The sequence below is a fragment of the Paenirhodobacter sp. YD-8 genome (assembly GCF_056590935.1).
The window spans coordinates 1763305-1986725 of sequence record NZ_CM152649.1; the positions used below are offsets into that span (position 1 = coordinate 1763305).

The window sequence follows — 223421 nt, forward strand, 5'->3', positions numbered from 1 at the left end:
TCTCCGAGGTGAAGATCTACAACGTCACCGCGCTTTTGAGCATGGAAGAGATCAAGTCGACGACGTTGCTGCCGCTGTGAGCGCGACAGGGGGCACTGCCCCCTCGGGCTTCGCCCTCACCCCCGGGATATTTGCGGCAATTGGAAGAGAAGCGCGGCTCCCTGCTTCCAATTGCCTGAAATATCCCGGGGGTGAATTTCGCGTCAGCGAAAGAGGGGGCAGCGCCCCCTGCTTTTCAGGCCTCGTCGAGCGCGGCGAGGATCGCGCCGAAGTCCGCGGCTTTCAGGCTGGCCCCACCAACGAGCGCGCCATCGACGTTCGAGGTGGCGAAGATCTCCTTCGCGTTCGAGGGCTTGACCGAGCCGCCGTAGAGCAGGCGGATCTTGCCGGCCTCGGCGGCGCCGAAGCGGCCGGCAAGTTCCGAGCGCATGAAATCATGCACTTCGGCGATCTGTTCGAGTGTCGGCGTGCGGCCGGTGCCGATCGCCCAGACGGGCTCGTAGGCGATCACCGTATTCGCGCCGGTGGCGCCTTCGGGGGTGGAATCGTAAAGCTGGCGGCCGATCACCTCGAGTGTCGCGCCCGCGTCGCGTTCGGCCTCGGTCTCGCCGACGCAGATCACCGCGACCAGATCCGCCTCGCGCGCGGCCGCGGCCTTGGCGCGCACCATCGCATTCGTCTCGGCGTGATCGGCGCGGCGCTCGGAATGGCCGAGGATGACATGGCTTGCGCCTGCATCCTTGAGCATTGCGGCGGCGATGTCGCCGGTATGCGCGCCCGCGGCCTTCATGTGGCAATCCTGCCCACCGACCGCGATGCGGCCCGCGGCACGCGCCGCCATCTGCCCGACCAGCGTCGCGGGCGGGCACAGCAGCACCTCGGAGCGCGGCGTCGGATGGGCCGCGATCAGCGCGTCAACCTCGGCGAGGCTCGCCGTGACGCCGTTCATCTTCCAGTTGCCTGCCGCGAGTTTTCTGCGCATCCGCCCCTCCATGTTTGCGCCAGATTAGGGCAGGGGCCGGGACTGGGGAAGGCGCAAAGCGCCGCGCCCGCCGATGATAACGCCAACAGTCGGCCGCGTCAGTCGGCGTCCGCCTCGCGGAACTTGATCGACTCGCCGCAGCCGCAGGTCTCGACCACATTCGGGTTGCGGAACTTGAAGCCCGATTCCAGCAGGCCGGTCTCATAGTCGATCTCGGTGCCGATCATGAACATCTGCGCCATCGGCGCGATCAGCACGCGGGCCGGGCCGTCCTCGACCACGATATCCATCGGGCCCGCCTCCTGCGCGATCTCCATGGTGTATTCCATGCCGGCGCAGCCGCCCTTCTTCACCCCGATGCGAAAGCCCGCGGCCTGTTCGCGCGCCATCAGCCGGGCGATCTGCGCGGCGGCGGCGGGGGTGAGGGTGACGGGCGGTTTTCCGGGAATGGCGAACATCGGGGCGGCTCCTGTGATGGGCCCAAGATAGGGCGCGCGGGGCGGGCGGACAACCCGCCCCGCACGGGTCAGCCGAGGGCGGGATAGTCGGTGTAGCCCTCCGCGCCGCCGCCATATAGCAGGGCCGGGCGCAGCGGGTTCAGCGGTGCGTCGGCGGCCAGCCGGGCGGGCAGGTCGGGGTTGGCGATGAAGGGCCGGCCGAAGGCCACGGCATAGGCCGCGCCCGAGGCGACGGCGGCGAGTGCCGTTGCCCGCGTATAGCCGTTGTTCGCGATATAGGGGGCGGTCAGCGCGGCGCGGAAGGCGGCAAGCTCGGCCTCGGGGTAATCGCGCGCCCCGCCGGTCTGGCCCTCGACGACATGGACGAAGGCGAGCGGATGGGCGTTCAGCACCTCGGCCACCGCGGCGACAAGCGCCGGCGTGTCGCTGTCGAGGCCGACATTGTTCGCATTCGACCAGGGCGAGAGGCGGATGCCGGTGCGGCCGGCGCCGAGCACGCCCACCACCGCCTCGAGCACGCCCGCAAGGAAGCGCACGCGGTTGGCGATCGATCCGCCCCAATCGTCGGTGCGGGTGTTCGAGGTGTCGCGCAGGAACTGGTCGATCAGATAGCCGTTCGCGGCATGGATCTCGACGCCGTCGAAGCCCGCCTCGTCGGCGCAGCGCGCGGCATGGGCGTAATCGGCGAAGATCGCGGGGATCTCGTCGGCCTCGAGGGCGCGCGGCGTCACCGTCTCGACGAAGCCGGTGCCGTCGAAGGTCTTGGAATGGGCCGAGAGCGCCGAGGGCGCGACGGGCAGGGCGCCGTTCAGCAGCACCGGATGCGAGATCCGGCCCACATGCCACAGCTGCGCGACGATCTTGCCGCCCGCGGCATGCACCGCATCGGTGACCTTGCGCCAGCCGGCGACCTGTTCGGGAGAATAGATCCCCGGCGTCCAGGCATAGCCCTGGCCCATCGGCGAGATCTGCGTGCCCTCGGAGACGATCAGCCCGGCGCTGGCGCGCTGGCGGTAATATTCGACGGTGAGCTCGGTCGGCACCAGATCCGGCGCACGGTTGCGGGTGAGCGGTGCCATCACCAGGCGGTTGGCGATCTCGATCTGGCCAAGCTGGCCCGGCGAAAACAGCGTGTCGGTCATCGGAAAGACTGTCCCTTGTGCGGCGCGACCTGCGCGCCAGAGTGAACGGATGAGTTCAATTTTGGCGCGCGCGGCGCGGCCGACAAGGGGGAAGCGCGGAATTTCTGCCCCGATTTCTGCCCCGGCTCACATGAAGCCGAGTTCGAGCCGCGCCTCGTCCGACATCATGTCCATGCCCCATTGCGGCTGGAAGGTCATCTCGACATTCACCGCCTGCACGCCCGGCACCGACTCGACCGCGTTCTGCACCCATTCGGGCATCTCGCCCGCCACCGGGCAGCCCGGCGCGGTCAGGGTCATCACGATCTCGACCTCGTTCGCGGCGTTGATCTCGATCGTGTAGACGAGGCCCAGATCGTAGATATTCACAGGGATTTCAGGGTCGAAGACCGTGCGGCAGGCCTCCACCACGGCGTCGAACAGCGGATGGTCGGTGGTCGAGGGCTTGATGAGCGGCGTGCCCTCGAGGGGCGTCTGGTCTTCGATGGTCATGGCGAACCCGCATCTGCGAAAGTCGAGCGTTTATATAGGGAATGCCCGGCAAAGGTAAAGAGCGCGGGGCTTGACCCGGAGAGATGAAAACGTCACATCCGCGGCATGGTCCCGCTCGAGAAACTTGCCCAGATCACGCAGCGCTTCGACTTTGTCGGGGCGAAGCTGAATGTCGCCACCGCGCCTGCCGAGATCGCGGCGCTGTCGCGCGAATATTCCGAGCTGCGCCCGGTGGTCGAGGAAATCGCCGCCTATCGTCAGGCGCTCGAGGATGTGACCGAGGCCGAGGGCTGGTTGACCGACCCCGAGATGAAGGCGCTGGCCGAGGAGGAGCTGCCGCGGCTGCGCGCCCGCATCCCCGAGATGGAGCAGGCGCTGCGTCTGGCACTTCTGCCCAAGGACGCGGCCGATGCACGCCCGGCGATCCTCGAGATCCGCCCCGGCACTGGCGGCGACGAGGCGGCGCTGTTCGCGGGCGACCTTTTGCGCATGTATCAGCGCTATGCCGAGACCAGGGGCTGGCGCTTCGAGCTGATGGAGCTGACCCCCTCGGAGCTTGGCGGGGTCAAGGAAGCCACGGCGCGGATCGAGGGCGAGGGCGTCTTCGCCCGGATGAAATACGAAAGCGGCGTGCACCGGGTGCAGCGCGTGCCCGAGACCGAGGCGGGCGGGCGCATCCACACCTCGGCCGCGACCGTCGCGGTGCTGCCCGAGGCCGAGGAGGTCGACATCGACATTCCGGCGGGCGACATCCGCATCGACACGATGCGCAGCTCGGGCGCGGGCGGGCAGCATGTGAACACCACCGACTCGGCGGTGCGCATCACCCACCTGCCGACCGGCATCGTCGTCACGTCGTCGGAGAAGTCACAGCACCAGAACCGCGCCAATGCGATGGCGGTGCTGCGCGCGCGGCTTTACGAGATGGAGCGCGAGCGGCTGGCCTCGGAGCGTTCGGCCGACCGGCGCGCGCAGGTCGGCTCGGGCGACCGCTCGGAGCGGATCCGCACCTACAACTTCCCGCAGGGGCGGATGACCGATCACCGCATCAACCTGACGCTCTATTCCCTGACGCAGATCCTGAACGGCGATCTCGACACGGTGATCGACGCGCTGATTGCCGACGATCAGGCGGCGCGGCTGGCGGAGATGGAGGGATGAGGGCGCAGGAGTCCCTGGTTCTCGGCACCCGGGCGCTCAATGCCGCCGGGATCGAGGGGGCGGCGGGCGATGCGCGCCGGCTGATGGCGCATGCGCTTGGCGTCGCGCCCGAGCGGCTGACGATGGCCTTGGGCGACGAGATCACCGCCGATCAGCAGGCGGCCTTCGAGGCGGCGCTTGCGGCGCGCGCGGCGCATCAGCCGGTCGCACAGATCACCGGCCGGCGCCGGTTCTGGCGGCACGAATTCCGCGTCACCCGCGACACCCTCGACCCGCGCCCCGAGACCGAGCTGCTGGTCGCCGCGGCGCTCGAGGAGCCCTTCGCGCGGGTGATCGACCTTGGCACCGGCACCGGCTGCATCCTGCTCAGCCTGCTTGCCGACATGCCCTTCGCCACCGGCACCGGCACCGATCTTTCCGAGGCAGCACTTGCGGTTGCGGGCGAGAACGCCGCGGCGCTCGGGCTTGCGACGCGGGCGCGGCTGCTCCGCTCGGACTGGTTCGCCGGGGTGAGCGGGGTCTTCGACCTGATCGTCTCGAACCCGCCCTATATCGCCGAGGCGGAAATGGCGGGCCTTGCCCCCGAGGTGCGCGACTGGGAACCCCACGGCGCGCTGACCCCGGGCGGCGACGGGCTTGACGCCTATCGCGCGCTCGCGCGTGACGCCGGGGCGCGGCTGCTGCCGGGCGGGCGGGTGCTGTTCGAGATCGGCCCGACGCAGGGCGCCGCGGTCTCGGAGCTGCTGGCCGCGCAAGGCTTCGAGCGGATCGAGATCCGCCGCGATCTTGATGGCCGCGACCGCGTGGTGATCGGCCGCAAGCCGGCGCAAGAGGGCGGTTGCGGCTGCGTCTGAGGTCGGTTTCGGCGCTTTTCCTGCGCGAAACGGCGCCGTTTTGCAATTTCCGGCTTGCACGGGCGCGCGTGAAATGCTTAGTCGTTCCCGTGCAGGACGGAAATTCGATCCCCCGCACGGCTCAGCTCTCCACTGCGGGTCAGACGGTTCACGGGCATCGCCCGGACAGACCGGCCGCACCCCTGGCGGGCCCGATCCTTCAATCCGATCGTGGCCCGGACTTCAGCGCCCCCGAGGGGCTCAACAGACGAAGGCCCATGAGATCTTCCAAATCCCGTTCGCGCAATAAGTCGAACCGTCAGCGCTCGATCGGCAACATCATCAACCGGGTGTTCGACAGCTCCGGCCCCGAGGGCAAGGTGCGCGGCACGCCGCAGCAGATCATCGACAAGTATCTCGCGCTGGCGCGGGATGCGCAGCTTGGCAATGACCGCGTCGCCGAGCAGAACTTCCTGCAGCATGCCGAGCATTACACCCGGATGCTGGGCGAGGCGCAGCGCGAGATGGCGCGCGAGCAGGAAGAGCGGCAACGCAGCTTCCCGCAGCAGGGCGGCAATGGCGGCCAGCAGGGCGGTCAGAACGGCAACCGTGACCGGCAGGAGCGTCCCGAGCGCGAACCGCGGATCGAGGAAGGCACGGCGATGCCCGAAGCCTTCGCGACCGAGGATGACGGCCCGGGCCTCGTGCTGACGCCCGAGCGGCAGGCCGAAAGCGCGCCGGCACCGGCCGCGCCCGCACCTCAGGTCGAGGACAACGCCGAAGCGGGCGCCGAGCCTGCGCCGAAGAAACCGCGCAGCCGCTCGTCCTCCTCCTCGCGCAGCCGCTCGACCTCGTCGCGCAGCAAGAAGAGCGACAAGGCCGACGGGCAGGGCGATGCCGCCCCGGCCGAGGCTCCGGCGGCGCCCTCGGGCGACTGAGCCTGGTTTCCAGATTTTCCGAAAGTCCGAAAGGCCCTGCAATCCGTTGCGGGGCCTTCGCCTTTTTGCGCTCAGCCGCGGGCGACGAGGCGGGCGAGGGTGCAGAATGCCTCGAGCGAGACACGTTCGGCCCGCTCGGTCGGCGCGATGCCGGCCTCCTCGAGCAGCGCCTCGATGTTCGGATGCACGCCCTTCAGCGCGGCCCGCAGCATCTTGCGGCGCTGGTTGAAGGCGGCGGCGACGACGCGTTCCAGAACCTTCGGATCGGCCGGGAACCGCGGCTCGGGCAGGGCGCGCAGATGCACCACCGCCGAATGCACCTTCGGTGCCGGGGTGAAGGCCTCGGGCGGCAGCACCATCACGATCTTCGCCTCGCAGCGCCATTGCGCCAGCAGCGCCAGCCGCCCGTAATGGTTGGAGCCGGGCTTTGCCACGATCCGCTCGGCCACTTCCTTCTGGAACATCAGCGTGAGGCTGTCCCAGAACGGCGGCCATTCGGGCGGCGTCAGCCAGCGGATCAGCAGCTCGGTGCCGACGTTGTAGGGCAGGTTCGCGGCGATCCGGATCGGCGGCGTCAGATGCGCGCGCACGTCGATCTCCAGCGCATCGCCGTTGATGACTTCCAGCCGGCCCGGGTAATGCGCGGCGATCTCGGCCAGCGCCGGCAGGCAGCGGCTGTCCTTCTCGACGGCGAGCACCCGGCGTGCGCCCTCGGCAAGGAGGCCGCGGGTCAGCCCGCCCGGCCCGGGGCCGACCTCGAGCACGTCGCAGCCGCTCAGATCGCCCGCGGCGCGCGCGATCTTGGCGGTCAGGTTTAGATCCAGCAGGAAGTTCTGGCCAAGGCTCTTCTTCGCCACCAGCTCATGGTCGCGGATCACCTCGCGCAGAGGGGGAAGCCCGTCGATCGCCGCCATGATCCGTTCCTTCATCTTGCCGCAAAAACCTCGGGGGTCCGGGGGCTGGCCCCCGGTCTCACGGCCCCCGGCCGCGTCGCGCCCGGGCATACTGTCCCCGGGCGGCAACGGCAAGCACGCTCAGCGCGCCCGCGCGGCCCCCATCTTCGCCGCCATCTTCAGCGCCGAGATCAGGCTGGCCGGATTGGCGCGGCCCTGGCCCGCGATGTCATAGGCGGTGCCGTGATCGGGCGAGGTGCGCACGAAGGGCAGGCCGAGCGTCACATTCACCCCGCCGTCGAAATCGAGCGTCTTGATCGGGATCAGCGCCTGATCGTGATAGGCGCAGATCGCCGCGTCATAGCGCGCCCGCGCCCCGGCGTGGAACATCGTGTCGGCCGGCAGCGGCCCGGCGACGGCAAAGCCCTCGGCACGCAGACCGGCGAGGGTGTCGTTCATCCAGTCGAGTTCCTCGTGCCCCATCGCGCCGCCTTCGCCCGCATGCGGGTTCAGCCCGGCGACGGCCAGCTGCGGGTTCTCGATCGCGAAATCGCGGCGCAGCCCCTCGGCGGTGATCCGCACGGTCTCGCGCAGCAGCTCGGGGGTGAAGGCCTTGGGCACCGCGCTCAGCGCGATATGGATCGTCGTCGGCACCACGCGCAGCGGCGGCGTGGCGCTTTCGGCGGCGAGCATCATCACCACCCGCGCTCCCCCCGCCAGATGGGCGAGGTATTCGGTATGGCCCGGGAAGGCGAAATTCGCGCCGTCATGCAGCGCCTTCTTGTGGATCGGCGCGGTGGTGAGCGCACTGCCCTCGCCCGCGCGCACGATCTCGACGGCGCGGGCGATCACCTCGATCACCGCGGCGGCGTTGGCCGGATCTGGCTGACCGGGCAGCGCCGCGGCCGGGAAGGCATGCGGCAGCACCGGCAGGGCCGAGCCCGCATGCAGCATCGCCTCGGCGGGCTCGGCAATCTCGCGGATCCTGGTGCCGCGCGGCAGATGCGCCGGATCGCCGACCCAGACGAAGGGCAGCGCCGCGCCAAGGATTTCCCAGGCCTTTGCGGCGATCTCGGGGCCGATGCCCGAGGGGTCGCCGCAGCTGACGATCACCGGCCGGTGCGCCGCGTCTTCCCGTGCCGCGCTCATGGCCGCACGATCACCGCATTGGCGATCAGGTCGGCGAGGTAATTGTCGGCATAGCTGCCGATGCGCTCGTTCTGCAGCCGCGACCGCACCGCATCGCGGTTCGGCGCGGTCTCGCCCTTGGCCGTGTCGACCGCCGCCTCGCGCGAGCACAGCATCACCAGCTCCTGCCCCGTGCCCCGGGTCAGAACCGTCGTCTCGCCGATGTCGAGCCCGGCCAGCGCCAGCGCGATATCCTTCGGCAGCGCGCCCTGCGGCGCAGGATCGGGCCGGGTGACGAGCGACACGGGCAGCCCCTTCACCACGGTGTAAAGGTCGTCACAGCGCTTTGCCGAGGCGGCCTTCTGCAGCAGTTGCGCGCCCTGTTCGGAGCCCGCCGGGCCAAGCGCGAGCGTCGCATAGCCAAGCGTCTGCGGCCGGGTGCTGGCGGGGCCGTGCTCGTCGAGGCCGCGCAGCATGAAGATCGCGACGGCGCCGTTCAGCTCGATCGGAGCCGAGGCCTGGCCGGGCTTCAGGCTCAGCAGGATCGGGCGCAGCGCCGGCGGCAGGTTGTCGAGCGGCATCCAGTCGAGCCGGCCGCCATTCTCGCGGGTCGAGGCCGCCGACATCTGCCGCGCCGCCTCGGCGAAAGCGCCTTCGCTGCGCAGCTGCGAGATCTTCACGGCCTCGGCATGGGCTTCGGCCTCCTGCCCGGGCGGGGCCGGCAGGATGACTTCGGAGATCAGCACGCGGGTGCCGCCGCCGCGGCTCGATTCCACCAGCATCGCGCGGTCGATGTCGCTGTCCGAGATCTGCACCCGCGGCGCGAAGCGCTGCTTGACCAGCTCGCGCCAGAGCAGGCCGGCGGTGACGAAGTCGCGGAAGGTCGGCTCATCGACGCCGGCCTTCGCCAACTCGGCGACGAATTGCTCGGTGCTCATGTTGGCGCGGCCGGCGAATTCGCTCATGCCCTGCGTCACCGCGTCCTTCTCGAGCGTGATGCCCGCCTGCTTCGCCGCCCAGACCCGGATCCGGTCCTCGGTCAGCGACTTCTCGGCTTCCTTGCGCAGGTCGCCGGGCTGGCGCAGCAGCTGCATGAAGCGGATCCGCTGCTCGATCTCGTAGCCGGTCACGCCGAGCCCGTTCACGAGGATCACCGGCGCGAAGGGGCTGGTGGTGGCCGCCTGGGCCGCCACATCCGTCACCGTCAGCCCGAGCGCGAGCGCCATGCCCAGAAGCGGGGTCAGTCGCATCCTCATCCTCATCCGTCTTTCGTCCGTCATCCGTTCCGTTCCTGCCCCGTCGCTCCCCGCCGGGGCGTGTCTTCGCTCGCTCAGTAGCGGCACACGCGTGTCGCGCTGCTGCCCGTGGTCGTGCTGCTTGTCGTCGCGCCGCCAAAGCCCGCCAGCTGCACCGAGAGACCGAAGTCGGTTTCCGGCTTCACAGTAGAGGAGGACGTGAAGCGACGCGAGAGGGAAAGATCGACGACCATGCACTCGTTGGCATATTCCAGCCCGATCGCGGCGCGGGCGGCGCGTTCGGCGGTGAAGTCGTAGCGCGTCGAGAAGGTCGAGCGCCAGCCGCCGGTCCAGCTCCAGCCGGTCTCGAGCAGCAGCTCGGAAGTGTCGGTGAGCCGGCCCTCGGTCTCGCTCGCATCCATCCACAGATAGCCCGCCGCAACCTGATATTTCGCCCCGGCGAAGGCCAGCCGCAGCTCGTCGCGCGAAAAGCCGAAGTCGTTGTCGAAGAGCGCCCGGTTCGACAGCGTCAGCCCCTCGGCGGTGGTCAGATGGGTGGCGAGCAGCCAGTCCGAGCGCCGCCCCGACAGGCCCGAGCCGGTCGGGAACTGGTCGGTGTCGGTGACCCGCGCGACGCGCCCCGCCGTGACGCCGAGCGACCAGCCCGAGGCGTCGTGCCGCGTCCAGCTGAGCCCGAGGTTCGCCCGCAGCCCCTGTTCGCGCGCATCCCCGCCCGGGTAGCGCGAGAAGGAGAACAGGTTGCCCTCGTCGAATTCGGTCAGCAGGCTGTCCTCGTTCGCCACCTGTTTCAGGTTGCCGGGGCTCCACACGATCTGCGCGATCGGCTCGAGCACCTGCGCTGCGCGGCCCGAGGTGGCGACCCAGGGCCAGCGCAGCTCGACCCCGACGGTCGGCAGCGCGCGCAGCGTGTCGCCGGCCCAGACCTCGTCTTGCCGCACCATCACCGCGTCGCCCGCCAGTTCGGCCTGCATCGCCGCCAGCACACCGCCCGACAGCAGCCATTGCCGGCGCCAGTCGGCGACGAAGGAGGAGCGCAGCGTGTCGCGCCCGTCCGAGACGGCGTCGCTGTCGTCGATGCCGTCCACCGTCATGTCCGAGGAGCGGCGATGCGCGTGCAGCGACCAGTCGATCGTCGCCTCGCCGCCGATCGTCGCGGGCCGGATCACCCGGGTCCAGCTGAAATCGCCCGAGAGCATCGGTTCGGTCGAGTTGCTCTCGCCCGAGCGGATCGAATGGGTGTTGCCGGCGCGCAGCCAGATCATCTCGTTGCGGTGCACCTTCTCGAGGGTGACGCCCGACCACAGCCGGTCATCCTCGGTGATGCCGTAGTTCAGCAGATAGGACGGGTCGGTGACCACCTTCAGCTGCAGCCCGAGGGTGTAATCCGAGGGCAGCTTGAAGGTGCCGTCGGCAAAGAGATAGCCGCGGTTCTCGCCCTTGCGGATGCTGTCGCGGCTGAGCGCGCCCTCGGCGTTGATCGTGCCGCTGTCGAAGGCCTGACGATAGCGCAGCCCGAGCGTGCGGGTGTAGGAGCTCGACAGATAGGGCGTGACGGTCAGGTCGGCGCTTGGCCCGAGGGCGATGAAATAGGGCAGCTTCAGCCCCGCGCCGAGGCTTGACGTGGTGCGGAAGCTCGGCCGCAGCAGGCCCGACATCCGCGTCACCGTCGGGTCGGGCATGCGCAGCTTCGGCAGCCAGACGAGCGGCACGCCCATCACGCGGAACTGTGCGCCCTCGAAATGCAGCTGCTTGGTGCTGCTGTCATGGGTGATCTTGCGGGCGCGGATCTCCCACAGCGGGGTCGGGTCCGAGGCGCAGATCCGGCACGAGGAGGCGACGACCTCGGTCAGGGTGGTGATGCGTCCGTCCTTGCGGTCGATTCGGTTCGCGGCAAGCTGCAGCTCGCGCGCCATCACCATCCGCGCGCCGATCATCACGCCGTTCTGCAGATCGCGCGACAGCTCGGCCTGATCGGCGACGATCACCGAGCCGGTCTGGCCGGGCTCGACCAGCCGGATCGGCCCCTCGATCGTCAGGGTCTCGGTGTTCTGGTCATAGGTGACACGGCGCGCGGTCAGCCGGTTCTGTTTCCAGTAGACCTCGACCGCGCCCTCGGCCACCAGCCGGTTGTCGGCGGTGGTGACGATGCGGTCGGCCAGCAGCGTCGCGGCCTGATCGGCCTCGGCCACGGTATAGCCGCCCGGCGCGGCGCCTTGCGCATCGGTGCCGGGCGCGGTGGCCGGGGTCTCGGCCCGGGCGCTCGGTGGCAGGGTCAGCGCGGCACTCGCGAGCAGCGCGGCAATCAGCCCGTTCCTCATCAGCCGTCTTCCTCCTGCAGGATCAGCGCCAGCGCCAGCATCAGCGCGATCGCCGGCGGCGCCCAGGCGGCCAGCGCCACCGGGATCTGCCCGTTGTCACCCAGAACCTGCGCGACATTGCGCAGGAAGAACACGCCAAGCCCCGCGGCCAGCGCCAGCAGCACCATCACCCCGGTCCGGCCCAGCCGGCTGTGGCGCATGGTGAAGCCCGCGGCAATCAGCACCATCGCCGCCATCACCAGGGGCTGGGCCAGCTCCATCTCGAACCACACCAGATGGCGGCGCGCCGAGAAGCCGGCATTCTCGAGCCCGCGGATGAAGTCCGGCAATTGCCAGATCGGCACGGTCGAGGGGGTGCCGAAGCTGTCGCGGATGCGCTCGGCGGTCAGGTCCGAGGGCAGGCTGAGCGTGTCGGCACGGGTCGCGTCGCGCTCGGGGTTGGTCGAGCTGCCGAGCGGCCAGTCCTTGACCTTGGTCAGCTCCCACGCGCCGCGGGTCAGCACCGCCTCGTCCGCATCGATGCGGCGCACCGGGCCGCGTTTCGGATCGACGATCAGGAAGGTCACGTCAAAGAGCCGCGTCGCGTCGAGATTGGCGCGCGAGGCGCGGATCACGGCCTGTTCGCCGGCATTGTCGCCGCCCATGCCCTGGCGCATCCACACGCCCTCCTGGCCGATCGACACGGCCTGCACCCCGGTCGCGCGATAGCGGCCGGCGAGCTCCTCGTAGCGTTTCGAGGTGGCCGAGACGATCGGGTTGCCGACGGCGACGATCAGCACGCCCAGCAGCAGCGCCACCACCACCGGCGCGGCCAGCATGCGCAGCGCCGAGCGCCCCGAGGCGCGGATCACCACCAGTTCGGACGAGCGCGCAAGGCCCAGGAACAGCGCCACCGCAGCAAGGATCATCACCAGCGGCAGGATGGTGTAGAGCGAGGCCGGCACCGACAGCCCGGCCAGCAGCGCCGCCTGTGCAAGGCCGACCTTGGCGGCGCTGAAGGAGCGGATCTTCTCGACCATCTCGATCAGGAAGAGGATGCCCCAGAAGGTCGCCGCGACCATCACGAAGGCGCGCAGGAAGCGGCGCGCGATATAGAGCGACAGCGTCATGCCCGCGCCTCCCGGCCAGGGCAGAGCTTGCGCGGGCGCCCCGCCCACCACAGCAGAAGCGCCGAGGCAAGCGCGCCCACACCCGCCGGCAGATAGGCGATCGCCCAGAGCTCGGGCTTGCCGCGCATCGCGCTGTCGACGGCATTGGTGAGGAACTGCAGCACGATCAGCCCGACGATGGCGAGGGCGATCTGCCGCCACATGCCGAAGCGCGAGAAGCCGCCGAGCATCAGCGCGGCAAAGCCGAGCACCGCCGCCGCCGGTGCCAGCAGCGGCTGCGCCATGCGGTCGTTCAGGATCTGCCAGGCCTCGGCGGCGCTGCCGCCGGTCGCCGCCAGAAGATCGGCCGAGGGCGCGATCAGCTGCCAGCTCGGCACCTCGTCCCAGTTCGTCACCCCCTTCACCGGCGCCCCGATCAGCGCGCCGATGTCATAGGTGAAATCCGAGAAGCGGGTGACGGCGAGGCTGTGGTCGCTCAGCCGCAGGGTCTGCGCCATGCCGTCGAACATGATCAGCTTCGGCCCGCTGTCCGAGCGCACGATCAGCGCCTTTTCCGCGGTATAGGTGGTGCGCTGCGTCTTCGAGCGGGCATCGACCAGATAGGGGTCGAGCAGCTCGCCGAGGTCGGAGATCTGCCGGATGTAGATCGTCACCCCGTCGACCGGGTGCTGGAAGCTGCCCTCGGTCAGGAAACGGGCGGTGACGTTCTCGTTGATCTGCGCCTGCCGCGCGGACAGCTGGCTGCGCGAGACCGGCACCAGGACATGCACCAGCACCATCATCAGCACCGCGACGATCAGGCCGAAGACGGCGACCGCGCGGGCAAGCCGCCAGGGCGAGGCGCCGGTCGCCTGCATCACCACGAATTCGCTGTCGGCGCTGAGCCGGTTGACCGCATAGATCGTCGCCGCGAAGGCCGCGACCGGCAGCACCAGGCGGATCACATTGGGCAGGGTCAGGGCGGTGAACTCGAGCACCACCCAGGCGGTCTGGCCGTCCGAGATCAGCTTGTCGAACAGCAGCACGGCCCGGTTCACCCAATAGACCGAGACGAGGATCAGCGCGAAGAATCCGAACAGCGCCATCAGCTGTGACAGCAGATATCGGTCCAGTCTCGTCACGCGCACCCCCGGCAGTTTCGCCCTGTCTACCCCGTCGGCCGCCGGCGCGAAAGCCCCGCCTCCCGCGGCTTTTCATTTTCCGCCGACGCCGTTAGGCTTTGCGCCGATCACCCTTTCGAGAGAGCCGCCATGACCCATCCCGTCGCCATCCGTTTCAGCGAATCCGATCTCGACGCGCTGGCCGCGCGGGGCGGGCGCATCGCGCTTGTCGTCGCGCCCGGGGCCGGGCGTTCGCCCGCCGCGCGGCGGATCGAGCGGCTGACCCGCGGCGCGCTTGGCCGCGCGCTCGCCTCCGAGGCCTGGGACAAGCTGAAGGCGGGCGAGTCGATGGAACTCGCCTGGCCCTCGGGGCTCGCCTGCGAGGCGCTGCAGCTGGTGAAGCTCGCCCGGCGTGCGCCGGTCGCCACCGCGCGCAAGGCGGGGGCCGCGATCGGGCGCGCCCTTGGCGGTGCCGACCTTCTGGTGCTGGCCGAGAACCACCCGCGCGCGGCCGAGCTGGCCTTCGGCCTTGCGCTGCGCGCCTATCGTTTCGATTACCGCAGCGAAGAGCGCAAACCCTTCGGCGCGGTCGAGATGATGGTGGCGAAGCCCGAGGCGGTGGCGGCCGAGGCGGCCCCCCATGCGGCGCTTGCCGAGGGCATCTTCTTCACCCGCGATCTGGTGAACGAACCCGCCAACATCCTGACCACCGACGATTTCGCCGCCCGTCTGGCCGCGATGCAGGAGCTTGGTCTCGACGTGCAGATCCTCGAGGAGGACGATCTTGCCGCGCTTGGCATGCGGGCGCTGCTGGCCGTGGGGCAGGGCTCGGACAGCCCCTCGAAGGTGGTGGTGATGCGCTGGACGGGCCTGCAGCCCGCCGAGGACGAGAACGGCGAGGCGATCGAGGTGCCGCCGCTCGCCCTCGTCGGCAAGGGCGTGTGCTTCGACAGCGGTGGCATCTCGCTCAAGCCAGGCGCGGGCATGGAGGAGATGACGATGGACATGGGCGGCGCCGCGGTGGTCGCGGGCGTGATGCGCACGCTCGCGCTGCGCAACGCCCCGGTGAATGTCGTGGGCCTTGTGGGCCTTGTCGAGAACATGCCCGACGGCCGCGCGCAGCGCCCGGGCGACATCGTGAAATCGATGAAGGGCGACACGATCGAGGTGATCAACACCGATGCCGAGGGGCGGATGGTGCTGGCCGATGTGCTGTGGCACGCCCAGCAGGCATTCCGCCCCTCGGCGGTGATCGACCTTGCGACGCTCACCGGCGCGATCATCGTCGCGCTCGGCCACGAGAACGCCGGCGTCTTCTCGAATGACGACCGGCTGGCGGATGACCTGCTGAAGGCCGCGGGGGCGGAGGGCGAGGGCGCCTGGCGGATGCCGCTGGCGCCGGCCTATGACGCGCTCATCACCTCGCGGCTTGCCGACATCAAGAACACCGGCGGCCGCCACGGCGGCGCGATCACCGCCGCGGCCTTCCTGAAGAAGTTCATCGCCGAGGGCACGCCCTGGTGCCACATCGACATCGCCGGCGTCGCCCTGCCGCCGAAGGAGACGGCGCTGGCGCCGAAGGGCCCGACCGGCTGGGGCGTGATGACCCTCGACCGGCTGATCCGCGACCGGTTCGAGGCGTAAGGTGCCTGCGCTCTTCTACCACGTCACGCAATCGCCGGTGGAAGAGGTGGTGGCCAGCCTGCTGCCGCGCGCCCTTGCCCAGGGCTGGAAGGTCGAGCTGCGCGGCACCGATGCCGAGCGGATGGACTGGCTCGACCAGCGGCTCTGGCTCGAGGGCGACGAGAGCTTCCTGCCGCACGGGATGGCGGGCGGGCCGCATGACGCGCTGCAGCCGGTGCTGCTGACGGTGAGCCCCGCCCCGGCGGGGCGCGACGCGATCATGACGATCGACGGCGCCGAGGTCGATCCGGCCGAGGTCGGCGCAACGCAGCGGGTCTGGATCCTGTTCGACGGGCGCGACGAGCGGGCCGTGGGGCGGGCGCGCGCGCAATGGAAGGCGCTCACCGCCGCCGGCGCGACCGCGCAATACTGGAGCGAGGAATCGGGCCGCTGGGAGAAGAAGGCCGAGCGCTAGCTAGCCCATGCCGCTGTCGCCCGCGCGGCCCGCGGCGCGGCGGCGGTCGTCCCAGGCGCTCGCCACCGCCGCCAGCGCCCAGCTCAGCACGTAAAGACAGCCCATGCCGATCACGATCCGCCCGTCGACCGGACCGATCGCGGCGCGCTCGTAAAGCTCGCGCGCCGAGGTCAGCGGCCCGGGGTGGACCATCAGCTTGCCGGCATAGGCCGCGCTCTGGATCAGCAGGATCCAGATGTAATTGCGCCGGATCCGCCGCCCAACCGCCACCCGCATCGGCACGTGATAGCGCGGAAAGCGGTAATCCTCGGCCAGCACCTTCTGCCAGCCGGTCTCCAGATGCTGCTCGCCATCGGTCAGCAGCGGCGCGAAGAAATGCCGCTCCATCCAGCGACAGCGCGCCCGCCAGACGTTGAAATAACGATAGCGCCGCGCCTCGAGCATCAGGAAGAAGACGATCAGGATGCCCACGAGGATCAGCGGCAGCGGCGAGGCGGCGGGCGAGGCGAAGGAGATCGACAGCGCAATGCCGAGCGTCACCACCGACCAGTTCGTCGTGGTGTCGAGCCGTGTGCGCCAGATCGTCGAGCGATAGACCTCGCCGCGGTAGAGATGCGCCACCGCCCCGAGCTCGCCGGTATCGAACCTGGTGCGCCGATCCTCCTCGTCTCGCGCCATCTGCCTCACTCCCCGGGGCCAGACTGGCACGCTGCCCCCGCGTCAGGCAAGGGGTTTGCCGCGTGCCGCCCACCTTTCCAAGGCGGCGCTTTCGCGCTACACCCCGCCGGCAAAGGAGCGCCCGGATGACCGAGAAATTCAGCTTCACCCTCCACGCCACCGACGGCAAGGCCCGCACCGGGGTGATCCATACCCCGCGCGGCGAGATCCGCACCCCGGCCTTCATGCCGGTCGGCACCGCGGGCACGGTGAAGGCAATGATGCCCGAAAGCGTCGCCGCGACCGGCGCCGACATCCTTCTGGGCAACACCTATCACCTGATGCTGCGACCGACGGCCGAACGCATCGACCGGCTGGGCGGGCTGCACAAGTTCATGAACTGGCCGAAGCCGATCCTGACCGACTCGGGCGGGTTCCAGGTGATGAGCCTCTCGGGCCTGCGCAAGCTGACCGAAGAGGGCGTGACCTTCGCCAGCCATGTCGACGGCTCGAAGCATTTCCTCAGCCCCGAACGCTCGATGGAGATCCAGCGGCTTCTGGGCTCGGACATCGTGATGGCCTTCGACGAATGCCCGGCGCTGCCCGCCGACGAGACCCGCGTGGCCGAGAGCATGCGGCTGAGCATGCGCTGGGCGCAGCGGTCGCGCGACGCCTTCGGCGACCGGCCGGGGCACGCGCTCTTCGGCATCATGCAAGGCGGCGTGACGCCTGAACTTCGCGCCGAAAGTGCCGAGAAACTCACGGAAATCGGCTTTGACGGCTATGCCGTCGGCGGCCTTGCCGTGGGCGAGGGGCAAGAGGCGATGTTCGGCGTTCTCGATTATGCGCCGGGCTTCCTGCCCGAGGACCGGCCGCGCTATCTGATGGGCGTGGGCAAGCCCGACGACATCGTCGGCGCTGTCGAGCGCGGCATCGACATGATGGATTGCGTGCTGCCCTCGCGCTCGGGGCGCACCGGTCAGGCCTGGACCCGGCGCGGTCAGGTCAACATCAAGAACGCCCGGCACATGGACGACCCGCGCCCGCTTGACGAGCACTGCACCTGCCCGGCCTGCCGCAATTATTCCCGCGCCTATCTGCACCATGTCTTCCGCGCGGGCGAGATGATCTCGGGCATGCTGCTGACCTGGCACAACCTGCACTACTATCAGGAGCTGATGCAGGGGCTGCGCGACGCGATCGCGGCGGGGCGGCTGTCCGCCTTCGTGACCGAGTTCCACGCCCTGCGCGCCGAGGGCGACATCGAGCCGCTCTGAGTCAGTGCGCGGCCACCAGCAGCACCGCGGCGTAATGCACCGCCGCGGCCGCGAGCACATGGCCATGCCAGATCGCGCGCGAGAACGGGATGCGGTCGAGCTGATAGAAAATCGTGCCAAGCGTGTAGATCAGGCCGCCCGCGCCCAGAAGGATCAGGACGGCAAGCGGCAGCGCCTGCAACAGCGGCCAGATCGCGACGATGCCCAGCCAGCCCATGGCGAGGTAGAGCACGAATCCCGCCCGCTCGAAGCGGTGGAAGAAGCCGAGCTTCATCACCATGCCCAGGGCCGCCAGCGCCCAGATCGCCGCGGTGAGCCACAGCCCGGCCCGCCCGCCAAGGCCGATGAGCGCCATCGGCGTGTAGGTGCCGGCGATCAGCAGATAGATCGCGGCATGGTCGAAGCGGCGCAGCACGGCGCGGGTCTTCGCATGCAGCGTCATGTTGTAGCCCGCCGAGAAGCCGAACGAGGCGAGCAGCCCCACCGCATAGACGACAAGCGGCCAGATCCGCCCGGGCTCGGCGGTCAGCGCCGCCCAGACGATCAGCGCGCTCACCCCGGCAACGGCGGCGATCACGCCAAGAACATGCATCACGCCATCGGCGAAATGCTCGGCAAAGGAATGGGCAAGGGTATGGCGGGTCATGGTCGTCTCCGGGGGATGGCGCATCCTATCAGGACGAAGCCTGCCACACCAATCACGACGCTGCGTGACATCGCGCCGATCGGCAAGGCGCCGCGCATCGCGGCCCCGGCTTTCTCCTTGCCGAAAATACCTCGGGGGTGAATTCGGCGCAGCCGAAGAGGGGGCAGCGCCCCCTGACCCCGCCAGGGCTCAGCCCGCCACCACCAGATCGGCGGCCCGGTTTTCCTGCCGCAGGAGTCGCCCGTTCGGCAGGTCGTTCTCCTCGACGCGGCGGCGCGCCTCGGCCTCGGGCAGGGCCTGCCAGCGCAGAAGCAGCCGGCGCCGCAGCTCGGCCTCGGGCACCGAGAGCCGGATCGTCAGATCGAAGAGCGGATAAAGCGCGCGCCAGTCCGGGCGGGTCAGCAGCAGGTAATTGCCCTCGACGATCACGAAACGCACGGATGCCGGCACGGTCCCGGCGGCAGGCACCACCGCATCCGCCGCGCGGTCGAACTCCGGCACGGCGACCGCGTCGCCCGTCTTCAGCGCGGCAAGGCTCGCCGCCAGCGCCGCGACGTCGAAGGTTTCGGGTGCGCCCTTGCGGGGCAGGAGCCCGCGCGCGGCAAGCACCTCGTTCGGCAGGTGAAAGCCGTCCATCGCCACCACGGCGGCCGATCCCGGCGTGCGCGCATTCAGCTCGGCCGCGATCTCGGCCGCAAGCCGCGACTTGCCGGCCCCGGGGGCGCCGGCGATCGCGATCAGATTGCGCGCACCGTCCAGCTGGCGGATATGGCCGGCCAGATCGGCGCGGTCGGCGCGCAGCTCGCTTGCCATGAAGGCCCCGACATCGCCCATCGGCCCGTCGGAATCGCCCAGCCAGAACTCGCCCGCTTCGCTCTCGCGCATGGGTCAGCCCATCGCCGCGACAAGCCGGGCCAGCGCCGCAACCGGATCGTCGCTGCTCCAGATCTCCTCGCCGATGCCGAAGAAATCGGTCACCGGGGCCAGATCGCGCACCAGCTCCTCGGTCATCGCACCCTCGGCCACCACCGGCACCTCGATCATCTCGCTCCACCAGGCGAAGAGGTCGCGTTCGGCCCGCGTGCCGTGGCCGAGCCCGGTCTCGCCGACGGGGCCGAAGACGACGTAATCGGCGCCGGCTTCGCCCGCGCCCATGCCGTCATGTTTCGACGCACCGCAGAAGGCGCCGACGATCGCATCGGGGCCAAGCGCCTTGCGCGCGGCGCGGACCGAGCGCGCGCCGTCGCTCAGATGGACGCCGTCAAGGCCCTGCCGCTCGACGAGCTGGAGGTGATCCTCGATCACCAGCGCCACGTCATGCTCATGCGCCACAAGCCGCACGGCGTCGGCCGCGCGCATCACCGCATCCTCGTCGCGGCTGGCGAGTGCGAGGCGGATGCAGGCCACCTCCTGGGCGGCCAGCACCCGCGACAGCGTCTGCGGGAAGATGTCGAGATCGAAGCTCGGCGGGGTGAGCAGGTAGATCTGCGGGCGGTCCTCGGCCATGACGCCTCCTGGAAAACGTGTTTCGCGCCTTCTAGCGCAGCGCAGGGGCCGAGGCCAGAGGGCTTGCGGCGCGGGGCCTGCGGGGCTAGGACGGCGCGCGAAAAGGCCCCCCGAAAGGACCCCCGATGACCGATCCCGACGATAGCCTGATCCGCAACCCAGTTTTCGTGCTGGTGCGCCCGCAGATGGGCGAGAACATCGGCGCGGCGGCGCGCGCGATGCTGAACTTCTCCTTCGCGTCGCTGCGGATGGTCGCGCCGCGCGACGGCTGGCCGAACCCGAAGGCGGTGGCCACCGCCTCGGGCGCGGCGACGAAGGTGCTCGACCATGCCGGCGTCTTCGACGACACCGGGGCGGCGATCGCGGATTGCGATTTCGTCTTCGCCACCACCGCGCGCGGGCGCGAGCTGACGAAGCCGATCTACACCCCCGAGGCGGCGATGGCCGAGGCGCGGGCGCGGATGGCGGCGGGGCAGAAGATCGCGGTGCTCTTCGGGCCCGAGCGCACCGGGCTTGAAAACGACGACATCGCGCGGGCGAGCGCGATCATCACCGTGCCGGTGAACCCGGTCTTCTTCTCGCTCAACCTCGCGCAGGCGGTGCTGCTGATGGCCTATGAGCTGTCACGGCAGGAAAGTTCGGCCGCGCCGGTCGCGCCGGGGCTTGCCGGCACCGAGGTGGCAAGCGCCCTCGATGTCGAGAAGCTGGGCGATCACTATGAAGAGGTGCTCGAGCAGGCGGGGTTCTTCTTCCCGGCCGACAAGGGCCCGATGATGAAGCGCAACCTGCGCAACATGTGGTCGCGCTTCGGGCTGACGCGGGCCGATGTGCAGACCCTGCACGGCATGCTGCGGCAGATCATCCGCCGCCGCGACTGAGGCTTGCGGGCCGGCGCGCGCCCGGCCATCCTGCCCCGATGTGGCGGGCGATGCGCATTTCCCTTCTGGCCCTCGCGCTTGGCGCGGGGCTCGGCCTTGCGGCGCTGCTGGCCTTCCTGCCGGCATTGCGCGGGGCGGCCTGTCCGCGCTGCTTCGGGCTTGACCCCGCGGGCGCCGGGCTCTGGGTCGAGGCCTCGATGCCGGCCCATGCCCGTGTGGCGCTTGCGGCCGAGGTCCGCGCCGCCCGCGCCCGCATTGCTGCCTTCTATGGCCCGCCGCGCGCGCATCTGCGCCTGATCGCCTGCGAAAGCGCCGCCTGCGATCGCCGGCTTGGCGGGCGCGGCGCGGCGGCAGTGACCTATTCGCTCGGGCCCGTCTCGGTGGTGCGGCTCGCCCCGCGCGGGCTGTCGGCCACGGTTCTCACCCACGAGCTTGCCCATGCCGAGACCCACGCCCAGCTTGGTCTTCGGGGGCAGCTTGGCGGGCGGTTGCCGACCTGGTTCGACGAGGGGCTGTCGGTGGTGATCTCGGATGATCCGCGCTACCTCGGTCCGGGGCAGAGCGCCGCGCGCTGCCGCCGCGCGCCGCGCGCCGATCTGCCCGAGACTCCCTTCGACTGGGCGCCGCTTGCCGCGCGCGACCCCGGGCTTTACGCCGAGGCGGGCTGCGCGGTGCTGCGCTGGCTCGCGGCAGAGGGCGGGGCCGCCGGGCTGCGCGATCTCTTCTCCGGCGCGATCGATCCGCGCGCCGGTCGCGGCCCGGCCCGCTGATCCCGGGTGGGTCCGTCCTCGGCCGGTGCGGCAGTCTGTCCGGGGCAAGCTTGATCTGGCTCAACGACGTTCTCACGAAATCGTGATCCTGTCGGGTCATGTCGCAGCTTAAGGAGGAGAAGATGCGGACATCTCAGCTGTGCCGGAAGTCGCTTCCGGCCTTGGTCGTGCTTGCCCTGACCGCCGGATGCAATCTTGTCGGCAATACCGCGGATCGCGTCGTCGAATATGGCACCGGGCAGGAATATACGGCGGACGATTACAAGACCATCGGCAAGCAGATTGCCAATGACACCGCCTTCAACATCGTTCCGGGCGGTGAGGTCTTCCAGTTCGCGGCGGACATGCCGGATATCACCCGGTCCTATCTGATGGAGACCTTCCGCGCCCGGCGCGATGCGGCCGATGGCCGGGCGATCTATGCCCATGGGCTTGAAGCCAATGCCCTCGATGCCGAGTCGAACTATTACGACAACTACATCCGCTGCCTGTCCGGCGACCGGGCCAGCTGTGATCGTGTTCCGGCGTTGCGGACCTCGGTGCGGCAGGCGCGCAATGCGGCCGCCGCCAGCGCGCGCGGCGATCACGACGGCGGTCACTCGCACTGAGGGGGAGCCGAGCATGCGACGCCGTGATTTCACCCTTGGAATGGCGGCGTCGCTGCCGGTCCTTGCGGGATGCGCCCCGGCGCTTGTGCCGGAGCGGTCGGGGTCCGGGATGCAGGCCAGCCTGTTCATCCCCGGCTATCATCCCGAGAAAGTGCGCCCGGTCGGCGAGCCGCCCGACAGCCGGCGCCGGGCCAAGGAGGGGCCCGAAACCATGCTGACCCGGATCTCGCCTCGCGGCGAGGTCCGGCAGGCGGTGTTCCCGGTCATCGCCCATGACGTGGCGATCTCGCCCGACGGGCGCGCAGGCTTTTTCGGGCGGATGAATCTGGGCGGCGGAGAGGGGGCGGCGCATCACGTCACCTTCGATCCGCAAACGCTCGAGATGATCGCGGTCGGCCGCTCGCTCGGGCCCGGATGGCGCGGTGGCGGGCATGGCCTGTTCCTGCCGGACGGGACCGTGCTTTGCGCCGAGCGCGCCCCCGAGAGGCCCTATGCCGGACGGCCGTCGGATCACTACGGCCGGCTGTCGCGGCGCGACCCGATGACGCTGCGGGTTCTCGACACCCTCCCGACGCATGGCATCGACCCGCACGAGCTGCGCCTGTCCGACGACGGGCGGTCGGTGATCGTGGCCAATTACGGCTCGGTGCCGAGGCGGCGCGGCGGGCTCTGGCAGGTCGTCGAGCCGGCGGTGACGGTCGTCGATCTGGACAGCGGCCGGCTGCTGCGCCGTCTTGCCGTGCCCGATCCCCACGCCGAGGTGCGTCACCTGGCGCTGGGCCGCGAGGGCAGGATCTTTGCGATCCGCGCACGGCAGGGGCTGCCGGGGGACAATGCGATTTGGCTGCAGGCGATCGGCGACGTGGCCGATGCCCTTCCGGTCGATCCGAACCCCACGGCCTCCTATCTGCCGATGGCGCCTGTCCTGCTCGACCGGGCGGGCGGGCCGGTGCGGGTTCTCGCCCGGGGCGAGCCGGAGGCGCATCTGCTCGAGGGGCTGTCGGTCGAATATGATCCGCTGCACAACGAATTCCTGGCGATCTTTCCGAGCTCGCATCGGCTGATGGTGTTTTCGGGCGATGACGGGGCGCTCGTGCACTCGATCGACATGCGCAGCCGGGGGATGGTGCGGCCGAGCGGGCTGGCGCTTCTGCCCGACAGCGACCGCTATGTCATCGCCGGATACTGGCAGGGGCTGATCGTGGCCGAGCGCGGTTCACACCGGGTCGTGCACCGGCTGACCGGATCCGCGCCCGTCGTCGGCGGGCACAGCCACATGACCGCCGCCTGAGCACCGCCCCGCGTCCTTCGGGAAGGGCACGGGGCAGTCGCGCGAAGCTTTGCCGCAGCCTCACGGGGCTTGACGTTTTCGTGAGCGCAGGTGAGATGCGCGTCATGAGAACAGCGCAGCGCATCGGGGCAGCTTTCCACGGCATCTTCGCCGTGGTTCTGGCGTTGCTTCTGAGCCTGCAGGTCGGCGCGGCCTATCTGCCGGCCGCGGCCGCGCCCGATCTTGGCGCCAACGAGGTGATGCTCGAGCTGTGCGACGGCACCGGGCTGAGCCGGATCGTCATCGATCTCGCCACCGGCAAGACCCGCAATGCGGCCGCGGGCGGCGAGCAGTCCGGCCCGAAATGCCCGTTCTGCGTGCTTGGCCTTGCCGCGCCCCCGGGCTTTGCGCCCGAGCTGGCCTTCCACGCCCGCGTGCACCGCGAGGCCTTGCCGCTGCCGGTGCTGCGGCTGCCGGCAGGTGCGCGGCGCGACCACAGCCGGGCGATCCGTGCCCCACCCGTCCTGACCTGAAACGCCGCCCCGGTCCGTCCGGGCAAGACGATGCCGCGGCCCCGCCGTGGCTTCCCGCTCCGTTTCCACAAGGTCTGAGATCTCATGAACATCTTCTTTCCGGCACGCCTTGGCGTGACCGCACTGCTGCTTGGCAGCCTCGCCCCCGCCGCCCTGGCCCCGGCCGCCCTGGCCGAAGAGGCGAAATCCGAGGCGCCGCTCGCGCTCGACACCATCGTCGTCGCGCCGAAGACGCTCGAGCAGGACGGCACCACGATCACCGTTCCTCCGCGCGCGCTCTCGGTGCCGCCGGCGCTGGATGGGGGCGCGCTGCTGTCCTCGATCCCGGGCATCTCCGGCTCGCGCATGGGCGGGCATGGCATCGACATCATCCTGCGCGGCATGTCGAAGAACCAGCTCAACGTGATCGACGCGGGCTCGTTCACCTATGGCGGCTGCCCGAACCGGATGGACCCGCCGTCCTCGATCGCGGCCTTCTACCGCGCCGACCGGATCGTCGTGGAAAAGGGCTATTCCAGCGTGACGAATGGTCCGGGCGCGCCGGCCGGCACGGTCCGGCTTGAACGTGATGCGCCGAGCTTCGAGGCGGGCAAGCGGGTCAGCGGCGATCTGACCCTGGGCGGCACCTCGAACGGGGCAGGGCGCGAGGTCGCGGGGCGGCTGTCCTTCGATCTGGGCCGCGGCCTCTATCTTGAGACCTCGGGCGAATACAAGACCGCCGACGATTACAAGGACGGCTCGGGCCATGACGTGCGCTCGGCCTATACGCAGAAAAGCGCGGGTGTCACGCTTGGCTACAAGCAGGGCGGGCTCGACCTTGCGCTCGACATCGAGAAGGACCGCGCCGAGGACGTCGAATTCGCCGGCGCCGGCATGGACAGCCCGCTGTCCGAGACCGAGACCCTGCGCCTGCGCGGCGGTGTCGATCTTGATCTCGGGCCGCTGAAGCGGATCGAGGGCACGCTCTATCGCTCGAATGTCGATCACACGATGGACAACTATTCGCTGCGGGTGCCCACCGGCATGGCGATGGTGTCGCCCACCACCTCGGACACCCATGGCGGCAAGGTCGAGGGCAAGTTCGAGTTCGGCCGCACCAGGGCGACCGTCGGCATCGACACGCAGTCGAACGCCCGCACCGCCTGGGGCTACATGGCGATGACGCCGGCGATGATCGACTTCGACGCGCCGTCCTCGCTGACCTGGCCCGACGTGACGATCGCGCAGACCGGGCTTTACGCCCAGACCGAGACGGCGCTGAGCTCGCGCGACATGCTGAAGATGGGGCTGCGCTTCGACCATGTGCGCGCCGATGCGGCGAAGGCCGATGTCGCGGTGCGTGGCGTGACGCCGAACGACTATTATTCGGCGGTCTACGGCACGACCTATGACAGCGCGCGGACCGAGGACAACCTCGGCGGGCTGATCCGCTTCGAGCATGCATTTGACGCCGACACCAAGGCCTTCGTCGGGCTCTCGCGCACGGTGCGCACCGCGGATGCGAACGAGCGCGCGATGGCGCGCGGCTCAATGGGCACGCCGACCTGGGTCGGCAATCCCGACATCGCGCCGGAGAAGCACAACCAGCTCGACGTCGGCTTCCAGACGGCGCGGCAGAACTGGTCGCTGAACGCCTCGGCCTTCTATGACCGGGTCGACGACTTCATCTTGCAGGACTCGGTGACGATCTCGATGATGGGCAGCACCAGCACCCGCACCGAATATCGCAACATCGGCGCGACGCTGTCGGGGGCCGAGGTCTCGGGCGGCTACTCGATGGGCAAGCTGACCTTTGCGGGCGATGCCACGTATACCCGCGGGCAGAACACCAGCGACGATGCGCCGCTGGCGCAGATCCCGCCGCTCGAGGGCAGCCTCAGCGCGGTGTGGGACGAGGCGCTGTGGAATGCGGGCGCGCGGGTGAACTGGGCCACGCGGCAGGACCGGATCAACGCCGAGATCGACCCGGGCGAGACCGCGGGCTGGGCGACGCTTGACCTCTTCGGCAGCTATGCGGTGAAGGAGAATGTCCGGCTGATCGGCGGCATCAACAACGTCTTCGACAAGACCTATGCCCAGCACCTGAGCCGCCGCAACGTCTTCGACACCACGGTGACGCGGGTGAACGAGCCGGGGCGGACGGTCTATGTCTCGATGCAGATGACGTTCTGACATCAGCGCGGCGTCCCGGGCCGGGGCGCCGCCACCGGGCCCCTCAGGGGGTCGGGCCGCCCTCGGGGCAGGCGGGCTGGCGGCGCAGCGAGGCGATGTGGTGGTGCAGGAGCTTCGCGCCGAGCGTGTCGAGCGGGAAGGCCCGGTCCGAACGCAGCCACTCGTTCAGCAGCCCGTTGAACATCACCATCAGCGACACCGCCACCTCGTCGGGGGTCAGCTCGTCGGTCAGCTGGCCGGCCTCGCCCGCGCGCGCCAGAAGGCGCTGGAACACCCGCCACAGCTCGGCATTGGCCTGTGCCAGCCAGGCCGCCGTTTCTTCGGACATGGCCGCGTTCGACATGATCCGGTGCATCCGCTGCTGGCACCTGTCGGCGGCAAAGACCGACAGGAACCGGGTGCCGGAGCATTCGAGGAAGGCGAGCGGGTCGGTCAGGTCGGCCTGTTCCGACGCTTCCCGGATCAGCGCGAGCTGCGGTGCGGTGGTGCGCTCGTAAAGCGCGCTCAAGACCGCGGTCTTGTCCTTGAAATGCCAGTAGAACGCGCCACGTGTGACGCCTGCGGCCCGGGCGATCTGTTCAAGCGTGGTGCGCGCGATCCCGTGCTCGGCGAAAAGCACCTCGGCCGCCTCGAGGATCTTCAGCCGGGTCTGTTCGGCATCGGCCTTGCTTCGTCTCACTCCGCGCATCCTCCCGTGATGCAGATCGCCTCCTCCCCTCCGTCAGGCGGGCCCTCGGCGCGCCGATTCCGATCTTCGGAAGACGCGCCGCTGCAGCGGTAGGCACTCTGTTCCTCTCGTGTCACAGCGGACACGTCAAGATCGCCTTATGCCGCAATTCGTTGTTTACATCCATGCGTGAATGTATGTAGCTCTGCCGCAGTCGAGCGAACAGGGGGCAGGCGGTCGCAGCGCGGCGGCCATGCCCGTCAGCGGGAATGTGAAATGGCTATGAATCTGTCTGAACCTTCGGGGCGCGCGCCGTCGCGCCGGTCTTTCCTTTGGGGTGCGGCCTCGCTCCTTGCCCTCGCGGGCTGCGCCGATGTCGCCTACCAGCCGCCCGAGGCGGCGGTGGCGGATCGCTTCGACGGCGCGGCGCCGGCGCGCACCGGCGAGACGCGCGACTGGTGGCTCGCCTTCCGCGATGACGAGCTGAACCGGCTGATCGCCGCGGGGCAGGCGCGCAACCTCTCGGTGCAGCAGGCCCTTGCCGCGATCGAGGAGGCCCGTGCCGCGGCCGATGCCACCGGCGCCGCCGATCTGCCGCAGGTTTCGGGCTCGGCCGCCGCGACGCGCGGCGACACCCAGGGCACCGGCACGCGTACCACCACCTCGGCGGGGCTGGGCGTCAGCTGGCTGCTCGACATCTTCGGGGCGAACCGCAACAGCCGCAAGGCGGCCGCGGCGCGGCTCGACGCGGCCTATCTCTCGGCCGATGTCGCGCGGCTGATGATGGAAAGCGCCATCGCCCAGGCCTATGTCGCGCTGCGCTATCATCAGGAAAGCATCGCGCTCACGAAGCGCTCGATCGAGAGCCGCAAGCGCAGCCTCGATCTGACCAAGGCCCAGGTCGAGGCGGGCGATGCCTCGCGGCTCGACCAGATCCAGGCCGAGCAGCTGGTGGCCGAGGGCGAGGCGCAGCTGCCCGCCTTCGAGACCGGCTTCGACCAGGCCCTGGCCCAGCTTGCGACGCTGACCGCCGAGCGCAGCGCCACGCTGCGGCCGCGGCTGCAGCGCGGCGCGGCGCAGCCGAAACCGCGCTTCAAGGCCAGCGTCGGCGTGCCGGCACAGGTGATCGCGGCGCGTCCCGACGTGCGCATGGCCGAGCGCGCCTACGCCGCCGCGGCCTTCGATGTGGGCGTGGCGAAGGCGGCCTTCTATCCCTCGGTCTCGCTCTCGGGCTCGATCACGCCGACCGACATCCGCCACGCCGGCTCGATCAGCTATTGGGCCGTCGGCCCGCAGATCGACCTGCCGATCTTCACCGGCGGCGCGAACCGGGCCAACCTGAAGGGCGCCGAGGCGCGCGCGGTGCAGGCCAAGCTTGCCTGGGAAGCCGCGGTGCTGGCCGCGATCGAGGAGATCGAGAGCGGGCTTGCCGCCTACAACCGTGACGGCCGGGCGATTGCCGCGCAAAGCCGGCTGGTCAGCACCAGCGCCGAGGCGGTCGATCTGTCGCGCACCAACTTCAGCTATGGCGAAGGCAGCTTCATGTCCGTGCTGGACGCCGAGCGCAGCTATCTGTCGGCGCAGGAAGGTCTTGCCGCGGCCGAGCGCCAGCGCGCCTCCGACTTCATCACCCTCAGCGTCGCTGCCGCCGGCGGCACGCGCTGAGCCTGTTCTTCCCCTCCCAGGTCCAAGGTTCCGTCATGTCATCCTCCTTCCCCCTGAGGGTTCTGCCGCTCGTCGCGCTGACCCTCGCCACCCCGCTTTTCGCCCAGCAGGCACAGGGCCCCTCGCGGGTCACCGTCGTCACGGCGCACACCGCCGATTTCCCGCTGACCGCACGCCTGCCCGGACGGATCAAGGCTTCGACCGTCGCCGAGGTGCGCCCGCAGGTCTCGGGCATCATCCGCGAGCGGCTGTTCGACGAGGGCGCCTCGGTCGAGAAGGACGCGCCGCTCTACAAGATCGAGGATGAGAGCTATCAGGCGGCGGTTGCCGCGGCGAAGGCTGCGGTCGCGCAGGCGCAGGCGAACCGCGATCTCGCCGTGACCGAGGAAAAGCGCGCCATCGAGCTTTTCGGCAACAACGCCGGCTCGGCGCAGAAGCGCGATTCCGCCGTGGCCTCGCGGCAGGCCGCCGATGCGGCGCTGCAACTTGCCCAGGCGCAGCTGATGAGCGCCGAGATCGACCTTGACCGCACCACCATCCGCGCCCCGATCGCCGGCGTCATCGGCCTGTCGCAGACGACGACCGGCGCGCTGGTCGCGGCGCAGCAGGCGACGCCCCTTGCCACCATCCGCGCGCTCGACACCGTCTATGTCGACGTCACCCAGTCGGCGACCGACATCCTGCGTCTGACCTCGACCGCCGAGGGCCGCGAGATGCGCGCGACCGGCGCGGCGAAGCTGATCCTCGCCGATGGCTCGATCTATCACGAGACCGGGCATCTTGCCGCGGCCGAGCCGAATGTCGAGCCGACCACCGGCATGATCACCCTGCGCATGACCTTCCAGAACCCCGACCACCTCTTGCTTCCGGGCATGTATGTCGAGGTCGACCTGCCGCAGGCGATGGCGCGCGGCGCCGTCTCGCTGCCGCAGAACACGGTGATGCGCGACCGCACCGGCAATGCCTTCGTCTGGGTCGTCGACAACGGTGCCGTGGCGCAGCGCCCGGTGCATATCGCGACCTCCTCGGGCTCGGACTGGATCGTCACCGACGGCGTGCGCGACGGCGACCAGGTGATCACCTCGGGCTTCCAGAAGACCGCGGTCGGTGCCCCGGTCGAGATCGTGCCGGCCGAGGGCGCCGCTTCCGGCGCCGCGGCGCCGGGCGAGGGCAACTGAGATGGCGCGTTTCTTCATCGACCGCCCGATCTTCGCCTGGGTGATCGCGATCGTCATCATGGGGCTCGGGGCGCTCTCGATCCTCAACCTGCCGGTCTCGCAATATCCCTCGATCGCCTCGCCCTCGGTGGTGATCTCGGCGACCTATCCCGGCGCCTCGGCCGAGACCGTGGCCGACACCGTCGTGCAGGTGATCGAGAAGCAGATGACCGGCCTCGACGGGCTGCGCTACATCAACTCCGAGACCACCTCGACCGGTCGCGCGACGATCACCCTGACCTTCAAGCTCGGCACCAACCCCGACATCGCGCAGGTGCAGGTGCAGAACAAGCTCAGCCAGGCCGAGGCCTCGCTGCCGGAATCCGTGACGCGGCAGGGGGTGACGGTTAAGAAGTCGAGCACCGGCTTCCTGATGGTCGTCTCGCTGATCTCGCCAGACAAGTCGCGCAACCAGGTCGAGCTGAGCGACTACATGAACTCCTCGATGGTCGAGAGCTTCTCGCGCCTCCCGGGGGTGGGCTCGGTGCAGGTCTTCGGGTCGGAATATGCGATGCGGATCTGGCTCGATCCGCAGAAGCTCAAGACCTATGACATGGCGCCGGCGACGGTGATCGCCGCCGTGCAGGGGCAGAACGCGCAGATCTCGGCCGGCGCCTTCGGGGCGCAGCCCGCGCCCGAGGGGCAGCTCCTGAACGCCACGATCACCGCGCAGTCGCTGCTGAAGACGCCGCAGGATTTCGAACGCATCGTGCTGCGCGCCGATACCGACGGCGGCATGGTGCTGCTGCGTGACGTCGCCCGTGTCGAGCTCGGTGCCGAGAACTACGAGGTCTCGGCCTATTACGACGGGGCGCCCTCGGCGGGCATGGCGATCCAGCTGGCCTCGGGCGCGAATGCGCTCGACACGGCGACGCTGGTGAAGGCGCGGCTGGACGAGATCGCGCCCTATTTCCCCGCCGGCATGAGCTATGTCATCCCCTATGACACCACGCCCTTCGTCACGATCTCGATCGAGGCGGTGGTGCATACGCTGCTCGAGGCGATCGCGCTCGTCTTCCTGGTGATGCTGCTCTTCCTGCACAACTTCCGGGCGACGCTGATCCCGACGATGGCGGTGCCGGTGGTGCTCCTGGGCACCTTCGGGGTAATGGCGGCCTTCGGCTTCTCGATCAACACGCTGACCATGCTGGCCATGGTGCTGGCGATCGGGCTGCTCGTCGATGACGCGATCGTCGTGGTCGAGAACGTCGAGCGGATCATGGCCGAGGAACACCTCTCGCCGAAGGAGGCGACGAAGAAGTCGATGGGCGAGATCACCGGCGCGCTCGTCGGCATCGCCATGGTGCTCTCGGCGGTGTTCGTGCCGATGGCCTTCTTCGGCGGCTCGACCGGCGAGATCTACAAGCAGTTCTCGATCACCATCGTCTCGGCGATGACGCTCTCCGTGATCGTGGCGATCGTCTTCACTCCGGCGCTGTGCGCCACCATGCTGAAACCGCACGGCGGGACGAAGCCGGGCTTTGCCTCGTGGTTCTCGAAGGGCTTCGAGCATCGCTTCACCCGGATCACCGGCGGTTATGGCGGGATCGTCAAATGGGTGGTGGCGAACCCGGTGAAGGGCGTCGTGGTCTATGCGGCGCTCGTCGCGGCCATGGGCGCGCTCTATGTCCGCACGCCGACCTCCTTCCTGCCGAACGAGGACCAGGGCGTCCTGATGACGATCATCCAGACCCCCTCGGGCACCACGGCCGAACAGACGAAGAAGGTGGTGCAGAAGGTCGAGCAATATTACCTGACCGCCGAGAAGGACAATGTCGCCTCGGTGTTCTCGGTGGTGGGCTTCTCCTTCGCCGGCCAGGGCCAGAACATGGCGATGATGTTCGTCAAGCTGAAGGACTGGGAAGAGCGTCAGGGCGTCGCGAACGGCGCCGAGGCGATCGCGGGCCGCGCCTTCGGGCCGCTGATGGGCGGCATCAACGAGGCGGTGGTGATCCCGATCGTGCCGCCGCCGGTGCTGGAGCTTGGCAACTCGAACGGCTTCACCGCCTTCCTGCAGGCCCGCACCGGGCAAAGCCACGACGAGCTTCTGGCCGCGCGCAACATGCTGCTCGGGCTTGCCTCGCAAAGCGACAAGCTGATGGCGGTGCGCCCGAACGGGGTCGAGGATGCGGCGCAGTTCAAGCTCAACATCGACTGGCCGAAGGCCGGGGCGGTGGGGCTGACGGCGGCCGAGGTCGGCTCGTTCCTGAACACGGTCTGGTCCTCGACCTATGTCAACGACTTCCTCTATGACGGCCGGGTGAAGCGCGTCTACGTGCAGGGCGAGCCCTGGGCGCGGGCGACGCCCTCCGACTTCGACCTGTGGCGGGTGCCGAATGCGAATGGCGATTTCGTCTCGCTCTCGACCTTCGCCACGCAGGAATGGGTCTATGGTCCGCAGCAGGTGGTGCGCTATGATGCGCTGCCGGCGATGGAGATCCAGGGCTCGCCGAAGCCCGGTGTCTCCTCGGGCGAGGCGCTGGCCGAGATGGAGCGTCTGGCCAGCCAGCTGCCGCCGGGCTTCTCGCTGCAGTGGTCGGGCCTGTCGCTCGAGGAGAAGGAGGCCGGCAACGGCGCGATGATGCTCTATGCGCTGTCGCTTGCCGCGGTGTTCCTGTGCCTTGCCGCGCTCTACGAGAGCTGGGTGATCCCGATCGCGGTGATCCTGGCGATGCCGGTCGGCATCCTCGGCACCCTGATCGGGGCCGTGCTTGGCGGGCAGTCGAACGGCGTCTACTTCCAGGTGGGTCTGCTGACCGTGGTCGGTCTGACCGGCAAGAACGGCATCATGATCGTCGAGTTCGCCCGCGACCGGATGCGGCACATGGGCGAAAGCGCGCGCGATGCGGTGATCGCGGCGGCGCGGCTGCGCTTCCGCCCGATCCTGATGACCTCGATGGCCTTCTCGCTCGGTGTGGTGCCGCTTATCCTGTCGACCGGCGCCGGGGCCGGCGCGCGCGAGGCAATCGGCTATGCCACCTTCTTCGGCACGCTCACCGGGACGGCGCTGGCGATCTTCTTCGTGCCGCTGTTTTTCGTGCTGACCGATCTCGTCTTCGGTCGCCGCAAGCGGGCGAAGGCACAGGCCGCCGCCTGATCGCTTTGCCGCGGGCCGTCCGCAAGGGCGGCCCGTTCGCGTTTCGGACCCGCAGGCCGCGCCCGGTGGCAGATCGCCGCCGGGCGCGTTTCGCTTGGCGCAGGGCAGGGCTGCCGGGCACGGTTCGCCATGGACCGGGATGCCGCGCCGCGGTAAACATACGCGACATTTCGGCGCAGCCGCGCGCTGCGCGCAGCACCGCCCTCGGGGCGCCGCGAACGGGGATGACGATGAACGGATTGCGCACTCCTCTGCGGCTGCCCGCGGGCATGGACCCGGTGACCGCGGGTGTTCTGATCGGCTTTGCCGCCTTCGCGATCTATGCCGTCTCGGACGCCTGCGTGAAGCTGATCGAGGGGCAGCTGCCGCCCTACGAATCGGCCTTCTTCGGCGCGGTCTTCGCGCTTCTGGTGCTGCCCGTTCTGCGCGCGCCCGGCGAGCCGTGGCGGGCGATCTTCGCCACCCGCCGGCGCGGGCAATGGTGGCTGCGCTTCTTCGCCTATCCGGTCGGCGTGATGGGCTCGGTCACCGCCTTCACCGAGCTGTCGATGGCCGAGGCCTTCGTGCTGATCTTCCTGATGCCTGCCTTCGTCACGGTGATGTCGGTCGTGTTCATCGGCGAGCGGGTCGGGCCGCGGCGCTGGGGGGCGGTGGTGATCGGCTTCCTCGGCGTGCTGATCGTGCTGCGCCCGGGCTTTCGCGAGCTTGGCATCGGCCATCTCGGCGCCACGCTCGCCGGGCTGTGCGGGGCGATCTCTGTCGTCTCGTTCCGCATCGTCGGCGGCGGCGAGTCGCGGCTGTCGCTGTTCGGCTCGGGCACGCTTGGCGGCGTGACGCTGTGCTTCATCGCGATGCTGCCCGCCTTCCGCTGGCCCGATGCGACGCAATGGGCGCTGCTGGCGGGCTATGGCCTGCTCGCCGCGATCGCCAACATGATGATGATGGCCGCGACCAGGCTTGCGCCGGCCGCAGCCGTCAGCCCGACGCAATACAGCCAGATGCTCTGGGCGATCGTGCTGGGCTATCTGATCTTCGGCGACGGGGTCGATCTGCCGATGCTGGCGGGCATGGTGATGATCGTCGGCTCGGGGCTTCTGACCCTTGCGCGCGAACGTCAGCGCGGGGTGAGCCTGCCGCCGCCGGTCTCGGCCTCGGGCGCGCAGGCGGCCGCGGCGATTGCCGCCGAAACCCGGGGCGAGCCGTCGCAGGACGCCTGAGCCCGCACCCTATCTTGCGGAGGAATTTCGCGAAATGCGCGGCACCGGCGTCGGAAACGGGGCCCGGGCGCGTATCATCTCTTGGCACGTAACGAAAACACCGGTGCAAGAGTGACTGACATGAAAAGAAATGCGCGACTGCTGACCCTTCTTCTTCTGGCCGTGCTGGCCTGCGGCGGCGGCTGGTACTGGTGGGCGCGCACGGCGGGGCAGAGCGGCGCGGCGCCGACGCTTGCCACCGTCACCCGCGGCACCGTCAGCGAGACCGTGCTCGCCTCGGGCCAGATCGAGGCAAAGCAGCTCGTCTCGGTCGGCGCGCGGGTCTCGGGCCAGATCGAGACCCTCGCCGTCAGCCTTGGCGACACGGTGAAGGCGGGCGACCTGATCGCCCAGATCGACAGCCAGGACCAGCAGAACGACGTGCTGCAGGCCGAGGCCGATCTTGCCAATATCGAGGCGCAGATCGTCGCGATGCAGGCGAACCTGCGCAAGGCCGAGCTGACGCTCGAGCGGCAGACGGCGCTTGGCAAGTCGGACTGGGCCTCGAAGGAGACGATCGAGAGTGCTACCGCCGAGGTGCAGGTCTATACCGCCAACCTGGCCGCGCTGCAGGCGCAGAAGGCGCGCGCCGAGGTCACCGTGACCACCGCCAAGATCGAGCTTGACCGCACCCGGATCACCGCGCCGATCACCGGCACCGTCGTCGCCGTCGCGGTCGAGCGGGGCCAGACGGTCAACGCCATCCAGACCGCGCCGACCCTCGTCAAGCTTGCCGATCTCGACACGATGCAGGTCAAGGCCGAGATCTCGGAAGCCGACGTGGTGCATGTGCAGCCCGGTCAGGACGTGCGGTTCACCATTCTGGGCGAGCCCGAGACCACCTTCACCGCCAAGGTCCGCTCGATCGAGCCCGCGCCCTCGGAAATCGAGAACAGCGACACGATCTCGACCGACGAGGCGATCTATTACAACGGGTTGCTCGACGTCGCAAACCCCGATCACAAGCTGCGCATCGGCATGACGACGCAGGTCTCGGTCCTGCTCGACAAGGCCGAGAACGTGCTGACCGTGCCCGCCGCGGCGGTGAAGCGCGACGGCGAGGGCAATTATGTCGAGGTCTGGGACGCGAAGAGCGGCACCGCCATCCCGACCCGCGTCGAGGTCGGGCTGAACGACAAGGTCACCGCCGAGATCCGGTCCGGTCTGAGCGAGGGGCAGCAGGTGGTCACCGGCACCGCCGTGGCCCCGAAGGCGGCGGGCACCACCACCCGGATGCGCCCGCCGATGGGGATCTGAGATGAGCGATCCGCTGATTTCCGTGCGCGGCGTCGGCCGCTCCTTCCAGGCCGGCGAGGAGACGATCACCGTCCTGCGCGACGTCGATCTCGACATCTGGCCGGGCGAATTCGTGGCGATCATCGGCGCCTCCGGCTCGGGCAAGTCGACGCTGATGAACATCCTCGGCTGTCTCGACCGGCCGAGCGCGGGCAGCTATCGCTTCGCGGGCGAGGATGTGGGCGGGCTTGACCCCGACGCGCTCGCCCGGCTGCGGCGCGCGCATTTCGGCTTCATCTTCCAGCGCTATCAGTTGCTCGGTGATCTCGATGCGGTCGGCAATGTCGAGGTGCCGGCGATCTATGCGGGCGAGGGGCGCGCCAGCCGGCGCAGGCGCGCGACCGAGCTGCTGACCCAGCTCGGCCTTGGCACCCGGCTCGACCATCGTCCGAACGAGCTTTCGGGCGGCCAGCAGCAGCGCGTCTCGGTGGCGCGCGCGCTGATCAACGGCGGCGAGGTGATCCTGGCCGACGAGCCGACCGGCGCGCTCGACACGAAAAGCTCGGCCGAGCTGATCGAGCTGCTGCTCGATCTGAACGCCAAGGGGCACACGGTGATCGTCGTCACCCATGACCCGACCGTGGCCGCCCATGCCCGCCGCGAGATCGAGATCAGCGACGGCCGGATCGTGCGCGACAGCGGCCGCACCGAGGCCGGGGAGGGCGCCGCCCGTCCCGCCACCGCGGAGCGCGGCGCCGGCGCGCTTTTGCGCCGCGCAAGCGAGACGCTGTCGATGGCGCTGAAGGCGATGCTGGCGCATCGGGTGCGCTCGTTCCTGACCATGCTCGGCATCATCATCGGCATCGCCTCGGTGGTGCTGGTGGTGGCGCTCGGCTCGGGCACGCAGGAGAAGATCCTGCAGAACATCTCGTCGCTCGGCACGAACACGATCACCGTGCGCGCGGGCACCGGCTTTGGCGCGCGCGATGCCGGCAAGACCGAGACGCTGATGCCCTCGGACGCCTCGATGATCGCGCTGCAACCCTATGCCGACGGCGTCTCGCCCGCGGTCTCGAACAGCTCGAACGTGCTGCATGGCAATGTCTCGGCCACAGCCGCGGTGAACGGGGTGAGCGGCGATTACTTTGCCGTCCATGCCTACGAGACCGTCGACGGCCAGCAGTTCGACAGCCGCGACGTGACCGAGCTTTCGCAGGTCGCGGTGATCGACGAGGACACCCGCGACACCTTCTTCCCGAACGGCGAGGACCCGCTCGGCCAGGTGCTGATCCTCGGCCATGTGCCGGTGCGGGTGATCGGCGTCGTGCGCTCGACCGGCGCGACCTTCGGCCCCTCGTCGCTGAACGTCTGGATCCCCTACACCACGGCGATGTCGCGGGTGTCGGGGCAGAATTACCTCGACAGCATCGGGGTGAAGATCGCCGACAGCTATGACATGGAGAAGGCGCAGTCCGAGATCACCGCGCTGATGCTGAACCGCCACGGCACGCAGGACTTCTTCCTGTCGAACAGCGACACGATCCGCGCCACGATCACCTCGACCACCGAGACGATGACCTGGCTTGTTGCCGCGATCGCGGTGATCTCGCTCGTCGTCGGCGGCATCGGGGTGATGAACATCATGCTGGTCTCGGTCACCGAGCGCACCCGCGAGATCGGCGTGCGCGTGGCGGTCGGCGCGCGGCGCAGCGACATCGTCGGGCAATTCCTGGTCGAGGCGGTGCTCGTCTGTCTGGTCGGCGGCGTGCTCGGCATCGCGCTGGCGCTTGGCGCGGGGGCGGTGATCGGCATGGTCTATACCACGGTGACGCTCTCCTTCTCGGGCACGGCGATCGTGGTGGCGTTCCTGTCCTCGACGCTGATCGGGGTGACCTTCGGCTTCCTGCCCGCCCGCGCGGCGGCGCAGCTCGACCCGGTGGTGGCGCTGAACCGCGAGTGAACCGGACCGCGAGTGAACCGGAAGGGGGCGGCAAGTCGCCCCCTTTCCCCTTTCCCGCGCTTGCGCCTATGCTTGGGGCGGACAAGAGCGAGGGCACGGGTGCTGGGACGGATCGGGGCAGGCTGGGGGCTGGTGGTGGCGGCCCTTGTGGCATGTGCCGCTCCGGCCGCGCAGGCCGATGTGCTGCGCATCGGCGTGCTCGACTATCAGGGCTCGGAGCATTCGATCGCGCATTGGCAGGCGACCGGGGCGGCGCTGAACGCGGCGCTGCCCGGCCATCGCTTCGAGCTTGTGGCGCTCGACATCCATGCCCTCGATGCCGCGCTCGATGCCAACAGCCTCGATTTCGTCATCACCAACCCCGGCAATTACGCCGAGCTTGAATATCGCCACCATGTCAGCCGCATCGCGACGGCCGAGGGCGACATGCCGGTGGCCTCGACGCTGGTCACCACCGAGCCGCTCGAAAGTTATGATGACCTCTCCGGCCGCCGCCTCGCCGTCGTCGCGCCCGAGGCCTTCGGCGGTTTTCAGGTGCTCTGGCGCGAGCTTTACGACCATGACACGCGCCTGCCCGGGCGGATCGAGCCCCTGGTGACCGGCTATCCGATGCAGGCCGCGGCGCAGGCGGTGCTTGACGGCAAGGCCGATGCCGCGGTGCTGCGCGCCTGCCTGCTCGAGGAGCTGCAGGCGGCTGACCCCGGGCATTGGGCAGGGCTTCATGCCTTTGCCATCCGCGACCTGCCCGAGGTGCCCTGCGCGGTCTCGAGCCGGGTCTATCCGGGCTGGCCCTTCGCCAAGACCCGCCACACCGATGCGGCGCTGTCGAAACAGGTGGCGATCGCGCTTCTTGGGATGGAGGGGGGCAACCTCTGGACTGTGCCGCTCGACTATCAGCCGGTGCATGACCTGTTGCGCGCGCTGCGCATCGGCCCCTATGCCCGCACTGGCCCGGTCAGCCTGAGCGAATTCGTCGAGGATTACCGCGACTGGCTCATTGCGCTTGGCATCGCGCTGATGTTCTGGGCGCTTTATTCGGTGCGGATCGAGAGCCTCGTGCGCCGCCGCACCGCCGCGCTCGATGCCGCGAATGCGGGACTGGTGCGCGAGATCGCCGAACGCGAGCGGCTTGAGGAGGAGGAGCGGCTGCACCGGCGCGAGCTCGAGCACGTCGCGCGGCTGTCGATCCTGGGCGAGATGGCCTCGAGCATCGCGCACGAGCTGAACCAGCCGCTCAGCGCGATTGCGAATTACGCGCAGGGCTGCTCGATGCGGCTGAAGTTCGGCACCTTCACCCCCGAGGACATGGACCGCGCCTCGACCGAGATCGCGGCGCAGGCCGAACGCGCGGCGACCGTGATCCGCCGCATCCGCGCCTTCGTGAAGAAGCGCGAGAGCCTGCGCGACCCGGTTGATCTGAACGACATGCTGCGCGAGACGGCGGTCCTTTACGAGGCGACGGTGCACCGCGCCGGCGTGCGCACCGAGCTGATGCTGGCGGGCGATCTGCCGGTGGTGTTCGCCGACCGGGTGCAGTTGCAGCAGGTGGTGCTGAACCTGGTGCAGAACGCGGTCGAGGCGATGGCCGAGACGCCGGCCGAGGAAAAGCGGCTGCTGATCCGCTCGGCGCGGCAGGCCGATGCGCTGAAGGGGGCGGGAGTGTGCATCTCGGTGCGAGACCGGGGCACCGGCCTGTCGCCCGCCGCGATGGCGCGCTTCGCCGAGGCCTTCCACACCACCAAACCCGAGGGGATCGGGCTGGGGCTTGCGCTCAGCCGCTCGATCGTCGAGGCCCATGGCGGCTGGCTGCGCGCCGAGACCCCCGCCGACGGCTGCGGGCTGCGCGTCAGCCTCTGGCTGCCGGTACAGGAGGAAAGATGAACGAGGATGCGGTGATCCATGTGGTCGACGACGACCGCGCCGCGCGCGAGGGGCTGGGCTTCCTGCTCGGCTCGCTCGGGCTGAGGGTGGAGGCGCATGCCTCGGCGGCCGAGCTGCTCGACCGGCTGGATTGTGCCGGGGTGGGCTGCATCCTTGCCGATGTGCGGATGCCCGGGATGACCGGGCTTGAACTCCTCGACGAGCTTGGCCGGCGCGGCTGTGCACTGCCGGTGATCATGATCACCGGGCATGGCGACGTGCCGATGGCGGTGCGGGCGATGCGCGCGGGCGCGATGGATTTCTTCGAGAAGCCGGTGAACGGCATGGCCCTTGTCGGGCGGCTGAACGAGGCGCTGGCGCTCAGCCGGTCGCGGGCCGAGGCGGCGCGCGGCACGGCGCAGGTGCGCGCCCGTGTCGACAGCCTCACCGCGCGCGAGGCAGAGGTCGCCCGCGCGGTGCTGGCTGGCCGGCTGAACAAGCAGATCGCGGCCGAGCTCGGCATCAGCCTGAAGACCGTCGAGATCCACCGTCACAACGTGATGGACAAGATGGGGGCGAGTAGCGCCGCCGATCTGGTGCGTCTGCTTGTCGCGGCGGGCTGGACCGAAACCTAGGGGCAAACCCCTAGGTTTGCGGGGTTTGCGCCGATACCGCTCGGGGCGCCGCCGGACGTAGGGTTCTTTCCGACAGAGAAGGAAAGGACCAGCCATGGACACGAACCGTCGCGGTTTTCTCGGTGCGGTCGGCCGGGTGACGATCGGCGCCGCGGCCTCGATCGCGGGGGCGGGCGAGGCGGCCGAGGCCGCCGGCCCGGCCAGGGCCCCGCATTGGGGCATGGTGGTCGATCTGCGCAAATGCATCGGCTGTCAGGCCTGCACCGTCGCCTGCATCATGGAAAACCACGTCCCCGAGGATGCCTTCCGCACCCATGTCTCGGTCTACGAGCTGGTGACGGACGGGCAGGACCCGGCGATGGTGATGCTGCCGCGGCTGTGCAACCATTGCGACGATCCGCCCTGCCTGCCGGTCTGCCCGGTCGAGGCGACCTTCAAGGCCGAGACCGGCGAGGTGCTGGTCGATGCCAGCAAATGCGTGGGCTGCGCCTATTGCGTGCAGGCCTGCCCCTATGACGCGCGCTTCGTCAACCACGAGACCCAGGTGGCCGACAAGTGCACCTTCTGCATCCACCGCACCCGCGCCGGGCTGCTGCCCGCCTGCGTCGAGACCTGCGTCGGCGGCGCGCGCAACTTCGGCGACCTGAACGACCCGGAAAGCCCCGTCTCGAAACTGCTGGCGGCGCATCCGGTCTCGGTGCTGCGCCCCGAGATGCACACCCATCCGAACGTCTATTACATCGGTCTCGACGCGGTGCTCGACGGGCGCGTGACGGGCGAGGCCGCCTGGCATCCGCCCTTCGACCCGGGCGCGAGCGTGGCGGAGGTCCACTGACATGCAGGTGCAGATCCACGAACTTGTCGGCGCGACGCACGAGGCGGCCTGGCTCCCCTGGGCGGTGCAGTATTTCTTCCTGATCGCGCTCTCGGTCACGGCGCTTCTCCTGGCGCTGCCGGGCTTCGTGCTGGGCCGCGCGGCGGCGCTGCCGCGCGCACGGCTCGCGCTGATGACCGCGGTGACGACCGGGATCACCGCGCCGATCGCGCTCCTGGCCGACCTGCATCAGCCCGGCCGGTTCTGGGAGTTCTTCTTCTACACCCACCCGACCTCGTGGATGGCCTGGGGCGCCTGGATCGTGCCGGGCTATGTCGGGCTGCTGATCGCCTTCGCCTGGGCCGTGCATCGGCCGGCCCTGTGGACCTGGGGGCAGGGCGACTGGCGCTATGCGCCGCTCTTCCGGCTCCTGGCGCTCGGCGGTGCGGGCAACGGCTTTGCCCGTCCGCTCGGCGTGCTGGCCGGGCTCGCGGCGCTCGGCATCCTGACCTACACCGGGATGGAGGTGATGGTGGTGCGCTCGCGCCCGCTGTGGAACACCCCCTTCCTGCCGTTGCAATTCGCCGCCACGGGCTGTGTCGGCGCGCTTGGGGTGATGCTGGTGCTCGGCCGTTCGCTTGGCACCGGGGCGGCGGTCGAGGCGGCGATGAACCGCGCCCTTGCGCTGGCGCTCGGCCTCGTCGGTGTGCTGGGCGCGGCCTGGTTCGCGCTCGCGCTCACGGGCCTCAGCCCGCGCCACGCCGAGGCGCTCGCCTCCGTCGCGGGCTTCCCGGTCTGGCAGCGGATCGCGCTCTGGGGGGCGGTGGCGATCGTGCTGCCCTTCGGCATCGCCCTTGCCGCCCCGGACCGCAGCGGCTGGATCACCGGGCTACTCGCCATCCATGCCGCCTGGATGTTCCGCTGGACCGTGTTCATGGGCGGGCAGGCGGTGCCGAAGGTGGGGTCGGGCCTTTACGACGCGCTGATGCCCACCGGGCTTGCCGGGCTGATGGGGGTGATCGGCACCTTCGGGCTCTGGCTCTTCCTGCTGATCGCCTACACGACCTTCGTTCCCTGGGATCAGGCCGGGGTGCCGAAATCCGGCACCGCCTCCGAACCCGCCCGCAGCCTCTGAAGGAGAGACCCGATGTCCACCCGCCGCAACATCCTCAAGGGCGCCGTCGCGACCGGGGCGCTTGCCACCTTCGGTGCGGGCTATGCCGAGACGGTGCAGAAGATCGCCCGCGGCAAATGGTCGGGCGCGGTGCCGCGGCAGGCGCTGACCGGCTTTGCCCCCGAGCCCGAGTTCCGCCTCGACGCCGAAACCGGCGATCTGATCCCGAACCCCGATCAGGCGGTGAGCTATACGATGTGCATCGGTTGCACCACGATGTGCGGCGTGCGGGTGCGCGTCGACCGGGCGGCGAACAAGGTGCTGCGCGTCGCGGGCAACCCCTTCAGCCCGATGTCGACCGACCCGCACATCCCCTACGCAAGCTCGGTGCGCGCGAGCTTCACCGCGCTGGCCCGGGCGGGCGAGGGTGGCGGGCTGACCCACCGCTCGACCGCCTGCGGGCGCGGTAATGCGGTGCTGCAACAGCTCGACAATCCGCGCCGGGTGCTGAGGCCGCTCAAGCGCGTCGGTCCGCGCGGCGCGGGCGAATGGCAGACGATCAGCTTCGAGCAGCTGGTCGAGGAGGTGGTCGAGGGCGGCGATCTGTTCGGCGAGGGGCACGTCGCCGGGCTGCGCGAGATCCGCGACCTGAAGACCCCGATCAAGGCCGGCGCGCCAGAGTTCGGCCCGCGCGCGAACGGGCTTGTCTGGATGAACTGCGTCGATGACGGGCGCGACAATCTGGTGCTGCGCTGGCTCAAGCAAAGCTATGGCTCGACCAATTTCGTGCGCCACGGCGCCTATTGCGGCGGCGCCTATCGCAACGGCTCGGGCGCGATGTTCGGCGATTTCAAGACCCAGCCGCACGCCAAGCCCGACTTCAACAACGCCGAGTTCATCCTGTTCGTTGGCACCGCGCCGGGCAATGCCGGCAACCCGTTCAAGATCGTCGGCACCAAGGTCGCGCAGGCCCGCGCGGACGGCAAGCTCGGCTATGTCGTCGTCGACCCGGTGCTGACCCATGCGCAGAACGGCCCCTCGGGCGAGCGCTCCCGCTGGGTGCCGATCAAGCCCGGCAGCGATGGCGCGCTGGCGATGGCGATCATCCGCTGGATGTTCGAGACCGACAAGATCAACGCCCCCTATCTTGCCCAGCCGACGCAGGCCGCCGCCGAGGCCGCGGGCGAGGCAAGCTTCACCAACGCCACCCATCTGGTGATCGTTGCCCCGACCCACCCCCGTTTCGGCCGCTTCCTGCGCGGCTCGGACATCGGCCTGCCGCTGGCCGAGGGGGTGGAGCCCTATTCCGAGGCCGACCACTTCCTGGTCGCCTCGGGGACCGGCCCGGCCCCGGCCGGGACCTCGGCCGCGCCGCTGTTCTTCGACGGCGTGGTCGAGGCTGCCGGGCAGGGAGTGGCGGTGAAGACCGCGCTGACCCTGCTGCGCGAGGAGGCGATGAAGCACGAGATGGCGGAATATTCCGCCGCCTGCGGCATTCCGCTCGCCACGATCGAGGGGCTGGCGCGCGAACTGACCAGCCACGGCCGCCGCGCCGCGGTGAACAGCCATGGCGGCATGATGTCGGGCACGGGCCATTACAACGCCTATGCGCTGATGATGATCAACACGCTCATCGGCAACCTGAACTGCAAGGGCGGCACGATGGTGGCGGGCGGCTGGTTCCCCGATGCCAAGGGCCCGGCCTATGACCTTGCTGATTTCCCCGGCGCGGTCACGGCGAAGGGCCTGCCGATCGGCCGCAACGCGCCTTACGAGAAGACCTCGGAGTTCAAGGCGAAGACGGCCGCGGGCAAGCCCTATCCGGCGGACGGGCCGTGGTATCCGAACGCGCCGGGGCTGGCGACCGAGTGGATCTCCTCGATCGTCACCGGCTATCCCTATGGCGCCGAGGCGCTCGTCTTCCGCAACACCAATCCGGTCTATGGCCTGCCCGGCATCGCCCATCTGGTCGAGCGGCTGAAGGACCCGAAGGTGGTGCCGCTGATCGTCTCGATCGACCCGTTCATCAACGAGAGCTCGGCGATCGCCGATTACATCGTGCCCGACTCGGTGATGTACGAGACCTGGGGCTTCACCAGGCCCTGGGGCGGCATCGCGACCAAGGCGACGACGGCGCGCTGGCCGGTGGTCGAACCGCGGATGGAAAGGAATGCCGCGGGCGAGCGGGTGGGGATGGAGACCTTCCTGATCGCCACGGCGAAGCGGATGGGGCTGCCCGGCTTCGGTGCCGATGCGATCCCCGATGCCGAGGGCACTCTGCATCCGCTCGAGCGCGCCGAGGACTGGTATCTGCGCGGGGCGGCGAATGTCGCGACGATCGGGCAGAAGCCGGTGGCCGAGGCGAGCGACGACGACATCGCGCTGAGCGGGGTGAGCCGGATCCGCGCCGATCTCGAGGCGACGCTGAAGCCCGACGAGTGGCGCCGCGCGGCGACGATCTATGCCAAGGGCGGGCGCTACGAGGATGCGCCGAAGGGCTATGACGGCGAGCGGGCCGCCCATCCCTTCGAGCAGCCGATGCAGGTCTGGAACGAGGCGCTCGGCTCCTTCCGCCGCGCCGGCACCGGCACGCGGCTGCCGGGGTGTCCGGCCTGGCTCGAGCCCGAATTCGCCGATGGCTCGGCGGTCGCCGCGCATTACCCCGAAAGCGACTGGCCGGTGAAGCTCGTCTCCTTCAAGTCGCCGCTGCAGAACTCCTATTCGGTCGGGGCGCCGGCGCTGCTGCGGGTGGTGGCCTCGAACCCGGTGAACATCGGGCGCGCGCTGGCCGCCGCGCATGGCATCGCGACGGGCGACCGGGTGCGGCTGACGACGCCGGGTGGCAGTCTGGAGAGCGTGGCGGTGGTGCGCGAGGGCATCGCCCCCGACACGGTGGCGATCGAGCACGGCTTTGGCCACCGCGGCTTCGGCGCGCAGGCGATCACCATCGACGGCGAGACCCGGCCCGGTGATCCGCGGCTGGCGACGGGGGTGCTGCTGAACGATGTCGGCATGCTCGATCCGACCCGGCCGAAGGCGGGGGTCTGGGTCGATCCGGTCGCCGGCACCTCGGTGCGTCAGGGCCTGCCGGCGCGGCTGGAACGGATCGCCTGAGCCCTGAAACGACCATCTCCCGGGGCCCGTGGTGCCGGGGGGGCTCTTTTCAAACAGTCGCTTGCGCGGTGTTCTTAATCCACCGCCAGGATCATGTTGCGCACCACCGGATAGATCTCGTTGTCCCAGCGGCGGCCGTTGAACACGCCGTAATGGCCAACATTCGCCTGCAGGTGGTGGCGCTTCAGATGCGGGCGCAGCGCGCTGCACAGGTCATGCGCGGCCGAGGTCTGTCCCAGCCCGCAGATGTCGTCGCGCCCGCCCTCGACGGTCAGCAGCGCCGTGTGCCGGATCGCGCCGGGATTCACCTTGCGGCCCCTGTAGGTGAAGTCGCCGGTCGCCAGCTCGGCCTTCTGGAACACCCGGTCGATGGTCTCGAGGTAGAATTCCGCGGTCAGGTCCAGCACCGAGAAATACTCGTCGTAGAAGTCCTTGATCTTCTTCGCCTCGGCCTCCTCGCCGTTGGCGAGGTGGTGATACAGCTTCTCGTGCTGCTCGCGGTGGCGCTCCATGTTCATCGCCATGAAGGAGAAGAGCTGCACGAAGCCCGGATAGACCTTGCGCCCCGCGCCCGCAAAGCGCAGCGGCACGGTGCCGATCACCGTGCGCTCGAACCAGTCCATCGGCTTCTCGTTCGCCAGATCGTTGACCGAGGTCGGGCTTTCGCGCACATCGACCGGCCCCGCCATCAGCACCAGCGAGCGCGGCGTGGCCGGGTTGCGGTCCTCGGACATCACCGCGGTTGCGGCAAGCGCCTGCACGCAGGGCTGGCACACCGCGAGCATATGCGCACCCGGGCCGATCTCTTCCATGAAGCGGATCAGATAGGCGACGTAATCCTCGACGCCGAAATCGCCCGCCGACAGCGGCACGTCGCGCGCATTCGTCCAGTCGGTGATGTAGACGTCATGGTCGCGCAGCAGCGTGCGCACCGTGCCCGCCAGCAGCGTGGCGAAATGGCCCGAGAGCGGCGCCGTCACCAGCACCTTCGGCAGCGGCGTGTCGAGATCGCGGGCGAAGTGCAGCAGCCGGCCGAAGGGCAGCTCGAGCGCCACCTCCTCGCGCACCGGCCGCTCGCAGCCATCGACCTTCACCGTGCCGATGCCGAAGCGCGGCCGGTCATGGCTGAGGCCGAAGCGGGTAATCATCTCGAGCCCCGCCGCCTGCTGCCGGATCAGCTGCGCGAAGGGGCCGCTGGCCTTGGGCGTGAAGGAGAGCGCGAAATGGGCGGCGGTGCGAAAAGGGGCGAAAATATCATCAAGAGACTGGTAGGTTGCATAAAGCATGGCGATTCACCCCTTTGACGCCCGAAAACCGCTGGTCAGGCCCCCGGCAGCCTGCGACAAAATTTGCGGGAATACAGCCCTTCTCGGGCAAGGAGGCACCGTGACGCAAGCAACGCTTACGATTTCATCGAAAAACTATTCGTCATGGTCCTTGCGCGGCTGGTTGTTGTGCAAGATGGCCGGGCTCGACTTCGCCGAGAGCCCGGTCGACCTTTCCGATGCCGGCGCGCGGCAGGAACTGCTGCTGCTCACCCCCTCGGTGCTGGTGCCGCGGCTCACCCATGGCAAGGTCGAGGTCTGGGACACGCTCGCCATCGCCGAATACCTGAACGAGACCTTTCCCAAGGCCGGGCTCTATCCCGCCGACAAGGTCGCCCGCGCCCAGTGCCGCTCGGTCTCGGGCGAGATGCACTCGGGCTTTTACAACCTGCGCTCGGCGCTGCCGATGAATCTCAAGGCGCGGCACGAGAAGTTCAAGATCTTCTCGGGGGCGCGCCCGGATGTCGAACGGGTCAAGGCGATCTGGCTCGAGTGCCTCGCGACCCATGGCGGGCCGTTCCTGTTCGGCGCCGCGCCGACCGTCGCCGATGCGATGTATGCCCCGGTCTGCACCCGCTTCCGCACCTATTCCGTGCCGCTCGAGACCCGGCTCGCGGCCTATGTCGAGACCATCCTCGGCTGGGCGCCGATGCAGGAATGGACGGAGGGCGCACTTGCCGAACCCGACGAGATCGTCGAGCTCGAGGTCGAGTTCTGAGCCGTCCCCTGTCGATCATCACCTATCCGCAGGTTGCGTGAGGGGTGGGCGGGCGGGGTGATCTGCCCGGAATTGCGGCTTGGGGGGCTGGGGCGCGGGGAAAACTGCCCGGAAAAGCGGCACGATTTGCATCGTGAGAAATTCTTCTTCTCAAGAAGCAAAATGAATTGTGAAGAAAATAAATTGCCTGCTAGTCAATCCGTGACGGCTCAAGCCGAAGCTGAACGGAGAAGACCATGTGTGGCATCGTTGGCCTCTTTCTGAAGAAGGACGCTTTGCGCCCCCGGCTCGGGGACATGCTCACCGACATGCTGATCACCATGACCGACCGCGGCCCTGACAGTGCCGGGATCGCGATCTATGGCGATGCGTCGGAGGGGCTGAAGATGACGGTCCAGTCGGACACGCCGGAGACGGCGTTCGCCGGGCTCGACGCGGCGCTTGGCGCGGCGCTCGGCGCGCCGGTCGCGATGGCGGTGATCGACACCCATGCGGTGCTGACGATCCCGGCCGGGACCGAGGCGGCGGCGCGGGCCTTCGCGGCCGAGGCGGGCCTGCGGGTGATGGGCGTCGGATCTGCGATGGAGATCTTCAAGGAGGTCGGGCTGCCGAAGGACGTGGCGGCGCGCTTCGGGATCCGGGCGATGGCGGGCAGCCATGGCATCGGCCACACCCGGATGGCGACGGAATCGGCGGTCACCACGATGGGCGCGCATCCGTTCTCGACCGGCGACGACCAGTGCCTGGTGCACAACGGGTCGCTGTCGAACCACAACGCGATGCGCCGGGTGCTGAGCGCGAAGGGCTTTGCGCCGCAGACGCAGAACGACACCGAGGTGGCGGCCTGCTACATCTCCTCGCGGCTTGCCGAGGGCGCGAACCTCGGCGAGGCGCTCGAGGGCACGCTCGAGGATCTCGACGGCTTCTTCACCTTCGTCGTCGGCACGAAGAATGGCTTCGGCGTGGTGCGCGACCCGATCGCGTGCAAGCCCGCGGTGATGGCCGAGACCGAGGATTACGTCGCCTTCGGTTCGGAATACCGCGCCTTCGCCAAACTCCCGGGGATCGAGGCCGCGCGGGTCTGGGAACCGGAACCCGCCACCGTCTACTTCTGGGAGCGCTGATCATGCAGACGATCGACCTGTCCACCACGGCCCTTCGCGAGCTGAATGCCGCGCTGCAGGCGCAGGCCGCCAGCACCAACCAGACCGCCTGGGTGATCGAGAATCCGAAGGGCGCGCATGCCGTGGCCGTCGGCCTCGATGCGCCGATCGAGGTCACGGTGAAGGGCTCGACGGGCTATTACTGTGCGGGGATGAACAAGCAGGCCACCGTGCATGTGACGGGCTCGGCCGGGCCGGGCGTGGCCGAGAACATGATGTCGGGCACCGTCATCATCGAGGGCGACGCGAGCCAATATGCGGGCGCCACCGGCCATGGCGGGCTTCTGGTGATCAAGGGCAATGCGTCCTCGCGCTGCGGCATCTCGATGAAGGGCATCGACATCGTGGTCTATGGCAACGTCGGGCACATGTCGGCCTTCATGGCGCAATCGGGCAATCTGGTGGTGCTGGGCGATGCCGGCGAGGCGCTTGGCGACAGCCTCTACGAGGCGCGGCTCTTCGTGCGCGGCTCGGTCAAGTCGCTCGGTGCCGATTGCATCGAGAAGGAGATGCGGCCCGAGCATCTGGCGATCCTGGCCGAGCTTCTGGAGAGCTCGGGCGCGCCGGCGAAGCCCGAGGAGTTCAAACGCTACGGTTCTGCCCGCACGCTCTACAATTTCCACGTCGACCACGCCTCGGCGTATTGAGGACCCGACCCATGGACAAGACCCCCCAGACCCTGCCGCGCGACAGCTGGACCTTCTCGCCCGAGATCAACGCCGAGATCCGGCGCGCCGCGGCGACCGGCATCTATGACATCCGCGGCGGCGGTGCGAAGCGGAAGATGCCGCATTTCGACGACCTGCTGTTCCTTGGCGCCTCGATGTCGCGCTATCCGCTCGAGGGCTATCGCGAGAAATGCGGCACCGGGGTGGTGCTCGGCACGCGCTTCGCGAAGAAACCCATTGAGCTGAAGATCCCGGTGACGATCGCCGGGATGTCCTTCGGCGCGCTCTCGGGCCCGGCGAAGGAGGCGCTCGGCCGCGGCGCGACGATGGCCGGCACCTCGACCACCACGGGCGACGGCGGCATGACCGACGAGGAGCGCGGCCATTCGGAAAAGCTCGTCTATCAGTATCTGCCGAGCCGTTACGGGATGAACCCCGACGATCTGCGCCGCGCCGATGCGATCGAGATCGTGGTCGGCCAGGGCGCCAAGCCCGGCGGCGGCGGCATGCTCTTGGGCCAGAAGATCACCGAGCGGGTCGCGGGCATGCGCAACCTGCCGGTCGGCATCGACCAGCGCTCGGCCTGCCGGCATCCGGACTGGACCGGCCCCGACGATCTCGAGATCAAGATCCTCGAGATCCGCGAGATCACCAACTGGGAAAAGCCGATCTACATCAAGGTCGGCGGCGCGCGGCCTTACTATGACACTGCGCTCGCGGTGAAGGCGGGGGCCGATGTCGTGGTGCTCGACGGCATGCAGGGCGGCACCGCGGCGACGCAGGATGTGTTCATCGAGCATGTCGGCCAGCCGACGCTTGCCTGCATCCGGCCGGCGGTGAAGGCGCTGCAGGATCTGGGCATGCACCGCAAGGTGCAGCTGATCGTCTCGGGCGGCATCCGCACCGGTGCCGATGTGGCCAAGGCGCTTGCGCTTGGCGCCGATGCGGTCTCGATCGGCACCGCGGCGCTCGTCGCCCTTGGCGAGAACGACCCGAAATGGGCGGCCGAATACAGCAAGCTCGGCACCACCGCGGATGCCTATGACGACTGGCACGAGGGCAAGGACCCGGCCGGCATCACCACCCAGGACCCCGAGCTGATGAAGCGGCTCGACCCGGTCGAGGCGGCGCGCCGGCTGCGCAACTATCTCGCGGTGCTGACGCTCGAGGCGCAGACGATCGCGCGGGCCTGCGGCAAGAGCCATGTCCACAATCTCGAGCCCGAGGATCTGTGCGCGCTGACGATCGAGGCGGCGGCGATGGCGGGTGTGCCGCTTGCGGGCACCAGCTGGATCCCCGGCCAGTCCGGGTTCTGAGCGGACGGGCGGGGCGACCCGCCCGTGCCGATCCTCCGTCACGTGAAAAGGGCCACAAGGCCCGCGAGGCCCGAGAGGCCGCAACAGGGAAACGACGATGACCGATCTTGCCGCCTTCGCCCGCGAAAAGGGCGTGAAATACTTCATGATTTCCTACACCGACCTCTTCGGCGCGCAGCGGGCGAAGCTGGTGCCGGCCTCGGCGATTGCCGACATGCAGGCCGACGGTGCGGGCTTTGCGGGCTTCGCGACGCATCTCGACCTGACGCCGGCGCATCCCGACATGCTCGCCGTGCCCGACGCGCCCTCGGTGATCCAGCTGCCCTGGAAGAAGGACGTGGCCTGGGTCGCCTCGAATTGCGTGATGGAGGGCGCCGACCTTGCGCAGGCGCCGCGCAACGTGCTGTCCCGCCTCATCGCCGAGGCCGCCGAGATGGGGCTCGAGGTGAAGACCGGCGTCGAGCCCGAGTTCTTCCTGCTCACCCCCGACGGGCTCACGATCTCGGACGCGGCCGACACCGCGGCGAAGCCCTGTTACGACCAGCAGGCGGTGATGCGCCGCTATGACGTGATCGCGGAGATCTGCGATTACATGCTCGAGCTCGGCTGGGAGCCCTATCAGAACGACCACGAGGACGCGAACGGCCAGTTCGAGATGAACTGGAAATACGACGGCGCGATGGCCACCGCCGACAAGCACAGCTTCTTCAAGTTCATGGTGAAATCGGTCGCGGAAAAGCACGGGCTGCGCGCGACCTTCATGCCGAAGCCGATCCAGGGGCTGACCGGCAACGGCTGCCACGCCCATATCTCGGTGTGGGACACGAAGACCGGCAAGAACGCCTTTGCCGATGACACGAAGGAGCTCGGCCTGTCGGACAGCGGCCGCGCCTTCCTCGGCGGCATCATGAAGCACGCCTCGGCGCTTGCGGTCATCACCAACCCGACGGTGAACAGCTACAAGCGGATCAACGCGCCGCGCACGCTCTCGGGCGCCACCTGGGCGCCCAATACCGTGACCTGGACCGGCAACAACCGCACCCATATGGTGCGCGTGCCGGGCCCCGGCCGGTTCGAGCTGCGGCTGCCCGACGGCGCGGTGAACCCCTATCTGCTGCAGGCTGTCATCATCGCCGCGGGGCTCTCGGGTCTGAAGACCGACGCCGATCCGGGCCCGCGCTATGACATCGACATGTATGCCGAGGGCCACAAGATCGAGGGCGCGCCGAAGCTGCCCCTGAACCTTCTCGACGCGATCCGCGCCTATGACGCCGATCCGGGCCTCAAGGCCGCCATGGGCGAGGAATTCTCGGCGGGATATCTCAAGCTCAAGATGCAGGAGTGGAACGCCTTCGTGAACCACTTCTCCCACTGGGAACGCGACAACACCCTCGATATCTGAACCAAAAATGCGCGCCCGCGATGCCGGGCCCGCTTCATGGAAAACGGCGCCCCGAGGGGCGCCGTTTCGCATGTCGGGGGGGAGCGCTCAGGCGCGGGCCGCCGCCTCGATCTGTGCCTCGAGCATCGAGCCGGTCTCGATGAAGCGCTGGTGCCAGGACAGCGCCTCGGTCAGCAGATGCGGCGCGTGCTTGCCCCAGCTGCCCGAGATCGAGCGGGCGAAGTAATCCTCGAGCATCGGGCGATAGGCCGGGTGGGCGCAGTTGCGGATGATCAGCTCGGCGCGCTTGCGCGGCGCCAGGCCGCGCAGGTCGGCCAGGCCCTGCTCGGTGACGATCACCTGCACGTCCTGGCTGATGTGGTCGACATGGGCCGCCATCGGCACGATCGCCGAGATCTTGCCGCCCTTCGCCGTCGAGGGGGTCATGAAGATCGACATGAAGGCGTTGCGGGCGAAGTCGCCCGAGCCGCCGATGCCGTTCTGGATCCGCGAGCCCATGACATGGGTCGAGTTCACGTTCCCGTAGATGTCAGCCTCGATCAGCCCGTTCATCGCGATCACGCCCAGACGGCGGACGAGTTCGGGGTGGTTCGAGATTTCCTGCGGGCGCAGGATCAGCTTGGTGCGATAGTGATCGGCGCGCGCGTTCAGATCATGGGCGCGTTCGGGGCTGAGCGAGAAGGCGGTGGCCGAGGCCATGCGCAGCTTGCCCGCGTCGATCATGTCGAGCATGCCGTCCTGGATCACCTCGGTGAAGGCGGTCATCGGCTCGAAGGGGGCATTGATCAGGCCGGCCATCACCGCGTTCGGCACGTTGCCGACGCCCGATTGCAGCGGCAGCAGCGCCTTCGGCAGGCGGCCCTTCTTCACCTCATGGGCGAGGAACTCGAGGATGTGTTCCGCGATCGCCTGGGCCGAGCCGTCGGGCTTCGAGAAGGGCGCGTTGCGGTCGGCGGCGTCGGTCTCGATGATCGCCACGACCTTCGAGTGGTCAACGTGGAAATGCGGCTCGCCGATGCGCTGATCGGGCGCGATCAGCGGGATCGGCACGCGGTGCGGCGGCAGGCGGGTGCCGTAATAGATGTCGTGCATCCCCTCGAGCGATTCCGACTGCCAGCGGTTCACCTCGAGGATGATCTTGTCGGCGCGATCGAGCCAGGTCTTGTTGTTGCCGACCGAGGAGGAGGGGATCAGCTGACCGCCGGGCGTGATGCCCGAGATCTCGACCACGGCGAAGTCGAGTTCGCCATAGAGCCCTTCCCAGACCATCGGCGCGACCTGGCTCAGGTGCATGTCGACGTAATCCATCTCGCCGCGGTTGATGCGCTCGCGCAGGATCGGGTCGGAGTTGTAGGGCAGGCGGAACTCGATGCCGTCGGCCCGGGCCAGCGCACCGTCAAGCTCGGGGCCGGTCGAGGCGCCGGTGAGCACGCGCACGCGGAACGGGCGGCCCTGGGCATGTTCGGCCTCTGCGCGGGCCGCGAGCGCCACCGGCACCGCCTTCGGATAGCCCGAGCCGGTGAAGCCCGACATGCCGATCGTGGCACCGTGCGGGATCAGCGCGGCCGCATCTTCGGCGCTCATCACCCGAGCGGCAAGGCCGGCGTGGCGCAGGCGGGCGTTCGTCTTGCTGGTGGTCATCTGGCTCCTCCCAAACCCCTGAGGTCGCAGCAACGGTCGTTCATATTCCGTCGCGCGCATGAAACTATCCGAAAGCAGAATGCCGCGCGTTTGTCGATGGCGTAACAGACATGCGCCCCGTGCATGGCTTTCGCAAGAATGTTAGGCGCGGCCTGTCAGCCCGCGCCGAGCAGCACGGCGAGGTGATAGGTGACGAAAGACCCCACCCAGGCCAGCACGAACATGTAGCCGAAGGTCAGCCACATCCAGCGCGCCCCCCCCGCCTCGCGCCGGATCACGGCGAGGGTCGAGATGCACTGCGGCGCGAAGATATACCACACCAGAAGCGAGAGCGCGGTGGCGAGGCTCCAGTTCGCGGCGAGGATCGCGCCGAGCGCCGAGGTGCTGTCGCCGCCCACGGCATAGACCGTGGCAAGGCCCGAGACGGCGATCTCGCGCGCTGCCATGCCGGGGACCAGCGCCACGGCGATCTGCCAGTTGAAGCCGATCGGCGCGAGGATCGGTTCCAGAAGATGACCGATCATCGCGGCGAAGGAATAGAGGATCGGCGGCTCGGTCGCGCCCGCCGGCGCGAAGGGGAAGGTGGCCAGCAGCCAGATCAGCACCGTCATCGCGAAGATCGTGGTGCCGGCGCGTTTCAGGAACGCCTTCGCCCGGGTCGAGAGCCCGATCGCCACCGAGCGCGGCCGCGGCAGCTTGTAATCGGGCAGGTCGAGCATGAAGGGCGGCGAGGGCTCGCGCCGCCAGAACATGAACTTCGCCGCGGCCGAGACCGCCAGCGCCGAGACGATGCCCGCGGCGTAGAGGCCGAACATCACCAGCCCCTGCAGGCTGAGCACGCCGAGCACATGGCGCGCCGGGATGAAGGCCGAGATGATCAGCGTATAGACCGGGATCCGCGCCGAGCAGGTCATCAGCGGTGCGACCAGGATCGTCGTCAGCCGGTCGCGGCGGTTGTCGATCACCCGCGCCGCCATGATCCCGGGCACGGCACAGGCGAAGGAGGACAGCAGCGGGATGAAGGCGCGCCCGTGCAGCCCCGCGCCGCCCATGATCTTGTCCATGAGAAACGCCGCCCGGGCCATGTAGCCAAGGTCTTCGAGCAGCAGGATGAAGAGGAACAGGATCAGGATCTGCGGCAGGAAGACCAGCACGCCGCCCACGCCCGCGATCACCGCATCCAGAAGGAAGCTCTGCACGATGCCCGCGGGCACATGCGCGGCGACGAAGCCGCCCACGGCGCCAAAGCCCGCGTCGATCAGGTCCATCAGCGGCGCGGCCCAGGTGAAGACCGCCTGGAACATCACGAAGAGCAGCACCAGCAGGAAGACGAGGCCGAAGACCGGGTGCAGCAACACGCGGTCGATGCGGTTCGTCAGCGTGTCGGGCAGCTCGGGCTCGGTCACCGCGCGCGCAATCAGCCGGTCGGCGGCGCGGTGGCTCAGCCGCAGGTCCGCCGCATTGGGCGGGCTCCACAGGTTCGGGCCGGGCTCGGGCACGCCGCGGGCAAGGATCGCGTCGAGCTCGGCGTGCAGCGCATCGAGCCCGCCCTTACGCACCGAATTCGCGGTGACGACCGGCACGCCCAGGGTTTCGGAAAGCGCGTTGGTGTCGATCTCGATGCCGCGGTGGCGGGCGATGTCGATCATGTTCATCACCAGCACCATCGGCAGGCCGGTGGCGGCAAGCTCCATCGCCAGCCGCAACCCCGAGCGCGGCGCCGAGGCATCGGCCACGACCAGCAGCAGGTCGGGCACGCGTTCGTTGTGATGGCGGCCAAGGACCACGTCGCGGGTCACCACCTCGTCGGGGCTGCGCGCGCGCAGGCTGTGGGTGCCGGGCAGGTCGATGACCCCGATCGAGGCGCCCGAGGGCAGCTTCGCCAGCCCCGCCTTGCGCTCGACGGTGACGCCCGAATAGTTGCCCACATGCTGGCGCGAGCCGGTCAGGGCGTTGAAAAGCGCGGTCTTGCCGCAGTTCGGCGGGCCGACGATCGCCAAGCGAAGGTCGTCGGGGCGCACCGCGGCGGGTGCGGGAGTGTCGCAGCAGTCCATCTGGTCCGGTTCAGGAAACGAGGATCGCCATCGCCTCGCGACGGCGCAGCGCCACGGTGGCGCCGTTCACCCGCACGGCGATCGGATCGCGGCCGAAGAGCCCCTCGTGCAGGATCGCGACGCGCGCGCCCTCGACGAAGCCAAGCTCGATCAGCCGCCGTTCCATCTCCTCGGCGGGCAGGGTGTTCGAATGGGCGGCGGGCAGGATGCGGAAGACATGGCCGGAAAAGCCCCTGTGCAGGGCCCCGAGCGGACGATGCGCGGCCTCGGGCACGTGACCCGGCAGGCTGGCGGCGTCGATCGGCTGCGGCGAGATCATCATCTCCGGTTCCCTCCGTTCTGGGCCGGCGGGCTGTGCGGGGCCACGGTTCGGGCCGGGCGACAGCGCGTCGATGTGCCCTTCATACTATTCCGAGTGAAGCAATCAAGAATATTCCCGCGGCTCGCGCGGGAATGTGATGCGGCGCGCTGCCGCAAGGTTCCGGGCGCCGGACCCGGCGGGGGTCTTGCGCGGGGCGCGGGCGCCGCGCAGGATCGGCGCGGCAGCGGAGGAGGCGATGGACGCAGACCAGATCATGGCGGGCAGGCGACAGGCGGGGCGGCCGCGCAAGGCGCGCGCGCCGGTGCCGGCGACGCGTGCGGGCGCGATCGACGCCGCCTATCTGGCGCAGGCCCCGGCCGCGCATCGCCGCGCCCATGCGCAGGTGCTGACCCCGCCGGATCTTGCCGCGCTGATGGCCGAGTGGATCGCCGCGGCGCGCCCCGCGACGCTGCTCGATCCGGCCTTCGGCACCGGCATCCTCGCCCGCGCCGTCGCCGCCCGCCGCCCCGGCATCGCCGTCACCGGCTGGGAGGTCGATCCCGAGATTGCCGCGGCGGGGCAGGCGGCCTGCGCGGCGGAGGGGCTGGAGCCCGATCTGCGGCTTGGCGATTTCCTCGCCAGCGCGCCCGAGCCCGTCGAGGCGGTGATCGCCAATCCGCCCTGGCTGCGGCCGCTCGCGGGCAACGGGCTGCGCGCGCAGATCCGGGCGATGGCGGTGCGCACCGGGCTGCCGCTGCAGGGCGCGGTGAATGCCTATACCTTGTTTGTGATCGAGGCCTGCCGGCGGCTGCGCCCGGGCGGGCGCGGTGCCTTCCTGCTTCCGGCCGAATGGGCGAATGCCAATTCCGGCGCGGTGCTGAAGGAGTTTCTCCTCTCCTGCGGGCTGCTGCGCCGGCTGGTCTCGGTGTGCAACCTGCGCCCGGTCTTTGCCGATGCGCTGACCACGGCGAGCCTGGTCCTGGTCGAGGCGCCGCGTGCGGGCGAGGCCCTGCCCGAGACGATCGACTGTCTCTTCGTGCCCGAGGGCGCGGCGCTGCCCGGCCCGGGCACCTCCGGCCGGCCGGTGCCGGTGGCGGCGCTGCGCGCGGCGCCGAAATGGGACGTGCTCTTGCGCGATCTGCCCGAGGCCCCGCCGCCGGGCTTCGTCCGGCTGGCCGCGCTTGCCACCACCCGGCGGGGCCTTGCGACCGGGGCGAACGGCTTCTTTCACCTGAGCCGGGCCGCGGCGCTTGCGCAGGGCATCGCGCCGCACCGGTGGCGCGCTTGCGTGGCAAAGGCGGGCGATGCGCCGGGCCCGGTCTTCACCGCAGCCGATCTTGATGCGCTCGAGGTGGCGGGGCGGCCCACGGTCTTTCTCGACCTGACACCGCCGCTCGCGCCCGCCGAGGCGGCCTATGTCGACGCGGGGGCCGCCGAGGGGCTTGATGCGCGCTTCCTCACCCGCAACCGCACGCCCTGGCACGCGCCCGAACGGCTGTATGTCGCGCCGATCTGGGCCGCGACCTTCGCCCGCGACCGGCTGCGCTTCGTGCTGAACGAGGCGGGCGCGCTGCAGCTGACCGCCTTTCACGGCATCTTCCCCGAGCGGCGCGACCGCGCCTTCCTGCGCGCGCTGACCGCCTGCCTGAACGCCACGCCGGTCGCCGATCTGGCCGAGGCGCAGCTGCGCCGCTATGGCGGCGGCCTGCGCAAGATCGAGCCGCGCGACCTGCTCGAGATCGCCGTGCCCGACCTGCGCCGGGTGCCGCCCGCGCGGCTGGCCGCGCTTGGCCGGGCATTGACGGCATTGAACGAGGGCCGGCGGGGCGCACAGGCGCGCCTCGACCGGCTGGTGGAGGAGGTCGCGGCCGAGATCGCGACAAAACCGGAGGAGAGCACATGAAACTTCTGCGATGGGGCGCGGCGGGGGCCGAGCGCCCGGGGATGCTGGCGCCCGATGGCACGATCCGCGACCTTGGTGGCGTGCTGACCGATCTGTCGGGCCCGGCGCTTGCGCCCGAAAGCCTCGCCCGGCTGGCCGCGCTCGACCCCGCGACCCTGCCCGTGGTGGCGCCCGGCACGCGGCTTGGCCCGCCCATTGCCGGCACCGGCAAGGTGATCTGCATCGGTCTGAACTATGCCGATCACGCGGCGGAGTCCGGCATGGCGGTGCCGCCCGAGCCGGTGATCTTCCTCAAGGCGCCCTCGGCGATCTCGGGGCCCGACGATCCGGTCGAGCTGCCGCGCGGCGCCGAAAAGCTCGACTGGGAGGTGGAGCTCGCCTTCGTCATCGGCTCCCGCTCGAAATATGTCGAGGAAGCCGCGGCGATGGATCATGTGGCGGGCTACATGCTGGCCAATGACGTCAGCGAGCGCGCCTTCCAGACCGAGCGCGCCGGGCAATGGACGAAGGGCAAGAGCCATGACACCTTCTTCCCCTGCGGCCCCTGGCTCGTCACCCGCGACGAGATCGCCGATCCGCAGGCGCTGGCGCTTGGCGCCTCGGTCAATGGGACGGTGATGCAGGCCGGCACGACGGCGACGATGGTCTATGGCGTGCGCTTTCTGGTCAGCTATCTCAGCCGCTTCATGACGCTCGAACCGGGCGACATCGTCACCACCGGCACGCCGCCCGGCGTCGGCATGGGGATGAAGCCGCCGCGCTTCCTGCAGCCCGGCGATGTGGTCGAGCTGACCGGCGAGGGGCTCGGAACGCAGCGCCAGCGCGTGGTGCCGGCATGAGCGGGGCCGCCTTCACCCGTCTTGCCGCCGGCAATGCCACGCGCCGCACCGGGTTCGGTTACGCCGAGCGCCGCGCCGCGCTGATCGCCCTTGCGACGGCGATCGGGGCGCATGAGGCCGAGATCATGGCCGCGCTCGCCACCGATCTCGGCAAGCCCGAGACCGAGACCCGGCTGACCGAGATCGTGCCGGTGCTGGCCGAGATCCGCCATACCCTCGCCCATCTGCGGCGCTGGATGAAGGTGCGCCGCGCCCTGCCGACGCTTGCCATGCTCGGCACCCGCGCCCGGCTGCGGCCCGAGCCGAAGGGCACGGTGCTGGTCATCGCGCCCTGGAACTATCCGTTCTCGCTCGCCCTCGGCCCGCTCGTCTCGGCGCTGGCGGCCGGCAATGGCGCGGTGGTGAAACCCTCGGAACTGGCGCCTGCGACCTCGGCGTTGATCGTGCGCCTGGTCGCCGCCGCGCTGCCCGAGGATCTGGTGGCGGTGGTCGAGGGCGGGGTCGAGACCTCGACGGAACTTCTGGCGCTGCCCTTCGACCACATCTTCTTCACCGGCTCGCCCGCGGTCGGGCGGGTGGTGATGGCGGCGGCGGCGAAGACGCTCGCCTCGGTCACGCTCGAACTCGGCGGCAAGTCGCCGGTGATCGTCGGCCCCGGGGCGGATCTGAAGCGCGCCGCGCGGATGGTCGCCTGGGGGAAATTCGCCAATGCCGGCCAGACCTGCATCGCCCCCGACCACGTCTTCGTGCCGCGCGCGCAGGAGGCCGATTTCCTGACCGCGCTGCGGGCCGAGATCGCGCGCATGTATGGCACCGATCCGCGCGCCTCGAACAGCTTCGCGCGGATCGTGAACACGCGCCATTTCGCGCGTCTGAAGGCGATGCTCGACGAGGCGCGGGCGGGTGGGGCGGAACTTGCGGCAGGCGGCGAGGCCGACGAGGCCGCGCGCTATCTCGCCCCCACCGTGCTCACCCGCACCGAGGCGACGATGGCGGTGTCGCGCGAGGAGATCTTCGGCCCGGTGCTGCCGGTCATCGCCTATGACGACCTCGACGCGGTGCTCGGCCAGATCGAGGCGGGAGAGAAGCCGCTCGCGCTCTACCTCTTCGAGCGTGACCGCGCGGTGATCGAGCGGATCAGCGCCACCACCACCTCGGGCGCGCTCGGGGTGAACATCACGCTCGCGCATTACCTGCACCTGAACCTGCCCTTCGGCGGCATCGGCAATTCCGGGCTCGGCGCTGCGCACGGGATCTGGGGCTTTCGCGCCTTCAGCCATGAAAAGCCGGTGCTCGAGGATCGCTTCTCCTCGCTCGGCCTCTTGATGCCCCCCTATACGGGCGCGAAGGCGCGGCTTGCGAAACTGGTGCAGCGGCTCGTGGGATAGGCCGGGCAGGGGGCGCTGCCCCCTCTTGGCTGCGCCAATTCACCCCCGAGGTAATTCCGGCAAGGAGAAAGCGCGAAGGGTCTTCCGCTTCCAATTGCCGCAAATATCCCGGGGGTGAGGGCGAAGCCCGAGGGGGCAGCGCCCCCTTCTGCCGCCCGCCCCCTTGCCCGCAGGGCGGATTTGCCGCAAACCGGGCCGGTCGCAGGGAGGGAACGGACATGGGCGAGGCAACGGAGGGCCGGGCGCGGCTCGGGCTCGAGGGGATCGCGGCGCTGGCGCTGCCGCCGCTGTTCTGGGCGGGCAATTTCATCGTCGCGCGCGCGGCGCGTGGCGAGGTGCCGCCGATGGCGCTGTCCTGCGTTCGCTGGGGCCTTGCGCTGCTGTGCATGCTGCCCTTCGCCTGGCCCTATCTCAAGCGCGACGCGGCCTGGTATCGGGAGAACTGGAAGCTCGTGGCGCTGGTCGGCATTCCCGGCGTCACCGGCTTCAACACCCTCGTCTATGTCGGGTTGCAATACACCACCGCGACCAACGGCATGTTGCTGAACTCGACGATCCCGGTGCTGATCCTGGTGCTGGGCGCGCTGTTCTGGGGGCGGAAGATGCGCGCGCTGCAGGCGTTCGGCCTGCTGGTCTCGACCTTCGGCGTGGCCGTCATCATCTTGCATGGCGAATGGCAGCGGCTGGTGACGCTGGAATTCTCGCGCGGCGATCTGATCATCTTCGTCGCGATGATCTGCTGGGCGCTTTACACCCTTGGCCTGACGCGGATCCCGGCCTCGGTCAACCGGCTCGGGCTGCTCGCCGTGCACAGCGCGATGACGCTCGTGCTGCTGGCCCCCTTCCTCGGGCTCGAGATCGCCTCGGGCCGGGTGCCGAGCTTTTCCGGCGCCGGTATCGCGGCGATGCTTTACGTGGGCGTCGTGCCCTCGGTGCTGGCGACGCTGCTTTACATGCGTGCGGTCTCGATCGCGGGGCCGGCGCGGGCGGGGCAGTTCATCCATCTGCTGCCGGTCTATGGCGCGGTGCTCTCGACGCTGTTCCTGGGCGAGGAGCTGCACCTCTATCATGCCGTCGGTTTCGGGGCGATCCTGGCGGGCATCGTGATCGCCGGGCGGGCCGGGCGCTGACGCAGCGGCAGGGCTGACGCGGGGGCAGGGCGGGCGCGCCCTTTCCCTGTCGCGCCGCGGGCCTAGATAGGCCGCGGAAGGAGCCCGCCATGATCCCCTATTCGATCCTCGATCTCTCGCCCATTCCCGCCGGTGCCAGCGTGGCCGAGGCGCTGGCGAACAGCGTTTCGCTTGCCCGCCATGCCGAGGCGCTCGGCTTTCACCGTTACTGGCTTGCCGAGCATCACAACTCGACCGGCATCGCCTCCGCCGCGACGGCGGTGGTGATCGGCCATGTCGCGGGCCAGACCCACAGCATCCGCGTGGGCTCGGGCGGGATCATGCTGCCGAACCATTCGCCGCTGCAGGTGGCCGAAGCCTTCGGCACGCTCGCCACGCTCTATCCCGGCCGCATCGACCTGGGCGTCGGGCGCGCGCCCGGCACCGACCAGCGCACCGCGCAGGCGCTGCGGCGGGGGATGAGCGGTGCCGACCGCTTCCCCGAGGATGTGGTCGAGCTGATGGGCTTCCTGGGCGAGGCCGACCCCGAGGCGCCGGTACGCGCGGTGCCGGGGCAGGGCACGCATGTGCCGGTGTGGATGCTCGGCTCGTCGCTCTTCGGCGCGCAGCTTGCCGCCTATCTCGGCCTGCCCTACGCCTTCGCCAGTCATTTCGCTCCCGACATGCTGGGCGAGGCGCTCGAGGCCTATCGGGCGCGCTTCCGCCCCGGTGTCACCGCGGCACCGCGCTTCATGCTGGCGGTCAACCTCTTTGCCGCCGAGACCGATGCCGAGGCGCATCTGCTGCGCTCCTCGATGCTGCAAAGCTTCATCAACCTGCGCCGCGGCGCCGCGGGGCCGCTGCCGCCGCCCTGTGCCGATCTGACCACGGTCGCGACCCGGGCCGAGATCGCCATGGCCGAACGCGCGCTGCGCGTCGTCGCGGTCGGCAGCCCGGCCACGGTCGAGGCGCAGCTGCGCAGCTGGATCGACACCTGGCGCCCCGACGAGGTGATCCTCACTGGCCATATCCATGACCACCACGCGCGGCTGCGCAGCTTCGAGATCGGCGCCGAGGTGATGCGGCGGCTCGGCTAGGCCTGCCAGGCCGAGGCAAGGGTGAGGCCGACCAGCCCGACGAGGAAGATCCCCTTCTGCCAGCCCGGCACCGGCAACCGCGCGAGCGTGCCGGGCAGCCACATCACCACGCAGGCCGCGGCGTAGAGGATTGCCAGGCGCAGGCCGAAGGCGGTGAGCGCGCGCTCGCTCTCGGCGGCCTTGCCGAGCACGTCCTGCGCCGCGAGCAGGGCGAAGGCGCCGGCGATGATGCCGGTGAGGAAGGCGATGCCCTCGCCGACGATGTCGGTCATCATCTCGACCGCGGGACGGCTTGGCAGGGCCAGCACGAACAGGCACCAGACCCCGAGCATCGCCCCCATCTGCCGGAAGCTGAGCAGCGATTGCGGCAGATGCGCCCAGCTGGCGACCGAGAGCGGCGCTCCCTCGCCGGCGAGGAAATGCAGGATCTGGGTGCCGAGGAGCGTGAAGAGGAAGGCGAGGGCGCCGGCGAGCATCAGCAGTGCCGCCTGGATGAAGAGTTCGCCGAACGTCCCGAGCGTGGTGAAAAAGCGCGACATGAAAGCTCCCCGGTCTCTGTCTTTCGTGATAACCCGGCCTTGGCCCATGCGTAAACCCGCCGGTTGCGGCAATCAGCGCTTGCATCGCGCGCACCATGGCCTATAAGGCGCGGACTTCCGCATTCATGTGAACCGGCGGAGCCTCTCGTGGTGGGCCGCGGAAGTCATTGGCCCTCCTATGAAGCCGCCCGAGAAACAGGAGCAAACATGCCGCTTTACGAGCATGTCCTCATTGCGCGCCAGGACCTGTCCAACGCGCAGGCCGAAGGTCTCGTCGAACACTTCTCGACCGTTCTCGCCGACAACGGCGGCAAGGTCGTTGCCTCGGAATACTGGGGCGTGAAGACGATGGCCTACAAGATCAACAAGAACCGCAAGGGCCACTACGCCTATCTGCGCACCGACGCCCCCTCGGCCGCGGTGCAGGAGATGGAACGTCTCGCCCGCCTGCATGACGACGTCATGCGCGTTCTGACCGTCAAGGTCGATGCGCACGAAGACGGCCCGTCGGTGCAGATGCAGAAACGCGAAGAGCGCGACGACCGTCGCGAGCGTCGCGAACGCCGTTGATCGAAAGGACCTGACCCATGGCCAACAAACCGTTTTTCCGTCGCCGCAAGGTCTGCCCGTTCTCGGGCGAGAACGCGCCGAAGATCGACTACAAGGACGTCCGTCTGCTGCAGCGCTACATCTCCGAGCGCGGCAAGATCGTGCCCGCCCGCATCACCGCCGTCTCGGCCAAGAAGCAGCGTGAACTCGCCCGCGCCATCAAGCGCGCGCGTTTCCTCGCCCTGCTCCCCTACGCCGTGAAGTAAGGAGCGAGACCCATGCAAGTCATCCTGCTGGAACGTGTGGCCAAGCTCGGCCAGATGGGCGAGGTCGTGAACGTCAAGGACGGTTACGCCCGCAACTTCCTGCTGCCGCAGGGCAAGGCCCTTCGCGCGTCGGAAACGAACATCAAGTCGTTCGAGGCCCGCAAGGCGCAGCTCGAGGCCCGCAACCTCGAGACCAAGAAGGAAGCCGAAGCTCTCGCCGAGAAGCTCGACGGCCAGACCTTCGTGGTCATCCGCTCGGCCTCGGATTCGGGCGCGCTCTACGGCTCGGTCACCCCGCGTGACGCCGCCGAAGCGGCGACCGCCGGTGGCTTCTCGCTCGACCGCAAGCAGGTCGCGCTGAAGGCTCCGATCAAGGATCTCGGCCTGCACGAAGTGCATGTCGTGCTGCATCCGGAAGTCGAAGTGACGATCGTGATGAACGTCGCCCGTTCGGCCGAAGAAGCCGAGCTGCAGGCGTCGGGCAAGTCGATCCAGGAACTCGCTGCCGAGGCCGAAGCCGAAGCCGAGTTCGAGATCGCCGAGCTCTTCGACGAAGTCGGCGCTGCTGCCGGCGACGAGGAATAATCGGGCCCAACCGCCCGGTGACCGGAAACCGCGCCCCTCGGGGCGCGGTTTTTTCATGTGCGGCCGATGGCGCGCGCCGGGATCGGCGCCCGGGGTGCGTGCCTTGAAGGGGGCGTGCCGGCACGATAGGGTGGCGCGACGATGGAGGTGACGATGGCGCAACGGGTTTCGGTCTTTGGCTGTGGCGTGCAGAAGGGCGGCACGACGACCCTTCATGCCTATTTCGCCGATCATCCCGGGTTGTCGGCGCCAAGCCGCAAGGAAACGCATTTCTTCGACGACGAGACGCAGGACTGGTCCTTGCCCGACTATCGCTGCTACGACGCGTTCTATCCCGGCGCAGACCGGGACCGGCTGCGGTTCGACATCACCCCGATCTACGGCTATTGGGAGCCGTCGCTCGCCCGCATCCAGGCCTACAATCCCGAGGCGAAGCTGATCTTCCTGTGGCGCGATCCGTTCCACCGGGCGCAGTCGCACTGGTCGATGGAGGTCGGTCGCGGCGACGAGAGCCTGGGCTTTTCCGAGGCGCTTGCGACCGAGGAGGAACGCCTTGTCGTGGCGGGTCCGCTCGGTCAGGCGCGGCGGGTGCAATCCTATGTTGACCGCGGCCGCTATGCGAGCCAGCTGCGCCGCGCCTATGCGCTGTTCCCGCGCGAGCAGATCCTGAACCTGCGCTCGGAAGACCTGTTCAAGGCGCATATGGACACGCTCGACCGGATCGCCACCTTCCTCGGCATCGCCCCCTTCGCCAAGGTCGAGGCGAAGCACGAGATGAAGCGCCGCAGCAAGGGCGGGCGGAAAGGCGCGAGCCGGGCCGATTTCGATTTCGTCGCAAGCCGGCTTGCAGGCGAGATGGAGGAGTTCGCGGCGTTGAGCGGGCTCGACATCTCGGGCTGGATGAAGCCGCCTTCGGACGAACCCGAGGCCCCGAAGGACGAGCCGAAGGGGATCCTGGCGCGCCTCTTCCGCTGAGATCCCGGGCTTTTCGAGGAAAACCGGAGTTTCTGAAAAACACGAAACGGCTGCGGCAAGACCGCGGCCGTTTCGTTTCATCGGATCGTGAACCTGTCGGCACAGCAAAAGGACCGCCCGAGGGGCGGCCCTTTCAAATCCGGTCGCGCGGGTCGATCAGACCTCGTCGAGAGCCTCGATGGCCTTCTGCAGGTCTTCCTTCGAGACTTCCTTCTCGGCGACTTCGGCACCGTTGACGATGAAGTCGACGACCTTGTCCTCGAAGATCGGGGCGCGCAGCTGCTGCTGCATCTGCGGGTTCTGCTGCACGAATTCGAAGAAGGCGCGCTCCTGACCCGGATACTGGCGGGCCTGGTTCAGCACGGCCTGGGTGAACTCGGCGTCGGTCACTTCGATTTCCTGCTTGCGGCCGAGCTCGGCGAGCAGCAGGCCAAGGCGCACGCGGCGTTCGGCGAGCTTGTTGTGCTCGTCGGTCGGTTCCATCGCGCCGTGGTCGTGGCCGTGATCGTCCGGGTGCTCTTCGTGATAGAGCTGGTGGGCGATCTGATGCGCCTCAGCCTCGACCAGCGACGGCGGCAGGTCGAACTTGACCTTCGCGTCGAGCACGTCGAGCAGGCCGCGCTTCAGGATCGCGCGGGCCGCGCCCTGATATTCGGCTTCCAGACGCTCGGCGATCTGCTTCTTCAGCGCCTCGAGGTCCTCGGCACCGAACTTCTTCGCCAGCTCGTCGTCGAGATCGGCCGCCTTCGGCGCCTTCACCTCGTGCACGTGGCACTTGAAGGTGGCTTCCTGGCCCGCGAGATGCGCCGCACCGTATTCCGCCGGGAAGGTGACCTTCACTTCGACATCGTCACCGGCCTTGGCGCCGACGAGCTGATCCTCGAAGCCCGGGATGAACGAGTTCGAGCCGAGCACGAGCGGGTATTTCTCGCCCTTGCCGCCTTCGAAGGGCTCGTCGCCGAGGAAGCCTTCGAAGTCGATGACGACCTGGTCGCCCTCTTTCGCCTTCGAGCCCTTGCGGCGGTCCTCGAAGCTCTGCGCGGTCTTGGCGAGGTTTTCGAGCGCCTCGGCGACGGCGGCCTCCTCGGCCTTCACCACCAGCTTCTCGAGCTTGACGTCGCTCAGGTCGACTTCCGGGATCTCCGGCAGCGCTTCGTAGGAAACGTTGACGATGACGTCATCGCCTTCCTTCCAGTTCTCGCCGCCTTCCATCTCGACCTTCGGCTGCATCGCCGGGCGGTCGCCGGTCTTCTCGAAATGCTCTTTCATCGCGCCGTCGACGGCGTCCTGCATCGCATCGCCCAGAACGCGCGGGCCGAACTGCTTGCGCAGCATCGCCATCGGCACCTTGCCCTTGCGGAAGCCCTTCATCTCGATCTCGGGCTGCGCTTCGAGCAGCTTCTCGGTGACAGTCTTCTCGAGTTCGGCCGCGGTGACGGTGATCTGGTAGCCGCGCTTGAGGCCGTCGTTGAGGGTCTCGGTGACCTGCATGGGTTTTCCTCTGTCTCAAAGGCGCGCCCGGTAGCGCGCGCAATTCCGAATTTCAGCCGCCCTTCTATTGGGCGCGCGTCTTGGTGGCAAGGTGAAAAGGCAAGGCCCGGGCGGCTTCGGCGGCGGCGGGCGGGGCCGGGGCGGGATGCCGCGCCCCCTTGCCGCCCCGGTCGCCGCCGCCTAGTGTCGGGCCGAGACGACGGAGACCCCCATGAGCCCGAAACGCAGCATCTTCGAAGAGGTCGGCGCCGAGAAGCCCGCCACCCCCACCGCCCCCAGGGGCGGGCTGATCGACGCCCGCCCGAAAGGCGCGCGCGCCGCGATCCGGGTGTGGCTGTTCGCGCTGTTCGCGCTGGTCGCGACGATGATCGCGCTTGGCGGCGCGACCCGGCTCAGCGATGCGGGCCTCTCGATCACCGAATGGAAGCCGGTCACGGGCATCGTGCCGCCGCTGAATGACGCCGACTGGCAGGCCGAGTTCACCAAATACCAGGCGACGCCGCAATTCGCCCTGGCGAATGCGGCGATGGATCTGGCCGGGTTCAAGGCGATCTACTGGTGGGAATGGGCGCATCGCGCGCTTGGCCGGATGATCGGCCTGGTCTGGGCGGCGGGCTTCGCGGGCTTTGCGCTGACGCGGCGGATCCCGAAGGGCTGGGGGCTGCGGCTCTTCGGTCTGGGCGTGCTCGGCGGGCTGCAAGGCGCGATCGGCTGGTGGATGGTCAGCTCGGGGCTGGGCGACGGCATGACCTCGGTCGCCTCCTACCGGCTTGCCGTGCATCTCGGCATCGGCTTCACCATCCTCGGCCTCATCGCCTGGTATGCGCTGCTTCTGGGCCGCAGCGAGGCCGAGCTTCTGCAGGCCCGCCGTCTGGCCGAGCCGCGGCTTTTCGGCATGGCGACGGGGGTGCTGCATCTGGCCTTCCTGCAGGTGCTGCTTGGCGCGCTGGTCGCCGGCATCGACGCCGGGCGCGGTTTCACCGACTGGCCGCTGATGGGCGGGCAATTCCTGCCGCCCGAGCCGTTCTCTCTCACGCCGCTGTGGCGCAACTTCTTCGAAGACCCGGGGCTGGTGCAGTTCGACCACCGGATGATCGGCTATCTCGTGCTGATCTTCGGCGCGGTCACCGCACTGCGCGGCCGCCGTTCGGCCCATGGCGCGACCCGCACCGCCTTCGCCTGGATGGGCGCCTGGCTTCTGGTGCAGGTGGCGCTTGGCATCGTCACGCTGATCCATGCCGCGCCGATGGCGCTTGGCCTTGCGCATCAGCTGGGCGCGGTGGTGGCCTTCGTTCTCATCCTGCGCGCGCGCTTCCTGGCGCGTTACCCGCAGGTGCAATCCATCAGGGGGGGAGCAAGATGACGGCATTTCAGGAGCTTGTCGCGTTTCAGCGCGAGACCGAGGCACTGGCCAGCATCGCCGAACGGCTGGGCTGGGACCAGGAGACGGTGATGCCCCGCGGCGCGGCCGAACAGCGCGCCGAGGAGACCGCCGCGCTCGAATCCGTGCTGCATGCCCGCCGCACCGATCCGCGGATCGAGGACTGGCTTGCCCGGGCCGAGGCGGAAACGCCGTTCGAGGCGCGCTTCCTCGACCTCGCCGGGCGCAGCTACAACCGCAACACCCGGGTGCCGGCGCGGCTGGCGACGGAGCTTGCCCGCCTCACCTCGCTGTCGCAAGGGATCTGGGCCGAGGCGCGGGCCGAGGAAAACCCTGCCGCCTTCGTGCCGGTGCTGAAACAGGTGCTCGCGCTGAAGCGCGAGGAGGCCGAATGCCTGGCCGACGGCGATCTGTACGACGCGCTGCTGGATGACTACGAGCCCGGCGCGACCCACCGTTCCCTTGGTGCGATGTTCGACCGGATGCGGCCGCGGCTTGTGGCGCTGCGCGAGCGGGTGCTCGGCGCCGAATTCCGCCCGCCGGTGCTCGATCAGGTCTTCCCCGAGGCGGCACAGCTGCGTCTCGCCCGGATCTGCGCCTCGGCCTTCGGCTATGACTGGAGCTGCGGCCGGCTCGACATCGCGGTGCATCCCTTCTCCTCGGGCTCGGGGCGTGACGTGCGCATCACCACGCGCGTGGTCGAAAGCGATCCGTTCAACTGCCTCTATTCGACGATCCACGAGACCGGCCACGCCTGCTACGAGCTCGGCATCGACGAGGAATACGCCTTCACCCCGATGGGGCATGGCGTGTCGATGGGCGTGCACGAAAGCCAGAGCCGGATCTTCGAGAACCAGATCGGCCGCTCGGCCGCCTTCACCGGCTGGCTCTATCAGCGCATGACCGAGGCCTTCGGCGATTTCGGCATCCGCACGCCCGAGGCCTTCCACGCCTGCGTGAACCGCGTCACCCCGGGCTTCATCCGCACCGAGGCGGACGAGCTGCATTACAACCTGCACATCATGATGCGCTTCGATCTCGAGCGCGAGCTGATCGCCGGGCGGCTTGCGGTCGACGACCTCGAGGAGGCGTGGAACGCCCGTTTCGAACAGGATTTCGGCGTTGCGGTGCCCACGCCCTCGCAGGGGTTCCTGCAGGACGTGCATTGGGCGGTGGGGCTCTTCGGCTATTTCCCGACCTATGCGCTTGGCAACGTCTATGCCGGCTGCCTGCACCAGACGCTGCGCGCGGCACTCCCCGATCTCGACGCCTCGCTGGCCGGTGGCTCGGCGCGGCCCGCGACCGAATGGCTGCGCGAGAGCCTGCATCGCCACGGCGGGCTGCGCCCGCCCGTCGAGACGATCGAGGCGGCCTGCGGCTTCGCCCCGACCGAAGGGCCGCTCCTTGACTATCTCGAGGCGAAATTCGGCGCGATCTACGGGCTTTGACCGCGACAGGGGGGCTGTCTGCCCCCCTCTTGCCCGTGCCGGGCAATTCACCCCCCGAGGATATTTGCAGCAATTGGAAGACCAGGGCGGCGCCAGACGGGGCCGCCTTGCCTCGTCTTGCCGCTTCCAATTGCCCCAAATATCCCGGGGGTGAGGCCCGTCAGGGCCGAGGGGGCAGCGCCCCCTCGCGCGGGCTCAGCCGCAGCCGGATGCCGTCCTTGCCGCGCACCGTCAGATGCGCGACCGGCACCGGCACCGCGCCCGCCACCGTCTCGAAGCGGAAGGCGCGGGTGAGCAGCGACAGCAGCAGCGGTCCCTCGGCCATGGCAAAGCCGGCGCCCGGGCAGACCCGCGGGCCGGTCGAGAACGGGATATAGGCGCAGCGCTGCGCCTCCTTGCCGTTCTCGCTGTCCCAGCGGGCCGGGTCGAAGCCGTCGGGGTTGTCCCAGATCCGTTCGTGCCGGTGCAAGTGCCAGGGGCTGATCACCACCTGCGCGCCCCTCGGCACAGGTCGCTCGCGGAAGGTCTCGGGGCAGCGCGCTTCGCGCACGAACATCGGCACCGGCGGATAAAGCCGCATCGCCTCGCGGAACACCGCGCGGCTGAGCTTCAGCCGGTTCAGGATCGAGAAGGAAGGCATTTCCTCGCCGATGACGGTTTCGGCCTCGCTGGCAATTCGGTCCTGCCAGTCGGGGTTCTGCGCAAGCAGATAGAGCGACCAGGCGAGCGCCGAGGCCGAGGTCTCGTGCCCGGCGAGGAAGAAGATCGCCACCTGATCGACCATCTCGGCGGTTTCGAAGCATGCACCCGTCACCGGGTCGGGGGTGGTCATGATCTTTGTCGCGAGGTCATCGGGCGCGGTGCCCGCCGCGATCTCGGCCGCGCGGGTGGCGGTGAGACGCTCGATCAGGGCGCGGATGCGGGCGGCGGTGCGTTTCGTCGCGCGGGAATGAAAGCGCGGGAACCAGCGCGGCAGTGGCAGGAGCGCGCCGAGATTGACCACCGGCGAGGCGTTCTGATGGGTGCGGAACTCGTGGAAGACGGCCGAGGCGGTGGCATCCTCGATCGGGATCGAGAACAGGGTGCGGAAGATCACATCGGCCGCGGCATGCGAGGTTTCCGCTTCGATCTCAATCGGTTCCGGGGTGATCTTCGCCTGCATGCGGGCGACGCAGGCCTGGCCTGCCTCCCACATCGCGGGGAAGGTGTCGCGCAGCCGGCCGCCCTCGAAGGCCGGGTCGATGATCCGGCGCTGGCGCAGCCAGGTCTCGCCATTGGTCAGGAACACGCTGTCGCGCAGCAGCGGCGCCAGCCCCTCGCGCACCCGGTCGGATTTCGGGAAATCCATCGGCCGCTCCTTCAGCACGCGGGCGACAAGCGCGGGGTCGTTGCACAGGAAGGAGCGGAAGAAGGGGGTGCGGAACTCGGCCATCCAGGCGCGGTAGAGGCGCGCGGGCTGCGCCGAGAGGATATCGGCGCGGAACAGGCGGAAATAGCGCCAGAGCGACACCTTGTCGGGGCGCGGGTCGGGTTTCGGGGGCAGCGGTGCGGTCATGCGATCGTGGTAAAGCGGTTCGCGGCGCGCTCAATGCGGCTTTTTGACGGGGGGCGGTCGCGGAAGCGCTCGGCCAGGGTCTGCGGGCCGGCGGTGATGCGGAAGTAATCGTATTCGCCCGGTCGGTCGAAGGCGCACAGATACTGGAAATGCAGCCGGAAGAAGCGCCAGCGCAGCGCCTGCCAGCGCTCGGGGCTGAGGGTCTGGGTGAAGGCCGCGGACAGGATCAGCGGCTGGATCTGATCGGGCGGCGCGACGCCCGTCACCTTGACCGGGTCGCACAGCGCAAAGGCACAGCCGTCGCCCGGGGCGGTGACATCGACCCAGCTCAGCTCGCGGCGCGATCCCAGGAAGGCGAGATCGGCGCGCAGCCGGGTGGCGCGGGGCAGGAAGCTGACCATCGGCACGACCTGGCCGAGCGAGAGGAAGCCGAGCGCGGAGCCCGTGGCGGGCACCCGGCCCGAGCGGATCAGGTCGGAGAGGATCGAAACCGCGAGATGCGCGCCCGAGCTGTGGCCGACGATCAGCACCTCGTCCCAGTCCTCGGTCAGCGCCTGCGCGATGGTGTCGGCGAAGTCCGCCATCCGCGCCTCGAGCCGCGGCGGGTTGGCGCCGCCCCAGCGGGCGGTGAAGGCATAGTCGTGCATCAGGTAATAGGCATAGAACTTGCCGTCCTTCGCCCGGAACCAGCGCAGCGTGAGGGCCAGAACGGCGGCGCCAAGCACCAGCCCCGCAAGGGGGCTGAACGGGAAGGGCGGCAACAGGGCGAGCAGCACCGCGGCGATGGCCCAGCCGAGCAGCGCGCCCACAAGGGCCTGGGCCAGCAGCGCAAAGATCGGATAGAGCGCGGCGATGATCGGCCCCTTGCGCAGCCGCATCAGCCGGAACAGCGCGCCCGAGCCGATATAGGTCCAGGCGGTGCGGACGAGTTGCGCATAGGTTTCGGGGATCGAGGCGCCCATGCTGTCGCGCACGATGTCGGACCAGACCAGCACCTCGACCGCGGCCTCGACCGTCTCGCCCGCCTGCACCGAGCGCACGCGCCAGCCATAGGGGCCGCCGCCGCGTTTCGGGGCAAGCGCGATCTCGTAGCCCGAGATCCCGGCCTGTGCGGTGCCTTCCTTGCGGTACAGCTCGCGATAGCGGCGCGGGTGGATCGGGTCATAGCCCGGGATGTAGAACACCCGTCGCCGGCGCACGCGGCGCGCCTCCTCTGTCTGCGGCTGATCTGCGGTCATGCTGGCCCCGGTTTTTTGCGAGACTAGCGGGCAAAACCGGCGAAGGTAAGGCGTTAACCCTGCCAGCGGTCGAGATGGCGGCGGATCGCGGCGATGCGCTCGGGCGCGGCCGGGTGGGTGGCGAGCCAGGCGGGCATCGCGGTGGTGCCGGTCAGCGCCTCGAGCTTCTCGAACAGCGCGATCTGCGGGCCGGCGCCATAGCCCGCCTTGATCAGCAGCGCGGTGGCGAATTCGTCGGCCTCGAACTCGTCGCGGCGGCTGAGTTTCGCGGCAAGCGCGGTGGTCAGCGTGTTGGCGATCCAGACGCCGGCGAAAGGGATCATCCGGCCGAGCACGCCCGCCAGCACCGCGCGCAGGGCGTTCTGCCCGGTGAAGTCGATCATCCGCCGCCGGGCATGGCCGCGTGCGACATGGCCAAGCTCGTGCGCGATGACGGCGCCGATCTCCTCGGCACTGACCCGGCCGTCGCGGTAGAGGCGCAGGAAGCCCTCGGTCAGGAAGACGCGGCCGTCGGGGGCGGCAAGACCGTTCACCGCCTCGACCTCGTAGACATGGACGGGCACGGTGGCGACGCCAAGCGCGGCGGCGAGGCGGTCGAGCACCGGGGCAAGGCGGCTGTCATTGAGCCGGCGCGATTTCGCGTCGAGCGCGCGGGCAAGGCTGCGCGCCGAGAAGTGCCACAGCACGAGGCCATAGGCGAGCATCAGCAGGATGGGCAGAAGGCGCAGCAGCATGGGGCCGATGTGGGGGCTTCGGGCGGGGGCGTCAAGCGCCGTTCCGCGCGGTCGCGCGCAGCGCATGCCACAGCCACCAGCCAAGGGCGAGGGCCGCGGCGCCGGCGCCGAGAAACCCGACGGCGTTTGCCGCAAGGTCGGCCGCCGCCTGCAGGTTCGCCCCGAAGACGATGCCCAGTCCGACATAGGCCGCGACCCAGACCGCTTCGCCCAGCAGATCGGCAAGCGCAAAGCGCGGATGGGCAAAGCCCGAGGCGCCGGCGGCAAGGTTCACCCAGGGGCCGAGCGCGGAGAACAGCCAGCGGCTGAGAAACACCGTCACCACGCCGCGCCGGCGCAGGCTTGTCATCGCCGAGGCGACCAGATCGCCGCGCCGGGTGCCCGGCTCTGGCAGCCAGCGCCCGGCGCGGCGGCCGAGCAGGAAGCCAAACTGATCGCCCGCCACCGCGCCGGCATAGGCGGCCGCGGTCACCATGGGCAGCGACAGATCGCCCGAGGCGACGAAGGCGCCCGCCGCGATCATCATCAGCGACGAGGGCACCGGCAGCGCCAGACAGCTGAGGAAGGTGGTCAGCCCGAGCAGCGCCGGCCCGTAGAGCGGCAGCTGTGCGAGGAACCAGTCGGACAGGTCGGCGAGGCTCATTTCGGCGGCTGGTCCGGATCGGCGCCGGGGGCGAGCGGGGTGAGCGTCGGCAGCACGGCCGCAACGTCGTCGAGCAGCTGCGTCACCGGAATGCCGCGATCGCGCGCGATCTCCTCGAGCGAGCGCCGCCCGCCGTCGCGCGGGCCGAGCACCGCATCGAGTGCGCCGTTCGGCAGGTGCCAGCTGCGCGCGAGATAGCCCGGCGTCATCCAGGGCTCGGGCATCTGCCGGTGATGCGCCGGGTTCGACCAATAGAGTGCCCGCACCACCATCCGCCCGCCGAAGAAGGCGGTCAGCCCCACGGCCAGCGCAAAGGCGATGAGCACGAGACGCTGCTCGTGCCAGAGCCGGGCGAGGGCGGCGCGCAACCTCATCCGAGGGTCCGCATCGCACGGGTGATGCCGTCGAGGGTCAGCGGGAACATCCGCCCCTCGAATTCGCGCTGCACGATGCCGATCGAGGCGGTATAGCCCCAGTGCCGCTCGGGCACCGGGTTCAGCCAGGCATGCGCCGGCCATTGCTCGCGGGCGCGGGCAAGCCAGAGCGCGCCGGGTTCCGGGTTCCAGTGCTCGTTCGCGCCGCCCGCATGGGTGATCTCATAAGGGCTCATCGAGGCGTCGCCGACGAAGATGCACTTGTAGTCGGGACCGAAGCGATGCAGCACCTCCCAGGTCGGCGTGACCTCGTCCCAGCGGCGCTTGTTCGACTTCCACACCCCCTCGTAAAGGCAGTTGTGGAAATAGAAATGTTCGAGATGCTTGAACTCGGCCCGGGCTGCCGAGAACAGCTCCTCGACCAGTTTCACATGTGCATCCATCGAGCCGCCGATGTCGAGAAACAGCACCACCTTGACGGCATTGCGCCGCTCGGGCCGGGTCTTGACGTCGATGTAACCCGCCTCGGCCGAGGCGCGGATCGTGCCGGGCAGGTCGAGTTCCTCATGCGCGCCGGCGCGGGCCCATTGCCGCAGCCGCTTCAGCGCCACCTTGATGTTGCGGGTGCCGAGTTCGACCGTGTCGTCGAGATCTTGGAATTCCCTCTTGTCCCAGACCTTTACGGCGCGTTGATGACGTGACTTGTCCTGCCCGATGCGGACCCCCTCGGGGTTGTAGCCATAGGCGCCGAAGGGCGAGGTGCCGGCGGTGCCGATCCATTTCGAGCCGCCCTGGTGGCGCTCCTTCTGCTCGGCCAGGCGCTGGCGCAGCGTCTCCATCAGCCTGTCGAAACCACCAAGCGCCTCGATCGCCGCCTTCTCCTCGTCGCTGAGGTGCTTTTCGGCGAGCTTCGCCAGCCAGTCGCCGGGCAGATCGAGCGCCTCGAGCACCGCCTCGGGGGCGATCGCCTCGATGCCGGAAAAGGCCTCGGCGAAGGCGCGGTCGAAACGGTCGAGATGGCGCTCGTCCTTCACCATCGTGGTGCGGGCGAAATAGTAGAAACCGTCAAGATCATAGGTGCACAGCCCCGCCGCCAGCCCCTCGAGAAAGGCCAGGTATTCGCGCAGCGAGACGGGCACGCCGCCGCGCCGCAGGGCTTCGAAGAAGGGCAGGAACATCCGCGCCTCACACCATCCGGTTCAGCACGATGGTGACGAAAAGCCCCGCAAGCGCAAGAAGAATGCCGAAGACCGCCGCATATTGCAGCTGGTCGAGCCCGTTGCCACCGCGCCGCCGCGCCCGTGCCGCACCGATCAGCGCGCCGATCACCAGCCCTGCCAGAATATACATCCCGCCTCCCCGGATGCGGCCGGGCAGCGCCGGCTCAGTTCACCTGCGCCCCGGCCCCGGCCAGCGCCGCCACCTCGGTGGCGCGGGCCCGGACGGCGGCGTCCGAACCAAAGCCATAGCGTGCCCAGTGCTGCGAGTCGAGCCAGGCGGCCCTGGCCCCGGCACTGTCGCCAAGCGCCTCGCAGGCCTCGGCGCGGATCATCGAGAGTGTCGCGCTCAGCGCGGCATTCTCGGCCGTGCGCGCGGCCGGCAGGGCGCGTTCGCTCAGCGCGCGGGCCGTGTCGGGCTGGCCCGAGGCGAGGGCAAGGGCCGCAAGCTGCATGTCGACATGGGCGGCCTGCACCGCGGCGCCGGGCGTGGCGCGGAAGATCGCGCCCGCCGTGCGGAAGGCGGACAGCGCCGCCTGCGGATCGTCCCTCAGGCTGAGCCGGCCGAGCGCGAAGAGGGCAAAGCCCGTGCGGCTGTCGGTCCAGCCCTCGGTGCGGGCGATCTGCACCGCCTGCGCGGCCGCGGCCTTGCGCCGGGCCGGCGTGCCGGTGCCGAAGGCCGTGTCGATCGCGCGCGAGAAGCGCTGCGGCGTCGGATCGGCGGGGAGCGGCGTGACGGCGCCGCCCGCGGGGTTGATCCGGGCGAGCACCGCGGCCAGCCGTGCCGCCACCTCGGCCTCGGTCATGCCCGAGTGCAGCTCGGGCGCATAGGTCGCGCGCAGGATCAGCATGTCGTGGCGCGTCAGCACCGCCTGGAAATTGTCGTCGTTCCAGATCGAGTCGGGCAGACGGTAGAGGTCGTTCAGCGGGCCGAGCGCCTGGCTGACCTCTTCGTGCAGGCAGTCGCGCAGCTCCTGCGGGCTCGCCTCGGCGGGGATGAAGACGGTGGCGTCGCGGCGCACCGTCTGCGTCGCCCAGTCGGTGGTGCGGTCGCGCCGGCGGGCGCGGTAATCGTCCCAGCCCGCGACATTCGGCACGACGAAGCAGGCGGCGCCCGGCACCTCGGCCTGCAGCACCCGTTTCGGCACGAAATCGAGGGTGATCCGGTTCGCCCCGCCAAGGCCGGGGCCGATCGCGATCCCCGCCTCGGCGCGCAGCCGCGCGGTCAGCCGGTCAAGCTCGGCGGGCGCGGTCGCGGGGACGGCGCCGGCGAAGGAGACGGTCACCGGCCCCTCGAAGCGGGTGAAGACCGGCAGGGCACGCCCGGTTTCCAGCGCGAAGGACAGCTCGCGGAAATCGCGGGCCAGCGCCGCGTTCGAGAGCGCCGAGGAGCGCGGGGTCGCCGCCGGGGCGGGCGCGTCGAGCGGCATCCGCGCGCTCTCGGCCGCGGCGCGCGTCGGCGGCACCTGTGCCGCGGGCGCAGCGCAGGCGGCGAGCGTCGCGGCAAGGCCGAGCGCCGCGAGCGCGCGCAGCGGTGCGGCAAGGACCGCGCGGGGCGTGGAAATCGTCGGACGCATGGCAGTGCGGTCCCTTGGAGGCTGTCGAACGTGATGCCTCAGCTTCGGCTGGCAAGCGCCTGCCACGCAAGCGGAAATTGCGGCGCCGAGATGGCCTGCGCCGCCACGGCTGCGCCATGATTGCGCTGGCGCCCGAGGATTGTCCTTTCCGTGGAAACGTTTCGTTTCCGGAACTCGACGAATCGACGCCGCGCCGCCGCGCCTGTGCAACGGCCCGTTGCCGCATCGGAAACGGCGCCGGCGGCTGCGGTCCGGAGGCGTCGCCGCGTCCAATCCTGCGTCGGCCGGGCGATTGTTGCGCAGATGTCGGAGGCGGGACGAATCGCGCTCTCCGGCGCCCCCCGCGCAATCGTGTCATCGCCGCGTCACCTCGCGCCTTGAACCCCTGCGTTCAAATCGCTACCTTGGGGACAACTTGAAATCGGAGGGCGTGCAATGGCGCCCAAGCGTCCCAGGTCTGCGGGCGCGTTCCCGAAACCGGTAGAGCCGACCGCGACCGTCCCCGCCGAGAAGGGCGAGCTTTATGCTGCGCTCGATCTTGGCACCAACAGTTGCCGGATGCTGATTGCCCGACCGAAGGGCGATCAGTTTCAGGTGGTGGACAGCTTTTCCAAGGCGGTCCAGCTCGGCCAGGGGCTTGAAGCCTCGGGCCGCTTGTCGCGTTCGTCCATGGCGCGCACGGTGCAGGCGCTGCAGATCTGCCGGCGGAAGATCGAATCCCACGGCGTGAAACGCATGCGCTTGGTTGCCACCGAGGCCTGCCGCCGTGCCGGCAACGCCCGAGATTTCATCCGCTATGTGCGGCGCGAAACCGGCCTGCCGCTCGAGATCATCCCGCCCGAGGAGGAGGCACGCCTTGCCGTGATCTCCTGCGCCTCGCTCGTCAGCCCGCGCACCGAACAGGTGCTGGTGGTCGACATCGGCGGCGGCTCGACCGAACTTGTCTGGATCGATATCTCGAAGGTGCCGCCGGCCGACCGGGCGCGGGCGATCATGCGGATGTCGGGGGCGGGCGGGTTCCGCGCGCTCGAAGGGCCGGAGCCCTCGGCGCGGGTGGTCGACTGGATCTCGGTGCCGCTTGGCGTCGCCACGCTCAAGGACCAGTTCGCCGATGTCGAGGACGACGCGGCGCGTTTCGCGCTGATGAGCTGGTACTTCGAGGAGAAACTGGCCGATTTCACCCCCTACAGCTCGGGAAGCCCGCAAGAGGGCTTCCAGATCATCGGCACCTCGGGCACGGTGACGACGGTTGCCGCCTGTCACCTCGGGCTGAAGCGCTATGACCGCACCCGCGTCGACGGGCTGGCGATGTCCTCGGCGCAGATCGACGCGGTGATCCGGCGGTTCCTGCAGCTCGGCCCCGAAGGCCGGCGCGCCGATCCGCGCATCGGGCGTGACCGGCACACGCTGATCATGTCGGGCGCGGCGATCTTGCAGGCGCTGATGCGGGTCTGGCCGACCGACCGGATGTCGGTGGCCGACCGCGGCCTGCGCGAGGGGCTGCTTTACGCACAGATGGCCGCCGATGGCGTGCTCGAGGAAATGGGCCCGATCTGAGGTCCGAGGAGAGAAAAATGGCGAAGACACCCTCCGGCAAGAACAGCTCGGGCCGCGGCCAGCGCGAATTGCGCGTGCGCGTGAAGACGGCGAAGGGGCGCAAGCTCAGCTCGACGCTCTGGCTCGAGCGGCAGCTGAACGACCCCTATGTCCTGCGCGCGAAGAAGGAAGGCTATCGCGGCCGCGCCGCCTTCAAGATCCTGGAGCTCGACGACAAGTTCCGCTTCCTCGTGCCGGGCGCGCGGGTGGTCGACCTTGGCTGCGCGCCGGGCGGCTGGTGCCAGGTGGCGGTGCAGCGGGTGAACGCGCTTGGCGAGAAGTCGGGCAAGAAGGTGGGCACCGTGCTGGGCGTCGACCTGCAGGAGGTGACGCCGATCACCGGCGCCGAGATCCATCAGCTTGATTTCCTCGAGGATGACGCCGACGAGAAGGTGAAGACCTGGCTTGGCGGCAAGGCCGATGTGGTGATGTCGGACATGGCGGCCGCGGCCTCGGGCAACCAGCAGGTCGACCATCTGCGGATCATCACGCTGTGCGAACACGCCGCCTATTTCGCCTTCGACGTGCTGGAAGAGGGCGGCACCTTCGTCGCCAAGGTGCTGGCGGGCGGGGCGGAGCAGGAGCTGCTGACCATCCTCAAGAAGAATTTCACCAAGGTCGCAAACGTCAAGCCGCCGGCCTCGCGCAAGGACAGTTCCGAGAAATTCGTGGTCGCGCAGGGCTTTCGCGGCAAGCGTCACGAGGGCGGGGCGGAAGATGGGGAAGAGCCTGCGACCTAAGTCGTAAGGCCGACCCGCGCGGGGGCATTTACTCCTGCCCCGAACCGGCTATCCTTCCGGGCCTGACGCATCGGAAAGAGGGGAGGCTTTTCGCCATGCCGTCGATGAACACAGTCCAGCGCAACCACGCCGACATCGTGCAGTCGGTGGTGACGTCCCCGGCCGCGCTCGGCCGGGCGGGCTTTGCGGCAAGCTGGCGCCGCTCGCTCATCCATCACAAGCTCGACCCGGCGACGCAACGCCCGATCGAGCGGTTGTCGACCCCCGAGATGCGCGCCCGGCGCGAGGCGGCGGGGCTTCTGGTGCGGGTGGCGAGCCCGGTGCTCGACCGGCTCGCCCGCGCCGCCTGCGACGCGGGCTGCACCGTTCTTCTCTCCGACGCGCAGGGGCTGATCCTGGATGAGCGCGTGCGCGACGGCGACAAGCGCGAATTCCACGCCTCGAACCTGGCGCCCGGCACCGACTGGTCGGAGGGGGCCGAGGGCACGAACGGCATCGGCACCTGTCTGGCCGAGGGCCGCGCCGTGACCGTCTGGCGCGACCAGCATTTCCGCTCGACCAACACCGGGCTGACCTGCATGGGCTCGCCGGTCTTCGGCGCGACCGGCGAGCTCGCCGGGGTGATCGACATCTCGTCGGTGCGTGACGACATGGCCGAGGGCTATGCACGGATCGTCGCGCTGACCGTGCAGGACGCCGCGCTGCGGATCGAGGCGGATCTCTTCCGCGCCTCCTTCGAGGGGGCGCGGATCCTCTCGGCCGGGGCGGGCGAGAATGCACCGCAGGGGGTGATGCTGCTCGCGCTCGACCGCGACGATCTGGTGATCGGCGCGACGCGGGCGGCGCGGCGTCACCTCGGCATCGAGGACAGCGCCATCGGCCGGCTGCCGGCGGATGATCTGTTCAGCGGTCAGACCACGCGCGGTGGGCTGGAAGAGGCGCAACGCGCCGAGATGGCCCGTGCGCTGGCGCGCTCGGGGGGCAATGTCTCGGCCGCGGCGCGCGATCTCGGCATCGGCCGCGCCACCTTCTACCGCAAGGCGAAGGCGCTCGGGCTTCAGGTCTGAGCGCCAGAGCGCCGTTCAGAGTGCGGTGAGGTCGAGCACCCGCGCCTGCGGGCAGGCCGCGCGCGCGATCTCGCACAGGTGGCGGTGGTGGGTCAGGTAGATCACCTGGCCGTGGTGCGACATCTGGCCGAGCAGGGTGAAGGCCGCGGTGGCGCGGCCGTCGTCGAAGGTTTCCATGATGTCGTCGGCGACGAAGGGCACGGTCGGGCGGCTGCGGGCGAGTTCCGCATAGCCCGCGATCCGCAGCGCCAGATAGAGCTGGAACCGCGTGCCCTTCGACAGATCCACCGCCAGTTTCGCCCCGCCCGCGGCGGGCAGCACCACCAGCCGTTCCTGCGCGCCGTCGGGTTCGGCCGAAAGCCCGGCATAGGCGCCGCGCGACAGCGCCGCGAAGGCCTCTGAGGCGCGGGCGAGCATGGCACTGCGATGGCTGTCGCGATAGCGCCGCAGCGCGGTCTCGAAGGCGATCAGGCCGAAGCGGGCGGCCAGATGGGCGCGGCTGTCCTCGGCGAGCGCATTGAGCAGGTTCGCGCGCTCGGCCTCGATCCGCGCGACGGCATCGTCGCCCCCCACCGCCTCGAGCCGCCGGCGTGCCTCGCGCAGCGCGGCGAAACTCTCCTCGGCCGCGGCGCGGGTGGCCGCGGCGGCGCTCTGCAGTGCGGATTCGCGGGTGGCGAGGGTGGCGTCATCGTCGTCCCCGGCCTCCGGCTCGGGCTGCGCGGCAAGGTCGCGGGTCAGCCGGGCGATCTCGGTGCGAAGCGCGCCGGCCGTGCGGCAGGCCGCCAGATGCGCCGCCAGTTCGCGCCCGCGCAGCATGGGCGCACCGAGATGGGCGGCGATCCCGGCCTGTCCGGCCTCGTTCGCCAGTTGCGCGGCAGTGTCGGCGTCTTGCGTTGCGCGCAGGGCGGCGAGATCGGCACCGAGCACCTCGCGCTGCCGCTCGATCTCCTCGGCGCGGCGCAGGCGGGCGGTCAGCGCGGTCCAGGGCGCGTCGTCGGCAAGCCCCAGCCGGGTACGCAGATCGGCGAGCGCCGCGCGGAAACGATCGCGGTTCGCCTCCATCTTCGCGATCCGATCGGCGAGGGCGGCGTGGCTTGCGGCCTCCTGCCCCAGCCGGTCGAGCAGGTCGAGCATCCGGCCGAGCCCCTCGATCTCGACGGGTTCTGCGGCGAGCGGCGTGCCCGCGGTCTGCGTGGCCCAGTCGGCGGTCCACGCGGCCAGCTGCGCTTCGGACTTATCCAGCGCCTGTGCGCGGCGGGTGGCGGTCTCGCGCGCGGTCTCGGCGGCGCGGTCGAGATCGGCGATCCGGCCCGCGGCCTCGACCCGGGCGAGCGCCTCGGCCCGCAGCGCGGCAAGGCCGCCCGGGGCCGGCATCGGCTGGCCAAGCAGCGCCGCAAGCGCCTGCGCGGCGGCGTCGACGGCCGCGCTGGCGCGTGTGGTCTCGGCCTCGGCCGCGGCCAGCCGGGCCCGCGCCGCAAGCGCCGTTTCGCGCGCCGCGAGCCACGACAGCAGCGCCTCGAGCCCGGCGCCGGAGAGGCCGAGCGCTTCGGTCACCGCCGCCACCTCGGCCAGATGCGCGGCGCGGGCGGCCTGTGCTGCGCTCAGCGCCGCCGCGGCCCGGTCGCGCGCGGCGGCCTCGCGGGCCCGAAGCCGCGCGGCCGCAAGCCGGTCGGCCGCTTGCGCGGTGATCCGGTCATCGGCCCGCAGCGCCGCCTCGAAAGCCGCGGCGCTGTCGTGGGTGAGGGTTGCGAGATGCGCGGCCCAGAGCGCCTCGCGCCGGCTGCGCGCGGCATCGGCATCGGCCGTGGCCTCGGGGGCGTCGATCTCGCCGGGGGCGGTGGCCGTCAGCGCGCGCTGCGCATCGGCCAGCGCGGTGCGGGTGGCCTCGGCCGCGGTTTTCAACCCGTCGAGCTGCCACGGCGCGGGCACGGAAAGGGCGGCCAGCGCCGCGGCATCGCCGCGCCAGGGCGCAAGTGCGGCCAGCGCTTGCGCAAGGTCTGCGCGCGCAAGGTCTTCGGCGCGACGGGCGAGCGCGAGCGTGGCCGCCGGATCGTCACGGCCGATCTGCGCGAGCAGGGCGGCCAGAGCGCGCGCATCGCTGCCGGCGCCGGCGGCGGTGCGGCGCGCTTCGGCTTCGGCCAGGGCGGTTTGCGCGGCCTCGGCCTCGGCCCGGGCGGCGGCCACGGCCGTCTCGTGGCCCGAGCGACGGGCGAGAAGCGCGCGCAGGGACGCCAGCCGGGCCGGGCTGAGCAGAAGGCCCGCCACCGGCACCCCGGCCCGGCCAAGCGCCGCCTGCGTCGCGCGCAGGCTCGCCTCGATCTGCTGTGCGGCATCGATCCGGTGCGGCAGATCGGCAAGCGCGGTGTCATGCGCCGCGCGCAGCCCCTCGGCCGCCGCCAGATCCGCGGCCAGCGCCAGCACCGCCGGATCGGGGGCAAGGGCTGCGAGCCGGTCCTCGAGCGTCCGGATCTGCGCCGCCGCGGCCGCCAGCCGACTGTCGATGCCGATCCGCGCCTCGGTCAGCGCACGCAGTTGGTCGTCAAGCGCGGCATCGGTGTCGGGCAGGGCGGCAAGGGGGGCAAGCTCGGCCTCGGCCGCCACAAGGCGCGCGCGCAGCGGCCGCGCGGCACGGGCGGCGCGGATGGCGGCCAGCGCGGCATCGGCGGCATCGGCGGCGGCCTTGGCGCGGGTCCAGCCCTCCTCGGCCACCGCCACCTCGCGCGCCAGTTTCTGCGCCGCCGCTGCGCTGGTGTCGAGATCGCGCCGCGCCCGGTCGAGCTCGGCCAGCCGCGCCTTCGCGTCGCGAACCGCGCCCTTGCGCCGGCCCGGCGCGTGGAAGGCGTCGAGATCCGCCCGCATCGCCTCGAGCTCGGGGCCGAGGCCGGCAAGCCCGGCGCTGGCGGAAAACAGCATCTCGCCAAGGTCGCCGCGGCTCGCAAGGATGCTCTCGCCGCCGCGTTCGAGCGTGTCGTCGTCGAGCGAGAACATCGCGCCATAGCCCTCGCGGCCCAGCCCGCCAAGCGCCGCCTGCAGCACGGTCTCGGGCAGGGGGGCGCCGTGGGCATCGAGCAGGCTTCCCGTGCTGCGCTTGATCCGGGTGAGGGCCATCGGCCCGGCCTCGGTGCGGATCGTGGCGCCGATGCGCATCGTCGGGCCGGGGTGCAGGAAGTCATAGCGGCTGCGCAGCGGGATGCCGAACAGCAGGTCGAGCCAGGCCGAGAAGATCGTCGACTTGCCGGCCTCGTTCGGGCCGAAGATGACATGCAGATCGGCCCCGCCGGGCGCGGGCGCGGGGAAGTCGAGCACGGTGTCGGTGAAGCGGCCGTAGCGCGCGAGGTCAAGCCGGTCGAGCCGCATCAGCCCTCCTCCCCGCCGGGGGCGAGGCGGGCCAGAAGCTGTGCCGTGCCGGTGGCGAGAAGCGCGGCACAGGCGGCATCAAGCGCGGCCTCGTCCTCGCCCAGAAGGCCGCGCAGCTCCGGCGGCAGGTCGTGCAGCAGCTCCTCGGCGGTCTTGCGCAGCTGCGCGGCAAGGCCCGCGTCGCGGGGCAGGTCGTCGTTCAGAAGGCGCAGCAGGTCGGCGGGCAGGCGGCCGGCCTGCACGTCGCCGCCGCTCACCCGCGCCTCGAGCTTGTCGATCCAGACCCCGCCGATCGCCTCGGCCGCGGCGCGCGCCTCCTCGGTCAGCCGGTCGAGGTCGCGCCCGATCCGCCAGGCAAGCGGCGTCGCGCCGACAAGAACCGGGCGCAGCACCAGCGCCGTGCCCGCGGCGCCGGCGGCCGCGTCGCGCAAAGCGGACGCCAGCCGGCCGGGCAGGGCGGCCCAGTCGGCGATGCCGCTCAGGTCAAGCTCGACCCGCTCGAAGCGCAGCGGTGCGACGGCGCGGGCGTCGGTCGTCACCGTGCCATCGTCGGCCACGGTGACGAGGGTGACGGTCTTTTCCCCGCTTTCACCGATGTCGCGGCCCTGCGGCATGCCGGGCATGACGACGACCGAGCGGCCGCGGTATTCGGCGCGGCGGTGGATATGGCCAAGCGCCCAGTAGTCATAGCCCTGCGCATCGAGATCTGCGACCGCGCAGGGGGCGTAATTGTCGTGCCCGGGGCTGCCGTTCAGGCTGGTGTGCATCATGCCGATGTTGATCGCGCCGGGCACCGGGGCGGGGTAGCGCGGCAGCAGGCTCTCGGGGGCGCTGTCCTGGGCAAAGCTCAGCCCGTGCACGGCGACGCTGCGGCCCCGGGCCTCGAACACCTCGGTCGCGGCGCGGCCGCCGAAGACATGGGTGCCGGGGGGCGGCTCCAGCTCGCGCGTGACCTTCGACATCGCGTCGTGGTTGCCGCGGATGAGGAAGCTGCGAATCCCCGCGGCCCCCAGACGGGCAAGCTCCTGCCGCAGGAACCTCGGCGTCTTCGCCGAGCCCTGCGCGCCGTCCCACAGATCGCCCGCGATCAAGAGTGCATCGACCGCTTCGGCCAGGCACAGATCGACGATCCGGCTCAGCGCGGTGCGGGTGGCGGTGCCGACCTCCTCGGCCAGGGCCGGATCGCGCAGCGCCAGCGACACCAGCGGCGAGTCGAGGTGCAGGTCGGCGGTATGGACAAAGCGGACTGCCACGGCGGGAGGGGGCCTTTCGGGAACCGGGCCAGAAGACCAGATCGGGGCGGGGCGAGGCAAGCGGAAAGCGCGCCGCAGGATGGGCGAGGGATGGGCGGAAACCCCGCCTCGGGTGCCACGCTCCATTGACGGCGCGGGCCCGATCTGCGATGCCGCTCGCCTCTGACGAAGGAGAGCATCATGCAGGACAAACTGCCCGAGCGTCCCGAACTGGATCTGCTGATCGTCGTCACGGAGCTGCACGCCGCGCGCGGTGCCGTTGACCGTGCCGCGCTGCAGGTCGAAGCCCGCGGCCGTGGGCTCGAGGTGGCGCGGCCGCTCTCGGGGCTGATCGGCGCCGGGCTCGTCGAGGAGATCACCCACCGGCCGTCCTTCCTGAAACGCCTGTTCGGCGCGCGCGAGACGGTGGTGCTGGCGCCGACCGAGGCCGCGCGCAGCCTGCTGGCCGCGCTGAACGGCGAGACGGCGGCCGAGGTCGCGGATGAGGCGGCGGCTGCCGCCCCCGAAGCCGTCGCACCGGAGACGCCTGTCGCCGAGGTCGCGCCGGAAACCGTGCCGGTCGAAGCTCCCGTGGCCTCCGACGCCGCGCCTTTCGTGCTGGACCAGCCGGCGGCCGAGACCCTTGCGCCCGAGACCCCGCTCCAGGAAATCCCCGTTGCGGAAGTCCCGCCGGCCGAGGCTCCGGTCGCCGAACCCCAGCCTGTGGACACGCCTTCGGTCGAGGCGGCCGTCGCGGAACCGACGATCGAGGAGGCCCCGGTGGCCGAGGCGCCGCGCCGCGCCCCCGCGCGCCCGATGCCGACGCCGGCCCGGGCACGGGTGATCGGTTTCACCGAGGAGCTGGGCGGCACCCCCGAGGAGGCGCCGCCGATCGCCCCGGTCCGCGTCGACCCCGAGGTGATGGACGGGCTGCGCGAGCTGCTCGAGGGGCTGGGCATGGAGCTGACCATGGCCGGCGAGGCGCTGATCGGCACCCGCATGGCGCAGGGCTTCTCGGCCGGCGAGGCGCTGTCGCAGGTGGTGCTCTTCGCCTTTGCCCATGCGATCCGCCACGACATCCTGTTCCATGGCGAGATGCGCGCGCTTGGCCTGTCGGAATACGCGATCGAGGTGATGCGCGAGGTCGAGAAGCTGCGCGACGCGGGCGAGATCGGCGAGGCGCGCTTCGAGGAGGACATGCGAGCGCTCTGGGCGCTGCTCGAGGAGGCGCCCGATCGCGATGCGCGGCTTGATGCCCTGCTCACCGACCCGGTCGGCGGCGCGGCCCCCGTTGCGGTGCTGCCCGAGGATCTGCGCAGCGCCGAGGAAACCGACGAGGAGGAAGAGGGCTTCTGAGCCCCCTTCCGGCGCGGCCCGATTGCGCACCTTCCGGGTTTCTGCGCCTGCACCTGTCTCAGGCCCGAGACAGTCTGCCATTCTGGGTACGCATTGCGGCTATGCAACTCGGGAAAGGTGGCGCACCTTGAATGCATCGCGGGTCGTGGAGGACCCGCAGCATTCAGGGAGGAAATCCAGATGGCAACCGACATGTCGGCCGAGTTCAAGGGTGTGATGGTGTCGCCGTTCAAGGCGCGCTACGACAACTTCATTGGTGGCAAGTTCGTGCCGCCGGTCAGCGGCCGCTACTTCGACAACATCACCCCGATCACCGGCGGCAAGATCTGCGAAGTCGCCCGTTCGGACGCCGCCGATATCGAGCTGGCGCTTGATGCCGCGCATGCGGCGAAGGATGGCTGGGGCACCACCTCGGCCGCGCACCGCTCGAACGTGCTGCTGAAGATCGCCGACCGGCTCGAGGCGAACCTCGACCTGCTCGCCGCCGCCGAGACCTGGGACAACGGCAAGCCGATCCGCGAGACGACCGCCGCCGACATCCCGCTGTCGATCGACCACTTCCGCTACTTCGCCGGTGTCCTGCGCTCGCAGGAAGGCACGATGTCGGAAATCGACAACGACACCGTCGCCTACCACTACCACGAGCCGCTCGGCGTCGTCGGCCAGATCATCCCGTGGAACTTCTCGATCCTGATGGCGGCGTGGAAACTTGCCCCGGCGCTGGCCGCCGGCAACTGCGTGGTGATGAAGCCCGCCGAACAGACCCCGGCCGCGATCATGGTGCTGGCGGAACTCATCGCCGACCTGCTGCCGGGCGGCGTGCTGAACATCGTCAACGGCATGGGCCCGGAAGTCGGCGCGCCGCTGGCGAAATCGCCGCGCATCGCGAAGATCGCCTTCACCGGCTCGACCGCGACCGGCCGCAAGATCATGCAGGCCGCGACCGAGAACCTGATCCCGGTCACGCTGGAACTGGGCGGCAAGTCGCCGAACATCTTCTTCTCGGACGTGATGGCGAAGGATGACGCCTTCCTCGACAAGGCGGTCGAAGGCTTCGTGCTCTTTGCCTTCAACCAGGGCGAGGTCTGCACCTGCCCGTCGCGCGCGCTGATCCAGGAAGACATCTACGAGGCCTTCATCGAGCGCGCCATCGCCCGGGTGAAAGCGATCAAGCAGGGCGACCCGCGTCTGATGGAGACCATGGTCGGCGCCCAGGCGAGCCAGGAACAGCAGGACAAGATCCTGTCCTATCTGCAGATCGGCCGCCAGGAAGGCGCCGAGGTGCTGGTCGGCGGCGACGCCGCGCGCTTCAACGGCGAGCTGTCGAACGGCTTCTACATCCAGCCGACGATCCTCAAGGGCCACAACAAGATGCGCGTGTTCCAGGAGGAGATCTTCGGGCCGGTCGTCTCGGTGACCACCTTCAAGGACGAGGCGGAAGCGCTGCACATCGCCAACGACACGATGTACGGCCTTGGCGCCGGCGTCTGGTCGCGCGACATCAACACCTGCTACCGCTTCGGCCGCCACATCCAGGCCGGGCGCGTCTGGGTCAACAACTACCACGCCTACCCGGCCCATGCGGCCTTCGGTGGCTACAAGCAGTCGGGCATCGGTCGCGAGACCCACAAGATGATGCTCGACCACTATCAGCAGACCAAGAACATGCTGGTTTCCTACAACCCGAACAAGCTGGGCTTCTTCTGAGACCTCCCCAGCCCGGCGGGGCCGCTCCTTCGGGGGCGGCCTTCAATTCCGGACACCTTCCCCCCCTCCGTCCGGCTCGGCCGTCCGCCCCGCGGGCGGCCTTTTCCGTTAGGTCAGCGCGGATCAACGGAGAATTAGGATTTTGCCCCTAGGCAGGTCAGGAAAACCTTGCCGAGGTCCGGGATGAATATCCGCCACCAGATCCTTCTTCTTCCCGTCCTCGTGGCGCTGATCGCCGGCGGGTTGCTGGCCGCGGGCATGCTCTACATCGAGGGCACGACCGACCGCGTCACCCGCGAGCGCGAGCTCGGCCTTGCCGAGGAGCAGCTGCGCGGCGCGCTGGCCGGCACGCTCGACGAGGCGCTGGCACGGGCCGAGCTGATCGCGGCGCTGCCGCCGGTGCAGGCGGCGATGGCGGCGCGCGACGATGCCGCGCTCGAGGCGCTGCTCGCCCCCGCCTGGAAACGGCTGCGCGACGAGACCGGGATCGAGCAGTTGCAGTTCCACCTGCCACCGGCGACCTCGCTGATCCGCATCCATGACCTGACGAAGCGCGGCGACGACCTGTCCGGCGTCCGCCGCACGGTGGTCGACGCGAATGCGAGCGGGCGCCCGGTGCAGGGGCTCGAACGCGGCAAGGCGGGGCTTGGGGCGCGCGGCGTGGCCGTGGTGCGGGCCGAGGGGCGGCCGGTCGGCACGGTCGAGGTCGGGCTGAGCGTCGGCAGCCATTTCCTGCGCACGCTCGCCGCCCGCACCGGCTATGATTTCGAGTATTACGATCTGCCCGCAGTCCCGGGGGCACCGGGCGCGGTGACGCGGCTGGCGACGACGCGCTCCGACGCGCCGCTGCTGTCGGCGGAGCAGCTCGCCGCGCTGCGCACGGGCGGCGTGCTCGAGCTGCGCCAGATCACCGCCGGGGCGCCGCATCTGCTGCGTGCCTTCGCGATCCGCGACTATCAGGGCGAGGTGGCGGGCATCTTCACCGTGGCGGTGCCGACGGCGATCTATGATACGGTGACGCTCACCTCGCGGCGCATCTCGCTGCTGCTGGCCGGGGTTTCCGTGCTGATCGCGGCGGGGCTCGCGCTGCTGCTTGGCCGGCGCATCGTCGGCCAGATCGCGGCGATCTCGCGCGCCACGGTCGATCTTGCCTCGGGCAATCGCGACATCGCCATCCCCGGCACCGCGCGGCGCGACGTGCTGGGCGACATGGCGCGGGCGCTGCAGGTCTTTGCCGCCAATCTGGCCGAGACCGAGCGGATCGCGGCGGCGCTGCGCCTCGAGGAAGAGAACGCCCGCAAGGCCGAGGCCGCCCGCCTGGCCGCTGCCGCCGAGGCGGCCGAGGCGCAACGCACGACCGAGCGCGCGGCGGCCGAGGCGCAGCGCCGGCTGGAACAGGAGGCCCGGGCGGCCGCGGAGGTGCGCGAGGCAGAGGCACAGGCCCGTCTGCACGAGCAGGTGCACGTCGTCGGCACGCTGGCTGGCGCGCTCGAGGCGCTGTCGCAGCGCGATCTGACCTTTGCCCTCGAGGAGAAGCTGCCGGGCGATTACGACCAGCTGCGGCGCAACTTCAACGGTGCCGTCGGCCAGCTCTCGCATGCGCTGGCCGCGATCGAGGCGGAGGCGGCGCAGATCGACACCGAGGTCGGGCGGATCCTGACCTCGAGCGAGGAGCTGGGCCACAACACCGAACGCAATGCCGCGACGCTCGAGGAGACCGCGGCGGCGCTGAACCAGCTGACGGTTTCGGTGCAGTCAGCGGCCGACGGGGCGACGGCGGCGCGCGATCTGGCGACGGCGGCGCGGCGCAACGCGGAAAGCGGTGTCGAAGTGGTCCAGCGCGCGGTCGAGGCGATGGCCGAGATCGAGGGCTCGGCGCACGCGATCTCGCGCATCACCGCGGTGATCGACGACATCGCCTTCCAGACCAACCTCCTTGCGCTGAATGCCGGGGTCGAGGCGGCGCGGGCGGGTGAATCCGGGCGCGGCTTCGCCGTCGTCGCCTCGGAGGTGCGCGCACTGGCGCAGCGCTCGTCGGAGGCGGCGAAGGAGATCTCGGTGCTGATCGACTCCTCGAACACCCAGGTGCGCAGCGGCGTCGCGCTGGTCGGCCAGACCGGCGAGGCGCTTGGCCAGATCACCGCCTCGGTGCGCGACATCTCGGAACGGGTGGGCGAGATCGCGCTGTCGGCGGGTGAGCAGGCGGGCGGCATCTCCGAGATCAACGCGGCGGTGAACCAGCTCGACCACACCTCGCAGACCACGGCGGCGATGTTCGACACCGCGACCGAGGCGGCGCGGCTGCTGGCCGAGGCGAGTGCGAAGCTCGTCGCCTCGGTGCATGTCTTCACCTTCCGCCACGCCGACGAGGCGCGCGCCGACCGGCTGGCGGCGGAGTGAGGCCGGGCCTCAGGGCGCCTTGCGGAACTGCGACGGGGTCTTGCCGGTGCGGGCGTGGAAGGCGCGGGTGAAATAGGCCGGGCTGGTGTAGCCCAGCACGTCCGAGATCTCCTTCACCGGGGCGCGGGTTTCCGACAGCAGTCGGCGCGCCTCGTAAAGGCGGCGGTCCTGCAGCAGGTCCGAGGCGGCGCGGCCGCAGCTCGACCGGCACGAGCGGGTCAGGTGGGTCGGCGTGACACCGAGCTGCGCGGCGTAATCGGCAACGCCATGGCCCGAGCGGAATTCACGTTCGAGCAGCGTCGCATAGCGCGCCACCAGCTTGCGCGCCGCATCGGGCGCAGGCAGGTCATTCGCGCCCGAGGCTGCCTGCCGCTCGAGCCAGACGCTGAGCAGGCCAAGGTGGTGATGCACCGCCCGATCGGCCGCGGGCCGGTCGCTTTCGTTTTCGCGCTGCGCCGCCTCGAGCAGCGCGTTCAGTTCGACCTGCGAGGCGGCGTCGCGGATGCGCAGGTGCAGCGCGCCCTGCGGCAGTGGCAGGTTGCACTCCGCCCCGAAGAAGACCGCCGTGCCATGCGTCTGCGGGCTCATGTCGAAGCCGTGCATCACGCCCGCCGGAATGAAGATCGCGTTATGCGCACCATAGCCGCGCGTCGTGCCGCCGACGGTGATCCGGCCCTGACCCCGGGTGAACCACAGCAGGCACGGCTCGGAGAGCGAGCGCATCGCCTCGATCCGCCAGCGCCCGCCCTGGGCGAGCCGGGCGATCGGCATCAGGCGCAGCTGCGAGGGCGCCGAGGGCAGGCAGGCGGCCTGTCGCTCGCGCGGCATCTCGCCGGCCGGGGACGGGGACAGGTGCGACAGCGGCGGTGCGGTGAAGAGTTTCACGGGCAGGGTCCGGTTGGCTTGCTACGGGCGCAGCATAGGAGAGAAGACCTTTCTCTTGCCAACAGAAAATTCAGTCCCTTGCGGGATGTTGCCGGTGCGACTCAGGGGGGCTGGATGTTGTGCCAGCCGCGCATCCGGCTACGAAACCAGGTGCGCTGCCGCTTGGCATATTGGCGCGAGGCGGCCTGCGCCTGCGCGGTTGCCGTCGCGAGGTCGATCTCGCCGCGCAGATGCGCCACCAGGTCCGGCGCGCCGATCGCCTTCGCCCAGAGCGCGCGCGGCTCCCAGATCGGCAGCACCGCCCGCACCTCCTCGAGCGCGCCCTGTTCCAGCATCAGCCCGAAACGGCGATCGATCCGCTCGGCGAGCCAGTCGCGGTCGGCATCGAGCAGGAGCGGCGTGCAGATGTCGAGCGGCAACAGCGGCGCGGGGGTCGCATCCTGCCAGGCGGCAAGGCCGCGTCCGGTTGCGCGCTGCACCTCCCAGGCCCGTTGCACCCGCATCGGGTTCAGCCGATCGATCCGCGCCGCCGTCTCGGGATCGAGCGCGGCCAGCAGCGCCGCCACGCCTTCGGCCGCGAGCCGCGCGTCCGCCTCGGCCCGCACGGCGGCAGGCGTCGGAGGGATCTCGGCCAGCCCCTCGGTCAGCGCGGTGAAATAGAGCCCGGTGCCGCCCACGATGATCGGCCGCGGCCCGGTGCCGGCACGAAAGGCCGCGAGGATCGGCGCCACATCGCGCAGCCAGGCACCGACGGAATAGTCGTCTCCGGGCGCCTTGTGGCCGTAAAGCAGATGCGGCGCGCACGCCTCTTCCGCGGCCGAGGGGCGCGCCGACAGCAGCCGCCAGCACGACCAGACCTGCAGCGCATCGGCGTTCACCACCACCCCGCCGCGTGCCTGCGCAAGTGAAAGTGCCAGCGCCGATTTGCCGCTGGCCGTCGCACCGGCAATCAGAACGGGCCGATCATCTGCTACAGTGTCGAGCGAAATCATGAGATTGCGTGGATTTCCGAGGTGATGAAAGGGTTTACCGCCCGGAAACGACTGGTGGAATTCCCGAGTTGAACCCGAAGCCCATTTGCGACATTTTGCGCCGCGATGACAACCGAAATGAGGATCCCCGAGATGAGTGCAGAGGCAGAGCCGACTGTGAAGTACAAACGTGTGCTTTTGAAGATCTCGGGCGAGGCGCTGATGGGGGATCAGGGCTACGGGCTGCACCCGCCGACCGTCGCCCGCATCGCCCGCGAAGTGAAGACGGTGCATGACCTCGGCGTCGAGATCTGCATGGTGATCGGTGGCGGCAACATCTTCCGCGGCCTTGCCGGCGCCGCGCAGGGGATGGAACGCACCACCGCCGATTACATGGGGATGCTGGCCACGGTGATGAACGCGCTCGGCATGCAGGCGCAGCTCGAGGCGCTCGGCATCCACACCCGGGTGATCTCGGCGATTCCGATGGACCAGGTCTGCGAGCCCTATATCCGCCGCCGCGCCGTGCGCCACCTCGAGAAGAAGCGGATCTGCATCTTCGCCGCGGGCACCGGCAACCCCTATTTCACCACCGACACCGCGGCGACGCTGCGCGCGAACGAGATGAATTGCGAGGCGATCTTCAAGGGCACCAAGGTCGACGGCGTCTATGACAAGGACCCGAAGAAGTTCCCGGACGCCAAGCGCTACGACCAGGTCAGCTATGACGAGTGCCTGCAGAAGAACCTCGGCGTGATGGACGCCTCGGCGATCGCGCTCGCCCGCGACAACAACCTGCCGATCATCGTCTTCTCGCTCGACGAGCCGGGCGGCTTCCGCGGCATCCTGGCGGGGCAGGGCACCTATACCACGGTGAAGGGCTAAGGGCGGCGGATTTCCGCGCCTTCGCCTTTTCCTGGCGGAAATACTCCGGGGGTTCGGGGGCTGGCCCCCGAAAGCCCTACCCAAGGCCGCGCGCTGCGGCTAAAGAAAGACAGACTTCAAGATCCGGGGGATAACCCATGTCCGACGACATCGAAATCGACACCGACGACCTCGAACGCCGCATGGAGGGCGCGATGGCGTCGCTCAAGCATGAATTCGGCTCGCTGCGTACCGGCCGGGCCTCTGCCTCGATGGTGGAGCCGATCATGGTCGACGCCTACGGCTCGCTGACGCCGATCAACCAGGTCGGCACGATCAACGTGCCCGAACCGCGGATGGTCACCGTCAACGTCTGGGACAAGGGCCTGATCAACAAGGTCGAGAAGGCGATCCGCGAGTCGGGCCTTGGCATCAACCCGCAGACCAACGGCCCGATCATCATGCTGCCGATCCCCGAGCTGAACGAGGAACGCCGCAAGGAGCTGACCAAGGTCGCCGCGCAATATGCCGAAAGCGCCCGCGTCGCGATCCGCAACGTGCGCCGCGACGGCATGGACCAGATCAAGAAGGCGAAGGGCTCGGGCATGTCCGAGGACGACGTCAAGTTCTGGGAGGCCGAGGTCGAGGAGCTGACGAAGAAGCACATCGCCCTCATCGACAAGGCGCTCGAGGCGAAACAGGCGGAGATCATGCAGGTCTGAGCCGACCTGCATCCCCCGCAAGCAAAGAGGCCCGTGATGCCCGCGAGTGAGCCCCCGGCCGGCTGTGGCCCCGTCGATTACGGCGTGTCGCATGTCGCCATCATCATGGACGGCAACGGCCGTTGGGCGAAGAACCGCGGCTGGCCGCGGCTCGTCGGTCACCGCCGTGGCGCCGAGCGGGTGAAGGAGATCGTCCGCGCCTGCCCGGATCTGGGCGTGCGCTGGCTGACCGTCTATGCCTTCTCGACCGAGAACTGGAAGCGCTCGACCGAGGAGGTGCTCGGCCTGATGGGCATCTTCGCGCGCTACATCGAGAAGGAGGCCGACGGCCTCTCGGCCGAGGGCGTGCGGATGCGCTTCATCGGTGCGCGCGAACGGCTCGATCCGAAGCTGCAGGCGCTGATGGCGGGGATCGAGGCGCGCACCGCGCCGAACACCCGGCTGAACCTGACGGTGGCAATCAACTACGGTGGCCGCGACGAGCTGCGCCGCGCCGCCGTGCGGCTGGCGCAGGATGTCGCCGCGGGCCGGATCGCCCCCGATGCGATCGACGAGGCGGCCTTTGCGGCCCGGCTCGACACCGCGGCGATTCCCGACCCGGACCTGGTGATCCGCACCTCGGGCGAGACCCGGACCTCGAACTTCCTGCCCTGGCAGGCGGCCTATTCGGAATACGAGTTCACCCCCACGCTCTGGCCCGATTTCGGCCCGGCCGAGCTCGAGAAGGTGCTTGCCGTGTTCAGCACGCGCGAGCGGCGCTTCGGCGGGGCGAAGGCATGAGCACGCAGGGCACGACGCCGGCTGCGGGCTCACGCTGGACCGACCTGCGGCCGCGGGTGCTGTCGGGACTGGTGATGGTGGCGATCGGCGCGGTCACCATCTGGCTTGGTGGCAAGACCTTCGGCCTGCTCGCGGTGGTTGTCTGCGGGCTGATGATCTGGGAGCTGGCGACGATCATGGCGCCGGCGGGCAGCGGGCGCGGCCCCGCGGCGGCGCTGTCGGTGCTTGCTGCGGTGCTGATGGCGCTGGTGCTCTACTGGCCGGGCGCGCTCACCCGCTGGGCGCTGCTGCTGCCGGTGGTCGTGGGCACCGCCCTGCCGCGGCGCGACCGGCTGATCTTCGCGCTTTACGCCTTTGCGGTGATGGCGGCGAGCTATGGGCTGATCGTGCTGCGGCTCAATGCCGGCGCGCTGGTGATCCTGTGGATCGTGACCATCGTCGTGGTGTCCGACGTCGCGGGCTATTTCGCCGGCCGCGCGATCGGCGGGCCGAAGTTCTGGCCGCGGGTCAGCCCGAAGAAGACCTGGTCGGGCACCGTCGCGGGCTGGATCGGCGCGGTGGCCGTGGGCGCGGGCTTTGCCGCGCTCGGCTGGGGCGGCTGGACGCTCGTGTGGCTTTCGCCGCTCACCGCCTTTGCCGGGCAGATGGGCGATATCGCGGAAAGCGCGATCAAGCGGCGGACGGGTGTGAAGGACAGCTCGCACCTGATCCCCGGCCATGGCGGCGTGCTCGACCGGTTCGACGCGCTGATCGGGGCGGTGGTCTTCCTGCTGATCGTGATGAAATTCATGCGGCTGCCCTTCGACGGGATGTGACGGATGCGCAAGGTTTCGGTTTTCGGCTCCACCGGCTCGATCGGTGTGAACACGCTCGACCTGCTGGTGCGGCAGGGCGGGTCAGAGGCGTTCCAGGTGGTCGCACTGACCGGCGGGCACAATGTCGATCTTCTGGCCAGCCAGGCGCGCGAGCTGCGTGCCGAGATCGCGGTGACCGCGCATGAGGACCGGCTGCCGGCGCTGCGCGCGGCGCTGCACGGCTCGGGGATCGAGGCGGCGGCGGGCCCCGCGGCGCTGATCGAGGCGGCGGAGCGGCCGGCCGACTGGATCATGTCGGCGATCGTCGGCGCGGCGGCGATCGCGCCCGGCTTCGCGGCGCTGAAGCATGGCACGACGCTGGCGCTTGCCAACAAGGAAAGCCTTGTCGCCGCCGGGCCGCTGCTTCTGGCCGAGGCGCGGCGGCAGGGCGCGCGGATCCTGCCCGTCGACAGCGAGCATTCGGCGGTGTTCCAGGCTCTCGTCGGCGAGGAGATGGCGGCGGTCGAGCGGATCATCATCACCGCCTCGGGCGGTGCCTTCCGCGACTGGCCGCTCGAGAAACTGGCGACCGCGACCGTCGCCGCGGCCTCGACCCATCCGAACTGGGCGATGGGGCAGCGGATCACCATCGACAGCGCCTCGATGTTCAACAAGGCGCTGGAAGTCATCGAAACGAAAGAGTTTTTCGGCGTCGACCCGGATATCATCGAGGTTCTGGTGCATCCCGAGAGCCTGGTCCACGCACTGGTCGGTTTCCGCGACGGGGCGCTCATGGCGCATCTGGGCGCGCCCGACATGCGCCACGCGATCGGCTATGCGCTGAACTGGCCCGAACGGGCCGAGCTGCCGGTGGCGCGGCTCGATCTGGCGCAGATCGGATCGCTCAGCTTCCGCGCCCCCGACCCGGTCCGCTTCCCGGCGCTGCGCCTTGCGCGCGAGGTGATGGCGATCGGCGGCACGGCCGGGGCGGCCTTCAACGCTGCGAAGGAGGTCGCGCTTGACGGTTTCATCGCCGGGCAGATCGGCTTCCTCGACATGGCGCGGCTGGTCGAGGCGGTGCTCGCGGACATGTGCGCGGGCCATGGGCTTGGAAATGCGGCCGTCAGCCTCGATAACGTCTTGCAGACCGACGCCGAGGCCCGCGCCCTCGGCCGCGAAAGAATTTCGACCGGAAGGATCTGACCCTTGGAGTTTCTCCCCGATTTCGGCAACGCGCTCTATACGCTGGTGGCCTTCGTCGTCGCGCTGATGATCATCGTGACGGTGCACGAGTTCGGCCATTACATCGTCGGCCGTTGGTCGGGGATCAAGGCCGAGGCCTTCTCGATCGGCTTCGGGCCGCGGCTGCTGTCGCGCGTCGACAAGCACGGCACGCGCTGGCAGGTCTCGGCGATCCCGCTCGGCGGCTATGTCAAGTTCCTGGGCGATGCGAATGCGGCCTCGGCGGGTGCCGACGAGGGCGCGATGGCCGGGCTGAGTGCCGAGGAGAAGCGCCACACCATGCACGGTGCGCCGCTTTGGGCCCGCGCGGTGACGGTGGCGGCGGGACCGGTGTTCAACTTCGTGCTGTCGATCGCGATCTTTGCCGGCATGATGATTTGGACCGGCACCGCGACCGATGTGCCGACGGTGGGCAAGCTCGTGGTGCTGCCGGGTGGCAGCGGCGATCTGCGCGTGGGCGACCGGGTGCTGGCGATCGAGGGGCGCGAGACGCCCGATTACGCGACGCTGAGCGCGGTGACGGACGAGCTTCCGGCGCAGCCTGCGCTGACCTGGCGGGTCGAGCGCGACGGGCAGGTGGCCGAGGTTGCCGGGCCGCAGCTGTTCCCGCCGCGTCTGAACGGGGTGATGCCGTCTTCGGCGGCCTATGCCGCGGGGCTGGCCGCGGGCGACGTGGTCACCGCGATCGACGGCGCGCCGATCTGGCGCTTCGTCGATCTGCAGCAGAAGGTCACGGCCAGCGAGGGCGCCCCCGTGGCGCTCACTGTCTGGCGGCCGGGCAAGGACGGGGCCGAGACGCTTCAGATGACGCTGACCCCGCGCCGCACCGATGTGCCGACTGCCGCGGGCGGGTTCGAGACGCGCTGGATGATCGGCGCGACGGGCGAGCCGGTCTTCACCCCGCTCACCCGCCCGACCGGCGTCGTCGAGGCAGTGAAGGGCGGGGCCGTGCAGACCTGGGAGGTTGTCGCCTCCTCGGTCTCGGCACTCAAGCACATGATTCTCGGCCAGATCTCCTCGTGCAACCTGCATGGCGCGATCGGCATCGCGCAGGGCTCGGCCGCGGCGGCGAAGGCGGGCACGGCGAGCTTCATCTGGTTCGTCGCGGTGCTGTCGACGGCCGTGGGCTTCCTGAACCTGTTCCCGATTCCCGTGCTCGATGGCGGGCATCTGATGTTCCACGTCTGGGAAGGCGTCACCGGCAAGCCGCCGTCGGACCGGGCGATGAACCTGCTCACCGCGATCGGGTTGTCGCTGGTGCTGACGATGATGCTGTTCGGCCTGTGGAACGACCTGTTCTGTCCCTGAACGGCACAACTTGGCCGCAATTTGGCCATAATGCGCCGCTACTTCGGGTTGTGCGGGTGGTCCGCGCACAGGAGAGGTGATCATGCAGATGGTGCAGGCAGACGGCTTTCGCGGCCTCTCGCTCGTCGTCGATCTGGCGCTCGACCGCCTGATGGCTCCGGCCGCCATCCTCGTCGCGCTCGCGATCGGGGGGATCCTCGGCTACGAGCTGATTGCGCTTTTCGGTCCGGCCGGGGTGTCGCCCTATCAGCTCTGATCCGGGCGCGTCTTTCCTCTCTGTCATCCTCCGCCGCACTGTGTCCGCCGTGGTGCGGCGCCTGCCGTTTTGCCGGCCTGGCGGGCAATGGCGCAACGCCTGCGGACGAATGCCGCCGAGGCGGCATTTCCGACATCTTGCGGTTTTGACAAGCATCCCCTTTCCAGCTACTCACGATCTTGCAGTCTGAAGGAAATACAGGGCGGGGTGACAGGCAATGACGAACCGGCGGAAGAACGCATTTCTCGGGCGTTCGCTTCTCACGACCCGGCTTGTCGCGGTGGCGCTTCTGGGCGGCGGTTTCGCCGCGGCCTTGCCGCCGGTGGCGGCGATGGCGCAGGAGTATCGCTTTTCGCAGGTGAAGATCGAAGGCAACGACACGATCGAGGCGGCGACGATTCTCGCCTATGCCAAGATCGCGCGCGGTTCCTCGGTGAGCGCGGCGCAGCTCAATGACGCCTATCAGCGGCTTCAGGGCTCGGGCCTGTTCGAGAAGGTCGATCTGGTGCCGCAGGGCGGCACGCTGGTCATCCGGGTGCAGGAATTCCCGACCGTCAACGTCGTCTCCTTCGAAGGCAACAAGGTGCTGAAGGATTCGATCCTTGCCGGGCAGGTGAAGACGCAGCCGCGCAAGGTCTACAGCCCGGCCACGGTCGAGGCCGACGCCGCCGCGATCGTCAAGGGCTATGCCGATGCCGGGCGCGTCAACGTGCGTGTCGATCCGAAGGTGATCAAGCGCGCCAACAACCGCGTCGACGTCGTCTTCGAGGTCAAGGAAGGTTTCGTGTCGGAAGTCGAGCGCATCAGCTTCACCGGCAACACCGCCTATTCCGACCGTCGCCTGCGCGATGTGCTGCAGACGAAGCAGGCGGGCATCCTGCACCGGCTGATCCAGCGCGACAGCTTCGTCGCCGACCGCGTCGATCTCGACCGCCAGCTGCTGACCGATTTCTACCGCTCGCGCGGCTATCCGGATGTGCAGGTCACCGGCGTGTCCTCGGAAATGGCGCGCGACCGCGAAGGCTTCTTCATGACCTTCAACATCCGCGAGGGTCAGCAGTATCACTTCGGCAAGATCACCACCGTTTCCGAGGTGCCCGAGCTTGACGCGAAGGACTTCGAGAAGCTCACGAAGATCCGCGAGGGCGTGATCTACTCGCCGAACGCCATCGACCTTGCCATCACCCGGATGGAAGAGACGGCGCTGCGCAAGGGCGCGAATTTCGTGCGCGTCGATCCGCGCATCACCCGCGATCCGAAGACCCAGACGCTGAACGTCGAATTTGCGCTGGTGCGTGGTCAGCGCCTGTTCGTCGAGCGCATCGACATCGAAGGCAACACCACCACGCTCGACAGCGTGATCCGGCGCGAGTTCCACACCGTCGAAGGCGACCCCTTCAACGCGCGCGAGATCCGCAACTCGGCCGAGCGCATCCGCGCCCTCGGCTTCTTCACCAAGGCGGACGTCAACACCCGTCAGGGCTCCGGCCCCGATCAGGTGATCGTCGACGTCAACGTCGAGGAACAGCCGACCGGCTCGCTCAGCTTCGGCGCAAGCTATGGCGCCTCGCAGGGCTTTGGTGTGAACGTCGGTCTGCAGGAGGCGAACTTCCTCGGCCGCGGTCAGTACCTGGGGGTGCAGATCGGCACGACCTCGGGCACGCAGCAGAGCTCGTTCGACTTCATCGAGCCCTATCTCTTCGGGCGCGATCTGAAGGCGCGTTTCCACGCGTGGTACAACACGTCGGAGAACGACAACGCCGACTACTCGACCCGGATGCAGGGCGTGTCGCCCTCGGTCGAGTTCCCGCTGGCGCAGAACTCGCGGCTCGAGCTGCGCTATACCTTCAGCCGCGACAAGCTTTACGACGTCACGGCCTATGATCCGGATCCCGATGGGGACCCGACCACCATTGACGCGGTCGGCTCCTCGCCGATCCTGTCGCGCGAGGAGGGTCAGTATGACACCTCGTCGCTGGGCTACACCTACACCTGGGACACGCGCCGCACCGGCATCGATCCGCGCTATGGCTTCACCTTCCGCTTCTCGCAGGATTACGCCGGGCTCGGCGGCGATGTGACCGCAGTGACCTCGACCGCGCTGCTGCGTGGCGAGCGCAAGGTCTGGAACGAGGAAGTCACCCTGCGCGCCGAACTCGAGGGCGGCATGGTCAACCCGACCGGTGACACCAAGCTGACGATCCTCGACCGCTTCTCGGGCAATGGCAAGATCCGCGGCTTCGAGCCGAACGGCTATGGCCCGCGCGACACCGGTGCGCCGAACAAGGACGCGCTCGGCGGCAAGTATTTCGCGGCGCTGCGGATGGAATCGGAATTCCCGATCGGCATCCCCGAGGAATACGGCGTCACCGGCGGCCTGTTCTGGGACATCGGTTCGGTCTGGGGGCTCGAGGACAAGGCCGGGGCCACCGGGACCGTCGACGACAGCATGCACCTGCGCTCGGCGGTCGGCTTCTCGGTGTTCTGGCGCTCGGCGATCGGTCCGCTGCGTCTGAACTTCTCGAAGGCGATCAAGAAGGAAGACTACGACAAGGAACAGAACTTCGACCTGACGATCTCGACGCAGTTCTGAGGCAGGGAGATGCGCTTTCCGCCGCGTTTCATCGAGGGGCCGGGGCTTTGCCTCGGCCTCGTCGCGCTTGTGGCCGGGCTGGGGGGAATCCTGCCCGGGCCTGTTGCGGCCCAGCAATCGGTGGGCGACAGCCGCGGCGAGGCGGTGATCCGGGTGCCCAGCCCGGTACTCACCCTCGACTGGGAGGCGCTGTTCGAGACGACCCGCTGGGGCAAGCGCATCCGCGCCGATCTTGCCGCGGAGTCGCGCGCGCTTTCCGACGAGAACAACCGTATCGCCGATGACCTGATCGCCGAGGAAAAGGCGCTGACCGAGCGGCGCGCGACGATGGACCCGGCCGCCTTCCGCACCGAGGCGAATGCCTTCGACGAACGCGCGACGGGCATCCGCAACGCCCAGAAGGCGAAGGCGCAGGCGCTGTCGCGGCGCTTCGAGGAAAGCCGGCAGGCCTTCTTCGAGGCGGTGACGCCCATGCTTGACGATATCCTGGCCAAGCGCGGCGCGGTCATGGTGCTCGACCGGCGGGTGATCATCCGCGGCCTTGCCGAGGCGGATGTGACCGATGATCTGGTGCGGCTCGTTGACGGGAAACTGGGCGACGGCCCGGCGGCGGCCGAAGCCGCAGCGCCCGACACCTCCGCCGCGACGCCCGACACCTCCGCCGCGACGCCCGGGACCGTCGCACCCGAAACTCCCGCCGCGCCGGCCGCGCCGGGCAACTGAGCCCGCCCGCATTCTTGCCAAGCGGCGTCGGCGTTGCTAGCAAGGCTCGACCGCGGACGCTTGAGGATCAAGGACAGACGATGACCGAACCCGCCCCCCATACCTTTGCCGATCTCGCGCTGATCAAGCGGATCATTCCGCACCGCTATCCGTTCCTGCTGGTGGACAAGGTGCGCGACATCGTCCCCTTCGAGTCGGCGACCGGCATCAAGAACGTCACCAGCAACGAGCCGCATTTCCAGGGCCATTTCCCGGACGAGCCGGTGATGCCCGGCGTCACCATCGTCGAGGCGATGGCGCAGACCGCTGCGATCGTCGTGGGGATCTCGCTCAACCTCATCGACAAGCCGCTCGCCACCTATTTCATGGGCATCGACGGGGTGAAGTTCCGCCGCAAGGTGGTGCCGGGCGACGTGCTCGAGATGCCGGTCAAGGTGATCCGCGGGGGCGGCCGGATCTGGAAGTTCGAGGGGCAGGCGCTGGTCGAGGGGCAGCTTGCCGCGCAGGCCGAGTTCACTGCGATGATGGACCTCAAGGCCTGAGCCATGGCGATTGATCCGGGCGCCATCATTCATCCTTCCGCCGTCATCGAAGAGGGCGCCACGATTGCCGCGGGCGTCCACATCGGGCCGTTCTGTCATGTCGGCCCCGAGGTGTGCCTTGCCGAGGGCGTCGAGCTGAAGTCGCATGTCGTCGTCTCCGGCCTGACCGAGATCGGCGAGGACACCACCGTCTTTCCCTTCGCCTCGCTCGGTCAGGTGCCGCAGGACCTGAAATACAAGGGCGAGAAGACGCGGCTGGTGATCGGCAAGCGCAACCGCATCCGCGAATACGTGACGATGAACCCCGGCACCGAAGGCGGCGGCGGGGTCACCCGCGTCGGTGACGACGGGTTGTTCATGTCCTCGAGCCATGTCGCCCATGACGTCACGATCGGCGACCGGGTGATCCTGGTGAACTCGGTCGCGATCGCCGGGCATTGCCACATCGAGGACGACGTGATCGTCGGCGGGCTGTCGGGCGTGCACCAATGGGTGCGGATCGGCCATGGCGCGATCATCGGCGCGCTGTCGATGGTGACCTCGGACGTGATCCCGCATGCGCTGGTCGCCGGGCCGCGCGCGCAGCTCGAGGGGCTGAACCTCGTCGGGCTGAAGCGCCGCGGCGTGTCGCGGGCGGAAATCGGGGCCCTGCGCGAGCTCTACATGGCGCTGTCCGAGGGCAACTTCCGCGAACAGGCGCGCAAGCTCCACGACGAGGGCACCGATAGCGCGCTGGCGCGCGAGGTGCTCGATTTCATCCTCGGTCCGTCGGACCGCAGCTTCCTGACGCCGCGATGAGCGTGGGTGCCGAGACCGCGCTGATCGCGGGGACGGGCGGGCTGCCCGCGCTGCTGGCTGCCGCCGCGCCCGGGATGCTGCTGTGCGAGCTTGATGGCTTTGCCTCGGCCGTGCCGGGGGCCGAGCCGCTGCGCTTCCGCGTCGAGCGGCTGGTGCCCTTTCTTGACGCGCTGATTGCGCGCGGGGTGACGCGGGTCTGCTTTGCCGGCGCGATCCAGCGCCCGAAGCTCGAACCAGAGATGTTCGACGCGCAGACCGCGGCGCTGGTGCCGCGGCTGGTCGGCGCGATGCAGGCGGGCGATGACGCGACGCTGCGCGCGGTGATCGAGCTGTTCGAGGATTGGGGGCTGGTCGTCGTCGGCGCCGACGAGATCGCGCCCGAGCTGGTGCCGGGCGAGGGCGTGCTTGCGGGCGCGCTGCGCGCGGTCGACAAGACCGATGCCGAGCGCGCCGCCGAGATCGTCACCGCGCTTGGCGCGGTCGATGTCGGGCAGGGCGCGGTGGTGGCGCAGGGCCTGTGCCTTGCGGTCGAAAGCCTGCCGGGCACCGATGCGATGCTCGATTTCGTCGCGGCGCATCGCGGCCAGCGCCGCGGGCCGGTGGGGGGCGTCTTCTTCAAGGCGCCGAAACCCGGTCAGGACCGCCGCATCGACCTGCCGGCGATCGGGCCGCAGACCGTGGCGAAGGCTGCCGCAGCGGGGCTTTCGGGCATCGTCTTCGAGGCGGGGGGCGTGCTGCTCCTTGACCGCGCCGCGACCGTGGCCGCGGCCGAGGAGGCCGGGATCTTCCTCTGGGGGCGGGCAGGATGAGGCTGTTCCTGGTCGCGGGCGAGGCTTCGGGCGACAAGCTCGGCGCGGCGCTGATGGCCGGGATGAAGGCGCTTGCGCCGGGCGTCGAATTCTTCGGCGTCGGTGGCCCGCTGATGGAGGCCGAGGGCCTCGTCAGCCTGTTCCCGATGGAGGAGCTGTCGGTGATGGGCATCGCCGAGGTGCTGCCGAAATACCGCCAGCTCAAGCGCCGCATCGCCGAGACCGCGCAGGCCGTGCTCGACACCGGGCCCGCCGCGCTCGTCACCATCGACAGCCCCGATTTCTCGTTGCGGGTCGCGCGGATCGTCAAGGCGGCGCGCCCGGATCTGCGCACCATCCATTACGTCGCGCCCTCGGTCTGGGCCTGGCGCCCCGGCCGCGCGGTGAAGATGGCCAAGGTGATCGACCACGTCCTGGCGCTTCTGCCCTTCGAGCCGCCCTATATGGAAGCCGCGGGCATGAGCTGCGATTTCGTCGGCCATCCGGTGGTCGCCGAGCCGCGGGCAAGTGCCGCCGAGGCCGCGCTCTTCCGCGAGCGCCACGGCATCGGTGACGACCAGCCCCTGGTGCTGTGCCTGCCCGGTTCGCGCCGGGGCGAGGTCGAGCGGCTCGGGCCGCGCTTCGACGAGGCGCTGATGCGGCTGCGCGACCGCGAGCCCGGGTTGCGGGTGGTGCTGCCCACGGTGCGCGGCGTCGCGCCCCTGGTGCGCGAGATGTCGGCGCGCTGGCCGGTCGCGCCCATCGTCGTCGAGGAGGCGGCGGACAAGCGCGCGGCCTTCGCCGCGGCCGATCTGGCGCTGGCGGCCTCGGGCACGGTCAGCCTTGAGCTTGCGGCAAGCCGCACGCCGATGGTGATCGCCTATGACGCCAGTTTCCTCACCTGGCACATCATCTGGCGGATGCTGCGCGTCGACACGGTGACGCTGGTCAATCTGGTGTCCGAGACCCGGGCGATCCCGGAATTCCTCGGCCCCGAATGCCGCCCGGACCGGATCTGCCACGCCCTCGTGCAGCTTCTGGAAAGCCCGGAAGCGCGGGCCGGCCAGCATGCGGCGATGGAAGAGACGATGCGCCGGCTTGGCGAGGGCGGCGAGGCGCCGGGGCTGCGCGCGGCGCGCTCGGTGCTGGCGGCGATCGAGCGGAGGCGCTGATGCGGAGCATTTGGGCCGTCGTGCTGCTTGTCGCCCTGACGCCGCTTGCGCGTGCCGAAGAGGGCGCGGCGGCGATCGAGGAACCGGCGGGCGAGGCGATCTGGGAGGCGGACTGTGCGGGCTGTCACAAGGATCCGCAGCAGACCCTGTCCCGGGTGAGCTGGGCGCTGGCCGGGCAGCTGTCGCCCGAACGCGCGGTCTGGCTGCGCGATTTCATCCTGAACCACCACACGCCGGCGCGCGACAAGGTCGAGGTGCTGGCCGCCTGGCTGGCGCGGCTCTGATCAGCCCTTCTCGAGCGGGATCACGTCGACTGCCTGGCGGGTCTCGTGGCCGCCCGCGGTGCGCATCACGCCGCGCACCGGGGCCACGTCGGAATAGTCGCGGCCGATGGCGATGGTGACGTAATCGTCGCCGGCGAACTGGTCGTTCGTCGGGTCGAACTCGATCCAGCCGGCCTCGAAGCCGACCCAGGCCCGCACCCAGGCGTGCATCGCGTCGGCGCCCTCGAGCCGGGGCTGGCCGGGCGGCGGGAAGGTGCGCAGGAAGCCCGAGACATAGCCCGCCGGAATGCCGATGCCGCGCAATGCGGCGATCATGATATGGGTGAAATCTTGGCATACGCCGCGGCGCTGCGCGAAGGCCTCGCGCGCCGAGGTGTCGACGGTCGTCGCCTCGGCGTCGAAGGTCATCGCGCGATTGAGCGCGCGCCCGATCGCCACCACCGCCTGCTGCGCCGTCATGCCGGCGGCAAGCTGCTTGCGGGCGAAGGCCGTGGTCTCGGTCATCGGGGCGACGCGGGGGCTGGCGCCGAGGAAATGGTGCGGCACCTCGGGGGCCAGGCTCTGCTGGGCCGCGATCTCGTCGGGCAGCCGGTCAAGGAGCGCGGAGAGGTCGCTTGCGGGCGGCGCGGCGCGGCGTTCGACTTTCGCCGCCAGCTGGAACGAGACCGCGTCGATCGGCGCGTGCCAGGCGACCGAGGTGGTCGGATTGCCGAAGAAATCGATCGCCTCGCGCCGCTCGTCGGGCATCGGCTCGACCGTCAGCAGCCGCGACAGCACCCGCTGCCGGCCGGGGATGTCCGAGGGCAGAAGCCGCACGAGATTGCGGATGTGATCCGAGGGGGCGGCATAGTCGTAGTCGATCGAGAGCTTGATTTCATACAGCATGTCAGCCCCTTACCGCAGATAGGCGGCGCCGATGAGATCCGAGATCCCGGCAAGCTCGCCACGCAGCGCGCTCAGCCGCCCGGTGTCGATCTCGGCCGGTGTGGCGATCAGCAGCGCGCTTTCGACCGGCACGATGGCGCGCAGCAGCGCGGTCAGCCGGCCGTTCTCGCGCGCGTTCGGAAGCGCCTCGGCCAGATAGCGCAGCCGCTGCACCTGGAACAGGATCGCGCGCGGGTTGTCGGCATCGAGGGCGAGCAGATCGACGACGGTATCGCGCGAGGTCTCGACCCGGTAGCGGCGCTGGTGGGTGATGACGCTGTCGGCGACCTCGACCGCCATGTCGAGCGAGCCCTCGGGCGCCTCGGCATCGGCAAAGGTGGCCAAGAGCGCGGCGAGCGAATCCGCCCGTTCGAGCGCCCGGCCGAAGCTGAGGAAGCGCCAGCCCGAGAAGCGATACATGTTCTCGTGCACGAGACCGGAGAAGCCGGTGATCTTGCGCAATAGCACCGACATCGCGCGCGCGGCATCGTCGCCGGGCTTGGCCGTGGAGGTCATCCGCCGCGCCGTCTTCAGCATGTCGTTCAGCGCCGCCCAGCCATCGGTCGAGAACCGGTCGCGCACCTTGCCCGCGCAGCTGCGCGCCGCCTCGAGCCGGCCGATCAGCGCCGCCGGCACCGGTTCGGCGAGGTCGTAACCATAGCCGGTGAGGAACTCGTCGAGCCGCAGCAGGCGCGCGTCATTCGGGTTGTCGGTGGCGGCCAGACGCAGGTGATAGGCGCGGATCAGGCGGATCGCGTCCTCGCTGCGCTCGACATAGCGGCCGAGCCAATAGAGGTTGTCGGCGGCGCGCGAGGGCAGGATCGCGGTGGTGGCGCGGTGGAAATCGGGCGTCGGGCGCGGCGCGAGCGTCTCTTGCGGCACCGGCTGGTCGGAGACCACCCAGACGTCGGCGACCGATCCGCCGCGCTGCATCGCAAGGGCCGTCGCATCGCCCGATTTGCCGATCCGGGCATAGCCGCCCTGCATGAAGCGCCAGCCGCGCGGCGTGCGCGCGGCAAAGATGCGGATCGTCATCGGCCGCGGCTCGACCCGGCCGCCGTCCTCGGCATCGACCCAGACGGGCGTCGTCGACAGCGTCACCGCCTCCTGGCCGACAAGCCCCTGGCCCTCGCGCTCGAGCCAGTCGGAGATCGAGCGGGTGCCGCCATCGGCAAAGGCGCCGCCGCGCGCGGTCTCAGCGCCGATGTCGAAGGGCAGGTCGCAGGCATAGGCCGGGCCGATCATCATCCGCGCGGCATTGTCGCGGACATAGGCACGCTCGGTATCGCCGCCGCACCACCAGGTGGCGATGTTCGGCAGTTTCAGCGGCCCGCCCGCCAGCACCTCGGCGACGCGTGGCAGGAAGGCCATCATCGCCCGCATCTCGAGCACGCCCGAGCCGAGCGCGTTGACGAGGGCAAGGTTGCCAAGCCGCACCGCCTCCATCAGCCCCGGCGTGCCGATCCGGCTCGACGGGTCGAGTTCGAGCGGATCGGCGAAGGCGCCGTCGATGCGCCGCCACAGCACGCCGAGCGGCTGCGGCCCCTCGATCGTGCGCACCATCGCCTGACCGTTCTCGACCAGCAGATCCTCGCCCTCGAGCAGCATCAGGCCGAGGTAGCGCGCGATATAGGTGTGTTCGTAATAGCTGTCGTTATGCGGGCCGGGGGTCAGGATCCCCGCGGCGCGCTCGCGCCCGCCCACGCCCTGCGCAAGCCGTTGCAGCGCCTCGCGATAGGCGCCGAAGAAGCCCGCAAGGCGGTGGATATGGGCGCGCGGGAAGCGTTCGGGGAAGATCCGCCCGGTCGCCATCCGGTTTTCCAGCGCAAAGCCCGCGCCCGAAGGCGCCTGTGTGCGGTCGCCGAGCACGAGCCACGAGCCGTCGGGCGAGCGGCCGACCTCGAAGGCGAGGAAATGCAGGTAATGGCCGCCGCGTGGCGGCACGCCGACCATCGGCCGCAGCCATTGCCGCGAGCCCGCGATCAGCTCGGCCGGCAGATGGCCGTCGCGCACGAGACGACCCTGGCCGTAGAGATCCGCCATGACCTCCTCGAGCAGGTCGGCGCGCTGCGCCAGCCCGTCGCAGATGCCCTTCCACTCGTCCTCGTGCAGGATCACCGGGATATGGCTGAGCGGCCATTCCCGTTCCTGCAGCGGGTCGTTCGAATATTGCCGGAAGAACACGCCGGCATCGCGCAGATAGAGATTGCCGCGCTCGAAGCGCGCGGCAATCTCGTCACGGTTGAGCCGCGAGAAGCGGTCGACGAAGCGGCGCCAGACCGGCCGCATCCGGCCCTCGGCGTCGAACAGCTCGTCCGCGACGCCCGGGGTGAGCCGGTAGTCGGAGAAGAGGTCCGGTGCGGGGGGCGTCGTGGCGGGCTCGGTCATGATTCATTTCTGGCTCGTCGGTCAGAACAGTCCGATGGGCCGGCGCAGGTCCAGCGTCAAGGGGAATTCCGGATGCGGGGTCTCGCTCGCGGGCTCATAGACGCCGCCGGTGTGGCCGAAGGGCTCGAACCGGGCAAGACGCCGCGCCTCGGCCTCGTAGGCATTGACCGGGAAGGTGTCATAGTTGCGCCCGCCGGGATGGGCGACGTGATAGGTGCAGCCGGCCAGCGCGTGACCCGTCCAGGTGTCGTAGATGTCGAAGACGAGCGGCGTGTTCACCGGCAGCGTCGGGTGCAGCGCCTCGGGCGGTTGCCAGGCCTTGAAGCGCACGCCGCCGACCGAGACCCCGGAGGTCTGGGTCCTGGCCATCGGCACGGGGCGTCGGTTGCACATCACCTTGTAACGGTCCTGATGGAGGGTGGTCAGCTTCACCTGAAGTCTTTCGACAGAACTGTCGGTGTAGCGCACGGTTCCCCCGATCGCGCCGGTTTCGCCCAGCACGTGCCAGGGTTCGAGCGCCTGACGCACCTCGAGATGCACGCCCTCGGCCTGGATCTGGCCGCAGAACGGGAAGCGGAACTCGGCCTGCGCCTCGAACCAGACCGGGTCCATCTCGAAACCGTGGTTCTTCAGGTCGGTGAGCAGGCTGAGCAGGTCTTCCCACAGGTAATGGGGCAGCATGAAGCGGTCATGCAGCACCGTGCCCCAGCGGACCGGCCGGCCCTCGACCGGGGCGATCCAGCACCGCGCGATCAGCGCCCGCAGCAGCAGTTGCTGGGCCAGCGACATGCGCGGATGCGGCGGCATCTCGAAGCCGCGGAACTCGACCAGGCCCAGACGGCCGGTCGGCCCGTCGGGCGAATAGAGCTTGTCGATGCAGATCTCGGCGCGGTGGGTATTGCCGGTGACATCGGTCAGCATGTTGCGCAACAGCCGGTCGATCAGCCAGGGCGGCGGCGTCATCCCCTTCCAGGGCGGCGTGATCTGCGACAGCGCGATCTCGAGCTCGTAGAGCGTGTCGTGGCGCGCCTCGTCGATGCGCGGGGCCTGCGAGGTCGGGCCGATGAACAGGCCCGAGAACAGGTAGCTCAGGCAGGGATGGCGCTGCCAGATCAGGATCAGCGATTTCAGCAGATCGGGACGGCGCAGGAACGGGCTGTCGTTCGGGGTGGCGCCACCGACGACCACGTGGTTGCCGCCGCCGGTGCCGGTGTGGCGGCCGTCGATCATGAACTTGTCGGCACCAAGGCGCGACAGCCGCGCTTCTTCATAGATCGCCTCGGTGGTGGCGACGCAATCCTCCCAGCTGTGCGCGGGGTGGATGTTGACCTCGATCACGCCCGGATCGGGGGCGACGCGGATCACGTTCAGCCGCGGGTCATGCGGCGGCGCATAGCCCTCGATGTGGATGGGCAGGTTCAGCTCGGCCGCCGTCGCCTCGGCGGTGGCGATCAGTTCGAGATAATCCTCGAGCGTGTCGCAGGGCGGCATGAAGAGACACAGCCGGCCCTCGCGCGGCTCGATCGCGATCGCGGTGCGGACCCAGCCCATCGAGGGGTCGACCCCCTCGCCGAGATGGGTGTCCTGCGGCACCCATTTCTGCCGCTCGGCCTCTTTCGCGCCGGCGCGGAAGCCCTGCGCATGGCCCGGCGTCACCCCGGGCATCAGCGCGGCGCGCTCGCGGTCTTCCTGCGCGAGGCGGTCGATCTCCTCCTGGATCTTGCGGCGGCGCTCCTCGACCACGGCCTGATAATCGGGCAGCGGCGCGCGCGGCACGGTCGGGTCGGCCGGATAGCTGTAGGGATATTGCGCGGGCGGGATATAGGGCAGCGAGCCGAGCGGCAGGCGGAAGCCCACCGGGCTGTCGCCGGGGATCAGGAAGATATGGCCGCGCCGCGGCTTCCACAGCTCGGAGCGCCAGTGCGACGGCGTATCGGCCGATTGCCACCAGCGCTGGATCGGCAGCACGTAGCCCGAGGGCTCGGTCAGGCCGCGGTTGAAGACGCGGGCATAGCGGGCGCGGTCCTCGGGGTTCTTCAGCCGGGAATTCTCGGGTGAGACATTCGGCGGCAGGTTCGCTTCCTTCAGGATCCACTCGGCCGGATCCTCGTAGGCGGGCTGGGCATAGTTGCCGTCAAGCCCGAGCTTGGTCGCGAAGGTCGACATGAATTTGCCGGCCTCGGCCGCGCCCATCTGCTGCGGGGCATCCTCGCGCGCGATCAGCTCGGGGTTCCGCCACACCGGCAGCCCGTCGTTGCGCCAGTAGAGCGAGAAGGTCCAGCGCGGCAGGCTTTCGCCCGGATACCACTTGCCCTGACCGTAATGCAGGAAGCCGCCGGGCGCGAAGCGCTGCTTCAGCCGTCGGATCAGGGTATCGGCAAGGGCGCGCTTCTGCGGGCCGACGGCGGCGGTGTTCCACTCGTCCGATTCGAAATCGTCGACCGAGACGAAGGTCGGCTCGCCGCCCATGGTCAGCCGCACATCGCCCTCGCGCAGGGTCTCGTCGACCTTGCGGCCAAGCGCGTTGAGCCGCTCCCACGCCTCGTCCGAGAACGGCTTGGTGATCCGCGGGTGTTCGGCCACGCGCTTGATTTCCATGTCGAAATCAAAGCTGACCTCAGGCGTTCCGGCGGCCGCGAAGCCGCCGACGATCGGCGCGGCGTTGCGGTAATGCGGGGTCGCGGCCAGCGGGATATGGCTTTCGCCGGTGAGCAGCCCCGAGGTCGGATCAAGCCCGATCCAGCCGGCGCCGGGCAGGTAGACCTCGCACCAGGCGTGCAGGTCGGTGAAGTCGTGATCGGTGCCCGCCGGCCCGTCGAGCGAGACGACATCGGGCTTGAGCTGAATGAGATAGCCCGAGACGAAGCGTGCGGCAAAGCCCAGATGGCGCAGCGCCTGCACCAAGAGCCACGAGCTGTCGCGGCACGAGCCCGAGCGCAGCGCCAGCGTCTCGTCGGGGGTCTGCACGCCGGGCTCCATCCGGATCGTGTAGTTGATCCCGTTCGCGATCCGGGCGTTCAGCGCGACGAGGAAGTCGACGGTGCGGGTCTTGCTGTAATCGATCGTGCCGAGGAGCTGGGCCAGCAGCGGGCCCTCGGGCTCGGGCGTGCGATAGATCGACAGGTCGTCGCGCAGCTCCTCGGGATACTCGAAGGGCCAGTATTCGGCGCTTTCCTCGACGAAGAAGTCGAAGGGGTTGTAGACCGTCATGTCGGCGACGAGATCGACCTCGATCTTCAGCTCGGTCACCGGCTCGGGGAAGACGAAGCGGGCGAGCCAGTTGCCGTAGGGGTCCTGCTGGTGGTTCACGAAATGGCCGCCGGGCGAGACCTTCAGCGAATGCGAGATCACCCGGGTGCGCGAATGCGGCGCGGGACGCAGGCGGATGATCTGCGGCCCCAGAGTGACGGGCCGGTCGTATTTGTAATGCGTCAGGTGATAGATGGATGCGTAGATCGCCATGGTCGCGCCTTCTTCGTTCGGTGCGGCCAGATTAGGCGATGGTGGCAATGCCACCACCCCTAACGCATGGCCGACAGGCCCGAAAGCGCCGGCGTCGGCGCTTTCGCCCAAAAAATGGGCGATGGCTGGCGGGCGCGGCCACACGGCCTTTCCCCGTGCCGGGGTTTTCCCTTTTGCACTCAAGGCGCTATATCAGGGCACAGGGCAGAACGCGCAAAAGGGGCAGGAATGCTGGAGCGGCAGAAGGCAGTGATCCTTGCGGTGGTGATCGGCGCGGTGGGGGCAGGGGTTTTCACCGTGCTCGGTGTGCCGGCGGGGGCGCTGATCGGGGCGAGCCTTGCCGTCGCGCTGGCGGCGGCGGCAAGCCTGCCGGTCGACGTGCCGGCGCGGCTGCGCGATGTCGCCTTCTGCGTGATCGGGATCTCGCTCGGTTCGGGGATCGACCCCGACATCGGGCATCGGGTGATCGCCTGGGGGCTGAGCCTCGGTTTTCTCGTGCTGTCGCTGATCGTCACGCTGGCCTGCGGTGCGCTGGTGCTGACGCGGGGCTTTGGCTATTCGCGCGAGACGGCGGTGCTGGCGACGGCGCCGGGGACGATGTCGAACGTGATTGCGCTGGCGCTCGAGGGGCGGGGCGATGTCAACGCGATCATGGTGCTGCAGATCGTGCGGATGCTGGTGCTGGTGGCGCTGGTGCCGCCGCTTGCCACGCTGCTCGACGCGGCACCGGCGGCGCCGATTGTGCGCGCGGCGATGCCGTTGCTGCCCTTCGCGGGGCTGCTGGCGGTGGCCTATGGTCTTGGCTTCCTCGGCCAGCGCCAGGGGGTGCCGGCGGCCTGCCTGCTGGCGGGGCTGGTGCTGAGCGGCGGCGCGCATGCGGCGGGGCTGGTGCAGGGGGCGGCGCCGGCCTGGGCGTTGTTCGCGGGCTTCATCCTGACCGGCGCGACGCTCGGAACGCGGCTGACCTCGGTCGGGCTGCTTGGCATCCTGCGCATGGCGAAGGCGGGGGCGGCGCTGATCGCCACCACGCTTGCCGTCTCCTTCGTCTTCGCGGCGCTGGCCTCGACCGTCACCGGGCTGCCGCTGGCCGAGGTCTGGATCGCCTTCGCCCCGGGCGGGGTCGAGGCGATGGCGGCGATCGGCCTGTCGCTGGGCTTCGACCCGGCCTATGTGGCGCTGCATCACTTCGCCCGGATCCTGACGCTGATCGTTCTCGTGCCGCTCGCCACGCGGGGGCGCTGAGCCCCCGGCCGGGGCGGACGCTGCGATTCGGCCGTTTCCACAAACGAAAAAGCGCCGCGGGAGGCGGCGCTTGTTTCCGGGCAGCGATCTGCGGCGTCTCAGCCGTTCCAGGTGCGGACCTGGCCGCAATCCATGTGCACGAAGTTCGAGCGCATGTATTTGCCGACGCCGCCGGCGTGGCAGGCCGTCGCGGCCGAATAGATCTGCGGCACCGAGCGCGACTTCAGCCGCAGATCGGCGGCCATGCCCTTCATGTGCAGCGAATTCTGTGCAACCCCGCGCGAGCGGGCGCGCAGCATCGCATTCGTCGCGGGCGAACGATAGCCGGACAGCATCATGTAGGGTTCGCTGGTGTCCATCAGCCGGTGCGAGGCGGCGGCGATGTCGACGGTGCGCGGGTCGATGGTGATCTTCTGATCGGTCCGCCAGTCGCGCATGAAGTGGTTGATTTCCTTGAGGGCTTCGGGGATGTACTCGCCCTCGATCCAGTACACGGTGTCGATGCTCTCGCCGGTGCGGCCGGAATACATCTTGATGCGTCGGATATCACCGGCGCCGCGCAGAAAGCCGAAGGCGTTCGATGCGGTCGGCGCGGCCGTGACAGCGGTCGCGGCGAAGGCTGCAAGAAGCCCGCGGCGGGAAAGTGTCGTCATGCTCATATCCAGTTCGCCTGTCCTGTCGTTCGAGGGTGCCGTCATTCGACGTGCGGTTGAAACCTGCCTACCCCCTACCATGGCACAGTTATGGCACAGGCTCTGCCGTGTTCCAATCGCGGAATCGGGATCGGCAGAACGCAAGGGGGAAAATCGGCAGGTTTCTGCCCAATTTGCTTGCCTGTTGCGCAGCCGTCGCACCGCTGTGCCTTCGGCGCCGCAACCCGTGCCGCTTTGTTGCGCAGATCTGGACAGTTCCGGGCTTTTGCAGGACGCTGGGAACATTGATGTTTCAGGGGGAACGGGCAGATGTGGGGTGCGATGCGCGGTTTCGGCGGCGCGGCGCTGCTGGCGGCGTTGATGGCGGGCACGGCGATCGGCGGAACGGTGCTGCCGACCGATGCCGGCGCGCCGATGATCGACGGGTTTTCGCAGGCGGTAGCCGAGGGCGTGGCCGGCAACGAGGGCCTCGCCGCCTTCTATGCCGCGCGCAGCTATGCGCCGATCTGGACGACCGGTGCCGATGCCGACCGCCGCGCCGCCTTCTTCGCCGCCCTCGACGGGGCCGGGGCGCATGGCCTGCCGGTCGACCACTATGATGCCGCGGGGCTGCGGGCGCGCTTTGCCTCGATCCGCTCCGAGCGCGAGCGCGGCCTGCTCGAGGCCGACATGTCCCGCACCTGGGCGGATTATGCGCATGACGTCTCGAACGGCGTGCTCGAGCCGAAGAAGATCGATCCGGGTCTGGTGCGCGAGATCCCCCGCCGCGACACCGCCGAGCTGATCGCGGGCTTTGCCGCGGCCGAGGTGCCGGCGCGCTTCCTGCGCGATCTCGCCCCGAGCGCGCCGCAATACGCCCAGCTGATGCGCGCGCGGCTCGACCTTGCGGCGCAGATGGCGCAGGGCGGCTGGGGCGCGACGGTGCCGGCGAAGGTGCTGCGCCCGGGCGAAAGCGGGGCGGCGGTGATCGCCCTGCGTGACCGGCTGCAGGCGATGGGGTATCTCGGCCGCTCGGCTAGCCCGCGCTATGACGCGGCGCTGCAGAAGGCGGTGCAGCAGTATCAGCTCGACCTTGGTCTCAAGTCCGACGGCGTCGCCGGCGAGGCGACGCTTGCCGAGATCAACCGCAGCCCCGAGGAGCGGATGCGGTCGATCCTCGTCGCGATGGAGCGGCTGCGCTGGATGAACGGGATCGACCTCGGCGCGCGCCACATCTGGGTGAACATCACCGATTTCTCGGCCCGCATCGTAGATCACGGCAAGACCACCTTCGAGACGGTGACCGTCGTCGGCCAGAACCAGGCCGACCGCCGCACGCCCGAATTCTCGGACGAGATGGAGATGATGGTGATCAACCCGAGCTGGTCCGTGCCGCGCTCGATCACCGTCAAGGAATACCTGCCGATGATGCAGCGCAACCCGAATGCGGCGGCGCATATCAACCTGGTCGACAGCCGGGGCCGCACCGTGCCGCGCTCGGCGGTGAATTTCGCCGCCTACACCGACAAGACCTTCCCCTTCGCGATGAAGCAGCCGCCGTCGGATGGCAATGCGCTCGGGCTGGTGAAGTTCCTGTTCCCGAACAAGTACAACATCTACCTGCACGACACGCCGTCGAAATCGCTGTTCAGCAAGGACGTGCGCGCCTTCAGCCATGGCTGCGTGCGGGTCGGCAAACCCTTCGAGCTGGCCTATGCGCTGCTGGCGCCGCAGGCGGCCGACCCAGAGGCCTATTTCCAGCAGATCCTCGCCACCGGGCAGGAGACGACGGTGCGGCTGGAGACGCCGGTGCCGGTGCATCTGGTCTATTTCACCGCCTGGCCGACGGCGAGCGGACGGATGGAATATCGCGCCGATGTCTATGGCCGCGATGCCGCGCTCTTTGCCGCGCTTGAAAAGGCAGGGGTGGAATTGCCGGTGCTCTCGAACTAGATCGGAGACGGGCGTTCCTCCGGGCGCCGGATCTCGAGGAGGCAGGCATGGCACAGACCGTTGAAACCATTGCGCGGGCGCTGAATGCGCGGGCGGAGGGCGACCTGAGCCTGCCGATCGACGGCGCGTCCGAGCCTGCGGCCGCCGGCCAGCGCCAGCTTGCCCTTGCGATGAGCCCGAAATACGCCGACGGCATCCGGGCCGGCGAGGCGCGCGCGGCGCTTCTGTTCGAGGGGGCGGACTGGCGTTCCTACGGGCTCGAGGCGGCGATCTTCGTCGAACGCCCCCGGCTTGCGATGGCGGGGTTGTCGAAGGCGTTCGATCCGGGCCCGGAGATCGCGCCGGGCATCCATCCGACGGCGCTGGTCGACCCCACGGCCGAGATCGGCGAGAATGCCGCGATCGGCCCCTTCGTGGTGATCGGACGCGGCGTGAGCATCGGCCCGAACGCCCGCATCGGGGCGCATGCGGTGATCGCCGAAGGCACCCGGATCGGGGCGGATGCGCTGATCCTCTACGGCGCCCGGATCTGCGCGCGGGTGGTGATCGGCGATCGCTTCATCTGCCACCCGGGCGCGGTGATCGGCGCCGACGGCTTCTCCTTCGTCACCGCCGAGAAGTCGGGCGTCGAGGAGATCCGCGAGACGCTGGGCGAGCGCGCCCATTTCCACGATCAGCACTGGCACCGCATCCATTCGCTCGGCACCGTCGAGATCGCCGATGACGTCGAGATCGGCGCCAATGCCTGCGTCGACCGCGGCACGGTGCGCGCGACCTCGGTCGGGCGGGGCACGAAGATCGACAACTTCGTGCACATCGGCCACAACGTGCAGGTGGGCGAGGACTGCCTGCTGTGCGGTCAGGCGGGCGTCGCGGGCTCGACCCGGATCGGCAACCGCGTGGTGCTGGCGGGGCAGGTCGGCGTGTCGGATAACATCTTCGTCGGCGATGACGTGATCGCCGGCGGCGGCACGAAGATCATGTCGAATGCCCCCGCCGGTCGCGTGCTGCTTGGTTATCCGGCGATCAACATGAAGACCCATGTCGAGGCCTGGAAAAATATCCGCCGTCTGACAAGATTGTTTGCACAGGTGGCCGAGCTTCGCGAAACTGTTGCAAAGCTGTCCGAAAAGAAGGGCGGAAATTAACGGCAGATGAGGCCAGACGTGGAAGACCAGATCATTTCCATCATCGCCCGCGAGGCGGTGCTCGAGCCTGCGGAGGTGCGCCCCGAGATGACGCTCGAGGAGCTGGGGCTCGACAGTCTCGGCCTCGTCGAGATGATCTTCGCCATCGAGGAGACCTTCGGCGTCTCCGTGCCCTTCAATGCCAACGAGCCGACGCAGACCGAGTTCGACGTCTCCTCGGTCGGGGCGATCGTGCGCGCGGTCGAGCGGCTGATCGCGGGGCCGGCGGCGGCGGTTGCCTGAGCCGATGCGGCGCGTCGTCATCACCGGGGCCGGGACGGTCAACGCCCTGGCCCGGGACCTGCCCGGAACCCTTGCGGCCATGGCCGAGGGGCGCACGGGCATCGGGCCGCTCGACCTGCCCGATGTCGAGAGGCTGTCCATCCGGATCGGGGCGCAGGTGACGGGCTGGGAGCCCGAGGCGCTCTTCGACCGAACGAAGCTTTCCCTCTATGACCGCTTCACGCAATTCGCCCTCGTTGCGGCGGGCGAGGCGATGGCGCAGGCGGGGCTGGCCGCGGTGCCGGGCGATCCGGTCCGCTGGGGCTGCGTGATGGGCACGGCGGGCGGCGGCAACGGCACGGTGAACGACGCCTTCCGCGCCGTCTTTGCCGAGGGCAAGAACCGCGTCCATCCCTTCACCGTGCCGCGGCTGATGAACAATGCCGCCGCCTCGCATCTCACCATGGCCTGGGGGCTGATGGGGCCGGCGTTCTCCGTTGCCACCGCCTGTGCCAGCTCGAACCACGCGATCGGTCTGGCCTTCCAGATGATCCGCGCCGGCATGGCCGACGGGATGTTGGCGGGCGGCTCGGAATCGATGCTGAACTTCGGCGGGCTGAAGGCCTGGGAGGGGCTGCGGGTGATGTCGCCCGAGGGCTGCCACCCGTTCAGCCTGGGCCGCACCGGCATGGTGCAGGGCGAGGGCGCGGCCGTCTTCGTGCTCGAGGAGTACGAGGCCGCGCGGGCCCGGGGCGCCGAGATCCTCGCCGAGATCCGCGGTTTCGCGATGACCTCGGACGCGGGCGACATCGTCATGCCCTCGGTCGAGGGCGCGACGCGGGCGATGCGCGGCGCGCTCGCCGATGCCGGGATCGCGCCCGCAGAGGTCGGCTATATCAACGCCCATGGCACCGGCACGGCGGCGAACGACCGCACCGAGGCCGCGGCGATCCGCACGGTTTTCGGGGATGCGCCGCCGCCCGTTTCCTCGACCAAGGCGGCGCACGGGCATTGCATCGGCGCGACCGGGGCGGTCGAGCTGCTCGCCTGTCTTCTGGCGCTGCGCGACGGGGTGCTGGCACCCACGCTGGGCTTTCAGGCGCCTGACCCGGATTGCCCGCTCGACGTGGTGCCGAATGTGGCGCGGACGGCCGATGTCTCGGTCGCGATGTCGAATGCCTTCGCCTTCGGCGGGCTCAACGCGGTGCTGGTGCTGAGCCGGGCGTGAAATGCAGGACGCCTCCCCGAGGGGAGGCGTCGCAAACCCTTGCAGGTTTTCAGCGGCCGATCACTGTTTCGGGGCCGGCGCCGGCGAAGCCGAGGTCTGCGCGCTGACCTTGGTCACCGCGTCATAGGCGGCGGTGAAGCCCTTGAGCGAGATCGCCACCGTCACCGGGTGATCGGGCGCGGCGACCGGAACCACCGTCATCGAGACCTTGTTGCCCTTCTTGAAGGCGGCAAGCTCTTCGGCGGTCAGGCCGACGCGGGCGAAGCAGCCCACCGGAGCGCAGAAGGTGAAGGGGTAGGACCGCGCCTCGTTGGTGTCGATCTTCAGCGTCACGCCCTGCGTCAGCAGCGTTTCGAGCGGGGTCATGATCGTCGCACCGGCGACCGCCTTGGCGCTGCCGGTCAGTGCCACCATCGAGATGTCGGCGACGTTGTTGCCCTTCTCGTCCTTCAGCAGCTGATACATCTGGCACGGGTCATTGCCGTCTTCGGTGTGCACGCATTGCAGCGCCCAGTCGTCGAAGGTCTTGGCGATGTAGGTCGTGCCGGGGCCGTCGGGCTGCTTGTCGGCGGCGGGCGCCGGGGTCTGCGCCGGGGTGGCGGGGGCGGCCGCGGCCGGAGCCTCGGCAGCAGGAGGAGTCGTCGCGGCGCCGTCGGTCGCGGGGGTGTCCTGCGCGAAGGCGGCCGGGGCGGCAAGGCCCAGGGTCAGCGCGATCGCGAGGCGTTTCGTCAGCTCAGTCATTCTAGCCTTCCATGCTGAACGGGTGTCCCCGTCGACCTAGCACGGCCGCAAGCGCCTGTCAGCGGGCAAAACCGCGCGGGGGGGCAGGCAGAGGGGCGCGGACCATTACAGTTGCGTGAGCGGCAGGTGAGGCGGGGCAGAAGAAAAGGGCTCCGCATGCGGAGCCCTTTCCATCTTTCCCCCTGCCGGACTGGGCCGACTTTGTCATTGGGGTGAACGCTAAATCGGAACGAAATTTTCGTCAACTGTCAAATGACGCTTCTGTAAATGCCTGTTTTCATGAAAAAATGCGGCACCTTTGCGGGGTGCGGCCAGTCCGACAGGGAGGAGGGCCCCCGGTGCGGGCCCTGCGCGCCGGGGGACAGGTTCAGGCTGGCAGCGAGAGGTTAAATTTGTATTCTGCCGGGTAACGGTGATGCGCGCCCGGACCGGGGCGCAGGGGTGTGAGGGACGGATGACGGGTGTTCTGACCGAGGCGGGGATCTTCGTGGGCGGCGGCGGCGAGGGGCATGCACTGCCGCAGCAGTTGCTGCTGAAATACGGCAACCGGCACGGTCTGGTGGCGGGCGCCACCGGCACCGGCAAGACCGTGACCCTGCAGGTGCTGGCCGAGGCGTTCTCGGCCGCCGGTGTGCCGGTCTTCATGGCCGACGTGAAGGGCGACCTTGCCGGCATCGCGATGGCGGGCACGGCCACGGGCAAGCTGCACGAGGCCTTTGCCGCCCGCGCCGCGACGATCGGCTATGACCTGTCCTATCGCGATTTCCCGGTCACCTTCTGGGATCTCTTTGGAGAGCAGGGCCACCCGGTGCGCACCACCGTCTCCGACATGGGGCCCTTGCTGCTGTCGCGGCTGCTCGGCCTGACCGAGGCGCAGGAGGGGGTGCTGAACATCGCCTTCCACGTCGCCGACAGCGAGGGGCTGGCGCTGCTCGACATGGCGGACCTGCGGGCGATGCTGGTCGATATCGGCGAGCGCGCCGACGAGCTGTCGCTGCGCTACGGCAATATCGCGACGCAATCGGTGGGGGCGATCCAGCGCGCGCTTCTGGTCCTCGAGAACCAGGGCGCGGTGAAGTTCTTCGGCGAGCCGGCGCTCGATCTCGCCGACATGATGATCCCGGCGCCCGACGGGCGCGGCCGGGTCAACGTGCTGGCCGCCGACAAGCTGATGGGCAGCCCGCGGCTTTACGCGACCTTCCTGCTCTGGCTGCTGTCAGAGCTTTTCGAGCAGCTGCCCGAGGTGGGCGACCCGGACAAGCCGAAATTCGTCTTCTTCTTCGACGAGGCGCATCTTCTGTTCGATGACGCGCCGAAGGCGCTGGTCGACAAGGTCGAGCAGGTGGCTCGGCTGATCCGCTCGAAGGGGGTGGGGGTCTATTTCGTCACGCAGAACCCGGCGGACGTGCCCGAGGACATCCTCGGCCAGCTCGGCAACCGGGTGCAGCACGCGCTGCGCGCCTTCACCGCGCGCGACCAGAAGGATCTGAAGCGCGCGGCCGAAAACTACCGCGCCAATCCGCGTTTCGACACCGAGGATGCGATCCGCGAGGTCGGCACCGGCGAGGCGGTGACCTCCTTCCTCGAGGCGAAGGGCGTGCCGGGCATGGTCGAGCGCACCCTCGTGCGCCCGCCGCAATCGCGGCTTGGCCCGCTGACGCCCGAGGAGCGTCGCGCGATTCTGGCCGGCTCTCCCTTCGGGCTGAAATACGACAAGGTCATCGACCGCGAGTCGGCCTACGAGATCCTCACCGCGCGCGCGGCCGCCGCCGCACAGGATGCGGCCGAGGCCGAGGAGACGGCCGCGCAGGACAAGGCCGCGACGGCCGACGCGGCGCGCGAGTTCAGGAATGCGCGCCGCTATGACGGGGGCAAGACGGCCAAGGCCACGCCCCCGACCCGGCGCAGCAGCTCCTCGCGCAACGACAGCCTGCTCGAGACCTTCGGCAAGAGCCTGGTGCGCCAGCTTGGCACCAAGGCCGGCCAGCAGATCGTGCGCGGCGTTTTGGGCACGCTGTTCCGCGCCCGCTGATCAGGCGCCGGTGCGCGGCAGAAGCCGCGCCTCGGCCATCATCGCGATCAACAGCTCGATGTGGCGCGTCAGACTGTATTGCGCGCCCCCCTCGCGCCGCTGCGCCTCGAGCGTGGCCTCCTCGACGATCAGCGCGCGCAGCGCCGCCTCGGGCGTGGGCACCTGCGCCAGCCGCATCAGCCGCCGCAGGTCGCGCGCGCGGTTGTAGTCGCCCTGGCCACAGCGTGCGGCGCGGATCAGCAGGCGCGGCCGGCGCAGGGTGGCAAGGATCTCGTGAAGGTCGGTCATGGCGGGCCCCCGTGCAAAGACCGGCCCAGCTTCACTCAACCTTTACGGGTGTTGCGCAAAGCCGCACTCAACCGTGCGGCGCGTTTTGAGATCTTTAGACTTTCTAAAGAAATCTGGGGGTCGCCCGAGCTGTTAACGGACGGGTAATCAAAACAACCCACGGTTGTTAACGACGAAATGGCGGCACGGCGACGGTGCCGGCGCCGATCCGGGGGAAGACATGACGACGATCAGCCCGTTTCTGACGCCGCTTCCTGCATGGCTGCCGGACCATGCGCGGCTCTATCTGCGCCATGTCGAGGAGGGGATCCCGATCCGGCAGCTGGCGCGGGCCGAGGGCTGCGCAGCCTCAACCGTTCTGCGCCGCGTGCGCCGGGTCGAGGCGCGGCGGGACGACCCGCTGGTCGACGAGGCGCTGGCGCGTCTCGGTCATGGCTCCGCCTTCGTCGAGACGGCCGTTCATCGAGAGGACGAGACCGAGATGACCGCACCGATCCGCACCCCGGGCCTTCCCGCGGACGAGGAGCTTGTGGCGCGCGAGGGGCGCCGGATCCTGCGCCGCCTGGCCGAACCCGCGGCCCTTCTCGTCATTGCCGACGACATGGACAAGGCCGTGGTGCTGCGCGGCACGGTGCGCACCGCGGTGACCGAGCGCGCGCTGGCCCGGGCCTTCGCGCTGAAGGACTGGATCCAGGTGCGCCATGCGGCGCGGGTGACGAGCTATGAGATCACCGTCGCCGGGCGCGCCGCGCTGAAGCGGATGATCGAGGAGGAGAACCTGGCCCGCGGTCTGCCGGCGGGCAAGGATCCGGGCTCGACCTTTGCCGGGCAGCACCGCGACTGGGGCGAGCGCGCGGTGGCCGAGGACGGCGCCCGGCCGCGGCGGCTGCGCGCGAACCTCGCCGAAAGCCCGCTTGCGGTGCTGGCGCGGCGGCGCGATGCGCAGGGGCAGCCCTTCCTTGGCGCGGATCTTGTCGCCGCGGGCGAGCGGCTGCGCGAGGATTTCGAGCTTGCCCAGATCGGCCCGCGCGTTGCGCAGAACTGGGAACGCTTCCTGACCGGGGGCGAGCGCACGGGCTATCGTCCCGATCTCGGCCCGGGGGCGGGCGGCTCGGAGCGCGCCCGCGATCGCGTCGCCGCGGCGCTGCGTGACCTCGGGCCGGGGCTCGGCGACATGGTGTTGCGCTGTTGCTGCTTTCTCGAGGGGCTCGAGACCGCCGAGCGGCGGATGGGCTGGTCGGCGCGCTCGGGCAAGATCGTGCTGCGGATCGCGCTGATGCGGCTGAAGCGCCATTACGACGAGACCTATGGCGGGGCCTCGCCGCTGATCGGCTGAGGGGCAGGGGGGCGCTAGCGCCCCCCCATCTCGATCACCAGATGCGGCACGCCGTCCGAGGTGTGGCTGTGCGACCGCCCCTCGGCGTTGATCGTCGCGCGGATCTGCGTGCGCAGGTTCGAGAAACTCTCGAAGCGCACGACATCGACCGGCGTGTCGAAGCGGATCTCGATGTGGCGGTGACTGTCGGGCCCCGAAAGGCCGATGATCCGCCCGGTGAAGGGCTGGCCCAGATAGCGGCCGGACACCGCATCGCCAAGCGCAAGCTCGGGCGGGGCATTGCGCAGGGCAAGGCGCGCGTGCAGCGTGTTCCAGTCCTTCGCGCCCTGCTGGCGCGCGACCAGCTCAAGCGCCTGCGCATGGCTGATTGCCGTGCCCTGCGCCAGAAGCGCCGCGCGCAGGGCCTTGGCCTGCGCCTTGGCCTCGTCGAGGGTCATCATGGCCGTGCCTCCGCGCGGAAGGTCGGCGGGACCGGATGTCGTGGTTGAACGGCGTGTCGGACGGACATCGCTCACTCCTCTGGATCGGCATTTCAGAAGGGATGGGAGCCTGCGTTGCCCACACCGCGAAATGCATCGGGGGGTGAGATGTCGTCTTCTTCCGGGCTTCACCGTGACGTGAGTCTGCAGGCGGCAGGTGCCCGGCACCTTGTCGCAGCACATAGGCGATCGGGCCCTTCGGGTCAACCGTGAGCCGCAGCCTCAGCCCAGCAGCACGACAAGCCAGGCAGTCCCGACCGAGATCGCCGTCACCATCACCATCGCCGAACCGACGTCCTTCGCCTTGCGCGCCATGTCGCTGCGCTCGGGGCTGATCCGGTTCACGATGGTCTCGATCGCGGTATTGGCCAGTTCCGCCGCCAGCACGAGGAAGCCGAGCGCGATGATCAGGGCGCGTTCGCCGGCGCCCATGTGCACGACCAGCGCCAGCGTGATCGAGATCGCCTGCGCCACGGTCCACTGGCGCAGCGACTTTTCGGTGGCCCAGGCGGCGATCCAGCCGTGCCACGACCAGGTGGCCGTGTTGTGAAGCCGCCAGAGCTCGGATGAAAGGAAGCGCAGCATTTGTCCCCTCCTGACCCTTCCTGCGAAGGGTAAGCGCGCGGGGCGGAGCGGGCCAGATCTTTCTGTGCCGCGGTCGACGAAGTCGCAGGCCACAGAGGCGACAGCGCGGCGAGGGCTGGTGGTCAAAACCGACTCGGCCCTGGCCCCGCCGGTGCGGACGAGTCGGGTGGCAGGGCGGCGGAAGTCGGTCACCGGTGTCCGTGGGGGGGCATTGAAAAGGCCATGGGAAACAATGCCGTACCCTTGTTTTCCTGGGGCTCCGCCGCGCGCTGCCGAGGCGTTTCGATGGTGCCGAAAATTCTTGCATAAATCTGTCATTCTGGGGTTGCGTTCCCCCCCGGAAAGAACGATTAAGGCGCCGGACCGGTAGCTCAGTGGTAGAGCAGCTGACTCTTAATCAGCGGGTCGAGGGTTCGAAACCCTCCCGGTTCACCAAACTCCCCTTTCGTGAAGAGCGCCGCCGAAAAGGCGGGCTGCCGGGCCCGGTTTCGCGGGCAATTCGGGACGTGTTTCACCTGGAGCCGCCGCATGGCGCCCTCCGCGGCAGTTCGACGATCCGTTTCGGCGGGCCTCGTCATAAAGTCGGAATCTTGGGGTTGCGTTCTGCGCCGGAAAGAACGATTAAGGCGTCGGACCGGTAGCTCAGTGGTAGAGCAGCTGACTCTTAATCAGCGGGTCGAGGGTTCGAAACCCTCCCGGTTCACCAAACTTCCCCTTCGTGAAGACCACCGCCGAAAGGCGCGCTGCCGGCCCCGGTTTCCCGGGGCATTGTCGTGGCTCGGGGCTTTCGTCGCGGCTCTCCGGGGCCCTCCGGCCGGTCCGCTCAGAACCACTGCACCTCGCCATCCTCGCGCGGCGAGTCGATCCGTGCCGGGACGGCACGGGAGCCGGGCAGGGCAAGGGCATGTGCAAGCCCCTGCAGCCGCAGCTGCGAGGCCAGGATCCGCGCGTCGATCTGCAGATCCTGCGGGATCTCGCGCGACAGCGTGCCCAGCAGCCGCCCGAGATCCTCGAGCGCCTGGGTGATCAGGTCGATCCGTTGCAGACCGCGGATCGCGTCCGGGTCCGTGTGCTCGCAGAAATGGCACAGCGACAGGGCAATCTGCACCTCGCCCGAAAGCTGCGCGAGCCCGTCGATCTCCTCGGCGATGCGGGCGGCCAGCGCATCGAGGGCAAGCGCGCTGCCGGTCGTCGAAACGGGGCCCGCCGGAGGGCGCATGGTCACAACCTCCCCACCACGGCCTCGATGCCGGCGCGCAGTTCCTGAGGCGTGAAGGGTTTCTTCAGGAAGTTGTTCATTCCGAACCGGCGCCCGAGATCGATCAGAGTGCTGTCGGCGCGACCGGTGATCAGGATGAAGCCGACCCCCTTGGTGCGGGCATTGCCGCGCAGCGCCTGCAGCAGCTGCAGCCCGTCCATTCCGGGCATGTTGTAATCCGAGATCACCAGATGTGCCGGCGCGGTCTCGATCGTCTGCAGCGCGCTTGGGCCGTCGGTGGCATGCCCGACCTGGCGAATCCCCATCCCGTCGAGCGCCTGCATGATCAGCCCGCGGCTCGTCGACATGTCGTCCACCACGAGGACACGCAGCTGGTCTCTCAAAGCCATTCCGTTTCTCCGTTCGCCCCGGCGTCCTGGGGCAGCCTGTAGGTGGTGATTCCCGCGGTCTCGAGCCGGCTTTCGGCACGCGCGATCCGCTCCGAATGGCCGACGAAGATCCAGCCGCCCGGTTCGAGCACCTCCTCGAACCGCGCCCACAGGCGCGCCTGCGCCAGCGGATCGAAATAGATGACGACATTGCGGCAGAAGATGATGCTGAACCGCCCGCGCATCGGCCAGGGGCCATGCAGGTTCAGCTCGCGGAAGGTGACGAGGCGGCGCAGGCTGTCGACCACCTGAACGCCCGCGGGCACCGGCTGGAAGAAGCGGGCGCGCAGCGCCGGCGGCACGGTGTCGAGCAGCTGCGGGTCATAGATCGCCGCCTGGCCGCAGGCGATCACCTGCGGGTCGATGTCGGTCGCGAGGATGCGGATGTCGAGCGCCTCGTGATCGGGGGCAAGCTCGGCCAGCACCATCGCGATCGAAAACGCCTCCTGCCCGTTCGAGGAGCCGGCCGACCAGATCCGCACCCGCCCGCCGGCCCGTGCCCGCGCGATCAGCGGCGGCAGGGCGCGGCTGCGCAGCATCTCGAAATGGTGCTTTTCGCGGAAGAAATGGGTGACGTTGGTGGTCAGGGCCGAGATCATCGCCTTCAGCTCGTCCTCGCCGCTCGCCGAGGTGACGAGGGCCAGATAGCTGCGATAGTCGCCGATCCCCAGCCGGCGCAGGCGCTTGCCAAGCCGCGACTGCACCATTGCGCCCTTGCCCGGGGCAAGGACGATGCCGGCCCGGCTGTGCAGGATCTGGGCGATGGCCTGCAGGTCGGTCTCGGTCGGGACGTCCGGCGCAAGAAGGCGCGGGATCTCCATCTCAGGCGGCCTCGGCCGACTGGTCGGGCAGCACCGCGCGCAGGTCGAGCACCCGGATCATCCGGCCGTCGACGATGGTCAACGCCTCGATGAAGCTCTGCTCCTCGTCGGCGAGCAGCTCGGGCGGCGGCTGCAGGGCGCTGCGCGGCAGCGACAGGATGTCGGAGACGGCGTTGACCAGCAGCCCGGTGGTCTGGCTGCCGACCTGGACGACGATGATGACATTGCGCGAATCGCCCGGCACCGGCGCCATGCCAAGCCGCACCGAGAGATCGACCACCGGCAGCACCGTGCCGCGCAGGTTGATCACGCCGCGCACATGCGGCGGGGCGTGCGGCAGCGGCGTCGCGCGGGTCCAGCCGCGGATCTCGCGCACCGACATGATGTCGACGCTGTATTCCTCGTCGGCGAGGCGGAAGGACAGAAGCTCGACTTCGGCGGAAGGGCTTTCGGGGGTGCTCATGGCAATCATCCTGCAAGGGCGAGGGGGCTGATCCGGGTGCGGCCGGTGGCGGTCTGGACAAGGTCGGCGGTGTCGAGGATCAGGGCGATGCGGCCGTTGCCGAGGATCGTCGCCGCGGCGACGCCCGGGATCCGGCCATAGGCCTGCTGCAACCCCTTGATCACCACCTGCCGCTGCTCGTGGATCGCGTCGACGATCAGCGCGGCGCGCGAGCCGTCCTCCTGTGCGGTGAGCAGCACGATGCCGCCCTCGTAGGAGGGTTTGGGCGCGCGATAGCCGAGTTCGGCGCCAAGGTCGTAAAGCGGCACGAAGGCGCCGCGCAGGTGGATCACGTTGGTCTGCGGCCCAAGTGCGCGGATGTCGCCCTCGGCCAAGGTCGCTGTCTCGAGGATCGAGGAGAGCGGCACCACCAGCGTCTCGTCGGCGACCGACACCACCATGCCATCGAGAACCGCGAGCGTCAGCGGCAGCGAGATCGAGAAGCGGGTGCCCTGGCCCGGTGCCGACTGGATCGTGACGCGGCCGCCAAGTGACTGGATCGCCTGGCGCACCACATCCATGCCGACGCCGCGGCCCGACAGCGCCGAGACCTGGCTTGCCGTCGAGAACCCCGGCAGGAACAGCAGCGCATCGATTTCCGCATCGGTCAGCGCCGCGTCGGCCGGAATCAGGCCGCGGGCGAGCGCGATCTCGCGCACCTTCGGGCGGTTGATGCCGGCGCCGTCGTCGGCGACCTCGATCACGATCCGGCCCGAGCGGTGCTGCGCGGTGAGCGAGATCACCCCCTCGGCCGGCTTGCCGGCGGCAAGGCGCAGCTCGGGGGTCTCGAGCCCATGGTCGACGGCGTTGCGGATCATGTGGGTCAGTGGCTCGGCCAGGCGTTCGATCACCGTCTTGTCGACTTCGGTCGCCTCGCCTTCGGTGTGCAGGCGCACCTCCTTGCCGACGGCGGTCGAGGCCTCGCGCACGATCCGGGCCATGCGCTGGAACAGCGGCTTCACCGGCTGGGCGCGGATCATCATCACGCTGTCCTGCAGGTCGCGGGTCAGCATCATGAAGGCCTCGAGCCCGGTCATCACCGCCGAATTCGGCGGCAGCCCGGCCTCGGCCACGCTTTGCGCCAGCATCGCCTGGTTGATGACCAGCTCGCCCACCAGGTTCACAAGCCGGTCGATGCGGTCGAGATCGACCCGCACGGTGGCGGCGGTCTCGCGCGGTGTGGCGCGGCGCTCGACCTGCCCGGGCGGCGGCGCGGGCTCGGCCGGGGCCTTGGCCACAGCGGGGGGCGGCGCGACGGAGGTCTCGGCCTGAGGGGCGACGATGGCGGGGGCGGGCGGCCTCGCGCCGGCCGCCTCGGCCTCGCGCCCGATCTCGAGCGTGCAGACATCCTCGACGAAATCGAACACCTCGCGCAGCTCTTCCTCGGCGATCTCGCCGGGCAGGGCGATGCGCCAGGACAGCAGCGCCGCATCGGGGCGCAGCGCCTCGAGCGCCGGCACGTCCGAGGAGTCGCAGCTCACCTCGGCCGCGCCGAGGGCGGCAAGCGCGCGCAACAGGTGCAGCGGCTCGTTGCCCGAGGCATAGAGCGCGTCCGCGGGGCGGAAGCGGATGATCCAGCGGGCGGGGGCGGGCAGGTCGTCGGGCGCGTCGAAGTCGAGGGCAAGCGGGATCGGCTCGAACGCGAGGGGAACCGGCTGGAACTCGGGCGAGACCTCGGGCTCCGCCGGGCCGCCGATCAGCGTTTCGAGCGCGCAGAGCACCGCCTCGGCCCCCTCGGGCGCGGGCGTGCCGTCATGGGCGGCGCGGACGTGGTCCTGCAGCAGGTCGGCGGCCTGGAAGAAGCTGCGCACGGCGTCCGGCGTGACCTCGAGCCGGCCCGCGCGCAGCGCGTCGAGCACGGTCTCGTAGCGGTGCGCGAAGGCGACGAGCGCGTCGAGCCCGAAGGCCCCGGCGCCGCCCTTGATCGAATGCACGGCGCGAAAGACGGTGTTCACCGTCTCGCTGTCGCTGCTGCCGTCCTGCAGGGCAGAGAGCGAATCCTGCAGGCTTTCCAGCAGCTCCTCGCATTCGACGAAGAAGCTTGCCCGGATCTCCGCCATCGGATCGGTTGCCATCGCGCCCCCCCTCAGCCCGCGACCATGTGCAGCGCCTTGACCAGCTTCGGCGGGTCGAAGGGCTTCACGATCCAGCCGGTGGCACCGGCCGCACGGGCGCGCGCCTTCAGCTCGGGCGCCGATTCCGTCGTCAGCACCAGGATCGGCGTGGCGCGGTGGCGGTCCTGGCGGCGCACCGCCTCGATGAAGCCGAAGCCGTCGAGGCGGGGCATGTTGATGTCCGAGATGATCGCGTCGGGCTCGATCTCCTTCAGCATCTCGAGCCCCTGCACGCCATCCTCGGCCAGATGCAGGGTGATCCCGGCCTCGCCTAGGGCAAGGCGCAGCATGTCACGGATGGTGCGGCTGTCGTCGACGGCAAGAACGGTCAGGCCCATGCGGCGCCCTCCGATTGCAGGGCGTCGAGCGGCAGGCCGAAGAGGGTGAGGGCCTCCTCGAAGGCGGGCGAGCGCGGGGAGATGGTCAGCGCGAGGCCGGCGGCGCGCCAGCTGCGGGCGGCGGCCAGCAGGATCTGCAGGCCGAGCCCGCCCAGATGGGTGACGCCGCCGGCATCGAGGACAAGCGGCTGTCCCTCGCAGGCGCGGATCGCGGTCAGGGCTTGCTCGGCATGGGTCAGGTCGAGGCGGGGGGCGAGGGCAAGAGTGGTCATGCGCCCCCCATGAAATAGACGGTCAGAAGGCTGCTCACCTGTTCCCCTTTCATTCCAGCATGAAAGAGGCATAGCGCCGAGCGGTTAAGATTGCCTTGACGGCGATCGGCGCGGGCTCAGCCGCGCCGCGCCTGCAGGTAGGACGCGCAGCCCGCAAGGGCGGCGTAATCGTCCGCGATGACCGTCACCGGGAAGGCGGCGAGAAAGTCGGAGAACCGGCCCTTGTCGCGCAGCGCTGCGGCAAAGCCGGCCCGGGCAAGATGGGGCGCCACGGCCCGGGCGACGCCGCCGCACAGGAAAATGCCGCCGAAGGGCAGGTGGGTCAGCGCAAGATCGCCGGTGACGCCCGCGAGCAGGCGCACGAAGATCCGCAGCGTGGCCTGCGACAAGGCGTCGCCCATTGCCACCGCGGTCAGGATCGAGGCGGCATCGCGCGGCGCGCCATGTCCCGTCTCGGCGCGCAGGAAGGTGTGGATCGCCGCGATGCCGCGCCCGGACAGCGCATCCTCGACCGAGGCAAAGCCATGATCGGCCTGCAGAAACCGCATCAGGCGGATGTCCTCGTCGCAGCGGACGGGCAAGGTGACATGGCCGCATTCCGAGGCTGCGACGAAGCGTCCGCCCGCGGTCTCGTGCACCGGGGCGGCGTTGAAGCCGGTGCCGATGCCGATCACCAGCGCGCTGGCGCCGGGCAGGGCAGGCGTGCCGGGCAGGATCGGCTGCAGCGCCTCGGGGCCCAGGATTCCAAGCGCATGGCCCTGCGCCTGCAGGTCGTTCAGCACCGCGACCTGCGCGGCGCCGGTGGTCCTGGCGACGCCCTCGGGCGTGATCCGCCAGTCGAGATTGGTCATCACCGCCACGCCCTCGCGCACCGGGCCCGCGGCCGCGACACAGGCGCCGGTGACCGGCTCCGCGCCTTCCTCGGCCAGATAGGCGCTCAGGATCGGTTCCAGCGCCGGGTGGTGGTCGTTCGGATAGCGACGGATCGTCTCGGGCAGCAGGCGGCCCGCGCGGGCCAGCGCGACGCGGGTGTTGGTGCCGCCGATATCGGCCAGAAGGGTCAGGGTCATCTCAGCGCTCCAGCGCCCGTGCCCAGGCGTGCCACGACGCCTTGGGACTGCGTTTCAGGGTTTCGAAATCGACATGGACGAGGCCGAAGCGTTTCTCGTAGCCAAGCGCCCATTCGTAATTGTCGAGCAGCGACCAGCACATGTAGCCCGCAAGCGGCACCCCCTCGGCGACCGCGCGGCGGCAGGCCGCCAGATGCTCGGCGTAATAGGCGATGCGGCCGGCATCGGCGCAGCTCCCGCCCGAAAGCACATCGGGCGCGGCCATGCCGTTCTCGGTGACATAAAGCGGCAGATCGCCGGTGTAGTCGCGCGCGACACGGGTGAGGAAGGCGTGCAGCCCCTCGGGATAGATCTCCCAGCCCATGTCGGTCTTCGGCAACGGTCCCTCCACCTCGCGATGCGCCGGCCAGGGACCGTCGCAGGGGGCGATGCGCTTGCAGGTATAGTAGTTCAGTCCGAACCAGTCGAGCGGCGCGCGGATCGTGGCGAAATCGTCCTGCCAGCCCTCGGGCAGGTGCGGCGCAAAGCCCTCGAGCACCTCGTCGGGGTAGCGGCCGAGCATCATCCCCTCGATGAAGAAGCGGTTGTAATAGGCGTCATAGAGACGCGCGGCCGAGGCGGCCTCGGGGGTGGCGTCGGCCGGGTGCGCATATTCGAAATTGCACACCGCGCCGAGATTGCCCATCCCCTCGGCCCGCATCACCGAGATCGCCTGGCCATGCGCCAGCAGGATGTGGTGCATCGCCCGCGCGGTCGCGCGGATGTCACGCAGCCCGGGCGCATGGGCGCCGAGGAAATGGCTCAGCCAGCCCACGCACCAGGGCTCGTTGATCGGCGCGGCGGACCAGATCCGGTCGCCGAGCCGGCGCGCGATCACCTGGGTGAACTCGGCAAACCACTGCGCCACGTCGCGGTTGCGCCAGCCGCCCAGATCGGCGAGCGCCGAGGGCATCTCCCAATGATAGAGGGTCAGTGCCGGCTTGATGCCGCGTTCGAGCATGCCGTCGACGAGCCGGTCGTAGAAATCGAGCCCCTCGGCATTCACCGCGCCGCGCCCTTCGGGCATCACCCGCGCCCAGGAGGTCGAGAAGCGGTAAAGGTCGAAGCCCGCATCGGCGACAAGGTCGAGATCCTCGGCCCAGCGGTGATAATGGTCGCAGGCGACCGCCCCGTTTTCGGCCCGCGCGACATTGCCCGGGGTGGCGGCGAAGCTGTCCCAATGCGTCGGGCCGGCGCCGCCGAAGCGGTGCCCCTCGATCTGGTAGGAGGAGGTGGCGGCCCCGAAGAGGAAGCCCTCGGGGAAGTCTCTGCGGCCTGGCAGCATCTTTTGTCCTTCAGTCGATCGTCTCGGGGCGGCGCGGGGCCGGGCCGGTCGAGGCCCCGACCACCAGCGTCGCTTCCATCAGGTCGTTCTCGGGCGCGCTGGCGCCGCTCTCGATCCGGCGCAGCAGCATCGCCGCGCAGCGCCGCCCCGCCTCGCGCACAGAGGAGCGGGTGGCGGTGAAGATCGGTTCGTCGAAGCCGTTGCGCAGATAGCCCAGCTCGTCGTCATGGGTGACGATCGAGACGTCGCGCCCCATCCGCATGCCCCGCTCCCACAGCGCGCGCCGCACCCCCATGGCGGAGAGGAACGAGGCGGTGAGAAAGGCCGTCGGCGGGTCGGGCAGGTCGAGCATGTCGCGCGCCGCGTCATGGCCCTGCGCCTCGGTCATCTCGCCCGAGACCATCAGCGCGGGATCGGCCGAGAGCCCGCGGGCGGCCAGCGCGCGCTCGAACCCGTGCCGGCGGCGGGCGGCGAAATCCATCGTCTCGATGCCGTTCACCAGCGCGATGCGGCGATGCCCGAGGTCGAGCAGGAAGCTTGTCGCGCGTTCGAAGGCGCGGGTGTTGTTGACGTCGACCCAGGAATAGCCGGGGTCGGCGCCGAGCGAGCGGCCATGCACGACGAAGGGCAGGCCCAGCTCCTCGAGCAGCGACAGCCGCGCGTCATGCACCTTCGGCCCGTGCACGATGATGCCGTCGACGTTGCCCTTCGAGCGGACCTCGCGATAGGCGCGCTCCTCGTCGCTGTCGGGGACGATGGTCAGCACCATGTCATAGCCCGCGCGTGCATAGACCTCGCCGGCGCCGGCGATGAAATCGGCGAAGACCGGGTTGACGATCTCGTGCCGGGTCGAGAGCGGGATGATATGGCCGATCGCCATCGCGCGGCCGGTGGCCAGGCGCTTGGCCTGGGTGTTCGGGCGGTAATTGTAATGCCGCGCCGCCTCGGCCACGCGCAGCCGCGTCGCCTCCGAAACCTCGGGATAGCCGTTCAGCGCGCGGCTGACGGTGGTGGGCGACAGGCCCAGTTCGCTGGCGAGTTGCTTGAGGTTCATCTGCGGGCATCCGTGACGGGTGTGACTCGGTGGCGCGTTGGCATCCAAACCGCTTTGAGTGTCTGGCACGTTAGCGCTGCCTGTCTGGCGCGTCAATCGGATGCCGTGCCGCAAGGCGCGATGCTGCAGATGCACAATAATCCTTTTGGTTACAGTGCAGTTGCGGCATTTCATTCGATTGACTTTCGCGCCGCGATACCGGAGCTTTCTGCATCCAAAGCGCTTTGACATCGAGTCGCGAGACCGGGGCAGGGGCGTCGGACGTGACCTTGGGCGAAAGCCCGATTTCGGGAGGGATGCATGAGGAAAAGCCTTTATCTCGGCGTGGCGCTGATCGCGCTGGCCGCCTCGGCCGCGGGCGCGGGCGAGCTGAAATTCGCCCCCGGCAAGGACAGCCGCTTCGACTGGGCAAGCTATGACGCGCTCGCGAAGATGGACCTGAAGGGCAAGAAGCTGACCGTACTCGGCCCCTGGCTCGGCCCCGACCGCGACCTGTTCGAAAGCGTGATCGACTACTTCCGCGCCGCAACCGGGGCGGATGTGGAATATTCCGGTTCCGACAGTTTCGAGCAGCAGATCGTCATCGACGCCGAGGCCGGCAGCCCGCCCGACATCGCGGTCTTCCCGCAGCCGGGCCTGGCCGCCGACCTGGCGAAGAAGGGGCATCTGAAGCCGCTGGCCGACGGCACCGAGCAGTGGATCAAGGACAATTACGCCGCGGGCGACAGCTGGGCCGCCTATGGCAACTATGCCGGGCCCGACGGGCAGCACCACCAATACGCCTTCCCGTTCAAGGCCGACGTCAAATCGCTGGTCTGGTATGTGCCCGAGAACTTCGCCGATGCGGGCTACGAGATCCCGAAGACGATGGAAGAACTCAAGGCGCTGACCGAGCAGATCGTCAAGGACGGCGGCACGCCCTGGTGCATCGGCATCGGCTCGGGCGGCGCCACCGGCTGGCCCGCGACCGACTGGGTCGAGGACCTGATGCTGCGCCTCAACACGCCGCAGGATTATGACGACTGGGTCTCGAACAAGCTGAAGTTCGACGATCCGAAGGTGGTCGCCGCGATCGAGGATTTCGGCTGGTTCGCGAAGACCGACAGCTTCGTTGCCGGCGGCACCGGCGCCGTTGCCTCGACCGACTTCCGCGACAGTCCGAAGGGGCTCTTCACCTCGCCGCCGCAGTGCTACATGCACAAGATGGCCTCCTTCATCCCGTCCTTCTTCCCGGAAGGCACGGTGATCGGCCAGGACGCCGACTTCTTCTACTTCCCGGCCTATGCCGAGAAGGATCTGGGCCAGCCGGTGCTGGGCGCGGGCACGATGTTTGCCAAGCTCAGCGACAACCCGGTGGGCGACGCCTTCATCGCCTTCCTCGAAAGCCCGATCGCGCATGAGGTCTGGATGGCGCAGACCGGCTTCGTCACGCCCTACAAGGGGGTGAACACCGATCTTTACGGCGATTCGACGCTGAAGAAGATGGGGGACATCCTGCTCAATGCCACCACCTTCCGCTTTGACGGCTCTGACCTGATGCCGGGTGCGATCGGCGCGGGGGCGTTCTGGACCGGCATGGTCGACTATGTCGGCGGCAAGCCGGCGAAAGACGTGGCCAGCGCGATCCAGGCAACCTGGAACACGCTGAAATAAGCGCATCGGCCCCGCCGCAGTGCCGGCGGGGCCGTGTCTTTCGGGGGGACGGATGGAACAGCTCAGCTATGCCGCGGGCACGATCGTCACTGGCGTCTTCGGCTGCGTGGCCTGGTTCTGGGGATCGAACCTGATCCTCGACTGGGTCTGGCCCTCGCGCGGGGCGCATGCTGGCACCAACATCTTGCGTGCGAACATGGTGCGGCCCTGGCTCTTCATCGGGCCGGCCATCCTGTTCCTTGCGGTCTACCTCGTCTACCCGGTCTTCGACTCGATCTGGCGCAGCCTGCATGACGCGGGCGGGCGGGCCTGGGTCGGGCTCGACAATTACCGCTGGCTGGCGGGCGACGCGAAATTCCGCGAGTCGATCCTGAACAACCTGCTGTGGCTGCTGGTGGTGCCCGCGGCCTCCACCTTCTTCGGCCTGCTCGCGGCACAGGTCACCGACCGCATCCGCTGGGGCAATGTCGCGAAATCCTTCATCTTCATGCCGATGGCGATCTCCTTCGTCGGCGCTGGGGTGATCTGGAAGTTCATCTACGACTACCGCGCCGAGGGGCAGGAGCAGATCGGCCTGCTGAATGCGATCTGGACCGCGCTCGGCCATCCGCCCGAGACCTGGCTGACGATTCCGTTCTGGAACAACTTCTTCCTGATGGCGGTGCTGATCTGGATCCAGACCGGCTTTGCCATGGTGATCCTCTCGGCCGCGCTGCGCGGCATCCCCGAGGAGACGATCGAGGCCGCGATCCTCGACGGTGCCAACCCGTGGCAGCTGTTCTTCCGCATCAAGGTGCCGCAGATCTGGGGCACGATCGCCGTCGTCTGGACCACGATCACCATCACCGTGCTGAAGATCTTCGACATCGTCTTCGTGATGACGAACGGGCAATGGGGCACCCAGGTGCTGGCGAACCTGATGTATGACTGGATGTTCCGCGGTGCGCCCGATTACGGCCGCGGCTCGGCGATTGCGCTGGTCATCATGGCGCTCGTCACCCCGATCATGGTGTGGAACATCCGCAACGCGCGCCGGGAGATGATGTGATGAGCCAGATCGCCGGAACCCGCGCGCGTCTTGTCTGGGCGGTGAACCTGGCCGCCCTTCTGCTGGTGCTGCTGTGGACGGTGCCGACCTTCGGCCTGCTGGTGTCGTCGTTCCGCGACCGCGACCAGATCGCGGCCTCTGGCTGGTGGAAGGCCGCTTTCCCCTCGACCGCCTCGGCCTTCGTGCGCGCGGGCGGCGCGGACACGGCGGTGCAGGAGGGCGCGCTTTGGGTGATCTCGGGCACTGTCCTTGAAAAGGGCCAGCGGCTCGATGCCTGGGGCGTGACCTCGCGCGAGCCCGAGGCCTATCGCCCGGGCGAGACCGCCGCGCTGAAGGACGGGCAAAGCCTGACCGTCGCCGCCGACGGCAGCTATCGGCTGAGCTCGCCCGCGGCCTTCACCGGCGGGCGGGCGATGCGGATCTTCGTCACCACCACCGTGCCGCCGCGCGTGACCACGGAAAACTATGCCCGGGTGATCGGCGCCGAAGGGCTGGGCCAGGCCTTCCTGAACACGCTGACGGTGACGATTCCCGCCACCGTCATCCCGATCCTGATCGCGGCCTTCGCGGCCTATGCGCTCGCCTGGATGGAGTTTCCGGGCCGCGCGCTGCTGATCGCGGCAGTGGTCGGGCTGCTGGTCGTGCCGCTGCAGCTCGCCCTCATCCCGCTTTTGAAGCTGCACAACGACATCGGCATCGGCAAGGGCTACATGGGGATCTGGCTGGCGCATACGGGCTTCGGCCTGCCGCTCGCCATCTACCTGTTGCGCAACTACATGGTCGGTCTGCCGCGCGAGATCATCGAGAGCGCCCGCGTCGACGGCGCGACCGAGTTCCAGATCTTCCGCCGCATCATCCTGCCGCTGTCCTTCCCGGCGCTCGCCTCCTTCGCGATCTTCCAGTTCCTCTGGGTCTGGAACGACCTTCTCGTCGCCACCGTCTTCCTCGGCAACCGCCACGATCAGCTGGTGATGACCGGCGTCCTGCGCGAGCTGATGGGCTCGCGCGGGGGCGACTGGGAAATTCTCGCGGCCTCCGCCTTCGTGTCGATCTCGGTGCCGCTTCTCGTCTTCTTTGCAATGCAGAAATACCTCGTGCGCGGCCTGCTGGCCGGCTCGGTGAAAGGTGGCTGAATGACCATGATGAAAAAGGATGCCGACTGGTGGCGCGGCGCGGTGATCTATCAGATCTATCCGCGCAGTTTCCAGGACACGAACGGCGACGGGGTGGGTGATCTGCTGGGGATCGTGCGCCGGCTGCCGCATGTGGCCTCGCTTGGCGCCGATGCGATCTGGATCTCGCCCTTCTTCACCTCGCCGATGCGCGACTTCGGCTATGACGTCATTGATTACTGCGACGTCGACCCGATGTTCGGCAGCCTTGCCGATTTCGATCAGGTCATCGCCACGGCCCATGCGCTCGGGCTGAAGGTGATGATCGACCTCGTGCTCAGCCACACCTCGGATGTGCATCCCTGGTTTCAGGAGAGCCGGGCGAGCCGCGACAACCCGCGCGCCGACTGGTATGTCTGGGCCGATCCGAAGCCCGACGGCACGGCGCCGAACAACTGGCTGTCGATCTTCGGCGGTCCGGCCTGGCAATGGGACGCCCGGCGCGAGCAGTATTACCTGCACAACTTCCTCGTCAGCCAGCCGGACCTGAACTTCCATTGCCCGGCGGTGCAGGAGGCGCTTCTGGATGTGGCGCGGTTCTGGCTCGAGCGTGGCGTCGACGGCTTCCGCCTCGACACGATCAACTTCTACATGCATGACGAGCAGCTGCGCGACAACCCGCCGCTGCCGGTCGAGGAGCGCAACGACAGCACCGCGCCGAAGGTGAACCCCTACAATCACCAGCGCCACATCCACGACAAGAACCACCCGAAGAACATTGAATTCCTGAAGAAACTTCGGGCAGTGATGGAGCCTTTCCAGGCTGCGGCCGTGGGCGAGATCGGCGACAGCCAGCGCGGGCTCGAGATCCTTGGCGAATATACCGCCGATGGCGTCGGGGTGCAGATGTCCTATGCCTTCGAGCTGCTGTCGGGCCACGAACCGCTGAGCGCCGAGTATATCGCCGCGGTCTTCCGCAAGGTCGATGCGGTTGCGCCGCGGGGCTGGGCCTGCTGGGCCTATTCGAACCATGACGTCGTGCGCCACATCAGCCGCTGGGGTCTTTCCGCTGCTTCTGCAAAGGTTTACACGACGCTTCTGATGTGTCTGCGGGGCTCGGTCTGCCTCTATCAGGGCGAGGAGCTGGGCCTGCCGGAGGCCGAGATCGCCTTCGAGGACCTGCAGGACCCCTATGGCAAGGAGTTCTGGCCCGAGTTCAAGGGCCGCGACGGCTGCCGCACGCCGATGGTCTGGGAGAAGGACGCGGTCTATGCCGGCTTCTCCAGCGCCAAGCCCTGGTTGCCGATCTCCTCGGCGCAATCCGCACTGGCCGTCGATGCCGCCGAGGCAGACCCTGCGGCGCTGTTGCACCATTACCGCCGCGCGATCGCATTTCGAAAGAATCACAGGGCGTTGCGTGCCGGTCTTATGACGGAGATCGAGGCCCGGGACGGCGTGTTGCGGTTCCGGCGGCTGGCCGAGGACGAGACCATCCTGTGCGTCTTCAACCTGACCGATGCGCCCGTCGACACCGATCTGCCGCCCGGGGACTGGGTGACGCTCGCGGGCGAGCTCGGCTCGATCCGGCCCACCGGCGACAACCGTCTTCAGCTCGGCTCCTGGCAGTCGAGCATCCTGCGTCTGAACAGCGGAGCGTGACATGGCCGATCTCTCCCTCACCGGGATTTCCAAAGCCTATGGTGACGTCGACATCCTGAAGGACATCAACCTCGAGATCCGGGCCGGGGAGCTGATCGTCTTCGTCGGCCCCTCGGGCTGCGGCAAGTCCACGCTGCTGCGAATGATCGCCGGGCTCGAGCAGATCTCGGGCGGCGATCTGGTGATCGACGGGCAGCGGGTGAACGACATGCCGCCGGCGCAGCGCGGCATCGCGATGGTGTTCCAAAGCTATGCGCTCTACCCGCACATGACCGTGCGGCAGAACATGGAATTCGCCCTGAAGATCGCGAAGAAGTCCCGCGAAGAGATTGACAAGGCTGTGGAAAATGCCGCGCGCATCCTGCAGCTGACGCCTTATCTCGACCGGCTGCCGAAGGCGCTCTCGGGCGGGCAGCGGCAGCGCGTGGCGATCGGCCGGGCGATCGTGCGCGACCCGAAGGTCTATCTCTTCGACGAGCCGCTCTCGAACCTCGATGCGGCGCTGCGGGTGGCGACGCGGATCGAGATCGCCCAGCTCAAGGAGGCGATGCCCGATCGCACGATGATCTATGTCACCCACGATCAGGTCGAGGCGATGACCCTGGCCTCGCGCATCGTGGTGCTGGCCGACAAGGGCATCGCGCAGGTCGGCTCGCCGCTCGAGCTCTACGAGCGGCCGGAAAACGAGTTCGTCGCGCAATTCATCGGCTCGCCGCAGATGAACCTGCTGGCGGGCGAGGTGGTGGCGACGGGGCCGCAGACGACGGTGAAGCTGGTCGATGGCGGCACCGCGGTCAGCCATGTGCCGACCACGGCGGCCGATATGGGGCTGAAGGTCAACATCGGCGTGCGGCCCGAGGATCTGGTACTGACCACGGGCGCGGGGCTGTTCACCGGCACCGTCGAGATCGTCGAGGCACTGGGCGAGGTGACGCTTCTGTATTTCGGCGAGGAGATGGGCGCGCCGCACATGATCGCGAAGCTGCCGGGCATCCACGCCGATCTGCGCCGCAGCCGGGTGACCCTCGCGGCCGATCCGGCGAAGGTGCATCTCTTCGCCGGGGGCCGTTCGCTGCTCTACCGCTGATCAGCCGGCGATCGGCAGCAGCGGCTTGATCTTCAGCGTGGTGATGCGGTTGTCCTTGCGCGTCACCACCTCGAAGCGGAAGCCGTGGAAGGAGAACACCTGACCTTCCTCGGGGATCGTCTGCGCCTCGTGGATCACCAGGCCCGCGACGGTGTTCGCCTCGTCATCGGGCAACGCCCAGTCGGTCTCGCGGTTCAGGTCGCGGATCGTCATCGCGCCGTCGACCAGGTAATCGCCGGTCTCGGTGGGCTTCAGCTGCCGCTCGGCCTTGGGGTCGAGCTCGTCGGTGATGTCGCCCACGATCTCCTCGAGGATGTCCTCGAGCGTGAGCAGCCCCTTCAGGTCGCCATATTCGTCGACGACGAGGGCGAAATGCGTGCGCCGCTTGAGGAATTCGCGCATCTGCTCGTCGAGCGGTGTGGTCTCGGGGATGAAATAGGGCTTCATCGCCACCTTCATCACGTCGAGATCCGACACGGAATCCAGCTTGCCGTCGCCGGTGCGCAGGAATTTCTCGACCGCGCGCAGCAGTTCCTTGGCGTGGATCACGCCGACCACGTTCTCGCGCTCGCCCTTGTAGAGCGGCAGCCGGGTGTGCGGCGAGCTCAGCACCGCGGTCAGCAGCGTCTCGGGGTCGCTGTCGGCATCGAGCATCTCGATCTGGCTGCGGTGCAGCATGATCTCGTCCACGGTGCGGCTGCCCAGATCGAGCGCGCCAAGCAGCCGGTCGCGGTCCTCCTTGTCGACGGTGCCTTCCGAGGCGCCGATCGCCAGCGCCCCGGCGATCTCGTCATGGATCGAGAACATCGTCTGGTTCGCATCGGTGCGCAGCCCGAAGGCCCACAGGATGCCGCGCACCACCAGCCGCACCACGGTGACGATCGGGGTCAACACCCGGATCAGCAGCCGCACGGTGCGGGCAACGCGGCTCGCCACGGTCTCGGGGAAGGTGATGGCATAGGTCTTGGGCAGCACTTCCGAGAAGATCAGCACGAGGATCGTCATCGCCAGCGTCGCGAGCGCCACGCCGCCCTGGCCGAAGATCCGGGTCAGCAGCGCGGTGGCGAGCGAGGCCGAGAGGATGTTGACGACATTGTTGCCCAGCAGCAGTGCGCCGATCAGCCGCTCGTTGTCCTCGGTGATCTCGAGCGCGGTCTCGGCGCCCTTGTCGCCCTTGTCCGCGCTCGAGCGCAGCTTGGCGCGGCTTGCGGCGGTGAGCGCGGTTTCAGAGCCGGAGAAGAAGGCCGACAGCAGCAGAAGCAGGACGATCGCGCCCGCGGTCAGCCAGAAGGCGGTGTCGAGAAGGGTCGAGATGTGGTTTTCCATGATCGCGCACTATGGGGAGCGGCGGCGCCCCGTTCAAGAGCCGCCGGCAAGCGGGTGGTGGCCGAGGACCAGTTCCTTCAGCCGCTCGTCGAGGACGTGGGTGTAGATCTCGCTGGTCGAGAGGTCGGCATGGCCGAGCAGCATCTGGATCGCGCGCAGATCGGCGCCGCCCTGCAGCAGATGCGTGGCGAAGGCGTGGCGCAGCACATGCGGCGTGACCTTGGCCGGGCTGACCCCGGCCGCGACCGCGATGTCCTTGAGCAGCCCGTGAAAGCCCTGCCGGGTCAGGTGGCCTTCCTTGGCGCTTGACGGGAACAGGAAGCGCGAGGGCGGCACGCGCCGGCCCAGCCGCGCCTCTTCCTCGGCCGCGTCGCGGGTCTTCAGCCACGCGCTCAGCGCCTCGCGCGCGGGCGGGGAAAGCGGCACCATCCGCTCCTTGCCGCCCTTGCCGCGGATCAGCAGCATCGCCGGATTGCCGCGCGCCGCCGCGACCGGCAGCGAGACCAGCTCGCTCACCCGCATGCCGGTGGCGTAAAGCAGCTCCATCAGGCAGCGGTTGCGGATCTGCTCGGACAGCGACTGGCCCTGATCGCGCGCCGCCTCGAGCAGCGCCTCGACCTCGTCGAGCGTCAGCGTCTTCGGCAGCCGCTGCGCCTTGCCCGGGCCGGTGATGCGCAGCGTCGGGTTGTCGGCGCGCCAGCCTTCCTCATAGGCGAAGCGAAACAGCTGCCGGATCGCCGAGAGCCGCCGCGCGCGCGTCGATTTCGCCAGCCCCTCGGCCTCGCAGCGCACGAGGTAATCCTCGACCGCCTCGCGGCCGAGCGTGGCAAAGGCCAGATCCTGCGCCTCGACGAAGCCGAGGAAATCGGTCAGGTCGCGGCCATAGCTCAGGATCGTGTTGCGCGCGGCGCCCGCCTCGGCCGCCTGCGCCTCGAGAAAGGTGGCGATCCAGCGCGCGTTCGGGGGCGCGCTCATCCGTTGCGCTCCAGGATCACCATTTCAAGGGCGGCGCGCCGCGCGACCTCCTCGAGCCCGCTCAGCCGCATCAGCGCAAGCCCGCTTTCCACGCGACGGTAATCGCCTTTCGCGCCCTCGGTGATGTCGTCGACGGCGGTGAGCAGCGCCTCGCCCTGACGGTTCGGCATCATCTCGGCGTAGGGCGCCGGCACGGCGGTGGTGGGGGCATCGAAGACGCGCTTGAGCATCAGGCCCAGCTGGTCCTGCGCCGGTATGCCGGCCGTCGAGCCCTGGGCAATGCCGCACAGAAGCCGCTCGTCGGCATCGGCGGGCTCATGGCCGCGTGCGACCGCCTCATAGGCCGGGCTCAGCAGGCCAAGGCGGAAGGCGATGCCGCCCGCCTCGCCCGGCAGGCCCATCGCCGCAAGCTGCTCGCCATAGATCGTGGCGAGCGCCGGTTCCAGCTCCTGCGCCTGCATCGCGTCCCAGACCCCGGGCAGAAGCTGCGCCACGCGGTCGGGGTCATTTGCACTCAGCGCCGCGTCGAAGGCCGAGATCAGCGTGACCCGGTCCCACACGCCGCCCGAGGCCGCGGCCCGGTCCTGGGTGTAGAGCCCGAGCAGCTGGTTCGGATCGAGCACCCCCATCCGGGTCAGCCGCTCGGCCGCCTCGAGTTGGCTCTTCCAGCCGGTGTTCGCGCGCAGGTCGGCCTGGGCGAAGGCGACGGGCAGGGTATTCGTCGGCATCGGCTGGCCGATCGCTTCCATCATCCGGAAGACGAGCGGCGAGGGACGGCTGGGCGGCGGCAGGTCCTCGGCGCCGTCGGCGAGCTCGGGCTCGAGGAAGCGTTCAAGCAGGTCGGCCGTCTCCGGGTCGATCTGGCCAAGCGCGCGGCCGGTGCCAAAGCTCAGCGCCGCGGTCTGCCAGTCGCCCGACCGGGCCAGGCAGAAGATCCGCGCCGGGAAAGACGGTGCAAGCCGCGGCGTCTTCTCCATGATCTCGCAGGCCTTGTTCTCCTCGCCCAGCAGCAGCGCCACGTCGAAGCGGCGGCGGAACACCTCGGGGTCGGTGGTGTCGGCCTGTTCCAGAAGCGCCATCGCCTGTTCCAGCGCCCCCATGTCGAGCAGCCGGTCGATGCGGGCGAGGAAGAGCACATTGTGCCCGCCGGGGGCGGGCACCCGCGGCGGATCAAGCTCGGCCAGCAGCAGTTCCATCACGAAGGCCTGGACCGAGGGCAGGGTGTCGAGACGCTCCTTGCGCAGCGCTGCGGCCAGCTGCGCCTCGGGCGTGTCGCCCCACAGATCGCGCGGCAGCCCGGTGCGCGCCACCGGCACGAGGCCGAGCGCGTTCGCCGGCGGCCGGTCGAGCGACATCACCGAGACGGATTCGTTCGTCACGCCGCTGCTCACCGGCGGCTCGCCCGGGCGCGCGCCGGGAACGGCCCGGCTGCCGGGCGCCATGGCGGCCGGCGTCACCACCGAGCGCGACAGCCAGTCGATCGCCGAAAGCGGTTCGCCTTCGGCGTGCGCCATGCCGGGCAGGGCAAGCGTGGTCAGCAGCAGGGCGGCGCAAATGCGCTCAGTTGCCACTCGTGTCCCCCGGCAATGTGACCTCGAGCCGCTGCTCGCCGGTCTGGGGCTGCATGTCGCCGAAATAGGCATAACCAATCACCGCAAGCACGGCAAAAACCAGGAGAATCGCGATGGCCTGAAAAATACGCCCCATAAGTCCGTCTTCCGTTTCTTCTTGCTCGATGTTTTGCCTTCCGCGCCGGCCGTTCCGGAGATCACGGCACACCGTGACGCGCGGCCTGCGCCGCTCCGATACGCCCTGCGGCGGAAACTCGCAAAGATTATATATGGCATTTCGCGGAAGATCACGCCATTCAGGGGGCCGGAATTCACGTTTGCGCAAGCGCCCGCGCATCGGCGGCACCCCGCCCGGGCGCGTCAGGGAGGACCGCTTGACCGAAGAGAGCCCGCAGCCGGCGCCGGAACCGCGCCCGAAACTGGCCCGGACGATCGTTCTCGTCGGCATGATGGGGGCGGGCAAGACCGCCGTCGGCACGGCGCTCGCGCGTACCCTGGGCGTGCCCTTTCTCGACAGCGACGAGGAAATCGTGAAGGCCGCGCAGATGTCGGTGGCCGAGATCTTCGCCCGCGACGGCGAGCCCTTCTTCCGCGCCCGCGAAAGCGAGGTGATCGCGCGACTGCTCTCGGGTCCGCCCGCCGTCGTCTCGACCGGCGGCGGCGCCTTCATGAGCGAAGCGAACCGCGAGATGATCGCGCGGCTCGGCGTCTCGGTCTGGCTGCAGGCGGGGCTCGAGCTCCTGTGGCAGCGAGTGCGGCACAAGAACACCCGGCCGTTGCTGCGCACGGCCGATCCGAAGCGCACGCTGAGCGAGCTGTTCGAGAAGCGCGAACCGGTCTATGCGCTGGCGCAGGTGGCGGTCGGGGCCGAGCCGGGCCTGTCGATCGAGGACATGGCACAGAAGGTCGTCGAGGCGCTGCGCGCGCGCGGCGGAGTTTTCGAGGAGGAACGGGATGCGTGAGACGGTTCGGGTCGAGCTGGGATCGAGATCCTATGACGTGCGCCTCGGCGCAGGGCTGATTGCCGGGGCGGGGGCCGAGATCGCACCGCTGCTGCGCCGCAAGCGGATCGCGGTGATCACCGACGAGACGGTCGGCGCGCTGCATCTTGATGCGTTGCGCGCGGGGCTCGGGGACATCGAGATGGTGTCGCTCGCCCTGCCGGCGGGCGAGGGCACGAAATGCTGGGCCTCGCTCGAGCGCGCCTGCGAATGGCTTCTGGAACAGAAGGTCGAGCGCAAGGACGTGGTCATCGCCTTCGGCGGCGGCGTGATCGGCGATCTCGTCGGCTTTGCCGCCGCGATCCTGCGCCGCGGCGTGCGGTTCGTGCAGATCCCGACGACGCTGCTCGCCCAGGTCGACAGCTCGGTCGGCGGCAAGACGGGCATCAACGTCACGGCCGGCAAGAACCTGATCGGCGCCTTCCACCAGCCCTCGCTGGTGCTCGCCGACATCGCGCTTCTGGGCACGCTCACCGCGCGCGATTTCCTCGCGGGCTATGGCGAGGTGGTGAAATACGGGCTGCTGGGCGACCCGCTCTTCTTCGAATGGCTCGAGGACATGGGGCCGAAGCTCGCCGCGGGCGACATCGAGGCGCGGCAGCGGGCGGTGAAACGCTCGGTCGAGATGAAGGCCGAGATCGTCGCGCGCGACGAGACGGAAGAGGGCGACCGGGCGCTGCTGAACCTCGGCCACACCTTCTGCCACGCGCTCGAGGCGGCGACCGGCTATGGCGACCGGCTCTTGCATGGCGAGGGCGTGGCGATCGGCTGCGCGCTCGCCTTCGAGCTCAGCCAGCGGCTTGGCCTGTGCAGCCAGGAGGCACCGTCGCGGGTGCGCGCGCATCTGAAGGCGATGGGGATGAAGACGGATCTCGCCGACATCCCGGGCGATCTGCCCGATGCCGAGGGGCTGATTGCGCTGATGGCGCAGGACAAGAAGGTGCTCGACGGCAAGATGCGCTTCATCCTGGCGCGCGGCATCGGCGAGGCCTTCGTCACCTCGGACGTGCCGCGCGACGTGCTGAAGCGGCTCCTCGAGGATGCCCTGGCCACGCGCGGCTGAGAGCCGGGCAGGGGGCGCTGCCCCCTCGGGCTTCGCCCTCACCCCCGGGATATTTGGCTGCGATTGGAAGAGGGGCGCGGCCCCGAGCTTCCAATTGCCTCAAATATCCCGGGGGTGAATTGGCGCAGCCAAGAGGGGGCAGCGCCCCCTTTCTGTTTCGGGTCAGACGAGCGAGGTCACCCAGAGCACCGTCGCATCCTCGTGGCTGACCGACACGAGGTTGTGGCCCATGCTGGCGTCGTAATAGGCGCTGTCGCCGCGCTTGAGCTCCTGCGGCTCGTAGAACTCGGTGTAAAGCCGGACGATGCCGGTGAGGACATAGAGGAATTCCTCGCCGTCATGGCGCACCCAGCCATGGAACTCCTCGAAGCTGCGCGCCCGGATCCGTGCGCGATAGGGCAGCATCTGCTTGTTGCGCAGCGAATTCGCCAGAAGCTCGTGCTCGTAGGTGGTGGTCAGATGCGCCACGCCCTCGCCCGCGCGGGTCACCGCCATCCGCCCCGTCACCTGTCCCTTCGAGGGCGGGGTGAAGAGCTGCGGCACCGAGATCGCCAGCCCCTCGGCCAGCTTCTTCAGCGCCTCGTAGGTGGGCGACATCTGCCCGTTCTCGATCTTCGAGAGGGTCGAGCGGGCCAGCCCCGCCTGCGCTGCCGCCTGTTCGAGTGTCCAGCCGCGGGCCTTGCGCAGCTCGCGCACGCGAGCGGCGAGGTCGACGGGTTCGGGCACTACTTCCTCGCCGCTCTCGCGCGCGATGCGGATGATCTTCGCGTGTTCGATCTCGCCCATGGCGGCCTCCGGCTTGCAACCCCGCTGCACGCGGCGTAGCAGGAAGCCATGCTCTCTGTCCATGCTTCCTCCTTTGCAGACCCCGCGCCCGCGTCCTTCAACATGGCGGCCCATGTGCTGGCGCCCGCGGCCGAGCGCGCCGATCGCTCGGCGCTGCAGATCCTCAGCCCGACGGGCGCCGAGCGCTGGTCCTGGGGCCGGCTCGAGGCGGCGGTGCGCGGCGCGGGTACGGGGTTCCTGAACGCCGGGCTGGTGCCGGGCGATCGGGTGCTGTTGCGGCTTGGCAATACACCTGAATTCCCGGTGGCCTATCTGGGCGCGATCGCGGTCGGGCTGGTGCCGGTGCCGACCTCGCCGCAGCTGACGGCGGGCGAGATCACCAGGATGGCGGCGCAGGTCGCCCCGGCGGCGATCGTCGCGGGCGAGGGCATCGCGTTGCCCGAGAGCCCCGCGCGGGTGATCGGCGAGGCGGCGCTGCGCAGCTTCGAGGCGCTCGTCCCCTGTGCCTGGGAGATGGGCGCTCCCGACCGGCTGGCCTATGTCGTCTTCACCTCGGGCACCTCGGGGCAGCCGCGGGCGGTGATGCACGCGCATCGCGCGATCTGGGCACGGCGGATGATGCACGCGGGCTGGTACGGGTTGACGCCCGCGGACCGGATCCTGCACGCCGGCGCCTTCAACTGGACCTACACGCTCGGCACCGGGCTGATGGACCCCTGGTCGGTCGGCGCCACCGCGCTGATCCCGGCGCCTGGCGTGCCGGTGCAGGCGCTGCCGTTGTTGCTGCGCCGCTTCGACGCGACGATCTTTGCCGCCGCGCCCGGGGTCTACCGGCAGATGTTGAAACATCACGCGACGATCGACCTGCCGCGGTTGCGACACGGGCTCAGCGCCGGCGAGGCACTGCCCGCGCTCACCCGGCAGCATTGGCGCGAGGCGACCGGCACCGAGATCTACGAGGCACTCGGCATGTCGGAATGCTCGACCTTCGTCTCGGGCGCGCCGGGGCATCCGGCGCCCGAGGGCTGTGCGGGCTGGCCGCAGGAGGGGCGCACCCTCGCCGTGCTTGGCCCCGAGGGCGCGCCGGTGCCGCGCGGCACCCCCGGCACGCTCGCCGTGCACCGCACCGATCCCGGGCTGTTCCTGGGCTACATGGGCGCGCCCGAGGAGACCGCCGCGCGCTTCAGCGCCGATGGGGAGTGGTTCCTCACCGGCGACACGGTGACGATGACCGAGGCCGGCGCGATCCGCTACGAGGGCCGCGCCGACGACATGATGAACGCCGGCGGCTTCCGTGTCAGCCCGCTCGAGGTCGAGGCGGCGATGGCGACCTGCCCCGAGGCGGGCGAGGTTGCGGCCGTAGAGATCCGGGTCAGCGCCGAGGCGAGCGTCATCGCCCTTGCCCATACCGGCGCCGCGACGCCCGAGGCGCTGGCCGCCCATGCCGGCGCCACGCTTGCCCGCTACAAGCAGCCCCGCCTGTTCCGCGCCGTTGCCGAGCTGCCGCGCAACCGCAACGGCAAGATCGACCGCCGCGCCCTGCGCGATGCCTGGCCCAAGGAGCCCGACGCATGATCCCGCTCGACATCTTCGCCGACCCCGTCTGCCCCTGGTGCCTGATCGGCAAGGCCAATCTCGACCGCGCGCTCGAGGCGCGGCCGGGCCATCCCTTCGTGCTGGCCTGGCATCCGTTCCGGCTCGACCCGACGATGCCGGCGGGCGGCATGGCGCGCGGCGATTACATGCGCGCGAAATTCGGGGCCGAGGCCGACAGCATCGACATTCCGGTGCTCGAGGCCGCGCGGCGGGCCGGGGTCACGCTGGACCTCGCCGCGATCGCACGGGTGCCGGCGACGCTTGATGCGCACCGGCTGCTGCACTGGGCGGGGATCGAGGGGCGGCAGACCCCGGTGATGTCGGCGCTGATGCGCGCCTTCTGGCGCGAGGGGCGCGACATTGGTGCGCCCGGGGTGCTGGCCGGGATCGCAGCCGCCGCGGGGATGGACCGGGCGCTGGTCGAACGGCTGCTCGCCAGCGATGCCGACCGTGACGAGGTTCTGGCCCGCGAGGCCCATGCGCGCGAGCGCGGCATCCGCGCCGTGCCGAGCTTCATCATCGGCAACCAGCACATGGTCGAGGGCGCGCAGCCGGTCGAGACCTGGCTTGCGGTGATCGACGAGCTTGCGGCCGCCCCGGAAGCCGATCCCGAAGCTGAGCACTGACGCACAGCCCCCTGCGCGGTCCCGCGCGGCGCGGGGCTGGCATTCCCGCGCAGGGGGGCTATGGTTCGGCGCGAACCTGAAAGGCCCCTCCCGTGACCCAGTCCTCTGTTCCCGCACCGGTGCGCACCCTGTCGCTGCCCGAATTCGTGGCGATGCTCGCCTCGCTCACCGCCACCGTCGCCTTCTCGATCGATGCGATGCTGCCCGCGCTGCCCGAGATCGCCGCGACGCTCTCGCCCGGGGACGTGAACCGCGCCCAGCTGGTGCTGACCGTCTTCGTGCTCGGCATGGGGCTTGGCACCTTCTTCGTCGGGCCGATCTCGGACGCGATCGGGCGCAAGCGCACGATCACCGGCGGCATCGTGATCTATGTGCTTGGCGCGCTGGCCGCCGCCTGGTCGCAGAGCCTCGAGATGCTGCTGATCGCGCGTTTCGTGCAGGGGATCGGTGCCTCGGGGCCGCGGATCGTGCCGATGGCGCTGGTGCGCGATCTTTACGCCGGGCGCGAGATGGCGAAGATCACCTCCTTCATCATGATGCTCTTCATCCTGGTGCCGGCGCTGGCGCCGACGATCGGCGGGGCGATCGCCGCGGTCTTCGGCTGGCGCGGCATCTTCGGCGCCTTCCTGGTGTTCGGCGTGCTCGGTGTGCTCTGGGTGAACCTGCGCCAGCCCGAGACCCTGCCGCCCGAGCGTCGCCGCCCCTTCGTGCCGGGCGCGCTGCTCTCGGGCGCGCGCGAGGTGCTGTCGGATCGCGACGTGCGGCTTTACACGGCGATCCTCGCGCTCGGCTTCGGGCAGATGTTCTCGGTGCTGTCCTCCTCGCAGCAGCTCTACGCCGCCTATGGCGTGCACGAGACCTTCCCGCTGTGGTTCGGCGCGGTGGCGATCCTTGCCGGCACCGGTTCGGTCTTCAACGCGCGCTTCGTGATGCGGCTCGGCATGCGGCGGATCGTGCGCGGCGCCTATCTGATGCAGGTCTGCCTCTCGGCGCTGATGCTGGCGGCGCTGCTGGCGGGCCTTGTGACCCCGGCGGGCGGGCTGCTCGCGGTCTTTGCCTGGAACGTGTCGGTGTTCTTCATCGCCGGCCTCACCTTCGGCAACCTCAATGCGCTGGCGATGCAGAAGATGGGGCATCTGGCCGGCATGACCGCCTCGGTCGTCACGGCGCTCTCGACGGTGGGGGCGGTGTCGATCGCGGCCCCGGTCGGGCTGCTGTTCGATGGCACGGCGCGGCCGGTGGTGATCGCCACGCTGATCTGCTCGGGCCTTGCCTGGGCGCTGATGGGGCGCACCGACGATCAGGTCTGAGACGGGGGCGCGCCCGCGCCCCGTTCCGGCAACGCCACGGCGGCAGGCACTGCGCCAATGCCCCGCTTCCAATTGCCACAAATATCCCGGGGGTGAATTTTGCCGTCAGGCAAAAGAGGGGGCAGCGCCCCCTGCCTTCGTCTTACTCGTTGTCGCCAAAGCGCGAATCGTCGTCGTACTCGTCCTCGCCCTCGGGCACGAACTTCTCCGACAGCAGGATCGAGTGGTTGTCGTGCAGCGGGTCCATGACGACATCCGAGGGCAGCTCGCCCGTCAGCCAGTCGCGGATCTCGTCGCGTGCCTCGGCCGGGTCCTGCCCGGTCAGCTCGGCGATATAGGCGATGAAGGCGCGCTGGTCCCCGTCGATCTCGTCGAGCCGGTCTTCCTCGGCATCGGACCAGCGGTTCTGGATCGCCTCGTAGAAGGCGTTCCAGTTGTCCTGAACATGGTGCCACTTCATCCTGTTCTCCTTCCTGGCGCAACCTCCCGCGCCCGTCTCGACTTTGCGCTTCAACGGGGCAGGAGGAAAGGCCTTTCTCCTGTTTCGATTGTCGTGGACGGGGGCCGGATCAGAACCAGCTCTGCACCGTCCGGGCCCCGTCCGAGACGTCCTCGCCGACGCCGGCGACCGTGTTGCACCCGGTCAGGGCGACCGCAAGCGCGGCCAGAAGGATCAGCTTCTTCATTGCTCTGCCTCATACCACCAGACTTCGGGCTGAAAGCCCGGCCAGTCCCCGTATAGCGGAAGTCTTTCGGGGAAGTGAAGATTGCGGTCATGGGCGATGCGCGAGATCGGCGCATACCAGCCGGGAATGACATAGCGCCCCGCGGTCAGCACCCGGTCGAGGGCGCGCACCGCGGCGGTGAACTCCTCGGGCGTGCGGGCCTCGAGCATGGCGCGGACCATCGCCTCGGCGGCGGGGGAGGTCATCCCCATCCAGTTGCGCGAGCCGGGCTCGCTCACCCCGCGCGATCCCCAGTAGAGCATCTGCTCGTTGCCCGGGCTGAGCGAGAGCGCGCGGGTGTACCAGGCCATGCCGAAGTCATAGGTGTTGGTGCGCGCCTGATATTGCGCGTCATCGACCGTCGTCACCTTCGGGAAGATGCCGATCCGGCGCAGCGCCTCGACATAGATGTCGACGATCGACTGGGTCTCGGCCGCGCCCTGCTGCAGCACGATCTCGAAGCTGAAGGGCGTGCCCGCGGCGTCTTTCAGCACGCCGTCCGCGCCCACGGCCCAGCCCGCCTCCTCGAGCAGCTTCATCGCCTTGCGGCTGTTCTTGCGGTTGAGTTCGCTGCCGTCCGACACCGGCAGGGCATAGCCCTCGAGCGTGCCCGGCGGCAGGCTTGCGGCAAAGGGGGCGAGCAGCGCCGCCACCTCGCCCTCGGCCGGGCCCGGGCGCATCGCCAGATCGGAGTTCGCGAAATACGAGGTGATGCGCGGCTCGGCCCCGCCGTTCAGCGTGGCGTTGATGAATTCGAAGTTGAAGACGTCGATCATCGCCTCGCGCACGCGCCAGTCGGCAAAGACCGGCAGGCGGGTGTTCATCACCAGGCCGGAAATCCCCGAGGGCCTCCGGTGCGGGATCTCGGAGAGCACCACACGCCCCTCGCGCACCGCCGGGAAATCATAGTCGCGCGCCCATTTCGCCGCGTTCGTCTCGCGGAAGGTGTCGGTCTCGCCGCCCTTGAAGGCCTCGAAGACCACGCCGCCATCGCCGAAGTAGTCCCACCGCATCTCGTCGAGATTGAAGCGGCCGCGGTTCAGGGGCAGGTCCTTCGCCCACCAGTCGGGGTTGCGGCGAAGCGTGATGAAGCGCCCGGTCTCGACCCGGTCGATGACATAGGGGCCCGAGCCCACCGGCGCGACCTGCGTCGCCTGGGCGAAGTCCTTGCCCTCCCATTGCGCCTTTTCCAGCACCGGCCGCATCCCCATCAGCAGCGCGAGCTCGCGGTCGGGCTCGGTGAAGGTGATGCGCAGGCTGCGCGGGCCGGTCTGCTCGATCGACTTCACCTTGCGCCAGGCGTTCTGATAGCGCGGATGGCCCTCGGTGCCGAGGGTCTGATAGGACCAGATCACATCCTCGACCGTCACCGGCTTGCCGTCCGAGAACCGCGCCTCGGGGCGCAGGGTGAAGGCGACCCAGCTGCGCGCCGCGTCGGTCTCGACACTTTCGGCGAGCAGGCCATAGAGGGTGAAGGGCTCGTCGATCGAACGATCCATCAGCGATTCGGTCACGAAGGTGGCGATGCCTTGCGCCGGGCGGCCCTTCAGGATCCAGGGATTGAGCGAATCGAAGCTGCCGGATTCGCCGAAACGGATGCGGCCGCCCTTCGGCGCGTCGGGGTTCGCATAGGGCAGGTGGGTGAAACCCGCGGGCAGGGCAGGCGCGCCATACATCGCGATCGCGGGCGCGGGCTCGGCCGCGACCGGCCCTGCAAATACAGGGAGAAAGGCCAGCGCGACCGCTCCGAGACGGCTGAAAAAGACAGATCGCATCATCGCAACAATCCCCGGTTTGCCTGTATTTTCAGGCGGCAAGCTAACGATGCTGAGACGGGGGCGCAAACTTTTCCCTTGGATTGCAGCGGCATCAGGCTTATAAAGATCTCACTGCTCGATAGGTTTCTTGCCTGTATGAAACCTGCCTCATGACTTGACGCCCGCCTTGCGCGGGCGTCTTTTTCTTTTGCATCAAGGCATTGATGGCGCGATCCGGCTCACGGCATTGTGCGCTTCGGACGTGGACCTTCGTTCGCGCTCCGCTAATCTTTCGGGCATCTCTTTCGGTTTTCAGGAGTTGAACATGAGTCTCAAGGGCAAGACGGCCATCATCACCGGCTCGAATTCCGGTATCGGCCTTGGTGTGGCGCGCGAACTGGCGCGGGCGGGCGCCGATGTGGTGCTGAACTCCTTCACCGACCGCGACGAGGACCACGCGCTTGCCGCCGAGATCGGCCGCGAGTTCGGCGTGACCGGGCGCTACATCAAGGCCGACATGTCGAAGGGCGAGGAGTGCCGTGCCCTGATCGAGCAGGCGGGGGCCTGCGACATCCTGGTGAACAACGCCGGCATCCAGCATGTCGAGCCGATCGACACCTTCCCCGCCGCAACCTGGGACCGGATCATCGCGATCAACCTCTCCTCGGCCTTCCACACCACCGCCGCGGCGCTGCCATTGATGCGCAAGGCGGGTTGGGGCCGGATCGTCAACATCGCCTCGGCGCACGGGCTGACCGCCTCGCCGTTCAAGTCGGCCTATGTCGCGGCCAAGCACGGCGTCGTCGGCTTCACCAAGGTCACCGCGCTCGAGACCGCCGAGGAGCCGATCACCGCGAATGCGATCTGCCCGGGCTATGTGCTGACGCCGCTGGTCGAGGCGCAGATCCCCGACCAGATGAAGGTGCACAACATGGACCGCGAGACGGTGATCCGCGAGGTCATGCTGACGCGCCAGCCCTCGAAGCAGTTCGCCACCGTCGAACAGCTCGGCGGCACCGCGGTCTTCCTGTGCTCGGAGGCCGCGGCCCAGATCACCGGCACCACGATCTCGGTCGACGGCGGCTGGACCGCCCTCTGATCGCGCTCCGTGACGCAAGGTGAAACGGGCCTGCCCGTCACCTTGCCCTAAATACCTCGGGGGGAGTCTGCGCAGCAGACCGGGGGGCCGCGCCCCCCGGCGACGCATCTCGAAAGGACGACCGATGGAAACGAAGCGGATCAACCTCGCACTGCAGGGCGGCGGCGCGCATGGCGCCTTCACCTGGGGGGTGCTCGACCGGCTCCTTGACGAGGACTGGCTCGAGATCGCGGCGATCTCGGGCACCTCGGCCGGGGCGCTGAACGGCGCGGCGCTGAAGGCGGGGCTTGGCCGGGCCGAGGGCAAGGCCGGCCGGCGCCATGCGCGCGAGAACCTCGACTGGCTCTGGTCGCAGGTCTCTGAGGTGAACGACCTGCGCCTTGACCGCTGGGTCTCGGCGCTGTTCCCGCAGCCCGAGGCGATCAACCGCTGGATCGAGGCCTTCACCCCCGCCTCCTGGATGGATCAGCTGACGCGGATGATCTCGCCCTATGATTCCGGGCCCTTCTACATCAACCCGCTCGAACACATCGTCGAGCGCTTCGAATACGAGCATGTCTGTTCCGAGACCGGCCCGGCCTTCTTCGTCGCCGCCACCAATGTGCGCACCGGCAAGATCCGGGTGTTCTCCGGCAAGGAGATCACCGCGAAGGCGATCCTCGCCTCGGCCTGTCTGCCCAACCTGTTCCGCGCGATCGAGTTCTATGACCCGCAGACGGGGCAGGGCGAGGCCTTCTGGGACGGCGGCTTCACCGGCAATCCGCCGCTCTTTCCGCTGTTCGAGCCCGAGCTGCCGCGAGACATCGTGATCGTCAACATCAACCCGCTCTACCGCGAGGGGGTGCCGAAGACGCCCACGGAAATCGACGAGCGGATCAACGAGATCTCGTTCAACTCCTCGCTCCTGCGCGAGCTGCGCGCGATCAGCTTCGTGCGCCGGCTGATCTCGGAAAGCCGGCTGGCCGAGGGGGCGATGAAGGATGTGCTGGTGCACATGGTGGCCGACGACAAGACGATGACGGGCCTTGGCGCAGCGACCAAGGTCACGCCCACCACCGGCACGCTGAAGCGGCTGAAGGCGGCGGGACAGGACGCGGCGGACCGCTTCCTCGGCCAGCACGCCGACGCGATCGGTCAGCGCGCCTCGGTCGACCTTGCCGGGCTCTTCGGCTGATCCTTGTCGCGCTGCGTCGGATAGACGAGCCCGGCCGAGATGATCAGCTTCGCGGCATCCTCGATCGTCATGTCGAGATAGGTGACCTGGCTTTCCGGCACGAACATCAGGAAGCCCGAGGTCGGGTTCGGCGTGGTCGGCATGAAGACCGAGATCAGCGGATCGTCCTCGCTGCCCTGGGCGGCGATCTCGCCCTTCGAACGCGACGAGACGAAGGCCACCGCCTTGATCCCCGGGCGCGGATAGTCGATCAGGCAGGCGCGGTCGAATTTCGTCTCGCCCTGGCTGAACACGGTTTCCGCGATCTGCTTCAAGCCGTTGTAGACCGAGCGCACGACCGGCATCCGGTCGACGAGGCTTTCGCCGAAGCGCAGAACCGAGCGGCCGATGATGTTCTTCGCCAGCCAGCCGACGATGATGGTGAAGACGAGGAAGAAGATCACGCCGAAGCCGCGGACGTTCAGCCCGATATATTGCTCGGGCTGGAACTCCTGCGGCACGAAGGGCAGCACCCAGCCATCGACCCAGCCCGCGACCGTCCACATCAGCCACAGCGTCAGCCCGATCGGCGAGATCACCACGAGCCCGGTCAGGAAGGAGGCGCGCAGCCCGGCCAGGAAACCCTTCTTGCGGGCGGGATGCGGTTCGGTCGGTTCGGTCATGATGTCCCTCGGGGGTTTTGCCGATACCTAGGCGCGCACCGCAGCCGCCGCAATGGGGGCGCTAACGGAGCGCCACAATTTCCCGTGCGATGGCACTCGCAAGCCGCGCATTGTTCAGAACGAGGGCAATATTCGACTCGAGCGAGCGGCCATCGGTCAGCTCGAAGATGCGCTGCAGCAGGAAGGGCGTGACCGCCTTCGCGGCGACATGCTGCGCCTCGGCCTCGGCCAGCGCGGCCTCGATCACTGGCACGATCACCTCGCGCGCGATCTCGGCCTCGGGCGGGATCGGGTTGGCGACCAGCGCGCCGCCCGCAAGGCCGAGCCGGCCGCGCATCAGATGTGCCGCGGCGATCTCGGCCGCGGTGTCGGCACGCAGCGGCGCCTTCAGCCCCGAGCTGCGCGACCAGAACGCCGGGAAGTCGTCCTGGCCATAGGCGATCACCGGCACGCCGTTCGTTTCCAGAACTTCCAGGGTTTTCGGAAGATCCAGAATTGCCTTGGCGCCGGCGGCGACCACGATGACCGGGCTCAGCCCGAGTTCGGCCAGATCGGCCGAGATGTCAAAGCTCGTCTCGGCGCCGCGGTGCACGCCGCCGATGCCGCCGGTGGCAAAGACCGAAATCCCGGCCAGCGCCGCGCAGATCATCGTTGCCGCGACGGTGGTGGCGCCGGTCGCGTTCGCGGCAAGGCAGACGGCCAGATCGGCGCGGCTGACCTTCATCACCCCGGTCGCCTGCGCCAGCCGGTCAAGCTCGGCATCCGTGAGCCCGATATGGATATGCCCGCCCATCACCGCGATCGTCGCGGGCGTGGCGCCATGGGCGCGGATCTCGGCCTCGACCCGGCGCGCGGTCTCGACATTCTGCGGGAAGGGCATCCCATGGGTGATGATCGTCGATTCAAGCGCGACGACGGGCCGGCCGGCATCGAGCGCGGCGCGGACCTCGGGGGCGAAGGTGAGGGGGGCGGTCATGTGGCGATGTCTCCCGAAACATAGCGCGCGGCGGCCTCGAGGGCGCGGGCAAGCGCCTCCTCGCGGCCAAGCCCGGCGCGTTCTGCCACCAGGTGGGCGGCCATGAAGGTGTCGCCCGCGCCGGTGACGCGGGTGACGAGAACGGTGGGCGGGGCGCGGCAGATCACTGCGGCGCCGCGCGTGCCATCGGCGGCGGCCCGGCCGCCGTCGGTCACGAGGACATGGGCGGCACCGCGGGCAAGCAGCCCCTCGGCCGCGGCCGTGGCATCGGGGAAGTCGGTCCCGCACAGGATGCCGGCCTCCTCGAGATTCACGTAAAGCGTCGCGCCCGGATGGGCGAGAAGCGGGGTCAGGCGGGCGGCCTTGCCCGGGCTTGCCGGCGCAACGCGCAGATCGGCCCGGGCGAAGAGCGGCGAGCGCGCGATCTCGGCCAGCAGCGCCTCGGTCAGGTTGCCGTCCAGCGCGACGGGCCCGTCCCAGGGCGCGTGCGCGCCGCCAAGCCGGCCGTCCGCCAGCGGGCGCAGGATCTTGTCCCCCGCCGCCTCAAGCGAATGGGCATCCGCCACTGCGGCCACCAGCCCGTTCGCCCCCTCGATCGCCATGTAGCGGTCGGTGGGCAGGTCGTCCGAGCGGTAGAGAAAGCGGCAGTCGATGCCGTGCAGCTCGGCCGTGCCGATCAGTTCGGTGCCCTGCGGGTCGCGCCCGATCGCGGTCAGGATCGCCGGGCGCAGGCCGAAGCGGGTGAGGGTCATCGCGATGTTCATCGCGACACCCCCCGGCAGGCGGATGATCCGCCCGGGCACATCGGCGCCCGCACGCATGTGGACCGGCGCACGGCCGATGATGTCCCACAATACGGAGCCGATGCAGAGGATGTCTGGTGTCTTGTCCATGGCTCTTGGTGCCCTGACGGGGCGCGCGACGCAAGAGGCAGAGGGGAGTGCTGCCCCCCTGTCCTGCGGGCTCCCCCAGGCGTATTTCGGCCAGGAAAGGCGGGGACGGGCGTTTTCGTGGCGAAAATACTCCCGCCGGAGGCATCCGCCGCTTGCCAGCCGGGAGATGGGCGGTTATACGGCGCGCACTTCACAGGCGGAGGCGGGCTTTCGGGGGAGACATCCCTGACAGTCCACCGGTTGGGAGAGATCCCTGATCCTCCGCCAAGGCGCAAACCGGAAAGGAAATGGAACATGGCGCTTCCCGATTTCTCGATGCGTCAGCTGCTCGAAGCTGGCGTTCACTATGGCCACCAGACGCAACGCTGGAACCCCCGCATGGGCGAGTTCATCTATGGCGAGCGCAATGGCATCCACATCATCGACCTGACCCAGACCGTTCCGATGCTGGACGCGGCGCTGCAGGTGGTGCGTGACACCGTCGCCAAGGGCGGCCGTGTGCTCTTCGTCGGCACCAAGCGTCAGGCCTCGAAGGCCGTCGCCGAAGCCGCCGAGAAATGCGCGCAGTACTACATGAACCACCGCTGGCTCGGTGGCACGCTGACCAACTGGAAGACCGTCTCCCAGTCGATCCAGCGCCTGAAGAACATCGACGAGGTTCTCGCCTCGGGCGCCGAAGGGCTGACCAAGAAGGAACGCCTGCACATGGAACGCGAGCAGACGAAGCTTCAGGCTTCGCTCGGCGGCATCCGTGAAATGGGCGGCCTGCCGGATCTGCTCTTCGTCATCGACGTGTCGAAGGAAGACCTCGCCATCCTCGAAGCGCAGAAGCTGGGCATCCCGGTCGTGGCCGTGGTCGACACCAACTGCTCGCCGAAGGGCGTGGATTACGTGATCCCGGGCAACGATGACGCCGCGCGCGCCATCTCGCTCTACTGCGACCTCGTCTCGCGCGCTGCCCTCGACGGCATGACCGCGCAGATGGGCGCCGCCGGCGTCGACCTCGGTGCTCTCGAAGAGGCGCCGGTCGAGGAAGAAGTCGAGGCCTGAGGCCTCACCCGACGGGGCCGGCGATGACGCCTGGCCCCGTCATGTCATTCCGCTGACATGACGGCGTGGTTCAACCGCGCCGAGATTCCAAAAGATTTCGAGGAGGCCGAGATGGCGATCACCGCTGCGATGGTGAAGGAACTGCGCGAGACCACCGGCGCAGGCATGATGGACGCGAAGAAGGCGCTGACCGAGACCGACGGCGACATGGAAGCCGCGATCGACTGGCTGCGCACCAAGGGCCTGGCGAAGGCCGCGAAGAAGGCTGACCGCGTTGCGGCCGAGGGCCTCGTCGGCGTCGCCGTCGACGGCGGCAAGGGCGTTGCGGTCGAGCTGAACTCGGAAACCGACTTCGTCGCCAAGAACGCCGACTTCCAGAAGCTCGTCTCGGACATCGCGACCGCCGCGCTGACCGCTGCCGACATCGAGGGCCTGAAGGTCGCCGAAGTGAACGGCAAGCCGGTTTCGGAAGCGATCAACGGCGCCATCGCCGTGATCGGCGAGAACATGACCCTGCGCCGCATGGCCTCGGTCGAGGGTGACGTCGTCGTCTCCTACGTGCACAACGCCGCCGCTCCCGGCATGGGCAAGATCGGCGTTCTCGTGGCGCTGAAGGGCTCGGACAACGGCATCGGCAAGCAGATCGCGATGCACATCGCCGCGACCGCGCCGGCCTCGCTCGACGAAGCCTCGCTCGATCCGGCCGTGCTGCAGCGCGAGCTGGAAGTGCAGACCGCCAAGGCGCTCGAGGAGAACGCGACCTCGGCCAAGCCGAAGCCCGAGCAGGTGATCCACAACAACATCATCCCGGGCCGGATGAAGAAATTCCTGGAAGAGAACACCCTTCTCAACCAGAAGTTCGTCATCAACCCGGACCTGACCGTGGCGCAGGCCGCCAAGGAAGCCGGTGTCGAGATCGTCGCCTACGAGCGCATCGCCGTCGGCGAAGGCATCGAGAAGAAGGAAGAGGATTTCGCTGCCGAGGTCGCCAAGACCATGGCCGGCGCCTGATCCGACCTTTTCGCGAAAGCGATGCAGCGCCGTCCCTTTGGGGGCGGCGTTTGCCATTTCAGGGGTGAAATCCCCGCCTTTTCAGCGCATTGCAATTCGCGCAGCGCGGAATGCGCAGGTTGGGCGGGGCGTCGATGGCAAAATAAAACGGCCCGGACGAAGTGAAAATGCACCCGCCCGAGCCGCGACCGGAAAACCGGTTGGAGCCTTCGCCGGCAGTATACCCGGCCCTTGCCCCTGTTCCTGGCCGAAGCCACCACTCACGGAACAGTGACAGAAAACCCGAATGTGCAGATTCACGCCAGTCCGGATTTCCTTACTTAAAGGAAAAATTGTCAGCGTTGCGCCCTGATGACGGGGCGACGCCGTCGATATAGGCCCCGTCAAAGAAGATCTGCCGCTGCAACGACGCCTTGAGCACCGCCTGCGCGGTGGTCTCGACATCGAGCGCCTCGCGGGCAAGCCGCAGGTGCTTTTCCACCGTGGCGATGGTCAGCCCCATCAGCGTGGCGATGTCGGCGGTGGTCTTGCCGTCGGCCACCCATTCCAGCACCTCGCGCTGGCGCCGGGTCAGCGCGCGATGCGCGGTGATGAAGGGCATGGTCGAGATCCGGAGATGGGTGATCGAGTTCACCACCATCAGCTCGCGGCCGTGGCGCTCCCAGATCTCGTCGACATCGCTTTGCCGCAACCCGCGCTCGGCACACAGGCCGATGCCGCCGCGCGCCCGGCTCGAACCGTCGATGAAGGAAATCGAATAGCCCGCGCGCACCCCGTGCCGGTGGTTGACGTCAAGCACATGCTGTTCCTGCGGGGTGAGCAGGCCGGCGCGGACGCGCTCCTCGACCCAGCTCCAGGAACAGGCGCCGACATTCTCGGCGGTCCAGCGCACCATCGGTGCATGCATGAACAGCCCGCCGCGCAGGAATTCATTCAGGTAGGGCTCGTCGTGGTTCGACAGGATCAGCGCGTCTTCCAGCCGCCCCAGCCCGGCGCCGGTCCGGAACGGGGTGAAGGCATAGATCAGCCGGTCGAAACCGTAGCTTGACATGAGCTCGCAATGAAGCTCCCAGATCTGCTCAATATCTTGAAGAGAAAGAAGTTTTTCGAGATGATGGATCATCTGTTTCCCAATTCGCGGGACTCGCGACGCCATGAAGGCAGCGCTTGTCGCATCCGCGATACTGGCATGAGGCAAGGCCGCGGCGCAAGCCTTGTTGCGCCCGGCGAAACAGTCGGTCTTGGTGCGGCTCAGCGCGCTGTTTCGCAGCGCGGCTGTGCCAGCGTCTCGCGGGTGAGCGCCGGGGCAAGCGTGCTCATCGCGTCGAATTGGGTCAGGAAAACCTGACCGCCAAGCGCACCGAGCAGGCCCGAGCGCAGCAGCCGGTCCATCACCGGGCCCTTGACCTCGCTCAGGTGCAGGCAGACGCCCGCATCCTTCAGCCGTGCGTTCACCTCCTCGAGCGCCTCGAGGGCCGAGGCGTCGATCGCGTTGATCGCGGGGCAGTTCAGAACGAGGTGGCGCACCTCGGGGTCGGCCGCGACGGCATCATAGATCATGTCCTCGAGGAAGCGGGCATTGGCGAACCACAGGCTTTCGTCGATGCGGATCGAGAGCACGTCGGGCGCGAGAATGACGCGGTGGCGGCGGACATTGCGGAAATGCTCGGTCCCCGGAACCTGGCCGATCACCGCGTAATGCGGCCGAGACGAGCGCCAAAGATGCAACCCGATCGACAGGGCGACGCCGGTGGCGATGCCGGTCTCGACCCCCTCGATCAGGGTGACGACGATCGTTGCGAACATCGCGATGCCGTCGCTGCGGCTGTAGCGCCAGACCCGGCCAAGGGCGCGCAGGTCGATCAGAGAGGCCAGCGCGACGAAGATCGTGGCGGCGAGCGTCGCCTGCGGCAGGTGATAGAGGGCCGGGGTCAGCAGCAGCGTGGCAAGCGCCATGCCGAGGGCGGTGAAGGCACCCGCCGCCGGGGTGGCGGCGCCGGCGTCGAAATTCACCACCGAGCGGGCAAAGCCGCCCGAGATCGGCATGCCGCCCGAGAAGGCCGAGGCGAGGTTGATGCCGCCTTGCGCGATCAGCTCCTGATCCGGGTCGATGCGCTGGCGCCGTTTCGCGGCGAGGGTCTGGGCGACCGAGATCGTCTCGACATAGCCGATGATGGTGATGAGCAGTGCGGGCAGCGCAAGCTCGCGCCAGAGGCCGGGGTCGAGCGGCGGCAGCGCGAGGCCGGGCAGGCCCTGTGGCACATGGCCGACGACGGCAAGGCCATGGCGCTCGAGGTCAAGCGCCCAGGTGGCCGCGGTGCTGCCGGCGACGGCGACCAGCGGGGCCGCGCGCGCGAGCACACCGGCAAGCCGCGGGGGCAGGCCGCGCGCCTCAAGGAATGGCTTCAAGTGTTTGCGTGCCCAATACAAAAAGCCAAGCACCAGCACCGAGACCAGCACCGTCACCGGCTTGATCCCGGGAAGGTTCTCGACCAGGCCCAGAAGCATCGGCGGCAGCGTCTTGCCCTCGACCCCAACGCCGAGGAAATGCTTGATCTGCCCCGCGGCGATCAGGATGCCGGTGGCCGAGATGAAGCCCGAGATCACCGGATGGCTGAGGAAGGCGGCGATGAAGCCAAGCCGCAACAGCCCCATGGCGACGAAGATCAGCCCGGAGAGGAAGGCAAGCTCCACCGCTGCGCCCAGATATTCGGGGGTGCCGCGGGCGGCAAGCCCGCCGACGGCGGTCGCGGTCATCAGCGAGATGATGGCGACGGGCCCCACGGCAAGCGTGCGCGAGGTGCCGAGAAGCGTATAGGCGAGAAGCGGCGCGATCGAGGCATAAAGCCCGACCTGCGCCGGCAGACCCGCCAGCAGCGCATAGGCCAGCGCCTGCGGGATCAGCATGATGGTGACGATCAGCGCCGCCACCAGATCTGCCTCGAACGTCGCGCGGCCGTAGTCGCGCCCCCATGTCAGGATCGGAAAATATCTTTTCAGCATGGGGGCTTGCGGCTCATTCTTTAGCGCCTTTCAGCGTGCATCCGAAGCAGGGGCACAAGCCCCGTGTGGTCATAGCCGGCCTCGGCAGCAAGCGTGACGATCTCGTCCACGGGGCGCGTGCCCGCCTGCGACATCGCCCACAGATGCGACGAGCGCGTGCCCGAGCGGCACCAGGCCAGAACCGGCGTCTCGATCGCTTCCATCGCCGCCTCGAACTCGGCGACCAGATCGGGCGTCATCGCGCCCGGGTAATAGGGCAGGTAGTGGAAGGCGAGCCCATGCTCGGCCGCCGCCGCCGCCATCGCCGCGCTGTCGAGCTCGTCGCCGGCCTCCTCGTCGGGGCGGTTGTCGATCAGCGTGCGGAATCCCATCCGCGCCGCCTCGGCGACATCCTCGAGGGTGATCTGCGGCGCCACCGCGAATTCCGGTGTGATCTGCCGAACGTCCATCTGTCTCTCCTGCTCGACCGGAGTGCCGGCCGGGTCAGAGCCCGTTCACCGGCACCTTCAGATAGGTCCTGCCGTCATCCTCTGGGGGCGGCATCTGACCGGCGCGCATGTTTACCTGCAAAGACGGGATGATCAAGCGCGGCATCGACAGGGTGGCGTCCCGCGCCTCGCGCATCTTGACGAAATCCTCGCGCGAGGTGCCGCCGCCGATGTGGACGTTGCGCGCCTTCTCCTCGGCGACCGTCGTTTCCCAGGCATAGCTGTCGCGGCCCGGCGCCTTGTAGTCATGGGCGACGAAGATCCGCGTCGCGTCGGGCAGGGTCAGGATCTTCTGGATCGAGGCATAGAGCGCATCGGCCGATCCGCCCGGAAAGTCGCAGCGTGCCGTGCCGTAATCGGGCATGAACAGTGTGTCGCCGACAAAGGCCGCATCGCCGATGACATAAGTCAGGCAGGCGGGCGTGTGGCCCGGGGTGTGCAGCACATGGCCCTCGAGCGCGCCGATGGCGAAGCGGTCGCCCTCGACGAAGAGCTTGTCGAATTGCGAGCCGTCGCGCTGGAACTCGGTGCCTTCGTTGAAGATCTTGCCGAAGGTGTTCTGCACCACGGTGATGCGGTCGCCGATGCCGATCTTGCCGCCAAGGCGTTCCTGGATATAGGGCGCCGCCGACAGGTGATCGGCGTGGACATGGGTTTCGAGGATCCAGTCGACGCGCAGCCCCTCGGCGCGGATCCAGTCGATCACCGCATCGGCCGAGCGGGTGTCGGTGCGGCCCGAGGCGTAATCGAAGTCGAGCACGGAATCGATCACCGCGCAGGCGTCGCCGCCGGGATCGCGCACCACGAAGGTGGCGGTGTTCGTGGCCTCGTCGAAGAAGGCCCTCACCACTGGGGTCGCCATGTCGCTCATCGCATCCTCCTGATTTCGCCAGATATAGGCAGTTCCAGACATATCGCAAGCGTTGAATGTATCAGGGCGACGCCGGGTCAACCTGCCAGGGCCAATGCGCAACGATGCCGGGCAGCATGGCGAAGTCGGAAAAGGCGATGGCATGGGGCAGGGCGCTGACCGGGGCCTTGCGATAGCCCTCGGTGAACAGCAGGAAGGGCAGGCCCGCGCGCTGCGCGGTCTCGGCATCGACCTCGCTGTCACCGACATAGAGCGCGCGGCCGCCGCCCAGCATCTGATGCGCCTTCAGGAGCGGCGCGGGGTCTGGCTTGCGCGCGGGCAGGCTGTCGCCGCCGATGATCGTGGCGAAGAGCGGCTCGATCTCGAAATGGCGCAGCACCGCCGAGGTCGGGGCGAGCGGCTTGTTGGTGCAGATCGCCAGCGGATGACCCGCGGCGCGGAACGCGGTCAGCGCCTCGCGCACGCCCGGGAACAGCGCGGTCAGCCCGACGGCGCCGTCATAGCGGGCGATGAAGGCCGTGGTCAGCCGGGCCTGCAGCAGCTCGTCGCCGCCCGCGCCCGAGGCCTCGAGCAGGCAGTGCACCAGATGCGGCACGCCGCGGCCGATGAAGCCGCGCACCTGCATCAGGGTGAGCGGGGCGAAACCGTTCTCGGCCAGCACCTCGTTCGAGGCGGCGTGGATATCGGGCACGGAATCGATCAGTGTGCCGTCGAGGTCGAAGATCAGGGCGGGCAGGGTCATCAGGCGTCCTTCCACTTGATCGAGCAGCCCATCGAGGCGACCTGCTCGGTCGGGCCGTGCCCGGTTGCGGCGACCTGGAGCATCGCCTCGTAAAGCTCGCGCCTGGCGTCCACGGGGCCGGCGGTGCGGCCCGAGGCATCGAGCCGGCCGCGATACTGAAGCTCATCCGCGGCGTTGAACCCGAAGAAGTCCGGTGTGCAGGCCGCGCCGTAAGCCTTTGCCACCTCTTGCGTTTCGTCAAAGAGGTAGGGGAAGGGGAAGGCGCGCTCGCGGGCCAGGCGCGCCATGTTCCCGAAGCTGTCCTCGGGATAGGCCGCGACATCGTTCGCCGAGATCGCGGCGACGCCGATCCCGGCCTCGATCAGCGCCGCGCCGTCGCGCAGGATCCGGTCGAGCACCGATTGCACATAGGGGCAATGGTTGCAGATGAACATGACGAGCGTGCCCTTCGGCCCGCGGATCGTGTCGAGAGACCAGTCGCCGCCGTCCGTGCCGGGCAGGGTGAAGGCGGGCGCCTTCCAGCCGAAATCGCAAACCGGGGGGGTGACCGCCATCCGAACCTCCTGCACTCAAGGACGCCCGCACAGTAGCGCAAGCGGGCCCCGAGGCAAGGCGTTGCGGCCTCAAGGGTGGCAAAAGAAAACCTGCGGCACATCAGACATGTGCCGCAGGTCCTTGAAGAGACTTGTTTTCTCTCAACGGGCGGCTTCTGCCGCGGCGCGGATCGCGCGGATGTTCGCGCCATAGGGGGCCGGGTTCTCGACCGAGCCGCCCTTGAACACCGCCGAGCCGGCGACCAGCACATCGGCGCCCGCGGCGGCCATCAGCGGCGCCGTTTCCGGAGTGATGCCGCCGTCGATCTCGATATGGATCGGGCGGTCGCCGATCATCGCGCGCAGCGTCTTCACCTTGTCGATCTGGCTGTGGATGAACTTCTGCCCGCCAAAGCCCGGGTTCACCGTCATCACGCAGACAAGGTCGATCATGTCGAGCAGATACTCGACGTCATCGAGCCCGCTGCCCGGGTTGATCGCGAGACCGGCCTTGCAGCCCGCGCCGCGGATCGCCTGCAGCGTGCGGTGGATATGCGGGCCGGCCTCGAGATGGGCCGAGATCACATCGGCGCCGGCCTCGGCGAAGGCGTCGATATAGGGATCGACCGGGGAGATCATCAGGTGCACGTCCATCACCGTCTTGATATGCGGCCGGATCGCCTTCACCAGCGGCGGGCCGAAGGTCAGGTTCGGCACGAAATGCCCGTCCATCACGTCGACATGGACCCAGTCGGCACCCTGCGCCTCGATCGCGCGGATCTCCTGTCCGAAGTTGGCGAAATCGGCGGAAAGAATCGACGGCGCGATCTTGATGGAGCGGTCAAAGCTGGTCATGGCATCCTCGGGGCAGGGGGCGCGGACGGTTTTTCCCGTCTGGCCAAGGCGTTCAAGGGTAAAGCTGAAGCGCCGCCCCAGGAGGTGTCCACGGGCGGCGCTCAGGGTCTTGCGGGGCTTTTGCCACGGGAAGGCCCCGCGGCGCAAGTCTCAGGGCATCAGGTGCTCGTCGGGCATCACCGCGGCGGCCTCGGGCGAGTCGTAATAATGCGCGATGCGCTTCACTTTGGGCGCGGTGCCGAAGATGAAGGGCGTGCGCGCATGCAGCCGGTCGGGCGACTGGTCGAGGATCGGATGCACGCCGTCGGTGGCCTTGCCGCCGGCCTGTTCGATCACGAAGGCGATCGGCGCGCATTCGTAGATATGGCGCAGCCGGCCGCGCTCATAGCCCTTGCGGCTGTCGCCCGGATAGAGGAACACGCCGCCGCGGCGCAGGATGCGGTGGGTTTCCGCGACCAGCGAGGCGATCCAGCGCATGTTGAAATTGCGCCCGCGCGGGCCTTCCTCGCCGGCGATCAGGTCGTCGACATAGGCGCGGATCGGCTCCGGCCAGTGCCGCTTGTTCGAGGCGTTGATGGCGAATTCCGAGGTATCCTTGGGGATCGGCGCGAAATCCGGCTGACGCTCGAAGCGGCCGGTGTCGGGATCGAGGATCCAGTGGTGCACGCCGTCGCCGAAGGTCGCGACCAGCGCGCATTGCGGCCCGAAGATCATGTAGCCGCCGGCGATCTGCTCGCGCGCCGGGCGCAGGAAGCTGGCCTCGGGCGTCGCGGCCGCCGGGAAGATCGAGAAGATCGTGCCGATCGAGACGTTGACGTCGATGTTCGACGAACCGTCGAGCGGGTCGACGGCGAGCGCCAGCGTGCCCGGGCCGAGGGTCAGGATCTCGTCTTCTTCCTCCGAGGCGTAGAACGCCACGGCCGAGCCCTTGAGCGCCTCCATGTAGGCGGCGTCGGCCATCACGTCGAGCGCCTTCTGGCCATCGCCGCCGGCATTGGTGCCGCGGGCGGCCGACAGGTCCTGTTCGATGCCGTTGCGGGCGATCAGGCGTTGCAGCCGGGCACCGACGATGCTGAGCCGCTGCATCACATCGGCGAGCTCGGGCGCCAGCGCCAGACCGTCGAGATCGAGTGACATGGAATCCTCCTTGCGCGATAGGTCGCGATCGGCTCCTGATTGCACCCGGCGCGGGAAAGATTCAATCGCCAAGGAATTGAAAACACGGCCTTGGCATCGTTTCGCGGGCAGATCTGCCGGGGACCGGCCAAAACTGGCCCGGATGGCGTTATGAATTTACATAATACCGATTATTGGCTAATTGGACGCGCCACAAAAACGGCCCCTGCGACAGGCTCAGCCGCGTCTTTGGCGCCCGAACAGAACCGCCGACAGTTCCGACGGCGGGATCGGTTTCGCCATGATCTGCGCCCCCATCGCCGTTGCCCGGCGTTGCAGCGCCTCGCTGCGGTCGGCGGTGACGATCCGCGCCGGCACGTCGCCCAGCCGGGCCCGCAGACCGCTCAGGCAGTCGAGCCCGTCGATCCCGTCGCCAAGCTGGAAGTCGATCAGGCAGATGTCCGGCTCGACCCCGGTCGCATCGATCAGGTCGAGCGCCTCTTCACCGCTCGCCACATCCAGCACCGTCACCCCCCATTTCTCCAGGAGCTGCACCATCGCGCCGGCGAGCGCCGCGTCGTTCTCGACCAGCAGCACGAGCAGATCGCGCGTCTCCATGTCGCGCGCCTCGACGGACACCGCCGCCCCCTCGGGCCGCGGCACCGGGCCCGCCACCGGTTGCAGCCCGACGCTGAAGGTCGAGCCGCAGCCCGGTGCCGAGCGCAGGCCGAGCGGATGGCCCAGCACCGCCGCGGCGCGCTCGACGATCGCCAGGCCAAGCCCCATCCCCTCGGAGGCCGAGGCATGGGCGTTCAGCCGGTGGAACTCGCGGAAGATCAGCTCCTGATCCTCCTCGGCGATGCCCGTGCCGCTGTCGCGCACCTCGACGCGCAGCATCGTGCCGCGCCGGCGCGTCAGCACCGCGACGCGGCCGCGCTCGGTGTAGCGGATCGCGTTCGAGATCAGGTTCTGCAGGATCCGCCGCAGATAGGCCCGGTCGGAGATCACCACGGCCTCGGTCGGCCGGATCACCAGCTCGATCCCCTTCAGCGCGGCGATCGGGGTGAATTCGTCGGCGAGCGCGCGAAACATCGGGCCGAGTGCCACCGGTGCCATGTCGACCGCGACCCGGCCCGATTCCAGGCGCGAGATGTCGAGAAGCGCGCCAAGGATGCCCTCGACCGACAGAAGCGCGTTCTGCGCCTTTTCCAGCGTGCCGCGCGCCGTCGGGCTGATCGCGTCATCGCCAAGCGAGGTCAGATAGAGCTTGGCCGCCGAGAGCGGCTGCAACAGGTCGTGGCTGGCGGCCGCGACGAAGCGCGAGCGCGAGGCATTCGCCCGCTCTGCCCGTTCGAGCGCATCCTCGAGTTCGAGCGTGCGCTCGGCCACCCGGGCCTCGAGCGTCTCGTTCGCGCGCTCGAGCGCGGCGAGTGCGGACCGTTCCGCGGTGACATCGGCGAGCGAGATCACGAAGCCGCCGTCGGGCAGCTCCTGCGCGAAGATCTCGTAGATCTGCCCGCCCTCGTGGCGCACCTCCATCTGGAAATGGTCGCGCCGGCGCGCGCGGCGCACCCAGTCGGCCAGCCGATAGGCGCTGAGCCCGTTCGGGAAGATGAACTGGTTGCGCACCTGTTCGAGCAGCGTGTCGAAATGCATCCCCGCGCGCAGCCGGTTGCGCGGCAGCGTCAGGAAATCGGCCATCTTCCCGTTCCAGCCCAGCAGATGCAGCCGCGCGTCGAAGATGCACACGCCGAGGTTCAGGTGTTCGAGCGTGGCGCGCAAGACCGCCGCCTGATCGTCGAGCATCCGCCCCCGCTCGCGCCGCTCGGCGCGGATCAGGTCGGTCACTTCGGTCTGCAAGATCACCGTGCCGCCGTCCTGGGTGCGGTGTTCCGAGACCTGCACCCAGCGGTCCTCGCCCATTCTCTGGGTCAGGATGAAATGGTGCTGCTCGTGGCGCAGCTGGCGCATCTCGATCCAGGTCTCCGGCGTCATGCCGTCGGCCATGCCCAGGTGGCGCGAGCTGGCGGCGGTGCGCAGATAGTCCGAGAAATGCAGCCCCGGCACCAGCTGGTCGCGGATATCGGGCAAGAGCGCATTGAAGCGCGTGTTGCACATGACGAGGATTTCGTTGCTGTCGAAGAGCGCAAAGCCCTCGTGCAGCGTCTCGACCGCGGCGGCGAGGTTCTGCCGCGTCGTCTCGGTCTCGCGATTGGCATCGGCGAGCCGCGCGTTCGAGGCGTTCAGCAGGTCCAGCGCGCGTTCGAGGTCGCGGGTGCGCTCGCGCACCTGTTCCTCCAGCATCGCGGCGCGCTGGAACTGGGCAAAGCCGGCGCCGCGGTCCTCGGTCATCTCCTCGGCATGGCGGATCAGCGCGCCGGCGATGGTCAGCAGCTTTTCGTTCTGCCGCGCCAGACTGTCGGCCGGATCGACCAGCGAGAGCGCCAGATCGGCGTCCATCCCCTGCCCGCTCATCGCCGCTCTCCGGGCGGGAAGAAGGCAAGGCCGGTCATCGTCTGGTTCACATGCATCGCGCCGATCTGTTCGCCATAGGTCGAGAAGCCGGTGACATGGTGCCGCGCGAGCGTTTCCGAGACCGCCCGCACCCGCTGCCGCGCCGTCGCCTCGATCCGGCGGAAGATGCAGTCGAAGCCGAGGATCGCCGAGGGCGCGCCGTCGCGCGCGAGGGCCGCCAGCTCGCGCTCGAGGTGCTCGGCGATGTCGGTGGGTTCGGCCAGCGTCAGCACCAGCCCCTCGGCGATCGCGGCAAAGAAGATCAGCGCGCCGTCGGGCCCGACCGACTGGATCGCGCGCACATGGTGGCGCCCGCCCGCGCGTACCAGCACCGGGTGCGAGGCGAAGACGAAGGGCGACAGCTGTTCGGGCGCTAGGCCCAGCAGGCGCGCATATTCCTGCGCCGCGGGCTCGTCGTTGATCCGGGTGACGACGCGGCGCGCCGGATCGGCGCCGGTCACCACCATCCGCCGCCCGGTGGGCTGCAGGTGATCGAGCGAGAACGGCTGCACCGCGCAGGACGAGCGCACCAGGCTGAGCACCGCGGCATTGCCAAGCACCCTGCCCCGCGCGCAGATCTCGGTGCGGCGGAAGGCACCGCCATCGCCCGCCGAACCGCCGACGATCGGCACCGCGCCAAGCGCGCCCGACAGCTGGGCAACCAGCCGGTCCTCCTCGCCCGAGAGCCCGTCGACCAGCAGCACCGCGAATTCGTGGATCGCCGCGCCCGCGCGCCGGCCCAGCCCCTGACGGGCGCGCAGCACCTCGCCGATCAGCGCCTTCGGGTCGAGCCGGTCGAGGTTCTCGATCAGCAGCATCTCGACCTCGAAGCCCGCCTGCGGCAGCGCGAAGGCCACCACCTGCCCCTCGTCATAGCCCGCCCCGGTCAGCTCGCCCGCCGTGGTGCAACCGCAGACAAGGGCGCGCGGAAAGGTCGCCTCGGCCTCGGCGCAGAGCTGGCCCAGATCGGCGGCGGGGCTGGCGAACAGGAAGACCTGCGCGAAGGGGCCGGGGCCAAGGTCAAAGGCCAGCCGCGCGACCAGGTTCTCGGCCCCGGCGGGGGCCGAGGCGGACACCGGGCACGGCAATGGCCCCGGCGCACCTGCACGGGCGTTCGGTTGTTCAGGCATGGGCTCCTCCCCGGGCCAGCCTAGCGCGACTGCCAGCTTCCGGGCAATGCCCCCGTCGTCTGTGCCTCGCGTGCCAGCAGCACCGCCTGGGTGCGGCTGTAGACGCCGAGCTTGCGCATGATCGCGGTGACATGGGCCTTGACCGTGGTCTCGGCGATCGAGAGGTCATAGGCGATCTGCTTGTTCATCTTGCCGGCGCAGATCTGCTCGAGGATGTTCGCCTGCTGCCGGGTGAGCGCACTGAGCCGGCGGATCGCCTCGTCCTGCGGCGTCATCCCGTTGCCCTCGGCGAGTGTCTCGCCGGTGCTTTCGGGGACGAAAGTCTCGCCCCGCGCGATCGCGGCAAAGGCCGCGCGGAAGAGCTCGCGCTTCGAATGCTTGGGCACGAAGCCCGCCGCGCCCGCGAGGATCGCCGAGCGGATCACCCGCGGCTCGTCGACCGAGGAGACGACGACGATCGGCAGATCGGGCGCCGCCGCGCGCAGGCTCATCAGCCCCTCGAGCCCGTTCACGTCGGGCAGGTTGAGGTCGAGCACGATGACATCGGGGCGCAGCCCCTGCCCCTCGATCCGCTCGAGCGCCACCGACAGCCGGTCGGCCTGGGCGATCTCCTCGATCCCCGCCACCGCCTGCAGCGTCATGCCGAGCGCATCGCAGAACAGCGGATGGTCGTCGACGATCAGGGCCGAGCGGAAATCGCCACGATGTTGGGCCGGCGCGGAATGGGTCATCTTGCGATCCTGTGGTCTTCTTTCCCGATCTTGCGGGCTTGTCTTCACCCTAGCAAGCCCCGCCCGCGCGCCATACTGTCCTTTGGTCGGAGCGCCCGGCACCGGAAAGGGCGCGAGGTTTCCCCCGCGCCCCCCAACCAAGGCCACTCGTGACGATCAGTTCGCCGAGGCGAGCTGCTTCGGCAGCTTGAAGGTCCAGACCATGCCGCCCTGGTTCAGGTAGTTCACCTTCTTCGCGACCTCGCCGCCCCAGAGCGGCACCGCGCCACCCCAGCCCGACATGACCGAGACATATTGCTCGCCATCCTGTTCCCAGGTGATCGGCTGGCCGACGATGCCCGAGCCGGTCTGGAACGACCATAGCTTCTCGCCGGTGTCGGCGTCGAAGGCGATGAACTCGCCCTCGGGGTTGCCGGTGAACACCAGACCACCCGCGGTCGACATCACGCCACCCCAGAGCGGGGCACTGTTCTTGTATTCCCACTTCACCTCGCCGGTGTTCGGGTCCATCGCCTTCAGCGAGCCGATGTAATCCTCGAACAGCGGCTTGATGGTGAAGCCCGCACCCAGATAGGCCGCGCCCTTCTTGTAGCTGATCGGCTCGTTCCAGATGTCCATGCCCCATTCGTTCGAGGGCACGTAGAAGAGGCCGGTCTTCTGGTTGTAGGCCATCGGCATCCAGTTCTTGCCACCGAGGAACGAGGGCACGGCGAAGACCTGCTGGCCCTTGCCGCCTTCGGCGGCGGCATCGGGGGCGCCGGGGCGGTTTTCCTCGTTGTAGATCGGCCGGCCGTTCTCATCGATGCCCTTGGCCCAGTTGATCTCCTTGACGAAGGGATGGGCCGAGACGAACTTGCCGTCCTCGCGGTTCAGAACATAGAAGAAGCCGTTGCGGTCGGCGGTGGCATAGCGCTTGTTGCCGTCCTTGTCGACGAAGCCCACGACCTCGTTCACGCCGTCGAAGTCCCAGCCCTCGCGCGGCGTGGTCTGGAAGTGCCACTTGATCTCGCCGGTCTTCGGGTCGATGCCGACGCGGCTTGCGGCATAGAGGTTGTCGCCCTTGTTGCCCTCGACCGGCGTGCCGGCGTTGCGCAGGTGGCTGTTCCAGGGCGCCGGGTTGCCGGCCCCGAAGATCAGCGTGTCGGTGTCGGCGTCATAGGAGCCGCCCAGCCAGGTCGCGCCGCCGCCGGTCTTCCACATGTCGCCCGGCCAGGTCGCGTTGAGCGTGCCCGTCATGGTGCTTTCCTTGCCCATGTAGGTGCCCATGTGGCCTTCGATCATCGGCCGGGTCCAGACCAGCTCGCCGGTCTCGGCGTCACGCGCCTGCACTTCGCCGACGATGCCGAATTCGCCGCCCGAGTTGCCGGTGACGACGAGCCCGTTCACGATCAGCGGCGCCGCGGTGTAGGAGTAGCCCTCCTTGTAATCGGCGATCTTCTTGTTCCACTTGACCTTGCCGGTCTTCAGGTCGAGCGCGAGGATGCGCGCGTCAAGCGTGCCGAAATAGATGTTGTCGCCGAAGATCGCCGCGCCGCGGTTGATGACGTCGCAGCAGGGCAGGATGCCCTCGGGCAGGCGGGCGTCATATTGCCAGACTTCCTTGCCGGTCTTCAGGTCGATCGCATACATGCGCGAATACGAGCCGGTGATGTACATCATCCCGTCGTAGACGAGCGGCTGGCTTTCCTGGCCGCGCTGCTTCTCGCCACCAAGGCTGAAGGCCCAGGCCGGCACCAGGTTCTTGACGTTGTCCTTGTTCAGGATCTCGAGCGGGCTGTAGCGCTGCAGGTTGCGCCCCATCCCGTTGGTCAGCACGTTCTCGGTGCTTTCCTGATCCTTCAGCAGGTCCTCCTCGGTCACGCCGGCCATGGCCGCCGTGCCGAGACAGGTGATGGCCAGCACCGTGGCCAGAACAAAACGGTTCATCGCAGTCGTCCTCCCGATCTCCCGATCACTCCCTGCCCGCCGGCCGGGCACTGCGCACCGGGAGCGGACTCGGGTTCAAGTATCGGTGAGCGGCGCGAGAGGTATATTGTCCATTGGTCTTACGACCCCCGGACGGGGGGCGGCAGATGCAAAAGGGGGCGCGCGCGGAGGGTCCGCGCACGCCCCTGAGGCCCGGAAATATCCCTTATTTCTTGAGGCTTGCGAGATAGGTGACGATGAAGTCCTGCACCGTCGGATCCTCGATGCCGACATGGCGCATCTTTGTCCCCGGCACGAACTTGTCGTTCGCCTCCATCCAGGCCCGCAGGGCACCCGGCGTCCAGACGAAGCCCGCCTTCTGCAGCGCCTCGGAATAGGGATAGCCCGGGAAGGTGCCGGCGCGGCGGCCGACCACACCGTCAAGCAGCGGGCCATAGCTCTTCTTGTCGGCATCGACCGAGTGGCAGCGATGGCAGGTGCTGTCGAAATAGGCCTTGCCGGCGGCGATCTTCACCGCGTCGGTGGTGTCGGCCGCCGTGGCGGCGCCGCCAAGGGCCGCGAGGCACAGCGCCGCTGCGGCGCCGAAGGCTTTGGGGAACATGCGCTTTCTCCTGTGTCTGAGCTGGGGGAAGGTTAGGTCGGGGAAGCCACCTCCGGGCTTGATGCAGGTCAAACCCGTCATGCGACTTTGGTCGCGGTTCTCACGACAGCGGCGCATATTTCCAGTTGTCCGCATCGGGGGTCACCTCGTCGAGGTCATAGTCCGCGCCCTGCAGCCGGCGCGCCACCGGCAGCCCCGCCTCGGCGGCGCGGTCGACCATCGCCCTGCCCCGCGCCTCGTCGCGCGCCACACCGCGCCCGCGCATCAGGTCGAGCCCGAAGTTGAAGGCGCCGACCGGGTCGCCCGCCTCGGCCGCCTGCCGGTCCCATTCGGCCGCCGCCTGCGGATCGAGCGGCCCGCCAAGCCCGTTGTCGTCAAGCTGGCTCATCCAGGTCATCGCCCCGGTCCAGCCATCCGCGGCGCAGCGCTCGAACAGGCCGCGCGCCTCGACATGGCGGCCCGACTTGGTGATGAAATAGCCCGTCGCGCAATTCGTCATCGAGGTCTCGCCGCGGCCGACGTCGCGCAGCACCCGCTCGATCGTCAGCTCCTCGGGGTTCAGATCGCCCCCGGGCTCCTCTGCGAAGCCCGGCAGCGCCAGCGCCGAGGTGATCGCTGCAAGCATCCATGTCTTCATCGCGAGTCCTCCCGCCTCCAGCCTAGCGCGCGCGGGTCCGCGCCCGACCTAGACATTGGTCGTATTGCGGGGGCGCGACCCGCCCGCCCACCTTGGCCCGAGGGAGGACGTCATGAAACGGATGCTGGCAGGAGTGCTGGCCGGCGGGCTTGCGGGCGCGACCGGGGCACAGGCAGAGATGCTGCGGATCGACTGGCTCGAGCGGCAGGTCGTGCCGCCGCCGGTGCTGTCGAACATGCAGGCCGAGCCCGCGACGCTTGGCCTTGATGGTGCGCGGCTGTCGCTGGCCGATATCGCCACGACCGGCAAATTCACCGGGCAGGAGTATCGCCTGGTCGAGACCGTGGTGCCGCCCGAGGCGGACTTCCTGCCCGCGGCCAGGGCGGCGCTGGCCGACGGTGCGCGGGTTCTCGTCGTGCGCGCGCCCGCGACCGATCTGCTGGCGCTGGCCGATCTGCCCGAGGCGCGGGACGCGCTGATCTTCAACACCGAGGCGCCGGATGAGACGCTGCGCGGCAGCGATTGCCGGGCGAATGTGCTGCACACCCTGCCCTCCTATGCGATGCGCACCGATGCGCTGGCGCAGTTCATCGTGACGAAGCGCTGGACGCATCTGGCGATGATCGAGGGCACGCTGCCCGAGGACCGCGCCTATGCCGCGGCGCTGCGGGCATCTTTGACGAAATTCGGCCTGTCGCTCGCCGCCGAGAAGACCTGGGATTTCGACGCCAACATGCGTCGCGCCGCCGCCGCCGAGGTGCCGCTTTTCACCCAGGACCTGCCCGAGCACGACCTGCTGCTGGTGGCGGACGAGCCCGGCGATTTCGCCCGCTATGTCGCCTATAACACCTGGCTGCCGCGCCCGCTGGCGGGCTCCGAGGGGGCAAAGCCCGTCGGCTGGGCCGGCGTGGTCGAACAGAACGGCGCCGCGCAGTTGCAAAACCGCTTTCGCGACCTGGCCGGGCGCGAGATGAGTGCCGACGACTATGCCGCCTGGGTCGCCATTGCCGCAATCGGCGAGGCCGCGACGCGCACGAAGGCCACCGATGCCGCCGCGCTGCGCGGCTACCTCCTTTCCGACAAGGCCCGCATCGGCGGCTTTCTCGGCCGCCCGCTCGGCTTTCGCGACTGGGATGGCCAGCTTCGCCAGCCGATCCCGATCGTCACAGAGCGCGCCGTGGTGGCGCAGGCGCCGTTCGAGGGCTTCCTGCACGCCACGAACGAGCTCGACACCCTCGGCCCCGACCGGCCCGAAACCCAATGCACTGCCTTCGGAGGCGCGAAATGATCCGGACCCTGTTGCTGACCACCCTGCTCGCCTCGCCGGCCCTCGCTGACGAGATCTGGGTGACGAACGAGATGGACGACACGCTGAGCGTGATCGACGTCGACACGCTTTCGGTGAAGGCGACCTATCCCATCGGCGAACGCCCCCGTGGCATCACCTTTTCCAAGGATTTCAAGTATCTCTACGTCTGCGCGTCGGACAGCAACGCGGTGCAGGTGATCGACCCCGACACCGGCAAGGTCCTGCACGACCTGCCCTCGGGCGACGACCCCGAGCAGTTCGTCCTCGCCCCCGATGACCGGCTTCTCTACATCGCGAACGAGAATGACGCGGTGACGACGGTGGTCGACACCCAGACCCGCAAGGTGGTGGCGCAGATCGACGTTGGCGTCGAGCCCGAGGGCATGGGCATCTCGCCCGATGGCAAGGTTCAGGTGACGACCTCGGAAACCACCAACATGGCCCATTGGATCGACACGCAAACCCACAAGATCATCGCGAATTCCCTCGTGGACAGCCGCCCCCGCCACGCCGAGTTCAGCCCCGACGGATCCGAGCTTTGGGTGAGTTCGGAAATCGGCGGCACGGTTGCGGTGTTCGACGCCGCGACGCAGGTCGAGAAAGGCAAGATCTCCTTCGCGATCAAGGGGGTGCGGGCCGAGAAGATCCAGCCGGTGGGGATGCTCTTCTCGCCCGATGCGACGAAGGTCTTCGTCGCGCTGGGCCCGGCGAACCACATCGCCGTGGTCGATGCGAAGACGCTCGAGGTCGAGCGCTACATCCTCGTCGGCCGCCGCGTCTGGCACATGGCGTTCTCGCCCGACCAGACCAGGCTCTTCACCACCAACGGCGTTTCGGGCGACGTGACGGTGATCGACGTGGCAAGCCTCGAGCCCGTGGCGACGATCAAGGTCGGCCGCTTCCCCTGGGGCGCCGCCGCGCGCCCGACTCCCTGACGAAGAAAGGTATTTCAATGCGTTCCATTGCTTTCCTGATGTGCTGCCTGAGCCTTGCGATTGCCCATCCCGCGCTTGCCGAGGACGAGGACGATGATGCCGCGCCGCCGGCGGGCCTGCTCGCTGGCCCGAACAAGTCCGACCTGCCCGAGGTGATCCTCTCCGTGGGCGAACCGCTCGGCGGCCCGTGGGCGCTCAAGTCGGGCCACTATTACGAGGTGAAGATCACCGCTGATGGCTCTGGCGAGATTGGCCTTTCCGGTGCCGACTTCTTCCGCGCGATCTGGGTCGACGAGGTCGTCATCAAGGGGCTGGAGATCCGCCCGATGGGCCTGCATTCAATCGAGTTCGACCGCGCCGGCACGATGGAGATCGGCTTCGTCGCGGTGAAGCCTGGGCGTTACAGCCTGGCCATTCCCGGCTCCACCGGCGCCGAGCAGCGGCTGGAGATCACCATTGACTGAAGCGTTGCGCGTCGCCGGGCTGAGCCACGACTGGGGCCGCAAGCCGGCGCTGCGCGACGTGTCCTTCACCGTGCCCGAGGGGCGGTTCTGCGCGCTCCTCGGCCCCAACGGCGCGGGCAAGTCGACGCTGATGGCGGTGCTGACCGGGCTGATCCGCCCGGCCCCCGGCGTCGTCAGCGTGGGCGGCCACGACCTTGGCCGCAGCCCGCGCGCGGCGCTGGCCCGGATCGGTGTGGTCTATCAGGCGCCGACCTATGACCTCGACCGCTCCGTCTTCGCAAATCTTAAGTATTTCGCGGCCTTGCAGGGGCTTTCCGGAGCGGTGGCGCGGGAACGGATTGCCGCCTCGCTGGCCCGGCTGGGGATGGAGGAGCGCGCCGGCGAGAAGGTCGCGGCACTGAACGGCGGGCATCGGCGGCGGATGGAGATCGCCCGCGCGCTGATCCATGCGCCGCGGCTCCTGCTGCTTGACGAGCCGACCGTGGGCCTCGACGCTCCGGCCCGCGCCGCGATCACCGCCCATGTCCATGCGCTGACCGCCGAGGGGATCTCGGTGCTCTGGGCGACGCATCTGGTGGACGAGCTGCACCCGGACGATGACCTCGTGCTCTTGCATCAGGGCCGCGTTGCCGCTGCCGGCCGGGTCGATGCCGTCACCGGCGCGACGTCCCTGGCCGAGTGGTTCCTCGCCCGGACCGGAGCCGCCGCATGAAGGCCCTGATCGCCGCCCGCGCCATCATCACCCGCGAGCTTGCCCGCTTCGTCACGCAGCGCGAGCGTTTCTTCGCCGCGCTGGTGCGGCCGCTGGTCTGGCTTTTCGTCTTCGCCGCGGGGTTCCGGGCGGCACTCGGTCTGTCGATCATCCCGCCCTACAAGACCTATATCAGCTATGAAACCTACATTGTTCCAGGGCTTTGCGGGATGATCTTACTGTTTTCCGGGATGCAGAGCTCGCTCTCGCTGGTGAACGATCGCGAAAGCGGCACGATGCGGCTGATGCTGACGGCGCCCTGGCCGCGCTGGTTCCTGCTTGGCGCGAAATTGCTGGCCGGGGCCATGGTCGGGCTGCTGCAGGTGGCGGTTTTCCTCGGGATCGCATGGGGCTACGGGCTGAAGTTCAGCGCCGTTGGATACCTTGCCGCGCTGCCCGCGCTGGCGCTGGCTGGGATCATGCTGGGCGCGCTCGGGCTGTTCCTGTCCGCCCGTATCCGCCAGCTTGAAAACTTCGCGGGGGTGATGAATTTCGTGATCTTCCCGATGTTCTTCCTGTCAACCGCGCTCTACCCGCTGTGGAAGATGCAGGAGAGTTCACCTCTCCTTGCAACCCTTTGTGAAATCAACCCTTTCACCCATGCGGTCGAGCTTGTGCGCTTTGCGCTCTACGGTCAGCTGAACCTTCCCGCGCTTGGCTGGACGGTGCTGGCCTTCGCCCTCTTCTTCGGGCTGGCGCTCCTGGGTTACGAGCCTGCCCGCACCCGCTCGCGCTGATCCTCGATCAGCCGCGCCGGCCGGCCGTCCAGCCGCGCGCGGCGGGTGGCAAGCGACGCAAGTTCGTGCTCGGCATGCGACGCCAAAACCACCGCCGGCCGGGTCTCGGCGATCAGCGCGGCGGTGAGGGCAAGCAGATCCTCGACCCGCTCGGCATCGAGCGAGGCGAAGGGCTCGTCGAGGATCAGGAGCTCCGGTCGTCCGACGAAGGCGCGCGCAATCCCCACCCGCCGCGCCTGACCGAGCGAGAGCTGCCCGGGCCAGCGCCGCTCCAGCCCCGCAAGGCCGACGCGGGCGAGCATCTCGGCGGCCTCGGCTGTCGTGGCGCCGGTCGGGATCGTGACATTGTCGATCACCCGTCGCCAGGGCATCAGCGTCGGGCTCTGGAACACCATGGCGCGGCGGCCCGGCGCCTCGAGCCCCCCCTCGAAGCGGCGGTCGATGCCCGCGAGGATGCGCAGCAGCGTGCTTTTGCCGGCGCCCGAGGGGCCCGAGATGCCCAGCACCTCGCCCGGTTCGACGCGCAGCCGCATCGGGCCGAGCACCTGGGTCGCGCCGAAACTTTTCGCGGTCAGATCGAGGGCGATCATTGCGTCCTCCATCTTGCGGCGCGCGCCGCGAGCGGCGCGATCAGCAGCGCCTCGAGCGCCAGCATGACCGCGACGAAGGCCAGAGCATTCGCCAGAACCCCTGTGATATCAAACATCTGGAAGTCGAGGTGAAGGCGGAATCCGATGCCGTCCGAGCGTCCCAGGAACTCGACCACCAGCACGATCTTCCAGATCAGCGCCAGCCCCGCGCGCGCCGCCGACACCAGATGCGGCACCAGCTGCGGCAGGACGATGTGGCGCAGCCGTGCAAGCCACCCCATCCGGTAGACCTGTGCCATCGCGGCCAGGTCCGGGTCGAGCACCCGCACCCCCTCGCGCAGCATCAGCGTGACGAGCGGCACCTTGTTCAGCGCCACCGCGGCGATCGCCGCGCTCTCGTTCAGCCCGATCCAGAGGTAGCACAGCACGATGGTGACCAGCGCCGGGATGGTGTTGAAGACGGTGAGCCACGGATCGAGCCAGCGGTCGAGCCGCGGCATCAGGCCAAGGACGATTCCCGTCGCCGTCCCCGCCGCCATGGCGAGCACAAAGCTCAGCCCGACGCGGCGCAACGTGGCGGCCAGATCGGGCAGGATCGCCCCCGAGACGATCCCCTGCCAGAGCGCCGGCAGCACCTGCTGCGGCCCGGGCGCGCGCAGCGGATCGGCGAGAAGCGCCGACAGCCCGGCCCAGAGCAGCACCAGCACGGCCAGCGAGGCCAGCGCGCGGAACAGGCCGCGCAGCGAGGGCGGTTTCGGCACCGCGCTGCGCGCCGTCCGGGCCAGCCCTGTGCGTGCGACGCTGCTCATCGGCTCAGTCCGGCAGGAACACGCCGGGCGGCAGCGCCGTCGCCGGGCCCACAAGATCGGCCCCGCCCAGCACCGCCATCAGCGCGAACATCTTCGCCGCCGCCGCCTCGTCGACCGGGCCCGGTGCCGGAATGCCGGCACGATAGCCCGCGACCAGCGCCGCATATTGCGCGTCGTCCTGCACCTTCATCAGCGGCCGCAGCCGGTCGAAGGCGGTGTCATCCGTGGCAAGCCGCGCCTTCGCCGCGCGCGAGGCCTGCGCCAGCGCCGCAACCAGCGCGGGCTTTTCCTTGACCAGCTTTCCCGAGACGACATAGCCGAGCAGCGGCGTTTCGGGATCAAGGCCAAGCGCCTGCGCCGCCTCGGAAACCGAGATCAGCTGCCGCATCCCCGCGGCCTGCATCTTGGCGTTGAAATGCCAGAAGTTGATCGCCGCATTGACCTCGCCCGAAAGCCCGGCCTGCAGGATCAAGGGTGGCGCGCCAAAGACCTGCTCGGTCTCCTTCGCCAGATCGAAGCCGCCCGCCTGCAGTGCCCAGGCCCGCAGCACGAGCCAGCTCTTGTCCAGCGGCCCGCCCGCGATGCCGATCTTTTTCCCTTTCAGATCGGTCACTTCCCGGATGGAGCTGTCAGCGCGCACGAACATGCCACCGACCGCCTTCGAATAGGGCAGGAAGCGGTAATCCTGTCCCGTCGCCCGCATCCGCGCGACCCAGAACCAGTCCGTCACGATCGCATCGGCCGCACCGCCCTGCAGCGCCACCTGCGCCGCCGGATTGCCCGCGACCGGCATCACCGCAAGGGTGAACCCCGCCGCCCGGTCGAGCCCGTAATGGCGGATGGTGTCGAGCTCCCAATTGACCGTGCCGCCCTCGAGCGCGGCCACCGTCAGCACCGGCAGATCCTGAGCCTGGGCGGCGCCAAGGCCAAGGCCGAGCGCCAGCGCCGCAAAGACGCGGCCGATCCGATGAAACATCCTGTCCTCCCCGCCCGCGCAAGGGTGCGGGCCCTCTGCCATCCACCCTAGGGGGCGGGTCGTGCGGGGCCTATTAGACCAATGGCCAATACGCCGCCCCGCCCGGATCAGGCAGACTCGCCGCAGATCCCGACGAAGGTCGAATGGCAGCGATGCCGCAACGCAGCTTATGTCGGGAAACACGAGGATCGAGAGGGAGGGAGACATGCTCGATGTCCGCACCCGCCGCCTGCTGGCGGCACTGACGATGGCCGGGCTGATCGCCCCCGTCCAGCTCTGGGCGCATGGCGATGTGACACCGCAGCCGGTGAACACGGACGCCCTGCCCGAGGTGGGCGAAGACTGGCTGACCGAGAACCCCTATCGCGCTGACAAGGCGGGAGAAGAGGTCTGGGCCAAGGCCGTGCAGATCGGCGATTCCGGCTTCAACCAGAACTGTGCGCGCTGCCACGGTCTGGGCGCCGTGTCGGGCGGTCTGGCCCCCGACCTGCGCTATCTCGAGGCGAACGAGAGTGGCGACGAGTGGTTTGTCGAGCGCTTCCAGCACGGCTTCACCCAGAACGGCACCACCAAGATGCCGGCCTTCGGTGAGGTTCTGGGGCAGAAGGCCGGCTGGGCGATCCGCACCTATATCGAGACCCGTCCCGAGGACGGCGCGCTTGATGCCCATTCGGCGCGGCTTCATGCGATCCGCGACGAGCTGATGAAGGGCGAAGGCGACGAGGCGGCGATCAAGGCCGAGCTCGGCGAGATTGCCGCCCAGGTCGCGACTGCCTCGGGGGCGCCGGTGGCCGACAGTGCGGTCAGTCGCGCCGCCGCGGCCCTGACCTCGGACCCGGCAAGCTTCAAGCACGCCGCCGAGGTGCTGACCATCGGCCTCTCCGCGGCGGAGTGAGCCATGCCCCGTCTCTCGCGGCGGGCAGTGGTTCTTGCGGCGGTGCTGGGGGGGCTGGGCCTTGTGCCCGGCCTTGCCCACGCCGCCTGCAAGGGCGTCGCCCCGGACCAGAAGCTGCAAAATACCTTCGCGCAGGATATCGGCCGCTCGCTTGACCAGATCCGCGAGGATGGCTGGATGGAATTCGCGCTCTACGACGATTTCCGCCCCTGGTCCTGGTCGGAGGATGGCACGCCGCGCGGCATCGACGTCGACTTGGCCAACCTGATCGCCGCCGATCTCGGGGTGAAGGCGCGCATCCGTCTGGTGACCTCGAGCGAGACGCTTGATGCCGATCTGCTGAACTATGTCTACAAGGGCGCGACGGTCGGCGGCCGGGTTTCCGACGTCATGCTGCACGTGCCCTATGACGTTGAATATGCGTGCCGTTTCGATCAGGTGGTGTTCACCGGCCAATACGCGGTCGAGCGGCTGGCGATCGCCTATGGCACGGCGGATTACCCCGAGAAGGGCCCGGTGCCGGCGGTGTTCCGCTTCGATCCGGTCGGGGTCGAGAATGACTCGATCTCGGATTTCTTCCTGACCTCGGTGGCGCATGGGGCGACGGCCGACAAGGTGCACCGCTACAAGAGCACGGCGGCCGCGATGGCGGGGCTTTCGGCGCATGAGGTGATGGCGGTGATGGGCCCGCGCGCGGAACTCGATGCGAACCTTGCACCGGGGCTCGCGGTGCACGAGCCGCCGCTTCTGGGGCTGGCGAAGTCGAAATGGACGCTCGGCGCGGCGATCTCGCTGCAGCATCGGCCGCTTGCCTATGCGGTCGACGATGCGGTGGCCTCGGCGCTGGAGGACGGCCGGATTGCCGCGATCTTCGCCGGATATGGTGTCGATTTCCGACCGCCGGAGCGCTGAGACGGGGTCTCAACCCTGTCTCGCAACCCTCAGATCACGCTCAGGTTTCCATCGAAATCGACCAGTGTCACCGCGCCGAGCCCCAGCTCGGCGCGGGCCTTTTCGATGGCGGGTGCGTCCATCAGCACGAAAGCGGTCGAGGCGGCATCGCAGAGCATGGCACTTTCGCCCTCGACGCTGACGGTGGACCAGTGCGGCGCCTCGCCCCGCGGCCCGAGGATATGGCTGCCGCCCGGCAGGGGCAGCGCCGCGGGGCTCGAGGTCGCCATCGCCCGCGGTCCGCCCGAACCGATCTCGCGCGTTCCGAGCATCCCTGCCGCCGGGTCTTCGATGCCCAGCCGATAGGGGCCGCCGATTGCCGCATACTCGCCCATGTCGATCAGGCAATCGGTCAGCCCGGCCTTCGCAAGCAGTGCGGCGATGCGGTCGGCGGCATAACCCTGAACGATGCCGTTTAGGGTCAGCCCCTGCCCTGTTCCAAGTCGAATTTCAGAAGCGATTTCAATGCGGTCAAACCCGATGCCGACACGTTCGGCACGGCCGTCTTCGCCCCGCGCCAGCGCCTGCCAAAGCGGCTGTACCGTGGGGTCGAAGGTGCCGCCGGTTGCCGCATGGACCCGGGCGGCACAGGCCAGAACCGTGCGCATCCGGTCCGATCCCGGCCCGCGGCCCGCGGCGTTGAGGCGCGTGAGCTCGCTGTCGCGGTAGAGCGAAAAACTCGCCTCGATGGCCGCGATTTCGGCCAGCACCGCGGCCATCGGCGCCTCACCCGCAAGCTTCAGCGAGACATCGGCCCCGAAGGCCTGACCACGCCATTCTCTTGCCGCAGCAGGCCGGCCGGCCAGTGCCGCCCCGGCGCAGATCTGCAGGAACCGCCGTCGCTTCATGTCGCCCTCCGGTTGCGCCGCGCGGCCAGGACAAGCGGCACGCAGGTGGCCGGATCGTCATGGATCTTCACGCAGTCAAGGCATTGGAAACACTCAGAATAGCGGATCTCTCCGGTCTTCGCGATGGCGCCGTAGCGACAGCGCACGCGGCACAGCTGGCACGGCGTGCCGCATTCCGCCCGCCGCGGGATCCAGCGCCGCAGCCGCAAGAGCCCGCCCACCCGCATCGCCGCGCCGAGCGGGCACAGCGAGCGGCAGAAGCCCTTGAACCAGACCATCGAGACGGCAAGCCAGCCGCCCGCCCACAGCACATAGGGCCAGGGCCGGTCGAAATGCACGGTGATCGCGGTCTTGAAGGGCTCGACCTCGGCGGCGGTCTCGGCGTGCTCGGGCGCCGCGATCGCAACAGCGATCAGCGCAATGAGCGCCACGGGGCCGGTCCAGAGCAGCGCACGCGCCAGGCTGGCCGGCGGTTCCACCTGAGGAAGGCGGAGCAAACGCCCGAGATGATGCGCAAATTCCTGCAGTGCGCCAAAGGGGCACAGCCAGCCGCAGAAGAACCCGCGACCCCAGAGCAGAAAGCCGAGGATCGCCGCGGCCCAGACAAGCAGGCCGAAGGGATCGTAGAGCAACACCTCGAGCCCGCCCGCCGCCATGCCGCGGATAACCGCAAGGAGCGTCACCACGGACAACTGACCCTGCCCCCAGAATCCAATGAATCCAATGACGAAGGCCAGGATGCTCAGACGCACCGGGGTGAATGCGCGCAGCCCCGCCAGACGCGATTGCGCCAGCAGCGCCGCGATCAGCACGGTGAGGAAACCGGCGAGAACCTTCAGATCCGTTGCCCGGTTGCGCAACGCCTCGCCAAAGGGCGAAAGCTGCTTCGGGGCTTCGGGCCGGACGAAGAAGCGCTCGGGCGTCTGCAGCGCCACGGTAAAATGGGTCTCGCCGACCTCGGGTTGGAATTGGCCATGCAGCCGCACAGCCTGAAGCGACAATTGCCAGGCCCGCGTCGGATCAAAGCCCAGGCGGCGGTCGAGGCGGACGATCATTTTCGTTGCATTGCCAAGATGTTGCGGAACGTCCTTCGCAAGATCCGGCAAGATGTCGGCATCGCGCAGCGCCAGCGGCAATCCGTCCTGCGTGGCCGAGATCCGGTCCGGCGCGGTGTTGCGCACGAAATCCTCGGACACCAGCCCGTGCCGCCCGGCCTCGATCAGCAGGTAAAGCTCATCGTCAGGCGCCCGCGCGGTGAAACGCTGCACCTCGGCAAGCGTTCCGGGCCCGAGCACCGCGCCCGCGATCGACGGTGGGCCAAGGTCGACGGCGTAAAGGTCGATGAACGGCGTCTCCGGATCACCGCCCGCACCGTCGCCCCCCCAGCGAGTGCCGGCGAACGCCGCGTCAAGCTGTGCTTCGCTGACCACAAGACGGGTCACAAGGCCCTGATCGTTCAGCGCTTTCCAGTCGAGAGGTTCGTCCAGTTCCAGGTCTGGACGCGGCGGTGGCCCGGCCGAGATGCCCTGCATCTTCTCGCGCGCGACGGCAAGCGTGGCCGCCAGGATCGATTCATGCGCGATCCGGACCGAGGCGGTCGCCTTCGTCACCCCGTCGAGATAGACATTGTCCGAGGCCGCCCCGCCCGAGCCATAGGGCGTGCCCACCACCAGCGGCTCGCTGATCGCATGGCCGCGATACTGTTCGAGAAAGGCGCGGAACGGGGCCTCGCCCAGCCCCGAAACGAAGATCGGCTCGTTTTGCGAGACCAGCCGAACGTCGATGAAACGCCCCTCGCGATCGAGCATCACCAGCATGTCGATGGGCTGGCCCGAAAATCCCGGAAGCGGTGCCAAAGGCCCGGTTTCAAACACATATCCGGCCTCGCCGCCACCCGAGTTCAGCAGCGTCCAGACGCCCTTGTCATTGACCGGCGCGCCAAGCGCATAGGGCGCGACGATCATCGGCTCGAGCGCGTCACGCGTCAGCGGCGCCGCAAGCAGCGGTGTGGCGAGCAAGAACCATATGAAAAACGCGCGGATCATGGCGTCAGCCTATCCGCGCGTCGGGTTTTGCCTATTCGACCTAAGTCTCAGGAGATGACGTTCGGACCCGGCCGGCCGGTGCGGGCCTTGATGCCGACGATCTCCTCGGTTGCCGCGATGATCGGGGCCAGCGCCGCCTGCGGGTCCTCGCTCAGGCCCTCGGGGCCGGCAACGTAGCGCTCGAGATAGACGCGCAGCGTCGCCCCCTCGGTGCCGGTGCCAGAAAGCCGCAGCACCACGCGCGAGCCGCCCTCGAAGAGGATGCGGAAGCCCTGATGCGCCGAGACCGAGCCATCGACCGGGTCGGTGTAGCAGAACTCATCTGCGCTTTCGACCACAAGCCCTTGCGATGCAGTTCCTTTCAGGCCGTCGAGCCGGGCGCGCAGCGCGTCGAGCATGGCATTTGCGACCTCGGTCGGCAGGGCCTCGTAATCGTGGCGGGAATAGTAGTTCCGGCCATAGCGGGCGAAATGCTCGGCCATGATCTCGGCCACCGACTGACCGCGCACGGCGATGATGTTGAGCCACATCAGGATCGCCCAGAGCCCGTCCTTCTCGCGCACGTGGTCGGAACCGGTGCCAAAGCTCTCCTCGCCGCATAGGCTGACGCGGCCGGCATCCATCAGGTTGCCGAAGAACTTCCAGCCCGTCGGCGTCTCGTAGCAGTCGAGGCCAAGGGCCTGCGCCACCCGGTCGACCGCGGTCGAGGTCGGCATCGAGCGCGCCACCCCCTTCAGCCCGTCGGCATAGCCGGGCACCAGCGTCGCATTCGCCGCGATCACCGCAAGGCTGTCCGAGGGCGAGACATAGATGCCGCGGCCGAGGATCATGTTGCGGTCACCGTCGCCATCCGAGGCCGCGCCGAAATCGGGCGCCTCGGTGCCCATCAGCTCGTCCATCAGCTCATGCGCCCAGGTCGGGTTCGGGTCGGGGTGCATGCCGCCGAAATCGGGCAGCGGCGTGCCATGCACCACGGTGCCCGGCGCAGCGCCCAGCCGGTTTTCGAAGATCTCTGTCGCATAGGGGCCGGTGATGGCGCACATCGAATCCATGCGCATCGTGAAGCCGCCATGAAAAAGACCGCGCAATGCCTTGAAATCGAAAAGGGTTTCCATGAGGTCGGCATAGGCCGCCACGGGGTCGACGACCTCGACCACCATCGCACCCATGGTCTGCTCACCGGGCACCGACAGGTCGGCGTCCGCCACGTCGAGCTTGCGATATTCGGTGATCGTCCTGGTGCGCGCGAAGATCGCGTCGGTCACCGCCTCGGGGGCCGGACCGCCGTTCGCACTGTTGTATTTCACCCCGAAATCCTCGTTCGGACCGCCGGGGTTGTGGCTTGCCGACAGGATCAGCCCGCCATCCGCCTTGCGCGCACGGATCATGTTCGAGGCGGCCGGCGTCGAGAGCCAAGCGCCCTGCCCGACGATCACCCGCGCGGCGCCGTTCGCAGCCGCCATCTTCAGGATCGTCTGCGCCGCCTCGGTGCCGAAATAGCGGCCGTCGCCGCCAAGGACGAGGGTCTTGCCCTCCACGCCGCCGATCGCGTCGAAGGTCGACTGCACGAAATTCTCGAGGAAATTCGGCTGCATGAAGACCGGGGTCTTCTTGCGCAGGCCCGAGGTGCCGGGCTTTTGCCCCTCGAAGGGCGTGGTGGAATGGATCGTCATGGGTGCTCCTCTTGAGCCGTGGGCCGGGCGAACAGTTGAACAGATTGGGCGGCGACGCAAGTCACTGCGGCGGGATGAGCGGCTTCGGGCGCATCGGGTCTGGCGGTGTCGAGAAGGCACGTCCAGCGACCGGGCGGCAGCACCGCTTCGGTCGCCTCGCCGGCGTTGCAGATGACGAAGACGGCCTCGCCCGCCGCCTCGCCCTCATAGCCCTCGGCCGCGCCGCGGATCTCGGCGCACAGGCAGCGCTCCTGCGCATCGAGCCAGTCGCGCTGCGAGGGTTCGATGCCGTCCGGGCGCCACCAGATCAGATCGCGCATGCCGTCCTGGGCGCGCAGCCTGGCGTGCAGGAAGCGGCGCTGGCGCAGCACCGGATGGGCGCGGCGGATCGCGGTGAGCCGGCCGACAAAGGCCGCAAGTGCCATGTCGGCGCCTTTCCAGTCGATCCAGCCGATCGGGTTGTCCTGCGCATAGGCGTTGTTGTTGCCGCCCTGGCTGTTGCCGATCTCGTCGCCGCCCAGCAGCATCGGCACGCCTTGCGAGATCATCAACGTGGCGAGCAGCGCGCGCTTGCGCGCAAGCTGCGCCTCGGGGTCGGCGAGCGCCTGCGAATAGTTCTCGTTATGGCCGTCCCGATTTGCTTCCCCATTCGCCTCGTTGTGCTTTTCATTAAAGGCAACAAGGTCTTGCAGGGTGAAGCCATCATGGGCGGTGAGGAAGTTCAGACTTGCCGTCGCGGGCCGTCCGGCGTGGTCGAAGACCTCGGCCGAGCCCGAGATGCGGCGCGCGAGTTCCGGCATCTGCCCGGCATCACCGCGCCAGAACCGCCGCAGCCCGTCGCGGAAACGGTCGTTCCATTCCGAGAACGGATGCGGGAAACCGCCCAGCCGATAACCGCCCGGGCCGATGTCCCAAGGCTCGGCGATCAGCTTCACGCCGCACAGCACCGGGTCCTGGCGCAGCGCCGAGAGGAAGGTGGCATCGCTGTTGAACCCGCCCGTTGCGTCGCGGGCGAGCGTCGCGGCGAGGTCGAAGCGGAAGCCGTCGACGCCCATCTCCTCGACCCAGTGGCGCAGGCAATCCATCACCATGCGCAGCACGAAGGGATGCGAGAGGTTCAGCGTATTGCCGGTGCCGGTGTCGTTGACATAGGCGCGACCGCCCTCGGCCAGCCGATAGAAGGCGGCATTGTCGACGCCGCGCAGGCTGAGCGTCGGACCGGCGCCGTCGCCCTCGCCGGTATGGTTGAAGACGACGTCGAGGATCACCTCGAACCCCGCCGCGTGCAGCGCGCGCACCATGGCGCGGAAATCCTCGCGCGTGCCATAGCGCGGCTCGGGGGCGAAGAAGGCCGCCGGCTGATAGCCCCAGTAGTTGCGCAAGCCCTTCTCGACGAGGAAGCGGTCGTCGATGAAGGCGCAGACCGGCAGAAGCTCGATCGCGGTGACGCCGAGCGCGCGCAGATGGGCAATCACCGGCTCGGTCGCGACGCCACGGAAGGTGCCGCGCAGCGCGGGCGGCACATCGGGGTGCCGCATCGTCAGCCCCTTCACATGGGCTTCGTAGATCACCGTTTCCGTCCAAGGGGTTGCGGGACGGTTCCAAAGCGGTTTCTCAACCGTGCAGACGCGCGCGCGCGGCATCGCAGGCGCACTGTCGCGCCGGTCCGGGCGCATCGGCCCGCCGCCGCCCTGCATCAGCGGGTCCCACCGCAGCGGCGCCGTCAGCTCACGCGCATAGGGGTCGATCAGCAGCTTCGCGGGGTTGTAGCGATGGCCCATCTCGGGCGCCCAGGGGCCCGAGATGCGATAGCCGTATTCCGCACCGGTCTCGAGCCCCGGCACGAAGCCGTGCCAGATCTCGCCCGAGCGTTCAGGCAGCTCGATCCGCTCCTCGATCCCGCCGCGGAACAGGCACAGTTCGACCTTCTCGGCATGGGCCGCGAAGATCGAGAAATTCACCCCGCCTGCAGCCGGGGTCGCCCCCGGTCGGCAGGGGTCTCCGGCGAGGATCATGACGGCTGCACGAGACTGTCGAACAGGGCGGCATAGGCTGCGGCCGAACGGTCCCAGCCCCAGTCGGCCTTCATCCCGCGCCGCACCATCGCATTCCATCCCTTGCTGTCCTGGTAGAGGGACACGAGTTTACGCAAGGCCTGCTGCAGCGCAAGTGCGTCGACGGGATGGAAGACGATGCCGGTTGCGGCATTGGCCGCCTCGGTCGCCGGGGTGGCGCCGATCACGGTGTCAAAGAGCCCCCCCACGGCCGAAACTACCGGCACGCAGCCATAGCGCAGCCCGTAGAGCTGGGTCAGGCCGCAGGGCTCGAAGCGCGAGGGCACCAGCACCGCGTCGCCGCCGGCGAACATGCGGTGGCTCAGCGCCTCGTCATAGCCGATGCGCACGCCGACGCGCGCGGGATAGCGCTCGGCGATGGCACGCATCTCCTGCTCGGCCCAGCCGTCGCCGGAGCCCAGCACGCACAGACCGCCGCCCAGCCGGACGAAATCGTCGATCACCCGCGGCAGCAGGTCGATGCCCTTTTGCGGCGTCAGCCGCGACACCAGCACGGCAAGCGGACCGGGAAGATCCGGGTCGAGGCCGAATTCGGCGAGCAGGGCCGCGCGGTTGCGCCCCTTCGCGGCCAGCCGCGGCACCGAGAACGGCACCACCGCGGGGTCGGTCGCCGGGTCCCACACGGTCTGGTCGATGCCGTTCAGGATGCCATGCATGGCCGTCGCCCGCGCCTGGATCACGCCGTCGAGGCCAAGACCGAATTCGCCGCGCATCAGCTCCTCGGCATAGCGCGGGCTGACGGTGGTGATCGCGCTCGCGGCCATCATCCCCGCCTTGAGCATCGAGATGTCGCCCCAGAACTCGTAGCCGTCGGGGTGGAACCATTCATGCGGCAGGCGCAGCGCACCCATCTTCGCGGTGCTGACGCGGCCCTGGAAGGCGATGTTGTGGATCGTCAGCACGCTCGGCACATCGACGCCCCAATAGCGCAGATAGGCCGGCGCCAGCGCGCCCTGCCAGTCATGGGCATGCACGATCTCGGGCTTCCAGCCCTCGACCCCGTCGCGCGCGATCACCGCCGCGGCCCAGCCAAGCGCGGCGAAGCGTTCGGCATTGTCCCAGTAGTCGCCATGGGCATCGGAATAGGGCCCGCCCGCCCGATCGAAGAGATGTGGCGCGTCAAGCGCCATCACCTCGACCCCGTCGACGGTGCCCAGATAGACCTCGCCCAGACCGCCGAAGAAATCCTCCTCGGCCCAGACCATGTCCCTGCGGCCGATGCGCGTCATCACCGCCGGATAGCCCGGCACCAGCAGACGGGTGTGCCAGCCCTGCCCGGCCAGCGCCGCCGGCAGCGCGCCCACCACGTCGGCAAGCCCGCCGGTCTTGACCAGCGGAACCGCTTCCGATGCCACAGAAAGAACCCGTTTCATGCGTCTCCCTTTCGCCGTGTTCGGGATGGCGCGGCGGCCCTAAGGTCGCCGCCGGTGTTACTCGAGCGTGGCCGCCCGGCGATCCAGCATCGCCTGGGTGATCAGCACGACCCCGCCCTCGGTGACGCGGAACCATTTCGCGTCCTCTTCCGGATCCTCGCCGACGATCAGGCCCTCGGGGATCTGCACGCCGCGGTCGATGACGCAGCGGCTGAGCTCGGCCTTGCGGCCGATGTCGGCATAGGGCAGCGCCACGACGTGATCGAGGCTCGACCAGCTGTGCGCGCGGCAGCCGGTGAAAAGCAGCGAGTTGCGCACCTCCGAGCCCGAGACGATGCAGTCGCCCGAGACCAGCGAACTGACCGCTGAGCCGCGCCGGCCGTCCTCGTCATGGATGAACTTCGCCGGCGGCACCAGCTCGGCATAGGTCCAGATCGGCCAGGCATTGTCGTAGAGGTCGAGCTTCGGGGTGAAATCGGTGAGGTCGATATTCGCCTGCCAGAACGCATCGACGGTGCCGACGTCGCGCCAGTAGGGTTCGGTCTCGAGCCCGGTCTTGACGCAGCTTTCCGAGAAGCGATGCGCCATCGCCTTGCCGTTCTTCACGATCTGCGGGATCAGGTCGTGGCCGAAATCGTGGCTCGAGTTCGGGGCCTCGCTGTCGCGGATCAGCAGTTCGCGCAGGAATTCCCAGTCGAAGACATAGATCCCCATCGAGGCGAGCGTATGCGTCGGATCGCCCGGCATGCCCGGCGGGGCCTTGGGCTTCTCGAGGAAGTCCGTCACCCGCCCGGTGGCGTCGACCGCCATGCAGCCGAAGGCCGAGGCCTCGGTCCGCGGCACGGTCAGGCAACCGATGGTCACATCGGCGCCGGTCTCGACATGCTGGCGCAGCATGATCTCGTAATCCATCTTGTAGACGTGGTCGCCCGCCAGGATCACGACATACTTGACCTTGTAATCCTCGATGATGTCGATGTTCTGCGCCACCGCATCGGCGGTGCCCATGTACCACTTGCTTTCGCTCACCCGCTGCGAGGCGGGCAGGATGTCGAGGTATTCGTTGCGTTCGGCACGGAAGAAGTTCCAGCCGCGCTGCATGTGGCGAATGAGGCTGTGCGCCTTGTATTGCGTGGCGATCGCCATCTTGCGGATGCCCGAGTTCAGCGCGTTCGACAGCGCGAAGTCGATGATCCGGGTCTTGCCGCCGAAATAGACGGCGGGCTTGGCGCGGCGGTCGGTCAGTTCCTTCAGGCGCGAGCCGCGGCCACCGGCCAGGATGAAGGCCATCGCCTGGGACGAGAGCCGCTGGTTGGGTTGCGTGTTCATTTTCCCCTTCCTCCTTCCCGCGTCAGTCCGGCGTGAACATCACCACCGCCAGCGGCGGCAGGTAAACTTCAGCACTGAACTCACGGCGCATCCAAGGAATTTCCTCTGCAATGATTTCTCCGAGATTGCCCCAGTTGGCGCCACCGTAATGGCCGCTCTCGGTGTTCAGGATCTCGCGCCAGCTGCCGGCCACGGGCAGACCGATGCGCGTCGTGCGCTCGATCGGCGTCAGGTTCGCGGCGATCACCACCGGCCGCGCGCCGGGAGCGCGGCGCTCGAAGACGTAAAGCGAGCGCTCGGCATCGTCGGCCTCGATCCAGGCAAAGCCGCGCGGGTCGCAATCGCCCCAGTGCAACGCCGGCATCTCGCGGTAGATCCGGTTCAGATCGCGCACCAGATTGCGCATCCCGGCATGCAGAGGCGCATCGAGCAGCGCCCAGTCGAGTGCCGCGCCGCTGTCCCACTCCTGCCACTGGGCGAATTCCTGCCCCATGAACAGCAGCTTCTTGCCCGGGTGCGTCCACTGGAAGGCATAGAAGGCGCGCAGGTTGGCGAATTTCTCCGCCGCGTCGCCCGGCATCTTGCCGATCATCGAGCCCTTGCCGTGCACGACCTCGTCATGGCTGATCGGCAGGATGAAGTTTTCGCTGTAAGTGTATGAACTTGCGAAGGTCAGCTCGTTGTGGTGGAAGCGGCGATGGATCGGGTCACGGCTGAAATAGCGCAGCGTGTCGTTCATCCAGCCCATGTTCCACTTGTAGCCGAAGCCGAGCCCGCCGCGATGCACCGGCGAGGTCACGCCCGGAAAGGCGGTGCTTTCCTCGGCCACGGTCATGATCCCCGGCGACTTGCCATAGGCCAGCATGTTGACCTGCTTGAGGAACTCGATCGCCTCGAGGTTCTCGCGCCCGCCATAGCAGTTCGGCACCCACTCCCCCTCGGCGCGCGAATAGTCGCGGTAGAGCATCGAGGCGACGGCATCCACACGCAATCCGTCGAGGTGGTATTGTTCCAGCCAGAACAAGGCGTTGGCCTCGAGGAAATTGGCCACCTCGCGCCGGCCGAAATTGTAGATCAGCGTGTTCCAGTCGCGGTGGAAGCCTTCCTTCGGGTCGGCATGTTCGTAAAGCGCCGTGCCGTCGAAACGCCGCAGGCCGTGGTCGTCGGTCGGGAAATGGCCCGGCACCCAGTCGAGGATGACGCCAAGCCCGCGCCGGTGCGCCGCATCGACGAAGGCCGCGAATTCCTCCGGGCGGCCGTGGCGGATGGTCGGCGCGAAGAGGCCAACCGGCTGATAGCCCCAGCTGCCGTCGAACGGGTGTTCGGTGATCGGCAGGAGCTCGATATGGGTGAATCCAAGATCCGCTACATAATCAACGAGTTGCGATGAGAGTTCGTAGTAGCTGAGCGGCCGCCCGGCCTCTTCCCACACGCGCCGCCACGAGCCCAGATGGACCTCGTAGATCGACACCGGCGTGTGCACGTCCTGCGCCTTCGCGCGGGTCTTCATCCACAGCCCGTCGCCCCAGTCGTGCAGATCGAGCTCGCGCACCACCGAGGCGGTCGCCGGCGGATGCTCGGCCCCGAACCCGACCGGGTCGGCCTTGGTCGGCAGCAGCCGGCCTTCGGCGCCCAGGATCTCGTATTTGTACATGTCGCCCGGAACCAGCCCGGGCAGGAAGATCTCCCACACCCCGGTCGAGCCGCGCCGGCGCATCTGGTGGCGCCGCCCGTCCCAGCTGTTGAAGCTGCCGACGACCGAGACGCGCTGCGCATTCGGTGCCCAGACGGCGAAATGCACGCCCGCATGCCCCTCATGCGTCATCACATGCGCACCGAGGGCCTCCCACAGCCGGTGGTGCGTGCCCTCGCCGATCAGGTATTCGTCGATCGAGCCCAGCACCGGCGAAAAGCGATAGGGATCCTCGAAATCCCAGGTGGCCTGGGCATTCTGCGCCCGCAGCCGATAGAGCGGTTCGTTCCACTTGCCGCAGAAGAGCCCCGGCAGAACCTGCTCGAGCTCCACTTCCTTCGCGCCGATCGCCCAGAGGCGCCGTGCGTCGGGCACGAGGGCCACGATCCTGTTGCCTTTTGCTGTCCGGTGCAGCCCCAATACGGAAAACGGGTCACCGTGCCGGCCTTCGACCAGCGCCTCGGCTTCGGATCTGTCAATCAAGCTCATGCAATTCCTCAGAGGGCGGACTCAGTCCCCCAGATGTCTGTCATATAACCACGAATGGCCCTGTCGGAGGAGAAGAAACCCATGCGCGCGGTGTTCATAGCCGCCATGCGCCACCATTTATCAGGCTCGGCGAAGGTCTTGTCGACCTCGGCCTGAGCGTCACGGTAGGCCTCAAAGTCTGAGGAAACAAGGAAATAGTCCGAGTGCCACATGTTGTGGACAAGGCCGTGATAGCGGGTCGGCTCGTCCGGGCTGAAGCGGCCCTCGGCGATCATCTGCAGCACGTCCTGCAGCGTCTGGCTTTCGAGGATGGCGTGACGCGCGTGCTCGGGATCCTCGCGGCGCTTCATCACCTCCTGCGCGGTCAACCCGAACAGGAAGAAGTTCTCCGCCCCCACCTGTTCGCGGATCTCGACATTCGCGCCATCGAGCGTGCCGATGGTCAGCGCGCCGTTCAGCGCGAATTTCATGTTGCCGGTGCCCGAGGCTTCCTTGCCCGCGGTCGAGATCTGCTCGGAGAGATCCGAGGCCGGGATCAGCCGCTCGGCCATCGAGACGTTGTAATTCGGCGGATAGACGATCTTGAGCCGCCCGTCGACATAGGGATCGTTGTTCACCACGGCCGCCACATCGTTGATCAGGCGGATGATTTCCTTCGCCGCCTGATAGCCGGGCGCGGCCTTGCCGCCAAAGATCTTGACCCGCGGCTGCCAGTTCGCGGTCGGGTCGTTGCGGATCTCGTGCCATTGCGCGATGGTCTGCAGGACGTTCAGCAACTGGCGCTTGTATTCGTGGATGCGCTTGATCTGCACGTCGAAGATCGCGTCGGGGTCGATCTTCACTCCCTGGCTCTGCCCGATCCAGTTCGACAGCGCTTCCTTGTTGACCCGTTTCGCCGCCGCAAAGGCATCGCGGAAGCCCTTGTCCTCGATCGAGAGTTCGAGCTCGCGCAGGCGGTCGAGATCGGCCTCCCAGCCCTCGCCGATGGTGTCGCTGATCAGATGCGACAGCGCCGGGTTCGCCATCCGCAGCCAGCGCCGCGGGGTGACGCCATTCGTCTCGTTCACGATCCGGTCGGGGTGCAGCTTGTGCAGCTCGGGGAAGAGGTTCTGCTTCACCAGCTCGGTGTGCAGCGCCGAGACGCCGTTCACCTTGTGCGCGGTGACGAAAGCGAGCTCGCCCATCCGCACCTCGTGATGCTTGACGATGCCGACGTAATGCGGCCGCGAGGGGTTGGTGCGCAGGTGCCAGGCGTCGATCTGCTCGATGATCTGCATGTGGCGCGGCAGCACCGAGCCCATCAGATAGGTCGCCCAGCGTTCGAGCGCCTCGGGCAGGAGCGTGTGGTTGGTATAGCCCAGACATTCGACCGCCGTCGCGATCGCATCGTCGAAGGGCATGTCGTAAAGATCGGTCAGGATCCGCACGAGTTCCGGTCCGGCGATCGCCGGATGGGTGTCGTTCATCTGGATCGCGACGTATTTCGCGAGGTCAGTCAGCTTGAAGCCGCCCGCCAGATGCCGGCGGATGATGTCATGCAGCGCCGCGCCGGTCAGGAAATACTCCTGCTTCAGCCGCAGCTCCTTGCCCTGATAGGTGGTGTCATCCGGGTAAAGCACGCGGCTGAGGGTGCGGGCGAGCGTCTCGGGCTCGGCCGCGGCGGTGTAATCGCCGTGGTTGAAGCGCGCGAGGTCGAAGAGCGTCGTGGGTTTCGCCGACCACAGCCGCAGCGTGTTCGCCCATTTGCCCTGCCAGCCGATCACCGGCATGTCGAAGGCCTCGGCGATCACCGTCTCGGCCGGCACCCAGACGGTCTTGCCGTTGCGGGTCTCGACGCCGCCCTTGAAGCCGATCTCATAGGCCGCCTCGGGGCGTTCGAACTCCCACGGGTGGCGCTGCTTGAGCCAGTCCTCGGGGGTCTCGACCTGACGCCCGCCCTCGAAGCGCTGGCGGAACAGCCCGTGCTCGTAGCGGATGCCATAGCCATAGCCCGGGCAGCCGAGCGTCGCCATGCTTTCCATGTAGCACGCCGCCAGACGGCCCAGCCCGCCGTTGCCAAGCGCCGCGTCGGGTTCGTCCTCGACCACCGCGCGCCAGTCCTGGCCGAGGCTCTCGATCGCCTCGCGGCACACCGCGCGCATGCCGAGGTTGATCGCCGCATCCTCGAGCATGCGGCCGATCAGGAATTCCATCGACAGGTAGTAGACCCGCTTGTGGCCCTGTTCCCAGGTCTGCTTGGTGGCGGCGAACCACGGTTCGACGATCCGGTCACGGATCGCGAAGCTCAGCGCCATGCGCCAGTCGTAGACCGAGGCATGCCCCGCGTCCTTCCCCATCGAATAGATCAGATGCCGCAGGATCTCTTCCCGCAGGGTTTCGACGGAGGGGGCGATAACATCTTTCACGATCACACCTTTCGCGCACTTCGTTAATCCCTTGATGGGATGCACGGGGCACGCCGTCAAGCCGCACGGAAAAGCTGTCGCCACCTGTGGCACGGCGGTTTCTGCTTTGCCCGTTTCTGCGGCACTCGACCAGAGGATCGTAAAGAATTCATGGCAGATCGCGGGGTTGCGCCGGAATTTGCCACCCCGCCGCGGATCAGCCGGCGGGCAGGATCACGCTGAACCGGCTGCCCTTGCCCTTCTCGCTCTCGATCTTCAGCCGGCCGCGGTGGCGGGCGACGATATGCTTCACGATCGCGAGACCGAGGCCTGTTCCGCCCTGCTCGCGCGAGCGGTGCGTGTCGACGCGGTAGAAGCGTTCGGTCAGCCGCGGCAGGTGGATCGACTCGATGCCCTCGCCCTTGTCGCTGACCTCGACGCGCAGCGCCGGGCCGCGCAGCACCGGCTCATGCGCGATGCGCTCGACGTTGATCCGCACCTCGCCGCCCGAGCCGCCATACTTGATCGCGTTCTCGATCAGGTTGGCGAAGATCTGGGTGAGCTGGTCGGGGTCGCCCTTCACCCGCATCACCCCCTCCTCGCCCTCGCGGATCAGGCTGACGCCGCGCGCCTCGGCGAGCGGCTGCAGTGTCTGCTTTGCCCCCTTCAGCACCGCCGAGATGTCGACATCCGAGGTCGGGCGCCGCCGCTCCTCGGCCTCGACCCGGCTCAGCGACAGCAGGTCGCCCACCAGCCGGTTCATCCGTCCCGCCTCGCGCTCCATGATCGCAAGGAAGCGGTCGCGCGCCACCGGGTCGTCCTTGGCCGCGCCGCGCAGGGTCTCGACGAAGCCCATCAGCGCGGTGAGCGGCGTGCGCAGCTCGTGGCTGACATTGGCGACGAAATCGCGCCGCATCACCTCGGCCTCCTCGAGCGCGGTGACATCCTCGATCGCCACCACCGCCCCGCCCTGCGGCAGGCCGATCTCGTCCCCGGGCGGCAGCGGCGAGACCGTCGCCATCGCCACCATCTCGCGCCCGTTCGAGGAGATCCGCAGCCGCACCCGGCCCGGACGGTCATCCTGCAGCGCCTCCTCGAGCGCCTGGCCAAGCGCGGGCTGGCGCAGCACGGTGACGAAGGCGCGCCCCTCGATGTCGCGGCCAAACAGCAGCCGCGCCGCGGGATTGGCCGAAACGATCCGTTCCGCCCGATTTACCAGCAAAATCGGCAGTGGCAGGGCGTCGACAAGAGAGGCGGTCAGGAAATCGGACATGTTTTGCTCCTTCTGCGCGCGGAAACCTTGACCAAAAACGCGCAGGAGTAAACCATGCGACATTCTCCGGTTGCAGGCGGAGCGTCCCGGGGCAAAGCCTTCGTCTGCCAATCCAATTTTTTCAGCGCGTCGGACAAGGGCCGGCGCCGTGTGACGGGACGTGATGATGCCTTCTTTGAAGGGCCCTGCAGGTGGCCGGCCCCGTTCCGGGGCAGAGGGCGAATCGCCTCTCTCCGGGCGACGCATCCTGGTGGTGGAGCCGTCGCAATCGCTGCCGCTCGCGCTGCGCGGGGTGTCGGGGGTTGCGATCACCATCGTGCCGCTCGCCGCGATCGACGCGACGCTGATCGCGCGCACCGCGCCCGATGTGGTGCTGTCGCCGCTCGTCTGCCCCGAGCATGACATCCTCGATCTTGCGCGGCTGCTCGAGGCGCTCGGCTATCGCGGTGCGCTGCGCGCCTATAGCGGGGCGTTGCCGAACCCGCGCCTGATCCTGTCCGAGGTGCGGCAGATCTGGCGCGGCGGCGATTTCGATCTGCTTGAGCTGCCGCCCGAGCTGGGCTGAACTCAGCCGAGGGCGCGCAGGCCTTTCGCATAACGCGCGGCATTGGCGCGGTAATGCGCGGCGGATTTCAGCAGCTTTTCCTGCGCCGCGTCGTCAAGCTGCCGTACCACCTTGCCCGGTGCGCCCATCACCAGACTGAAATCCGGGATCTCCTTGCCCTCGGTGATCAGCGCGCCGGCGCCAATGAGGCAGCCACGGCCGATCTTCGCACCGTTGAGGATCGTCGCGCCCATGCCGATCAGGCTGCCCGCGCCGATGATACAGCCGTGCAGCATCGCCTTGTGGCCAATGGTGCAATCGGGCCCGATCACCAGCGGATAGCCCATGTCGGTGTGACACACGACGTTCTCCTGAACGTTCGAGCCGCGGCCGACACGGATCTCCTCGTTGTCGCCGCGCAGCGTGCAGCCGAACCAGACCGAGGCCTCGTCCTCGAGCACCACCTTGCCGATCAGGTTCGCGTCCGGGGCGACCCAGGCGCCCTGCCCCAGTTCCGGCCGAATGCCGTCAAGCTCATAGATCATCGCGCCTCAAACTCCCTGTTCAGCTCGCGCACGAAGTCGTTCAGCCAGGGCTGCCGATCTGCCCGCGCGCGCTCGGCGGCCAGAATTTCGCGCAGCTCCCTCTCGGCCTGATCGGCGTCGTGATTCACGATCACATAATCATATTCCGCCCAGTGGCTGATTTCATCGCGGCTTTTCGCCATCCGTGCGGCGATCACCTCGTCGCTGTCCTGCGCCCGCGTGCGCAGCCGCTTTTCCAGCTCGGCGATCGAGGGCGGCAGGATGAAGATCGAGATCACCTCCTTGCCGAGGCTCGAGCGGCGGATCTGCTGCCCGCCCTGCCAGTCGACGTCGAAGAGCGTGTCGCGCCCGGCCTTCATCGCCGCCTCGACCGGGGCCTTCGGCGTGCCGTAAAAATTGCCGAAGACCTCGGCATGTTCCAGCATCTCGCCATTCGCCACCATCGCCTCGAAGTCGTGCTTGGTGCGGAAATAGTATTCGATGCCGTCGGTCTCGCCCGGGCGCGGGTTGCGCGTCGTGGCCGAGACCGAGAATTTCAGCGTCGGGTCCCAGGCCATCAGCCGCTTCGCCAGCGTCGATTTTCCCGCGCCCGAGGGCGAGGAAAGGATAATCAGAAGGCCGCGCCGGGTCTGGGTCATGGCTCACTCCACGTTCTGGATCTGCTCGCGCATCTGGTCGATGACGGCCTTGAGGTCAAGTCCGATCGCGGTCAGTGCCGTCGAGCCCGACTTCGAGCACAGCGTGTTCGACTCGCGCACGAATTCCTGGGTGAGGAAATCAAGCTTGCGGCCGACCGGTCCCGCCTCGGCCAGCAGCGCGCGGGCGGCGGCGACATGGGCGCGCAGCCGGTCGATCTCCTCGGTGACATCGGCCTTCACCGCCAGCATCGCCAGTTCCTGCGTCACCCGCTGCGGATCGGCCCCGGGGGCTGCGTCGAGCACGCGGGCCAGCGCCGCCTGCAGCGCCGCCGCGGTCTCGGGCCGGCGCGCCTCGGCGGCTTCGGCCGCGGCCTCGGTCAGTGCCGCGATGCGGTCGATCTGGGCCGCGATCACCGCGCCGATCTGCGCCCCCTCGGCCGCGCGCATCGCGGCGAAGTCCTCGAGGAGCGGCGCCAGATCGGCGAGCAGCGCCGCGCGCAGCGCCGCCGGATCGGCGATCTCGGGCGCGCCCTGCTCGATCACGCCGCGCAGCGACAGCAGGTCGGCCGCCCGCGTCGGCGCCAGGGCAAGCCCCCGCTCGCCCGCCGCCGCCTCGACGCGCGCAAGCGCCGTCAGCGCTGCCTGCAGCCCGGGCTCCGAGAGCCGCAGCCCTTCGGCCCCCTCGCTGCGCGCAAGCCGCAGCGTCAGCGAGATGTTGCCGCGCGCCGCCACCGCGGCCACCGCCGTCCGCACCGCCGCCTCGAGCCCCTCGACATCGGGAAGCCGCGGGCGCAGGTCAAAGCCCTTGCCGTTGACCGAGCGGATCTCCCAGGCCCAGTCATGGCCGAGCCCGCCGCCCTGCCGCGCGGCAAAGCCGGTCATCGAGATCGTGCGCGGGCCGGATGCAGTCTTAACCATTTAACACTTTCTTTCCCCTTTTTGCCCGAAAAGGGCGTATTAAGATTTCAGTAAGGATTTCGCCTCCGGGGTCAATCGAAGACCCATAACCGCAGAAAGCGCGAGGCATTGCAACGAAAGGCCGCAGTCGCGACAGGCGCGCAGCGGCTTGGTTGGGGGATGCGATGGACCGCGATATCGACGACAAGGTGATCCACTTCGGGGCGCAGGCCGGACTTGGCATGCAGATTGCCTCGGAACTGCGGGCCTATTGGGAGGCGCTGCGCCGCGGCCGGCTGGTGCCCACGCGCGCCGACGTCGATCCGCGCGGCATCGAGCGCGCCCTCGAATATGCCTTCATCCTCGAGCGCGTGGCGCCGGGCATGGGCCGCTTCCGTCTTGCGGGCATGCATCTGAACGACCTGATGGGGATGGAGGTGCGGGGGATGCCGCTCACCGCCCTTTTCGCGCCGCAGGGCCGCAAGCATGTCACCGAGGCGCTCGAGGCGGTCTTCGACGGGCCCGCGATCGCCGATCTGCGGCTGGTGTCCGAAGGCGCGCTCGGCCGGCCCCGGCTCGAGGCGCGGCTGCTGATCCTGCCGATGAAATCCGACCTCGGCGACATCACCCGTGCGCTTGGCTGCCTCGTCGCCGAGGGCGACAGCTTCGGCCGCCCGCCGCGCCGCTTCGAGGTGCTGGCCGCCCATGTCGAGCCGGTGCTCGCCGGCGCGCCGACGCCCGGGCCGGCGCCGCTGCCGGTGCGTCCCGAGGCGATCGGCCTCGATGCGCCGTTCTTCGGCGGCCGCCCGCTCGATCTGCCCGAGTTCGAGGCGCCGCGGGCTGCCCGCCCGCTCTCCGACTGCTCGCCGGAAGAGCGGCGCGCGATGTTTCGCGTGATCAGCAACGCCTGAGACGGACCCCGGGGTACGTGACGAGTACGGCCCGGAGCGATGCTCCGGGCCGCTGTTTTCGTCGCAGGCCGGTTCGGCGCGGATCAGAGGCCCGAGGCCTTGCGCAGCGCGCGCCGGTCCTGCAGCTCCTCGGCCACGAGGAACGCGAGTTCCAGCGACTGCGAGGCGTTGAGCCGCGGGTCGCAGGCGGTGTGATAGCGGCTCGACAGATCCTCGTCCGAGACCGCGCGCACGCCGCCGGTGCATTCGGTCACGTCGCGGCCGGTCATCTCGAAATGCACGCCGCCCGGGATCGTGCCCTCGGCCTTGTGCACCGCGAAGAACTCGCGCACCTCGCGCAGCACCGACTCGAAGGGCCGGGTCTTGTAGCCCGAGGCCGCCTTGATCGTGTTGCCGTGCATCGGGTCGCACGACCACAGCACATTCGCGCCCTCGGCCTGCACCGCGCGGACGAGCCGCGGCAGATGCTCGCCGACCTTGCCCGCGCCAAAGCGCGCGATCAGCGTCAGCCGGCCCGGCTCGTTCTCCGGGTTCAGCTTCGCCATCAGCACCTTCAGGTCGTCGGCCGTGGTCGAGGGGCCGCATTTCAGCCCGATCGGGTTCTGCACGCCGCGGCAGAACTCGACATGGGCGCCATCGGGCTGACGGGTGCGGTCGCCGATCCAGATCATGTGGCCAGAGCCCGCGACCGGAATCCCCGTGGTGCTGTCGACGCGGCACAGCGCCTCTTCGTATTCCAGCAGCAGCGCCTCGTGCGAGGTGTAGAAATCGACCTTGCCAAGCTCATGCGCGGTGTCCGAGGTCACCCCGGCCGCGGTCATGAAGTCCATCGCGTCGCCGATGCGCTCGGCCACTTCGCGATAGCGCGCCGCCTCGTCCTCATCGGTGAAGCCGGCAATCCAGCTCTGCACGCGGTGGATGTCGGCATAGCCGCCGGTCGAGAAGGCGCGCAGCAGGTTCAGCGAGGCCGCGGCCTGGGTATAGGCCTGCAGCATCCGGAAGGGATCGGGCACGCGGGCATCGGCGGTGAAGTCGAAGCCGTTGATGATGTCGCCGCGATAGCTCGGCAGCTCGACGCCGCCGATCGTCTCGGTCGCGGCCGAACGCGGCTTGGCGAACTGCCCGGCCATGCGGCCGACCTTGACCACCGGCACCTTCGCGCCCCAGGTCAGCACGATCGCCATCTGCAGCATCACCTTGAAGGTGTCGCGGATGTTGTCGGCGGAGAATTCGGCAAAGCTCTCGGCGCAGTCGCCGCCCTGCAACAGGAACGCCTCACCGCGCGCGGCCTTCGCCAGATCCGCCTTCAGCCGGCGCGCCTCGCCGGCGAAGACGAGCGGCGGCATCTTGGCGAGCTGCGCCTCGACCGCGCCGAGCGCAGCCGCGTCGGGATAGTCGGGCATCTGCACCCGCGGTTTCGCGCGCCAGCCGGACTTCGTCCACCCCTTGACCATCTTCTCCTCCAGGACTTTCACAGGTTGCGCGGTTATAAGGCAGGCCTTGGCGAGAACAAACCGCTTTTTCCACAGGCGCGCGCGAAAATGACCTTCGCGCGCGGGGCCTTCGATGCCCCCTTGCGAGAGGACCCGTTCCCTGCTTTCTCTGCGGGAAACGACAAGGTCACCGTCGCAAATGCGCATCCCCTCGACGACACCCCGCACCCATTCCCGACCGGCCCCCTCGCACGGCACGCTGCGGCTGGCCACGGGCGGGCGCACGCGGCGCTTCATCTTCCTGCTGCTCGACCGCTTCACGCTGATGGCTTTTGCCAGCGCGATCGAGCCCTTGCGGCTGGCAAACCAGGTCTCGGGCGAGAAGCTCTATGACTGGAAACTCGCCTCCGAGGACGGCGGCGACGTGACCTGTTCGAACGGCACGGTGATGCGCGCCGACATGGGGCTTGGCGAGGTCACGCGCGACGACACGGTGATGGTGTGCGGCGGCATCGACGTGGCCGAGGCGACGACGAAGCCGATCCTTGCCTGGCTGCGGCGCGAGGCGCGGCGCGGCGCAGCGGTGGGCGGCCTGTGCACCGGGGCCTGGGCGGTGGCGAAGGCCGGTCTGCTCGATGGCCGGCGCGCCACCATCCATTGGGAGAATCAGGACAGCTTCGCCGAGGATTTCGAGGAGGTGACGCTGTCGAAGGCGGTCTTCGTGATCGACGGCAACCGGCTGACCACGGCGGGTGGCACCGCCTCGGTCGATCTGATGCTGAAGATGATCGCGCTCGACCATGGCGAGGCGCTGGCCAATACCGTGGCCGATCAGCTGATCTACAACTCGATCCGCACCGACCGCGACAGCCAGCGGCTGTCGATCCCGACCCGGATCGGCGTGCGCCACCCGAAGCTTGCGCAGGTGATCGCGCGGATGGAGATGAACATCGAGGAGCCGATCAGCCCGGCGCGCCTGGCGGCCGAGGTCGGCATGTCGACGCGTCAGCTCGAGCGGCTGTTCAGCCGTTATCTGAACCGTTCGCCCAAGCGCTATTACATGGAAATCCGCCTGCAGAAGGCGCGCAACCTGTTGATGCAGACCGAGATGAGCGTGATCAACGTGGCGCTGGCCTGCGGCTTCACCTCGCCCTCGCATTTCTCGAAATGCTACCGCGCGCAGTATCAGACCACGCCCTACCGCGAGCGCGGCGCCTCGGGCGTGCCGACGGCGGCGAGCGTGATCGAGCTTGACGCCGACGAATGCGACCTGTCGGGAATCGACTTTCCCGAAGAGAAGTTCTGAGCCGGCCCCCCCCATGGCGCGCCGTTGCGTCATGTTGCCCAATTCCTGGCCGAATGGTCGATTTTCGGCCAATCCGTCGCGGGCTGCCCTATTTTCTTTTGCCAAGGGCGGGACTAACGTTCCCGCAATCATGTTCCAACAGGGGAGTGAACAGATGAAGAAGCTGCTTCTGGCGACGGCTGCCGTCGCGCTGTGCGCGGGCGGCGCCTTCGCCGAGGACATCAAGATGGGGATCTCGATGGGCTTCACCGGGCCGCTGGAATCGATCGCGCCGCCGATCGCTGCCGGCGCCGAACTGGCGATGAAGGAAGTCTCGGATTCGGGCAAGCTTCTGGGCGGTGACACCGTCACCCCGGTGCGCGGCGATTCCACCTGCGTCGACGCCGCCGCGGCCACCGCGACCGTCGAGCGGATGGTGACCTCGGAGGGCGTGAAGGGCATCGTCGGCGGCATGTGCTCGGGCGAGACCATCGCCTCGCTGACCAACGTCGCCGTGCCGAACGGCGTGGTGATGATCTCGCCCTCGGCGACCTCGCCCGCGCTCTCGACGATCGAGGACAACGGCCTGTTCTTCCGCACCTCGCCCTCGGACGCGCGTCAGGGCGAAGTGATGACCGACATCATCATGGAACACGGCATCAAGTCCGTGGCCGTGACCTATACCAACAACGACTACGGCAAGGGCCTGGCCGACAGCTTCGCCGAGGCGTTCAAGGCCAAGGGCGGCACCGTGACCATCGTCGCCGCGCATGAAGACGGCAAGGCCGACTATTCGGCCGAGGTCGGCGCGCTGGCGGCGGCCGGCGGCGATGCGCTCGTGGTGGCGGGCTATGTCGACCAGGGCGGTTCGGGCATCCTGCGTGGCGCGCTCGACACCGGCGCCTTCTCGACCTTCGTGCTGCCCGACGGCATGGTCGCGGCGACGCTCGAGAAGAACTTCGGCACCGAGCTCGACGGCTCCTTCGGCCAGATGCCGGCCTCGGAAGGCGAAGGCAAGGATGCCTTCATCGCGCTGGCGAAGACCGCGGGCTTCGACGGCTCGAGCATCTACTCGGCCGAGGCCTATGACGCGGCGGCGCTGATGCTGCTGGCGATGCAGGCGGCGAAGTCGACCGATCCGAAGGTCTACAAGGACAAGATCATGGACGTCGCCAACGCTCCGGGCGAGAAGATCATGCCCGGCGAACTGGCGAAGGGCCTCGAGCTGCTGGCCGAGGGCAAGGACATCGACTATGTCGGCGCCACCTCGGTCGAGCTGATCGGTGCGGGCGAATCCGCCGGCACCTTCCGCGAGATTGCCATCAAGGACGGCAAGATCGAGACCGTGACCTACCGCTGAGGCGGCACGGAGAACCTGGGGCGGCCCGGAGCAATCCGGGCTGTTCCTTTTGAAACAAGGCCGAAAACGGCATTCTTCACGCAAAGAGTGAAGGTCACAGGGGACTGCATGATACGGGTCGAGAACCTGCACAAGCATTTCGGCGGCTTCCATGCCGTCGATGGCGCTTCGCTAGAGATCGCGACGGGCTCCATTACCGGGCTGATCGGCCCGAACGGGGCGGGAAAATCCACGCTGTTCAACGTCATCGCCGGGGTGCACAAGCCCACCTCGGGCACCGTGACGATGGATGGCGAGGACATCACCGGCCTGCCGCCGCACGAGCTGTTCCACAAGGGGCTGTTGCGCACCTTCCAGATCGCGCATGAATTCCCGACGATGACGGTGCGCGAGAACCTGATGATGGTTCCGGGCGGTCAGACCGGCGAGACGCTGTGGAACGCCTGGTTCCAGCGTGGCCGGATCGCCGAGGAAGAGGCGGCGCTTCTGAAGAAGGCCGACGAGGTTCTTGATTTCCTGACCATTTCTCACCTGAAGGACGAGCGCGCAGGGAACCTCTCGGGCGGCCAGAAGAAACTTCTGGAACTCGGTCGCACGATGATGGTCGAGGCGAAGATCGTCTTCCTGGATGAGGTCGGCGCAGGCGTGAACCGCACGCTGCTGAACACCATCGGCGACGCCATCGTGCGGCTGAACAAGGAACGCGGCTATACCTTCTGCGTGATCGAGCACGACATGGATTTCATCGGCCGGCTCTGCGATCCGGTGATCGTGATGGCCGAGGGCAAGGTTCTGGCCGAGGGCGCACCCGACACCATCATGCAGAACGAGGCGGTGATCGAGGCCTATCTCGGGCGCGGGCTCAAGAACAAGGTCAAGACGGGGGCCGCGCAATGATTGGATTTTTCCTGATCAAACAAGGCGTCATGGGATGTCCCGGAGGTGTCGCATGAGCTTTCTCGACGCTTCCAGCATGACCGGCGGCTATGGTGCCGCCGACATCCTGCACGATTGCACGCTGAAGGTCGAGAAGGGCCAGATCGCGGTGATCGTCGGCCCGAACGGCGCCGGCAAGTCGACCGCGATGAAGGCGGTCTTCGGCATGCTGCGGTTGCGCGCGGGCAAGGTGACGCTCGATGGCGAGGACATCACCACCCTGTCGCCGCAGGAGCGCGTGCGCAAGGGCATGGGCTTCGTGCCGCAGGTGAACAACGTCTTCCCGACGATGTCGGTCGAGGAAAACCTCGAGATGGGCGCCTTCATCCGCACCGACGATTTCCGCGACACGATGGAACAGGTCTATGACCTCTTCCCGATCCTGCGCGAGAAACGCTTCCAGAACGCGGGCGAGCTTTCGGGCGGTCAGCGCCAGCAGGTCGCCGTCGGCCGCGCGCTGATGACGAAGCCGAAACTGCTGATGCTCGACGAGCCCACGGCCGGCGTCTCGCCGATCGTCATGGACGAGCTCTTCGACCGCATCATCGAGGTCGCGCGCACCGGCATCTCGATCCTGATGGTCGAGCAGAACGCCCGCCAGGCGCTCGAGATCGCGGACATGGGCTATGTGCTTGTCCAGGGCGCGAACCGCTACACCGACACGGGCGCCGCCCTGATGGCCGACCCCGAGGTCCGCCGCACGTTCCTGGGGGGCTGAGATGGATATCCTCAACGCGCTGGTCGCGATCCTGAACTATGTCGTCGTGCCCGCCACCGCCTATGGCGCGCAGCTGGCGCTTGGCGCGCTTGGCGTGACGCTGATCTACGGCATCTTGCGGTTCTCGAACTTCGCCCATGGCGACACCATGGCCTTCGGCACCGCGATCACCATCCTCATCACCTGGGCGCTGCAAGCGGCGGGCATCGGCTTCGGCCCGCTGCCGACGGCGCTGCTCGCCCTGCCCTTCGGCATCGCCGCGACGGCGCTTCTGGTGCTCGGCACCGACAAGATCGTCTATTCCTATTACCGCAAGGTGCGTGCCGCGCCGGTGGTGCTGACCATGGTTTCGGTCGGCGTGATGTTCGTGATGAACGGCCTCACCCGCGTTCTGATCGGGGTCGACGAGATCAAGTTCGCCGATGGCGCGCGCTTCCTGATCTCGGCGCAGGAGTTCAAGAAGGCCACGGGCCTTGCCGAACCGCTCGCGATCCGCTCGACCCAGGCGATCACCGTGGTGACCGCGGCCCTGGTCGTGGCGGCGCTGTTCTGGTTCCTCGCGAAGACCCGCACCGGCAAGTCGATGCGCGCCTTCTCCGACAACGAGGATCTGGCGCTTCTGTCGGGCATCAACCCGAGCCGCGTCGTCGCGATGACCTGGATCATCGCCGCGGCGCTCGCCACCATCGCCGGCACGCTCTACGGCCTTGATAAAAGCTTCAAGGCCTTCAACTACTTCCAGCTGCTGCTGCCGGTCTTTGCGGCGGCCATCGTCGGGGGGCTCGGCAATCCGCTCGGCGCCATCGCCGGCGGCTTCATCATCGCCTATTCCGAGGTGGCGGTGACCTATGCCTGGAAGAAGGTCGCGATCTATCTGATCCCCGGCTACGAGTCCGACAGCCTGCTGCAGCTGTTGTCGACCGAATACAAGTTCGCCGTCAGCTTCACGATCCTGATCATCGTGCTGCTGTTCAAGCCCACCGGCCTTTTCAAGGGGAAATCGGTATGAGCACCCGTCAACCTGGCGCCGCCCGGGGCGGCAAGCTGCGCGCGCCGCTGCTTTTCGCCGCGATGGCCGCGCTGATCGCGATCGAGGCCGCCACCACCGGCTGGAACGGTGCGCTGGTGATCGTCAACATGGGGCTGATCTCGGCGATCCTCGCGCTCGGCGTGAACATGCAATGGGGCTATGCCGGGCTCTTCAACACCGGCGTCGTCGGCTTCATCGCGCTTGGCGGGCTGGGCCCGGTGCTGGTGTCGATGAAGCCGACGCCCGGCGCCTTCTCGGCCGGCGGCTGGGGCATCCTGATCGCCTTCGCGATCGCGCTTGTCACGATCATGGCCGCGGTCTGGCTGAACCGGCATCTGACGCGGATGAAGGGGCTGGCGATCCTCGCCGTGCTGATCGCGGGCTTCTTCCTCTACCGCGCCGTCTTCGACCCGGCCGTCGCCGCGATCCAGGCGATCAACCCGGCCTCCGCGGGCTATCTGGGCGGGCTCGGCCTGCCGACGCTGCTGTCCTGGCCGGTGGGCGCGCTGCTCGCCGCCGGCGCCGCCTGGGTGGTCGGCAAGACCGCGCTCGGCCTGCGCTCGGATTACCTTGCCGTCGCCACCCTCGGCATCGGCGAGATCATCGTCGCGGTGCTGAAGAACGAGGAATGGCTCGACCGCGGCGTGCTGAACGTGACCGGCATCCCGCGCCCCTGGCCCGTGCCCTACGAGGTCGACCTGCAGGCCGATCCGGGCTTCCTCGAGCGCGTCGCGGCCTTCGGTCTCGATCCGGTCACCACCTCGACGATCACCGTCAAGCTGCTTTATGGCGCGCTTTTCGCCGCGGTGCTGCTGGTGCTGATCTGGGCGCTGCAGCTGGCGCTCAATTCGCCCTGGGGCCGGATGATGCGCGCCATCCGCGACAACGAGGTCGCGGCCGAGGCCATGGGCAAGAACGTCACCGGCCGCCACCTGCAGATCTTCATTCTCGGCTGCGCGGTGATCGGGCTCGCCGGCGCGATGATGATCTCGCTCGACGGGCAGATGACGCCGTCGTCCTACAACCCGCTGCGCTACACCTTCCTGATCTGGGTGATGGTGATCGTCGGCGGGTCCGGCAACAACTGGGGCTCGGTGCTCGGCGGGATGCTGATCTGGTTCGTCTGGATCAAGGCCGAGGTCTGGGGCCCGCAGATCATGCACGTCGTCACCGCGACACTCGCGGACGGGCCGCTGAAACAGCACCTCGTCGATTCGGCGCCGCATATGCGGCTGGTGATGATGGGGCTGATCCTGCTCCTCGTGCTGCGCTTCAGCCCGCGCGGCCTGCTTCCCGAGAAATGACGAAAGGGGCCTTCGGGCCCCTTTTCACTGCCCGCGCCCAGGTCCCCGCCCCGCCCCCTCCCTTCATCTTGCCACAAATACCTCGGGGGTGCGGGGGCGGCGCCCCCGCGCTCTTGCTTTTGGCGAAATCCCCCCCTATTCCCCGCACATGACCCAGCATCAGCGCCTCCTCATCATCGACTTCGGCTCCCAGGTCACGCAGCTGATTGCGCGCCGCCTGCGCGAGCTCAACGTCTATTGCGAAATCCATCCCTATCAGAAGGTCACCGATGCCTTCCTGACCGATTTCGCGCCTCAGGCAATCATCTTCTCGGGTGGCCCGGACAGCGTCACCCGCGAGGGCTCTCCGCGTCCGCCGAAATCGGCCTTCACCCTCGGCGTGCCGATCCTCGGGATCTGCTACGGCCAGCAGGTGATGATGCAGGAGCTCGGCGGCCTCGTCGAATCCGGCCATGGCACCGCCGAGTTCGGCCGCGCCTATGTCACCCCGACCGAGCGCGCGCTGCCGCTGCTCGAGGGTTGGTTCCAGGACGGGCGCGAGCAGGTCTGGATGAGCCACGGCGACCACGTCAGCCGCATCGCCCCGGGCTTCGAGGTCTATGGCACCTCGCCCGGCGCCCCCTTCGCGATCACCGCCGATCCCGAACGCCACTTCTACGCCGTGCAGTTCCACCCCGAGGTGCACCACACCCCGAAGGGCGCGAAGCTCTACGAGAACTTCGTCCGTCTTGCGGGCTTCACCGGCGACTGGACGATGGCGGGCTATCGCGAACAGGCGATCGAGAAGATCCGTGAACAGGTCGGCGACAAGAAGGTGATCTGCGGCCTCTCGGGCGGCGTCGACAGCTCGGTCGCGGCGGTGCTGATCCACGAGGCGATCGGCGACAACCTGACCTGCGTCTTCGTCGACCACGGCCTGCTGCGCAAGGGCGAGGCCGAGGAAGTCGTCACGATGTTCCGCGACCATTACAACATGCGGCTGATCGCGGCGGACGAGAGTGATCTCTTCCTCGGCGCGCTCGAGGGCGTGTCGGACCCGGAAGTGAAGCGCAAGACCATCGGCAAGCTCTTCATCGACGTGTTCCAGAACTATGCGAACCAGATCGACGGCGCCGAGTTCCTGGCCCAGGGCACGCTCTATCCCGACGTGATCGAAAGCGTCTCGTTCTCGGGCGGTCCCTCGGTGACGATCAAGTCGCACCACAACGTCGGCGGTCTGCCCGAGAAGATGGGGCTGAAACTGGTCGAGCCGCTGCGTGAACTCTTCAAGGACGAGGTCCGCGCCCTTGGCCGCGAGCTCGGCCTGCCCGAGAAGTTCATCGGCCGTCACCCCTTCCCGGGCCCGGGTCTGGCGATCCGCTGCCCCGGCGAGATCACCCGCGAGAAACTCGCCATCCTGCGCGAGGCGGATGCGGTCTATATCGACCAGATCCGCAAGCACGGGCTCTATGACGAGATCTGGCAGGCCTTCGTGGCGATCCTGCCGGTCCGCACCGTCGGCGTGATGGGCGACGGGCGCACCTATGACTATGCCTGCGCGCTGCGCGCGGTGACCTCGGTCGACGGCATGACGGCGGATTACTACCCGTTCAGCCACGACTTCCTCGGCGAGACCGCGACCCGGATCATCAACGAGGTGAAGGGCATCAACCGCGTCACCTATGACATTACCTCGAAGCCCCCGGGCACGATCGAGTGGGAATGAACCGCGCGAGAGCGTGACCGGATGCGGCCCCCTCGGGGGCCGTTTTCTTTTCTGCGGGGAAAGAAAGGGGGGCGCTGCCCCCCTCGGCCTGCGGCCTCACCCCCCGGGATATTTGAGGCAATTGGAAGCCGGGGCGTCCCGAGCGCCGGCAGATCCCGGGGGGGCGCCTGGGGCAAGACCGCGGACGCGCCCCGGCCTTGCGGGGGTCAGGCCTTTGCGGCCTTCTTCGCCTCGATCACCTTCTCGGCCAGTTCCTTGGCGATGGCGAAGGCGCCCTTGATCCGCTCGGCATCCGAGGTCCAGTCGCGTTGCAGCACCACCTTGTTGCCGCTGATCTTCGCCGTGCCCTTCTGCGCTTGCAGGAATTCGACGAGGCCCGCGGGGTTCGGGAACTTGTCGAGGTGGAACTGCACCGTCGCGCCCTTCGGCCCCGCGTCCATCTTGGCGATGAAGGCGCGTTTCGCCATCGCCTTGATCCGCACCACCAAGAGCAGCGTGTTGACCTCGCGCGGCAGTTCGCCGAAGCGGTCGATCAGCTCGGCGGCAAAGCCCTCGAGCTCGACCTTCGTGGTCAGCCCGGACAGCCGGCGGTACAGGCCGAGCCGCACGTCGAGATCGGGGATGAAGCTTTCGGGGATCATCACCGGCACGCCGAGGTTCAGCTGTGGCGACCATTCGCCGTCGCCCTCCGCCTCGGTCAGCTCGCCCGATTTCAGCCGCGCGATCGTCTCCTCGAGCATCGCCTGATAGAGCTCGTAGCCGACTTCCTTGATATGGCCCGACTGCTCCTCGCCCAGAAGGTTGCCGGCGCCGCGCAGGTCGAGATCCTGCGAGGCGAGGTTGAACCCCGCGCCGAGATTGTCGAGCGAGCCGAGCAGCCGCAGCCGTTTCGTGGCCTGCGGCGTCAGCGGCAGCCGCGGCTTCGTCGTCAGGTAGCAATAGGCGCGCATCTTCGAGCGCCCGACCCGGCCGCGGATCTGGTAGAGCTGGGCCAGACCGAACATGTCGGCGCGGTGGATGATCATCGTGTTCGCGGTCGGGATGTCGAGGCCGCTCTCGACGATGGTCGTCGCCAGCAGCACGTCATACTTGCCGTCGTAGAAGGCGTTCATCCGCGTATCGAGCTCGCCCGCGGCCATCTGGCCATGTGCGGTGATGAAGCTGACCTCGGGGACATGCTCGCGCAGGAAGGCCTCGATCTCGGGCAGGTCGGTGATGCGCGGCACGACGTAGAAGCTCTGCCCGCCGCGGAAGCGTTCGCGCAGAAGCGCCTCGCGCACGGTGACCGCGTCGAATTCGCTGACATAGGTGCGGATCGCCAGGCGGTCGACCGGCGGCGTGCCGATCACGCTCAGATCGCGCACCCCCGTCAGGCTGAGCTGCAGCGTGCGCGGGATCGGCGTCGCGGTCAGCGTCAGAACGTGGATTTCCGAGCGCATCTCCTTCAGGCGTTCCTTGTGGTTCACGCCGAAATGCTGTTCCTCGTCGATCACCAGCAGGCCGAGGTTGCGGAACCTCACCGCTTTGGCCAGCACCGCATGGGTGCCGATGACGATGTCGACGGTGCCGTCGGCCAGTCCCTCGCGGGTCTTCGCCGCCTCTTTCGCCGAGACGAAACGGCTGAGCGGACGGACCTCGAGTGCGGTGCCGCGGAAGCGTTCGGCGAAGGTCTTGTAATGCTGGCGGGCAAGCAGCGTCGTCGGCGCGATCACCGCCACCTGCACGCCCGAGGCGGCGGCGATGAAGGCCGCGCGCATCGCCACCTCGGTCTTGCCGAAGCCGACATCGCCGACCACCAGACGGTCCATCGGCCGGCCCGATTTCAGGTCCTCGACCACATCGTCGATGGCGCTCAGCTGGTCCTCGGTCTCGCTGTAGGGGAAGCGCGCGGCAAAGGCCTCCCATTCGTGATGCGGCGCCTCGAGGATCGGCGCGTGGCGCAAGAGCCGTTCCGCCGCGATCCGCATCAGCCGGTCGGCGATCTGCCGGATGCGCTCCTTCAGCCGGGCCTTCTTCGCCTGCCAGGCGCCGCCGCCGAGCTTGTCGAGAAGCCCGTCCTCATGGCCGTATCGGCTGAGCAGTTCGATGTTGGTGACGGGCACGTAAAGCCGGTCGCCGCCCGCATATTCCAGAAGCACGCAATCAAGCGGCGCGCCAAGCGCGGTGACGGTCTCGAGCCCCTTGTAGCGGCCGACGCCGTGATCGACATGCACGACAAGGTCGCCCGGCGTCAGGCTTTGCGCCTCGGTCAGGAAGTTCTCGGCCTTGCGCTTCTTCTTCGGCCGGCTGACGAGACGATCGCCGAGCACGTCCTGCTCGGAGATCACGGTCAGCCCCTCGGCCTCGAAGCCCGCGTCGAGCGTCCAGACCGCAAGGCCCAGCCCCGAGATCTCGCGCGCGTCGCGGATGAGGTTCGCGCCGCCCAGCCCCTCGTCCTCGAGAAGCCCCTTCAGACGCTCGCGCGCGCCTTCGGACCAGCTGGCGAGAACCACCGGTCCCTGTTGCAGCCGGCTTTCGATATGGCTCTTCAACGCCTCGAAAAGGCTGACGTTTTCAAGCTGGCGCTCGGGCGAGAAATTGCGTCCGATGCGGGCGCCGGCGTTCAGGATGCCGGGGCCGGGCGGCGCCGGCAGCACCTGCAGCCGCAGCACCCGATGCGCCGCCAGAACCGCTTTCCAGGCCGGCTCGTCGAGATAGAGCAGCCCCGGCGCCGCCGGCTTGTAGACGGTGTCGACCCGGTCACGCCGGGTCATCGCCTCGCGCCGCGTGTCGTATTGATCGGCGATCCCCTCCCACCGCGAGATCCGCGCCGGCTCGATCTGGTCGTCGAGCATCACGCTCGCCTCGGGCAGATAGTCGAAGAGGGTCTCGAGCCGGTCGTGGAAGAAGCCCAGCCAATGCTCCATCCCCGCGTGCTTGCGCCCGGCCGAGACCGCCTCGTAGAGCGGATCGTCCGCGCCGCCCGCGCCGAACTCGACGCGGTAGTTCTGCCGGAAGCGGGTGATCGAGGGCTCGTCGAGGATCACCTCGCTCACCGGGGCAAGCTCCACCGCCTTCAGCTTCTCGGTGGTGCGCTGGCTGACCGGATCGAAGCGGCGCGCGCCGTCGAGCACGTCGCCGAAAAGGTCAAGCCGCACCGGCCCCGCCTCGCCCGGCGGATAGATGTCGATGATGCCGCCGCGCACCGCGTAATCGCCGGGCTCTGACACGGTGGAAACGGGCGAGAAGCCCATCCGCACCAGGAAGGCGCGCAGCTTTTCCTCGCGCACCGGGCCGCCGACGCGGGCGGTGAAGCTCGAGGCGGCGACGAGATCGCGGGCGGGAATGCGCTGCATCGCGGCGTTCAGCGTCGTCAACAGCACGAAGGGCCCGGGCACGCCCGCGGCGAGCGCGGCAAGCGTCGCCATCCGTGCCGCCGAGATCTCGGGATTGGGCGAGACCCGGTCGTAGGGCAGGCAGTCCCAGGCCGGGAAGGACAGCACCACCGCCTCGGGCGCGAAGAAGGCCAGCGCGGCGCGCATCGCCTCGAGCCGGCGATCGTCGCGCGCGACATGGATCACCGGACGGCCGCGGGAAAGTTCCTTCGCGACCAGCTTCGCATCAAAGCCCTCGGGGGCACCGGACAGCAGAAAATGTTCCATGCTTCCGGAGGTATCCGCCCCGTCCGCCGTGTCAAGCCCGGGGCGGGCTCAGCCGATGTAATAGTGGCTGAGGTTCTGGAACATGCCCCACAGCGCGGTGACCGAGATCGCCGCGAGACCGACAAGCTGCACGCGGAAGCGGTGCCGGGTCAGCACCTGCGTCACCGCCTCGGCGTCAAACCCGCCGGTTTGCAGCCCGGGCTCGAGCTTCGCGGCCGCGCGCAGGCTCATCAGCCCGACAAGCGAGAGCGGAACCAGGATCAGCGCCGCGGCCTGGGCGAATTCGAAGTGATAGACGAAGCCCAGGACCACCAGCAGGCTGAGCAGGCAGGAGGTGACAAGCGACAGCGCCAGTCCCGCCTCGCGCCCGATCACCATGAGACGCGCGACGTTGATCCGGGTCAGCGTGACCAGATCCTCGCCCTCGGCGCCACCGCGGCGGCGCGCGCGGGTGACCATGTCGAAGGGCACGCCCAGCACCCAGTGCGAGGTGGTCGACCAGGTGACGGCCAGCGCGATCCAGTACCACAGGCTGGAAAACGACCGCATGTCGATCAGCTGGAAGATGTTCTGCAGCATCGCTCGCCCCTTCGCGCGTCGGGCCCGTCCGGCCTGCGCCGGCGGCACAGTAGACGATGTTTTCGCTGGGGAAAACCTCTGCCGTCGGGGCTATCAAGGACACGGGCGCGTGAGCAGGGTTGTGGCCCGGGCCGATCCGTGGCACCGAAGGGGCGACACAGGAGGCTTCCCATGCACCCGATCATCCCGCCCTTCCCCGTGACCCGCCTGCGCCGCCTGCGCAGCACGCCCGCGCTGCGCGATCTCGCGCAGGAGAACCGGCTGTCGGTCAAGGATCTGATCTGGCCGATCTTCGTCACCGACGTGCCCGGCGCGGATGTCGAGGTGCCCTCGATGCCCGGCGTCCTGCGGCGCACGATCGAGGGCGCGGTGCGCGCGGCCGAAGAGGCGGCGCGCCTCGGCATTCCGGCGATCTGCCTCTTTCCCTATACCGACCCCGCCACCCGCACCGAGGGCTGCGAGGAGGCCTGGGATCCCGAGAACATCACCAACCGGGTGATCCGGGCAATGAAGGCCGCGGTACCCGAGGTCGCGATCATGACCGACATCGCGCTCGACCCCTACAACGCGAACGGCCATGACGGGCTGGTCAAGGACGGCGTGATCCTGAACGACGAGACCGTCGAATGTCTGGTGAAGATGGGCCGCGCCCAGGCCGAGGCCGGCGCCGACATCCTCGGCCCCTCGGACATGATGGACGGCCGCATCGGCGAGCTGCGCACGATGCTCGAGGCCGAGGGACACCAGAACGTCACGATCATGAGCTATTCGGCCAAGTATGCCTCGGCCTTCTATGGCCCGTTCCGCGACGCGGTCGGGGCCACCGGCGCATTGAAGGGCGACAAGAAGACCTATCAGATGAACCCGGCGAACAGCGACGAGGCGCTTCGGCTGGTGGCGCGCGATCTCGAGGAAGGCGCCGACATGGTCATGGTCAAGCCGGGCATGCCCTATCTCGACGTCTGCCGGCGGGTGAAGGACACGTTCGGCGTGCCGACCTATGCCTATCAGGTGTCGGGCGAATACGCGATGGCGATGGCGGCGGTGCGCAACGGCTGGCTCGACCATGACAAGGTCATGCTCGAAAGCCTGATGGCCTTCCGTCGGGCGGGCTGCGACGGGGTGCTCACCTATTTCGCCCCGGCGGCGGCGCGGCTGATCGGCGCCTGATTGCCGAAAGCGCCGGCGGGCCGGCGGGCCGGCCCAACCGGAGGTTGCGGGAAGGGGTTTCTGCCCTATACATTGTGGCGAACGGGCGGCCATAATGCCCGGGACCATGAGCGGAGCGAGCGGATGACACAGTTTACCAGACGGACCCTTCTGGCGATCGGCGGTGCCGGACTCGGGCTTGCGGCCTGCGGCAATGGCGTGGGCTCGGGCGGTGGCGCCAAGATCGACGCGCGCGTCGACGCGACGCGCGACTACCTGCTGCAGAAATACCCCGGCACGCAGGAGCTGATGGGCAAGGCGCGCGGCGTGCTCTACATGCCGCTGATGACCGAGGCGGGCTTCGGCATCGGCGGCTCCTACGGCCGCGGTGCGTTGCGGATCAACAACGTGACGGTCGATTACTATGCGGCGGCCTCGGCCTCGATCGGCTTCCAGATCGGCGCGCAGCAATATGCCCATGCGCTGTTCTTCATGACCGAGGACTCGCTCGCCGATTTCCGCCGCAACGACGGCTGGGAAGTGGGCGCGGATGCCCGCTACGCCCTGCCCGACCGCGGCGGCGCGGTCGGCACCGACACCACCACCTCGCTTGCGCCGGTGATCGCGCTGGTCTTCGGCCAAGCCGGGCTGATCGCGGGCGCCTCGCTCGCCGGCACCAAATACACCCGCATCATCCCCTGAGCGGGAACGGGCCGCGGAAAACACGAAGGCGCGCCGGAGAGCGCGCCTTTTTTCTTGGGGATATGGTGGGGAGGTCGCGGAGACTTCGGGCGGTCTCAGCCGCCGTAGATGACCCGGACGTAATTCATCGTCTCGGCATAGGGCGGCACGCCGCCGTGCTTGTCGACCGCCTCGGGACCGGCGTTATAGGCCGCGAGCGCCAGCCGCCAGTTGCCGAAGCGCTCGTACATCATCCGCAGATAGCGCGCCCCGCCCTCGAGGTTCTCGTGCGGGTCGGTCGCATCGACGCCAAGCTTCGCCGCCGTGCCCGGCATCAGCTGCGCAAGCCCGGTCGCGCCCTTCGGCGAGACGGCCGAGGGGTTCCAGCCGCTTTCCTGCTGCACGAGGCGCAGGAACAGGTCCTCGGGCACGCCGTGATGCGCCGCGGCGGTCTTTGCCGCCTGCAGATACTGGCCACGGTAGCGGCCCGAATAGCGCGGCATCGCGGCCAGATCGCCGATCGACGGGCTGTCGCCACTCGGCCGCAGGCGCGAGGAATTGGCATATTGCCCGGCCAGCCGGGTGTCGAGCAGACGCGTCTGGTTGCGAAACAGCAAGGCGCGCGATTTCGTCGAGGAACCGGAAAGTTGCAGCCCCTCCGCCCGGGCCTGCGTTCCGTCAAGAGGAGCCAGCGCCACGGCCAGCCCGAGGGTAACCACCCCGGCAATCTTCCGCATCCGTCCCTACCAAAATTGTTTTTCGGCCGCGATTATACGCAAAGCGCGGCAAAGGGAAAGCGGCGCGCGTGTCGCGCCGCGGGCGCCATCGGCAAAGCCTTGCCGATGCTCAGCCGGCGAGCGCCCTGCCCCCGATCGTCTCGCTCCCGGCAAGCCCGTCCTCGAGCGGTCCGGCAAGCAGATCCTCGATGAACAGCGAGACGAGCTGGCCGCGGCCGCTGACCCCGGCCTTGCGATAGACCGCGTTCAGATGGGTCTTCACCGTCGCCTCGGAGGAGCCGCGCAGCCCCGCCACCTCGGCGATGGTGCAGCCCTTGATGGTGAAGCCCGCGACATCGGCCTCGGAAGGGGTCAGGCCCCAGGCCTCGAAGCGCTGCTGCATCAGCGTGGCGAGCGCGCCGCGCGCCACCGACAGCGCCTGCGCCGAGCGCGCCTCGCGCGCCAGCATCGCGCGCAGCACCAGCCCCTCGACCACGATGCCCGCGATCAGGCCGAGGTTCGCCAGCATCTCGAGATCGAGATGCGCCGAGATGCTGCCCGCCTCCATCGTGTCGGTGATGACATCTGCAATGAAGAAGGCGGAGCAGAGAAGCTGCACCGCCATCAGCGCGATCAGCGCGGCCTCGCGCCGTCGGCGCGGCTTGGGGGAAGCCCCCCGTTCAGTGGTCATCTGCCGTTGTCCGTGTCGTTCACTGGCAGCGACTTGTAGCCCGTAATCATCCCGCGCGGAAGGTTGATCCGCAGCCGCAGGCTTTCAAGGAAGACCGCGGCGACATGGGCGAGCACCGAGACCTCGGCCCAGGTGACGGCGGCCTTGTGCAGGTCCTCGGGCCATTGCACGCCCCAATAGGTGTCGGTCGTCATCAGCCAGCCGGAGAAGCCGATCACCAGCAGCGTCCCGATGAGGTTGTAGATCATCAGCGCGCCAAGCGGCGAATGGCCGGCATGGACATGGCGACGGCCACGGACGATCTCGGAGAGCTGCTCCACCGCGCCCGAGACCGAGGGCGGGAAGTCGGAAAAGCGCGCATGGCGGGTGCCGATCAGCCCCCACAGCACGCGCGCCAGCACCAGCCCGACGACGGTGAAGCCGATCATGTGGTGCAGGGTGTGCTCGGGGTTGGTGAAGAGCGCGTTCGCGGCAAAGCAGCCGACGAGCGTCCAGTGGAACAGCCGCACGAAGGGATCCCAGATCCGGGTGTCGCGGCGGGGCTCGGCGGGGGTGGAAAGGGGCGTGGCGGTCATCTTGTCCTCCTCGGGGCGGGCCGGGGACAGACGCCCCCGGCCCGGGCCGGGCTCAGTTCTCCGACGCGCCGTTCTTCACCTGCTCGAGCTTGTCGTTGAAGTAGAGCTCGAACTTCTTGCCGTCCTTCATCGCGTAAACCTCGATCAGGCCGTCCTCGGTGCCGATCTTGCGCACTTCATAGCCTTCCTGGGTCAGCTTGGTGCGCAGCTGTTCTTGCGTCGCGGCGTCGATACCGGCGGCGGCAGCCGGCAGCGCGGCGCCCGCGACGAGCGAAGCGAGGACAGCGGCGGCGGTGAACTTGCGGAAATGAGTCATCACGATCTCCCTGGGGCCGGGGCGACATGCCCGGGCTCGGTGCCGCCGCTCTCGCCGATGCCGCGCTGCAGCACCATCGGCACCCGGATGGAGGGAGGGGCTTTTCGCCCGCCTCCACCCCGGGTTCGGGGCCTCCACCCCGGGTTTGAGACGGCTTTCCGAGCCCTGCCCCTAGGCGGGGCGGAAGGGCTGTTCTATACCCGGTCGGACAAATCGGAATCGCCGCGCGGCACTCGCGCGCGGCCACAGCGGAGGAACTGCATGGCCGGCTCTGTGAACAAGGTCATCCTGGTGGGCAACCTGGGGCGCGACCCCGAGGTGCGCACCTTCTCGAACGGCGGCAAGGTGTGCAACCTGCGCATCGCCACCTCGGAGACCTGGCGCGACAAGGCGACGGGCGAGCGCAAGGAACGCACCGAATGGCATTCGGTCGCGATCCTGAACGAGAACCTGGCGAAGATCGCCGAGCAGTATCTGCGCAAGGGCTCGAAGGTCTATGTCGAGGGCCAGCTCGAGACCCGCAAGTGGCAGGACCAGTCGGGTCAGGACCGCTATTCGACCGAGGTCGTGCTGCGCCCGTTCCGCGGCGAGCTGACGCTGCTCGACGGTCGTGACGGCGGCGGCCAGGGCGGCGGCGGCGGTGGCTATCGCGGCGGCGCGCAGGGCGGCGGCGGCGGCTTCGGCGGCGGCTATGACGAGGGCCCGTCCTATGGCGGCGGCTCGGGCGGCGCGGCGCCGGCCGGCGGCGGCCGGTCGGATTTCGACGACGAAATCCCGTTCTGAGACGGATCCGTTTCGCGAAGACTGCAAGGGGTGGCCAGCGGCCACCCCTTTTTCGATGTCGCGCCGGCTCAGTGCAGCGGTGCCCCCTCGCCCGCCGGTCCGCCGCGGAAGACCTCCGCAGGGGCCCAGAGCGCGGCGCGGCGGCGGGCCTGTTCGGGCGTGTAGCCGCTGCCCCGGATCGCGCCGAAGGCCTGCGCCGCGGCAAGGGTCATCTCCTCGGCGCAGGGCAGCGGGTCGGGCCCGTCGATGCGGAACGACACCGGCGAGAGCGGCCCGAAGAGCAGCGCCTGTTCGAGATAGGGCCGGCGCGGGATCTGCGGCTCGACCCCGGCGCGCTGCGCGAACTCGAGCGCCATCATGTTCATCGGCCGCGCGGGCGGGGCCGCGCCTTGCCCCTGCTGCGCGGCCATCTCTTCCGCCATCTCGGCGAAGGATGGCATGAGGTCGGGCGTGTCCCAGCAGCCGGCGATATAGCGCGCCTGCAGCTCCAGCACCGGGAAATAGGGGCCGACGAGATCGTAAAGCCCGACGAAGGCGAGCCCGTCGAGATCGGGGTGGAAGCTGTCGGCGAAAAGCGTCAGCCCCTGCGCCGACAGCTCGACCGTCCGGGCGATCTCGGGCGAGAGCCAGGGCAGCGAGAGCGCGAAGCCGGTGCCGAAGAGCAGGCTGTCGAAGTCGCCCTCGCGGCCATCGGCAAAGCGCACGCTGCGGCCCGACACGGACGCGATCCAGGGGCGCACCGCGATCCGCCCCTCGGCGACGGCGGGAAGGAAGCCCTGGCACTGGGTGATGCCCGCCGCGAAGACGTTGGGATCGGCCTCGAGGGCGCCATATTGCTCGGGCGTGCCCGCGGCTTGCAGGATCTGCGCCTTCAGCCCCGCCGCCGCGGCGGCCGGCCCGCGCGCGCCCTCAAGGGCGGCAGCGCGGGTGAACAGCACATGCTCGGCCGGCACCCCGGCGATCAGCTTCGGCAGCACATAGCGCTGGCGGCGATAGCTGATCGTCACCTGCGCCCCGGCCTGCGCCAGCGTCGTCGCGATCTCGAGCGCGCTGATCGAGCAGCCGGCGACCAGCACCGAGGCGTCGCGATAGCGCGCCACGCCGCTGAACTGGCTCGAATGGCCGGTGCCGAACTTGCCCGAGAAGGTCTCGAGCCCCGGCACCTGCGGGATCGTGCCGCGCAGATAGCGGCCCGAGGCGACGACGACGCGGTCGAAGCGCTCGGTCCGGGTCTCGCCGCCGCGGCTCGAGCGGATCTCCCACCCGCCCGCCTCTGCCCGCGAGAGCTGCTCGACCCGGGTGCCGAAGCGGATCGCGCGGCGCAGGCCGAAGCGGTCGCTGTAGCGGTCGAGATAGCGGTGCATGTCCTCACGGCCCGGATAGGTCGGCGTGCCCGGCGGATGATCGAGGTCGGAGAACGCCGTCATCACCCGGCTGGTGTTGGTGACCATGCCGGGCCAGGTGGCGCTGTGGAGCCCGTTCGGGTTCCATTGCCCGCCGAGATCGCGCGACGCCTCGAACAGGACCGGCGCAAAGCCGCGCGCCTTGAGCCAGCGGGCGGTGACAAGCCCGGCGGGACCGGCGCCGATGATCGCGACCGAGGGGCGGGATGCGGAAGGATGTGTCATGAAAGCCTCTGATGATTGACATGTGTCTTACTTCGCGTAAAGCGCTTGGAGGGGCTTGCTAAATGCCTGCTAAGGGCGCGCGGCTTCGGCTAAATTTCTGCTAAAGACGGATATTGGAACGGAAGGGACATCGCCGTGGACGCCTCGCTTGTCCGATTCCTGCTGCGCCCCGTGATGATCCTCGTGGGCACCGTCGACCCCGCTGCCCGGCCCGAGATCGGCCGCGGCGTGGGCAGTCTCGTCGTGCCCGAGGCCGGGCGGATCGACGTTCTGGTGTCGCGCTGGCAATGGCCGGCGACGATCGCGAATGTCGAACGCGCCGGGCGAGCCGCGGCGACCTTCTCCCGCCCCGCCGATTACGAGACCTATCAGATCAAGGGCCGCGCCACGCTGCGTGCGGCAGGCGCGCCCGAGGCCGAGACCGCCCGCGCCTATTGCCGTGACACGCTGGCCGCGCTGATGGAGCTGGGCATGGCCCATGATCTTGTCGCGCATTGGCAGTCGACACGCGATCTGGTCGTGGTCTCGCTGTCGGTGGACGAGGTCTTCTCGCAGACGCCGGGCCCGCTTGCCGGGCAGCGGATCGGGGGCGCGACATGATCCGTTTGGCCGATCTCGACGATTGCTTCGAGGGGGTGATCCCCTCGGTCGTGGCGACGTGTGGCGCCGACGGCCTGCCGAACATCTCCTACCTGTCGCATGTGAACCGGGTCGACGACGACCACATCGCGCTGTCGAACCAGTTCTTCGGCAAGACCGCCGCGAACCTGCGCCGCAACCCCTGCGCGACGATCCTGCTGGTCGATGGCCGCACCGGCGCGCAGGTACGGGTCGAGGCGATCTTCGTGCGCTCGGAAACCGAGGGGGCGCTGTTCGATCGGGTCGCGGCGCAGCTTGCCGCAAGTTCGGCGCAGGTCGGGATGGAGGCGACGATGCAGCTGCGGGCGGTCGACGTCTTCCGGGTGCTGTCGCTGCAGGCAACGCCGACGCAGGCGCCGGTGCTGCCCGCCGATCCCGATGCCCGGCCCGATCTGCCGGCGCTGGCCGATGCGGTGGCGGCGATCGACAGTGCGCCCGATCTGGGCGGCGCCTGCGAGGCCGCGCTCGATGCCGCGATGGCGCTGCTTGGCGCCGATGCCGCGATGATCCTGATGCGCGACCATCCGCGCGATGTGCTGATGACGGTGCTGAGCCGCGGCTACGAGACCGGCGGCGCGGGGGCCGAGGTGCCCTTCGGCATCGGTGCCATCGGCATCGCGGCGGCGACGCGGCAGGTGATCCGGGTCGGCGATCTGGGCCGGGTGCGGCGGCTGAATGCGGCGATCGAGGCGAGCAGCGAACAGGAGGCGCGCAGCCGCCGCATCCGCCTGCCCGGCCTTGGCGGGGCGCTGAGCCACATGGCGGTGCCGCTGTGCAGCGGCGGCGCGCTGGCGGGGGTGCTCTTCGTCGAGGCGCGCCGGCGTCTGGCCTTCGGCCGCGCACAGGAGGCGGCGGCGATGATCCTCGCCCGCCTGCTCGCCGCGGCGATGCGGGCCTCGGAGCAGAGCCCGGCCGCGGCGGCCGAACCGCCCCTGCCCGCGACGGTGACGGGCGATGGCGGCCGCATCCTCCGCGTGCGCCATTACGGCTATGACGACAGCATCTTCATCGACGATGCCTATATCATCAAGGGCGTCGCCGGCCGGATCCTCGCTTTCCTGATCGGCAGCCATCTGGCCGAGGGCCGCGATGTCTTCAGCAACCGCGAGATCCGGCTGGCGGCGTCGCTGCGGCTGCCGGGCTATCGCGACAATCTGGAAACCCGGCTGATCCTGCTGCGCCGGCGGCTCGAGGAGAAATCCGCCCCGATCCGGCTGGTCTCGGCGGGGCGCGGGCAGATCCGGCTGGTGCTCGACGGGCGCCCCGAGCTGGTCGAGGAGACACCCGGCGAGGGGCCGGCATGAGCATGGCACCGGCCGGGCCGCCCCGCGGCAGCCCGGCCGTCGCGCTCAGGGCGCGGGCATCGTCACCCGGTAGAAGGGCGCGGGCGCCGGCGCGCCCGGGGCCACCGGCTCGGGCACCGGGTTCGCGACCGGC

General features: G+C 68.8%; 202 protein-coding genes and 2 tRNA genes (2 of these 204 only partly in view). 104 read left to right on the forward strand and 100 right to left on the reverse strand.

Going from position 1 to position 223421, the window contains the following annotated elements:
* Nucleotides 1-80 carry the final stretch of an Lrp/AsnC family transcriptional regulator gene (locus AC0QTQ_RS08620; RefSeq protein WP_121531082.1) on the forward strand. The gene continues 382 nt to the left of window position 1, outside the view, so 80 of the gene's 462 nt are visible here — the last part of the coding sequence; the start codon falls outside the window, past its left edge; it ends in the stop codon at nt 78-80.
* Nucleotides 81-235: 155 nt separating this feature from the next.
* Here the strand turns inward: AC0QTQ_RS08620 and tpiA are convergent, their stop codons facing one another.
* From tpiA to AC0QTQ_RS08640, 4 genes are all read right to left on the reverse strand, one after another.
* Nucleotides 236-982, reverse strand: a complete 747-nt coding sequence (tpiA, locus tag AC0QTQ_RS08625) for a triose-phosphate isomerase (protein WP_480259106.1) — start codon at nt 980-982, stop codon at nt 236-238.
* 98 nt (nt 983-1080) lie between these two features.
* Nucleotides 1081-1440, reverse strand: a complete 360-nt coding sequence (locus AC0QTQ_RS08630) for a HesB/IscA family protein (protein ID WP_121531078.1) — start codon at nt 1438-1440, stop codon at nt 1081-1083.
* A gap of 68 nt (nt 1441-1508) precedes the next feature.
* Nucleotides 1509-2582 (reverse strand): alkene reductase, encoded by a 1074-nt coding sequence (locus AC0QTQ_RS08635; RefSeq protein WP_121531076.1) that lies wholly within the window; start codon nt 2580-2582, stop codon nt 1509-1511.
* A gap of 126 nt (nt 2583-2708) precedes the next feature.
* Entirely contained in the window at nt 2709-3074 is a 366-nt protein-coding gene (locus AC0QTQ_RS08640) for an SUF system Fe-S cluster assembly protein (protein WP_121531074.1), read from the reverse strand.
* Between the two features lie 105 nt (nt 3075-3179).
* On the opposite strand from AC0QTQ_RS08640, the gene prfA reads away from it, so the two are divergent.
* The 3 genes from prfA (at nt 3180) to AC0QTQ_RS08655 (ending at nt 6006) form a co-directional block, all read left to right on the forward strand.
* On the forward strand, nt 3180-4235 hold the full coding sequence (prfA, locus tag AC0QTQ_RS08645) for a peptide chain release factor 1 (RefSeq protein ID WP_121531072.1): 1056 nt from the start codon (nt 3180-3182) through the stop codon (nt 4233-4235).
* Nucleotides 4232-5089, forward strand: a complete 858-nt coding sequence (prmC, locus tag AC0QTQ_RS08650) for a peptide chain release factor N(5)-glutamine methyltransferase (RefSeq protein ID WP_480259107.1) — start codon at nt 4232-4234, stop codon at nt 5087-5089. Before prfA ends, prmC begins: the two co-directional genes overlap by 4 nt.
* A 257-nt stretch (nt 5090-5346) precedes the next feature.
* Nucleotides 5347-6006: a DUF4167 domain-containing protein gene (locus AC0QTQ_RS08655; RefSeq protein WP_480259108.1), complete on the forward strand. Its 660-nt coding sequence runs from the start codon at nt 5347-5349 to the stop codon at nt 6004-6006.
* A gap of 71 nt (nt 6007-6077) precedes the next feature.
* Here AC0QTQ_RS08655 and rsmA read toward each other — a convergent pair whose 3' ends face one another.
* From rsmA to lptF, 6 genes are all read right to left on the reverse strand, one after another.
* Nucleotides 6078-6920 carry a 16S rRNA (adenine(1518)-N(6)/adenine(1519)-N(6))-dimethyltransferase RsmA gene (gene rsmA, locus AC0QTQ_RS08660; RefSeq protein WP_480259209.1) on the reverse strand — a complete coding sequence of 281 codons (843 nt, stop codon included), beginning with the start codon at nt 6918-6920 and terminating at the stop codon, nt 6078-6080.
* Between the two features lie 120 nt (nt 6921-7040).
* Entirely contained in the window at nt 7041-8048 is a 1008-nt protein-coding gene (pdxA, locus tag AC0QTQ_RS08665) for a 4-hydroxythreonine-4-phosphate dehydrogenase PdxA (RefSeq protein WP_480259109.1), read from the reverse strand.
* Entirely contained in the window at nt 8045-9277 is a 1233-nt protein-coding gene (locus tag AC0QTQ_RS08670; RefSeq protein WP_480259110.1) for a peptidylprolyl isomerase, read from the reverse strand. Before AC0QTQ_RS08670 ends, pdxA begins: the two co-directional genes overlap by 4 nt.
* Nucleotides 9278-9357: 80 nt before the next feature.
* Nucleotides 9358-11601, reverse strand: coding sequence for an LPS-assembly protein LptD (locus tag AC0QTQ_RS08675; protein WP_480259111.1), 2244 nt, complete (start codon nt 11599-11601; stop codon nt 9358-9360).
* Nucleotides 11601-12710, reverse strand: coding sequence for an LPS export ABC transporter permease LptG (gene lptG / locus AC0QTQ_RS08680; protein ID WP_121531058.1), 1110 nt, complete (start codon nt 12708-12710; stop codon nt 11601-11603). Before lptG ends, AC0QTQ_RS08675 begins: the two co-directional genes overlap by 1 nt.
* Nucleotides 12707-13831, reverse strand: a complete 1125-nt coding sequence (gene lptF, locus AC0QTQ_RS08685; RefSeq protein ID WP_480259112.1) for an LPS export ABC transporter permease LptF — start codon at nt 13829-13831, stop codon at nt 12707-12709. Before lptF ends, lptG begins: the two co-directional genes overlap by 4 nt.
* Before the next feature lie 129 nt (nt 13832-13960).
* On the opposite strand from lptF, the gene AC0QTQ_RS08690 reads away from it, so the two are divergent.
* Together AC0QTQ_RS08690 and AC0QTQ_RS08695 are read left to right on the forward strand one after the other, a co-directional pair.
* On the forward strand, nt 13961-15454 hold the full coding sequence (locus tag AC0QTQ_RS08690) for a leucyl aminopeptidase (RefSeq protein ID WP_480259113.1): 1494 nt from the start codon (nt 13961-13963) through the stop codon (nt 15452-15454).
* A 1-nt stretch (nt 15455) separates the two neighbouring features.
* Complete coding sequence (locus AC0QTQ_RS08695) at nt 15456-15908, forward strand: DNA polymerase III subunit chi (protein WP_121531054.1); 453 nt, start codon at nt 15456-15458, stop codon at nt 15906-15908.
* Here the strand turns inward: AC0QTQ_RS08695 and AC0QTQ_RS08700 are convergent, their stop codons facing one another.
* Nucleotides 15909-16586 (reverse strand): DUF2270 domain-containing protein, encoded by a 678-nt coding sequence (locus AC0QTQ_RS08700; RefSeq protein WP_480259114.1) that lies wholly within the window; start codon nt 16584-16586, stop codon nt 15909-15911.
* Nucleotides 16587-16711: 125 nt separating this feature from the next.
* Between AC0QTQ_RS08700 and tgt the strand changes: the two genes are divergently transcribed.
* Nucleotides 16712-17842, forward strand: coding sequence for a tRNA guanosine(34) transglycosylase Tgt (gene tgt / locus AC0QTQ_RS08705; RefSeq protein WP_121531050.1), 1131 nt, complete (start codon nt 16712-16714; stop codon nt 17840-17842).
* Nucleotide 17843: 1 nt separating this feature from the next.
* Here tgt and trhA read toward each other — a convergent pair whose 3' ends face one another.
* The 3 genes from trhA to AC0QTQ_RS08720 all read right to left on the reverse strand — a co-directional run bounded on the left by trhA (nt 17844) and on the right by AC0QTQ_RS08720 (nt 19994).
* Nucleotides 17844-18488 carry a PAQR family membrane homeostasis protein TrhA gene (trhA, locus tag AC0QTQ_RS08710; RefSeq protein WP_121531048.1) on the reverse strand — a complete coding sequence of 215 codons (645 nt, stop codon included), beginning with the start codon at nt 18486-18488 and terminating at the stop codon, nt 17844-17846.
* 189 nt (nt 18489-18677) lie between these two features.
* Complete coding sequence (locus AC0QTQ_RS08715; RefSeq protein WP_245965183.1) at nt 18678-19373, reverse strand: nucleoside/nucleotide kinase family protein; 696 nt, start codon at nt 19371-19373, stop codon at nt 18678-18680.
* 3 nt (nt 19374-19376) lie between these two features.
* The gene (locus AC0QTQ_RS08720) at nt 19377-19994 is read right to left on the reverse strand and encodes a thiamine phosphate synthase (protein ID WP_480259115.1); all 618 of its coding nucleotides are present in this window, start codon (nt 19992-19994) and stop codon (nt 19377-19379) included.
* Between the two features lie 125 nt (nt 19995-20119).
* Between AC0QTQ_RS08720 and AC0QTQ_RS08725 the strand changes: the two genes are divergently transcribed.
* The 6 genes from AC0QTQ_RS08725 (at nt 20120) to AC0QTQ_RS08750 (ending at nt 26225) form a co-directional block, all read left to right on the forward strand.
* The gene (locus AC0QTQ_RS08725; protein WP_480259116.1) at nt 20120-20872 is read left to right on the forward strand and encodes an RNA methyltransferase; all 753 of its coding nucleotides are present in this window, start codon (nt 20120-20122) and stop codon (nt 20870-20872) included.
* 50 nt (nt 20873-20922) lie between these two features.
* Nucleotides 20923-21642 (forward strand): hypothetical protein, encoded by a 720-nt coding sequence (locus AC0QTQ_RS08730; RefSeq protein ID WP_480259117.1) that lies wholly within the window; start codon nt 20923-20925, stop codon nt 21640-21642.
* Nucleotides 21643-21764: 122 nt separating this feature from the next.
* Nucleotides 21765-22250, forward strand: a complete 486-nt coding sequence (locus AC0QTQ_RS08735; protein WP_480259118.1) for a hypothetical protein — start codon at nt 21765-21767, stop codon at nt 22248-22250.
* A 13-nt stretch (nt 22251-22263) separates the two neighbouring features.
* Nucleotides 22264-23541 (forward strand): DUF1513 domain-containing protein, encoded by a 1278-nt coding sequence (locus AC0QTQ_RS08740; RefSeq protein WP_480259119.1) that lies wholly within the window; start codon nt 22264-22266, stop codon nt 23539-23541.
* A 104-nt stretch (nt 23542-23645) separates the two neighbouring features.
* Complete coding sequence (locus AC0QTQ_RS08745; RefSeq protein ID WP_480259120.1) at nt 23646-24053, forward strand: DUF2946 family protein; 408 nt, start codon at nt 23646-23648, stop codon at nt 24051-24053.
* Nucleotides 24054-24137: 84 nt separating this feature from the next.
* A complete protein-coding gene (locus tag AC0QTQ_RS08750) occupies nt 24138-26225 on the forward strand; it encodes a TonB-dependent receptor domain-containing protein (RefSeq protein ID WP_480259121.1) in 2088 nt (695 codons plus the stop codon).
* A 43-nt stretch (nt 26226-26268) separates the two neighbouring features.
* Here AC0QTQ_RS08750 and AC0QTQ_RS08755 read toward each other — a convergent pair whose 3' ends face one another.
* Entirely contained in the window at nt 26269-26904 is a 636-nt protein-coding gene (locus AC0QTQ_RS08755) for a TetR family transcriptional regulator (protein ID WP_480259122.1), read from the reverse strand.
* Nucleotides 26905-27168: 264 nt separating this feature from the next.
* On the opposite strand from AC0QTQ_RS08755, the gene AC0QTQ_RS08760 reads away from it, so the two are divergent.
* The 11 genes from AC0QTQ_RS08760 (at nt 27169) to AC0QTQ_RS08810 (ending at nt 44860) form a co-directional block, all read left to right on the forward strand.
* Nucleotides 27169-28557, forward strand: coding sequence for an efflux transporter outer membrane subunit (locus AC0QTQ_RS08760; protein ID WP_245965182.1), 1389 nt, complete (start codon nt 27169-27171; stop codon nt 28555-28557).
* Between the two features lie 35 nt (nt 28558-28592).
* Nucleotides 28593-29735 (forward strand): efflux RND transporter periplasmic adaptor subunit, encoded by a 1143-nt coding sequence (locus AC0QTQ_RS08765; RefSeq protein WP_480259123.1) that lies wholly within the window; start codon nt 28593-28595, stop codon nt 29733-29735.
* 1 nt (nt 29736) lies between these two features.
* Nucleotides 29737-32871, forward strand: a complete 3135-nt coding sequence (locus tag AC0QTQ_RS08770; protein WP_480259124.1) for an efflux RND transporter permease subunit — start codon at nt 29737-29739, stop codon at nt 32869-32871.
* Nucleotides 32872-33101: 230 nt separating this feature from the next.
* Nucleotides 33102-34088 (forward strand): DMT family transporter, encoded by a 987-nt coding sequence (locus tag AC0QTQ_RS08775; RefSeq protein WP_480259125.1) that lies wholly within the window; start codon nt 33102-33104, stop codon nt 34086-34088.
* 120 nt (nt 34089-34208) lie between these two features.
* Nucleotides 34209-35384, forward strand: a complete 1176-nt coding sequence (locus AC0QTQ_RS08780) for an efflux RND transporter periplasmic adaptor subunit (protein ID WP_480259126.1) — start codon at nt 34209-34211, stop codon at nt 35382-35384.
* A 1-nt stretch (nt 35385) separates the two neighbouring features.
* Nucleotides 35386-37323, forward strand: coding sequence for a MacB family efflux pump subunit (locus tag AC0QTQ_RS08785; protein ID WP_480259127.1), 1938 nt, complete (start codon nt 35386-35388; stop codon nt 37321-37323).
* A 99-nt stretch (nt 37324-37422) separates the two neighbouring features.
* Nucleotides 37423-39204, forward strand: coding sequence for a sensor histidine kinase (locus AC0QTQ_RS08790; RefSeq protein WP_480259128.1), 1782 nt, complete (start codon nt 37423-37425; stop codon nt 39202-39204).
* A complete protein-coding gene (locus AC0QTQ_RS08795; RefSeq protein WP_480259129.1) occupies nt 39201-39818 on the forward strand; it encodes a response regulator transcription factor in 618 nt (205 codons plus the stop codon). Before AC0QTQ_RS08790 ends, AC0QTQ_RS08795 begins: the two co-directional genes overlap by 4 nt.
* A gap of 94 nt (nt 39819-39912) precedes the next feature.
* Complete coding sequence (gene dsrO / locus AC0QTQ_RS08800) at nt 39913-40653, forward strand: sulfate reduction electron transfer complex DsrMKJOP subunit DsrO (protein WP_480259130.1); 741 nt, start codon at nt 39913-39915, stop codon at nt 40651-40653.
* A gap of 1 nt (nt 40654) precedes the next feature.
* Nucleotides 40655-41767: an NrfD/PsrC family molybdoenzyme membrane anchor subunit gene (nrfD, locus tag AC0QTQ_RS08805; protein ID WP_480259131.1), complete on the forward strand. Its 1113-nt coding sequence runs from the start codon at nt 40655-40657 to the stop codon at nt 41765-41767.
* 12 nt (nt 41768-41779) lie between these two features.
* A complete protein-coding gene (locus tag AC0QTQ_RS08810) occupies nt 41780-44860 on the forward strand; it encodes a molybdopterin dinucleotide binding domain-containing protein (protein WP_480259132.1) in 3081 nt (1026 codons plus the stop codon).
* A gap of 74 nt (nt 44861-44934) precedes the next feature.
* Here the strand turns inward: AC0QTQ_RS08810 and AC0QTQ_RS08815 are convergent, their stop codons facing one another.
* Entirely contained in the window at nt 44935-46146 is a 1212-nt protein-coding gene (locus AC0QTQ_RS08815) for a polyhydroxyalkanoate depolymerase (protein ID WP_480259133.1), read from the reverse strand.
* Nucleotides 46147-46321: 175 nt separating this feature from the next.
* On the opposite strand from AC0QTQ_RS08815, the gene AC0QTQ_RS08820 reads away from it, so the two are divergent.
* From AC0QTQ_RS08820 to glnT, 5 genes are all read left to right on the forward strand, one after another.
* Nucleotides 46322-46903 (forward strand): glutathione S-transferase, encoded by a 582-nt coding sequence (locus AC0QTQ_RS08820; protein ID WP_480259134.1) that lies wholly within the window; start codon nt 46322-46324, stop codon nt 46901-46903.
* Between the two features lie 236 nt (nt 46904-47139).
* A complete protein-coding gene (locus AC0QTQ_RS08825; protein ID WP_480258757.1) occupies nt 47140-48027 on the forward strand; it encodes a class II glutamine amidotransferase in 888 nt (295 codons plus the stop codon).
* 2 nt (nt 48028-48029) lie between these two features.
* Nucleotides 48030-48713 carry a protein GlxC gene (locus AC0QTQ_RS08830; protein WP_480258758.1) on the forward strand — a complete coding sequence of 228 codons (684 nt, stop codon included), beginning with the start codon at nt 48030-48032 and terminating at the stop codon, nt 48711-48713.
* An 11-nt stretch (nt 48714-48724) separates the two neighbouring features.
* Nucleotides 48725-50050, forward strand: a complete 1326-nt coding sequence (locus AC0QTQ_RS08835; protein ID WP_480258759.1) for an FMN-binding glutamate synthase family protein — start codon at nt 48725-48727, stop codon at nt 50048-50050.
* A gap of 97 nt (nt 50051-50147) precedes the next feature.
* Nucleotides 50148-51452, forward strand: a complete 1305-nt coding sequence (glnT, locus tag AC0QTQ_RS08840; RefSeq protein ID WP_480259135.1) for a type III glutamate--ammonia ligase — start codon at nt 50148-50150, stop codon at nt 51450-51452.
* Nucleotides 51453-51539: 87 nt separating this feature from the next.
* On the opposite strand, the gene AC0QTQ_RS08845 is transcribed toward glnT, so the two are convergent.
* The 3 genes from AC0QTQ_RS08845 to AC0QTQ_RS08855 form a co-directional block, all read right to left on the reverse strand.
* Nucleotides 51540-53093 carry an acetyl-CoA hydrolase/transferase family protein gene (locus AC0QTQ_RS08845; protein WP_220668829.1) on the reverse strand — a complete coding sequence of 518 codons (1554 nt, stop codon included), beginning with the start codon at nt 53091-53093 and terminating at the stop codon, nt 51540-51542.
* Between the two features lie 155 nt (nt 53094-53248).
* Nucleotides 53249-55093 (reverse strand): ferrous iron transporter B, encoded by a 1845-nt coding sequence (feoB, locus tag AC0QTQ_RS08850; protein ID WP_480259136.1) that lies wholly within the window; start codon nt 55091-55093, stop codon nt 53249-53251.
* Between the two features lie 64 nt (nt 55094-55157).
* On the reverse strand, nt 55158-55469 hold the full coding sequence (locus AC0QTQ_RS08855) for a FeoA family protein (protein WP_240664463.1): 312 nt from the start codon (nt 55467-55469) through the stop codon (nt 55158-55160).
* 235 nt (nt 55470-55704) lie between these two features.
* Between AC0QTQ_RS08855 and AC0QTQ_RS08860 the strand changes: the two genes are divergently transcribed.
* The 5 genes from AC0QTQ_RS08860 to AC0QTQ_RS08880 all read left to right on the forward strand — a co-directional run bounded on the left by AC0QTQ_RS08860 (nt 55705) and on the right by AC0QTQ_RS08880 (nt 61784).
* Nucleotides 55705-57351, forward strand: a complete 1647-nt coding sequence (locus AC0QTQ_RS08860) for an Eco57I restriction-modification methylase domain-containing protein (RefSeq protein WP_480259137.1) — start codon at nt 55705-55707, stop codon at nt 57349-57351.
* The gene (locus AC0QTQ_RS08865; RefSeq protein WP_480259138.1) at nt 57348-58190 is read left to right on the forward strand and encodes a fumarylacetoacetate hydrolase family protein; all 843 of its coding nucleotides are present in this window, start codon (nt 57348-57350) and stop codon (nt 58188-58190) included. Before AC0QTQ_RS08860 ends, AC0QTQ_RS08865 begins: the two co-directional genes overlap by 4 nt.
* Nucleotides 58187-59578, forward strand: a complete 1392-nt coding sequence (locus AC0QTQ_RS08870) for an aldehyde dehydrogenase family protein (RefSeq protein WP_480259139.1) — start codon at nt 58187-58189, stop codon at nt 59576-59578. Before AC0QTQ_RS08865 ends, AC0QTQ_RS08870 begins: the two co-directional genes overlap by 4 nt.
* A 218-nt stretch (nt 59579-59796) precedes the next feature.
* A complete protein-coding gene (locus tag AC0QTQ_RS08875) occupies nt 59797-60708 on the forward strand; it encodes a DMT family transporter (RefSeq protein ID WP_121532087.1) in 912 nt (303 codons plus the stop codon).
* Between the two features lie 89 nt (nt 60709-60797).
* On the forward strand, nt 60798-61784 hold the full coding sequence (locus AC0QTQ_RS08880) for an LLM class flavin-dependent oxidoreductase (RefSeq protein WP_121532089.1): 987 nt from the start codon (nt 60798-60800) through the stop codon (nt 61782-61784).
* On the opposite strand, the gene AC0QTQ_RS08885 is transcribed toward AC0QTQ_RS08880, so the two are convergent.
* Nucleotides 61781-62323, reverse strand: coding sequence for a hypothetical protein (locus AC0QTQ_RS08885; protein ID WP_121532091.1), 543 nt, complete (start codon nt 62321-62323; stop codon nt 61781-61783). The genes AC0QTQ_RS08880 and AC0QTQ_RS08885 overlap by 4 nt on opposite strands.
* A gap of 207 nt (nt 62324-62530) precedes the next feature.
* Here AC0QTQ_RS08885 and rpsF point away from each other — a divergent pair, with 207 nt between their 5' ends.
* The 4 genes from rpsF to AC0QTQ_RS08905 all read left to right on the forward strand — a co-directional run bounded on the left by rpsF (nt 62531) and on the right by AC0QTQ_RS08905 (nt 64698).
* Nucleotides 62531-62893, forward strand: coding sequence for a 30S ribosomal protein S6 (rpsF, locus tag AC0QTQ_RS08890; RefSeq protein ID WP_121532093.1), 363 nt, complete (start codon nt 62531-62533; stop codon nt 62891-62893).
* A 17-nt stretch (nt 62894-62910) separates the two neighbouring features.
* A complete protein-coding gene (gene rpsR / locus AC0QTQ_RS08895; RefSeq protein WP_068765176.1) occupies nt 62911-63138 on the forward strand; it encodes a 30S ribosomal protein S18 in 228 nt (75 codons plus the stop codon).
* Between the two features lie 12 nt (nt 63139-63150).
* Nucleotides 63151-63723: a 50S ribosomal protein L9 gene (gene rplI / locus AC0QTQ_RS08900; protein WP_480259140.1), complete on the forward strand. Its 573-nt coding sequence runs from the start codon at nt 63151-63153 to the stop codon at nt 63721-63723.
* 153 nt (nt 63724-63876) lie between these two features.
* A complete protein-coding gene (locus AC0QTQ_RS08905) occupies nt 63877-64698 on the forward strand; it encodes a sulfotransferase family protein (RefSeq protein ID WP_480259141.1) in 822 nt (273 codons plus the stop codon).
* 156 nt (nt 64699-64854) lie between these two features.
* Here the strand turns inward: AC0QTQ_RS08905 and tig are convergent, their stop codons facing one another.
* Entirely contained in the window at nt 64855-66189 is a 1335-nt protein-coding gene (tig, locus tag AC0QTQ_RS08910) for a trigger factor (protein WP_480259142.1), read from the reverse strand.
* A gap of 211 nt (nt 66190-66400) precedes the next feature.
* On the opposite strand from tig, the gene ctaA reads away from it, so the two are divergent.
* Nucleotides 66401-67552 (forward strand): heme A synthase, encoded by a 1152-nt coding sequence (gene ctaA / locus AC0QTQ_RS08915; RefSeq protein WP_480259143.1) that lies wholly within the window; start codon nt 66401-66403, stop codon nt 67550-67552.
* Nucleotides 67549-69018: a carboxypeptidase M32 gene (locus AC0QTQ_RS08920; RefSeq protein ID WP_480259144.1), complete on the forward strand. Its 1470-nt coding sequence runs from the start codon at nt 67549-67551 to the stop codon at nt 69016-69018. The genes ctaA and AC0QTQ_RS08920 overlap by 4 nt, the downstream gene beginning before the upstream one ends.
* A 160-nt stretch (nt 69019-69178) precedes the next feature.
* Here AC0QTQ_RS08920 and AC0QTQ_RS08925 read toward each other — a convergent pair whose 3' ends face one another.
* Genes AC0QTQ_RS08925 through AC0QTQ_RS08960 form a run of 8 tightly spaced genes read right to left on the reverse strand, consistent with a single transcriptional unit; the run spans nt 69179 to nt 76356 of the window.
* Nucleotides 69179-70573 (reverse strand): cytochrome P450, encoded by a 1395-nt coding sequence (locus tag AC0QTQ_RS08925; protein ID WP_480259145.1) that lies wholly within the window; start codon nt 70571-70573, stop codon nt 69179-69181.
* Nucleotides 70570-71811: a hypothetical protein gene (locus AC0QTQ_RS08930; protein WP_480259146.1), complete on the reverse strand. Its 1242-nt coding sequence runs from the start codon at nt 71809-71811 to the stop codon at nt 70570-70572. The genes AC0QTQ_RS08925 and AC0QTQ_RS08930 overlap by 4 nt, the downstream gene beginning before the upstream one ends.
* Before the next feature lie 53 nt (nt 71812-71864).
* A complete protein-coding gene (locus AC0QTQ_RS08935) occupies nt 71865-72542 on the reverse strand; it encodes a M48 family metallopeptidase (RefSeq protein ID WP_480259210.1) in 678 nt (225 codons plus the stop codon).
* 34 nt (nt 72543-72576) lie between these two features.
* Nucleotides 72577-73188 carry a DedA family protein gene (locus tag AC0QTQ_RS08940; protein WP_480259147.1) on the reverse strand — a complete coding sequence of 204 codons (612 nt, stop codon included), beginning with the start codon at nt 73186-73188 and terminating at the stop codon, nt 72577-72579.
* Entirely contained in the window at nt 73185-73562 is a 378-nt protein-coding gene (locus tag AC0QTQ_RS08945; protein ID WP_147435463.1) for a hypothetical protein, read from the reverse strand. The genes AC0QTQ_RS08940 and AC0QTQ_RS08945 overlap by 4 nt, the downstream gene beginning before the upstream one ends.
* Nucleotides 73559-74740: a vWA domain-containing protein gene (locus AC0QTQ_RS08950; protein WP_480259148.1), complete on the reverse strand. Its 1182-nt coding sequence runs from the start codon at nt 74738-74740 to the stop codon at nt 73559-73561. The genes AC0QTQ_RS08945 and AC0QTQ_RS08950 overlap by 4 nt, the downstream gene beginning before the upstream one ends.
* A 7-nt stretch (nt 74741-74747) precedes the next feature.
* Nucleotides 74748-74912, reverse strand: coding sequence for a hypothetical protein (locus tag AC0QTQ_RS08955; protein ID WP_164879965.1), 165 nt, complete (start codon nt 74910-74912; stop codon nt 74748-74750).
* 34 nt (nt 74913-74946) lie between these two features.
* Nucleotides 74947-76356, reverse strand: coding sequence for a DUF2927 domain-containing protein (locus AC0QTQ_RS08960; RefSeq protein ID WP_480259149.1), 1410 nt, complete (start codon nt 76354-76356; stop codon nt 74947-74949).
* A 435-nt stretch (nt 76357-76791) separates the two neighbouring features.
* Between AC0QTQ_RS08960 and AC0QTQ_RS08965 the strand changes: the two genes are divergently transcribed.
* The 3 genes from AC0QTQ_RS08965 to AC0QTQ_RS08975 all read left to right on the forward strand — a co-directional run bounded on the left by AC0QTQ_RS08965 (nt 76792) and on the right by AC0QTQ_RS08975 (nt 79759).
* A complete protein-coding gene (locus tag AC0QTQ_RS08965) occupies nt 76792-77913 on the forward strand; it encodes a Ppx/GppA phosphatase family protein (RefSeq protein ID WP_121532116.1) in 1122 nt (373 codons plus the stop codon).
* Between the two features lie 17 nt (nt 77914-77930).
* Nucleotides 77931-78692: an RlmE family RNA methyltransferase gene (locus AC0QTQ_RS08970; protein WP_121532118.1), complete on the forward strand. Its 762-nt coding sequence runs from the start codon at nt 77931-77933 to the stop codon at nt 78690-78692.
* Nucleotides 78693-78787: 95 nt separating this feature from the next.
* Nucleotides 78788-79759: a GAF domain-containing protein gene (locus AC0QTQ_RS08975; RefSeq protein ID WP_245965215.1), complete on the forward strand. Its 972-nt coding sequence runs from the start codon at nt 78788-78790 to the stop codon at nt 79757-79759.
* Between the two features lie 15 nt (nt 79760-79774).
* On the opposite strand, the gene AC0QTQ_RS08980 is transcribed toward AC0QTQ_RS08975, so the two are convergent.
* A complete protein-coding gene (locus tag AC0QTQ_RS08980; RefSeq protein WP_480259150.1) occupies nt 79775-83116 on the reverse strand; it encodes an AAA family ATPase in 3342 nt (1113 codons plus the stop codon).
* A complete protein-coding gene (locus AC0QTQ_RS08985) occupies nt 83116-84369 on the reverse strand; it encodes a metallophosphoesterase family protein (protein WP_480259151.1) in 1254 nt (417 codons plus the stop codon). The genes AC0QTQ_RS08980 and AC0QTQ_RS08985 overlap by 1 nt, the downstream gene beginning before the upstream one ends.
* A 180-nt stretch (nt 84370-84549) precedes the next feature.
* Here AC0QTQ_RS08985 and AC0QTQ_RS08990 point away from each other — a divergent pair, with 180 nt between their 5' ends.
* From AC0QTQ_RS08990 to AC0QTQ_RS09000, 3 genes are all read left to right on the forward strand, one after another.
* Nucleotides 84550-85704 carry a hypothetical protein gene (locus tag AC0QTQ_RS08990; RefSeq protein ID WP_480259152.1) on the forward strand — a complete coding sequence of 385 codons (1155 nt, stop codon included), beginning with the start codon at nt 84550-84552 and terminating at the stop codon, nt 85702-85704.
* Between the two features lie 180 nt (nt 85705-85884).
* Nucleotides 85885-87411 carry an aldehyde dehydrogenase gene (gene adh, locus AC0QTQ_RS08995; protein ID WP_245965216.1) on the forward strand — a complete coding sequence of 509 codons (1527 nt, stop codon included), beginning with the start codon at nt 85885-85887 and terminating at the stop codon, nt 87409-87411.
* A gap of 183 nt (nt 87412-87594) precedes the next feature.
* Nucleotides 87595-89811 carry a methyl-accepting chemotaxis protein gene (locus tag AC0QTQ_RS09000; protein ID WP_480259153.1) on the forward strand — a complete coding sequence of 739 codons (2217 nt, stop codon included), beginning with the start codon at nt 87595-87597 and terminating at the stop codon, nt 89809-89811.
* A 9-nt stretch (nt 89812-89820) separates the two neighbouring features.
* On the opposite strand, the gene AC0QTQ_RS09005 is transcribed toward AC0QTQ_RS09000, so the two are convergent.
* Together AC0QTQ_RS09005 and miaA are read right to left on the reverse strand one after the other, a co-directional pair.
* Nucleotides 89821-90696, reverse strand: coding sequence for a helix-turn-helix domain-containing protein (locus AC0QTQ_RS09005; RefSeq protein ID WP_480259154.1), 876 nt, complete (start codon nt 90694-90696; stop codon nt 89821-89823).
* A gap of 101 nt (nt 90697-90797) precedes the next feature.
* Nucleotides 90798-91688 (reverse strand): tRNA (adenosine(37)-N6)-dimethylallyltransferase MiaA, encoded by an 891-nt coding sequence (gene miaA, locus AC0QTQ_RS09010; RefSeq protein WP_480259155.1) that lies wholly within the window; start codon nt 91686-91688, stop codon nt 90798-90800.
* A gap of 132 nt (nt 91689-91820) precedes the next feature.
* On the opposite strand from miaA, the gene pyrH reads away from it, so the two are divergent.
* From pyrH to AC0QTQ_RS09080, 14 genes are all read left to right on the forward strand, one after another.
* Nucleotides 91821-92552, forward strand: a complete 732-nt coding sequence (gene pyrH, locus AC0QTQ_RS09015) for a UMP kinase (RefSeq protein ID WP_113900177.1) — start codon at nt 91821-91823, stop codon at nt 92550-92552.
* Nucleotides 92553-92689: 137 nt separating this feature from the next.
* Complete coding sequence (gene frr / locus AC0QTQ_RS09020) at nt 92690-93253, forward strand: ribosome recycling factor (protein ID WP_480259156.1); 564 nt, start codon at nt 92690-92692, stop codon at nt 93251-93253.
* Nucleotides 93254-93289: 36 nt separating this feature from the next.
* Nucleotides 93290-94033, forward strand: coding sequence for a polyprenyl diphosphate synthase (gene uppS / locus AC0QTQ_RS09025; protein WP_121532126.1), 744 nt, complete (start codon nt 93290-93292; stop codon nt 94031-94033).
* Nucleotides 94030-94848 (forward strand): phosphatidate cytidylyltransferase, encoded by an 819-nt coding sequence (locus AC0QTQ_RS09030; protein WP_480259157.1) that lies wholly within the window; start codon nt 94030-94032, stop codon nt 94846-94848. The genes uppS and AC0QTQ_RS09030 overlap by 4 nt, the downstream gene beginning before the upstream one ends.
* A gap of 3 nt (nt 94849-94851) precedes the next feature.
* Nucleotides 94852-96030, forward strand: a complete 1179-nt coding sequence (gene dxr, locus AC0QTQ_RS09035; protein WP_121532130.1) for a 1-deoxy-D-xylulose-5-phosphate reductoisomerase — start codon at nt 94852-94854, stop codon at nt 96028-96030.
* Between the two features lie 3 nt (nt 96031-96033).
* Nucleotides 96034-97377 carry an RIP metalloprotease RseP gene (gene rseP, locus AC0QTQ_RS09040; RefSeq protein WP_480259158.1) on the forward strand — a complete coding sequence of 448 codons (1344 nt, stop codon included), beginning with the start codon at nt 96034-96036 and terminating at the stop codon, nt 97375-97377.
* Nucleotides 97378-97459: 82 nt separating this feature from the next.
* The gene (locus tag AC0QTQ_RS09045; RefSeq protein WP_480259159.1) at nt 97460-97633 is read left to right on the forward strand and encodes a hypothetical protein; all 174 of its coding nucleotides are present in this window, start codon (nt 97460-97462) and stop codon (nt 97631-97633) included.
* Between the two features lie 217 nt (nt 97634-97850).
* Nucleotides 97851-100226, forward strand: a complete 2376-nt coding sequence (gene bamA / locus AC0QTQ_RS09050; protein ID WP_480259160.1) for an outer membrane protein assembly factor BamA — start codon at nt 97851-97853, stop codon at nt 100224-100226.
* 9 nt (nt 100227-100235) lie between these two features.
* The gene (locus AC0QTQ_RS09055) at nt 100236-100949 is read left to right on the forward strand and encodes an OmpH/Skp family outer membrane protein (protein WP_480259161.1); all 714 of its coding nucleotides are present in this window, start codon (nt 100236-100238) and stop codon (nt 100947-100949) included.
* A gap of 80 nt (nt 100950-101029) precedes the next feature.
* The gene (gene fabZ, locus AC0QTQ_RS09060) at nt 101030-101491 is read left to right on the forward strand and encodes a 3-hydroxyacyl-ACP dehydratase FabZ (RefSeq protein WP_480259162.1); all 462 of its coding nucleotides are present in this window, start codon (nt 101030-101032) and stop codon (nt 101489-101491) included.
* 3 nt (nt 101492-101494) lie between these two features.
* Complete coding sequence (gene lpxA / locus AC0QTQ_RS09065) at nt 101495-102289, forward strand: acyl-ACP--UDP-N-acetylglucosamine O-acyltransferase (RefSeq protein ID WP_121532140.1); 795 nt, start codon at nt 101495-101497, stop codon at nt 102287-102289.
* Nucleotides 102286-103098 carry an LpxI family protein gene (locus AC0QTQ_RS09070; RefSeq protein ID WP_480259163.1) on the forward strand — a complete coding sequence of 271 codons (813 nt, stop codon included), beginning with the start codon at nt 102286-102288 and terminating at the stop codon, nt 103096-103098. The genes lpxA and AC0QTQ_RS09070 overlap by 4 nt, the downstream gene beginning before the upstream one ends.
* Nucleotides 103095-104249 (forward strand): lipid-A-disaccharide synthase, encoded by a 1155-nt coding sequence (lpxB, locus tag AC0QTQ_RS09075; protein ID WP_480259164.1) that lies wholly within the window; start codon nt 103095-103097, stop codon nt 104247-104249. Before AC0QTQ_RS09070 ends, lpxB begins: the two co-directional genes overlap by 4 nt.
* Nucleotides 104249-104533 carry a hypothetical protein gene (locus AC0QTQ_RS09080; protein WP_480259165.1) on the forward strand — a complete coding sequence of 95 codons (285 nt, stop codon included), beginning with the start codon at nt 104249-104251 and terminating at the stop codon, nt 104531-104533. Before lpxB ends, AC0QTQ_RS09080 begins: the two co-directional genes overlap by 1 nt.
* Here the strand turns inward: AC0QTQ_RS09080 and AC0QTQ_RS09085 are convergent, their stop codons facing one another.
* Genes AC0QTQ_RS09085 through AC0QTQ_RS09095 form a run of 3 tightly spaced genes read right to left on the reverse strand, consistent with a single transcriptional unit; the run spans nt 104534 to nt 111307 of the window.
* A complete protein-coding gene (locus tag AC0QTQ_RS09085) occupies nt 104534-105418 on the reverse strand; it encodes a transglutaminase family protein (RefSeq protein WP_480259166.1) in 885 nt (294 codons plus the stop codon).
* A 9-nt stretch (nt 105419-105427) separates the two neighbouring features.
* Nucleotides 105428-107845, reverse strand: a complete 2418-nt coding sequence (locus AC0QTQ_RS09090) for a circularly permuted type 2 ATP-grasp protein (protein ID WP_480259167.1) — start codon at nt 107843-107845, stop codon at nt 105428-105430.
* A gap of 21 nt (nt 107846-107866) precedes the next feature.
* A complete protein-coding gene (locus tag AC0QTQ_RS09095) occupies nt 107867-111307 on the reverse strand; it encodes a transglutaminase family protein (RefSeq protein WP_480259168.1) in 3441 nt (1146 codons plus the stop codon).
* 228 nt (nt 111308-111535) lie between these two features.
* Between AC0QTQ_RS09095 and AC0QTQ_RS09100 the strand changes: the two genes are divergently transcribed.
* The gene (locus AC0QTQ_RS09100) at nt 111536-112549 is read left to right on the forward strand and encodes an AbrB family transcriptional regulator (RefSeq protein ID WP_480259169.1); all 1014 of its coding nucleotides are present in this window, start codon (nt 111536-111538) and stop codon (nt 112547-112549) included.
* Between the two features lie 98 nt (nt 112550-112647).
* Here AC0QTQ_RS09100 and mepK read toward each other — a convergent pair whose 3' ends face one another.
* Entirely contained in the window at nt 112648-113202 is a 555-nt protein-coding gene (mepK, locus tag AC0QTQ_RS09105; protein WP_394342941.1) for a peptidoglycan L,D-endopeptidase MepK, read from the reverse strand.
* 309 nt (nt 113203-113511) lie between these two features.
* Between mepK and AC0QTQ_RS09110 the strand changes: the two genes are divergently transcribed.
* Genes AC0QTQ_RS09110 through AC0QTQ_RS09125 form a run of 4 tightly spaced genes read left to right on the forward strand, consistent with a single transcriptional unit; the run spans nt 113512 to nt 117771 of the window.
* The gene (locus AC0QTQ_RS09110; protein ID WP_480259170.1) at nt 113512-115134 is read left to right on the forward strand and encodes a L,D-transpeptidase family protein; all 1623 of its coding nucleotides are present in this window, start codon (nt 113512-113514) and stop codon (nt 115132-115134) included.
* 47 nt (nt 115135-115181) lie between these two features.
* Nucleotides 115182-116282, forward strand: coding sequence for a UDP-3-O-(3-hydroxymyristoyl)glucosamine N-acyltransferase (locus AC0QTQ_RS09115; protein WP_480259171.1), 1101 nt, complete (start codon nt 115182-115184; stop codon nt 116280-116282).
* 6 nt (nt 116283-116288) lie between these two features.
* Nucleotides 116289-116564, forward strand: coding sequence for an acyl carrier protein (locus AC0QTQ_RS09120; RefSeq protein WP_480259172.1), 276 nt, complete (start codon nt 116289-116291; stop codon nt 116562-116564).
* Nucleotides 116565-116568: 4 nt separating this feature from the next.
* Nucleotides 116569-117771: a beta-ketoacyl-[acyl-carrier-protein] synthase family protein gene (locus tag AC0QTQ_RS09125; protein WP_480259211.1), complete on the forward strand. Its 1203-nt coding sequence runs from the start codon at nt 116569-116571 to the stop codon at nt 117769-117771.
* A 60-nt stretch (nt 117772-117831) separates the two neighbouring features.
* Here AC0QTQ_RS09125 and AC0QTQ_RS09130 read toward each other — a convergent pair whose 3' ends face one another.
* Nucleotides 117832-118512, reverse strand: coding sequence for an invasion associated locus B family protein (locus tag AC0QTQ_RS09130; RefSeq protein WP_480259173.1), 681 nt, complete (start codon nt 118510-118512; stop codon nt 117832-117834).
* A gap of 454 nt (nt 118513-118966) precedes the next feature.
* Here AC0QTQ_RS09130 and AC0QTQ_RS09135 point away from each other — a divergent pair, with 454 nt between their 5' ends.
* Nucleotides 118967-120544 carry a helicase HerA-like domain-containing protein gene (locus AC0QTQ_RS09135; protein WP_480259174.1) on the forward strand — a complete coding sequence of 526 codons (1578 nt, stop codon included), beginning with the start codon at nt 118967-118969 and terminating at the stop codon, nt 120542-120544.
* On the opposite strand, the gene AC0QTQ_RS09140 is transcribed toward AC0QTQ_RS09135, so the two are convergent.
* A complete protein-coding gene (locus tag AC0QTQ_RS09140; protein WP_480259175.1) occupies nt 120545-120832 on the reverse strand; it encodes a DUF6477 family protein in 288 nt (95 codons plus the stop codon). It lies immediately after the preceding gene.
* A gap of 220 nt (nt 120833-121052) precedes the next feature.
* On the opposite strand from AC0QTQ_RS09140, the gene AC0QTQ_RS09145 reads away from it, so the two are divergent.
* Nucleotides 121053-122168, forward strand: a complete 1116-nt coding sequence (locus AC0QTQ_RS09145) for a DUF6456 domain-containing protein (protein WP_480259176.1) — start codon at nt 121053-121055, stop codon at nt 122166-122168.
* A 14-nt stretch (nt 122169-122182) separates the two neighbouring features.
* Here the strand turns inward: AC0QTQ_RS09145 and AC0QTQ_RS09150 are convergent, their stop codons facing one another.
* Entirely contained in the window at nt 122183-122608 is a 426-nt protein-coding gene (locus AC0QTQ_RS09150; protein ID WP_220668830.1) for a glyoxalase superfamily protein, read from the reverse strand.
* A gap of 261 nt (nt 122609-122869) precedes the next feature.
* On the reverse strand, nt 122870-123232 hold the full coding sequence (locus AC0QTQ_RS09155) for a diacylglycerol kinase (RefSeq protein WP_480259177.1): 363 nt from the start codon (nt 123230-123232) through the stop codon (nt 122870-122872).
* A gap of 360 nt (nt 123233-123592) precedes the next feature.
* Here AC0QTQ_RS09155 and AC0QTQ_RS09160 point away from each other — a divergent pair.
* Both AC0QTQ_RS09160 and AC0QTQ_RS09165 read left to right on the forward strand, forming a co-directional pair.
* Nucleotides 123593-123667: transfer RNA gene (locus AC0QTQ_RS09160), tRNA-Lys, on the forward strand.
* 196 nt (nt 123668-123863) lie between these two features.
* Nucleotides 123864-123938: transfer RNA gene (locus AC0QTQ_RS09165), tRNA-Lys, on the forward strand.
* 117 nt (nt 123939-124055) lie between these two features.
* Here the strand turns inward: AC0QTQ_RS09165 and AC0QTQ_RS09170 are convergent.
* The 10 genes from AC0QTQ_RS09170 to AC0QTQ_RS09215 form a co-directional block, all read right to left on the reverse strand.
* Complete coding sequence (locus tag AC0QTQ_RS09170; protein ID WP_480259178.1) at nt 124056-124451, reverse strand: hypothetical protein; 396 nt, start codon at nt 124449-124451, stop codon at nt 124056-124058.
* A 2-nt stretch (nt 124452-124453) separates the two neighbouring features.
* Entirely contained in the window at nt 124454-124840 is a 387-nt protein-coding gene (locus AC0QTQ_RS09175) for a response regulator (protein ID WP_480259179.1), read from the reverse strand.
* Nucleotides 124831-125700: a CheR family methyltransferase gene (locus tag AC0QTQ_RS09180; protein WP_480259180.1), complete on the reverse strand. Its 870-nt coding sequence runs from the start codon at nt 125698-125700 to the stop codon at nt 124831-124833. Before AC0QTQ_RS09180 ends, AC0QTQ_RS09175 begins: the two co-directional genes overlap by 10 nt.
* A gap of 1 nt (nt 125701) precedes the next feature.
* On the reverse strand, nt 125702-126163 hold the full coding sequence (locus tag AC0QTQ_RS09185; protein WP_121532181.1) for a chemotaxis protein CheW: 462 nt from the start codon (nt 126161-126163) through the stop codon (nt 125702-125704).
* Between the two features lie 5 nt (nt 126164-126168).
* The gene (locus tag AC0QTQ_RS09190) at nt 126169-128277 is read right to left on the reverse strand and encodes a chemotaxis protein CheA (protein WP_480256324.1); all 2109 of its coding nucleotides are present in this window, start codon (nt 128275-128277) and stop codon (nt 126169-126171) included.
* An 11-nt stretch (nt 128278-128288) separates the two neighbouring features.
* The gene (locus AC0QTQ_RS09195; RefSeq protein ID WP_480256325.1) at nt 128289-128654 is read right to left on the reverse strand and encodes a response regulator; all 366 of its coding nucleotides are present in this window, start codon (nt 128652-128654) and stop codon (nt 128289-128291) included.
* Nucleotides 128645-128926, reverse strand: coding sequence for an STAS domain-containing protein (locus AC0QTQ_RS09200; RefSeq protein WP_480256326.1), 282 nt, complete (start codon nt 128924-128926; stop codon nt 128645-128647). Before AC0QTQ_RS09200 ends, AC0QTQ_RS09195 begins: the two co-directional genes overlap by 10 nt.
* A 116-nt stretch (nt 128927-129042) precedes the next feature.
* Nucleotides 129043-129996, reverse strand: coding sequence for a glucokinase (locus AC0QTQ_RS09205; protein ID WP_480256327.1), 954 nt, complete (start codon nt 129994-129996; stop codon nt 129043-129045).
* A 1-nt stretch (nt 129997) separates the two neighbouring features.
* A complete protein-coding gene (locus AC0QTQ_RS09210) occupies nt 129998-131320 on the reverse strand; it encodes a GH1 family beta-glucosidase (protein ID WP_480256328.1) in 1323 nt (440 codons plus the stop codon).
* A 10-nt stretch (nt 131321-131330) separates the two neighbouring features.
* A complete protein-coding gene (locus AC0QTQ_RS09215; RefSeq protein ID WP_480256329.1) occupies nt 131331-132374 on the reverse strand; it encodes a LacI family DNA-binding transcriptional regulator in 1044 nt (347 codons plus the stop codon).
* A gap of 300 nt (nt 132375-132674) precedes the next feature.
* Between AC0QTQ_RS09215 and AC0QTQ_RS09220 the strand changes: the two genes are divergently transcribed.
* The 5 genes from AC0QTQ_RS09220 to AC0QTQ_RS09240 are packed head-to-tail and all read left to right on the forward strand — an operon-like array spanning nt 132675 to nt 138933.
* Nucleotides 132675-134027 carry an ABC transporter substrate-binding protein gene (locus AC0QTQ_RS09220; RefSeq protein ID WP_480256330.1) on the forward strand — a complete coding sequence of 451 codons (1353 nt, stop codon included), beginning with the start codon at nt 132675-132677 and terminating at the stop codon, nt 134025-134027.
* A gap of 52 nt (nt 134028-134079) precedes the next feature.
* The gene (locus AC0QTQ_RS09225) at nt 134080-135075 is read left to right on the forward strand and encodes a carbohydrate ABC transporter permease (RefSeq protein ID WP_480256331.1); all 996 of its coding nucleotides are present in this window, start codon (nt 134080-134082) and stop codon (nt 135073-135075) included.
* Nucleotides 135075-136208: a carbohydrate ABC transporter permease gene (locus AC0QTQ_RS09230; RefSeq protein WP_480256332.1), complete on the forward strand. Its 1134-nt coding sequence runs from the start codon at nt 135075-135077 to the stop codon at nt 136206-136208. The genes AC0QTQ_RS09225 and AC0QTQ_RS09230 overlap by 1 nt, the downstream gene beginning before the upstream one ends.
* A complete protein-coding gene (locus tag AC0QTQ_RS09235; protein WP_480256333.1) occupies nt 136209-137846 on the forward strand; it encodes an alpha-glucosidase family protein in 1638 nt (545 codons plus the stop codon).
* Between the two features lies 1 nt (nt 137847).
* Complete coding sequence (locus AC0QTQ_RS09240; RefSeq protein ID WP_121532200.1) at nt 137848-138933, forward strand: ABC transporter ATP-binding protein; 1086 nt, start codon at nt 137848-137850, stop codon at nt 138931-138933.
* Here AC0QTQ_RS09240 and AC0QTQ_RS09245 read toward each other — a convergent pair whose 3' ends face one another.
* Genes AC0QTQ_RS09245 through AC0QTQ_RS09260 form a run of 4 tightly spaced genes read right to left on the reverse strand, consistent with a single transcriptional unit; the run spans nt 138934 to nt 143142 of the window.
* A complete protein-coding gene (locus tag AC0QTQ_RS09245; protein ID WP_480256334.1) occupies nt 138934-140259 on the reverse strand; it encodes an HlyC/CorC family transporter in 1326 nt (441 codons plus the stop codon).
* A 33-nt stretch (nt 140260-140292) separates the two neighbouring features.
* The gene (locus AC0QTQ_RS09250; protein ID WP_480256335.1) at nt 140293-141234 is read right to left on the reverse strand and encodes a site-specific tyrosine recombinase XerD; all 942 of its coding nucleotides are present in this window, start codon (nt 141232-141234) and stop codon (nt 140293-140295) included.
* Nucleotides 141231-142805, reverse strand: coding sequence for a hypothetical protein (locus tag AC0QTQ_RS09255; protein WP_480256336.1), 1575 nt, complete (start codon nt 142803-142805; stop codon nt 141231-141233). The genes AC0QTQ_RS09250 and AC0QTQ_RS09255 overlap by 4 nt, the downstream gene beginning before the upstream one ends.
* Nucleotides 142795-143142 (reverse strand): hypothetical protein, encoded by a 348-nt coding sequence (locus AC0QTQ_RS09260; protein WP_480256337.1) that lies wholly within the window; start codon nt 143140-143142, stop codon nt 142795-142797. Before AC0QTQ_RS09260 ends, AC0QTQ_RS09255 begins: the two co-directional genes overlap by 11 nt.
* A gap of 109 nt (nt 143143-143251) precedes the next feature.
* Between AC0QTQ_RS09260 and AC0QTQ_RS09265 the strand changes: the two genes are divergently transcribed.
* Together AC0QTQ_RS09265 and aroB are read left to right on the forward strand one after the other, a co-directional pair.
* A complete protein-coding gene (locus AC0QTQ_RS09265; protein ID WP_480259212.1) occupies nt 143252-143767 on the forward strand; it encodes a shikimate kinase in 516 nt (171 codons plus the stop codon).
* Nucleotides 143760-144869, forward strand: a complete 1110-nt coding sequence (aroB, locus tag AC0QTQ_RS09270) for a 3-dehydroquinate synthase (protein ID WP_480256338.1) — start codon at nt 143760-143762, stop codon at nt 144867-144869. The genes AC0QTQ_RS09265 and aroB overlap by 8 nt, the downstream gene beginning before the upstream one ends.
* Nucleotides 144870-145031: 162 nt before the next feature.
* Here the strand turns inward: aroB and AC0QTQ_RS09275 are convergent, their stop codons facing one another.
* Nucleotides 145032-145655, reverse strand: coding sequence for a helix-turn-helix domain-containing protein (locus AC0QTQ_RS09275; RefSeq protein WP_121532208.1), 624 nt, complete (start codon nt 145653-145655; stop codon nt 145032-145034).
* Between the two features lie 48 nt (nt 145656-145703).
* Between AC0QTQ_RS09275 and AC0QTQ_RS09280 the strand changes: the two genes are divergently transcribed.
* The 3 genes from AC0QTQ_RS09280 to AC0QTQ_RS09290 all read left to right on the forward strand — a co-directional run bounded on the left by AC0QTQ_RS09280 (nt 145704) and on the right by AC0QTQ_RS09290 (nt 149187).
* Entirely contained in the window at nt 145704-147230 is a 1527-nt protein-coding gene (locus tag AC0QTQ_RS09280; RefSeq protein WP_480256339.1) for a class I adenylate-forming enzyme family protein, read from the forward strand.
* Nucleotides 147227-147877, forward strand: coding sequence for a DsbA family oxidoreductase (locus AC0QTQ_RS09285; protein WP_480256340.1), 651 nt, complete (start codon nt 147227-147229; stop codon nt 147875-147877). The genes AC0QTQ_RS09280 and AC0QTQ_RS09285 overlap by 4 nt, the downstream gene beginning before the upstream one ends.
* A 152-nt stretch (nt 147878-148029) precedes the next feature.
* Nucleotides 148030-149187 carry a multidrug effflux MFS transporter gene (locus AC0QTQ_RS09290; protein ID WP_480259213.1) on the forward strand — a complete coding sequence of 386 codons (1158 nt, stop codon included), beginning with the start codon at nt 148030-148032 and terminating at the stop codon, nt 149185-149187.
* Nucleotides 149188-149329: 142 nt separating this feature from the next.
* On the opposite strand, the gene AC0QTQ_RS09295 is transcribed toward AC0QTQ_RS09290, so the two are convergent.
* The 3 genes from AC0QTQ_RS09295 to AC0QTQ_RS09305 form a co-directional block, all read right to left on the reverse strand.
* Entirely contained in the window at nt 149330-149647 is a 318-nt protein-coding gene (locus AC0QTQ_RS09295; RefSeq protein ID WP_480256341.1) for a hypothetical protein, read from the reverse strand.
* Nucleotides 149648-149756: 109 nt separating this feature from the next.
* On the reverse strand, nt 149757-149873 hold the full coding sequence (locus AC0QTQ_RS09300; RefSeq protein ID WP_480256342.1) for a lipoprotein: 117 nt from the start codon (nt 149871-149873) through the stop codon (nt 149757-149759).
* On the reverse strand, nt 149870-151687 hold the full coding sequence (locus AC0QTQ_RS09305) for an extracellular solute-binding protein (RefSeq protein ID WP_480259214.1): 1818 nt from the start codon (nt 151685-151687) through the stop codon (nt 149870-149872). Before AC0QTQ_RS09305 ends, AC0QTQ_RS09300 begins: the two co-directional genes overlap by 4 nt.
* Nucleotides 151688-151994: 307 nt before the next feature.
* Here AC0QTQ_RS09305 and AC0QTQ_RS09310 point away from each other — a divergent pair, with 307 nt between their 5' ends.
* Nucleotides 151995-152768 carry a 3-hydroxybutyrate dehydrogenase gene (locus AC0QTQ_RS09310; RefSeq protein WP_480256343.1) on the forward strand — a complete coding sequence of 258 codons (774 nt, stop codon included), beginning with the start codon at nt 151995-151997 and terminating at the stop codon, nt 152766-152768.
* A gap of 124 nt (nt 152769-152892) precedes the next feature.
* Nucleotides 152893-153942, forward strand: a complete 1050-nt coding sequence (locus AC0QTQ_RS09315) for a patatin-like phospholipase family protein (protein ID WP_480256344.1) — start codon at nt 152893-152895, stop codon at nt 153940-153942.
* Here the strand turns inward: AC0QTQ_RS09315 and AC0QTQ_RS09320 are convergent.
* The 3 genes from AC0QTQ_RS09320 to AC0QTQ_RS09330 form a co-directional block, all read right to left on the reverse strand.
* Entirely contained in the window at nt 153903-154604 is a 702-nt protein-coding gene (locus tag AC0QTQ_RS09320; RefSeq protein ID WP_480256345.1) for a DUF502 domain-containing protein, read from the reverse strand. The genes AC0QTQ_RS09315 and AC0QTQ_RS09320 overlap by 40 nt on opposite strands.
* A 61-nt stretch (nt 154605-154665) precedes the next feature.
* Entirely contained in the window at nt 154666-155580 is a 915-nt protein-coding gene (locus AC0QTQ_RS09325) for a pseudouridine-5'-phosphate glycosidase (protein WP_121532223.1), read from the reverse strand.
* Complete coding sequence (locus tag AC0QTQ_RS09330; RefSeq protein ID WP_480256346.1) at nt 155577-156473, reverse strand: PfkB family carbohydrate kinase; 897 nt, start codon at nt 156471-156473, stop codon at nt 155577-155579. The genes AC0QTQ_RS09325 and AC0QTQ_RS09330 overlap by 4 nt, the downstream gene beginning before the upstream one ends.
* Nucleotides 156474-156767: 294 nt before the next feature.
* Here AC0QTQ_RS09330 and rpsB point away from each other — a divergent pair, with 294 nt between their 5' ends.
* Together rpsB and tsf are read left to right on the forward strand one after the other, a co-directional pair.
* Nucleotides 156768-157523 carry a 30S ribosomal protein S2 gene (rpsB, locus tag AC0QTQ_RS09335; protein ID WP_121532227.1) on the forward strand — a complete coding sequence of 252 codons (756 nt, stop codon included), beginning with the start codon at nt 156768-156770 and terminating at the stop codon, nt 157521-157523.
* 111 nt (nt 157524-157634) lie between these two features.
* Nucleotides 157635-158534: a translation elongation factor Ts gene (gene tsf, locus AC0QTQ_RS09340; RefSeq protein ID WP_480256347.1), complete on the forward strand. Its 900-nt coding sequence runs from the start codon at nt 157635-157637 to the stop codon at nt 158532-158534.
* 316 nt (nt 158535-158850) lie between these two features.
* Here tsf and AC0QTQ_RS09345 read toward each other — a convergent pair whose 3' ends face one another.
* The 14 genes from AC0QTQ_RS09345 to AC0QTQ_RS09410 all read right to left on the reverse strand — a co-directional run bounded on the left by AC0QTQ_RS09345 (nt 158851) and on the right by AC0QTQ_RS09410 (nt 173681).
* Entirely contained in the window at nt 158851-159585 is a 735-nt protein-coding gene (locus AC0QTQ_RS09345; protein WP_480256348.1) for a helix-turn-helix transcriptional regulator, read from the reverse strand.
* A 200-nt stretch (nt 159586-159785) separates the two neighbouring features.
* On the reverse strand, nt 159786-161537 hold the full coding sequence (locus AC0QTQ_RS09350) for a SulP family inorganic anion transporter (protein WP_480256349.1): 1752 nt from the start codon (nt 161535-161537) through the stop codon (nt 159786-159788).
* Between the two features lie 20 nt (nt 161538-161557).
* Nucleotides 161558-161986: a TIGR01244 family sulfur transferase gene (locus AC0QTQ_RS09355; RefSeq protein ID WP_480256350.1), complete on the reverse strand. Its 429-nt coding sequence runs from the start codon at nt 161984-161986 to the stop codon at nt 161558-161560.
* Between the two features lie 34 nt (nt 161987-162020).
* The gene (locus tag AC0QTQ_RS09360) at nt 162021-162887 is read right to left on the reverse strand and encodes an MBL fold metallo-hydrolase (RefSeq protein ID WP_121532531.1); all 867 of its coding nucleotides are present in this window, start codon (nt 162885-162887) and stop codon (nt 162021-162023) included.
* Between the two features lie 70 nt (nt 162888-162957).
* A complete protein-coding gene (gph, locus tag AC0QTQ_RS09365; RefSeq protein ID WP_480256351.1) occupies nt 162958-163638 on the reverse strand; it encodes a phosphoglycolate phosphatase in 681 nt (226 codons plus the stop codon).
* Nucleotides 163638-164192, reverse strand: coding sequence for a thioredoxin family protein (locus AC0QTQ_RS09370; RefSeq protein ID WP_480256352.1), 555 nt, complete (start codon nt 164190-164192; stop codon nt 163638-163640). The genes gph and AC0QTQ_RS09370 overlap by 1 nt, the downstream gene beginning before the upstream one ends.
* 141 nt (nt 164193-164333) lie before the next feature.
* Nucleotides 164334-165026 (reverse strand): ribulose-phosphate 3-epimerase, encoded by a 693-nt coding sequence (rpe, locus tag AC0QTQ_RS09375; RefSeq protein ID WP_121532239.1) that lies wholly within the window; start codon nt 165024-165026, stop codon nt 164334-164336.
* Between the two features lie 150 nt (nt 165027-165176).
* Nucleotides 165177-166163, reverse strand: a complete 987-nt coding sequence (locus tag AC0QTQ_RS09380) for a class 1 fructose-bisphosphatase (RefSeq protein ID WP_480256353.1) — start codon at nt 166161-166163, stop codon at nt 165177-165179.
* A gap of 216 nt (nt 166164-166379) precedes the next feature.
* A complete protein-coding gene (locus AC0QTQ_RS09385; protein ID WP_480256354.1) occupies nt 166380-168617 on the reverse strand; it encodes a hybrid sensor histidine kinase/response regulator in 2238 nt (745 codons plus the stop codon).
* Complete coding sequence (locus tag AC0QTQ_RS09390; protein WP_480256355.1) at nt 168614-169786, reverse strand: FIST N-terminal domain-containing protein; 1173 nt, start codon at nt 169784-169786, stop codon at nt 168614-168616. The genes AC0QTQ_RS09385 and AC0QTQ_RS09390 overlap by 4 nt, the downstream gene beginning before the upstream one ends.
* Nucleotides 169787-169806: 20 nt before the next feature.
* Nucleotides 169807-170517 (reverse strand): response regulator, encoded by a 711-nt coding sequence (locus AC0QTQ_RS09395; RefSeq protein ID WP_480256356.1) that lies wholly within the window; start codon nt 170515-170517, stop codon nt 169807-169809.
* Between the two features lie 156 nt (nt 170518-170673).
* Complete coding sequence (locus AC0QTQ_RS09400; RefSeq protein WP_480256357.1) at nt 170674-172443, reverse strand: PQQ-dependent methanol/ethanol family dehydrogenase; 1770 nt, start codon at nt 172441-172443, stop codon at nt 170674-170676.
* A gap of 205 nt (nt 172444-172648) precedes the next feature.
* A complete protein-coding gene (locus tag AC0QTQ_RS09405; RefSeq protein ID WP_121532248.1) occupies nt 172649-173044 on the reverse strand; it encodes a c-type cytochrome in 396 nt (131 codons plus the stop codon).
* Nucleotides 173045-173144: 100 nt separating this feature from the next.
* Entirely contained in the window at nt 173145-173681 is a 537-nt protein-coding gene (locus tag AC0QTQ_RS09410) for a tetratricopeptide repeat protein (RefSeq protein WP_121532250.1), read from the reverse strand.
* Nucleotides 173682-173793: 112 nt separating this feature from the next.
* Here AC0QTQ_RS09410 and AC0QTQ_RS09415 point away from each other — a divergent pair, with 112 nt between their 5' ends.
* From AC0QTQ_RS09415 to AC0QTQ_RS09435, 5 genes are read left to right on the forward strand one after another with little or no spacing between them, the layout of a single operon-like run.
* Entirely contained in the window at nt 173794-174969 is a 1176-nt protein-coding gene (locus AC0QTQ_RS09415; protein WP_480256358.1) for an ABC transporter substrate-binding protein, read from the forward strand.
* Nucleotides 174966-175925: a YVTN family beta-propeller repeat protein gene (locus AC0QTQ_RS09420; RefSeq protein ID WP_480256359.1), complete on the forward strand. Its 960-nt coding sequence runs from the start codon at nt 174966-174968 to the stop codon at nt 175923-175925. The genes AC0QTQ_RS09415 and AC0QTQ_RS09420 overlap by 4 nt, the downstream gene beginning before the upstream one ends.
* Nucleotides 175926-175942: 17 nt before the next feature.
* Nucleotides 175943-176389 carry a cupredoxin domain-containing protein gene (locus tag AC0QTQ_RS09425; RefSeq protein ID WP_480256360.1) on the forward strand — a complete coding sequence of 149 codons (447 nt, stop codon included), beginning with the start codon at nt 175943-175945 and terminating at the stop codon, nt 176387-176389.
* Entirely contained in the window at nt 176382-177101 is a 720-nt protein-coding gene (locus AC0QTQ_RS09430; protein WP_480256361.1) for an ABC transporter ATP-binding protein, read from the forward strand. The genes AC0QTQ_RS09425 and AC0QTQ_RS09430 overlap by 8 nt, the downstream gene beginning before the upstream one ends.
* On the forward strand, nt 177098-177877 hold the full coding sequence (locus AC0QTQ_RS09435; RefSeq protein ID WP_480256362.1) for an ABC transporter permease: 780 nt from the start codon (nt 177098-177100) through the stop codon (nt 177875-177877). The genes AC0QTQ_RS09430 and AC0QTQ_RS09435 overlap by 4 nt, the downstream gene beginning before the upstream one ends.
* Here the strand turns inward: AC0QTQ_RS09435 and AC0QTQ_RS09440 are convergent.
* From AC0QTQ_RS09440 to AC0QTQ_RS09450, 3 genes are read right to left on the reverse strand one after another with little or no spacing between them, the layout of a single operon-like run.
* Entirely contained in the window at nt 177847-178467 is a 621-nt protein-coding gene (locus tag AC0QTQ_RS09440; protein WP_480256363.1) for an ATP-binding cassette domain-containing protein, read from the reverse strand. The two genes, AC0QTQ_RS09435 and AC0QTQ_RS09440, sit on opposite strands and share 31 nt — an antisense overlap.
* Nucleotides 178464-179276, reverse strand: a complete 813-nt coding sequence (locus AC0QTQ_RS09445; RefSeq protein WP_480256364.1) for an ABC transporter permease — start codon at nt 179274-179276, stop codon at nt 178464-178466. The genes AC0QTQ_RS09440 and AC0QTQ_RS09445 overlap by 4 nt, the downstream gene beginning before the upstream one ends.
* Before the next feature lie 4 nt (nt 179277-179280).
* Nucleotides 179281-180252, reverse strand: coding sequence for an ABC transporter substrate-binding protein (locus tag AC0QTQ_RS09450; protein ID WP_480256365.1), 972 nt, complete (start codon nt 180250-180252; stop codon nt 179281-179283).
* Between the two features lie 205 nt (nt 180253-180457).
* Here AC0QTQ_RS09450 and pedF point away from each other — a divergent pair, with 205 nt between their 5' ends.
* Together pedF and AC0QTQ_RS09460 are read left to right on the forward strand one after the other, a co-directional pair.
* Nucleotides 180458-181147: a cytochrome c-550 PedF gene (gene pedF, locus AC0QTQ_RS09455; protein ID WP_480256366.1), complete on the forward strand. Its 690-nt coding sequence runs from the start codon at nt 180458-180460 to the stop codon at nt 181145-181147.
* A 3-nt stretch (nt 181148-181150) separates the two neighbouring features.
* Nucleotides 181151-182059 (forward strand): substrate-binding periplasmic protein, encoded by a 909-nt coding sequence (locus tag AC0QTQ_RS09460; RefSeq protein ID WP_480256367.1) that lies wholly within the window; start codon nt 181151-181153, stop codon nt 182057-182059.
* 29 nt (nt 182060-182088) lie between these two features.
* On the opposite strand, the gene AC0QTQ_RS09465 is transcribed toward AC0QTQ_RS09460, so the two are convergent.
* From AC0QTQ_RS09465 to AC0QTQ_RS09505, 9 genes are all read right to left on the reverse strand, one after another.
* Nucleotides 182089-182946, reverse strand: a complete 858-nt coding sequence (locus AC0QTQ_RS09465) for an FAD:protein FMN transferase (protein ID WP_480256368.1) — start codon at nt 182944-182946, stop codon at nt 182089-182091.
* The gene (locus AC0QTQ_RS09470) at nt 182943-184991 is read right to left on the reverse strand and encodes a 4Fe-4S binding protein (protein WP_480256369.1); all 2049 of its coding nucleotides are present in this window, start codon (nt 184989-184991) and stop codon (nt 182943-182945) included. The genes AC0QTQ_RS09465 and AC0QTQ_RS09470 overlap by 4 nt, the downstream gene beginning before the upstream one ends.
* Nucleotides 184992-185038: 47 nt before the next feature.
* On the reverse strand, nt 185039-186664 hold the full coding sequence (locus AC0QTQ_RS09475) for an alpha-D-glucose phosphate-specific phosphoglucomutase (protein WP_480256370.1): 1626 nt from the start codon (nt 186662-186664) through the stop codon (nt 185039-185041).
* Nucleotides 186661-188679, reverse strand: a complete 2019-nt coding sequence (glgX, locus tag AC0QTQ_RS09480) for a glycogen debranching protein GlgX (protein WP_480256371.1) — start codon at nt 188677-188679, stop codon at nt 186661-186663. Before glgX ends, AC0QTQ_RS09475 begins: the two co-directional genes overlap by 4 nt.
* Nucleotides 188676-190112 carry a glycogen synthase GlgA gene (gene glgA, locus AC0QTQ_RS09485; protein ID WP_480256372.1) on the reverse strand — a complete coding sequence of 479 codons (1437 nt, stop codon included), beginning with the start codon at nt 190110-190112 and terminating at the stop codon, nt 188676-188678. The genes glgX and glgA overlap by 4 nt, the downstream gene beginning before the upstream one ends.
* A gap of 57 nt (nt 190113-190169) precedes the next feature.
* On the reverse strand, nt 190170-191441 hold the full coding sequence (gene glgC / locus AC0QTQ_RS09490; protein ID WP_480256373.1) for a glucose-1-phosphate adenylyltransferase: 1272 nt from the start codon (nt 191439-191441) through the stop codon (nt 190170-190172).
* 22 nt (nt 191442-191463) lie between these two features.
* On the reverse strand, nt 191464-193623 hold the full coding sequence (glgB, locus tag AC0QTQ_RS09495; RefSeq protein ID WP_480256374.1) for a 1,4-alpha-glucan branching protein GlgB: 2160 nt from the start codon (nt 193621-193623) through the stop codon (nt 191464-191466).
* An 8-nt stretch (nt 193624-193631) separates the two neighbouring features.
* Entirely contained in the window at nt 193632-195959 is a 2328-nt protein-coding gene (locus AC0QTQ_RS09500; RefSeq protein ID WP_480259215.1) for a glycogen/starch/alpha-glucan phosphorylase, read from the reverse strand.
* A 265-nt stretch (nt 195960-196224) separates the two neighbouring features.
* Nucleotides 196225-197280, reverse strand: coding sequence for a sensor histidine kinase (locus AC0QTQ_RS09505; protein ID WP_480256375.1), 1056 nt, complete (start codon nt 197278-197280; stop codon nt 196225-196227).
* Nucleotides 197281-197530: 250 nt separating this feature from the next.
* Between AC0QTQ_RS09505 and AC0QTQ_RS09510 the strand changes: the two genes are divergently transcribed.
* Nucleotides 197531-197845, forward strand: a complete 315-nt coding sequence (locus AC0QTQ_RS09510; RefSeq protein WP_480256376.1) for a hypothetical protein — start codon at nt 197531-197533, stop codon at nt 197843-197845.
* Between the two features lie 2 nt (nt 197846-197847).
* On the opposite strand, the gene AC0QTQ_RS09515 is transcribed toward AC0QTQ_RS09510, so the two are convergent.
* From AC0QTQ_RS09515 to AC0QTQ_RS09525, 3 genes are read right to left on the reverse strand one after another with little or no spacing between them, the layout of a single operon-like run.
* The gene (locus AC0QTQ_RS09515) at nt 197848-198369 is read right to left on the reverse strand and encodes a gamma carbonic anhydrase family protein (protein ID WP_480256377.1); all 522 of its coding nucleotides are present in this window, start codon (nt 198367-198369) and stop codon (nt 197848-197850) included.
* A complete protein-coding gene (gene gmk, locus AC0QTQ_RS09520) occupies nt 198366-199007 on the reverse strand; it encodes a guanylate kinase (protein ID WP_121532293.1) in 642 nt (213 codons plus the stop codon). Before gmk ends, AC0QTQ_RS09515 begins: the two co-directional genes overlap by 4 nt.
* A gap of 3 nt (nt 199008-199010) precedes the next feature.
* Nucleotides 199011-199925, reverse strand: coding sequence for a YicC/YloC family endoribonuclease (locus tag AC0QTQ_RS09525; protein ID WP_480256378.1), 915 nt, complete (start codon nt 199923-199925; stop codon nt 199011-199013).
* Between the two features lie 164 nt (nt 199926-200089).
* On the opposite strand from AC0QTQ_RS09525, the gene AC0QTQ_RS09530 reads away from it, so the two are divergent.
* Nucleotides 200090-200815, forward strand: a complete 726-nt coding sequence (locus AC0QTQ_RS09530; RefSeq protein ID WP_480256379.1) for a PAS domain-containing protein — start codon at nt 200090-200092, stop codon at nt 200813-200815.
* Between the two features lie 83 nt (nt 200816-200898).
* On the opposite strand, the gene AC0QTQ_RS09535 is transcribed toward AC0QTQ_RS09530, so the two are convergent.
* On the reverse strand, nt 200899-202269 hold the full coding sequence (locus AC0QTQ_RS09535) for a class II 3-deoxy-7-phosphoheptulonate synthase (protein WP_480256380.1): 1371 nt from the start codon (nt 202267-202269) through the stop codon (nt 200899-200901).
* Between the two features lie 178 nt (nt 202270-202447).
* Between AC0QTQ_RS09535 and AC0QTQ_RS09540 the strand changes: the two genes are divergently transcribed.
* The 7 genes from AC0QTQ_RS09540 to guaA all read left to right on the forward strand — a co-directional run bounded on the left by AC0QTQ_RS09540 (nt 202448) and on the right by guaA (nt 210586).
* Nucleotides 202448-203554, forward strand: a complete 1107-nt coding sequence (locus AC0QTQ_RS09540; RefSeq protein WP_121532299.1) for a GlxA family transcriptional regulator — start codon at nt 202448-202450, stop codon at nt 203552-203554.
* A gap of 154 nt (nt 203555-203708) precedes the next feature.
* Complete coding sequence (locus AC0QTQ_RS09545; protein ID WP_121532301.1) at nt 203709-204893, forward strand: ABC transporter substrate-binding protein; 1185 nt, start codon at nt 203709-203711, stop codon at nt 204891-204893.
* A gap of 108 nt (nt 204894-205001) precedes the next feature.
* Nucleotides 205002-205790: an ABC transporter ATP-binding protein gene (locus AC0QTQ_RS09550; RefSeq protein WP_128147359.1), complete on the forward strand. Its 789-nt coding sequence runs from the start codon at nt 205002-205004 to the stop codon at nt 205788-205790.
* Between the two features lie 52 nt (nt 205791-205842).
* A complete protein-coding gene (locus tag AC0QTQ_RS09555) occupies nt 205843-206547 on the forward strand; it encodes an ABC transporter ATP-binding protein (protein WP_480256381.1) in 705 nt (234 codons plus the stop codon).
* 1 nt (nt 206548) lies between these two features.
* The gene (locus AC0QTQ_RS09560; protein ID WP_480256382.1) at nt 206549-207556 is read left to right on the forward strand and encodes a branched-chain amino acid ABC transporter permease; all 1008 of its coding nucleotides are present in this window, start codon (nt 206549-206551) and stop codon (nt 207554-207556) included.
* The gene (locus AC0QTQ_RS09565) at nt 207553-208881 is read left to right on the forward strand and encodes a branched-chain amino acid ABC transporter permease (protein ID WP_121532309.1); all 1329 of its coding nucleotides are present in this window, start codon (nt 207553-207555) and stop codon (nt 208879-208881) included. Before AC0QTQ_RS09560 ends, AC0QTQ_RS09565 begins: the two co-directional genes overlap by 4 nt.
* A gap of 148 nt (nt 208882-209029) precedes the next feature.
* Nucleotides 209030-210586, forward strand: coding sequence for a glutamine-hydrolyzing GMP synthase (guaA, locus tag AC0QTQ_RS09570; protein WP_128147355.1), 1557 nt, complete (start codon nt 209030-209032; stop codon nt 210584-210586).
* Between the two features lie 206 nt (nt 210587-210792).
* Here guaA and mfd read toward each other — a convergent pair whose 3' ends face one another.
* Both mfd and AC0QTQ_RS09580 read right to left on the reverse strand, forming a co-directional pair.
* Nucleotides 210793-214227 (reverse strand): transcription-repair coupling factor, encoded by a 3435-nt coding sequence (mfd, locus tag AC0QTQ_RS09575; protein WP_480256383.1) that lies wholly within the window; start codon nt 214225-214227, stop codon nt 210793-210795.
* Nucleotides 214228-214275: 48 nt separating this feature from the next.
* Nucleotides 214276-214806 (reverse strand): component of SufBCD complex, encoded by a 531-nt coding sequence (locus AC0QTQ_RS09580; RefSeq protein ID WP_480256384.1) that lies wholly within the window; start codon nt 214804-214806, stop codon nt 214276-214278.
* Between the two features lie 171 nt (nt 214807-214977).
* On the opposite strand from AC0QTQ_RS09580, the gene hemB reads away from it, so the two are divergent.
* Nucleotides 214978-215976, forward strand: coding sequence for a porphobilinogen synthase (gene hemB / locus AC0QTQ_RS09585; protein ID WP_480256385.1), 999 nt, complete (start codon nt 214978-214980; stop codon nt 215974-215976).
* A gap of 123 nt (nt 215977-216099) precedes the next feature.
* Nucleotides 216100-216657 carry a lipid-binding SYLF domain-containing protein gene (locus tag AC0QTQ_RS09590; RefSeq protein ID WP_480256386.1) on the forward strand — a complete coding sequence of 186 codons (558 nt, stop codon included), beginning with the start codon at nt 216100-216102 and terminating at the stop codon, nt 216655-216657.
* A 95-nt stretch (nt 216658-216752) separates the two neighbouring features.
* On the opposite strand, the gene AC0QTQ_RS09595 is transcribed toward AC0QTQ_RS09590, so the two are convergent.
* From AC0QTQ_RS09595 to AC0QTQ_RS09610, 4 genes are all read right to left on the reverse strand, one after another.
* Entirely contained in the window at nt 216753-217373 is a 621-nt protein-coding gene (locus AC0QTQ_RS09595; RefSeq protein ID WP_480256387.1) for a lytic transglycosylase domain-containing protein, read from the reverse strand.
* Nucleotides 217374-217482: 109 nt separating this feature from the next.
* Nucleotides 217483-218043 (reverse strand): helix-turn-helix transcriptional regulator, encoded by a 561-nt coding sequence (locus tag AC0QTQ_RS09600; protein ID WP_121532323.1) that lies wholly within the window; start codon nt 218041-218043, stop codon nt 217483-217485.
* Nucleotides 218040-218618 (reverse strand): cytochrome b/b6 domain-containing protein, encoded by a 579-nt coding sequence (locus AC0QTQ_RS09605; RefSeq protein ID WP_480256388.1) that lies wholly within the window; start codon nt 218616-218618, stop codon nt 218040-218042. The genes AC0QTQ_RS09600 and AC0QTQ_RS09605 overlap by 4 nt, the downstream gene beginning before the upstream one ends.
* Nucleotides 218619-218670: 52 nt before the next feature.
* A complete protein-coding gene (locus AC0QTQ_RS09610; protein WP_121532327.1) occupies nt 218671-218934 on the reverse strand; it encodes a PepSY domain-containing protein in 264 nt (87 codons plus the stop codon).
* 261 nt (nt 218935-219195) lie between these two features.
* Between AC0QTQ_RS09610 and ssb the strand changes: the two genes are divergently transcribed.
* A complete protein-coding gene (gene ssb / locus AC0QTQ_RS09615) occupies nt 219196-219717 on the forward strand; it encodes a single-stranded DNA-binding protein (protein WP_480256389.1) in 522 nt (173 codons plus the stop codon).
* A 68-nt stretch (nt 219718-219785) separates the two neighbouring features.
* Here the strand turns inward: ssb and AC0QTQ_RS09620 are convergent, their stop codons facing one another.
* Nucleotides 219786-221345 (reverse strand): flavin-containing monooxygenase, encoded by a 1560-nt coding sequence (locus AC0QTQ_RS09620; protein ID WP_480256390.1) that lies wholly within the window; start codon nt 221343-221345, stop codon nt 219786-219788.
* 135 nt (nt 221346-221480) lie between these two features.
* On the opposite strand from AC0QTQ_RS09620, the gene AC0QTQ_RS09625 reads away from it, so the two are divergent.
* Nucleotides 221481-221945, forward strand: a complete 465-nt coding sequence (locus tag AC0QTQ_RS09625) for a hypothetical protein (RefSeq protein ID WP_128148239.1) — start codon at nt 221481-221483, stop codon at nt 221943-221945.
* Nucleotides 221942-223288 (forward strand): pyridoxamine 5'-phosphate oxidase family protein, encoded by a 1347-nt coding sequence (locus AC0QTQ_RS09630; RefSeq protein WP_480256391.1) that lies wholly within the window; start codon nt 221942-221944, stop codon nt 223286-223288. The genes AC0QTQ_RS09625 and AC0QTQ_RS09630 overlap by 4 nt, the downstream gene beginning before the upstream one ends.
* A 45-nt stretch (nt 223289-223333) precedes the next feature.
* Here AC0QTQ_RS09630 and AC0QTQ_RS09635 read toward each other — a convergent pair whose 3' ends face one another.
* On the reverse strand, nt 223334-223421 hold the 3' end of the coding sequence (locus tag AC0QTQ_RS09635; RefSeq protein WP_480256392.1) for a c-type cytochrome. Its footprint extends 410 nt past the window's final position; the window shows 88 of its 498 coding nt (coding positions 411-498); its start codon lies off the right edge, out of view — the gene reads right to left on this strand; the stop codon is at nt 223334-223336.

Excerpts from the sequence above, each read along its gene's own strand:
- tpiA (WP_480259106.1), bottom strand. The coding sequence starts at position 982 with ATGCGCAGAAAACTCGCGGCAGGCAACTGGAAGATGAACGGCGTCACG.
- AC0QTQ_RS08630 (WP_121531078.1), bottom strand. The coding sequence starts at position 1,440 with ATGTTCGCCATTCCCGGAAAACCGCCCGTCACCCTCACCCCCGCCGCC.
- AC0QTQ_RS08635 (WP_121531076.1), bottom strand. The coding sequence starts at position 2,582 with ATGACCGACACGCTGTTTTCGCCGGGCCAGCTTGGCCAGATCGAGATC.
- AC0QTQ_RS08640 (WP_121531074.1), bottom strand. The coding sequence starts at position 3,074 with ATGACCATCGAAGACCAGACGCCCCTCGAGGGCACGCCGCTCATCAAG.
- prfA (WP_121531072.1), top strand. The coding sequence starts at position 3,180 with ATGGTCCCGCTCGAGAAACTTGCCCAGATCACGCAGCGCTTCGACTTT.
- prmC (WP_480259107.1), top strand. The coding sequence starts at position 4,232 with ATGAGGGCGCAGGAGTCCCTGGTTCTCGGCACCCGGGCGCTCAATGCC.
- AC0QTQ_RS08655 (WP_480259108.1), top strand. The coding sequence starts at position 5,347 with ATGAGATCTTCCAAATCCCGTTCGCGCAATAAGTCGAACCGTCAGCGC.
- rsmA (WP_480259209.1), bottom strand. The coding sequence starts at position 6,920 with ATGGCGGCGATCGACGGGCTTCCCCCTCTGCGCGAGGTGATCCGCGAC.
- pdxA (WP_480259109.1), bottom strand. The coding sequence starts at position 8,048 with ATGAGCGCGGCACGGGAAGACGCGGCGCACCGGCCGGTGATCGTCAGC.
- AC0QTQ_RS08670 (WP_480259110.1), bottom strand. The coding sequence starts at position 9,277 with ATGCGACTGACCCCGCTTCTGGGCATGGCGCTCGCGCTCGGGCTGACG.
- AC0QTQ_RS08675 (WP_480259111.1), bottom strand. The coding sequence starts at position 11,601 with ATGAGGAACGGGCTGATTGCCGCGCTGCTCGCGAGTGCCGCGCTGACC.
- lptG (WP_121531058.1), bottom strand. The coding sequence starts at position 12,710 with ATGACGCTGTCGCTCTATATCGCGCGCCGCTTCCTGCGCGCCTTCGTG.
- AC0QTQ_RS08690 (WP_480259113.1), top strand. The coding sequence starts at position 13,961 with ATGACCCATCCCGTCGCCATCCGTTTCAGCGAATCCGATCTCGACGCG.
- AC0QTQ_RS08700 (WP_480259114.1), bottom strand. The coding sequence starts at position 16,586 with ATGGCGCGAGACGAGGAGGATCGGCGCACCAGGTTCGATACCGGCGAG.
- tgt (WP_121531050.1), top strand. The coding sequence starts at position 16,712 with ATGACCGAGAAATTCAGCTTCACCCTCCACGCCACCGACGGCAAGGCC.
- trhA (WP_121531048.1), bottom strand. The coding sequence starts at position 18,488 with ATGACCCGCCATACCCTTGCCCATTCCTTTGCCGAGCATTTCGCCGAT.
- AC0QTQ_RS08715 (WP_245965183.1), bottom strand. The coding sequence starts at position 19,373 with ATGCGCGAGAGCGAAGCGGGCGAGTTCTGGCTGGGCGATTCCGACGGG.
- AC0QTQ_RS08720 (WP_480259115.1), bottom strand. The coding sequence starts at position 19,994 with ATGGCCGAGGACCGCCCGCAGATCTACCTGCTCACCCCGCCGAGCTTC.
- AC0QTQ_RS08725 (WP_480259116.1), top strand. The coding sequence starts at position 20,120 with ATGACCGATCCCGACGATAGCCTGATCCGCAACCCAGTTTTCGTGCTG.
- AC0QTQ_RS08730 (WP_480259117.1), top strand. The coding sequence starts at position 20,923 with ATGCGCATTTCCCTTCTGGCCCTCGCGCTTGGCGCGGGGCTCGGCCTT.
- AC0QTQ_RS08735 (WP_480259118.1), top strand. The coding sequence starts at position 21,765 with ATGCGGACATCTCAGCTGTGCCGGAAGTCGCTTCCGGCCTTGGTCGTG.
- AC0QTQ_RS08740 (WP_480259119.1), top strand. The coding sequence starts at position 22,264 with ATGCGACGCCGTGATTTCACCCTTGGAATGGCGGCGTCGCTGCCGGTC.
- AC0QTQ_RS08745 (WP_480259120.1), top strand. The coding sequence starts at position 23,646 with ATGAGAACAGCGCAGCGCATCGGGGCAGCTTTCCACGGCATCTTCGCC.
- AC0QTQ_RS08750 (WP_480259121.1), top strand. The coding sequence starts at position 24,138 with ATGAACATCTTCTTTCCGGCACGCCTTGGCGTGACCGCACTGCTGCTT.
- AC0QTQ_RS08760 (WP_245965182.1), top strand. The coding sequence starts at position 27,169 with ATGGCTATGAATCTGTCTGAACCTTCGGGGCGCGCGCCGTCGCGCCGG.
- AC0QTQ_RS08765 (WP_480259123.1), top strand. The coding sequence starts at position 28,593 with ATGTCATCCTCCTTCCCCCTGAGGGTTCTGCCGCTCGTCGCGCTGACC.
- AC0QTQ_RS08770 (WP_480259124.1), top strand. The coding sequence starts at position 29,737 with ATGGCGCGTTTCTTCATCGACCGCCCGATCTTCGCCTGGGTGATCGCG.
- AC0QTQ_RS08775 (WP_480259125.1), top strand. The coding sequence starts at position 33,102 with ATGAACGGATTGCGCACTCCTCTGCGGCTGCCCGCGGGCATGGACCCG.
- AC0QTQ_RS08780 (WP_480259126.1), top strand. The coding sequence starts at position 34,209 with ATGAAAAGAAATGCGCGACTGCTGACCCTTCTTCTTCTGGCCGTGCTG.
- AC0QTQ_RS08785 (WP_480259127.1), top strand. The coding sequence starts at position 35,386 with ATGAGCGATCCGCTGATTTCCGTGCGCGGCGTCGGCCGCTCCTTCCAG.
- AC0QTQ_RS08795 (WP_480259129.1), top strand. The coding sequence starts at position 39,201 with ATGAACGAGGATGCGGTGATCCATGTGGTCGACGACGACCGCGCCGCG.
- dsrO (WP_480259130.1), top strand. The coding sequence starts at position 39,913 with ATGGACACGAACCGTCGCGGTTTTCTCGGTGCGGTCGGCCGGGTGACG.
- nrfD (WP_480259131.1), top strand. The coding sequence starts at position 40,655 with ATGCAGGTGCAGATCCACGAACTTGTCGGCGCGACGCACGAGGCGGCC.
- AC0QTQ_RS08810 (WP_480259132.1), top strand. The coding sequence starts at position 41,780 with ATGTCCACCCGCCGCAACATCCTCAAGGGCGCCGTCGCGACCGGGGCG.
- AC0QTQ_RS08815 (WP_480259133.1), bottom strand. The coding sequence starts at position 46,146 with ATGCTTTATGCAACCTACCAGTCTCTTGATGATATTTTCGCCCCTTTT.
- AC0QTQ_RS08820 (WP_480259134.1), top strand. The coding sequence starts at position 46,322 with ATGGCCGGGCTCGACTTCGCCGAGAGCCCGGTCGACCTTTCCGATGCC.
- AC0QTQ_RS08825 (WP_480258757.1), top strand. The coding sequence starts at position 47,140 with ATGTGTGGCATCGTTGGCCTCTTTCTGAAGAAGGACGCTTTGCGCCCC.
- AC0QTQ_RS08830 (WP_480258758.1), top strand. The coding sequence starts at position 48,030 with ATGCAGACGATCGACCTGTCCACCACGGCCCTTCGCGAGCTGAATGCC.
- AC0QTQ_RS08835 (WP_480258759.1), top strand. The coding sequence starts at position 48,725 with ATGGACAAGACCCCCCAGACCCTGCCGCGCGACAGCTGGACCTTCTCG.
- glnT (WP_480259135.1), top strand. The coding sequence starts at position 50,148 with ATGACCGATCTTGCCGCCTTCGCCCGCGAAAAGGGCGTGAAATACTTC.
- AC0QTQ_RS08845 (WP_220668829.1), bottom strand. The coding sequence starts at position 53,093 with ATGACCACCAGCAAGACGAACGCCCGCCTGCGCCACGCCGGCCTTGCC.
- AC0QTQ_RS08855 (WP_240664463.1), bottom strand. The coding sequence starts at position 55,469 with ATGATGATCTCGCCGCAGCCGATCGACGCCGCCAGCCTGCCGGGTCAC.
- AC0QTQ_RS08860 (WP_480259137.1), top strand. The coding sequence starts at position 55,705 with ATGGACGCAGACCAGATCATGGCGGGCAGGCGACAGGCGGGGCGGCCG.
- AC0QTQ_RS08865 (WP_480259138.1), top strand. The coding sequence starts at position 57,348 with ATGAAACTTCTGCGATGGGGCGCGGCGGGGGCCGAGCGCCCGGGGATG.
- AC0QTQ_RS08870 (WP_480259139.1), top strand. The coding sequence starts at position 58,187 with ATGAGCGGGGCCGCCTTCACCCGTCTTGCCGCCGGCAATGCCACGCGC.
- AC0QTQ_RS08875 (WP_121532087.1), top strand. The coding sequence starts at position 59,797 with ATGGGCGAGGCAACGGAGGGCCGGGCGCGGCTCGGGCTCGAGGGGATC.
- AC0QTQ_RS08880 (WP_121532089.1), top strand. The coding sequence starts at position 60,798 with ATGATCCCCTATTCGATCCTCGATCTCTCGCCCATTCCCGCCGGTGCC.
- AC0QTQ_RS08885 (WP_121532091.1), bottom strand. The coding sequence starts at position 62,323 with ATGTCGCGCTTTTTCACCACGCTCGGGACGTTCGGCGAACTCTTCATC.
- rpsF (WP_121532093.1), top strand. The coding sequence starts at position 62,531 with ATGCCGCTTTACGAGCATGTCCTCATTGCGCGCCAGGACCTGTCCAAC.
- rpsR (WP_068765176.1), top strand. The coding sequence starts at position 62,911 with ATGGCCAACAAACCGTTTTTCCGTCGCCGCAAGGTCTGCCCGTTCTCG.
- rplI (WP_480259140.1), top strand. The coding sequence starts at position 63,151 with ATGCAAGTCATCCTGCTGGAACGTGTGGCCAAGCTCGGCCAGATGGGC.
- AC0QTQ_RS08905 (WP_480259141.1), top strand. The coding sequence starts at position 63,877 with ATGGCGCAACGGGTTTCGGTCTTTGGCTGTGGCGTGCAGAAGGGCGGC.
- tig (WP_480259142.1), bottom strand. The coding sequence starts at position 66,189 with ATGCAGGTCACCGAGACCCTCAACGACGGCCTCAAGCGCGGCTACCAG.
- ctaA (WP_480259143.1), top strand. The coding sequence starts at position 66,401 with ATGAGCCCGAAACGCAGCATCTTCGAAGAGGTCGGCGCCGAGAAGCCC.
- AC0QTQ_RS08920 (WP_480259144.1), top strand. The coding sequence starts at position 67,549 with ATGACGGCATTTCAGGAGCTTGTCGCGTTTCAGCGCGAGACCGAGGCA.
- AC0QTQ_RS08925 (WP_480259145.1), bottom strand. The coding sequence starts at position 70,573 with ATGACCGCACCGCTGCCCCCGAAACCCGACCCGCGCCCCGACAAGGTG.
- AC0QTQ_RS08930 (WP_480259146.1), bottom strand. The coding sequence starts at position 71,811 with ATGACCGCAGATCAGCCGCAGACAGAGGAGGCGCGCCGCGTGCGCCGG.
- AC0QTQ_RS08940 (WP_480259147.1), bottom strand. The coding sequence starts at position 73,188 with ATGAGCCTCGCCGACCTGTCCGACTGGTTCCTCGCACAGCTGCCGCTC.
- AC0QTQ_RS08945 (WP_147435463.1), bottom strand. The coding sequence starts at position 73,562 with ATGAGGTTGCGCGCCGCCCTCGCCCGGCTCTGGCACGAGCAGCGTCTC.
- AC0QTQ_RS08950 (WP_480259148.1), bottom strand. The coding sequence starts at position 74,740 with ATGTTCCTGCCCTTCTTCGAAGCCCTGCGGCGCGGCGGCGTGCCCGTC.
- AC0QTQ_RS08955 (WP_164879965.1), bottom strand. The coding sequence starts at position 74,912 with ATGTATATTCTGGCAGGGCTGGTGATCGGCGCGCTGATCGGTGCGGCA.
- AC0QTQ_RS08960 (WP_480259149.1), bottom strand. The coding sequence starts at position 76,356 with ATGCGTCCGACGATTTCCACGCCCCGCGCGGTCCTTGCCGCACCGCTG.
- AC0QTQ_RS08965 (WP_121532116.1), top strand. The coding sequence starts at position 76,792 with ATGGCGCCCAAGCGTCCCAGGTCTGCGGGCGCGTTCCCGAAACCGGTA.
- AC0QTQ_RS08970 (WP_121532118.1), top strand. The coding sequence starts at position 77,931 with ATGGCGAAGACACCCTCCGGCAAGAACAGCTCGGGCCGCGGCCAGCGC.
- AC0QTQ_RS08975 (WP_245965215.1), top strand. The coding sequence starts at position 78,788 with ATGCCGTCGATGAACACAGTCCAGCGCAACCACGCCGACATCGTGCAG.
- AC0QTQ_RS08980 (WP_480259150.1), bottom strand. The coding sequence starts at position 83,116 with ATGCGGCTCGACCGGCTTGACCTCGCGCGCTACGGCCGCTTCACCGAC.
- AC0QTQ_RS08990 (WP_480259152.1), top strand. The coding sequence starts at position 84,550 with ATGCAGGACAAACTGCCCGAGCGTCCCGAACTGGATCTGCTGATCGTC.
- adh (WP_245965216.1), top strand. The coding sequence starts at position 85,885 with ATGGCAACCGACATGTCGGCCGAGTTCAAGGGTGTGATGGTGTCGCCG.
- AC0QTQ_RS09000 (WP_480259153.1), top strand. The coding sequence starts at position 87,595 with ATGAATATCCGCCACCAGATCCTTCTTCTTCCCGTCCTCGTGGCGCTG.
- miaA (WP_480259155.1), bottom strand. The coding sequence starts at position 91,688 with ATGATTTCGCTCGACACTGTAGCAGATGATCGGCCCGTTCTGATTGCC.
- pyrH (WP_113900177.1), top strand. The coding sequence starts at position 91,821 with ATGAGTGCAGAGGCAGAGCCGACTGTGAAGTACAAACGTGTGCTTTTG.
- frr (WP_480259156.1), top strand. The coding sequence starts at position 92,690 with ATGTCCGACGACATCGAAATCGACACCGACGACCTCGAACGCCGCATG.
- uppS (WP_121532126.1), top strand. The coding sequence starts at position 93,290 with ATGCCCGCGAGTGAGCCCCCGGCCGGCTGTGGCCCCGTCGATTACGGC.
- AC0QTQ_RS09030 (WP_480259157.1), top strand. The coding sequence starts at position 94,030 with ATGAGCACGCAGGGCACGACGCCGGCTGCGGGCTCACGCTGGACCGAC.
- dxr (WP_121532130.1), top strand. The coding sequence starts at position 94,852 with ATGCGCAAGGTTTCGGTTTTCGGCTCCACCGGCTCGATCGGTGTGAAC.
- AC0QTQ_RS09045 (WP_480259159.1), top strand. The coding sequence starts at position 97,460 with ATGCAGATGGTGCAGGCAGACGGCTTTCGCGGCCTCTCGCTCGTCGTC.
- bamA (WP_480259160.1), top strand. The coding sequence starts at position 97,851 with ATGACGAACCGGCGGAAGAACGCATTTCTCGGGCGTTCGCTTCTCACG.
- AC0QTQ_RS09055 (WP_480259161.1), top strand. The coding sequence starts at position 100,236 with ATGCGCTTTCCGCCGCGTTTCATCGAGGGGCCGGGGCTTTGCCTCGGC.
- fabZ (WP_480259162.1), top strand. The coding sequence starts at position 101,030 with ATGACCGAACCCGCCCCCCATACCTTTGCCGATCTCGCGCTGATCAAG.
- lpxA (WP_121532140.1), top strand. The coding sequence starts at position 101,495 with ATGGCGATTGATCCGGGCGCCATCATTCATCCTTCCGCCGTCATCGAA.
- AC0QTQ_RS09070 (WP_480259163.1), top strand. The coding sequence starts at position 102,286 with ATGAGCGTGGGTGCCGAGACCGCGCTGATCGCGGGGACGGGCGGGCTG.
- lpxB (WP_480259164.1), top strand. The coding sequence starts at position 103,095 with ATGAGGCTGTTCCTGGTCGCGGGCGAGGCTTCGGGCGACAAGCTCGGC.
- AC0QTQ_RS09080 (WP_480259165.1), top strand. The coding sequence starts at position 104,249 with ATGCGGAGCATTTGGGCCGTCGTGCTGCTTGTCGCCCTGACGCCGCTT.
- AC0QTQ_RS09085 (WP_480259166.1), bottom strand. The coding sequence starts at position 105,418 with ATGCTGTATGAAATCAAGCTCTCGATCGACTACGACTATGCCGCCCCC.
- AC0QTQ_RS09090 (WP_480259167.1), bottom strand. The coding sequence starts at position 107,845 with ATGACCGAGCCCGCCACGACGCCCCCCGCACCGGACCTCTTCTCCGAC.
- AC0QTQ_RS09095 (WP_480259168.1), bottom strand. The coding sequence starts at position 111,307 with ATGGCGATCTACGCATCCATCTATCACCTGACGCATTACAAATACGAC.
- AC0QTQ_RS09100 (WP_480259169.1), top strand. The coding sequence starts at position 111,536 with ATGCTGGAGCGGCAGAAGGCAGTGATCCTTGCGGTGGTGATCGGCGCG.
- mepK (WP_394342941.1), bottom strand. The coding sequence starts at position 113,202 with ATGACGACACTTTCCCGCCGCGGGCTTCTTGCAGCCTTCGCCGCGACC.
- AC0QTQ_RS09110 (WP_480259170.1), top strand. The coding sequence starts at position 113,512 with ATGTGGGGTGCGATGCGCGGTTTCGGCGGCGCGGCGCTGCTGGCGGCG.
- AC0QTQ_RS09115 (WP_480259171.1), top strand. The coding sequence starts at position 115,182 with ATGGCACAGACCGTTGAAACCATTGCGCGGGCGCTGAATGCGCGGGCG.
- AC0QTQ_RS09120 (WP_480259172.1), top strand. The coding sequence starts at position 116,289 with ATGAGGCCAGACGTGGAAGACCAGATCATTTCCATCATCGCCCGCGAG.
- AC0QTQ_RS09125 (WP_480259211.1), top strand. The coding sequence starts at position 116,569 with ATGCGGCGCGTCGTCATCACCGGGGCCGGGACGGTCAACGCCCTGGCC.
- AC0QTQ_RS09130 (WP_480259173.1), bottom strand. The coding sequence starts at position 118,512 with ATGACTGAGCTGACGAAACGCCTCGCGATCGCGCTGACCCTGGGCCTT.
- AC0QTQ_RS09135 (WP_480259174.1), top strand. The coding sequence starts at position 118,967 with ATGACGGGTGTTCTGACCGAGGCGGGGATCTTCGTGGGCGGCGGCGGC.
- AC0QTQ_RS09140 (WP_480259175.1), bottom strand. The coding sequence starts at position 120,832 with ATGACCGACCTTCACGAGATCCTTGCCACCCTGCGCCGGCCGCGCCTG.
- AC0QTQ_RS09145 (WP_480259176.1), top strand. The coding sequence starts at position 121,053 with ATGACGACGATCAGCCCGTTTCTGACGCCGCTTCCTGCATGGCTGCCG.
- AC0QTQ_RS09150 (WP_220668830.1), bottom strand. The coding sequence starts at position 122,608 with ATGATGACCCTCGACGAGGCCAAGGCGCAGGCCAAGGCCCTGCGCGCG.
- AC0QTQ_RS09155 (WP_480259177.1), bottom strand. The coding sequence starts at position 123,232 with ATGCTGCGCTTCCTTTCATCCGAGCTCTGGCGGCTTCACAACACGGCC.
- AC0QTQ_RS09170 (WP_480259178.1), bottom strand. The coding sequence starts at position 124,451 with ATGCGCCCTCCGGCGGGCCCCGTTTCGACGACCGGCAGCGCGCTTGCC.
- AC0QTQ_RS09175 (WP_480259179.1), bottom strand. The coding sequence starts at position 124,840 with ATGGCTTTGAGAGACCAGCTGCGTGTCCTCGTGGTGGACGACATGTCG.
- AC0QTQ_RS09180 (WP_480259180.1), bottom strand. The coding sequence starts at position 125,700 with ATGGAGATCCCGCGCCTTCTTGCGCCGGACGTCCCGACCGAGACCGAC.
- AC0QTQ_RS09185 (WP_121532181.1), bottom strand. The coding sequence starts at position 126,163 with ATGAGCACCCCCGAAAGCCCTTCCGCCGAAGTCGAGCTTCTGTCCTTC.
- AC0QTQ_RS09190 (WP_480256324.1), bottom strand. The coding sequence starts at position 128,277 with ATGGCAACCGATCCGATGGCGGAGATCCGGGCAAGCTTCTTCGTCGAA.
- AC0QTQ_RS09195 (WP_480256325.1), bottom strand. The coding sequence starts at position 128,654 with ATGGGCCTGACCGTTCTTGCCGTCGACGACAGCCGCACCATCCGTGAC.
- AC0QTQ_RS09200 (WP_480256326.1), bottom strand. The coding sequence starts at position 128,926 with ATGACCACTCTTGCCCTCGCCCCCCGCCTCGACCTGACCCATGCCGAG.
- AC0QTQ_RS09205 (WP_480256327.1), bottom strand. The coding sequence starts at position 129,996 with ATGACCCTGACCCTTCTGGCCGATATCGGCGGCACCAACACCCGCGTC.
- AC0QTQ_RS09210 (WP_480256328.1), bottom strand. The coding sequence starts at position 131,320 with ATGCTGCCAGGCCGCAGAGACTTCCCCGAGGGCTTCCTCTTCGGGGCC.
- AC0QTQ_RS09215 (WP_480256329.1), bottom strand. The coding sequence starts at position 132,374 with ATGAACCTCAAGCAACTCGCCAGCGAACTGGGCCTGTCGCCCACCACC.
- AC0QTQ_RS09220 (WP_480256330.1), top strand. The coding sequence starts at position 132,675 with ATGAGGAAAAGCCTTTATCTCGGCGTGGCGCTGATCGCGCTGGCCGCC.
- AC0QTQ_RS09225 (WP_480256331.1), top strand. The coding sequence starts at position 134,080 with ATGGAACAGCTCAGCTATGCCGCGGGCACGATCGTCACTGGCGTCTTC.
- AC0QTQ_RS09230 (WP_480256332.1), top strand. The coding sequence starts at position 135,075 with ATGAGCCAGATCGCCGGAACCCGCGCGCGTCTTGTCTGGGCGGTGAAC.
- AC0QTQ_RS09235 (WP_480256333.1), top strand. The coding sequence starts at position 136,209 with ATGACCATGATGAAAAAGGATGCCGACTGGTGGCGCGGCGCGGTGATC.
- AC0QTQ_RS09240 (WP_121532200.1), top strand. The coding sequence starts at position 137,848 with ATGGCCGATCTCTCCCTCACCGGGATTTCCAAAGCCTATGGTGACGTC.
- AC0QTQ_RS09245 (WP_480256334.1), bottom strand. The coding sequence starts at position 140,259 with ATGGAAAACCACATCTCGACCCTTCTCGACACCGCCTTCTGGCTGACC.
- AC0QTQ_RS09250 (WP_480256335.1), bottom strand. The coding sequence starts at position 141,234 with ATGAGCGCGCCCCCGAACGCGCGCTGGATCGCCACCTTTCTCGAGGCG.
- AC0QTQ_RS09260 (WP_480256337.1), bottom strand. The coding sequence starts at position 143,142 with ATGCGCGGGCGCTTGCGCAAACGTGAATTCCGGCCCCCTGAATGGCGT.
- AC0QTQ_RS09265 (WP_480259212.1), top strand. The coding sequence starts at position 143,252 with ATGATGGGGGCGGGCAAGACCGCCGTCGGCACGGCGCTCGCGCGTACC.
- aroB (WP_480256338.1), top strand. The coding sequence starts at position 143,760 with ATGCGTGAGACGGTTCGGGTCGAGCTGGGATCGAGATCCTATGACGTG.
- AC0QTQ_RS09275 (WP_121532208.1), bottom strand. The coding sequence starts at position 145,655 with ATGGGCGAGATCGAACACGCGAAGATCATCCGCATCGCGCGCGAGAGC.
- AC0QTQ_RS09280 (WP_480256339.1), top strand. The coding sequence starts at position 145,704 with ATGCTCTCTGTCCATGCTTCCTCCTTTGCAGACCCCGCGCCCGCGTCC.
- AC0QTQ_RS09285 (WP_480256340.1), top strand. The coding sequence starts at position 147,227 with ATGATCCCGCTCGACATCTTCGCCGACCCCGTCTGCCCCTGGTGCCTG.
- AC0QTQ_RS09290 (WP_480259213.1), top strand. The coding sequence starts at position 148,030 with ATGCTCGCCTCGCTCACCGCCACCGTCGCCTTCTCGATCGATGCGATG.
- AC0QTQ_RS09295 (WP_480256341.1), bottom strand. The coding sequence starts at position 149,647 with ATGAAGTGGCACCATGTTCAGGACAACTGGAACGCCTTCTACGAGGCG.
- AC0QTQ_RS09300 (WP_480256342.1), bottom strand. The coding sequence starts at position 149,873 with ATGAAGAAGCTGATCCTTCTGGCCGCGCTTGCGGTCGCCCTGACCGGG.
- AC0QTQ_RS09305 (WP_480259214.1), bottom strand. The coding sequence starts at position 151,687 with ATGCGATCTGTCTTTTTCAGCCGTCTCGGAGCGGTCGCGCTGGCCTTT.
- AC0QTQ_RS09310 (WP_480256343.1), top strand. The coding sequence starts at position 151,995 with ATGAGTCTCAAGGGCAAGACGGCCATCATCACCGGCTCGAATTCCGGT.
- AC0QTQ_RS09315 (WP_480256344.1), top strand. The coding sequence starts at position 152,893 with ATGGAAACGAAGCGGATCAACCTCGCACTGCAGGGCGGCGGCGCGCAT.
- AC0QTQ_RS09320 (WP_480256345.1), bottom strand. The coding sequence starts at position 154,604 with ATGACCGAACCGACCGAACCGCATCCCGCCCGCAAGAAGGGTTTCCTG.
- AC0QTQ_RS09325 (WP_121532223.1), bottom strand. The coding sequence starts at position 155,580 with ATGACCGCCCCCCTCACCTTCGCCCCCGAGGTCCGCGCCGCGCTCGAT.
- AC0QTQ_RS09330 (WP_480256346.1), bottom strand. The coding sequence starts at position 156,473 with ATGGACAAGACACCAGACATCCTCTGCATCGGCTCCGTATTGTGGGAC.
- rpsB (WP_121532227.1), top strand. The coding sequence starts at position 156,768 with ATGGCGCTTCCCGATTTCTCGATGCGTCAGCTGCTCGAAGCTGGCGTT.
- tsf (WP_480256347.1), top strand. The coding sequence starts at position 157,635 with ATGGCGATCACCGCTGCGATGGTGAAGGAACTGCGCGAGACCACCGGC.
- AC0QTQ_RS09345 (WP_480256348.1), bottom strand. The coding sequence starts at position 159,585 with ATGTCAAGCTACGGTTTCGACCGGCTGATCTATGCCTTCACCCCGTTC.
- AC0QTQ_RS09350 (WP_480256349.1), bottom strand. The coding sequence starts at position 161,537 with ATGCTGAAAAGATATTTTCCGATCCTGACATGGGGGCGCGACTACGGC.
- AC0QTQ_RS09355 (WP_480256350.1), bottom strand. The coding sequence starts at position 161,986 with ATGGACGTTCGGCAGATCACACCGGAATTCGCGGTGGCGCCGCAGATC.
- AC0QTQ_RS09360 (WP_121532531.1), bottom strand. The coding sequence starts at position 162,887 with ATGGCGACCCCAGTGGTGAGGGCCTTCTTCGACGAGGCCACGAACACC.
- gph (WP_480256351.1), bottom strand. The coding sequence starts at position 163,638 with ATGACCCTGCCCGCCCTGATCTTCGACCTCGACGGCACACTGATCGAT.
- AC0QTQ_RS09370 (WP_480256352.1), bottom strand. The coding sequence starts at position 164,192 with ATGGCGGTCACCCCCCCGGTTTGCGATTTCGGCTGGAAGGCGCCCGCC.
- rpe (WP_121532239.1), bottom strand. The coding sequence starts at position 165,026 with ATGACCAGCTTTGACCGCTCCATCAAGATCGCGCCGTCGATTCTTTCC.
- AC0QTQ_RS09380 (WP_480256353.1), bottom strand. The coding sequence starts at position 166,163 with ATGTCACTCGATCTCGACGGTCTGGCGCTGGCGCCCGAGCTCGCCGAT.
- AC0QTQ_RS09385 (WP_480256354.1), bottom strand. The coding sequence starts at position 168,617 with ATGAGCGGGCAGGGGATGGACGCCGATCTGGCGCTCTCGCTGGTCGAT.
- AC0QTQ_RS09390 (WP_480256355.1), bottom strand. The coding sequence starts at position 169,786 with ATGCCTGAACAACCGAACGCCCGTGCAGGTGCGCCGGGGCCATTGCCG.
- AC0QTQ_RS09395 (WP_480256356.1), bottom strand. The coding sequence starts at position 170,517 with ATGACCCATTCCGCGCCGGCCCAACATCGTGGCGATTTCCGCTCGGCC.
- AC0QTQ_RS09400 (WP_480256357.1), bottom strand. The coding sequence starts at position 172,443 with ATGAACCGTTTTGTTCTGGCCACGGTGCTGGCCATCACCTGTCTCGGC.
- AC0QTQ_RS09405 (WP_121532248.1), bottom strand. The coding sequence starts at position 173,044 with ATGTTCCCCAAAGCCTTCGGCGCCGCAGCGGCGCTGTGCCTCGCGGCC.
- AC0QTQ_RS09410 (WP_121532250.1), bottom strand. The coding sequence starts at position 173,681 with ATGAAGACATGGATGCTTGCAGCGATCACCTCGGCGCTGGCGCTGCCG.
- AC0QTQ_RS09415 (WP_480256358.1), top strand. The coding sequence starts at position 173,794 with ATGAAACGGATGCTGGCAGGAGTGCTGGCCGGCGGGCTTGCGGGCGCG.
- AC0QTQ_RS09420 (WP_480256359.1), top strand. The coding sequence starts at position 174,966 with ATGATCCGGACCCTGTTGCTGACCACCCTGCTCGCCTCGCCGGCCCTC.
- AC0QTQ_RS09425 (WP_480256360.1), top strand. The coding sequence starts at position 175,943 with ATGCGTTCCATTGCTTTCCTGATGTGCTGCCTGAGCCTTGCGATTGCC.
- AC0QTQ_RS09435 (WP_480256362.1), top strand. The coding sequence starts at position 177,098 with ATGAAGGCCCTGATCGCCGCCCGCGCCATCATCACCCGCGAGCTTGCC.
- AC0QTQ_RS09440 (WP_480256363.1), bottom strand. The coding sequence starts at position 178,467 with ATGATCGCCCTCGATCTGACCGCGAAAAGTTTCGGCGCGACCCAGGTG.
- AC0QTQ_RS09445 (WP_480256364.1), bottom strand. The coding sequence starts at position 179,276 with ATGAGCAGCGTCGCACGCACAGGGCTGGCCCGGACGGCGCGCAGCGCG.
- AC0QTQ_RS09450 (WP_480256365.1), bottom strand. The coding sequence starts at position 180,252 with ATGTTTCATCGGATCGGCCGCGTCTTTGCGGCGCTGGCGCTCGGCCTT.
- pedF (WP_480256366.1), top strand. The coding sequence starts at position 180,458 with ATGCTCGATGTCCGCACCCGCCGCCTGCTGGCGGCACTGACGATGGCC.
- AC0QTQ_RS09460 (WP_480256367.1), top strand. The coding sequence starts at position 181,151 with ATGCCCCGTCTCTCGCGGCGGGCAGTGGTTCTTGCGGCGGTGCTGGGG.
- AC0QTQ_RS09465 (WP_480256368.1), bottom strand. The coding sequence starts at position 182,946 with ATGAAGCGACGGCGGTTCCTGCAGATCTGCGCCGGGGCGGCACTGGCC.
- AC0QTQ_RS09470 (WP_480256369.1), bottom strand. The coding sequence starts at position 184,991 with ATGATCCGCGCGTTTTTCATATGGTTCTTGCTCGCCACACCGCTGCTT.
- AC0QTQ_RS09475 (WP_480256370.1), bottom strand. The coding sequence starts at position 186,664 with ATGACGATCCATTCCACCACGCCCTTCGAGGGGCAAAAGCCCGGCACC.
- glgX (WP_480256371.1), bottom strand. The coding sequence starts at position 188,679 with ATGATCCTCGCCGGAGACCCCTGCCGACCGGGGGCGACCCCGGCTGCA.
- glgA (WP_480256372.1), bottom strand. The coding sequence starts at position 190,112 with ATGAAACGGGTTCTTTCTGTGGCATCGGAAGCGGTTCCGCTGGTCAAG.
- glgC (WP_480256373.1), bottom strand. The coding sequence starts at position 191,441 with ATGAACACGCAACCCAACCAGCGGCTCTCGTCCCAGGCGATGGCCTTC.
- glgB (WP_480256374.1), bottom strand. The coding sequence starts at position 193,623 with ATGAGCTTGATTGACAGATCCGAAGCCGAGGCGCTGGTCGAAGGCCGG.
- AC0QTQ_RS09500 (WP_480259215.1), bottom strand. The coding sequence starts at position 195,959 with ATGGGGAAGGACGCGGGGCATGCCTCGGTCTACGACTGGCGCATGGCG.
- AC0QTQ_RS09505 (WP_480256375.1), bottom strand. The coding sequence starts at position 197,280 with ATGTCCGATTTCCTGACCGCCTCTCTTGTCGACGCCCTGCCACTGCCG.
- AC0QTQ_RS09515 (WP_480256377.1), bottom strand. The coding sequence starts at position 198,369 with ATGATCTATGAGCTTGACGGCATTCGGCCGGAACTGGGGCAGGGCGCC.
- gmk (WP_121532293.1), bottom strand. The coding sequence starts at position 199,007 with ATGACCCAGACCCGGCGCGGCCTTCTGATTATCCTTTCCTCGCCCTCG.
- AC0QTQ_RS09525 (WP_480256378.1), bottom strand. The coding sequence starts at position 199,925 with ATGGTTAAGACTGCATCCGGCCCGCGCACGATCTCGATGACCGGCTTT.
- AC0QTQ_RS09530 (WP_480256379.1), top strand. The coding sequence starts at position 200,090 with ATGGACCGCGATATCGACGACAAGGTGATCCACTTCGGGGCGCAGGCC.
- AC0QTQ_RS09535 (WP_480256380.1), bottom strand. The coding sequence starts at position 202,269 with ATGGTCAAGGGGTGGACGAAGTCCGGCTGGCGCGCGAAACCGCGGGTG.
- AC0QTQ_RS09540 (WP_121532299.1), top strand. The coding sequence starts at position 202,448 with ATGCGCATCCCCTCGACGACACCCCGCACCCATTCCCGACCGGCCCCC.
- AC0QTQ_RS09545 (WP_121532301.1), top strand. The coding sequence starts at position 203,709 with ATGAAGAAGCTGCTTCTGGCGACGGCTGCCGTCGCGCTGTGCGCGGGC.
- AC0QTQ_RS09550 (WP_128147359.1), top strand. The coding sequence starts at position 205,002 with ATGATACGGGTCGAGAACCTGCACAAGCATTTCGGCGGCTTCCATGCC.
- AC0QTQ_RS09555 (WP_480256381.1), top strand. The coding sequence starts at position 205,843 with ATGAGCTTTCTCGACGCTTCCAGCATGACCGGCGGCTATGGTGCCGCC.
- AC0QTQ_RS09560 (WP_480256382.1), top strand. The coding sequence starts at position 206,549 with ATGGATATCCTCAACGCGCTGGTCGCGATCCTGAACTATGTCGTCGTG.
- AC0QTQ_RS09565 (WP_121532309.1), top strand. The coding sequence starts at position 207,553 with ATGAGCACCCGTCAACCTGGCGCCGCCCGGGGCGGCAAGCTGCGCGCG.
- guaA (WP_128147355.1), top strand. The coding sequence starts at position 209,030 with ATGACCCAGCATCAGCGCCTCCTCATCATCGACTTCGGCTCCCAGGTC.
- mfd (WP_480256383.1), bottom strand. The coding sequence starts at position 214,227 with ATGGAACATTTTCTGCTGTCCGGTGCCCCCGAGGGCTTTGATGCGAAG.
- AC0QTQ_RS09580 (WP_480256384.1), bottom strand. The coding sequence starts at position 214,806 with ATGCTGCAGAACATCTTCCAGCTGATCGACATGCGGTCGTTTTCCAGC.
- hemB (WP_480256385.1), top strand. The coding sequence starts at position 214,978 with ATGCACCCGATCATCCCGCCCTTCCCCGTGACCCGCCTGCGCCGCCTG.
- AC0QTQ_RS09590 (WP_480256386.1), top strand. The coding sequence starts at position 216,100 with ATGACACAGTTTACCAGACGGACCCTTCTGGCGATCGGCGGTGCCGGA.
- AC0QTQ_RS09595 (WP_480256387.1), bottom strand. The coding sequence starts at position 217,373 with ATGCGGAAGATTGCCGGGGTGGTTACCCTCGGGCTGGCCGTGGCGCTG.
- AC0QTQ_RS09600 (WP_121532323.1), bottom strand. The coding sequence starts at position 218,043 with ATGACCACTGAACGGGGGGCTTCCCCCAAGCCGCGCCGACGGCGCGAG.
- AC0QTQ_RS09605 (WP_480256388.1), bottom strand. The coding sequence starts at position 218,618 with ATGACCGCCACGCCCCTTTCCACCCCCGCCGAGCCCCGCCGCGACACC.
- AC0QTQ_RS09610 (WP_121532327.1), bottom strand. The coding sequence starts at position 218,934 with ATGACTCATTTCCGCAAGTTCACCGCCGCCGCTGTCCTCGCTTCGCTC.
- ssb (WP_480256389.1), top strand. The coding sequence starts at position 219,196 with ATGGCCGGCTCTGTGAACAAGGTCATCCTGGTGGGCAACCTGGGGCGC.
- AC0QTQ_RS09620 (WP_480256390.1), bottom strand. The coding sequence starts at position 221,345 with ATGACACATCCTTCCGCATCCCGCCCCTCGGTCGCGATCATCGGCGCC.
- AC0QTQ_RS09630 (WP_480256391.1), top strand. The coding sequence starts at position 221,942 with ATGATCCGTTTGGCCGATCTCGACGATTGCTTCGAGGGGGTGATCCCC.